General features: G+C 71.8%; 212 protein-coding genes and 2 riboswitches (1 of these 214 only partly in view). Of the genes, 115 read left to right on the forward strand and 97 right to left on the reverse strand.

The genetic code is table 11. The annotated features are described in order from the left end of the window. Positions 1–94: 94 nt before the first annotated feature. From ACFYZB_RS02660 to ACFYZB_RS02680, 5 genes are all read right to left on the reverse strand, one after another. On the reverse strand, positions 95–784 hold the full coding sequence (locus ACFYZB_RS02660) for a TetR/AcrR family transcriptional regulator (protein ID WP_351203654.1): 690 nt from the start codon (positions 782–784) through the stop codon (positions 95–97). Positions 785–820: 36 nt separating this feature from the next. Beyond that, positions 821–1,879: a PDR/VanB family oxidoreductase gene (locus ACFYZB_RS02665; protein WP_388753499.1), complete on the reverse strand. Its 1,059-nt coding sequence runs from the start codon at positions 1,877–1,879 to the stop codon at positions 821–823. Continuing rightward, positions 1,879–2,757, reverse strand: coding sequence for a metal-dependent hydrolase (locus ACFYZB_RS02670; RefSeq protein WP_388753502.1), 879 nt, complete (start codon positions 2,755–2,757; stop codon positions 1,879–1,881). The genes ACFYZB_RS02665 and ACFYZB_RS02670 overlap by 1 nt, the downstream gene beginning before the upstream one ends. A 78-nt stretch (positions 2,758–2,835) precedes the next feature. Further along, the gene (locus ACFYZB_RS02675; RefSeq protein WP_388753505.1) at positions 2,836–4,752 is read right to left on the reverse strand and encodes a hypothetical protein; all 1,917 of its coding nucleotides are present in this window, start codon (positions 4,750–4,752) and stop codon (positions 2,836–2,838) included. A 486-nt stretch (positions 4,753–5,238) separates the two neighbouring features. Next, positions 5,239–5,766 carry a tetratricopeptide repeat protein gene (locus ACFYZB_RS02680; RefSeq protein ID WP_388753507.1) on the reverse strand — a complete coding sequence of 176 codons (528 nt, stop codon included), beginning with the start codon at positions 5,764–5,766 and terminating at the stop codon, positions 5,239–5,241. 95 nt (positions 5,767–5,861) lie between these two features. On the opposite strand from ACFYZB_RS02680, the gene ACFYZB_RS02685 reads away from it, so the two are divergent. Further along, positions 5,862–6,272, forward strand: coding sequence for a hypothetical protein (locus ACFYZB_RS02685; protein WP_351203664.1), 411 nt, complete (start codon positions 5,862–5,864; stop codon positions 6,270–6,272). Between the two features lie 97 nt (positions 6,273–6,369). Here the strand turns inward: ACFYZB_RS02685 and ACFYZB_RS02690 are convergent, their stop codons facing one another. The 7 genes from ACFYZB_RS02690 to ACFYZB_RS02720 all read right to left on the reverse strand — a co-directional run bounded on the left by ACFYZB_RS02690 (position 6,370) and on the right by ACFYZB_RS02720 (position 13,906). Then, positions 6,370–7,905 (reverse strand): DUF1996 domain-containing protein, encoded by a 1,536-nt coding sequence (locus tag ACFYZB_RS02690; RefSeq protein ID WP_388753509.1) that lies wholly within the window; start codon positions 7,903–7,905, stop codon positions 6,370–6,372. A gap of 136 nt (positions 7,906–8,041) precedes the next feature. Continuing rightward, entirely contained in the window at positions 8,042–8,692 is a 651-nt protein-coding gene (locus ACFYZB_RS02695) for a LuxR C-terminal-related transcriptional regulator (protein ID WP_388753512.1), read from the reverse strand. Beyond that, complete coding sequence (locus tag ACFYZB_RS02700; protein ID WP_388753514.1) at positions 8,677–9,948, reverse strand: sensor histidine kinase; 1,272 nt, start codon at positions 9,946–9,948, stop codon at positions 8,677–8,679. Before ACFYZB_RS02700 ends, ACFYZB_RS02695 begins: the two co-directional genes overlap by 16 nt. 31 nt (positions 9,949–9,979) lie before the next feature. Next, positions 9,980–11,032, reverse strand: a complete 1,053-nt coding sequence (locus tag ACFYZB_RS02705) for an NAD-dependent epimerase/dehydratase family protein (protein ID WP_388753517.1) — start codon at positions 11,030–11,032, stop codon at positions 9,980–9,982. Between the two features lie 69 nt (positions 11,033–11,101). Next, entirely contained in the window at positions 11,102–11,671 is a 570-nt protein-coding gene (locus tag ACFYZB_RS02710) for a winged helix-turn-helix domain-containing protein (protein ID WP_388753519.1), read from the reverse strand. 563 nt (positions 11,672–12,234) lie between these two features. Then, positions 12,235–13,266, reverse strand: coding sequence for a glutamine synthetase (glnII, locus tag ACFYZB_RS02715; RefSeq protein ID WP_388753522.1), 1,032 nt, complete (start codon positions 13,264–13,266; stop codon positions 12,235–12,237). Positions 13,267–13,423: 157 nt separating this feature from the next. Next, on the reverse strand, positions 13,424–13,906 hold the full coding sequence (locus ACFYZB_RS02720; protein ID WP_388754542.1) for a MarR family winged helix-turn-helix transcriptional regulator: 483 nt from the start codon (positions 13,904–13,906) through the stop codon (positions 13,424–13,426). An 80-nt stretch (positions 13,907–13,986) separates the two neighbouring features. Here ACFYZB_RS02720 and ACFYZB_RS02725 point away from each other — a divergent pair, with 80 nt between their 5' ends. Further along, positions 13,987–14,844, forward strand: a complete 858-nt coding sequence (locus ACFYZB_RS02725; protein WP_388753524.1) for an alpha/beta fold hydrolase — start codon at positions 13,987–13,989, stop codon at positions 14,842–14,844. 3 nt (positions 14,845–14,847) lie between these two features. On the opposite strand, the gene ACFYZB_RS02730 is transcribed toward ACFYZB_RS02725, so the two are convergent. From ACFYZB_RS02730 to ACFYZB_RS02750, 5 genes are all read right to left on the reverse strand, one after another. Further along, a complete protein-coding gene (locus ACFYZB_RS02730) occupies positions 14,848–15,609 on the reverse strand; it encodes a hypothetical protein (RefSeq protein ID WP_388753526.1) in 762 nt (253 codons plus the stop codon). Between the two features lie 119 nt (positions 15,610–15,728). After that, entirely contained in the window at positions 15,729–16,097 is a 369-nt protein-coding gene (locus ACFYZB_RS02735) for an ArsC/Spx/MgsR family protein (RefSeq protein ID WP_388753529.1), read from the reverse strand. 44 nt (positions 16,098–16,141) lie between these two features. After that, a complete protein-coding gene (locus ACFYZB_RS02740; RefSeq protein WP_388753531.1) occupies positions 16,142–17,041 on the reverse strand; it encodes a PhzF family phenazine biosynthesis protein in 900 nt (299 codons plus the stop codon). Further along, complete coding sequence (locus ACFYZB_RS02745) at positions 17,034–17,609, reverse strand: carboxymuconolactone decarboxylase family protein (RefSeq protein WP_388753533.1); 576 nt, start codon at positions 17,607–17,609, stop codon at positions 17,034–17,036. Before ACFYZB_RS02745 ends, ACFYZB_RS02740 begins: the two co-directional genes overlap by 8 nt. 92 nt (positions 17,610–17,701) lie before the next feature. Next, the gene (locus ACFYZB_RS02750) at positions 17,702–18,064 is read right to left on the reverse strand and encodes a winged helix-turn-helix transcriptional regulator (RefSeq protein WP_388753536.1); all 363 of its coding nucleotides are present in this window, start codon (positions 18,062–18,064) and stop codon (positions 17,702–17,704) included. Positions 18,065–18,328: 264 nt separating this feature from the next. On the opposite strand from ACFYZB_RS02750, the gene ACFYZB_RS02755 reads away from it, so the two are divergent. Continuing rightward, the gene (locus tag ACFYZB_RS02755; RefSeq protein WP_351203689.1) at positions 18,329–18,643 is read left to right on the forward strand and encodes a hypothetical protein; all 315 of its coding nucleotides are present in this window, start codon (positions 18,329–18,331) and stop codon (positions 18,641–18,643) included. Positions 18,644–18,708: 65 nt separating this feature from the next. Here ACFYZB_RS02755 and ACFYZB_RS02760 read toward each other — a convergent pair whose 3' ends face one another. Then, positions 18,709–20,349 (reverse strand): alpha/beta fold hydrolase, encoded by a 1,641-nt coding sequence (locus ACFYZB_RS02760; protein WP_388753539.1) that lies wholly within the window; start codon positions 20,347–20,349, stop codon positions 18,709–18,711. Between the two features lie 139 nt (positions 20,350–20,488). On the opposite strand from ACFYZB_RS02760, the gene ACFYZB_RS02765 reads away from it, so the two are divergent. Continuing rightward, positions 20,489–20,767 carry a hypothetical protein gene (locus ACFYZB_RS02765; RefSeq protein ID WP_351203693.1) on the forward strand — a complete coding sequence of 93 codons (279 nt, stop codon included), beginning with the start codon at positions 20,489–20,491 and terminating at the stop codon, positions 20,765–20,767. 16 nt (positions 20,768–20,783) lie between these two features. On the opposite strand, the gene ACFYZB_RS02770 is transcribed toward ACFYZB_RS02765, so the two are convergent. The 4 genes from ACFYZB_RS02770 to glnA form a co-directional block, all read right to left on the reverse strand. Then, the gene (locus ACFYZB_RS02770) at positions 20,784–21,368 is read right to left on the reverse strand and encodes a hypothetical protein (RefSeq protein ID WP_351203695.1); all 585 of its coding nucleotides are present in this window, start codon (positions 21,366–21,368) and stop codon (positions 20,784–20,786) included. 32 nt (positions 21,369–21,400) lie between these two features. Next, a complete protein-coding gene (gene htpX / locus ACFYZB_RS02775; RefSeq protein WP_351203697.1) occupies positions 21,401–22,321 on the reverse strand; it encodes a zinc metalloprotease HtpX in 921 nt (306 codons plus the stop codon). Positions 22,322–22,483: 162 nt separating this feature from the next. After that, the gene (locus ACFYZB_RS02780) at positions 22,484–22,738 is read right to left on the reverse strand and encodes a hypothetical protein (protein ID WP_351203699.1); all 255 of its coding nucleotides are present in this window, start codon (positions 22,736–22,738) and stop codon (positions 22,484–22,486) included. Between the two features lie 176 nt (positions 22,739–22,914). Further along, positions 22,915–24,324: a type I glutamate--ammonia ligase gene (glnA, locus tag ACFYZB_RS02785; RefSeq protein WP_067053116.1), complete on the reverse strand. Its 1,410-nt coding sequence runs from the start codon at positions 24,322–24,324 to the stop codon at positions 22,915–22,917. Between the two features lie 210 nt (positions 24,325–24,534). On the opposite strand from glnA, the gene ACFYZB_RS02790 reads away from it, so the two are divergent. Further along, positions 24,535–25,005, forward strand: coding sequence for an RDD family protein (locus tag ACFYZB_RS02790; protein WP_351203702.1), 471 nt, complete (start codon positions 24,535–24,537; stop codon positions 25,003–25,005). Positions 25,006–25,120: 115 nt separating this feature from the next. Beyond that, complete coding sequence (locus ACFYZB_RS02795) at positions 25,121–25,621, forward strand: flavin reductase family protein (RefSeq protein WP_388753545.1); 501 nt, start codon at positions 25,121–25,123, stop codon at positions 25,619–25,621. A 6-nt stretch (positions 25,622–25,627) separates the two neighbouring features. On the opposite strand, the gene ACFYZB_RS02800 is transcribed toward ACFYZB_RS02795, so the two are convergent. From ACFYZB_RS02800 to lipB, 4 genes are all read right to left on the reverse strand, one after another. Further along, entirely contained in the window at positions 25,628–26,317 is a 690-nt protein-coding gene (locus ACFYZB_RS02800) for a DUF4191 domain-containing protein (protein WP_388753547.1), read from the reverse strand. A 69-nt stretch (positions 26,318–26,386) separates the two neighbouring features. Next, the gene (locus ACFYZB_RS02805) at positions 26,387–26,584 is read right to left on the reverse strand and encodes a hypothetical protein (RefSeq protein ID WP_053653973.1); all 198 of its coding nucleotides are present in this window, start codon (positions 26,582–26,584) and stop codon (positions 26,387–26,389) included. A gap of 217 nt (positions 26,585–26,801) precedes the next feature. Further along, positions 26,802–27,767, reverse strand: a complete 966-nt coding sequence (gene lipA, locus ACFYZB_RS02810; protein ID WP_351203710.1) for a lipoyl synthase — start codon at positions 27,765–27,767, stop codon at positions 26,802–26,804. A 119-nt stretch (positions 27,768–27,886) separates the two neighbouring features. Next, positions 27,887–28,684, reverse strand: coding sequence for a lipoyl(octanoyl) transferase LipB (gene lipB / locus ACFYZB_RS02815; protein WP_388753551.1), 798 nt, complete (start codon positions 28,682–28,684; stop codon positions 27,887–27,889). Between the two features lie 238 nt (positions 28,685–28,922). Here lipB and ACFYZB_RS02820 point away from each other — a divergent pair, with 238 nt between their 5' ends. Further along, complete coding sequence (locus tag ACFYZB_RS02820; protein ID WP_388753552.1) at positions 28,923–30,392, forward strand: regulator; 1,470 nt, start codon at positions 28,923–28,925, stop codon at positions 30,390–30,392. An 88-nt stretch (positions 30,393–30,480) separates the two neighbouring features. Here ACFYZB_RS02820 and ACFYZB_RS02825 read toward each other — a convergent pair whose 3' ends face one another. Together ACFYZB_RS02825 and ACFYZB_RS02830 are read right to left on the reverse strand one after the other, a co-directional pair. Next, positions 30,481–31,854, reverse strand: a complete 1,374-nt coding sequence (locus ACFYZB_RS02825; protein WP_388753555.1) for an NAD(P)/FAD-dependent oxidoreductase — start codon at positions 31,852–31,854, stop codon at positions 30,481–30,483. 206 nt (positions 31,855–32,060) lie between these two features. After that, on the reverse strand, positions 32,061–32,954 hold the full coding sequence (locus ACFYZB_RS02830) for a TIGR01777 family oxidoreductase (RefSeq protein WP_388753558.1): 894 nt from the start codon (positions 32,952–32,954) through the stop codon (positions 32,061–32,063). Positions 32,955–33,019: 65 nt separating this feature from the next. Here ACFYZB_RS02830 and ACFYZB_RS02835 point away from each other — a divergent pair, with 65 nt between their 5' ends. Further along, positions 33,020–33,499: a GNAT family N-acetyltransferase gene (locus ACFYZB_RS02835; RefSeq protein WP_388753561.1), complete on the forward strand. Its 480-nt coding sequence runs from the start codon at positions 33,020–33,022 to the stop codon at positions 33,497–33,499. A 12-nt stretch (positions 33,500–33,511) separates the two neighbouring features. On the opposite strand, the gene ACFYZB_RS02840 is transcribed toward ACFYZB_RS02835, so the two are convergent. Next, positions 33,512–34,696, reverse strand: coding sequence for a MarP family serine protease (locus ACFYZB_RS02840; RefSeq protein WP_388753564.1), 1,185 nt, complete (start codon positions 34,694–34,696; stop codon positions 33,512–33,514). 1,191 nt (positions 34,697–35,887) lie between these two features. Here ACFYZB_RS02840 and ACFYZB_RS02845 point away from each other — a divergent pair. Both ACFYZB_RS02845 and ACFYZB_RS02850 read left to right on the forward strand, forming a co-directional pair. Then, positions 35,888–36,649 carry a peptidoglycan recognition protein gene (locus tag ACFYZB_RS02845; RefSeq protein WP_388754545.1) on the forward strand — a complete coding sequence of 254 codons (762 nt, stop codon included), beginning with the start codon at positions 35,888–35,890 and terminating at the stop codon, positions 36,647–36,649. Positions 36,650–36,721: 72 nt separating this feature from the next. Beyond that, positions 36,722–36,928: a hypothetical protein gene (locus ACFYZB_RS02850; protein WP_388754548.1), complete on the forward strand. Its 207-nt coding sequence runs from the start codon at positions 36,722–36,724 to the stop codon at positions 36,926–36,928. An 11-nt stretch (positions 36,929–36,939) separates the two neighbouring features. Here ACFYZB_RS02850 and ACFYZB_RS02855 read toward each other — a convergent pair whose 3' ends face one another. From ACFYZB_RS02855 to ACFYZB_RS02895, 9 genes are all read right to left on the reverse strand, one after another. Continuing rightward, a complete protein-coding gene (locus tag ACFYZB_RS02855) occupies positions 36,940–37,458 on the reverse strand; it encodes a DUF4240 domain-containing protein (protein WP_388753566.1) in 519 nt (172 codons plus the stop codon). A 69-nt stretch (positions 37,459–37,527) separates the two neighbouring features. After that, the gene (locus tag ACFYZB_RS02860; RefSeq protein WP_388753569.1) at positions 37,528–38,583 is read right to left on the reverse strand and encodes a helix-turn-helix transcriptional regulator; all 1,056 of its coding nucleotides are present in this window, start codon (positions 38,581–38,583) and stop codon (positions 37,528–37,530) included. Positions 38,584–38,676: 93 nt separating this feature from the next. Further along, positions 38,677–41,379, reverse strand: coding sequence for a pyruvate dehydrogenase (acetyl-transferring), homodimeric type (gene aceE / locus ACFYZB_RS02865; protein WP_351203728.1), 2,703 nt, complete (start codon positions 41,377–41,379; stop codon positions 38,677–38,679). A 280-nt stretch (positions 41,380–41,659) separates the two neighbouring features. After that, entirely contained in the window at positions 41,660–42,283 is a 624-nt protein-coding gene (locus ACFYZB_RS02870; protein ID WP_388753572.1) for a GntR family transcriptional regulator, read from the reverse strand. Positions 42,284–42,568: 285 nt separating this feature from the next. Continuing rightward, a complete protein-coding gene (gene sucB / locus ACFYZB_RS02875; RefSeq protein WP_388753575.1) occupies positions 42,569–44,386 on the reverse strand; it encodes a 2-oxoglutarate dehydrogenase, E2 component, dihydrolipoamide succinyltransferase in 1,818 nt (605 codons plus the stop codon). A gap of 61 nt (positions 44,387–44,447) precedes the next feature. Beyond that, entirely contained in the window at positions 44,448–45,836 is a 1,389-nt protein-coding gene (gene lpdA / locus ACFYZB_RS02880) for a dihydrolipoyl dehydrogenase (RefSeq protein WP_388753578.1), read from the reverse strand. A 311-nt stretch (positions 45,837–46,147) separates the two neighbouring features. Then, entirely contained in the window at positions 46,148–47,713 is a 1,566-nt protein-coding gene (locus ACFYZB_RS02885; RefSeq protein ID WP_388753581.1) for a leucyl aminopeptidase, read from the reverse strand. Positions 47,714–48,008: 295 nt separating this feature from the next. Next, on the reverse strand, positions 48,009–48,617 hold the full coding sequence (locus ACFYZB_RS02890; protein ID WP_388753584.1) for a hypothetical protein: 609 nt from the start codon (positions 48,615–48,617) through the stop codon (positions 48,009–48,011). Between the two features lie 49 nt (positions 48,618–48,666). Continuing rightward, positions 48,667–49,452 carry an adenosylcobinamide-GDP ribazoletransferase gene (locus ACFYZB_RS02895; protein WP_388753587.1) on the reverse strand — a complete coding sequence of 262 codons (786 nt, stop codon included), beginning with the start codon at positions 49,450–49,452 and terminating at the stop codon, positions 48,667–48,669. Between the two features lie 60 nt (positions 49,453–49,512). Here ACFYZB_RS02895 and ACFYZB_RS02900 point away from each other — a divergent pair, with 60 nt between their 5' ends. Beyond that, positions 49,513–50,277, forward strand: a complete 765-nt coding sequence (locus tag ACFYZB_RS02900) for a hypothetical protein (protein ID WP_388753590.1) — start codon at positions 49,513–49,515, stop codon at positions 50,275–50,277. On the opposite strand, the gene ACFYZB_RS02905 is transcribed toward ACFYZB_RS02900, so the two are convergent. The 3 genes from ACFYZB_RS02905 to cobT form a co-directional block, all read right to left on the reverse strand. Continuing rightward, positions 50,217–50,981: a hypothetical protein gene (locus ACFYZB_RS02905; protein ID WP_388753593.1), complete on the reverse strand. Its 765-nt coding sequence runs from the start codon at positions 50,979–50,981 to the stop codon at positions 50,217–50,219. The genes ACFYZB_RS02900 and ACFYZB_RS02905 overlap by 61 nt on opposite strands. Before the next feature lie 10 nt (positions 50,982–50,991). Beyond that, positions 50,992–52,788 (reverse strand): phosphatidylglycerol lysyltransferase domain-containing protein, encoded by a 1,797-nt coding sequence (locus tag ACFYZB_RS02910; protein ID WP_388753596.1) that lies wholly within the window; start codon positions 52,786–52,788, stop codon positions 50,992–50,994. A gap of 68 nt (positions 52,789–52,856) precedes the next feature. Then, the gene (cobT, locus tag ACFYZB_RS02915) at positions 52,857–53,948 is read right to left on the reverse strand and encodes a nicotinate-nucleotide--dimethylbenzimidazole phosphoribosyltransferase (RefSeq protein ID WP_388753598.1); all 1,092 of its coding nucleotides are present in this window, start codon (positions 53,946–53,948) and stop codon (positions 52,857–52,859) included. Positions 53,949–54,081: 133 nt separating this feature from the next. Between cobT and ACFYZB_RS02920 the strand changes: the two genes are divergently transcribed. Next, positions 54,082–55,065, forward strand: a complete 984-nt coding sequence (locus tag ACFYZB_RS02920; protein WP_388753601.1) for a methyltransferase domain-containing protein — start codon at positions 54,082–54,084, stop codon at positions 55,063–55,065. Between the two features lie 152 nt (positions 55,066–55,217). Here ACFYZB_RS02920 and ACFYZB_RS02925 read toward each other — a convergent pair whose 3' ends face one another. Then, positions 55,218–56,420 carry a bifunctional adenosylcobinamide kinase/adenosylcobinamide-phosphate guanylyltransferase gene (locus tag ACFYZB_RS02925; protein ID WP_351203752.1) on the reverse strand — a complete coding sequence of 401 codons (1,203 nt, stop codon included), beginning with the start codon at positions 56,418–56,420 and terminating at the stop codon, positions 55,218–55,220. Positions 56,421–56,501: 81 nt separating this feature from the next. Between ACFYZB_RS02925 and ACFYZB_RS02930 the strand changes: the two genes are divergently transcribed. Further along, a complete protein-coding gene (locus tag ACFYZB_RS02930) occupies positions 56,502–56,714 on the forward strand; it encodes a hypothetical protein (protein ID WP_055709718.1) in 213 nt (70 codons plus the stop codon). 35 nt (positions 56,715–56,749) lie between these two features. Here the strand turns inward: ACFYZB_RS02930 and ACFYZB_RS02935 are convergent, their stop codons facing one another. The 3 genes from ACFYZB_RS02935 to ACFYZB_RS02945 all read right to left on the reverse strand — a co-directional run bounded on the left by ACFYZB_RS02935 (position 56,750) and on the right by ACFYZB_RS02945 (position 59,285). After that, positions 56,750–57,814 carry a S1C family serine protease gene (locus ACFYZB_RS02935; protein WP_388753604.1) on the reverse strand — a complete coding sequence of 355 codons (1,065 nt, stop codon included), beginning with the start codon at positions 57,812–57,814 and terminating at the stop codon, positions 56,750–56,752. A gap of 56 nt (positions 57,815–57,870) precedes the next feature. Beyond that, a complete protein-coding gene (locus ACFYZB_RS02940) occupies positions 57,871–58,572 on the reverse strand; it encodes a class I SAM-dependent methyltransferase (protein ID WP_388753607.1) in 702 nt (233 codons plus the stop codon). A gap of 83 nt (positions 58,573–58,655) precedes the next feature. Next, on the reverse strand, positions 58,656–59,285 hold the full coding sequence (locus tag ACFYZB_RS02945) for a DUF3043 domain-containing protein (RefSeq protein WP_388753610.1): 630 nt from the start codon (positions 59,283–59,285) through the stop codon (positions 58,656–58,658). 246 nt (positions 59,286–59,531) lie between these two features. On the opposite strand from ACFYZB_RS02945, the gene ACFYZB_RS02950 reads away from it, so the two are divergent. The 5 genes from ACFYZB_RS02950 (at position 59,532) to ACFYZB_RS02970 (ending at position 65,869) form a co-directional block, all read left to right on the forward strand. After that, entirely contained in the window at positions 59,532–60,323 is a 792-nt protein-coding gene (locus tag ACFYZB_RS02950; protein WP_351203760.1) for a PspA/IM30 family protein, read from the forward strand. Positions 60,324–60,345: 22 nt separating this feature from the next. Continuing rightward, entirely contained in the window at positions 60,346–60,624 is a 279-nt protein-coding gene (locus ACFYZB_RS02955; protein ID WP_351203762.1) for a hypothetical protein, read from the forward strand. Between the two features lie 75 nt (positions 60,625–60,699). Next, positions 60,700–61,920, forward strand: a complete 1,221-nt coding sequence (locus ACFYZB_RS02960) for a sensor histidine kinase (protein ID WP_388753614.1) — start codon at positions 60,700–60,702, stop codon at positions 61,918–61,920. After that, a complete protein-coding gene (locus ACFYZB_RS02965; protein ID WP_388753617.1) occupies positions 61,917–62,591 on the forward strand; it encodes a response regulator in 675 nt (224 codons plus the stop codon). The genes ACFYZB_RS02960 and ACFYZB_RS02965 overlap by 4 nt, the downstream gene beginning before the upstream one ends. 176 nt (positions 62,592–62,767) lie before the next feature. Beyond that, the gene (locus tag ACFYZB_RS02970) at positions 62,768–65,869 is read left to right on the forward strand and encodes an efflux RND transporter permease subunit (protein WP_388753619.1); all 3,102 of its coding nucleotides are present in this window, start codon (positions 62,768–62,770) and stop codon (positions 65,867–65,869) included. Between the two features lie 51 nt (positions 65,870–65,920). Here the strand turns inward: ACFYZB_RS02970 and nadA are convergent, their stop codons facing one another. Continuing rightward, positions 65,921–67,105, reverse strand: coding sequence for a quinolinate synthase NadA (gene nadA, locus ACFYZB_RS02975; protein ID WP_388753622.1), 1,185 nt, complete (start codon positions 67,103–67,105; stop codon positions 65,921–65,923). 264 nt (positions 67,106–67,369) lie between these two features. Here nadA and ACFYZB_RS02980 point away from each other — a divergent pair, with 264 nt between their 5' ends. Further along, positions 67,370–67,726, forward strand: coding sequence for an iron-sulfur cluster assembly accessory protein (locus ACFYZB_RS02980; protein WP_028422454.1), 357 nt, complete (start codon positions 67,370–67,372; stop codon positions 67,724–67,726). A gap of 82 nt (positions 67,727–67,808) precedes the next feature. On the opposite strand, the gene ACFYZB_RS02985 is transcribed toward ACFYZB_RS02980, so the two are convergent. Both ACFYZB_RS02985 and ACFYZB_RS02990 read right to left on the reverse strand, forming a co-directional pair. Then, the gene (locus ACFYZB_RS02985) at positions 67,809–69,434 is read right to left on the reverse strand and encodes a hypothetical protein (protein ID WP_388753625.1); all 1,626 of its coding nucleotides are present in this window, start codon (positions 69,432–69,434) and stop codon (positions 67,809–67,811) included. Between the two features lie 102 nt (positions 69,435–69,536). Beyond that, positions 69,537–69,758 carry a hypothetical protein gene (locus tag ACFYZB_RS02990; protein WP_388753627.1) on the reverse strand — a complete coding sequence of 74 codons (222 nt, stop codon included), beginning with the start codon at positions 69,756–69,758 and terminating at the stop codon, positions 69,537–69,539. A 130-nt stretch (positions 69,759–69,888) separates the two neighbouring features. Here ACFYZB_RS02990 and ACFYZB_RS02995 point away from each other — a divergent pair, with 130 nt between their 5' ends. Continuing rightward, positions 69,889–70,863: a carbohydrate kinase family protein gene (locus ACFYZB_RS02995; RefSeq protein ID WP_388753629.1), complete on the forward strand. Its 975-nt coding sequence runs from the start codon at positions 69,889–69,891 to the stop codon at positions 70,861–70,863. 47 nt (positions 70,864–70,910) lie between these two features. On the opposite strand, the gene ACFYZB_RS03000 is transcribed toward ACFYZB_RS02995, so the two are convergent. Then, positions 70,911–72,287 carry a cysteine desulfurase/sulfurtransferase TusA family protein gene (locus ACFYZB_RS03000; RefSeq protein WP_388753632.1) on the reverse strand — a complete coding sequence of 459 codons (1,377 nt, stop codon included), beginning with the start codon at positions 72,285–72,287 and terminating at the stop codon, positions 70,911–70,913. 280 nt (positions 72,288–72,567) lie between these two features. On the opposite strand from ACFYZB_RS03000, the gene coxB reads away from it, so the two are divergent. The 4 genes from coxB to ACFYZB_RS03020 all read left to right on the forward strand — a co-directional run bounded on the left by coxB (position 72,568) and on the right by ACFYZB_RS03020 (position 77,076). Then, positions 72,568–73,527: a cytochrome c oxidase subunit II gene (coxB, locus tag ACFYZB_RS03005; RefSeq protein WP_351203781.1), complete on the forward strand. Its 960-nt coding sequence runs from the start codon at positions 72,568–72,570 to the stop codon at positions 73,525–73,527. Then, positions 73,524–75,257, forward strand: a complete 1,734-nt coding sequence (gene ctaD / locus ACFYZB_RS03010; RefSeq protein WP_388753635.1) for a cytochrome c oxidase subunit I — start codon at positions 73,524–73,526, stop codon at positions 75,255–75,257. Before coxB ends, ctaD begins: the two co-directional genes overlap by 4 nt. After that, the gene (locus ACFYZB_RS03015) at positions 75,254–75,652 is read left to right on the forward strand and encodes a cytochrome c oxidase subunit 4 (RefSeq protein ID WP_023551358.1); all 399 of its coding nucleotides are present in this window, start codon (positions 75,254–75,256) and stop codon (positions 75,650–75,652) included. Before ctaD ends, ACFYZB_RS03015 begins: the two co-directional genes overlap by 4 nt. A gap of 164 nt (positions 75,653–75,816) precedes the next feature. After that, a complete protein-coding gene (locus ACFYZB_RS03020) occupies positions 75,817–77,076 on the forward strand; it encodes an Ig-like domain-containing protein (RefSeq protein WP_388753637.1) in 1,260 nt (419 codons plus the stop codon). A 40-nt stretch (positions 77,077–77,116) separates the two neighbouring features. Here ACFYZB_RS03020 and ACFYZB_RS03025 read toward each other — a convergent pair whose 3' ends face one another. After that, positions 77,117–77,518 (reverse strand): hypothetical protein, encoded by a 402-nt coding sequence (locus ACFYZB_RS03025; protein WP_351203787.1) that lies wholly within the window; start codon positions 77,516–77,518, stop codon positions 77,117–77,119. A 167-nt stretch (positions 77,519–77,685) separates the two neighbouring features. On the opposite strand from ACFYZB_RS03025, the gene ACFYZB_RS03030 reads away from it, so the two are divergent. The 6 genes from ACFYZB_RS03030 to ACFYZB_RS03055 all read left to right on the forward strand — a co-directional run bounded on the left by ACFYZB_RS03030 (position 77,686) and on the right by ACFYZB_RS03055 (position 84,778). Next, positions 77,686–78,306, forward strand: a complete 621-nt coding sequence (locus tag ACFYZB_RS03030; RefSeq protein ID WP_363220413.1) for a heme-copper oxidase subunit III — start codon at positions 77,686–77,688, stop codon at positions 78,304–78,306. 63 nt (positions 78,307–78,369) lie between these two features. Continuing rightward, the gene (locus tag ACFYZB_RS03035; RefSeq protein ID WP_142218893.1) at positions 78,370–79,182 is read left to right on the forward strand and encodes a c-type cytochrome; all 813 of its coding nucleotides are present in this window, start codon (positions 78,370–78,372) and stop codon (positions 79,180–79,182) included. Continuing rightward, the gene (locus tag ACFYZB_RS03040) at positions 79,179–80,240 is read left to right on the forward strand and encodes a Rieske 2Fe-2S domain-containing protein (protein WP_351203791.1); all 1,062 of its coding nucleotides are present in this window, start codon (positions 79,179–79,181) and stop codon (positions 80,238–80,240) included. The genes ACFYZB_RS03035 and ACFYZB_RS03040 overlap by 4 nt, the downstream gene beginning before the upstream one ends. Continuing rightward, on the forward strand, positions 80,237–81,874 hold the full coding sequence (locus tag ACFYZB_RS03045) for a cytochrome bc complex cytochrome b subunit (protein ID WP_388753642.1): 1,638 nt from the start codon (positions 80,237–80,239) through the stop codon (positions 81,872–81,874). The genes ACFYZB_RS03040 and ACFYZB_RS03045 overlap by 4 nt, the downstream gene beginning before the upstream one ends. A gap of 119 nt (positions 81,875–81,993) precedes the next feature. Continuing rightward, a complete protein-coding gene (gene trpD, locus ACFYZB_RS03050) occupies positions 81,994–83,064 on the forward strand; it encodes an anthranilate phosphoribosyltransferase (RefSeq protein WP_388753644.1) in 1,071 nt (356 codons plus the stop codon). A gap of 75 nt (positions 83,065–83,139) precedes the next feature. Beyond that, a riboswitch (SAM riboswitch) is annotated at positions 83,140–83,256 on the forward strand. Positions 83,257–83,416: 160 nt separating this feature from the next. Then, positions 83,417–84,778, forward strand: coding sequence for an aminotransferase class V-fold PLP-dependent enzyme (locus tag ACFYZB_RS03055; protein WP_388753647.1), 1,362 nt, complete (start codon positions 83,417–83,419; stop codon positions 84,776–84,778). Between the two features lie 37 nt (positions 84,779–84,815). Here the strand turns inward: ACFYZB_RS03055 and ACFYZB_RS03060 are convergent, their stop codons facing one another. Together ACFYZB_RS03060 and ACFYZB_RS03065 are read right to left on the reverse strand one after the other, a co-directional pair. Continuing rightward, entirely contained in the window at positions 84,816–85,097 is a 282-nt protein-coding gene (locus ACFYZB_RS03060) for an Lrp/AsnC family transcriptional regulator (protein ID WP_208901317.1), read from the reverse strand. Further along, complete coding sequence (locus ACFYZB_RS03065; RefSeq protein ID WP_388753650.1) at positions 85,094–85,888, reverse strand: rhomboid family intramembrane serine protease; 795 nt, start codon at positions 85,886–85,888, stop codon at positions 85,094–85,096. The genes ACFYZB_RS03060 and ACFYZB_RS03065 overlap by 4 nt, the downstream gene beginning before the upstream one ends. Positions 85,889–86,043: 155 nt before the next feature. Between ACFYZB_RS03065 and ACFYZB_RS03070 the strand changes: the two genes are divergently transcribed. From ACFYZB_RS03070 to ACFYZB_RS03090, 5 genes are all read left to right on the forward strand, one after another. After that, complete coding sequence (locus tag ACFYZB_RS03070) at positions 86,044–86,283, forward strand: hypothetical protein (protein WP_146468537.1); 240 nt, start codon at positions 86,044–86,046, stop codon at positions 86,281–86,283. A 42-nt stretch (positions 86,284–86,325) separates the two neighbouring features. Beyond that, positions 86,326–87,669 (forward strand): NYN domain-containing protein, encoded by a 1,344-nt coding sequence (locus ACFYZB_RS03075; RefSeq protein WP_388753653.1) that lies wholly within the window; start codon positions 86,326–86,328, stop codon positions 87,667–87,669. A gap of 219 nt (positions 87,670–87,888) precedes the next feature. After that, a complete protein-coding gene (locus tag ACFYZB_RS03080; RefSeq protein WP_388753656.1) occupies positions 87,889–88,923 on the forward strand; it encodes an NlpC/P60 family protein in 1,035 nt (344 codons plus the stop codon). 289 nt (positions 88,924–89,212) lie between these two features. Next, positions 89,213–90,259: an NlpC/P60 family protein gene (locus ACFYZB_RS03085; protein WP_388753658.1), complete on the forward strand. Its 1,047-nt coding sequence runs from the start codon at positions 89,213–89,215 to the stop codon at positions 90,257–90,259. A gap of 28 nt (positions 90,260–90,287) precedes the next feature. Continuing rightward, positions 90,288–91,481: a hypothetical protein gene (locus ACFYZB_RS03090; protein ID WP_388753661.1), complete on the forward strand. Its 1,194-nt coding sequence runs from the start codon at positions 90,288–90,290 to the stop codon at positions 91,479–91,481. Between the two features lie 24 nt (positions 91,482–91,505). Here ACFYZB_RS03090 and ACFYZB_RS03095 read toward each other — a convergent pair whose 3' ends face one another. Then, positions 91,506–91,703 carry a hypothetical protein gene (locus tag ACFYZB_RS03095; protein WP_388753663.1) on the reverse strand — a complete coding sequence of 66 codons (198 nt, stop codon included), beginning with the start codon at positions 91,701–91,703 and terminating at the stop codon, positions 91,506–91,508. A 230-nt stretch (positions 91,704–91,933) separates the two neighbouring features. Beyond that, positions 91,934–93,169, reverse strand: a complete 1,236-nt coding sequence (locus ACFYZB_RS03100) for a glycosyltransferase 87 family protein (RefSeq protein ID WP_388753666.1) — start codon at positions 93,167–93,169, stop codon at positions 91,934–91,936. 117 nt (positions 93,170–93,286) lie between these two features. Between ACFYZB_RS03100 and ACFYZB_RS03105 the strand changes: the two genes are divergently transcribed. Both ACFYZB_RS03105 and ACFYZB_RS03110 read left to right on the forward strand, forming a co-directional pair. After that, positions 93,287–94,429 (forward strand): glycosyltransferase family 4 protein, encoded by a 1,143-nt coding sequence (locus ACFYZB_RS03105; RefSeq protein ID WP_388753667.1) that lies wholly within the window; start codon positions 93,287–93,289, stop codon positions 94,427–94,429. Between the two features lie 200 nt (positions 94,430–94,629). After that, positions 94,630–96,216: a GMC oxidoreductase gene (locus ACFYZB_RS03110; RefSeq protein ID WP_388753670.1), complete on the forward strand. Its 1,587-nt coding sequence runs from the start codon at positions 94,630–94,632 to the stop codon at positions 96,214–96,216. 28 nt (positions 96,217–96,244) lie between these two features. Here ACFYZB_RS03110 and ACFYZB_RS03115 read toward each other — a convergent pair whose 3' ends face one another. Next, positions 96,245–98,041, reverse strand: coding sequence for an AMP-dependent synthetase/ligase (locus tag ACFYZB_RS03115; RefSeq protein ID WP_388753673.1), 1,797 nt, complete (start codon positions 98,039–98,041; stop codon positions 96,245–96,247). Between the two features lie 296 nt (positions 98,042–98,337). Here ACFYZB_RS03115 and ACFYZB_RS03120 point away from each other — a divergent pair, with 296 nt between their 5' ends. The 7 genes from ACFYZB_RS03120 to ACFYZB_RS03150 all read left to right on the forward strand — a co-directional run bounded on the left by ACFYZB_RS03120 (position 98,338) and on the right by ACFYZB_RS03150 (position 104,850). Continuing rightward, the gene (locus tag ACFYZB_RS03120; protein ID WP_351203817.1) at positions 98,338–99,150 is read left to right on the forward strand and encodes a metallophosphoesterase; all 813 of its coding nucleotides are present in this window, start codon (positions 98,338–98,340) and stop codon (positions 99,148–99,150) included. 121 nt (positions 99,151–99,271) lie between these two features. Continuing rightward, the gene (locus ACFYZB_RS03125) at positions 99,272–99,715 is read left to right on the forward strand and encodes an SRPBCC family protein (protein WP_351203819.1); all 444 of its coding nucleotides are present in this window, start codon (positions 99,272–99,274) and stop codon (positions 99,713–99,715) included. A 44-nt stretch (positions 99,716–99,759) separates the two neighbouring features. Then, a complete protein-coding gene (locus tag ACFYZB_RS03130; protein WP_388753678.1) occupies positions 99,760–100,935 on the forward strand; it encodes an ArsA family ATPase in 1,176 nt (391 codons plus the stop codon). 60 nt (positions 100,936–100,995) lie between these two features. After that, the gene (locus ACFYZB_RS03135) at positions 100,996–101,514 is read left to right on the forward strand and encodes a DUF5304 domain-containing protein (protein ID WP_351203823.1); all 519 of its coding nucleotides are present in this window, start codon (positions 100,996–100,998) and stop codon (positions 101,512–101,514) included. Positions 101,515–101,581: 67 nt separating this feature from the next. After that, positions 101,582–102,535 (forward strand): ROK family glucokinase, encoded by a 954-nt coding sequence (locus tag ACFYZB_RS03140; protein ID WP_055705252.1) that lies wholly within the window; start codon positions 101,582–101,584, stop codon positions 102,533–102,535. A gap of 88 nt (positions 102,536–102,623) precedes the next feature. Continuing rightward, positions 102,624–103,379, forward strand: a complete 756-nt coding sequence (locus ACFYZB_RS03145) for an endonuclease/exonuclease/phosphatase family protein (protein ID WP_388753682.1) — start codon at positions 102,624–102,626, stop codon at positions 103,377–103,379. A 100-nt stretch (positions 103,380–103,479) separates the two neighbouring features. Further along, complete coding sequence (locus tag ACFYZB_RS03150) at positions 103,480–104,850, forward strand: serine hydrolase domain-containing protein (protein ID WP_388753684.1); 1,371 nt, start codon at positions 103,480–103,482, stop codon at positions 104,848–104,850. A gap of 45 nt (positions 104,851–104,895) precedes the next feature. Here ACFYZB_RS03150 and ACFYZB_RS03155 read toward each other — a convergent pair whose 3' ends face one another. From ACFYZB_RS03155 to ACFYZB_RS03165, 3 genes are read right to left on the reverse strand one after another with little or no spacing between them, the layout of a single operon-like run. After that, positions 104,896–105,588: a TetR/AcrR family transcriptional regulator gene (locus ACFYZB_RS03155; protein ID WP_388753686.1), complete on the reverse strand. Its 693-nt coding sequence runs from the start codon at positions 105,586–105,588 to the stop codon at positions 104,896–104,898. Between the two features lie 40 nt (positions 105,589–105,628). Further along, positions 105,629–106,192: a hypothetical protein gene (locus tag ACFYZB_RS03160; protein ID WP_351203832.1), complete on the reverse strand. Its 564-nt coding sequence runs from the start codon at positions 106,190–106,192 to the stop codon at positions 105,629–105,631. Beyond that, positions 106,185–106,964 (reverse strand): alpha/beta fold hydrolase, encoded by a 780-nt coding sequence (locus ACFYZB_RS03165; RefSeq protein ID WP_351203834.1) that lies wholly within the window; start codon positions 106,962–106,964, stop codon positions 106,185–106,187. Before ACFYZB_RS03165 ends, ACFYZB_RS03160 begins: the two co-directional genes overlap by 8 nt. 188 nt (positions 106,965–107,152) lie before the next feature. On the opposite strand from ACFYZB_RS03165, the gene ACFYZB_RS03170 reads away from it, so the two are divergent. The 4 genes from ACFYZB_RS03170 (at position 107,153) to ACFYZB_RS03185 (ending at position 110,935) form a co-directional block, all read left to right on the forward strand. Then, positions 107,153–107,881 carry a lysophospholipid acyltransferase family protein gene (locus ACFYZB_RS03170; protein WP_351203946.1) on the forward strand — a complete coding sequence of 243 codons (729 nt, stop codon included), beginning with the start codon at positions 107,153–107,155 and terminating at the stop codon, positions 107,879–107,881. Positions 107,882–107,915: 34 nt separating this feature from the next. Beyond that, on the forward strand, positions 107,916–109,118 hold the full coding sequence (gene macS, locus ACFYZB_RS03175; protein WP_388753689.1) for a MacS family sensor histidine kinase: 1,203 nt from the start codon (positions 107,916–107,918) through the stop codon (positions 109,116–109,118). Then, a complete protein-coding gene (locus ACFYZB_RS03180) occupies positions 109,118–109,795 on the forward strand; it encodes a response regulator transcription factor (RefSeq protein WP_351203838.1) in 678 nt (225 codons plus the stop codon). Before macS ends, ACFYZB_RS03180 begins: the two co-directional genes overlap by 1 nt. Before the next feature lie 111 nt (positions 109,796–109,906). Then, a complete protein-coding gene (locus tag ACFYZB_RS03185; RefSeq protein WP_388753691.1) occupies positions 109,907–110,935 on the forward strand; it encodes a 6-phosphofructokinase in 1,029 nt (342 codons plus the stop codon). Positions 110,936–110,951: 16 nt separating this feature from the next. Here ACFYZB_RS03185 and ACFYZB_RS03190 read toward each other — a convergent pair whose 3' ends face one another. Both ACFYZB_RS03190 and ACFYZB_RS03195 read right to left on the reverse strand, forming a co-directional pair. Next, entirely contained in the window at positions 110,952–112,823 is a 1,872-nt protein-coding gene (locus tag ACFYZB_RS03190) for an anthranilate synthase family protein (RefSeq protein WP_388753694.1), read from the reverse strand. Between the two features lie 103 nt (positions 112,824–112,926). Continuing rightward, a complete protein-coding gene (locus tag ACFYZB_RS03195) occupies positions 112,927–112,995 on the reverse strand; it encodes a trp operon leader peptide (protein ID WP_153535823.1) in 69 nt (22 codons plus the stop codon). Between the two features lie 107 nt (positions 112,996–113,102). On the opposite strand from ACFYZB_RS03195, the gene ACFYZB_RS03200 reads away from it, so the two are divergent. Both ACFYZB_RS03200 and ACFYZB_RS03205 read left to right on the forward strand, forming a co-directional pair. Beyond that, positions 113,103–114,455, forward strand: coding sequence for a class II 3-deoxy-7-phosphoheptulonate synthase (locus tag ACFYZB_RS03200; RefSeq protein WP_351203846.1), 1,353 nt, complete (start codon positions 113,103–113,105; stop codon positions 114,453–114,455). A 173-nt stretch (positions 114,456–114,628) separates the two neighbouring features. Continuing rightward, positions 114,629–114,871 (forward strand): bacterioferritin-associated ferredoxin, encoded by a 243-nt coding sequence (locus ACFYZB_RS03205; protein ID WP_388753697.1) that lies wholly within the window; start codon positions 114,629–114,631, stop codon positions 114,869–114,871. On the opposite strand, the gene bfr is transcribed toward ACFYZB_RS03205, so the two are convergent. Further along, positions 114,868–115,347, reverse strand: coding sequence for a bacterioferritin (gene bfr / locus ACFYZB_RS03210; protein ID WP_388753701.1), 480 nt, complete (start codon positions 115,345–115,347; stop codon positions 114,868–114,870). The genes ACFYZB_RS03205 and bfr overlap by 4 nt on opposite strands. 231 nt (positions 115,348–115,578) lie before the next feature. Between bfr and ACFYZB_RS03215 the strand changes: the two genes are divergently transcribed. Continuing rightward, positions 115,579–116,211 (forward strand): sulfite oxidase-like oxidoreductase, encoded by a 633-nt coding sequence (locus ACFYZB_RS03215; protein WP_351203852.1) that lies wholly within the window; start codon positions 115,579–115,581, stop codon positions 116,209–116,211. A gap of 9 nt (positions 116,212–116,220) precedes the next feature. Here ACFYZB_RS03215 and ACFYZB_RS03220 read toward each other — a convergent pair whose 3' ends face one another. The 5 genes from ACFYZB_RS03220 to thiO form a co-directional block, all read right to left on the reverse strand. Further along, on the reverse strand, positions 116,221–117,114 hold the full coding sequence (locus ACFYZB_RS03220) for a deoxyribonuclease IV (RefSeq protein ID WP_351203854.1): 894 nt from the start codon (positions 117,112–117,114) through the stop codon (positions 116,221–116,223). 139 nt (positions 117,115–117,253) lie between these two features. Next, the gene (gene pknB, locus ACFYZB_RS03225) at positions 117,254–119,170 is read right to left on the reverse strand and encodes a Stk1 family PASTA domain-containing Ser/Thr kinase (protein WP_388753704.1); all 1,917 of its coding nucleotides are present in this window, start codon (positions 119,168–119,170) and stop codon (positions 117,254–117,256) included. A 131-nt stretch (positions 119,171–119,301) separates the two neighbouring features. Then, complete coding sequence (locus ACFYZB_RS03230; RefSeq protein ID WP_388753707.1) at positions 119,302–120,096, reverse strand: thiazole synthase; 795 nt, start codon at positions 120,094–120,096, stop codon at positions 119,302–119,304. Positions 120,097–120,099: 3 nt separating this feature from the next. Then, positions 120,100–120,300 (reverse strand): sulfur carrier protein ThiS, encoded by a 201-nt coding sequence (gene thiS, locus ACFYZB_RS03235; RefSeq protein ID WP_351203948.1) that lies wholly within the window; start codon positions 120,298–120,300, stop codon positions 120,100–120,102. 2 nt (positions 120,301–120,302) lie between these two features. After that, a complete protein-coding gene (thiO, locus tag ACFYZB_RS03240) occupies positions 120,303–121,466 on the reverse strand; it encodes a glycine oxidase ThiO (protein WP_388753709.1) in 1,164 nt (387 codons plus the stop codon). Further along, positions 121,464–121,575, reverse strand: a riboswitch (TPP riboswitch). Its footprint overlaps the gene before it by 3 nt. A 53-nt stretch (positions 121,576–121,628) precedes the next feature. Between thiO and ACFYZB_RS03245 the strand changes: the two genes are divergently transcribed. From ACFYZB_RS03245 to ACFYZB_RS03270, 6 genes are all read left to right on the forward strand, one after another. Next, positions 121,629–121,979 (forward strand): hypothetical protein, encoded by a 351-nt coding sequence (locus tag ACFYZB_RS03245; RefSeq protein WP_351203862.1) that lies wholly within the window; start codon positions 121,629–121,631, stop codon positions 121,977–121,979. Positions 121,980–122,011: 32 nt separating this feature from the next. Further along, the gene (locus tag ACFYZB_RS03250) at positions 122,012–123,244 is read left to right on the forward strand and encodes an NAD(P)/FAD-dependent oxidoreductase (RefSeq protein ID WP_388753712.1); all 1,233 of its coding nucleotides are present in this window, start codon (positions 122,012–122,014) and stop codon (positions 123,242–123,244) included. 124 nt (positions 123,245–123,368) lie between these two features. After that, positions 123,369–123,734 (forward strand): Rv2175c family DNA-binding protein, encoded by a 366-nt coding sequence (locus ACFYZB_RS03255; protein ID WP_055707421.1) that lies wholly within the window; start codon positions 123,369–123,371, stop codon positions 123,732–123,734. 96 nt (positions 123,735–123,830) lie between these two features. Then, entirely contained in the window at positions 123,831–124,478 is a 648-nt protein-coding gene (gene thiE, locus ACFYZB_RS03260; protein WP_351203867.1) for a thiamine phosphate synthase, read from the forward strand. A gap of 121 nt (positions 124,479–124,599) precedes the next feature. Continuing rightward, complete coding sequence (gene metF, locus ACFYZB_RS03265; protein ID WP_388753715.1) at positions 124,600–125,523, forward strand: methylenetetrahydrofolate reductase [NAD(P)H]; 924 nt, start codon at positions 124,600–124,602, stop codon at positions 125,521–125,523. Between the two features lie 56 nt (positions 125,524–125,579). Continuing rightward, positions 125,580–126,515 (forward strand): hypothetical protein, encoded by a 936-nt coding sequence (locus tag ACFYZB_RS03270; protein ID WP_388753718.1) that lies wholly within the window; start codon positions 125,580–125,582, stop codon positions 126,513–126,515. 67 nt (positions 126,516–126,582) lie between these two features. On the opposite strand, the gene ACFYZB_RS03275 is transcribed toward ACFYZB_RS03270, so the two are convergent. The 4 genes from ACFYZB_RS03275 to ACFYZB_RS03290 all read right to left on the reverse strand — a co-directional run bounded on the left by ACFYZB_RS03275 (position 126,583) and on the right by ACFYZB_RS03290 (position 132,042). Continuing rightward, positions 126,583–128,094 (reverse strand): phytoene desaturase family protein, encoded by a 1,512-nt coding sequence (locus ACFYZB_RS03275; protein ID WP_388753721.1) that lies wholly within the window; start codon positions 128,092–128,094, stop codon positions 126,583–126,585. A 384-nt stretch (positions 128,095–128,478) separates the two neighbouring features. After that, positions 128,479–129,108, reverse strand: a complete 630-nt coding sequence (locus ACFYZB_RS03280; protein WP_351203875.1) for a TetR/AcrR family transcriptional regulator — start codon at positions 129,106–129,108, stop codon at positions 128,479–128,481. A gap of 47 nt (positions 129,109–129,155) precedes the next feature. Continuing rightward, a complete protein-coding gene (locus ACFYZB_RS03285) occupies positions 129,156–131,240 on the reverse strand; it encodes a YhgE/Pip family protein (RefSeq protein WP_388753724.1) in 2,085 nt (694 codons plus the stop codon). Further along, positions 131,227–132,042, reverse strand: coding sequence for an ATP-binding cassette domain-containing protein (locus ACFYZB_RS03290; RefSeq protein WP_388753727.1), 816 nt, complete (start codon positions 132,040–132,042; stop codon positions 131,227–131,229). Before ACFYZB_RS03290 ends, ACFYZB_RS03285 begins: the two co-directional genes overlap by 14 nt. Positions 132,043–132,219: 177 nt before the next feature. Here ACFYZB_RS03290 and ACFYZB_RS03295 point away from each other — a divergent pair, with 177 nt between their 5' ends. From ACFYZB_RS03295 to ACFYZB_RS03305, 3 genes are all read left to right on the forward strand, one after another. Further along, entirely contained in the window at positions 132,220–132,783 is a 564-nt protein-coding gene (locus ACFYZB_RS03295) for an SAV_6107 family HEPN domain-containing protein (protein ID WP_388753730.1), read from the forward strand. Positions 132,784–132,947: 164 nt separating this feature from the next. Then, entirely contained in the window at positions 132,948–133,718 is a 771-nt protein-coding gene (locus ACFYZB_RS03300; protein WP_388753733.1) for a methyltransferase, read from the forward strand. A 277-nt stretch (positions 133,719–133,995) separates the two neighbouring features. Then, positions 133,996–134,379, forward strand: coding sequence for a DUF3040 domain-containing protein (locus ACFYZB_RS03305; protein ID WP_351203885.1), 384 nt, complete (start codon positions 133,996–133,998; stop codon positions 134,377–134,379). A 105-nt stretch (positions 134,380–134,484) separates the two neighbouring features. Here ACFYZB_RS03305 and ACFYZB_RS03310 read toward each other — a convergent pair whose 3' ends face one another. From ACFYZB_RS03310 to ACFYZB_RS03325, 4 genes are all read right to left on the reverse strand, one after another. After that, positions 134,485–136,869 (reverse strand): DUF3488 and DUF4129 domain-containing transglutaminase family protein, encoded by a 2,385-nt coding sequence (locus ACFYZB_RS03310; protein WP_388753736.1) that lies wholly within the window; start codon positions 136,867–136,869, stop codon positions 134,485–134,487. Continuing rightward, positions 136,866–138,227, reverse strand: a complete 1,362-nt coding sequence (locus ACFYZB_RS03315; RefSeq protein WP_388753738.1) for a DUF58 domain-containing protein — start codon at positions 138,225–138,227, stop codon at positions 136,866–136,868. The genes ACFYZB_RS03310 and ACFYZB_RS03315 overlap by 4 nt, the downstream gene beginning before the upstream one ends. Then, positions 138,227–139,270, reverse strand: coding sequence for a MoxR family ATPase (locus tag ACFYZB_RS03320; RefSeq protein ID WP_351209240.1), 1,044 nt, complete (start codon positions 139,268–139,270; stop codon positions 138,227–138,229). Before ACFYZB_RS03320 ends, ACFYZB_RS03315 begins: the two co-directional genes overlap by 1 nt. A 265-nt stretch (positions 139,271–139,535) precedes the next feature. Then, a complete protein-coding gene (locus tag ACFYZB_RS03325) occupies positions 139,536–140,084 on the reverse strand; it encodes a carbonic anhydrase (protein WP_351209241.1) in 549 nt (182 codons plus the stop codon). 419 nt (positions 140,085–140,503) lie between these two features. Here ACFYZB_RS03325 and rsmH point away from each other — a divergent pair, with 419 nt between their 5' ends. From rsmH to ACFYZB_RS03405, 16 genes are all read left to right on the forward strand, one after another. Next, positions 140,504–141,460, forward strand: a complete 957-nt coding sequence (rsmH, locus tag ACFYZB_RS03330; protein WP_351209242.1) for a 16S rRNA (cytosine(1402)-N(4))-methyltransferase RsmH — start codon at positions 140,504–140,506, stop codon at positions 141,458–141,460. A gap of 283 nt (positions 141,461–141,743) precedes the next feature. Next, positions 141,744–142,370 (forward strand): septum formation initiator family protein, encoded by a 627-nt coding sequence (locus tag ACFYZB_RS03335; protein WP_388753743.1) that lies wholly within the window; start codon positions 141,744–141,746, stop codon positions 142,368–142,370. 223 nt (positions 142,371–142,593) lie between these two features. Further along, positions 142,594–144,558, forward strand: a complete 1,965-nt coding sequence (locus ACFYZB_RS03340; protein WP_388753746.1) for a peptidoglycan D,D-transpeptidase FtsI family protein — start codon at positions 142,594–142,596, stop codon at positions 144,556–144,558. Between the two features lie 28 nt (positions 144,559–144,586). Beyond that, positions 144,587–146,242: a UDP-N-acetylmuramoyl-L-alanyl-D-glutamate--2,6-diaminopimelate ligase gene (locus tag ACFYZB_RS03345; RefSeq protein WP_388753748.1), complete on the forward strand. Its 1,656-nt coding sequence runs from the start codon at positions 144,587–144,589 to the stop codon at positions 146,240–146,242. 28 nt (positions 146,243–146,270) lie between these two features. Beyond that, positions 146,271–147,677, forward strand: coding sequence for a UDP-N-acetylmuramoyl-tripeptide--D-alanyl-D-alanine ligase (gene murF / locus ACFYZB_RS03350; RefSeq protein ID WP_388753751.1), 1,407 nt, complete (start codon positions 146,271–146,273; stop codon positions 147,675–147,677). After that, positions 147,674–148,747 carry a phospho-N-acetylmuramoyl-pentapeptide-transferase gene (gene mraY, locus ACFYZB_RS03355; protein ID WP_351209247.1) on the forward strand — a complete coding sequence of 358 codons (1,074 nt, stop codon included), beginning with the start codon at positions 147,674–147,676 and terminating at the stop codon, positions 148,745–148,747. The genes murF and mraY overlap by 4 nt, the downstream gene beginning before the upstream one ends. Beyond that, complete coding sequence (murD, locus tag ACFYZB_RS03360; protein WP_388753754.1) at positions 148,729–150,165, forward strand: UDP-N-acetylmuramoyl-L-alanine--D-glutamate ligase; 1,437 nt, start codon at positions 148,729–148,731, stop codon at positions 150,163–150,165. The genes mraY and murD overlap by 19 nt, the downstream gene beginning before the upstream one ends. Positions 150,166–150,233: 68 nt before the next feature. Then, positions 150,234–151,607, forward strand: coding sequence for a putative lipid II flippase FtsW (ftsW, locus tag ACFYZB_RS03365; RefSeq protein ID WP_388753758.1), 1,374 nt, complete (start codon positions 150,234–150,236; stop codon positions 151,605–151,607). Between the two features lie 6 nt (positions 151,608–151,613). Continuing rightward, a complete protein-coding gene (gene murG / locus ACFYZB_RS03370) occupies positions 151,614–152,702 on the forward strand; it encodes an undecaprenyldiphospho-muramoylpentapeptide beta-N-acetylglucosaminyltransferase (protein WP_351209250.1) in 1,089 nt (362 codons plus the stop codon). Positions 152,703–152,731: 29 nt separating this feature from the next. Further along, positions 152,732–153,526 carry a cell division protein FtsQ/DivIB gene (locus ACFYZB_RS03375; RefSeq protein WP_388753760.1) on the forward strand — a complete coding sequence of 265 codons (795 nt, stop codon included), beginning with the start codon at positions 152,732–152,734 and terminating at the stop codon, positions 153,524–153,526. A gap of 279 nt (positions 153,527–153,805) precedes the next feature. Then, positions 153,806–155,017: a cell division protein FtsZ gene (gene ftsZ / locus ACFYZB_RS03380; protein WP_351209251.1), complete on the forward strand. Its 1,212-nt coding sequence runs from the start codon at positions 153,806–153,808 to the stop codon at positions 155,015–155,017. Beyond that, positions 155,014–155,742, forward strand: a complete 729-nt coding sequence (pgeF, locus tag ACFYZB_RS03385; protein WP_351209252.1) for a peptidoglycan editing factor PgeF — start codon at positions 155,014–155,016, stop codon at positions 155,740–155,742. The genes ftsZ and pgeF overlap by 4 nt, the downstream gene beginning before the upstream one ends. Positions 155,743–155,748: 6 nt before the next feature. Further along, a complete protein-coding gene (locus ACFYZB_RS03390) occupies positions 155,749–156,468 on the forward strand; it encodes a YggS family pyridoxal phosphate-dependent enzyme (RefSeq protein ID WP_388753763.1) in 720 nt (239 codons plus the stop codon). 128 nt (positions 156,469–156,596) lie between these two features. Beyond that, entirely contained in the window at positions 156,597–157,238 is a 642-nt protein-coding gene (locus ACFYZB_RS03395; protein WP_228622713.1) for a cell division protein SepF, read from the forward strand. 62 nt (positions 157,239–157,300) lie between these two features. Then, complete coding sequence (locus tag ACFYZB_RS03400) at positions 157,301–157,591, forward strand: YggT family protein (protein WP_351209255.1); 291 nt, start codon at positions 157,301–157,303, stop codon at positions 157,589–157,591. Between the two features lie 52 nt (positions 157,592–157,643). Then, on the forward strand, positions 157,644–158,789 hold the full coding sequence (locus ACFYZB_RS03405; protein ID WP_388753766.1) for a DivIVA domain-containing protein: 1,146 nt from the start codon (positions 157,644–157,646) through the stop codon (positions 158,787–158,789). A 511-nt stretch (positions 158,790–159,300) separates the two neighbouring features. Here the strand turns inward: ACFYZB_RS03405 and ileS are convergent. Next, positions 159,301–162,444: an isoleucine--tRNA ligase gene (ileS, locus tag ACFYZB_RS03410; RefSeq protein WP_388753768.1), complete on the reverse strand. Its 3,144-nt coding sequence runs from the start codon at positions 162,442–162,444 to the stop codon at positions 159,301–159,303. Between the two features lie 605 nt (positions 162,445–163,049). Here ileS and ACFYZB_RS03415 point away from each other — a divergent pair. The 6 genes from ACFYZB_RS03415 (at position 163,050) to ACFYZB_RS03440 (ending at position 168,996) form a co-directional block, all read left to right on the forward strand. Beyond that, positions 163,050–164,333, forward strand: coding sequence for a TraR/DksA C4-type zinc finger protein (locus ACFYZB_RS03415; protein WP_388753771.1), 1,284 nt, complete (start codon positions 163,050–163,052; stop codon positions 164,331–164,333). 59 nt (positions 164,334–164,392) lie between these two features. Beyond that, positions 164,393–164,965 carry a signal peptidase II gene (lspA, locus tag ACFYZB_RS03420; RefSeq protein ID WP_388753773.1) on the forward strand — a complete coding sequence of 191 codons (573 nt, stop codon included), beginning with the start codon at positions 164,393–164,395 and terminating at the stop codon, positions 164,963–164,965. A 73-nt stretch (positions 164,966–165,038) separates the two neighbouring features. Next, positions 165,039–165,983: an RluA family pseudouridine synthase gene (locus ACFYZB_RS03425; RefSeq protein WP_351209260.1), complete on the forward strand. Its 945-nt coding sequence runs from the start codon at positions 165,039–165,041 to the stop codon at positions 165,981–165,983. Beyond that, complete coding sequence (locus tag ACFYZB_RS03430; RefSeq protein WP_388753776.1) at positions 165,980–166,447, forward strand: GNAT family N-acetyltransferase; 468 nt, start codon at positions 165,980–165,982, stop codon at positions 166,445–166,447. Before ACFYZB_RS03425 ends, ACFYZB_RS03430 begins: the two co-directional genes overlap by 4 nt. Positions 166,448–166,586: 139 nt before the next feature. Next, positions 166,587–168,173 (forward strand): Na+/H+ antiporter, encoded by a 1,587-nt coding sequence (locus ACFYZB_RS03435; RefSeq protein WP_388753779.1) that lies wholly within the window; start codon positions 166,587–166,589, stop codon positions 168,171–168,173. A gap of 85 nt (positions 168,174–168,258) precedes the next feature. Continuing rightward, positions 168,259–168,996 (forward strand): SDR family NAD(P)-dependent oxidoreductase, encoded by a 738-nt coding sequence (locus tag ACFYZB_RS03440; RefSeq protein WP_388753781.1) that lies wholly within the window; start codon positions 168,259–168,261, stop codon positions 168,994–168,996. Here the strand turns inward: ACFYZB_RS03440 and ACFYZB_RS03445 are convergent. Further along, a complete protein-coding gene (locus tag ACFYZB_RS03445; RefSeq protein ID WP_388753784.1) occupies positions 168,968–170,041 on the reverse strand; it encodes a mechanosensitive ion channel family protein in 1,074 nt (357 codons plus the stop codon). The genes ACFYZB_RS03440 and ACFYZB_RS03445 overlap by 29 nt on opposite strands. 104 nt (positions 170,042–170,145) lie before the next feature. Between ACFYZB_RS03445 and ACFYZB_RS03450 the strand changes: the two genes are divergently transcribed. Further along, complete coding sequence (locus ACFYZB_RS03450) at positions 170,146–170,724, forward strand: dienelactone hydrolase family protein (protein WP_388753786.1); 579 nt, start codon at positions 170,146–170,148, stop codon at positions 170,722–170,724. A 26-nt stretch (positions 170,725–170,750) separates the two neighbouring features. On the opposite strand, the gene ACFYZB_RS03455 is transcribed toward ACFYZB_RS03450, so the two are convergent. From ACFYZB_RS03455 to ACFYZB_RS03470, 4 genes are all read right to left on the reverse strand, one after another. Next, entirely contained in the window at positions 170,751–172,421 is a 1,671-nt protein-coding gene (locus tag ACFYZB_RS03455) for an alkaline phosphatase D family protein (protein WP_388753788.1), read from the reverse strand. Positions 172,422–172,515: 94 nt separating this feature from the next. Further along, positions 172,516–173,328, reverse strand: coding sequence for a DsbA family protein (locus tag ACFYZB_RS03460; protein ID WP_351209267.1), 813 nt, complete (start codon positions 173,326–173,328; stop codon positions 172,516–172,518). Between the two features lie 88 nt (positions 173,329–173,416). Then, the gene (locus ACFYZB_RS03465) at positions 173,417–174,106 is read right to left on the reverse strand and encodes a hypothetical protein (RefSeq protein WP_351209268.1); all 690 of its coding nucleotides are present in this window, start codon (positions 174,104–174,106) and stop codon (positions 173,417–173,419) included. Between the two features lie 68 nt (positions 174,107–174,174). Beyond that, a complete protein-coding gene (locus ACFYZB_RS03470; protein ID WP_351209269.1) occupies positions 174,175–175,500 on the reverse strand; it encodes a DUF2252 domain-containing protein in 1,326 nt (441 codons plus the stop codon). Positions 175,501–175,712: 212 nt separating this feature from the next. Between ACFYZB_RS03470 and dnaE the strand changes: the two genes are divergently transcribed. Next, entirely contained in the window at positions 175,713–179,252 is a 3,540-nt protein-coding gene (gene dnaE / locus ACFYZB_RS03475; RefSeq protein WP_388753792.1) for a DNA polymerase III subunit alpha, read from the forward strand. Between the two features lie 83 nt (positions 179,253–179,335). Here the strand turns inward: dnaE and ACFYZB_RS03480 are convergent, their stop codons facing one another. Further along, a complete protein-coding gene (locus tag ACFYZB_RS03480; protein WP_351209271.1) occupies positions 179,336–179,512 on the reverse strand; it encodes a hypothetical protein in 177 nt (58 codons plus the stop codon). 225 nt (positions 179,513–179,737) lie between these two features. Here ACFYZB_RS03480 and ACFYZB_RS03485 point away from each other — a divergent pair, with 225 nt between their 5' ends. From ACFYZB_RS03485 to ACFYZB_RS03500, 4 genes are all read left to right on the forward strand, one after another. Then, on the forward strand, positions 179,738–180,949 hold the full coding sequence (locus ACFYZB_RS03485; protein ID WP_388753795.1) for an NYN domain-containing protein: 1,212 nt from the start codon (positions 179,738–179,740) through the stop codon (positions 180,947–180,949). A gap of 81 nt (positions 180,950–181,030) precedes the next feature. After that, positions 181,031–182,044 (forward strand): ABC transporter ATP-binding protein, encoded by a 1,014-nt coding sequence (locus ACFYZB_RS03490; protein ID WP_388753798.1) that lies wholly within the window; start codon positions 181,031–181,033, stop codon positions 182,042–182,044. A 76-nt stretch (positions 182,045–182,120) separates the two neighbouring features. Then, positions 182,121–182,942: an ABC transporter permease gene (locus ACFYZB_RS03495; RefSeq protein ID WP_351209274.1), complete on the forward strand. Its 822-nt coding sequence runs from the start codon at positions 182,121–182,123 to the stop codon at positions 182,940–182,942. Between the two features lie 34 nt (positions 182,943–182,976). Continuing rightward, a complete protein-coding gene (locus tag ACFYZB_RS03500; protein WP_388753801.1) occupies positions 182,977–183,615 on the forward strand; it encodes an AAA family ATPase in 639 nt (212 codons plus the stop codon). Positions 183,616–183,718: 103 nt separating this feature from the next. Here ACFYZB_RS03500 and ybaK read toward each other — a convergent pair whose 3' ends face one another. From ybaK to ACFYZB_RS03520, 4 genes are all read right to left on the reverse strand, one after another. Next, positions 183,719–184,219: a Cys-tRNA(Pro) deacylase gene (gene ybaK, locus ACFYZB_RS03505; RefSeq protein WP_388753804.1), complete on the reverse strand. Its 501-nt coding sequence runs from the start codon at positions 184,217–184,219 to the stop codon at positions 183,719–183,721. Between the two features lie 18 nt (positions 184,220–184,237). Further along, the gene (locus ACFYZB_RS03510; RefSeq protein ID WP_388753807.1) at positions 184,238–184,978 is read right to left on the reverse strand and encodes an LON peptidase substrate-binding domain-containing protein; all 741 of its coding nucleotides are present in this window, start codon (positions 184,976–184,978) and stop codon (positions 184,238–184,240) included. An 11-nt stretch (positions 184,979–184,989) separates the two neighbouring features. Continuing rightward, entirely contained in the window at positions 184,990–186,042 is a 1,053-nt protein-coding gene (locus ACFYZB_RS03515; protein ID WP_388753810.1) for a hypothetical protein, read from the reverse strand. A 210-nt stretch (positions 186,043–186,252) separates the two neighbouring features. After that, positions 186,253–187,830 carry an oxidoreductase gene (locus ACFYZB_RS03520; RefSeq protein ID WP_388753813.1) on the reverse strand — a complete coding sequence of 526 codons (1,578 nt, stop codon included), beginning with the start codon at positions 187,828–187,830 and terminating at the stop codon, positions 186,253–186,255. Positions 187,831–187,992: 162 nt separating this feature from the next. Here ACFYZB_RS03520 and hisD point away from each other — a divergent pair, with 162 nt between their 5' ends. The 10 genes from hisD (at position 187,993) to ACFYZB_RS03570 (ending at position 195,636) form a co-directional block, all read left to right on the forward strand. Continuing rightward, positions 187,993–189,318 carry a histidinol dehydrogenase gene (gene hisD, locus ACFYZB_RS03525; RefSeq protein WP_388753816.1) on the forward strand — a complete coding sequence of 442 codons (1,326 nt, stop codon included), beginning with the start codon at positions 187,993–187,995 and terminating at the stop codon, positions 189,316–189,318. Next, positions 189,315–190,421: a histidinol-phosphate transaminase gene (locus ACFYZB_RS03530; RefSeq protein ID WP_388753818.1), complete on the forward strand. Its 1,107-nt coding sequence runs from the start codon at positions 189,315–189,317 to the stop codon at positions 190,419–190,421. Before hisD ends, ACFYZB_RS03530 begins: the two co-directional genes overlap by 4 nt. Continuing rightward, positions 190,418–191,011 (forward strand): imidazoleglycerol-phosphate dehydratase HisB, encoded by a 594-nt coding sequence (gene hisB / locus ACFYZB_RS03535; RefSeq protein WP_030783530.1) that lies wholly within the window; start codon positions 190,418–190,420, stop codon positions 191,009–191,011. The genes ACFYZB_RS03530 and hisB overlap by 4 nt, the downstream gene beginning before the upstream one ends. Before the next feature lie 4 nt (positions 191,012–191,015). After that, positions 191,016–191,180 carry a hypothetical protein gene (locus ACFYZB_RS03540; RefSeq protein ID WP_351209282.1) on the forward strand — a complete coding sequence of 55 codons (165 nt, stop codon included), beginning with the start codon at positions 191,016–191,018 and terminating at the stop codon, positions 191,178–191,180. Continuing rightward, entirely contained in the window at positions 191,177–191,824 is a 648-nt protein-coding gene (gene hisH / locus ACFYZB_RS03545; protein WP_388753821.1) for an imidazole glycerol phosphate synthase subunit HisH, read from the forward strand. The genes ACFYZB_RS03540 and hisH overlap by 4 nt, the downstream gene beginning before the upstream one ends. Positions 191,825–191,827: 3 nt before the next feature. Then, a complete protein-coding gene (gene priA / locus ACFYZB_RS03550) occupies positions 191,828–192,553 on the forward strand; it encodes a bifunctional 1-(5-phosphoribosyl)-5-((5-phosphoribosylamino)methylideneamino)imidazole-4-carboxamide isomerase/phosphoribosylanthranilate isomerase PriA (RefSeq protein WP_351209284.1) in 726 nt (241 codons plus the stop codon). After that, positions 192,550–192,942, forward strand: a complete 393-nt coding sequence (locus ACFYZB_RS03555) for a RidA family protein (RefSeq protein WP_388753824.1) — start codon at positions 192,550–192,552, stop codon at positions 192,940–192,942. The genes priA and ACFYZB_RS03555 overlap by 4 nt, the downstream gene beginning before the upstream one ends. 6 nt (positions 192,943–192,948) lie before the next feature. Further along, complete coding sequence (gene hisF / locus ACFYZB_RS03560; protein ID WP_388753827.1) at positions 192,949–193,704, forward strand: imidazole glycerol phosphate synthase subunit HisF; 756 nt, start codon at positions 192,949–192,951, stop codon at positions 193,702–193,704. Positions 193,705–193,788: 84 nt separating this feature from the next. Continuing rightward, on the forward strand, positions 193,789–194,379 hold the full coding sequence (locus ACFYZB_RS03565) for an ArsR/SmtB family transcription factor (protein WP_388753830.1): 591 nt from the start codon (positions 193,789–193,791) through the stop codon (positions 194,377–194,379). A gap of 15 nt (positions 194,380–194,394) precedes the next feature. Then, positions 194,395–195,636: an MFS transporter gene (locus ACFYZB_RS03570; RefSeq protein ID WP_388753832.1), complete on the forward strand. Its 1,242-nt coding sequence runs from the start codon at positions 194,395–194,397 to the stop codon at positions 195,634–195,636. A 57-nt stretch (positions 195,637–195,693) separates the two neighbouring features. Here the strand turns inward: ACFYZB_RS03570 and ACFYZB_RS03575 are convergent, their stop codons facing one another. Further along, on the reverse strand, positions 195,694–196,329 hold the full coding sequence (locus tag ACFYZB_RS03575) for a TIGR03085 family metal-binding protein (protein WP_351209289.1): 636 nt from the start codon (positions 196,327–196,329) through the stop codon (positions 195,694–195,696). A 139-nt stretch (positions 196,330–196,468) separates the two neighbouring features. Between ACFYZB_RS03575 and hisI the strand changes: the two genes are divergently transcribed. Further along, entirely contained in the window at positions 196,469–196,870 is a 402-nt protein-coding gene (gene hisI, locus ACFYZB_RS03580; protein WP_388753835.1) for a phosphoribosyl-AMP cyclohydrolase, read from the forward strand. An 11-nt stretch (positions 196,871–196,881) separates the two neighbouring features. Then, positions 196,882–198,363 carry an anthranilate synthase component I gene (locus tag ACFYZB_RS03585; RefSeq protein WP_351209291.1) on the forward strand — a complete coding sequence of 494 codons (1,482 nt, stop codon included), beginning with the start codon at positions 196,882–196,884 and terminating at the stop codon, positions 198,361–198,363. A 6-nt stretch (positions 198,364–198,369) separates the two neighbouring features. Here ACFYZB_RS03585 and ACFYZB_RS03590 read toward each other — a convergent pair whose 3' ends face one another. Further along, positions 198,370–199,587: a peptidase S8 gene (locus tag ACFYZB_RS03590; RefSeq protein ID WP_388753838.1), complete on the reverse strand. Its 1,218-nt coding sequence runs from the start codon at positions 199,585–199,587 to the stop codon at positions 198,370–198,372. A 259-nt stretch (positions 199,588–199,846) separates the two neighbouring features. On the opposite strand from ACFYZB_RS03590, the gene ACFYZB_RS03595 reads away from it, so the two are divergent. From ACFYZB_RS03595 to lgt, 9 genes are all read left to right on the forward strand, one after another. Then, on the forward strand, positions 199,847–200,485 hold the full coding sequence (locus ACFYZB_RS03595) for a TIGR02234 family membrane protein (RefSeq protein ID WP_388754551.1): 639 nt from the start codon (positions 199,847–199,849) through the stop codon (positions 200,483–200,485). A 171-nt stretch (positions 200,486–200,656) separates the two neighbouring features. Beyond that, entirely contained in the window at positions 200,657–200,917 is a 261-nt protein-coding gene (locus ACFYZB_RS03600) for an HGxxPAAW family protein (protein ID WP_351209294.1), read from the forward strand. Positions 200,918–201,042: 125 nt separating this feature from the next. Continuing rightward, positions 201,043–201,495, forward strand: coding sequence for a DUF2752 domain-containing protein (locus ACFYZB_RS03605; RefSeq protein ID WP_388753841.1), 453 nt, complete (start codon positions 201,043–201,045; stop codon positions 201,493–201,495). Between the two features lie 149 nt (positions 201,496–201,644). Continuing rightward, positions 201,645–202,454 (forward strand): indole-3-glycerol phosphate synthase TrpC, encoded by an 810-nt coding sequence (trpC, locus tag ACFYZB_RS03610; RefSeq protein WP_388753844.1) that lies wholly within the window; start codon positions 201,645–201,647, stop codon positions 202,452–202,454. A 22-nt stretch (positions 202,455–202,476) separates the two neighbouring features. Next, the gene (trpM, locus tag ACFYZB_RS03615; protein WP_388753848.1) at positions 202,477–202,674 is read left to right on the forward strand and encodes a tryptophan biosynthesis modulator TrpM; all 198 of its coding nucleotides are present in this window, start codon (positions 202,477–202,479) and stop codon (positions 202,672–202,674) included. A gap of 79 nt (positions 202,675–202,753) precedes the next feature. Beyond that, on the forward strand, positions 202,754–204,037 hold the full coding sequence (gene trpB, locus ACFYZB_RS03620; protein ID WP_351209296.1) for a tryptophan synthase subunit beta: 1,284 nt from the start codon (positions 202,754–202,756) through the stop codon (positions 204,035–204,037). Next, entirely contained in the window at positions 204,034–204,852 is an 819-nt protein-coding gene (trpA, locus tag ACFYZB_RS03625; RefSeq protein ID WP_388753850.1) for a tryptophan synthase subunit alpha, read from the forward strand. Before trpB ends, trpA begins: the two co-directional genes overlap by 4 nt. Before the next feature lie 109 nt (positions 204,853–204,961). After that, positions 204,962–205,732, forward strand: a complete 771-nt coding sequence (locus ACFYZB_RS03630) for a DsbA family protein (protein ID WP_388753853.1) — start codon at positions 204,962–204,964, stop codon at positions 205,730–205,732. Positions 205,733–205,834: 102 nt separating this feature from the next. Beyond that, on the forward strand, positions 205,835–206,788 hold the full coding sequence (gene lgt / locus ACFYZB_RS03635; RefSeq protein ID WP_388753856.1) for a prolipoprotein diacylglyceryl transferase: 954 nt from the start codon (positions 205,835–205,837) through the stop codon (positions 206,786–206,788). A gap of 62 nt (positions 206,789–206,850) precedes the next feature. Here lgt and ACFYZB_RS03640 read toward each other — a convergent pair whose 3' ends face one another. The 7 genes from ACFYZB_RS03640 to ACFYZB_RS03670 are packed head-to-tail and all read right to left on the reverse strand — an operon-like array spanning position 206,851 to position 214,560. After that, complete coding sequence (locus tag ACFYZB_RS03640; RefSeq protein WP_388753859.1) at positions 206,851–207,663, reverse strand: HpcH/HpaI aldolase/citrate lyase family protein; 813 nt, start codon at positions 207,661–207,663, stop codon at positions 206,851–206,853. Continuing rightward, positions 207,660–208,859 carry a CaiB/BaiF CoA transferase family protein gene (locus ACFYZB_RS03645; protein ID WP_388753861.1) on the reverse strand — a complete coding sequence of 400 codons (1,200 nt, stop codon included), beginning with the start codon at positions 208,857–208,859 and terminating at the stop codon, positions 207,660–207,662. Before ACFYZB_RS03645 ends, ACFYZB_RS03640 begins: the two co-directional genes overlap by 4 nt. Continuing rightward, positions 208,856–209,749: a ribokinase gene (gene rbsK, locus ACFYZB_RS03650; RefSeq protein WP_388753864.1), complete on the reverse strand. Its 894-nt coding sequence runs from the start codon at positions 209,747–209,749 to the stop codon at positions 208,856–208,858. Before rbsK ends, ACFYZB_RS03645 begins: the two co-directional genes overlap by 4 nt. Then, positions 209,746–211,110 (reverse strand): ADP-ribosylglycohydrolase family protein, encoded by a 1,365-nt coding sequence (locus ACFYZB_RS03655; RefSeq protein WP_388753866.1) that lies wholly within the window; start codon positions 211,108–211,110, stop codon positions 209,746–209,748. Before ACFYZB_RS03655 ends, rbsK begins: the two co-directional genes overlap by 4 nt. Further along, positions 211,098–212,300 (reverse strand): ADP-ribosylglycohydrolase family protein, encoded by a 1,203-nt coding sequence (locus tag ACFYZB_RS03660; protein WP_388753869.1) that lies wholly within the window; start codon positions 212,298–212,300, stop codon positions 211,098–211,100. The genes ACFYZB_RS03655 and ACFYZB_RS03660 overlap by 13 nt, the downstream gene beginning before the upstream one ends. Positions 212,301–212,308: 8 nt before the next feature. Continuing rightward, positions 212,309–213,433 (reverse strand): ADP-ribosylglycohydrolase family protein, encoded by a 1,125-nt coding sequence (locus ACFYZB_RS03665; protein WP_388753872.1) that lies wholly within the window; start codon positions 213,431–213,433, stop codon positions 212,309–212,311. Continuing rightward, a complete protein-coding gene (locus ACFYZB_RS03670; protein ID WP_388753875.1) occupies positions 213,430–214,560 on the reverse strand; it encodes an ADP-ribosylglycohydrolase family protein in 1,131 nt (376 codons plus the stop codon). Before ACFYZB_RS03670 ends, ACFYZB_RS03665 begins: the two co-directional genes overlap by 4 nt. A 290-nt stretch (positions 214,561–214,850) precedes the next feature. On the opposite strand from ACFYZB_RS03670, the gene ACFYZB_RS03675 reads away from it, so the two are divergent. The 5 genes from ACFYZB_RS03675 (at position 214,851) to ACFYZB_RS03695 (ending at position 223,729) form a co-directional block, all read left to right on the forward strand. Next, positions 214,851–215,582 (forward strand): VIT1/CCC1 transporter family protein, encoded by a 732-nt coding sequence (locus tag ACFYZB_RS03675; protein WP_055705279.1) that lies wholly within the window; start codon positions 214,851–214,853, stop codon positions 215,580–215,582. A gap of 494 nt (positions 215,583–216,076) precedes the next feature. Continuing rightward, entirely contained in the window at positions 216,077–220,672 is a 4,596-nt protein-coding gene (gene gltB, locus ACFYZB_RS03680) for a glutamate synthase large subunit (RefSeq protein WP_388753878.1), read from the forward strand. Then, positions 220,665–222,128 (forward strand): glutamate synthase subunit beta, encoded by a 1,464-nt coding sequence (locus ACFYZB_RS03685; RefSeq protein ID WP_388753881.1) that lies wholly within the window; start codon positions 220,665–220,667, stop codon positions 222,126–222,128. The genes gltB and ACFYZB_RS03685 overlap by 8 nt, the downstream gene beginning before the upstream one ends. Positions 222,129–222,368: 240 nt before the next feature. After that, the gene (locus ACFYZB_RS03690) at positions 222,369–223,094 is read left to right on the forward strand and encodes a VWA domain-containing protein (RefSeq protein WP_388753883.1); all 726 of its coding nucleotides are present in this window, start codon (positions 222,369–222,371) and stop codon (positions 223,092–223,094) included. 23 nt (positions 223,095–223,117) lie between these two features. Next, on the forward strand, positions 223,118–223,729 hold the full coding sequence (locus tag ACFYZB_RS03695) for a TetR/AcrR family transcriptional regulator (protein ID WP_351209311.1): 612 nt from the start codon (positions 223,118–223,120) through the stop codon (positions 223,727–223,729). 13 nt (positions 223,730–223,742) lie between these two features. Here ACFYZB_RS03695 and ACFYZB_RS03700 read toward each other — a convergent pair whose 3' ends face one another. After that, positions 223,743–224,225, reverse strand: coding sequence for a MarR family winged helix-turn-helix transcriptional regulator (locus tag ACFYZB_RS03700; RefSeq protein WP_388753886.1), 483 nt, complete (start codon positions 224,223–224,225; stop codon positions 223,743–223,745). A 124-nt stretch (positions 224,226–224,349) separates the two neighbouring features. On the opposite strand from ACFYZB_RS03700, the gene ACFYZB_RS03705 reads away from it, so the two are divergent. After that, positions 224,350–225,789 carry an MFS transporter gene (locus ACFYZB_RS03705; protein ID WP_388753889.1) on the forward strand — a complete coding sequence of 480 codons (1,440 nt, stop codon included), beginning with the start codon at positions 224,350–224,352 and terminating at the stop codon, positions 225,787–225,789. A gap of 234 nt (positions 225,790–226,023) precedes the next feature. On the opposite strand, the gene ACFYZB_RS03710 is transcribed toward ACFYZB_RS03705, so the two are convergent. Further along, entirely contained in the window at positions 226,024–226,905 is an 882-nt protein-coding gene (locus ACFYZB_RS03710) for a hypothetical protein (protein WP_388753891.1), read from the reverse strand. A 58-nt stretch (positions 226,906–226,963) separates the two neighbouring features. Next, a protein-coding gene (locus ACFYZB_RS03715) for a beta-galactosidase family protein (protein WP_388753894.1) crosses the window boundary here: on the reverse strand, positions 226,964–228,039 show its 3' portion. 685 nt of this gene lie beyond the right edge of the window; only the last 1,076 of its 1,761 coding nucleotides appear in the window; its start codon lies off the right edge, out of view — the gene reads right to left on this strand; the stop codon is at positions 226,964–226,966.

Consider the following 228,039-nt stretch of genomic DNA (forward strand, 5'->3'; position numbering starts at 1 on the left):
GCCCGGTGCGGCGAGAGTGCGTGCATGGCGTCGCGGGGCTGGGGGCACCTCCCGGCCGAAGGCTGGGGGAGGGAGTTTGACGACAGGGCCTAGGTCAGGGCGCGAGGGAGATCAGCCGGCCGGCGAGCTCCGCGAAGGGGCCGTCGGCCGGCTCGTCCTTGACCATCTCCTTCAGCAGGGTCGCCATGTCCTCGTCGTGGGCGGCGCTGACCGCGGCGAGCGCCGCGAAATCGTGCACGAGCTGGACCTCCAGTTCGGCGCGCGGGATGCGCCGGCCGTCCAGCCAGATCAGGGCCGTGGACTCGGCCAGGGAGATCCAGGAACGGACGACCAGCTCCAGACGCGGGGAGGCGTCGGTGACGCCGAGGTGCGACAGGATCTGCTCGTACGCGGCCTGGCGTACGGAGTCGATGAGGGCGTTCGTGGCCGAGGAGCCCACGGCCGGGCCGCCGCGCATCAACGCGGAGAAGCCGGGGCCGTGCTCGTCCACGAAGTCGAAGAAGCGGCCCATCACCCGCAGCAGCCGCGCGCCGAGCGGGCCCTCGTGCGGCTCGGCGAAGCGGCCCGCGAGATCCTCCGAGGCGCGCTGCAACGCGGCCTCGTACAGGCTGAGTTTGCCGGGGAAGTAGTGGTACACCAGCGGGCGGGAGATGCCCGCGGCGGACGCTATCTCGTCGATGGAGACCTCGTCGGGCGAGCGTCGGCTGAACAGGTCGAGGGCGACGCCGATCAGCTGCTGCCGCCGCTCCTCGACGCCCATTCTGCGGCGAACCCCGGTACTCATGCGAACACCTTACCGATCGGGTTCGGCCGCAGGCGTTCACATGTCGAGCACCAAACGATCGCTGCGGGCCCGCGACACGCAGATCAGCATCGAGTCGGCGCGCTCCTCGTCGGTCAGCAGCTCGTCACGGTGGTCGATCTCCCCTTCCAGCACCCGCTGTTGACAGGTCCCGCAGAACCCCTGCTCGCAGGAGTAGGCGGTGCCCGGCAGTTCCCGGCGTACGGCGGCCAGCACGGTGGAGTCGGCGGGAACGGTCAACGTCCGTCCGCTGCGCCTCAGTTCGACCTCGAACCCCGTGTTGCCGTCGGACGACGTACGCGGTGCGAAGCGTTCGAGGCGCACGTCCGGGAAGCGGGCCGCGACGGCCGCCATGAGCCCCTCGGGACCGCAGGCGTAGACAGCCGCCCCTTCGCGCACCTCCAGCGCGTCGAGGTCGGGCCGCCCCTCCACGACGGTCACCCTCCCCCGAGCTCGGCTTCGCTCGCCCGGGGGGACCCCCGTGCGGCCCAGCTTCTCGACCTCCTCCAGGAACGGCATCGAGGCCCGGTCGCGCCCCGCGTACAGCAGCCGCCACTCGGCGTGCTCCGGCAGGGCCCGCAGCATCGGCAGGAGCGGGGTGATCCCGATCCCGCCGGCGACGAAGACGTACGACTCCGCCTCGACCAGCGGAAAGCGGTTCCGCGGGCCCCGCACCTCCAGCTCCATGCCCTCCGTGAGCTGCTCGTGCACCTCGCGCGAGCCGCCCCGCCCGTTCTCGACCAAACGGGTCGCGACCGTGTACGAGGAGGTGTCCTCGGGGTCGCCGCACAGCGAGTACTGCCGCACGAGTCCCGACGGCAGGACGAGGTCGAGATGCGCTCCGGGCTCCCAGCGCGGCAAGTCCCGTCCTTCGAGGCGGAGTTGGACGACCCCCTCGGCCACCGTCTCGCGCGAGGTCACCAGCAGCCGCAGGGCCCGCGAGCGCGGCCGGCCCGACGTGGGCTCCTCCAGGGCGGGCATCGGCCACAGCGGTGAGACCTGGATGCGGCGGCGCAGGGCACCCCGGGTCAGCAGCACGGCACCCGCGACGAGCACGACGGTACGCAGCTTCGGCATCAGGCGGCCCTCTTCTCCGCCGCCGTGGCCGCAGGGGAGGCGGCCAGGTAGGCGACGGCCTGCTCGGTGTCGCCCTCCTGCGAGGGGTGGTAGTCCCGGCTCAGATAGCGGGGGATGGACCTGAGCATGTCCCCGGTCCTGGGGAGCAGGCCCTGCCTGCCGCGGACATAGAGGTCCTTCAGGCGGGCCCTGCCGTCGACGAGGGTCGGGTCGTTCTCCATGAAGAACCGCGTCCCGCGCTGCCACAGGAACACCAGTGCCGTGAAGGCCGTGGCCCAGGTCCGTACGCGCCGGCGGTAGCTGCCGTCGACGTGCATGAACAGCTCGAAGGCGACGGACCGGTGCTCGACCTCCTCGGCGCCGTGCCAGCGCAGCAGGTCCAGCATCGTCGGGTCGGCGCCGCGCCGGTCCAGTTCCTCCGCGTTGAGCACCCAGTTGCCGAGGAAGGCGGTGTAGTGCTCGATGGCCGCGATGAGCGCGACCCGCTCCATCAGCCACCAGCGGCGCGGCCTGCCCGGCGGCAGCGTCCGGTCGCCGAGGAGCTTCTCGAAGAACCAGTCGACCTGCGCGGTGTACGGCGTCGGGTCGAGCCCCTGCTCCCGCAGGTGCGGCAGCACCTCGTCATGGGCCTGGGAGTGCATGGCCTCCTGCCCGATGAACCCGATGACGTCCTCGCGCAGCCGCTCGTCGCGGATGTGGGGCAGTACCTGCTTGTACACGTGCACGAACCACCGCTCACCGGCGGGCAGCAGCAGGTGCAGCACGTTGATGGTGTGCGTGGTGAACGGATCCTCCGGCACCCAGTGCAGCGGCGTGCCGTCCCAGGAGAAGGACACCTTGCGTGCCTTGAGCGGCACCCGGGCCTGCGTGTTAGACATGGTGTCAATGTACTGACGGGTAGGCCCGCTGAGAACCCCTGTGACAGGGCTTATTTACGCTACTGTCAACAATGGGCTCTACTTCAACCCGCCGACCTCGGTTCCGTCCGCCAGCGTGCCCTTCAGCGTGGCCCGGGCCCCCTGCTTGGCCCGCGCCACCAGGAACTGTCCCTCACCCGCAGCGGTGACCTGGCCGCCCGCCCGGATCGACGCCGTGTCCCCGTCGCCCGCCGCCAGCAGATACCAGTGCCCGGCCGCGGACTTCCACAGCACCCCGGCGAGCACATGGGGATCGCGCGGACCGCAGGACCGCGCGTCCGTGCCCCTCGCGACCACCGCCCCGGCCGGATGGCCCGGCAGGCCGAACAGGGCCAGCGAACCCGTACCGTCGCCGCGCCAGGTCTCGGCCCTGGCGCACACCCATCCGGCCGACCCGCTGTCGTCGGGCAGCGGCTGCTCGGCGAACGACCAGGCGTTGACACTGCGCACCCCGCCGGAGCGCTCCGCGTCCAGCGCGCAGGCGAACGGCGCCCAGGCCCGCAGCCCGGCCGACCCGGACGCCTCGCCGGCCGAGCCGGGCCGGCCCGCGGTGAGGTGGGCCGGTACCAGCTCGCCCAGGTCGGTGGTGAGCGCGGTGCCGGCGGCGCCGGTCAGCTGGAGCACGGTCCAGGAGGTGCACTTGCCGAGCTGCAGCGCGGGGCTGGCCAGCGGGGCGGTGACGCCGTCGGTGACCTTCAAGGGGGTCACGGCCGAGTCCGGTTTCGTCAGGTCCCGGGAGGCCACCTTCTTCACCCAGGGGGCGGTCAGGTACTGGACGTTGCCGTCGGAGCGGCCCAGCACCAGCGCGCTCGCCTCGGCTCCGGTGGCGCCGTCGGCCCGGGCGAGATCCAGGGCCGCGCCCTGGGTGCCGTCGACCGGCTCGGCGTAACGGACGATGCGCAGACCGTCGTAGAACATCACCACGCGGGCGCCCCCCACCTGGCCCGCGTACAGCAGCTGGGGCGGGCCGGCCGGGCCGCCGGTCTGGGTGCCGGGGGTCGCCGAGACGTGGACCGTCGCACCCGGGCGGGCCCACACCGCGAGGGCGCGGTGCAGCAGGGCCGTGTCCCCGGTGAGCGGGCCGCGCGCGGGCCATACCGAGAAGTCGGTGCGGGCGGCGGTCTTCCAGTCGGCGGGGGAGACCTGGATCAGCCGGGCGGGGTCGAGGGCGGCCTCGGCGGCCGGGTTCCCGGCGTAGACCGGCGCGGCGGCGCCGTCCGGGCCCCAGCCGCCCGAGGGCAGGGCTACCAGCGCACCGCAGACCGCGAGCGCCGCGGCGGCGGCGAGGACGGCCTTGGTGTGCTGGCGGCGGCGCATCAGATCGGTGGGCCGGGCCTGGAGCAGACAGGGGTCGAACTCGGGGGAGGAGAGCAGCGCGGGCTCGGCGGGCACGCCGTTCGCCGAGGCCAGCGCGCCGCCCGGGTCGTCCACCCCGGCGTCGGTGAGCAGTGTGCGGATCTCGGCGTCGGACAGCTTCTCCAGGCCGCGCAGCACATATGCGGCGCGGGCCGGGCCGGACAGCGCGGACAGCCGCTGGTCCAGGGCGAGTTCGTCGGCGCCGCCCGAGCGCGGGAACAGCTTCAGGCCCCACACCTGGGGCAGCAGGGGCGGCAGCTGGGAGAGCCGGGGCAGGCCCTTGCGGGGCCGGGCCGCCTCCAGCGCCGTACGCAGGACGCGCTCGCGCAGGAAGGCGTACCCCGGGTCGCCCTCGCGCCCGGAGGCCGGGGCCGGGATCACGGGCTGCTGCTTCCGGCCTCTGGGCAGGGCGCGCTGGGCGAGGCAGTGTGCGGTCAGCACCCGGCGGCTGCGGCCGAGATCCGGCGGCAGCACCAGATAGGCGATCCGGACCAGCCGTGGATAGTGCTCGACGAGCGCGGCCTCGGCCTGCTCGACATCGACCTGTCCGGTGTTCTCGGAGGCGGGTGCGTGACGCTGGGCTACATCCTGTGACTGCACGTCATACAGAACGAGCGAACCGTGGGTTGGTCACCACCGGATGGGTGATTCGGTCCACCGACAGCCTGCCCGGTCCGCCGACGGCCGCGCCCAGTCCGCGCGTCGGTCGGCCGACAGCAGCCCCTCAGCCCGCCGTGACGGGGGTTCCTCGGCCGGTGGACAGCCTGGCTCTCGGCCCGCCGACGGATCGCCGCTCGGGTCGGTCGGCAGACCGCCACTCGGCCTGTCGGCAGCAGCCCCTCGGTCCGCCGTGACGGTCGGCCCCTGGTCCGCCGGGCAGTCGCCCCTCAGCCTTCCGTGACGGTCGGTCCCCGTTCCGCCGCGACGGTCGGCCCTCGGTCGGTGGGCATCCCGCCCCCGGTCCGCCGGCAGCACGGCTCCCCGGCCGTCGGCAGTGCGGCCGTCGGCAGTGTGGCTTCCCGGCCGGCGGCAGCGCGGCTCCCGGGCCGGCGGCAATGTGGCTGCCGGTTTGTCGTCCGCCCGCTCTCAGTCCTGCGGGGCGACCAGTGCGCGGGCGTAGTTCGCCATCGAGCGCTGGTAGCGCGGCAGATGGGGGGCCAGGGCGCCGAGGACCAGCGAGAGGCCCTCGCGATCGCGGCCGAGGGTGGACAGGCACAGGGCGAGACAGGCCCGTACCGCGTCGTCCAGCTCGTCGGAGGGGGCGTCGAGTTCGGGGGTGAGCAGCTTCACGCCCTCCTCCGCCTCACCGATGTTGCGAAGCGAGCTCGACAGCTGGATCTTGGCCCGGCGGCCCTTGTACTGGCTCGCCTCGCCCAGCCCGCGCGCCAGCGCCTCCCGGTACAGCGGCACCGCCTTGTCCGAGTGCCCGGTGGAGTCCCAGGCACAGGCCTGCTCGAACAGGCCCAGCGGGCTGCCGTCCGGCAACTCGGCGACCAGCGCGTCGATCAGCGCGCGGAACTCGTGCGCGCGCTCTTCCGGATAGTCGTCGAGGGTGGCCCAGGCGGCGGCCACGCGGTCTTCCCAGTCCTTGTTCACCGGGTCACCTTCGCACACCCGTGCCACTCCGGCACCGGATTTGAGCGGACGGCGGCCCTCAGCCGTATCCGAAGGAGCTGAGGCATGCTTGGCCCACAGGACCGGAGGAACAGATGAGGGTGACACGACTGCTGCCGGCCGCCGCGGCCGTACTGGCGCTGGCGGGCTGCGGTTCGGGCGGGGACACCAAGGCGGTCCCGCCCACCGCCACCGGCAGCCTGGAGAGCCTGGCCGCCGAGGTGAAGTGCAGGCCGAACATGCAGACCGACGCCGACACGATCCGCCAGGCCATCTGCACCAACACCGACGGCAAGTTCATCCTCGCCACCTTCTCCACCGACCGCGGGCAGCGCGAGTGGATCAACGACGCGAAGGACTACGGCGGTTACTACCTCGTCGGCCGCAAGTGGGTCGCCGTCGGTGACGACGGGGTCGTCAAGGCGCTGCGCGGCACCCTCGGCGGGGACGTGGAGATCGGCACGAACCACGCCGCCCACACCTCCCATTCCGGGCACAGCGGCTGACACACACGGGCGCTGACACACAGGGGCGCACGCACGGGAAAGGCCGGTGACGGGAGGGGGGTCCGTCACCGGCCTCGTTCTCGGCCCGGTCAGCAGGTCATGCGCAGTTCTGACCGTTGTTGATGCAGTTGGCGATCCGGTTGGCCAGGCCGCCGGTCGTGACGCTGATGAAGTCGTCGTGGTCGGTGATCGGCTTGTGCAGCTCCTCGGGGAAGCCGTCCACCGCGTAGGCGTTCTTCACCGTGCCGTCCGACTGGATGACCGGCTGCGGCACGTTGTACACCAGCCGCATCGTCAGCTGCGGGATCGCCTTGAAGCCGTTCGGGCAGACACCGCTGCCGGGGTCGGCGAAGGCCACGTGCGTACGGTGGTTGGCGCTGTCGATGTTCTGGCCGTCCCAGCAGCTCTGGAAGGCGAACGAGCGCACCACCTTGCTGCCCGCCGGACAGATCGGGTACTTGTCCGTCAGCTGCACCCTGTTCTCGAAGCCGGTGCAGCTCCAGTGGGCGTTGGCGTTGGCCGGACCGTTGACGAAGGCCTTGGCGTCACCGGTGATGATCCGCAGGAACTGCGGCATCGCGACGACCTTGCTCGCCGGGCTGCCCACGTACTTGATCTGGGCCTGCTGGGCGACCAGGATCTTGCCGACGTTGAGGTCCTTGCCACCGCCGTCCGCGTTCGCGTCCTTCTCCTGGGTGCCGTCCTGCTCGCGGATGACCGGCCAGTAGTACGCCGACAGGTCGTTGCGGTTCTGGCAGCTGGTGCCGCCCTGCAGGAACGTCTGGTTGCTGGAGAACGCGTTGACCTTCTGGTTGCCGACGTAGTCGTGCACGTGGTGGGCGCCGTTGGTCACGCCGGGCGCGACGATCACGTTGTCGCTGTTGTGGTTCTGGTTCGCGTTCACACCGCAGCGCGTGGTGAACGTGCCCGACGAGGCGTTGGGCGTCTTGTTCGGCTTGGACTGGACGTTCGGCGCGACCTTGGTGATGTCCACGAAGTCCGCCGCAGAGGGCCCGTCACCGGCCTGGCCGCCGTTGTTGCCCTGCTGCTGGCCGCCCTGCTGCTGCCCGCCCTGCTGCTGGCCACCGTTGTTCTGCTGCTGACCGCCGTTGTTCTGCTGCTGGCCACCGCTGTTCCCCCCGGCGGTGGTCTGGTCGGCGTTCTGCGTCGTACAGGCGGCGAGCTGCGACAGGGCGTTGTTGAAGCTGCCGCCGACGCGCTGGATGTCGATCCGGATCCGGTCGATCGTCGCCGCCCGCTTGTCCTTGAGGGGACCGACGATCGAGTTCTGCACGAAGCTCGGATCCTTGGACTGCGCGTCGCGCGTGGAGGCGAGCCGGGTGTAGGCCTCGGTGATCTGCTTGTCGAGGTTGGCCAGCTCCGTCGCCACGCCCTGGCGGGCCCGCCAGGGCACGTTCGTCAGCTTCTGCTGGACGTCCGGACAGGAGATCGTCGCGACCTGCGCCGTCGCGGCCTTGGTCTGGTTGCCTCCCCACGTCTGGTTGTTCGACTCGTGCGCAGAGGCGTAGAAGTTCGCCCAGATCAGCCCGCCCCCACCGAGCGCTAGGGCCGCCGATGCGGCTATGGCCTTGGCAGCCAGCGGCGTACGGCGTTTTCGTGTGTTGCGTCCCATGGAACTCCTCTGACTTCCTTGCGGGGCAGCATCGAGGCGCCCGACAGGAGTGAAGCGGCGCCCTTCCATACGGACGCCGCCCCAGAGGTGTTCACCGGTCTCACAAATTCCTCGCAGAAACAGGCGAGTTGGCAGGTCAGCGGTCCCGGTCCAGATAGGCGAGGACCGCCAGCACGCGCCGGTTGTCGTCGTCCGACACCTCCAGGCCCAGCTTGGTGAAGATGTTGGAGGTGTGCTTGGCGACGGCCCGTTCGGTCACCACCAGCTGGGTCGCGATGGCCGCGTTCGACCGGCCCTGCGCCATCAGCTCCAGCACCTCCAGCTCGCGCGGGGTGAGGCCCGCGAGCGGCCGGTCGTCGGCCCTGCGGGACAGCAACTGCTGGATCACCTGCGGGTCCATCGCCGTACCGCCGGCCGCGACGCGCCGTACGGCGTCGATGAACTGCTCGGCGTCGAACACCCGGTCCTTGAGCAGATAGCCGATCCCGCCGTTGCCGTCGGCGAGCAGCTCGCGCGCGTACAGCTGCTCCACGTGCTGGGAGAGGACCAGCACCGGCAGCCCCGGCCGCGCCGTGCGGGCCGCGAGCGCGCACTGCAGGCCCTCGTCGGTGTGCGTGGGCGGCAGCCGTACGTCGACCACGGCCACGTCCGGCGCCAACTCGGCCAGCGCCCGGGCGAGTTCGGGGCCGGACTCGACGGCGGCCGCGATCTCGAAGCCGAAGGCCTCCAGCATCCGGACCAGCCCGTCGCGCAGCAGGAAGAGGTCTTCGGCTAGGACAACGCGCACGGGATCTCCATGGTCACCAGGGTGGGGCCGCCGGCGGGGCTGCTGACGGCCAGGACGCCGTCGAATGTACCGAGCCGGCGCTCGACCCCGGCGAGCCCCGACCCGGCGCCGAGCGCCGCGCCTCCCCTGCCGTTGTCGGTGACCGTGATCCGCAGCAGGCCGTCGGTGTGCAGCACGTCGACCCGGATCCGGTCGGCACCGGAGTGCTTGACGGCGTTGGTGAGCACCTCGCTGACCGCGAAGTAGGCCGCCGACTCCACCGGCGCCTCCGCGCGGCCGGGCAGTTCCACGCTCACCTCGGCCGGCAGCGGCAGCCGCAGCGCCAGCGCCCGTACGGCGTCGCCGAGTCCGCGTTCGGCGAGGACCGGCGGATGGATGCCCCGCACCAGGTCGCGCAGCTCCTCCAGGGCCTCGGCCGAGTTCCGGCGGGCCTGCGCGAGCAGCCGTTTCGCCTGCGCCGGGTCCCGTTCCACCAGCATCTCGATGGTGCCGAGGTCCATACCCATGGCGACCAGCCGGGCCTGCGCCCCGTCGTGCAGGTCGCGCTCGATGCGCCGCAGTTCGGCGGCGGAGGTGTCCACGGCGTCCCGCCGGGTCTCGGTCAACACCCGTACGCGCTCGGCGAGTTCCGCGTCACCGCCGAGCACGGCCCGGGCGAGCCGGAAGTGCGCGGGCAGCAGGCGCGGAACGAGACGCCAGGCGACGGCGAGGATCACGGCGCCGAGCGCGGCGGCGAGGAGGGCGGTGCCCTGGCCGGAGACCGGCACGAAGGCGTACCAGTAGGTGCCGCCGTCGCTCACGTACGGCCGCCACAGCCCCGCGGCCAGCAGGAACCCCTCGACCGGGTAGAACAGCAGCAACGCCGGCAGCAGCGCGGTGACGAAGCCCGCCGTCATGGCGACCGGCAGCCACCGCACGTCCCGGAGCACCTGTGGGTCGCGCAGCAGGGCGAAGGTGAGCCTGAAGGGGTTGCCGCTCGCGGGGAGCGGCCGGTACACCGCCGGGATCCGGATCCCGCACCACTCCGCGGCCAGCCTGCGGTGGGCGCCGGCCAGCGCCCGTACGCCGGTCAGGACCGCCGGCGTCGTGACGAGCCCGACGCCGAGCGGCACGAACGCCACGGAGAGCAGGGTCAGCACGAGGAAGGCCACCCCGCAGGGCAGGACCGCGACGGCCAGCACGAGCCCCCGTACGGCGTCCAGCACCACCCCTCGGGCCCGGGCACGGAAGTCGTCTGTGTGCGTGTCGGTCGTCATGCCGCCAGTCTCACCGAGGGCGGCGTGCGGGTCACTCGCCCGAGGACCCCTCTTCGCGGGTGGTGTCAGGTACACCCTCCACCCCGGCCAGCACCCGCGCCTCCACCTCCGGAGCGACGCCCGGGGCCGTCCGGTCCGGACGCGTCGGCGCCCGGCCGCCGATCTCCTTCAGCCAGCGCCAGGTGTCGGCCACGGTCTCCGCGGCCGGCCGGCACACCAGGCCGGTGGCCAGCGCCCGTGACACGTCGGTGCGGTGCGCGCATGCGTACAGCTCGCTGCCCGGTGGCGCCCACACCGGCAGCTCGGTCCACGGTTCGATCCCGGCGGCGAGGATGGCTTCCGGGTCGGTCCAGCGCAGTTCGGCGTCCGCGCCGGTGACCTGGACGCAGAGGTCGAGCAGTTCGCCCATGGTGCTGTGCCCCGGCGGGCCGATCACGTCGTACGGCCCGCTCAGCGACTGTTCCACCGCGCCGAGGAGCCATGCGGCCAGGTCGCGGGCGTCGATGTACTGCACCGGCAGCTCGCGCGGCCCGGGGGCCAGTACCGGCCCGCCGCGCGCGATCCGGCTCAGCCACCAGGGCAGCCGGCCCACGTTCTCGTGCGGGCCGAGGATCAGCCCGGCCCGCACCAGCAGTGACCGCCGTTCGCCGAAGGCCTCGACGGCGGCCAGCTCGCCGCCGCGCTTGTCGCGTGCGTAGTCGGTCGGCCCGGCGTCGGCGGCGGCGCCCTCGACCACCGCGCCCTTTTCGCCTGCCCCGCCCACGACGGGCCAGGGCCAGGCGTACACGGACCGGCTGGAGACGTACACGTACCGCGCGGCACGGCCCCGCAGCAGCCGTGCCGCCGCCAGCACGGCACGCGGCTCGGCCGACCAGGTGTCGATCACGGCGTCCCAGGAGCCGGCCTCGGCGGCGAGCGCCGCGAGGCCGTCCGGGGCGGTGCGGTCACCGTGCAACGACCGCACCCCGGGCGGGGGTTGGTGCCGTCCCCGGTGGAAGACGGTCACCTCCCAGCCGCGCCCCAGCGCCGCCCGGGCCACGGCCCGCCCCACGAACTCCGTACCGCCCAGCACCAGAAGCCTCATACCGCTGATCGTGCCCGCTCCGGGCGCGCGGCGGTACGGGACTCTGCTCAGGGCAGAGCGACGGCCGGGTCAGCGGGGGGTCGGCGGGGTGTACTTGTAGCCGACCCGGCGCACCGTCTGGATCGACTGGCGGTGCTCGGCGCCCAGCTTGCGGCGCAGCCGGGCGATGTGCACGTCGACGGTGCGGCCGTCCCCGACATGGCCGTAGCCCCACACCGTGGTGACCAGCTGGTCGCGGGTGTGCACCCGGTGCGGATGGGCCACCAGGTGCGCGAGCAGCTCGAACTCCAGGTAGGTGAGGTCGAGTTCACGGCCGTCGACGTCGGCGGTGCGCTGCACGGGGTCGATCCGCACCACCGGCGCGGCGTGCGGGTCCGGGGCCGCCGTCTCCGGCTGGTCCGGCACCGCGACCGGCAGGAACGGCGGGTGCTGGTCGGCCGGTACCAGCACCAGGTAGCCGACCATCGGCGGCTGCCCGGGGAGGCTCGGCAGGGTGTGCTGCGGCGCGGGCAGCCAGGTGGCGCCCGGCGGCAGGAAGTCCGCGACGTCGACCACCTCGTCCCGGTCGACGGCGCGCAGCCGGTGCCGGGCGGGGGCGGTGAGGGTGGAGGCGGGGGAGAGAGAACGAGTGGTCGCCATGAGAGGTCAGCTCTTTCGCGCGAGAGGTTCGTCGATGGGAGCGACGGCCGCGATTCGTGGTCGGGCGCGCCGGAGGACGTACGTCGTTCGCGCTGGCCGAAGGCCGGGGGTTACGGCTTTAGAGGGCCCGCGCGTTCACCGCGCGGCAACACACCCGGTCGAAGTCGTGGTGCTGACGGGAAGGCCAGAAGGGCTCGAGGTCATGGCGACCCGTCGCGGTGTACTTCTGGAAGCTGGCCATGTGCCCATTGAAGCAGACGCGGGCGCGGGAGAGGACCCCTGCGCGAGATGTCGTCTCGGTATCCGGACGAAGAATCGTTCGTGGCGCACCTCCGGGCCGGGCTCCTCGGCGGGCCGGGCCCGCAGCAGGGGGAGCAACGGCACCGCGGCAGAACCTCGGCCACGACCCGCTGCGCGGCGGCGCGTTCGGCGGCCGAGGCGTCGTGGCGGCCGGGCCGAATGCGTGCGCCGGCCCGCCCCGGTCGCGGTCTCCATGGGCGCGCACGATACGCAGCAGGGGCGCCCACCCTCACGGCGGGCGCCCCTGTCGGAAGCGGGACGGATCAGACCTGGCCGGCCTTCTCCAGCGCGGTGCAGCAGGTGTCCACCAGCAGGCGGGTCACCACGTACGGGTCGACGTTGGCGTTGGGGCGGCGGTCCTCGATGTAGCCCTTGCCGTCCTTCTCGACCTGCCACGGGATGCGGACCGAGGCGCCGCGGTCGGAGACGCCGTAGGAGAACTTGTCCCACGGGGCGGTCTCGTGCAGACCCGTCAGGCGCTCGTCGATGCCGGCGCCGTAGTTCTTGACGTGGTCCAGCGGCTTGGAGCCCTCGCCGAGCGACTGGCACGCGGTGATGATCGCGTCGTAGCCCTCGCGCATGGCCTTGGTGGAGAAGTTGGTGTGCGCGCCCGCGCCGTTCCAGTCGCCCTTGACCGGCTTCGGGTCGAGGGTCGCGGAGATGCCGAAGTCCTCGGCGGTGCGGTACAGCAGCCAGCGGGCCACCCACAGCTGGTCGGAGACCTCCAGCGGGGCGAGCGGGCCGACCTGGAACTCCCACTGGCCCGGCATGACCTCGGCGTTGATGCCCGAGATGCCGAGACCGGCCTTCAGGCAGTTCTCCAGGTGGGCCTCGACGATGTCACGGCCGAAGATCTCGTCGGCGCCGACACCGCAGTAGTAGCCGCCCTGCGGGGCCGGGAAGCCGCCCTCGGGGAAGCCGAGCGGGCGGGAGCCGTCGAAGAAGGTGTACTCCTGCTCGATCCCGAAGATCGGCTCCTGCGCGGCGAACCGCTCGGCGACCTCGGTCAGCGCGGCCCGCGTGTTGGAGACGTGCGGGGTCATGTCCGTGTTGAGGACCTCGCACAGCACCAGGACGTCGTCGCCGCCGCGGATCGGGTCCGGGCAGCTGTAGACCGGCTTGAGCACACGGTCGGAGGCATGGCCTTCGGCCTGGTTGGTGGAGGAGCCGTCGAAGCCCCAGATCGGCAGCGCGTCGAGACCGGCCGGGGCACCCGTGATGATCTTCGTCTTGGAACGGAGCTTGGCCGTCGGCGCGGTGCCGTCGATCCAGATGTACTCGGCCTTGAAGGTCACGGGGCCACTTCCTTCGGGGGTGGTCGGGCGCACTCGGTGCGGGTGCTGCGGGTGCTGCGGGTTGCTGCGGCGCTACGGCACCGGGGCGCCGCGTCGATCTGCCGCGCAGCCTGTCAACAGGCGGTTTCCCGGCCATTGCTCTTGTGTGAACCCCGTGTTACCTGGTCGTTCTGTGTCCGGGCTCACGTTGTGAGGTCTCTTCGGGCGGGGTATGGGCCCCCTCCGCCGCGACCTGCCGCACCCCGTCGAGGAAGTCCCGGACCGCGGCCCGCTGGTGGCCGTCGTAGCCGCGCAGCAGCTCCAGCGTCCGCTCGATCAGCGGTCCGAAGGAGGCCTCTCCGAGGTCCACGGCGTCCTCCGTGACCTCCACCACGACCTTCCGCCGGTCGGCCGTGCCGCGCACCCGCCGGACGTGGCCGGCCCGCTCCAGCCGGTCCAGCAGGGCGGTCGTCCCCGCCGAGTTGAGCCCGAGCAGGGCCCCGAGCCGCCCGGCGGTCAGCTCCTCACCGGCCCGCCGTGCGTCCATGAGCGTGATGAGGGCGCGCACGTCCGTGGGGTGCATGCCGTTCGCCTGCGCGAACCGGGCGCTGTACAGGCCGAGTTCGACGGCGACGGCACGCAGGAGGTGGACGATCTCCATGTCGGGCTGCACGCGATGCCTCCGAAGCTATTATCTCGTTGAGCGAATGTCTCGCTCAACGAGATAATAGGGGGAGTGTCGTGGCGGGATACGACAGCGGGGCCTTCCGGGTTGCGTACGACAGGCTCCTGGCCGCATGGCCCGCCGAACGGGAGGCGCTGACCGTCGCCACCCCCTTCGGCGACACCCGCGTCAACACCTGCGGCCCCCGCGACGCGCCGCCGCTGCTCCTGCTGCCGGGCGGCGGCGGAGCCACCTCGCTCTCCTGGTACGCCCAAGTGGCGGAGCTGGCCCGGGTGCGCCGGGTGTACGCGGTCGACGTGATCGGCGCCCCGGGCCTGAGCGTCCCGGCCGGCGACCGCCACCCCCGTGCGGTCGCCGACCTGACGCTCTGGCTGGACGCGGTGCTGGACGGCCTGGGTGCCGCCTCGGCCGACCTGGGCGGGCACTCGTACGGCGGCTGGATCGCCCTGCACCACGCCCTGCGCGCCCCCGCCCGGACACGCCGCCTGTTCCTCCTGGACCCGACCCAGTGCTTCGCCGGGTACAAGGCGGCGTACCTCTTCCACGCCCTGCCGATGCTGCTGCGGCCCACGCCCCGCCGGGTCCGCGCCTTCCTGGAGTGGGAGAGCGGGGGAGCACCTGTGGACCCGGACTGGCTCGCCCTCCAGGAGGCGGCCGCCGGCTTCCCGGTCGCGAAGCCGGTGACCGGCCCGCGCCCGGCGCCGGAGGCGCTGCGGGCCCTGGACGCACGGGTCCTGCTGCTCGTGGCCGCGAACAGCAGGACCCATGACCCCCGTGAGGTGGCTGCCAGGGCCGAGGCGCTGCTGCCGCACGTGGAGACCGTCGTACTGCCGGACGTCTCGCACCACGCGCTGCCGCAGGCGGCACCCGCCGCCCTGGCCCGCCGCCTCACCGAGTTCCTGTGCGGTCCCTGAGCCTCACCCCACCTTCTCGATCCGGGCGTGGCGGATGAGGAACTTGCCGGGTTCCCTGACCTGTTCGAAGGCCGCGTTGTTGAGCAGCACACAGCTTCCGGAGACCGAGGTCACCTTCACCGTCGTGGACTTGTTGTTGTCCAGGTTGGTGACCTTCAGCGTGGTCCCGGCCGGGAACTGGTTGCTGGACGCGGCCGGCGCGCCGGCCTCACCGGAGAGCGTGACCGTGGAGCCGTTGCAGACCTGCTGACCGGAGGCCGCGGCGGCGCCACCGCCGTTGTTCCCCGTGGCGGCGGACTGCGAGGGCTGCGCGCTCTGCTGACCCGCGCCCGCGCCCTGTCCGGCCTGTTGACCAGCACCCTGCTGACCCGCCTGCTGCCCCGCGCTCTGCTGGCCGGAGCCCTGCTGACCCGCCTGCTGCCCGGTCTGGGAGCCCTGAGCCGACTCCCCAACCGTGCAACCGGCCGCCTTCTGCTGGACCTCGATCTGTTTGATGACCGCCTCGCGGTTGGCGATCCGGGCCGCCGACTGCGCGTCCGGGTGCGCCTTCTGGTCCGCGATGAACTTGTCGTTGTTGCCGTGGGCCGTGGCCAGCCCCTGGCAGACGGTCGAGTTGTCCGCGGCCGACAGGGTCTTCGCGCCCTGCGCGGGCTGGGCCGCGTTGGACGTCGTGGCCAGCGCGAAGGCCCCGCCGCCCGCCACCGCCGCGGCACTGACGAGCACCGCGAGCTTCTTCTTCGTACTGAGGGTGCGCCTACGCGACATGCGCGCCTCCTGGTGAGGTAGGGGAGCGTACGCCGCTATGTACGAGATACCGAACGAGGCTACTCAGCGGTTGGGGAAGTCCGTGAAGTGTCCTGTATCACAGCGGAGTTGAGCACGGCTCAGCTCTTGCTGTGGTCCAGGGCCTCCCGCACCGCGTCCTCGGAGCGGGCCACCAGGGCCGTTCCGTCGTCGGCGGTGATGATCGGCCGCTGGATGAGCTTGGGGTGCTCGGCGAGCGCGGCGATCCACCGGCCCCGGGCGCTCTCCTCCCGCGGCCAGTCCTTGAGCCCCAGCTCCTTGGCGACCTCCTCGCCGGTCCGGGTGATCTCCCACGGCTCGAGGTTCAGCCGTTCCAGTACGGCCCTGATCTCGTCCTCGCTCGGCACGTCCTCCAGGTAGCGGCGGACGGTGTACTCGGCCCCCTCGGCGTCGAGCAGGCTGATGGCGCTGCGGCACTTGGAGCAGGCCGGATTGATCCAGATTTCCATGCCGGACACGGTAGCGAAGCCCCGCCGCCGTCCGGCGGCACAGATCACTCCCGGAGCCGGACCGTGCCCGCCACGACCGCGGCGCCCCCCACGCGCACCGGGGGTACGGCCGTCCGCCCGGACCGAGGCCGTACGGTCGCGGTGATGGTGGACGGGGAACCGAGGGCGTCCCCCAGGTCGGCGGTGATGCCGGTCAGGCCCCGGCCCGCGAGATGGGCGGCGAGGCAGCCGGTGCTGTTGGCGTTCGCGATGTCCTCGGGCACACCGATCGACGGCGCGAACATCCGGGCCGCGAGGCGGCCCTCGGCCGTCGGCTCCGTGTACACGTAGCAGCCGAGCAGCCCGCCGCGGTCGCAGGCCGAGCGCAGCCGGTCGAAGTCCGGTGCCAGTGAGGCGAGGTGGGACCGGCCGGCCACGGGGACGAGCAGCCGTGGCCGGCCCACCGAAGCCACCCGGAGCGGGCCGGACAGCGCCCGTACGGCGATGCCCAGGGCGTCGAGGAGGGGCGCCGCTTCGCCGGGCCCGGGTGCGCGCAGGCCGACGGGGCCCAGGGTGAACTCCGCGTCGAGGCGGCCGTGCGTGCGGACGGTCCGGCCGGTGAAGACGCGTTCCCGGGTGCGGAGGGTGGCCCGGTGCTCCACGCCTGCGGCGCGTCCGGCCAGGCAGGCCAGCGCGGCGACCGTGCCGTGACCGCAGGCCGGCAGTTCCCCGGTGGCGGTGAAGAAGCGCAGGGTCACCTCGGGGCCGTCGGGACCGGCGTCCCCTGTGCCGACGAAGACCGCGTGCGACGTGCCCGCCAGGCCCGGCACGGCCCGCCGGGCGGCGTCGTCCAGGCCGGTGTCCGCCAGCACCGCGGTGGGACTGCCGCCGGCGCCGTCCCGGACGCACGCGTGCACGATCGTCGCGGTGAGGGCGCCGCCGTCGGACATGTCGTCGTCAGGCATCCGGGCGTCCGCCGGCCGGGAATCCGGTGGCCCAGCTCTCCGCCTCCAGCAGCAGGGAGTTGGCCACCTGGCTGATGGTCCGGTACCAGCCCACCAGGACGAGGAACTCCAGCAGCCGGGCGTCGTCGTAGTGGGCGCTCAGGCCGTCCCAGGCCGAGGGGGAGAGGTGGGCGGTGTCGTGCAGCTCGTCGACGGCATCGAGCAGGGCCCGGTGGCGCGGCGTCCACGCGGCACCGGCCGCGGGGTCCGGCTCGGTGGTCGCCCGCAGCCGGTCCGGACCGAGGCCGACCTGTGCGGCGAAGGCGGCGGCGTGCACACCCCACTCGTAGGCGCATCCGGCGCGCGCGGTGACCCGGGCGACGACGATCTCGCGGTCGAGGGCGGGCAGCAGCCCGTGGCCCAGCAGTCCGGCGCCCAGGGCGAACATCCGCGAGGCGAGCTCGGGGTTGCGGTGCAGCACCCGGAACAGGGCGATCGGCTCCTGCGCGACGCCGGGCGGCATCCAGCGGCGCAGCGCCCGGTCGACGGGGTCGGGGTAGGGAGGGGTGAGTGGTTCGATGCGGGGCATGCGACAACACCTCCTGCTTCGATTTCCGAAACATCCTCGCGCTTCGAATTCAGAAGCGCAAGGGGGTGTGGACGGCGAGCGGCGCAGGGGGTTCAGCCGTCGGCGCCCGGATGCTCCTCCGTACCCTCGGCGAGCGTCTCCGCCCACCGGCTCGACCAGCGCACGAGGGGCCGCAGGGCGGAGTGCGCCTCCGTACCGAGGGGCGTGAGGCTGTATTCCGTACCGTCCTGCTGGGTGACGAGTCCCGCCTCGGTCAGTTCGCGCAGCCGCTGGCGCAGCACGCTGGAGGACATGTCGTCGCAGCGCTGCTGCAAGGTGCGGAAGCCGATGGGCCCCTCGTGCAGCTCCCAGAGGATGCGCAGGGCCCAGCGCCGCCCGAACAGGTCGAGTGCCGCCATCAGGGGGCGGCCCGTGGCCGATCCCCGGACCGGTCGTCCGGGCCTGGGTGCCGTCATGCCGTCCGTCCGTGCGATCCGTGGCGATGCGTCTGTTTCCGACACGCTAGCATCGACCCCCGCATTGCGGAGTGTTCGAATTGATGCCGGCTCACCCGCCGCTTCGGGAACTGGTGTGACACGGCGACAATTTCCCTGCTGAGCTGGGGATTTGTCAGGACCCGCAGGCCCCCCGTTGTCAGTGCCCGGCAGTAGACTGGAAGCAGTGTTCGAGGGCATCGCCGGGCCGTCCGGCCGGTGCCCGACCGCGACAGGAGGATGCCCGTGCCCGCTGCCGCCCTGAAGCCCAAGCCGTCGCCGACCCAGTCCACCGCCAAGCATCCCGTGCTGTTCGACTCGCCCTACGTGCCCCGGGTGAAGCGGCCGCTGCCGGCCGGACGGCCGCGCGAGTGGTACGTCGCCCACAACCGCCGCCTGAAGGCCATGCGCCTGGCCATAGCCCTGCTCGACTCCGGCATCTACCTCCCGGCCCAGGCCCGCGACGACACGATCCGCAGCACGGCGGAGGAGATCGGCATGCGCCCGCCGTCCGACACCACGTGCCGCATGGTCCGGGCGTACATGCGCTACAGCCGCTGACACCGGCCCCGGGTGCCCCGCGCGTTCCTCGGGGCACCCGGCGCCGCAGCGGTGTGCGGGACCTCTCAGCCGTACCGCTCCAGCAGCCCGCGCACATACGCCTCCATGCGCGCGCCCAGCACCTCCGGGGTCAGATCCGTACGGCCGAGCCCGCGCCACGGTCCGGCCAGTTTCTCCGCGCCGGACGCGTAGTGGAGGGCGTCCAGCAGCCGCCAGTACAGATGGTCCCGGCCGTCGGCCAGGCCGTGCCCGCCCTGCCGTTCGTACCGGTCCCGGAAGGCCAGCCCGTGCTCCGGGCCGTGCAGCAGGGCCAGCGCGGTCGAGCAGTGGGCCACGTCCAGGTCGGCCGGGCCCCAGGAGGTCTCCACCCAGTCCACGACCCCGCTGATCCGCAGCTCGTCGCCCGCGCCCGTGAAGAGCACGTTCCCCGGGTGGTAGTCCCGGTGCAGGAAGCGCCCCCGGTACGGTGGCGGGTCCCGGCGGAGCACGTCCACGGCGCGCTCCCACAGGTCCCCCGCCGGGGTGCGGACGCGCTCGGGCGAGGTCCACGCCTCGTACGTACGCGGGCGTTCGTCCGGAACCACCGCGTGGATCCCGACCAGTTGGGCCGCCAGGAGATCGAGCCGGTGGCCCAGGGCCGCCCGGTCTCCGCCGTCCACCAGGACCCGGCCGGGCAGCCGGGTCATCAGCAGGGACGGATGGTCGCAGTGCTCGGCCGTCGCGTCCACGGCGACCAGGGCCGGCGCCGGAACGCCCTCCTGGCCGGCGAGCAGTCCGAGGACCGCCGCCTCCCGGGACAGCAGAGCGGGCGCGTGCCGCCGGAAGAACGGCTTCACGAAGCTGCGCAGCACCAGTTCCTCCCCGTCGTCGAGGACGAGCCCGCGCATCTGCGACGACCAGCCGCCCGCGAGCATCCGGGTGCCCGTGACGGTACGGCCGGCGGGCACCTGCTTGGCCACCCAGCCCCGGGTCGCCGCCCACCCCCGCTCCCCGCCGAGCCCGCTCACCAGTGCCGTCACGAACTCCCGCCGGTCCTCGGCATGGTCGCGGAACCACAGCCCCAACCGGTGCTCGGCCTCGGGGAGTTCGAAGCGCGTGTACTGGGCGCGAGCCGACAGCGCGTCCTGTACGGCCTCGGTCACGGCCGGCGGGATGACCGCGTCGGTGCCCGGGACCGCCAGCACCGCCCGGCCCTCGTACGCCCCGAACGCCTCCAGGGCGGGCGAGGCGCGCCAGCTGTCGGGGGTGCGGATGATCCCGCTGAACCGGCCCCGGCCGTCTCCGAACGGCACCTCCCAGGCCTCGGAGGCGTACACGGCGGGCGCACACAGCCCGACGGCCGCCACCCGCGGGCCGTAGTGCCGTACGAGATCGGCCACCGTCTGGCCGCTCATGCTGAAGCCGACCAGGACGAGCGGGTCCTGAGCCGGGGTGCGCGCGTCGACCACCGCCACCGCCTGCTCGAACCGCCGGCGCAGGCTGAGCTCCGCGAGGGATCCGGTGCTCTCGCCATGGCCGGTGAAGTCGAACGCCAGGGCGTGGCAGCCGTGCTCGGCGAACTCCGTGAGCAGGGGCAGCAGGCGCTGCTTGCTGCCGTTGCCCGCGCCGTGCAGCAGTACGGCCGTGGCCCGGCCCGGTGCTCCCGCGGTCAGGCCGTGAAGGCGTTCGCCGTCCAAGTCGTGGGTGAAGGCGGAGAGTTCGTTCATGGGGTCATTCACTCACGGCGGGCCCGCGCCCGGCCGAAAACGGGATGCGGCCGGCGCCACCGCGTCCCTACGCTGAACAAACGGCACGAAGCCGACACACTCCACCCCAGCCACCCTCACCCCACGGAGGAGGTCCGTCATGCGTGGCATCGTCGCAACCGGGACCGTCGTCCTGGTGATCCTCGGAATCGGAAACCATCTGTGGTGGCTCGCCGCCGTCGCGCTGCTGTATCTGTACGCGACGCACGGGCGTGGTTCCCCCGGCACACCACCACCCGCCGGCGCGGGCACCCCGCCCACGCCGGAGAGCTACCGCGCGTACCGCGAGCGCCGGGACCGGCTGGCGAAGTGGGAGCGCCGCTACCGCAGGGAGCGCCCCTTCGAGATCCGCCGACAGGAGCGCGAGAAGAGCAGGTGAGCCACGGCGTCCCCGGTCACAGGCCGGGGGCGCCCCACACCGGGAACCACCGGCCGAGGTCCTGCTCGATCCTGAGGTCGTTCGTGAGTGTCGCCTTCACCTGGAGCTCCAGCGCGTTGTCCCGCCGCTCGGCGCTGCCGGGCAGCGGGGCGAAGGGGTAGAAGGTGCCCCGCTTGTAGAGGTAGACCAGCGCCAGCCTGCGGCCGCCGTCGTCCGTGAAGGCGGCCAGGGAGCACAGAAGCTGGGGGCCGAAGCCGTTGATCTCCATCGCGCTGTTCACCGCGTGCAGGTCGTTGACCAGCTCCGGCAGCTGCTCGGGGCCGCGCGCGGACACCAGCCAGGAGTAGCCGTAGCCGTCCCGCCGCAGCTCCACCGGCGGCCCGCTGCGGTCGGTGTCCGCGTCCAGCAGCGCCTGCACCTCCCGGTGGGTCTGCTCGAAGGCGGCCCCCTCCACCGTGGCGAAGCACACCGCGCCGGTTCCGGTCGGTGTGAAACCGGCCGCGGCCTGAAGGGTCACGGCCGCCGAGGGCAGCGCGAAGAGCTGGTCGAGATCGGGCGCGACCGGTTTCGTACGGCCCAGCAGGATGTCCAGCAGCCCCAACGCTCAGCCCGCCTTCCGTAGTGCCATGTGTTTCAGCTCGCCCCGCCCGGGGTGGCGGCCTCGCCCAGCTCCGCCGAGATCCGGCCCAGCTGTTCCAGCCGCTGCTCCAGGGTCGGGTGCGTGGAGAAGTACCGCTCGATGCCCGGCTCCTTGCCGGTCGCCGGGGTGAAGTAGAAGGCGTTGAAGGCCTGGGCGGTGCGCAGGTCCTCGGTCGGGATCCGGGCGATGTCCCCGGTGACCTTGGTGAGCGCCGAGGCGAGGGCCGACGGGCGGCCGGTGAGATGCGCGGCCGCGCGGTCGGCCGCCAGCTCCCGGTACCGGGACAGCGCCCGGATCAGCAGGAAGCTGATCGCGTACACCGCCGCGGAGACGCCCATGATCGCGGCGAAGGCGACGGCGGTGTTCTGGTCCCGGCGGCCCCCGCCGAAGAGCTGGGAGTAGAAGGCGAACCGCACGATCAGGCCCGCCAGCACACCGAGGAAGGACGCGATCGTGATCACGGCGACGTCCTTGTGCGCCACGTGCGACAGCTCGTGCGCCAGCACGCCCTCCAGCTCGGCCGGCTCCAGCCGCCGTAGCAGCCCCGTGGTCACGCAGACCACGGCGTGGTCGGGGTTGCGGCCGGTCGCGAACGCGTTCGGCATGTCCATGTCGGACACCGCGACCACCGGTTTGGGCATGTCCGCGAGTCCGCACAGCCGGTCGACCACCGCGTGCAGCTCGGGATACTCCTCCCGCTCCACCACCCGGCCGTGCATCGCGAACATGGCGATCCGGTCGGAGAACCAGAACTGCGCCACGAACATCGCCCCGACCACCACGACGACCAGCACCCAGGACCTCAGCAGCGCGATCAGCGCGGCTACGAAGGCCACGTACAGCAGACCGAGCAGGAACATCGTCAGACCCATGCGCACGGTCAGCCGTCGGTCGCTCCGGAAGCGGCTCTGCATCTTGCATCACCCCGCAGTCAGGCACTCGTCCCGCTGTCCAGTGTGCACCAGCCGACTCCCATGAACAGGTCCTGAAGGGCCCTAGGAGCAGCAAAACGTACCTGTGAGTCGGCCGGCTGTCGCTGAGCGTCCCCGGTTCCCGCGCGCCGGGTACGACCCGTCCTAGTACGAGGAGCCGAACTGCACCAGACCGATCAGCACCATGACCACGATCACACAGCCGAAGACCACGGCCGTCGACGCCCACGACGCCCGGCGCGGCACCGGTTCCGGGTCGGCGCGGAAGGGCGCCGGATTCGGCGGGTTCTCCTTCCAGCGCGCGCCCAGCATCCGGGCCCGGGCCGAGGGCTCCTTGTGCTCGGCGGAATTCGCCCAGCGGTGATCGAACTCCCGCTCCCAGTCGTCCTGTTCCGTCATCCCCGTTCAACCTCTCTCGTCCGGCACGGTCAGGAGGGATGATCCCCCGACAATAGGAAGTCTGTGAAGCGGGAAAAGTTGCACCCGGCGGCCGGGCGGGCGCAGCACACGGGCCGAGCACGGGAAAGGCCCCCCGGCTGAGCCGAGGGGCCTTCCCGTTCCGCAGGGACCGTCTGTCACACGTCGAAGTAGAGCTCGAACTCGTGCGGGTGCGGACGCAGCTGCAGCGGCGCGATCTCGTTGGTGCGCTTGAAGTCGATCCACGTCTCGATCAGGTCCGGCGTGAAGACGTCGCCCTGGAGGAGGAACTCGTGGTCGGCCTCGAGCGAGTCGAGGACGGCCGGCAGCGAGGTCGGGACCTGGGCGACGTTCGCGTGCTCCTCGGGAGCCAGCTCGTACAGGTCCTTGTCGATCGGCTCGGCCGGCTCGATCTTGTTCTTGATGCCGTCCAGGCCCGCCAGCAGCAGGGCGGAGAACGCCAGGTACGGGTTGCCGGAGGAGTCGGGCGCGCGGAACTCGACGCGCTTGGCCTTCGGGTTGGAGCCGGTGATCGGGATACGCATGGCCGCGGAGCGGTTGCGCTGCGAGTACACCAGGTTGATCGGGGCCTCGAAGCCCGGCACCAGACGGTGGTACGAGTTCACCGTCGGGTTGGTGAAGGCCAGCAGCGACGGGGCGTGCTTGAGGATGCCGCCGATGTAGTAGCGGGCGGTGTCCGACAGGCCCGCGTAACCGGCCTCGTCGTAGAACAGCGGGTCGCCGTTGCTCCACAGCGACTGGTGCACGTGCATGCCCGAGCCGTTGTCGCCGAAGATCGGCTTCGGCATGAAGGTCGCGGTCTTGCCGTTGCGCCAGGCCACGTTCTTCACGATGTACTTGAACAGCTGCAGGTCGTCGGCGGCGGCCAGCAGGGTGTTGAACTTGTAGTTGATCTCCGCCTGGCCGGCGGTGCCCACCTCGTGGTGCTGGCGCTCGACCTTCAGGCCGTTCTTCTCCAGCTCCAGGGAGATCTCGGCGCGCAGGTCGGCGAAGTGGTCGACCGGCGGGACCGGGAAGTAGCCGCCCTTGTAGCGGACCTTGTAACCACGGTTGTCCTCGAGGGCACCGGTGTTCCAGGCGCCCGCCTCGGAGTCGATGTGGTAGAAGGACTCGTTCGCCGAGGTGGCGAAACGCACGCTGTCGAAGACGTAGAACTCGGCCTCGGGACCGAAGTACGCGGTGTCCGCGATACCGGTCGACGCCAGGTACGCCTCGGCCTTCTTCGCCACGTTGCGCGGGTCACGGGAGTACTGCTCGCCCGTGATCGGGTCGTGGATGAAGAAGTTGATGTTGAGGGTCTTGTCCCGGCGGAACGGGTCCACACGGGCGGTCGACAGGTCAGCGCGCAGCGCCATGTCGGACTCGTGGATGGCCTGGAAACCACGGATCGACGATCCGTCGAAGGCGAGCTCCTCGTCCGGGTCGAACGCCTCGACGGGCACCGTGAAGTGCTGCATGACGCCCGGCAGGTCGCAGAAGCGGACGTCGACGAACTTGACGTCCTCGTCCGCGATGAACTTCTTGGCCTCGTCGGCGTTCTGGAACATCCAGCTCCTCCTACTCCCGACCGTCCTCGCCGGGGTGGTAGATCGTTCGTGCGGCCAGTGCGGTGGCACACGCTGGTCATGACCCTAGGGACGGGTGATTTCTCGGGCGTGACCCGTTTGTTTCGCAGAAGTTAACCGGCCACGTGTCCACCGTAGCCCCGACACACCCCTCGGCCCAGTGCCCGAAACCGGGCGCAGTACCGTGGACGGGTGGACAACAGGCAAGCACTCGGATCGTGGCTCTCCGGGCCCCGCGCGGCCATGGAAGAGGCCGGTGCGGACTTCGGCTACCGGGGTGAGCAGCTCGGGCTCCCCGAGGAGGGGCCGAACTCCGTCGCCCGGCCGGGCCGGCGGCTCGGCGCGCTGGCGGTGGACTGGGCCCTGAGCGTGCTGATCGCATACGGCCTGATCACGAACGGCTACCGGGTGCCTGCGACGAGCAACTGGGCGCTCGGCGTCTTCTTCGTCATGAGCGTGCTGACCGTGGGCACGATCGGCTTCACCCCGGGCAAGCGGCTCTTCGGCATCCGGGTGGTGGCTCTGGAGACCGGCACGGTCAATCCGCCGCGGTCGCTGCTCCGCACGCTGCTGCTGTGCCTCGCGATCCCGGCGCTGATCTGGGACCGGGACGGCCGGGGGCTGCACGACCGGCTGGCGAAGACCGTGGAAGTACGGGTCTGACCGTTTTCGGCTGCGGGTCCGTGGGGGCGACGGGCCACGATGGACCCGCACCCGGCAATGCTCCAGATGCCCCCATCCGGTTGCCCGGTACATCCCCCGGCGGCATCGTCGCCGTATGACCGATGCGCAGGATGTGATCGCGGCCGAGGTGACGCCCGAGGAGTTCCGGGACGCCATGGCGCGCTTTCCGTCGGGCGTGGTGGTGGTGACCGCCCGTTGCGAGGACGGCGCCCCGCGCGGCTTCACGGCGAGCTCCTTCTGTTCGGTTTCCCTCGAGCCACCGCTGGTCCTGGTGTGTCTCGCGGACGCGGCCGACTCGGCGGCGGTCTTCGCGCGGTGCGACCACTTCGCGGTGAGCGTGCTCGCCCCGGAGCACCAGCCGCTGGCCCTGCTGTTCGCCACGAAGGGCGCGGACAAGTTCTCCGACGCCCTCCTGCAGCCGAGCCCCTCCGGGCTGCCGACGGTGCGGCAGGCGCCCGTACAGCTGGACTGTGCCGCATACGCGCGTTACCCGGCCGGGGATCACACGATCCTGATCGGCCGGGTAACGGGAGTACGGCTGGGCGAGGGTTCGCCGATGGTCTACTGCGAGCGGCGGTTCCGGTCGCTGAACTGAGGGAGGTCAGCGGCCCTTCGGCATCCGCATGCCCTTGGGCATGGGCCCCTTCGGCAGCGGCATGTTGCTCATCAGGTCGCCCATGGCCCGCAGCCGGTCGTTGGTGGCCGTCACCTGGGGGCCGGTGAGCACGCGCGGGAACTTCAGCAGGGTCGTACGCAGCTTCTTCAGCTCGACCTGGCCCTCGCCGCTGCCGACGATCACGTCGTGCACCGGCACGTCCGCGACGATCCGGTTCATCTTCTTCTTCTCGGCGGCCAGCAGGCTCTTCACCCGGTTCGGGTTGCCCTCGGCGACCAGCACGATGCCGGCCTTGCCGACCGCCCGGTGCACGACGTCCTGGCTGCGGTTCATCGCCACCGCCGGAGTCGTCGTCCAGCCCCGGCCGATGTTGTCCAGCACGGCGGCCGCGGCGCCCGGCTGGCCCTCCATCTGACCGAAGGCGGCGCGCTCGGCCCGGCGGCCGAACACGATCGCCGTCGCCAGCAGACCGATCAGCAGGCCGAAGATGCCCAGGTAGACCGGGTGGCCGAGCAAGAAGCCGATCACAAGGAAGACAGCGAGGGTGCCGATGCCGACGGCCCCGAGCACAAGACCGATCTTCTTGTCGACCTTGCGGGTCATCTTGTAGGTGAGGGCGATCTGCTTCAGTCGCCCTGCGTTCGCGGCGTCCGCCGCGTTTTCCTTCCTCGCCATGTCACGAAGTCTACGTGGCCCCGGGAGTGCGGACGACGGCAGTGCCCGGTGCGCGCCGGGACCTGGGACTCAGGAGCGGCCGGCGGCCTGCTCCAGGACGCGCTGCGCCTCGACCCGGTCCTTGGCGCGCCGGCGGTCCTCCAGCACGGAGGTCCACGCGTTGCGCCGGGCGGTGCGCTGACCGCCGCTCATGAGCAGGGACTCGACGGCGCGGAGAGCATCGGTGAAGGACGGGATGGCGGTGGCGCGTACGGGCGCGGCCTGCATGATCGAGGTCCCCCCTCGGATCGGATGGTGTACGAGGCGTGATACCAGAGTCACTGATTGGTGTTACCAGGGCGTGTCCGACCGGTCAAACGCCAATGAAGCCTTGATACAGGGCACTGAAACGCCGACGCGGCCCTGACGCCCGCCCTCATCAGCGAGGACGGTCAGGACCGCGTCGACTCGGCCATTACTGGCCAGTAAGTGCTTGTGCGCGAATTCACACAGCCTGCGTGGCCACGTAGGTGCCACGCTTCTCGACGGCCATCTGGTACAGGCGCCCGGCCCGGTACGACGACCGGACCAGCGGACCCGACATCACACCGGAGAAGCCGATCTGCTCGGCCTCCTCCTTCAGCTCCACGAACTCCTGCGGCTTCACCCAGCGCTCGACGGGGTGGTGCCGGACGGAGGGGCGCAGGTACTGGGTGATGGTGACCAGTTCGCAACCGGCGTCGTGCAGCTGCTGCAGCGCCTCGCTGACCTCCTCGCGGGTCTCGCCCATGCCGAGGATCAGGTTGGACTTGGTCACCAGGCCGTAGTCGCGGGCCTCGGTGATGACCTTCAGGGAGCGCTCGTAGCGGAAGCCGGGGCGGATCCGCTTGAAGATCCGGGGAACCGTCTCGACGTTGTGCGCGAAGACCTCGGGCCGGGCGGAGAAGACCTCGGCGAGCTGCTCGGGGACCGCGTTGAAGTCGGGGGCGAGGAGTTCGACCTTCGTACGGCCGCCCTCCCGCCCGGCGGTCTGCTGGTGGATCTGCCGGACCGTCTCCGCGTACAGCCAGGCGCCGCCGTCCTCCAGGTCGTCGCGGGCGACGCCGGTGATGGTGGCGTAGTTGAGGTCCATCGTGACCACCGACTCGCCCACGCGGCGCGGCTCGTCACGGTCGAGGGCCTCGGGCTTGCCGGTGTCGATCTGGCAGAAGTCGCAGCGCCGGGTGCACTGGTCGCCGCCGATGAGGAAGGTCGCCTCGCGGTCCTCCCAGCACTCGTAGATGTTCGGGCAGCCGGCTTCCTGGCAGACCGTGTGCAGGCCCTCGCTCTTCACGAGGTTCTGCATCTTCGTGTACTCGGGACCCATTTTCGCCCGGGTCTTGATCCACTCGGGCTTGCGCTCGATGGGGGTCTGGCTGTTGCGGACCTCCAGGCGCAGCATCTTGCGTCCGTCGGGTGCGACTGCGGACACGACCGGCTCCCTAAGCTTTGATTCTTCGGCGTACACCAGCGTACGCCCGTGTTCTGCACGCCCTGCCGGGGAGACCAACCCCACAGCCGCAGGGCGCATTCCCCCGCAGGGCCGACGGCTCAGGCGGACGCCTTCTCGATCACCCGCGGCTTGAGGTCCGCGTTCTCCAGGACGTCCTTCAGGTGCTTCTCGGCCACCGGCAGGACCTCCTCGATGGTGACGTCCCGGCCCAGCTCGGCCGCGAGGGAGGCGACCCCCGCGTCCCGGATGCCGCACGGGATGATCCGGTCGAACCACTTGTTGTCGGGGTTCACGTTGAGGGCGAAGCCGTGCATCGTGACGCCCTTGGCGACCCGGATGCCGATCGCGGCGATCTTGCGGTCCTCGCGGCGCTGGCCCGCGTTGGAGGGGGCGTACTCGGGGCCGTTGAGCCGGGGGTCGAACTCCGGGTCGCTCATCCGCGGGTCGAAGTCCAGGGCCAGCCCGCCGAGCGCCGGCCGCTGCTCGATCGGGTCGCCGAGCACCCACACGCCGCTGCGGCCCTCGACCCGGGTGGTCTCCAGGCCGAACTCGGCGCAGGTACGGATCAGCGCCTCCTCCAGGCGCCGTACGTGCGCGACCACGTCCACCGGGCGGGGGAGCTTCTGGATCGGGTAGCCCACCAGCTGGCCGGGGCCGTGCCAGGTGATCTTGCCGCCGCGGTCCACGTCGATGACCGGGGTGCCGTCCAGCGGGCGCTCGCTGTCCTCGGTGCGCCGGCCGGCCGTGTACACCGGGGGGTGCTCCAGGAGGATCACGGTGTCCGGGACCTCGTCGGCGAACCGGGCCGCGTGCACCCGGCGCTGCTCGTCCCAGGCCTCCTGGTAATCGACGGCATCCGCACCGAACCCCATGCGGACGAACCGCAACTCACTCACGGCAAGCGCCTCCCTCAGCGACCGGTGTGTCAGGCACGTCAAGCGCCCACGCCACTGTACGTCCGACCGGCGTACGTCAGCCCTGCGGGCGTTCCTCACACGATCGGATGAATGCACCCCGAAATGTGCGATCGGCTGCTCACTCTCCGCTACATTCGCGCCGTTCGTGAGGCCAAAAGGGCAGCTCACAGGCAATCCCGGCACTTCAGAAGCCGGAAGGCAGGAGACCGCACCGCAGATGACGGACCGACCCGCGCAGCGCACCCCCAACCGCCAGCTCGCCGCGCTCATCGCAGAAGCGGGGTTCTCCAACGCGGGTCTGGCCCGTCGCGTCGACCAGCTCGGCCTGGAGCACGGGCTGGACCTGAGATACGACAAGACCTCGGTCACCCGCTGGCTGCGCGGACAGCAGCCCAGGGGCACGACCCCCGCCCTGATCGCCGAGGTCTTCACGCGCCGCCTCGGGCGCCGGCTCACGGCCCAGGATCTCGGCCTGGACGCCTGCGCGCCGGTGTACGCCGGGCTGGAGTTCGCGGCCACCCCGGAGGAGGCCGTCGACATCGTCAGCGGGCTGTGGCGCAAGGACTCCGGCAGCCACGCCGAGCTGCGCAAGATCGCGTTCACCCCGGCGGGGCTCGTGGTGCCCAGCCGGGACTGGCTGATCGGCAAGGCCGACGACAAGGTGGCCCGGGAACCGGCACCCCGGGTGCCCTCCCAGGGCCGCCCCGCCCCGGTCAAGCCCCAGGGGCGGCCGGCGCTCGCGGTACCACCCCGGGCGCGCGGACAGGCCGAGCGCGCCCCCGGCAACAAGGTCACCAACGGCGACATCAACGCGCTGCGCTCGGTCGGCGAGCTGTTCCGCACCCTCGACGACCGGTACGGCGGCGGCCACGCCCGGCAGGCCCTGGTGCGCTACCTGGAGCACGAGTGCGAGCCGATGCTCCGCGGCTCCTACGACGAGCAGACCGGCCGCCGCCTCTTCGGCGCCGCCGCCGACCTCACCCGCCTGGCGGGCTGGACCTCGTACGACATCGCCGCGCACGGACTCGCGCAGCGCTACTTCGTGCAGGCCCTGCGGCTCGCCCAGGCGGCCGGTGACCGGGCGTACGGCTCCTACGTCCTGGTCACCATGAGCCGCCAGGCCGTCTATCTCGGCCACGGCAGGGAGGCCGTACAGCTGGCCCGGGTCGCCCAGCAGGGCGCGGGGACCGGTGGGCCCCCGGTCGTGCAGGCGCTGCTGCACGCCTCCGAGGCGAGGGCGCACGGCGTGCTCGGCGAGGTGCGGGCGTGCACGGCGGCGCTCGTGCGGGCCGAACGCGCCCTGGAGGCGGCCCGGCCCGGGGACGAGGTGCCGTACTGGGCCAAGTTCTTCGACGAGGCGCAGCTCGCCGACGAGTTCGGGCACTGCCACCGGGATCTGCAGCAGTTCCGGGCGGCAGCCCAGCACGCCGAACGCTCGCTCCAGCTCCGCGCGCCCTCCTACGCCCGCAGCCGGCTCTTCTGCCGCGTCGTCCTCGCCACGGCCCGCCTCGGCCTCGGCGAACTCGACCAGGCGTGCGCGCTGGCCGCGGAGGCCGCCGGCCAGGCCGCGGAGATGCGGAGCGCTCGCGCTGTGGAGTACGTGCGGGACTTCGAGCGGCGCCTGGAGCCGTATCGAGATGCGGCACCGGTACGGGGGTATCGGGAGAAGGTGGCGGCGTTGGGTTAGCCACTCGCCGTTGCGGGGTGCGGTTGTGCGCTCGTGACACGCCGTCGTGGCATGTCGCGCGGCGCCCCGCGCCCCGGAAGGGGCGCGTTCACGCCGCCCTCGGCAGAGTCGGTGCCGGTTCCGCGCGGTTCAAGGAACCCGCCGCGCCCAGGTCCGCCAGAATCGCCCCCGCCGCCCGGTGGGCGGAGTGCAGGGCGCCCTGGACCGTGCTGGTGTCGCGGTGGTCGCCGCAGACGTAGAGGCCGGCGAGGAGCCGTACCGGGCGGCGCAGGTCGTGGGGTGGGCGCATCGCCGGGACGGCCTCCGGGGTGTGGTGGACCGCCAGCGTCTCCCAGCGGCGCGTCGATGTGCCGTAGAGACGGGAGAGGTGGATGCGGACGGCGGTGTCGACGCCCGCGGGCGGCGCCCCGAGCACCGTCGAGGAGATCAGTACCCGGCCGACCGGTGCCCGGCTCGGGTCCACGTTGCTGAGCACCGCCGTGTGCGCCACCGGCCCGCCGCGGTCGGCGTCCAGCAGCAGCGAGGCGCCGGTCGGGAAGGCGGCCGCCGGATCGTCGGTGGTGTGGTGGACCGTGGTCACCGGGTGGAAGCCGGGCACCCTGAGGCCCGGCAGCAGCTCCGCCGCCGCTCGCGCGTCGGTCGCCAGCAGCACGGCCCGGCAGCGGATCTCGCCGTGCTCGGCGGTGGCCACCGAGGTCGTGGACACCGAGGTGACCCGCACCCCGGTGTGCACGGTGCCCGGCGGCAGCGCCCGTGCCAGCAGCTCCGGCAGCACGTCCGCGCCGCCCTCCGGCACACACAGCGGGCCGCTCGCGAAGGCGCGCAGCGCGAGGTCGGCGCACCGGCTGGAGGTGGTCAGCTCCGGGTCGCACAGCAGGGTGGCGAGCAGGGGGCGCAGGAAGCCGTCGACCGTGCGCGGCGGCATCCCGCGCTGGGCGAGGGCCTGCCGGGCGGTCAGCTCGGGGCGGGCCAGGACGCGTTCGACCGGGGTGGCGGCGATCCGGGCCAGCGCGGCGCCGAGCCGGGCCTGGTCGACCGCGCCGCCCACCGGCGCGCCGACCCGGCCGGGGGTCGCCGCCGGCCCCCTGGGGGCGCTCGCGAGAGCGCGCACCGCATGGAGTGCGCCCCGTGCGCCCCTTGCGCTCCCGCCGGTCGCCGGTGCGCCCGCGCGCTGGGTGCGGCCGTCGCGGTGCAGCAGGACTCCCGGTGCGAAGGTACGCAGGACCAGGGAGTCCAGGCCCGGGGTCGTGCGGAGTTCGGGGTAGGACGTGGACAGCAGCTGTCCGATGCGGTCGAGCCGGAAGCCGTCGACCTTCTCCGTCGACATGCGGCCGCCGACGTAGGGGGCGGCCTCCAGGACTGCGGTCGAGATTCCTGCGCTGGTCAGCCGATGAGCCGCCGAGAGTCCGGCGATGCCGGCTCCCACGATGACGACGTCCACCTGGTACGCGGGCTCAAGCACGAGGCCCCTCCTGTGGTTGCGCGGCCGGTGGAGACGTCATGCCCCCAACTGGCTCCAGGGATACCCGAGTTCGCGTCGAGGTTAGGGCCGTGATCGGTCACAAACAGTCGCGCATCAACAGGGCACGGTCGCATGGAGGTCGCATACGGTCACAAGAGGTCGCAGGACATCCCTTGCGTATGCCGGGCCGCCCGGACCGTTGCGTATCAGGCCGCCCGGATCGCCTCCTCGATACCGGGGAACGCGAACCGGAACCCGGACTCCAGCAACCGCTTCGGCACCACCCGTTGGCTGCCCAGCACGTCCCCCGCCATCTCGCCCAGCACGGCCCGCAGCACCGGTGCCGGTACCGCGAACGGAGCCGGGCGGTGCAGGACGCGGGACATCGCCGCAGTGATCTCACGGTTCGTCAGCGGCTGCGGGGCCGTCAGGTTGAACGGACCGGACAGGGTGTCGTCGTCGATGAGACGGCGGATCGCGGCGACCTCGTCATGCAGCGCGATGTACGACCAGTACTGCCGCCCGTCGCCCAGCCGCCCCCCGAGCCCCGCCCGGAACAGCGGGAACAGCCGCCCCCAGGCCCCGCCGCCCCGCGCCACCACCAGCCCCGTGCGCGGGAACACCGTCCGCACCCCCGCCTCCTGCGCGGGCGCCGCCGCCTCCTCCCACTCCACGCACAGCGAGGGCAGGAAACCGTCGCCCGGCGGGGCGTCCTCGTCCACCGCCCGCTCGCCGGTGTCGCCGTAGATGCCGATCGCACTGCCGCTGACGAACACCCGTGGCGGCTCGGGCAGCGCGGCCACCGCCTCCGCCAGCGCCGCCGTGCCCAGTACCCGGCTGTCCCGCAGCAGCCGTTTGTACGACGGCGTCCAGCGCCGGTCGGCGATCCCGGCCCCGGCCAGATTCACCACGGCGGCACAGCCGGTCAGCCCCGCCGCGTCCACGTACTGGCCCTCGGGATCCCAGCAGACCTCGTCCGGGGCCGCGGCCGCCCGCCGCACCAGCCGTACCACCTCGTGCCCGTCCGCGGTCAGGGACCGCACCAGGGCGCTGCCGATCAGCCCGGACGCCCCGGCCACCGCGATGCGCATACGCTCCATGGCCCCAGCATGCCCGCCGGAAAACCCCGTGAGGTGCACCGGCGGCCCGCCGTAGGGTGATCGTCATGCCGGAGCCGTACATACGCCTCGCCGTGCCCGCCGACGAAGAGGAACTGGCCGTGCTGGACCGGGCCACCTGGTCCACCCTGCACGCCGTGGCGCCCCCGCCCCAGGGCCCGTTCTTCGACGAGCGCCACGTCCCGGAGGACTACCTGGTCGCCGAGGCCGACGGGCGGGTCGTCGGCTATGTCCGCATCGGCCGCCCGACCCCGCTCGCCTCCAACGCACACGTCCTGCAGATCCAGGGGCTCGTCGTCGCGGAGGAGGCACGCGGGCTGGGCCTCGGGCGCGCCCTGATCCGGGCCGCCGTCGACGCGGCGCGCGGGCGCGGGGCGCGCCGGCTGAGCCTGCGCGTCCTCGGGCACAACGCCCCGGCCCGGGCGCTGTACGAGTCCGAGGGGTTCACCGTCGAGGGGGTGCAGCCGGAGGAGTTCCTCCTCGACGGCACGTACGCCGACGACGTGCTCATGGGCCGGAAGCTGTGACAGCGGTGGTGGCTAGGAGCTGACCAGCTGGCCGGTGTCCACCGGCACCGTCGCCGTGGACGCGCGCCGGGCGTCGCCCGCCACCTCGTCCGCCGTCAGCGCATACCCCGTCTCGGCGTCCGAGGTGGAGCGCGCGAAGACCACCCCGAACACCCTGCCGTCCGTGGTGAGCAGCGGGCCGCCGGAGTTGCCCGGCCGGACAGTGGAGCGGATCGAGTAGATGTCCCGGGTGACCGCGGCGTCGTTGTAGATGTTCTGCCCGGTCGCCTGCACCCGGCTCGCCACCGTCGCCGCCTGCAGGTTCAGGCCGCCGTCCTGCGGATAGCCCGCGACCACCGCCGAGTCCCCGCGCGCCGCGCTGGTGTCGAAGTGCAGCACGGGGGCGCGCAGCCCGGGGACATACAGCACCGCCACGTCCCGGCCGGGGTCGAAGAGCACCACCCGGGCCGCGTACGACTGCCCGACGCCGCCGACCCGCACGCTCGGGTGGTCGATGCCCGCCACCACGTGCGCGTTGGTCATCACATGCCGCGTGGCGTAGACGAAACCGCTGCCCTCCCGGCCCTCGTTGCCCGAGACGCCCTCGATCTTCACCGTGCTCAGCTTGGCGGCGCTGGTCGCGGCCGGGGTGACGCTGTCACCCGAGGGCCGGGCCACCCGCGCCGTGGACTCGTTCTCGAACGGGTTGAAGACCTGCGGGAAACCCGCCTCGGTCAGCGCCGACGTGGCCCGCGAGAACCACGCGGGCGTGGTGTCCGGCATGGCGTCCTGCACCGCGCCCAGCAGCGTCGAGTTCCGTATCGCCGTGTTCAGCGTCTGCGACGGGGCGGCGCCCAGCACGCTCGCCGCCACCCAGGCCACGATCAGCACCGCCACCGAGTTCGCCGCGGCGCCCCCCAGCCCGTCCAGCACCCGCAACGGGCCCCGGTCCAGCTCACCGCGCAGCCGCAGCGCCAGCCGGCCCGCCAGCTCGTGCCCCACCACCGCGGGCACCAGCACCGTCACCACCGCGAGTGTCGTCGCCTGCGCCGTACCGCGCTCCACCAGGCCGGTCACCCAGGGCAGCACCCACACGCCGACGACGGCACCGCCGACGAACCCGGCCAGCGAGACACAGCCGGCCACCAGCCCCCGCCGGTAACCGGACGCCGCATAGACGAGGATCACCAGCACAAGCACCAGGTCGAGCAGGTCCACGGAGCCGCCTTTCTCTCGGACCCCTCAGTACGGACGGGAGGGGTCCGATGATCAGTCACCCACGCACGGCACGGCCGCCGGAGGGCGAACCGGCCACGTATGTGTGTACCCCCAGAAACGTCCCGGACCGTGATGATGGTTCCGCCAGGTGGCAGAGTGCACATCGCGGGCATGACCCGACCGCCCGAGAGTGGGCTCATGCACGCCGTCCGAAGAAGACTGCAGACCCCCTGGCACCGTCTCAGGCCGGGGGCATCGCGGATGCAGGGAATCCATACCGATCCGGAGACCCGGAACGCCCCGGAAACTCCGCAGGCCCGACCCGCCACGGGGAGCCCGGGGATACGGGTCGCCCCGGGGACTCCGGCCCCAGGGACCGCCTCGGGAAGTCCGGGGACACCGGTCGCTTCGGAGGCTCCGGAGGCACCTGTTGCCTCGGGGAGTCCGGAGGCGGGAGTCGCCTCGGGGGCTCGGGGGACACAGGTTGCTTCGGGGAGGCCTGGGGAACCGGTCGCCTCGGGGAGTCCGGAGGCGGGGGTCGCCTCGGCGGCTCCGGGGACACCGGTCGCTTCGGGGGCTCCGGAGGCACCCGTTGCCTCGGGGAGTCCGCGGGCACGGGTGGCGTCCGGGAACCCCGGGCCGGAGATCCTGGGGCTGTCGGAAAGCCCGGGGACGGGGTCGTCGGAGACGCGGGGAGACCCGGAGACGCCGGAGCCGTCCGCGCGTCGGAAGGCTCCGGGACCCTGGAGACTCACAGGACTCGTCATACGCCGGGCATGCCGGAGAGCCCGCTGGGCCCAGCGGCCGACGGCAGTACCGGAGACGCCCGGGGCTTCGCCCACGCCGCCGGCCTCCCGGACCTCGCAGCTGCCGGAGGCCTCCGGAACGCCCGGGACTTCGCAGGCCCTGCGGACCCCAGGGATGCCGGAGCCACCGGCACCTTCGGACCGTCCGGGGCCATCGGGGCCGTCGGACATGCCGGAGATCTTCGGGGGGCCTCGGACCTCGCGGATCCTGCGGGCCCTCGGGATGCCGGAGCCACCGGTGCCGTCGGAGAGGCCGGAGCCGCCGGGGCCACCGGACATGCCAGGGGCCCCACAGCCGTCGGAGAGGCCGGAGGCGCCGGCCGCTGCGCAGACGCCGCTGCCGCCACGGCGTCGGTCCGCGCGGGGGATATCCCGTGCGCTGGTGGTGCTGCTCGGGTGTCTGCCCGGGCTGGTGGCCGTGCTCGTGCTCACGTTGTGCGCCCGTGGTGCCGAGCGCCCGGCCGCGGACCGCCTCGCCCGGCCCGTCCCGGCCCGTGACGCGGCCGCCCACCGCGCCCCCCGCCCGCGCATCGTGCCCCGCACCGTCTGGCTGGGCGCCGCCGCGCGCGTCCAGCCGCCGCCGCGCTACGACGACAAGGTGGTCGCCGTCTTCCTGCACCACACCGACTCGCCGAGCGCATACGACTGCGCCGACGCGCCGGAGATCATCCGCCGCCTGTACGCCGGACAGACCGGCGCCCGGCAATGGGACGACATCGGCTACAACTTCCTCGTCGACCGCTGCGGCACCATCTACGAGGGCCGCGCCGGGGGCACCGACCGGCCCGTCACCGGCGCCCACACCCAGGGCTTCAACCACCGCACCGCCGGCATCGCCGCCCTCGGCACCTTCACCGAGGGTGCGATCGTGCCCCGGGCCATGACCGACGCGATCGCCGCTCTGGTCGCCTGGAAACTCGGCCTCGCCAACATCGACCCGCGCGCCGGCGTCCGCCTGGTCTCCAGCAACAGCCTCAGCCGCTACAAGGCCGGGACCACCGCCATCCTGCCCGCCCTGTCCGGCCACGACGCCGGGTTCATGACCAGCTGTCCCGGTGCCGCCCTCACCGCCCGCCTCCCCGAGATCAGGGAGCAGGCCGCGCGCCTCCAGGGCCGGACCAAGGCACGGCTCACAGCAATCCCCTAGCCGCCACGCAGCCCGCACCGAGCCCCGCACCCTACGGTCGTGCGCATCACAAGCAGACCGGAGGCGGGGCTCATGAACAGCAGGGTGCGCTGGACGCGGGCCGCGCGGGGCCCCTGGGCGGTGCTCTGCGCGGCCGCGACCGTCGTCCTCGGTCCGGCCGCGGTCACCGCCTCCGCCCTCGACCAGGCCAACGCCGCGCCGCCGCACCACGCGGTGCGGGCCGACCAGACCCAGGCCTGTCTGCCGGCCGACAGCACCCGCAGGCGCACGGCCGGCTGAGCCGGGACCGGCTACTCCCGGAAGCGGTCCCACAGCCGCGGGAAGCGTACGGCGAGCGCACGCTCGTTCTCGAAGTCCACCGGTGAGCCCTCCGGTTCGGCGGGCGCCGGCGCGATGCCCAGCTCGGGCGCGACGGTGCCGGTCAGCTGCTCGTAGGCCTCGTCCGCCGCGTACCCCAGCTCCTCACCGTCGCCGTCGATCTCCTCGTCGAACTCGTCCAGCAGTTCCGCCAGCGAGTCGGGATCGTGCAGGGCGCCCTCGTAGACCTCCCGGCCCTGGCCGATCAGCCAGCACCGGAAGAAGTCGAACGCGTCGTCGCTGGCCCCGTCCAGCAGCACCCAGGCCGCGCCCCACAGGTCCCAGCGGTAGGCGCGGTTGTAGCGGGCCTCGAAGTGACGGGCGAAGTCCAGAATCAGCTCGGGGTCCAGTTGGAGCAGCCGGTCCACGAGCGCGTCGGCCTGTTCCTCGGGGTCGCCCTCGGCGGCCTCGCGAGCGGCGTCGATCAGCTCCCAGAACTCCGTCTCGTCCATCACGGCACCAGCATCGGGCCTCCACCGGTGGGGCGCACGCGGAGTACGCCGGAGTACGGCGGATCGTTATCAGGCGCCGGCACGACCGGGGCGCCGTCCGGGGTCCGTACGGCGATGGGGGCGCGGACCGCCGTACAGCGCGGCCAGCCGCGCCGCGTCCCGCGCGAACCGCTCCCGCAGGCCCTCGGGGGCCAGCACCTCCGCCTCCGCACCGAGCGCCGTCAGCTGTGCGTGCGCCACCTCCTCGGACTCCACCGGCAGCGTCACCGTCACCCAGCCGGCCACGTCCGGTTCGAGCGGCCCGCTCAGCGCCTCACGCGCCGCCACCGGATCGACGGCGTACCGCAGCATGCGCACGCCCTCCGGGGACAGCCGTACGACGACCTCGGCGCGCAGGATCGAGCGCGCGAACCGCTCGGCCTGCTCGGCCCAGTGGCCGGGCAGATCGAACTCCGGGTCACGGGTGAAGCGTTCCTCCAGGGCTTCCACGGCGCCGAACCGGTCGATCCGGTAGGTCCGGAAGGAGCCGGTGTCGGCCACGCGTGCGCACAGGTACCAGACGCCCGCCTTCAGCACGAGCCCGTACGGCTCCAGCACCCGCTGCACCTCCTCCGCACCGGCGTGCCCCTCCGGCTCCGCGCCCGGCCGCCGGTAGCGGGCGGTGACGCGGCGGTCGTCCCACACCGCCTCCGCGACCGCGGGCAGCAGCGCGGGCGTCTCCGGCTCCCGGAACCAGGCCGGTGCGTCCAGGTGGAAGCGCCGGGCGACGCTGTCGGGGGCATCGCGCAGGGACGGCAGCAGCGCCGCGGAAACCTTCAGCCGGGCGGCGGAGTGGGCATCCTCGAGGCCCATCTCCCGCAGCGCCCAGGGAACCCCGCTCAGGAACAGCGCCTCCGCCTCGCTCCTGGCCAGCCCCGTCAGCCGCGTCCGGTATCCACCGACCAGCCGGTAGCCGCCGGCCCGCCCCCGGTCCGCGTACACCGGCACGCCCGCCTCCGACAGGGCCTGCGCGTCCCGGGTGACCGTCCGCTCCGACACCTCCAGCTCCCGCGCGAGTTCGGCGGCGGTCATGGACGGCCGCGACTGCAGCAGGAGCACCATCTTGATGAGCCGGGCCGCACGCATGTCCCTCATGATGCCCGGGGCCACGGACGGACGGAGGGGTACGGCAGATCGCCGTACCCCTCCGTCAGGGCCTCGGTGTGCAGGCCCGTGTGCCTACAGCCCGTACTTCTCCCGGGCCTCCTTGACCGCCGTGGCCTTCACCTCGCCGCGCTTGGCGAGCTGGGCCAGGGCCGCGACGACGATCGACGGGGCGTCGATGCCGAAGTGGCGGCGGGCGGCCTCACGGGTGTCCGACAGACCGAAGCCGTCGGCGCCCAGGGAGGAGTAGTCCTGTTCCACCCACTGCGCGATCTGGTCGGGAACCTGGCGCATGTAGTCGGAGACGGCCAGCACCGGGCCCTCGGCGCCCTGCAGGGCCTGGCGGACGTACGGCACCCGCTCCTCGCCGCGCAGGAGGGCGGCGTCCGCCTCCATCGCGTCGCGGCGCAGCTCCGTCCAGGAGGTCGCCGACCAGACGTCGGCCGCGACGCCCCACTCCTCCGCGAGCAGCTTCTGGGCTTCGAGGGTCCAGTGGATCGCCGTACCGGAGCCGAGCAGCTGGATGCGCGGCGCGTTGGCGGCCGGGGACAGGCCCGCCGACTCCGCCGTGTTGAAGCGGTACAGGCCCTTGACGATGCCCTCGTCGATGCCGAGGCCGGCCGGCTTGGCGGGCTGCGGCATCGGCTCGTTGTAGACCGTCAGGTAGTAGAAGACGTTCTGGTCCTCGCCCGGCTTGGCCTCGCCGTACATCCGGCGCAGACCCTCACGGACGATCACCGCGATCTCGTAGGCGAACGCGGGGTCGTACGTCAGCGCGGCCGGGTTGGTCGCGGCGATGACCGGGGAGTGGCCGTCGGCGTGCTGCAGGCCCTCGCCCGTCAGCGTCGTACGACCGGCCGTCGCGCCGACGAGGAAGCCGCGGCCGAGCTGGTCGCCGAGCTGCCACATCTGGTCGGCGGTGCGCTGCCAGCCGAACATCGAGTAGAAGATGTAGAACGGGATCATCGCCTCGCCGTGCGTCGCGTACGCGCTGGACGCGGCGATGAAGTCGGCCATCGAACCGGCCTCGGTGATCCCCTCGTTGAGGATCTGGCCGTTCTTGGCCTCCTTGTAGTACATCAGCTGGTCGCGGTCGACCGGCTCGTACGTCTGGCCCTTGGGCGAGTAGATGCCCAGCGACGGGAACAGGCTCTCCATACCGAAGGTGCGCGCCTCGTCGGGGACGATCGGCACCCAGCGCTTGCCGGTCTCCTTGTCGCGGACGAGGTCCTTGACCAGGCGGACGAAGGCCATGGTCGTCGCCACGTTCTGCGAGCCCGAGCCCTTGTCGAAGGAGGCGAAGGCCTTCTCGGCCGGGGCCGGCAGCGGGGCGAGCGCGTGCGTACGACGGGCCGGGGCGGGGCCGCCGAGGGCGGCGCGGCGCTCCTGCAGGTAGCGGACCTCGGGGGAGTCGGCGCCCGGGTGGCCGTAGGGCACCACGCCGTCGGTGAAGTCGCTGTCCTTGATCGGCAGTTCGAGCAGGTCGCGCATCGCCTTGAACTCGTCCACCGTCAGCTTCTTCATCTGGTGGTTGGCGTTCTTCGACGCGAAGCCGTCGCCGAGGGTGTGGCCCTTGACCGTCTGGGCCAGGATCACGGTCGGCGCGCCCTTGTGCTCGACGGCGGCCCGGTACGCGGCGTAGACCTTGCGGGCCTCGTGACCGCCGCGCGAGAGGCGGAAGCACTCGAGGATCTTGTCGTCGCTCAGCAGCTTCGCCATCTCGGCGAGCGCCGGGTCCTTGCCGAAGAAGTCGGCGCGGATGTAGGCGGCGTCGCGGGTCTGGTACGTCTGGACCTGCGCGTCCGGTACCTCGCGCAGGCGGCGTACGAGCGCGCCGGTGGTGTCGAGCTGGAACAGCTCGTCCCAGGCCGTGCCCCACAGCGTCTTGACGACGTTCCAGCCGGCGCCGCGGAACTGGGCCTCCAGCTCCTGCACGATCTTGAAGTTCGCGCGGACCGGGCCGTCGAGGCGCTGCAGGTTGCAGTTGATGACGAAGGTGAGGTTGTCCAGCTCCTCACGGGCGGCGAGCGCGAGGGCCGCCGTCGACTCCGGCTCGTCCATCTCGCCGTCGCCCAGGAAGGCCCAGACGTGGGAGGCGGAGACGTCCTTGATGCCGCGGTTGGTGAGGTAGCGGTTGAAGCGCGCCTGGTAGATGGCGGAGAGCGGGCCGAGACCCATCGACACCGTCGGGAACTCCCACAGCCAGGGCAGGCGGCGCGGGTGCGGGTACGAGGGCAGGCCGTTGCCGCCGGCCTCCTGGCGGAAGTTGTCCAGGTGGTGCTCGTTCAGCCGGCCGTCGAGGAAGGCTCGGGCGTAGATGCCGGGGGAGGCGTGGCCCTGGATGTACAGCTGGTCGCCGGAGCCGTCGCCCTCCTTGCCCTTGAAGAAGTGGTTGAAGCCGGTCTCGTACAGCCAGGCGGCCGAGGCGAAGGTGGCGATGTGGCCGCCCACGCCGTGCTTGCTGCCCCGGGTCACCATCGCGGCCGCGTTCCAGCGGTTCCACGCGGTGATCCGGGCCTCCATCTCCGGGTCGCCGGGCATCGCGGGCTCGGCGGCGGTCGGGATGGTGTTGACGTAGTCGGTCTCGAGGAGCTTCGGCAGCGCGATGCCGCCCGCCTCGGCGCGCTCCAGCGTGCGGCGCATCAGGTATGCGGCGCGGTGCGGCCCGGCCTCCCTGGCGACGGCGTCGAGGGAGGCCTGCCATTCGGCGGTCTCCTCCGGGTCGCGGTCGGGGAGCTGGTCGAGCGCGCTCGGCTGGATGGCGTTGGGGTCGGTCATGTCGCCGCCTTCCTCAGTCGAAGGGGGTTCCCTCATCGGTAAGGGTTCGGGGGTGCCCTAGGTCTTTGGCAGGACAGGGCTGGGACTTCGGTGGAAGTCCGTCGGCGACTGTAACTCGCTGATCGATGATCGATCAAAGGGTTGAGCTCGAAAACCTCTCGATTTCGAGAAAGTCGGCACGCGGTGCCTTCAGGGATGGCACCGGGTGACGCCGAATCGCCTTGTTTTCGCAGGTGGGGCGGCGTTTGAGCGGGGGTCTGCTCGGCTGCTCGAGCCTGCGTCAGGCGCGCGGCGCGCAGCCCAGAACGTGCGCCTTCACGATCTCGGGGATGCGGGGGTCCCGCCTCTTGAACGCGGCCACCAGCTCCTCGTGCTCCTCCGCGTACGACTGCTGGACCGTGCCGAGCCAGCGGATGGACAGCGCCGTGAAGACCTCGATGCCCAGGCCCTCCCAGGTGTGCAGCAGCACCGAGTTGTGCGCGGCACGGACGAGTTCGCGGTGGAAGCCCACGGTGTGGCGCACCTGGGCGGTGCCGTCCGCGTCGCGGTCGGCGTCGTACAGGGCCAGGACGTGCGGCTCCAGGGCCGAGCAGTCCTCGGCGAGGCGGTCGGCCGCCAGCTCGGCGGCGATGGCTTCGAGCCCGGCGCGCACCGGGTAGCTCTCCTCCAGGTCGGCCGCGGTCAGGTTCCGTACGCGCACGCCCTTGTTCGGCGCGGACTCGATCAGCCGGAGCGACTCCAGCTCGCGCAGGGCCTCGCGGACCGGGGTCTGGCTGACCTCCAGCTCGGTGGCGATCCGGCGCTCCACGATCCGCTCGCCCGGCTGCCAGCGCCCGCTGACGATTCCCTCCACGATGTGCTCGCGGATCTGTTCGCGCAGCGAGTGGACGACGGGCGCGGTCATTGAGGGCTCCTTAGGGAGGGCTGACGTTTAGACAATACGGCGGGTTCGCTCCGCGGGTAGGGCACGCGGGGGTGCTTTCGTGCAGGTGAGACGAGGCGCACACCTCCGGTGGCGGGGCCGGGCGCCGAACAGCTCGGTTCCGTCCGTTGTCGGGCGGGTGCGGGTCGTCGGTGGTTCCTCGCGCAGTTCCCCGCGCCCCTGGGGAGTTGCAGCCGACCCCCCTGCAAAGGCGACGCCCCGTCCGGAGCACTCCGGACGGGGCGTCGTACTACCTGAGCAGGGAAATCAGAGGCCCAGCTCGACCTCGAACTCGCCCGCCTCCAGGATCGCCTTGACCGCCGTCAGGTAACGGGCCGCGTCGGCGCCGTCGACCAGGCGGTGGTCGTAGGAGAGGGTCAGGTAGGTCATGTCGCGGACGCCGATGACCGTGCCCTCCTCGGTCTCGATGACGGCCGGACGCTTGACCGTGGCACCGATGCCGAGGATCGCGACCTGGCCCGGCGGCACGATGATCGTGTCGAAGAGGGCGCCGCGCGAACCGGTGTTGGAGATGGTGAAGGTCGCGCCGGACAGCTCGTCCGGGGTGATCTTGTTGGCCCGGACCTTGCCCGCCAGCTCCGCCGTGGCCTTGGCGATGCCCGCGATGTTGAGGTCGCCGGCGTGCTTGATGACCGGGGTCATCAGGCCCTTCTCGGAGTCCACCGCGATCCCGATGTTCTCGGAGTCGAAGTAGGTGATCGTGCCCTCGGCCTCGTTGATCCGGGCGTTGATGACCGGGTGGGCCTTCAGCGCCTGGGCCGCCGCCTTCACGAAGAACGGCATCGGGGAGAGCTTGACGCCCTCGCGCGCGGCGAAGGAGTCCTTGGCCTGGGCGCGCAGGCGCATCAGGCGGGTGACGTCGACCTCGACGACCGACGACAGCTGGGCCTGCTCGTGCAGCGCCTTGACCATGTTGTCGCCGATGACCTTGCGGATGCGCGGCATCTTGACGGTCTGGCCACGGAGGGGGGAGACCTCCAGCGCCGGGGCCTTCTTGGCGGCGGCCGGAGCGGCGGCGGCCGGAGCCGGGGCAGCGGCGGCGGCCTTCGCGGCCTCGGCGGCGGCGATGACGTCCTGCTTGCGGATACGGCCGCCGACGCCGGTGCCCTTGACGGTGGCCAGGTCGACGGCGTTCTCGGCGGCGAGCTTGCGCACCAGCGGGGTGACGTAGGCGCCCTCGTCCGTCGCCTGGGTGGCGGTCGGGGAGGTCGGCGCGGTGGCCGGCGTGACCGGGGCCGGGGCGGCCGGAGCCGGGGCAGCGGCGGCGGGCGCCGGAGCCGGAGCCACGGGGGCCGGAGCCGGGGCGGCGGGCGCGGCCGGGGCAGCCGGAGCCGCGGGGGCGGCCGGAGCCGGGGCCGGAGCGGCGGCGGGGGCCGGGGCAGCGGGGGCCGGGGCAGCGGCGGCGGGCGCCGGGGCGGCCGGGGCCGGGGCGGCGGCCGGGGTGGCACCCGGGGCGCCGATGACGGCGAGCTTGGCGCCGACCTCGGCGGTCTCGTCCTCGTTCACCACGATCTCCAGCAGCACGCCGGAGGCGGGCGCCGGGATCTCGGTGTCGACCTTGTCCGTGGAGACCTCGAGCAGCGGCTCGTCGGCCTCGACGGTGTCGCCGACCGACTTCAGCCAGCGGGTGACGGTGCCCTCGGTGACGGACTCACCGAGCGCGGGCAGGACCACGTCCGTGCCCTGGGCGCCACCGGCGGGGGCGGCGGCCGGAGCGGCGGCGGGGGCCGGGGCGGGAGCCTCGGCGACCGGGGCCGGAGCGGGCTCGGCGGCCGGGGCCGGAGCCTCGGCGGCGGCCGGGGCCGGAGCGGCAGCCGGCGCGCCGGTGCCGTCGTCGATCACGGCCAGCTCGGCGCCGACCTCGACCGTCTCGTCCTCGGCCACCTTGATGGAGGCCAGCACACCGGCGGCCGGCGAGGGGATCTCGGTGTCGACCTTGTCGGTCGAGACCTCGAGCAGCGGCTCGTCGGCCTCGACGCGTTCGCCCTCGGCCTTCAGCCAGCGGGTGACAGTGCCCTCGGTGACGCTCTCGCCGAGCGCCGGAAGGGTTACGGAAACCGCCATGGTTTCGGTTGCTCCTAACGAATTGCGGAAGTCTGTGTCGTCGCGCCCGTGGACCGAAGGCTCAGTCGTGGGAGTGCAGCGGCTTGCCGGCGAGCGCCAGGTGCGCCTCGCCCATCGCCTCGTTCTGCGTCGGGTGGGCGTGGATGAGCTGGGCGACCTCGGCCGGCAGCGCCTCCCAGTTGTAGATCAGCTGGGCCTCGCCGACCTGCTCACCCATGCGGTCGCCGACCATGTGGACGCCGACCACGGCACCGTCCTTCACCTGGACGAGCTTGATCTCGCCCGCGGTGTTCAGGATCTTGCTCTTTCCGTTGCCCGCCAGGTTGTACTTCAGAGCGACGACCTTGTCCGCGCCGTAGATCTCCTTGGCCTTGGCCTCGGTGATGCCGACGGAGGCGACCTCCGGGTGGCAGTACGTCACCCGCGGGACACCGTCGTAGTCGATCGGAACGACCTTCAGACCGGCCAGACGCTCCGCCACCAGAATGCCCTCGGCGAAGCCGACGTGCGCGAGCTGGAGCGTCGGGACGAGGTCACCGACGGCGGAGATGGTCGGGACGTTGGTCCGCATGTACTCGTCGACCAGGACGTAGCCACGGTCCATGGCGACGCCCTGCTCCTCGTAGCCCAGGCCCTGCGAGACCGGGCCGCGGCCGACGGCGACGAGGAGGACCTCGGCCTCGAACTCCTTGCCGTCCGCCAGGGTGACCTTCACGCCGTCCTGGGTGTACTCGGCCTTCTGGAAGAAGGTGCCGAGGCTGAACTTGATGCCGCGCTTGCGGAACGCGCGCTCGAGAAGCTTCGAGGAGTTCTCGTCCTCGACCGGGACGAGGTGCTTCAGGCCTTCGACGATCGTGACGTCCGAGCCGAAGGACTTCCACGCCGAGGCGAACTCGACGCCGATGACACCGCCGCCCAGGATGATCGCGGACTTCGGCACGCGGTCCAGGACGAGGGCGTGGTCGGAGGAGATGATCCGGTTGCCGTCGATCTCCAGGCCCGGCAGCGACTTCGGCACGGAGCCGGTCGCCAGCAGGACGTGGCGGCCCTGGATGCGCTGGCCGTTGACGTCGACGGAGGTGGGGGAGGACAGCCGGCCCTCGCCCTCGATGTACGTCACCTTGCGGGACGCGATCAGACCCTGCAGGCCCTTGTACAGGCCGGCGATGACGCCGTCCTTGTACTTGTGGACGGCCGGGACGTCGATGCCCTCGAAGGTGGCCTTGACGCCGAACTGCGCGCTCTCGCGGGCCTGGTCGGCGATCTCGCCCGCGTGGAGCAGGGCCTTGGTGGGGATGCAACCCCGGTGCAGGCAGGTGCCGCCGACCTTGTCCTTCTCGATCAGGGCGACGTCCAGGCCCAGCTGCGCCCCGCGCAGGGCCGCGGCGTAACCACCGCTACCACCGCCGAGGATCACTAGGTCGAAAACGGTGCTGGCGTCGTTCGCCACGTCACGTCCTCCATGCATGTGCGCCTCACGCCGGTCTCCTGTGACCGGCGGGCGGCTGGTGTCCGGCCGCTTGATGCTTCGGCCCTTCGGTGGGGGCCCTGTCCTGCCGGGCTCCATCTTTGCACTTGTTCGAGGCGGACGAGACGCGGGGCTGGGGTGTGAGACGTCCCACGTTCACCGGGAAGGAACGGAGGGGCGGTACCGCCAGGGGCGCGGGGCTGTACCGAAATGCGGCTCCGCCGCGCGGGTGCGAACAGCCCCCACGCCACGGAGCCGCAGTACGACGGCGCGCCCGGGCCGATCGGCGAACGTCAGCCCAGGTCACCCGCGGCGGTCAGCTCGGCGAGCCGGACCAGTGTCCGAACAGCAGAACCGGTACCACCCTTCGGCGTGTACCCGAAAGGACCGCCCTCGTTGAACGCCGGCCCGGCGATGTCGAGGTGCGCCCAGGTGATCCCCTCGCCCACGAACTCCTGCAGGAAGAGGCCGGCGACCAGCCCGCCGCCCATCCGCTCACCCATGTTCGCGATGTCGGCGACCTGGGACTCCATGCCCTTGCGCAGGTGCTCCGGCAGCGGCATCGGCCAGGCCGGCTCGCCGACCTCCTCCGCCGCCTCGTACACCGCGGAGCGGAACGCGTCGTCGTTGGCCATGACGCCGAAGGTCCGGCTGCCCAGCGCCAGCATCATCGCGCCGGTGAGGGTCGCGACGTCCACGATCGCGTCCGGGTTCTCCTGTGAGGCCGCCCACAGCGCGTCGGCGAGCACCAGCCGGCCCTCGGCGTCGGTGTTGAGGACCTCCACGGTCTTGCCGCTGTACATGCGCAGCACGTCACCCGGGCGCACCGCGGAGCCGGACGGCATGTTCTCGGCCAGCGCCAGCCAGCCGGTGACGTTGACCTCCAGCCCGAGGCGCGCGGCGGCGACGACGGCGGCGAACACGGCCGCCGCACCGCTCATGTCGCACTTCATCGTCTCGTTGTGCCCGGCCGGCTTCAGCGAGATGCCGCCCGAGTCGTAGGTGATGCCCTTGCCGACGAACGCCAGGTGCTTCGCGGCCTTCGGGTGCTTGTACGACAGCTTCACCAGGCGCGGGGTGGCCGCCGAGCCGCTGCCGACGCCGAGGATGCCGCCGTAGCCGCCCTTGGCCAGGGCCTTGTCGTCGAGCACCTGCACCTTGATGCCGTGCTCCTTGGCCGCGGTCTGCGCGATGCCGGCGAAGGAGGCGGGGGTCAGGTCGTTCGGCGGGGTGTTGATCAGGTCGCGGGCGCGGTTCAGTTCCTCGGCGACCGCGACGGCGCGGGCGACGGCCCCCTTGTGGGCGGCGTCGCGCGGCTTGCCGCCGAGCAGCGCGGCCTCGGCCAGCGGAGCCTTGCCGTTCTTGGCCTTGGCGCCACCGTTCGCCTGAGCGCCGTTCTCCTTGTAGACGTCGAAGGAGTAGGCGCCCAGCAGGATGCCCTCGCTGATCGCGCCGACCGCGCCCGGTCCGTCCACGGGCAGCGCGAACGCGGCCTTCCTGGACCCGGCGAGCGCGCGGGCGGCCACGCCGGCGGCCTTGCGCAGCGCCTCGGCGCCGTAGGCCTCGTCGGCCTCGTCGTCTTCGTTCTCGCTCCTGGAGTCCGGCTCCGCGCCCAGGCCGACCGCGACGACGATCGGTGCCTTGAAGCCGGCCGGAGCGGGCAGCTTCGTCAGCTCGCCCTCGGCACCCGAGGCGCCGAGGGTCTCCAGGACGCCGGCCAGCTTGCCGTCGTACGCCTTGTCCACGGCTTCGGCGCCCGGCGCGATGACGGGGCCCTTGGTGCCCTTGGCGACACCGATCACGATCGCGTCGGCCCGCAGGCCGGGCGCCGCGGCGGTGCTGAGAGTCAGAGCAGTCACGGTGGTGAAATCTCGCTTCCGATGTGAAGTTGCTGTGGCCGATGTGGGGTGGGTCGACCGGGCCCGAGAGCCGACCCTAGGTCCATCCCTGGGTGCGGGTGGCAACCGGGGCCTTCACCCTGTCGGCGAACACCCGGGACGAGACTACGCGTGTGCGCGTGTTCGCTCATTCCTGCGGGCGTTCACCTGTGTGTGGCGTCGCGGTCACTTCCGCCCCCCACGCCCCGCGCACCACTCGGAGCGGTCGGCGTCACCTCTGGAACGAGAGCCGGACCTTCTCGTCGGCCGCTCCGGCTCACCCCTGGGGCACCTCGCCCATCGGGTTGGCCTGCGCCCGCTGGAACACGCCGAGGACGGAGGTGCCGGCCACCCGGTCGGCGAGGGAGCGGCGGCCCGGGAGGGCCACCGACAGGGCGTTGACCAGGAACAGCAGCACCGCGATGGCCCACACCAGCACCGAGAGACCGAACTGCCCCTCGACGAGCAGCACACAGGCCAGGGCGTACACCGCGACGTCGGCGACGGTGGTGACCGCGGCCCGGCGCAGGGCGTGCCGGGGCAGCCGTGGGGTGACGCGCAGGCCGAGCAGGCCCTTGCCGAGGGTGCGGCCGAGCAGCGCGAGGCAGGCCCACTGGTAGAGGAACGCGACGACGACGAGCGCGCCGAACGCCTCCTCCACGTCCAGGACCACCTTGTCCCACAGGGACAGGCCCAGGTGTTCGGAGGCGCCGATGACGTCGCCGCGCGAGGTCACGAGGTCGAGGCCGCCCTTGGTGGCCAGCGAGGGCACGTCCGTGACGAGGGCGGTGACGCGGTGGAAGGTGAGCACGGCCAGGAGGGCGGCCACCGAGGCCACGAGTGCGAAGTCTATGGACCAGGACAGGGCGCGGCGCAGCCTCAGCACGGAATTCCCCCGTAATCACAACTCGCTTGTCCGTGTACGGCCGTGAAGCTTAACGGCCCAGGGACAGCACCACGAGAGCGGTGGTCGCCGCCGTCTCGGCCAAGGCGCCGAAGACATCCCCCGTGACCCCGCCGAAGCGGCGTACGCAGCGGCGCAGCAGGAGTTCGGCCGTGCCCAGGGCCAGCAGGACCGCGGTGGCGGCGCGCACGGCGTCGTACGGACCCGTGACCGCCCCCCAGGCCGCCGCGGCCGACACGACGGGGAGGGCCACCGACAGCGCGCCGCCCACCGGCACGACCCCGGCCACCGCCGCCCCCAGCCCCTCCGGGCGGGCGGCCGGCACCCCGGCGCGGGCGGCCAGGGTGAGGGCGAGCCGGGCCGTGACCGCCGAGACGACCGCCGCCAGGGCACCCCGGGTCCAGGAGTCGCCGTACAGCTGGGCCAGTACCGCGACCTGGGCCAGCACCGTCAGGACCAGGGTGATGACCCCGAAGGGGCCGATGTCCGACTGCTTCATGATCCGCAGCGCGTCCTCGGCGGGCTTGCCGCTGCCCAGGCCGTCCGCGGTGTCCGCGAGGCCGTCGAGGTGCAGGCCCCGGGTGAGGGCCGCGGGTACGGCGACGGAGGCGACGGCGGCGAGCAGCGGGCCGGCGCCCAGGGCGAGGAGCAGCAGTCCGAGTCCGGCCGCGCCAAGGCCCACGACGAGTCCGGCGACGGGGGCGTTCAGCATGCCGCCGCGTGCGGCCGCGCGGTCCCAGCGGTGCACCCGGACGGGCAGCACGGTGAGGGTGCCGAAGGCGAAGCGGAGGCCGTCGAGGGGGGAGGACTTGCGCACCGGCGCAGGTTACCCGGCGGTCCTGGAGCCGCTGGCCGTGCCCGGGGATAAGGTGCGCATATGGGGCACTGGTGGGTGCGGAACATCGTCGAACCGGGCAAGCTCCCGCTGCTGCTCGCCCTCGCCGCCTTCCTGCTCACGTTCGTCGTCACCCGGGTGATCACCCGGCTGATCCGGGCCGGCAAGGGCCCGTTCGGGAACGTCAGGGCGGGCGGGATGCACATCCACCACGCGGTGCCGGGGGTCGTCCTCACCGTCGTCGGCGGGTTCGGCATGCTCGCCAGCGACTGGCACGGCGCCGGCGGTACCGTCGCCGCCGTGCTGTTCGGGACGGGCGTCGGGCTGGTGCTGGACGAGTTCGCGCTGATCCTGCATCTGGACGACGTCTACTGGACCGAGGACGGCCGCAAGAGCGTCGAGATCGTCGTGCTCACCGCCGCGCTCGTCGGGCTGCTGCTCGCCGGGTTCGCGCCGTTCGGCGTCAGCGGCCTGTCCGCGCAGGAACTGCAGGACCGCGGCGGTGCCCTCAGCACCATCGGCATGAACTTCCTCTTCGCGCTCATCGCCCTGAGCAAGGGCAAGACGCGCGTCGCGGTCTTCGGGGTGATCGTGCCGCTGGTCGCGCTCGTCGGCGCCGTACGGCTGGCCCGCCCCGGCTCCCCGTGGGCCCGCCGCTTCTACGGCCGCCGCCCCCGCGCCCGGGCCCGGGCGGCGCTGCGTGCCTATCGGCACGACCGGCGTTGGGCCCGGCGGAGTCGTGCTGTTCAGGACTGGATCGGCGGCAAGCCCGACCCGCGGCCGGCCCGGCTGCCCGACCGCCGCTGAACGCGCCGCAGCACCCGCCCGTACGCACGCCGCGGCCGAAACCGCAGCCGGTACCCGTAGCGGTGCCGCACCGCCACCGCGAGGCAGATCAGCCCCACGGCCATCAGTGCGGCCAGATGCTCCTTGCCCGCCAGGTTCTCCTTGACCAGCACCTCGGCGACCATCGCCAGGGTCACCGCGCCCGAGGTGGCGTACGCGCCGTAGCGCCAGCTCACGAACACGGCGAGTCCCACCACGGCCGCCGACGGGCCCGTGTCCACCACCTGCGCGTCCGTCCACGGCAGCCCGAACGGGGCGTGCGCGCCGAGCGAGATGCCGACGCGTGCGTAGAGGGTCCCGGCGAGCGTGGCGGCGTAGGCGATGACCAGGGTCCGCCACCAGCCGATGCACACCTCGGCGATCCCGAACACCAGCAGGATCTGCACCAGGGCGCCCCAGACCGGCAGGTCAAGCGCCGGCACGAAGAGGGAGAGGGGCGTGCGCAGCAGCGCCAGCCACAGGGGGTCCTGGGCCCGTACGGCGCCCGCGTCCTGCACGAACTGATAGCCCCACGGCCGGTTCTGCACGTACTGCAGCAGGGCCGTCAGACACACCGCGCCGAGCGTCATCGGTACCGCCCACAGGTGCCGCTTCAGCAGGACCGTGCGTACGGTGACGCACAGCGGCCCCCACTCCTCACGGGCCCAGCGGGCGAGCGCTGTCATCGGATGGTCCTCACCGGTGCGTGTCCAGGTGTCTGCGGTGCAGCCACTTCGGCAGTCCCGGCGCCTCCAGAAAGCCCTCCGCGCGGGCCGACGCGAGGCCGATGCGCAGCAGGTCCGCGCTCTTCTCGAAGAGCAGGAACCGCGGCTCCCAGATGGGCCGGTACTTGGCGTTGGCGCGGTACAGCGACTCGATCTGCCACCAGCGGGAGAAGAAGCTGAGCAGCGACCGCCACAACCTCAGCACCGGACCGGCACCGAGGCGCGCGCCACGTTCGAAGACCGACCTGAACATCGCGAAGTTGAGTGAGACCTGCGTGATCCCGATCTCGTCGGCGCGCCGCAGCAGTTCGATGACCATGAACTCCATCAGCCCGTTGTCGGAGTCCCGGTCGCGGCGCATCAGGTCCAGGGACAGCCCGTGCGGCCCCCACGGCACGAAGGACAGCAGCGCCCGCAGCCTCCCCTCGGCGTCGGAGCACTCCAGCATCACGCACCGCCCGTCCTCGGGGTCCCCGAGCCGGCCGAGCGCCATGCTGAACCCGCGCTCGGTCGCCCCGTCCCGCCAGTCGTCCGCACGCTCGACGAGATGCGCCATGTCGTCCGCCGCGATGTCCTCGTGCCGCCGGATCCGCACCTCGTACCCGGCCCGCCTCACCCGGTTGTACGCCTGCCGGACCGTCCGCATCGCCCGGCCCTCCAGCGTGAAGTCGGCGACCTCCACGATCGCCTCGTCGCCGAGTTCCAGGGCGTCGAGCCCGTGCCGGGCGTAGACCGTCCCCGCCTCCTCGCCCGCCCCCATCACCGCCGGGATCCAGCCGTGCGCCCGCGCCTGGGCCAGCCACGGTGCGATCGCGCCCGGCCACGCCTCCGGATCCCCGAGCGGATCCCCGGAGGCCAGGCTCACCCCGCCGACCACCCGGTAGGCGATGGCAGCCTTCCCGGTCGGCGACCACACCACACTCTTCTCCCGGCGCAGCGCGAAGTAGCCCAGCGAGTCCCGCTCGCCGTGCCTCTCCAGCAGGGCCCGCAGCTGCTTCTCGTCGTCCTCGGTGAGCGGGTCGACGGCGCGCCGGGAGCGGAACGCGGCGTAGAACACGGCGAGGACGAGGGCCGTGCTGAGCACGTTGATCGCGACGTTGGCCCAGTTCGGCGGGTCGATCCCGGGGAAGCGCGACTCGTCGGCGGCCACCGACACCAGGCGCAGGGTGCCGTAGTGCCAGCGCTCCAGGAAGGTCGAACGGGCCGCGTCCGGCGCCTGGTTGGTGGCCGTCACCAGCAGCCCGGCCAGCAGGCTCGCGGCCAGCCCGCCGCCGACGGCGACCGTCGCCGCGAGCCGCGGGTTGGACCGGTCGCCCTTGGCGTAGAACTCCCGGCGGCCCACGAGAAGCGCGCCCACGAACACGGCCGTGAGCGCCAGCGAGATCCAGTTCTGTGCGTACCGCCGGATCTCCGGGAACGCCATGGCGAACGCGAACAGCGCGAGGAAGGCCCCACTGAGCACCACGTTCAGGATCCAGGCCGCCCGCTTCCGGCGCCGCATGGTGATCGCCAGGAACGCGGTGAACACGCCCGAGGCGAAGCCGGCCGTCAGCAGGTACGGGGTGAAGAAGTCGTCCTGGTTGTGCCGGCGCACGTCCTGGCCGAGCGAGACCCAGACCGCGCTGAGGAAGTTGATGAAGGCGACGGTCCGCAGATACCAGACGGCGATGGCGGCGGCCCGTCGGGAGCTCCCGCCGGCCCGCCGCCCCTCCTCACCCGGACGCCCCGGCTCGACGTGCTGCGGAACGGCATTTCGGGCATCTCCCATGGGGCAGGATCATATGGGTGCCGCTCTGGCGAACCTCACTTTTCCGCCGGGGGCTCGCCCAAACCCCGCTACTCCTGCTCCTCGTTCTCCTGCTCCTCGTTCTCCTTCTCGGCCTCCGGCTTCTCGGGAAGCTCCGCGGCCAGCGCCGCGGCGGCCCGCACCAACGGCAGGGCCAGCAGCGCACCCACGCCCTCGCCGACCTTCACGCCCTGCTCCAGCAGCGGCTCCAGGGCCATCCGGTCCAGCGCCTTCGCCTGTCCCGGCTCCCCGCTGGCGTGCCCGGCCAGCCACCAGTCCGGTGCCCGGAACGCGACCCGCTGCGCGACCAACGCACACGCGGCGGCCACCACCCCGTCGAGGATCACCGGCAGTTTCCGCACCGCGCACTGCAGCAGGAACCCGGTCATCGCCGCGAGGTCCGCCCCGCCCACGGTCGCCAGCAGCTGCAACTGGTCCCCGAGCACCGGTCGCGCCCGCCTGAGCGCGTCCCGGATCGCCGCGCACTTGCGCATCCACGCCAGGTCGTCGATCGCGAGGCCGCCCCGCCCGGTCACCACCGACGCGTCGGTCCCGCACAGGGCCGCGATCAGCACCGCCGCGGCCGTGGTCCCGCCCACGCTGATGTCGCCGAGCACCACCAGGTCGGTACCCGAGTCGGCCTCCTCGTCGGCCACGGCGATCCCGGCCCGCAGGGCGGCCTCGGCCTCCTCCAGGGTGAGCGCGTCCTCGATGTCGATACGGCCGCTGCCGCGCCGCACCCGGTGCCGTACCACGTCCTCCGGGAAGGCGTCCGGCGCGCAGTCGAGGGCCATGTCCACGATCCGTACGGGCACCTCCTGTCGCCGCGCGAGCACGGACACCGGGCTCGCACCCTCCAGCACGGCCCGCACCAGCTGCCCGGCGCTGCCGGCGGGGCGCGCAGAGACGCCCAGTCCGGCGATCCCGTGGTCACCGGCGAAGAGGATCACCCGCGGCCGCTCCACGGTCCGTACCGGTACGGCACTCTGCGCGGCGGACAGCCACTCGCCCAGCGCGTCGAGGCGGCCCAGCGCCCCGGGCGGCACGATCTGGCGCTCCCGCCGGGCCTCGGCGTCGCGGCGCACGCCCCCGTCCGGGCGCTCGATCAGATCGGTGAAGTCGTCCAGATTAAGCCTGCTCATTCGCCGAACAGTACCGCCCGAGAACGAACGCTTCGGCGCCACATGGCCACCACACCCCCACAACGTCATTGCACCCAAGATCGGCATCCCATACGTTCCGGTTTGCTGCGGAATGTCGCCCAGGGAGTTGCCCATGCCGACCTTGCCCTTCACGCCGACGCCCCTCCCGCGGTCCTCCGACCCGTTCCTCGAACCGGCCCGCGAGGACTGCCCCTGGTGCGGCTCCGCACGGCTGCGCACCCGGGTGCGCGCGGGCGACCCGCTGCGACACCGGCCGGGCCGGTTCGTCGTCGACCAGTGCCGTGCCTGCGGTCACGTCTTCCAGAACCCCCGGCTCACGGCGGAGGGGTTCGCCTTCTTCCACCGGGACTTCTACGAACGGCACCTGGAGGAGTTCACCGCCCGCGTCCTGCCCGCCCGCACGGTCCGCCGGCGGCACCGCGCCGCCGCCCGGAGGCTGTTGGCGCTGGCCGAGGCGGAGAGCTGGCTGGACGTGGGCACGGGCCACGCCCGCTTCCCCGAGGCGGCGAAGGAGTTCTTCCCGTACACGAGCTTCGACGGCCTGGACCCCACGGCCCGGGTGCAGCAGGCCCAGCTGGAGGAGCGGGTCGAAGAGGCCCACCGCGGCTACCTCGCCACGCCCGGCATGACGGCCCGGCTGCGCGGCCGCTACGACGTGGTCAGCATGTTCCGCCATCTGGAGCAGACGCCCGACCCGCGCGCCGAGCTCCGCGCCGCCCTGTCGGCCCTCCGCCCCGGCGGGCACCTCGTCGTGGAAGTCGCCGACCCACGCTGCGCGTTCGCCGCGCTGCTCGGCAGGTGGTGGCTTCCCCACGGCCAGCCCCGCCACCTCCACCTGGTGCCCCTGGCCAACCTGTGCAGGGAACTGGAGACCCTGGGCTGCACCGTTGTCGTGACCGACCGCAGGGATCCCCACGTGCCCTACGACCTGTCAGGTGCCGTGGCGCTGGCTTCGGCCGCGCATCCCCTGCTGAGCGCTGCCGCGGCACCCGTGCGGATGCTGGCCGCCGCCCTGGACCACATCCTGGCGCCCTTGTTCCGCCGCACTCCGTTCTCCAACGCGTACAGAATCGTGGCCCGCAAGGACCGTGGCTGACTGCGGGTGCGTGGTGGGCCGGTCGCGCCCACGCGGCGGAGCCGCATGTCGGACACAGCCCCGCGCCCCCGTACGCGGCGCCCCCGCCGTCGTAGCCTGCCGGCGCCCGGTGGGCGACCCGACCCCGGCCCGCACCGGCGAGGGGTGCCCACTCAGCCCCGCAGCACCAACGCCTGCCCCGCCACCACCAACAGAACGTGCTCGCACTCGTCCGCGAACGCCGCGTTCAGCCGCCCGAGTTCGTCCCGGTACCGGCGCCCGGACGCGGTCGCCGGCACGATCCCCGACCCCACCTCGTTGGAGACGGCCACAACGGTCCGCCGAGTACAGCGCACCGCCTCCGTCAGCTCCCGCACGCGCGAGCGCAGCGTCTTCTCACCGCCGCCCGCCCACTCCGCGTCGTCCCACGCCCCGACGCGGTCCATGACATCCGTCAGCCACAGGGACAGACAGTCGATCAGCAGCGGCGGCCCGTCCTCGCCCAGCAGCGGCACCAGGTCCGTCGTCTCCGTCGTACGCCACGACCCCGGCCGCCGCTCCCGGTGCGCGGCCACCCGCTCGGCCCACTCGGTGTCCCCGCCCCGCGTCCCGCCGGTCGCCACGTACAGCACGTCCGGGAAGGACTCCAGCCGCCGCTCGGCCTCCACCGACTTGCCCGAGCGCGCCCCGCCCAGCAGCAGCGTCCGGCGCGGCACGTCCGGCACGTCCTCGTACGCGCCGACCGCCAGCGTCGTACCGTCCGGCACCGCCCGCGCCCCGGCCGCCGCCAGCCGGCGCCGCAACTCGGCGCCGGGCGGCACATCGTGGTCGAGGTGGACGGCGAGCACGTCCGTCGTCGGCCCGACCGAACCCACCGCCCGCAGACGCGCCAGCGCGTCCGGGCGGCCGACGACGTCCACGAGGACCATGTCGTACGACTCCGCCGTCGCCTCCTGAAGTCCCGCCGGCGCCCCGCCCGGCGGCAGGTACAGCAGCCGCTGTCCGTCCGGTCCGCTCACCGCGTACCCGGTGCCGCCCGCGTCCATCGCCACGGCCCGCACCCGATGCCCCGTCAGCAGCGCCAACTCCCGCCCGTCCGGCACCCGGCCGGGCTGCGGCAGCCCGGCCGGCACCTCCACCGCCGGGCCGTCGTGCGGATGCGACAGCAGCACCTGCCGTACCCCGCCCAGCGAATGCCCGGCCCGCGCCGCCGCGAACGCCGCGCCGGGCGTCAGGTCGAGCAGCAGCTCCCCGTCGACCAACACGGCGGTGGCCGCGCGGGCGTCCGGCCCCAGCGCCCGCGCACAGGCGGCGCAGAGACAGTCGGGTCGCGGCAGCCCAGCCGGGGCACCAGTACCGAGCAGAGTGATTTCCACGGGATCGATTCTCACCCGTCCCAGCAGGTCTTGCGCTCCCGGCTAGGCTGCGAGCACGAGTTGGATCACTAGGAGGCCCACATGACGGCATGGACGTGGCGGTTCGAGAAGGCCGACGGGACGGAGGTCCAGCCCGCGGTGCAGCCCGAGGAGTTCACCACGCAGGGGGACGCGGAGTCCTGGATCGGCGAGCACTGGAAGGCGCTCCTGGAGGGCGGCGCCGACCAGGTGCGGCTGTTCGAGGAGAACACCGAGATCTACGGCCCGATGAGCCTGCACGCCGACGCCGCCTGACCAGCCGGGGGTGCGGCCCGTGGCCGTACCCCTCGTCACTGCTCGCCCAGCGTCACCTCCACCGTCTTCTCGGTGCCGCCCCGCTGGTAGGTCACCGACGTCTTCCGGCCCGGCGCGTCCGCCGCCAGCGCCTCCGCGAGGGAGGTGACGGTGGAGATCGGCCGGTCACCGACCTTGGTGATGGTGTCGCCCGGACGCAGGCCCGCCTTGTCCGCGGCGCCGCCGGGCCTGACGCTGACCACCGCGACCCCGGCGGGCCGGTAGCGGTCGTCCACGACCGTCCGCGCGGTGATGCCCAGCGCGGCCCGCCCGGAGTCGGTGACCCTGCCGTGGCGGACGATCTGCCCGGCGATCGTCTTGACCATCGACGCCGGGATGGCGAACCCGATGCCGGGCGCCGCGCTGCCCCCGAGTTCGGGGTCGGCGGCGGCGAGCGTCGGGATGCCGATGACCTGGCCGGCGAGATTGACCAGCGCGCCACCGCTGTTGCCCGGGTTGATGGCGGCCGAGGTCTGCACCATGTTCGCGATCGTCGCGCCCGTACCCCCGCCGGGGACCTCGCTGACGGTCCGCCCGGTCGCCGAGACGATGCCCTGGGTCACGCTGGACGACAGCCCGAGCGGCGAGCCCATGGCCAGCACGATCTGGCCGACCTCCACCTTCTCGGAGTCGCCGAACACCGCCGCCCTCAGCCCGGCCGGCACCTTGTCCAGCTTGATCACGGCCAGGTCCTGCTCGGGGTAGGAGTACACCAGGTGCGCGGTGAGCGGCGCCTGGCTGTTCGCCGTGGTCACCTGGAAGGTCTTCTCCGACCCGACCACGTGCGCGTTGGTGACGATGTGCCCCTCGCCGTCGTACACCACCCCGGAGCCCAGCTCGTGGCTCGCCTGGATCTGCACGACCGACGGCAGGACCTGTCTGATGACCCTCTGGTACTGGCTCTGCAGATCACCTACGGTCATCGGCACCACCGCCCGCGCGGTCGCGCCGCTGTCCTGCCGGTCCTCGGGAGCGGTGGCCGTACAGCTCGCCGCCGCGCAGCACACCAGCGCCACGGCGGCCGCGACCCTCCACGGGGCACGGATGGGGGAAGCGTCCATGCCCCGAGTCTCACCGCGCGCCGATCATCCGGCCCGCGGTGTTGGCCCGAACGGTCTCAGCCCCGTACGCCGCACAGGTGCAGCAGCGCCGCCACCCGGCGGTAGGGGTCCGTGCGACCGGCCCGTTCCTCGACCGCGAGCAGCGTCTGGAGATCCTGCGGGAGCTCGGCGTCGTCCGCCGCCGTGTCCGTGAAGACCCGCACGCCGTACCAGGCGTGCAGTGGCGCCGCGATCCCGTCGAGCGTGGCGGTGAGGGCGGCCAGCCTGTCGGCCCGTACGTCCAGGCCGAGGCGGTTGTGGTAGGCGGTGGTGTCGAAGGCGGCCAGCGCGCCCGCCCAGTCACCGGCGAGACCCGGCCGCATGGCGAGCGCGTCGCCGTTGCGGACGAGCAGGGAGAGGAGCCCGCCGGGGGCGAGCATCCGCGCCAGGCCCGCCACCAGGGGGTCCGGCTCCTCGACGTACATCAGCACCCCGTGGCACAGCACCACGTCGAAGCTGCCCGGCAGGAAGTGCACACCGGTGTCCCGCCCGTCGCCCTGGACCAGCCTCACCCGCTCGCGGATGCCCTCCGGCTGCGCGGCCAGCGCCGCACGCGCCGCGGCGATCATCGTCGCGTCCTGCTCGACCCCGGTCACCTGGTGGCCGAGCCGGGCCAGCCGCAGCGCCTGCGTGCCCTGGCCCATCCCCACGTCGAGCACGCGCAGCCGCTGCCCGACCGGGAACCGCCCGGCTATCTGCTCGTCCAGCTGCCGGGCCACCAGCTCCTGGCGTACGACGTCCCGCAGCTTGCCCAGCTTGTTCAGCCAGGCGTCGGCCGCGCCCCCGGTGAAGGCCTCTGCGCTCAGGGCCGCTCTCCGCGCTTGACCTGCGGCTTCGGCAGCCGGAGCCGGCGCATCTGGAGAGAGCGCATCAGGGCGTAGGCGACCGCGCCCCGCGAGTTCTGGTCCGGGAAGCGCTCCGCCAGCCGCTTCTTCAGCCGGAACCCGCTGAACGCCGCGTCGAGCACGATCAGCACGATCACCACCAGCCACAGCAGCAGCGCGATCGACTGGATCGCCGGCACCCGCACCACGCTCAGCACCAGGATCACCACGGCGAGCGGCAGGAAGAACTCCGCCACGTTGAACCGCGAGTCCACCCAGTCGCGGGCGAACTTGCGGACCGGGCCCTTGTCCCGGGCGGGCAGGTAGCGCTCGTCACCGGTGGCCAGTGCCTGGCGCTGCCGCTCCAGGGCCTGGCGCCGCTCCTCGCGCTGGCGCTTCGCGGCCTCCTTGCGGTTGGTCGGCGTGTGGGCCACGCTGCGCCGCTGGGACTGGGCCTCACTGCGCTTGGGCGTGGGCCTGCCCTTCGGGGCCTGCGGGTCACGGGGCTGCTTGGAGAGGGTCACCTGCGCCTTGTCGGCGGTCGGGGCCTTCTCGTCCTTGGCACGGCTACGGAACACAAAACCCAAGGGTACGGGCTTCACCGGCATGGACCCCAGCCCGGCGGGGAACGATCCGGCAACACCGGACGTCTGTAGGGGGACAGAGGGGACGTTCCGGTGCGGCCCGGTGGGGGACCACCTACTCCTCACGCCGGAGCGGTACGGTCCGCAGTCGTCCTCGGGGATGAGCGCATCACTCCCCGAACAGTGCGGTAATGGAGTCAGGGCCCGTACTGTGGGTCCTGTCGCAGGATCTGTGAGCTGGAGTCCGTCAGAAGGGGGCGCGCGAAGCCCATGAGCGGTGTCATGAAGCGTATGGGGATGATCTTCCGCGCGAAGGCGAACAAGGCCCTTGACCGGGCCGAGGACCCGCGCGAGACCCTCGATTACTCGTACCAGAAGCAGCTGGAGCTGCTGCAGAAGGTCCGCCGCGGCGTCGCCGACGTGGCGACCAGCCGCAAGCGCCTGGAACTCCAGCTCAACCAGTTGCAGCAGCAGTCCTCCAAGCTGGAGGACCAGGGCCGCAAGGCGCTCGCGCTCGGCCGCGAGGACCTGGCCCGTGAGGCGCTGTCCCGGCGCGCCGCGCTCCAGCAGCAGGTCACCGACCTCGAGACGCAGCACTCCACCCTGCAGGGCGAGGAGGAGAAGCTCACCCTCGCGGCCCAGCGCCTGCAGGCCAAGGTGGACGCGTTCCGTACGAAGAAGGAGACCATCAAGGCCACCTACACCGCCGCCCAGGCCCAGACCCGGATCGGCGAGGCGTTCTCCGGCATCTCCGAGGAGATGGGCGACGTCGGCCTGGCCATCCAGCGGGCCGAGGACAAGACGCAGCAGCTCCAGGCCCGGGCCGGCGCGATCGACGAGCTGCTCGCCTCCGGCGCGCTGGACGACCCGACCGGCATGGCCAAGGACGACATCGCGGCCGAGCTGGACCGGCTCTCCGGTGGTAGTGATGTAGAGCTGGAACTGCAGCGCATGAAGGCCGAGCTGGCCGGAGGCTCCCCGCAGCAGGCCATCGAGGGCGGCACCGGGCAGGGGCAGACCCAGCAGCAGCCGCAGGACACCCCGCGCTTCGACAAGCAGTAGGGGCCACGCCGAGGAGGCCGACGTGATCGTACGGATCATGGGGGAGGGGCAGGTGCGGCTGGACGACGCGCACCTTCCCGAGCTCAACAAGCTGGACGACGAGCTGCTGGCCGAGATGGAGAGCGGCGACGAGGCCGGCTTCCGCCGCACCTTCGCCGCCCTCCTCGACTCCGTCCGCCGGCTCGGCACTCCGCTGCCGGACGACGCGCTGGAGCCCTCGCAGCTGATCCTCCCTTCGCCGGAGGCGTCGCTGGCGGAGGTGCGGGAGATGCTCAGCGACGAGGGGCTGATCCCGGGCTAGCGGCGCCCCTCCGGGCGCGCTCGGCCCGGCCGGCACGGGTACAGGGCACCGCCCCGCACCCGTACTGTTCCATCCGTGAGCACTCTCGACCGCGCCCGCTGCAGTCTCAAAGCGCACCCCCTCGCGCTGGACGCAACCATCGCCGCAGGCGTGCTGGTCTGCATGATCGCGGGATCCTTCGTGACCCCGAGGGGCAACAACGGCGTCACCTGGGGCGTCCGCACCCCCGACTCCCTCAGCCTCCTCCTCATGCTGCTCGCCGCGGCCACGCTGGTCCTGCGCCGCCGCGCCCCCAAGACGGTCCTCGCCGTCACCGGCGCCCTCTCCGTGATCGAGTGCGTCACGGGCGACCCCCGCGCCCCGGTCGCGATGTCCGCCGTGGTGGCCCTGTACACCGTCGCCGCGACCACCGACCGCACCACCACCTGGCGGGTCGGCCTGCTCACCATGACCGTGCTGACGGCCGCCGCCATGCTCGGCGGTCCACTGCCCTGGTACGCGCAGGAGAACCTCGGCGTGCTCGCCTGGACCGGTATCGGCGCCACCGCCGGGGACGCCGTACGCAGCAGGCGCGCGGTCGTGCAGGCCATCCGGGAGCGGGCGGAGAGGGCCGAACGCACCCGGGAGGAGGAGGCCCGCCGCCGGGTCGCCGAGGAGCGGCTGCGCATCGCCCGTGATCTGCACGACGTCGTCGCCCACCACATCGCCCTCGTGAACGTGCAGGCAGGGGTGGCCGCGCACGTCATGGACAAACGGCCCGACCAGGCCAAGGAGGCCCTGGCCCACGTCCGCGAGGCCAGCCGCTCGGCACTGGAGGAGCTGCGCGCCACCGTCGGCCTGCTCCGCCAGTCCGGTGACCCCGCCGCCCCGACCGAGCCCGCTCCCGGCCTCAGCCGGCTGGACGAGCTGGCCGACACCTTCCGCCACGCGGGGCTCCCGGTGGAGGTGGCCCGTGCCGACCAGGGCACGGAACTCCCCGCCGCCGTCGATCTCGCCGCCTACCGGATCATCCAGGAGGCGCTGACGAACGCCCAGAAGCACGCCGGAGCCGACGCCAAGGCGGAGGTCAGCGTCGTACGGGTGGGGACGGACATCGAGGTCACCGTGCTGGACGACGGCGCGGGCGCGGCCGGAGTGCCGGGGGCGGGCGGCGGGCACGGACTGCTCGGCATGCGCGAGCGGGTCACCGCCCTCGGCGGCACCCTCACCACCGGGCCCCGCTACGGCGGCGGTTTCCGCGTCCATGCGATCCTGCCCCTCAAGACCCGCACGACGGCCCCGGGGGAGCCCGAATGACGATCCGTGTCCTGCTCGCCGACGACCAGGCCCTGCTGCGCAGCGCGTTCCGGGTGCTGGTCGACTCCGAGCCCGACATGGAGGTGGTGGGGGAGGCCTCCGACGGGGCGGAGGCGGTCCGGCTGGCGAAGGAGCAGGCCGCCGACGTCGTCCTGATGGACATCCGGATGCCGGGGACCGACGGGCTCGCCGCCACCCGGCTGATCAGCGCCGATCCCTCCCTGGCGGAGGTGCGCGTGGTCATCCTGACCACCTTCGAGGTCGACGACTACGTCGTCCAGGCCCTGCGGGCGGGCGCCTCCGGCTTCCTGGGCAAGGGCAGCGAGCCGGAGGAACTGCTGAACGCCATCCGGGTCGCGGCGGGCGGTGAGGCCCTGCTGTCTCCCGCCGCCACCAAGGGACTGATCGCCCGCTTCCTCGCCCAGGGCGACGACGGCCGTGACCCCGCCCGCTCCGACCGGCTCGGCACGCTCACCGGGCGGGAGCGCGAGGTGCTGGTCCAGGTCGCCGGCGGCCACTCCAACGACGAGATCGCCGAGCGCCTCCAGGTCAGCCCGCTGACGGTGAAGACGCACGTCAACCGGGCCATGGCCAAGCTGGGCGCGCGCGACCGGGCGCAGCTCGTGGTGATCGCGTACGAGTCGGGTCTGGTGCGTCCGAGGACGGACTGATCTCCACCCGGGCCTCCTGGAGATCTCCACCCGGGCGTACTGCGGATCTCCACCCCGGCGTACTGCGAGCGGAGTAGGACCGGGACAGGGAAATGGACCCAGGGCCTACGGATCGGCCGTCCGGGATGGCTCAGGGTGAGAGGGTCTGCCGCTCACAGATTGAGAGACCCTGATCCATGTCCTGGCTGTCGAGATTCAGCCTCCGGCAACGGGCCCTGATCGGCCTGATGTCGCTCGTCGCGCTCGTCTTCGGGCTGATCGCGATACCCCAGATCAAGCAGCAGCTGCTGCCCACCATCAACCTGCCCATGGTGTCGGTGATCGCGCCGTACCAGGGCGCCTCGCCCGACGTGGTCGAGAAGCAGGTCGTCGAGCCGATCGAGAACAACCTCCAGGGCGTCGACGGCGTCAAGTCCGTCACCTCCACCGCCTCCGAGGGCAACGCCGTGATCATGGCGTCCTTCGACTACGGCAACGACACCAAGCGGATCGTCTCCGACGTCCAGCAGGCCGTGAACCGGGCCCGCAACCAGCTCCCGGACGCCGTCGACCCGCAGGTCATATCCGGCTCCACCGACGACATGCCGACCGTGGTCCTCGCCGCCACCTCCGACAAGGACCAGCAGGCCCTCGCCGACCAGCTGGACAACACCGTCGTACCGGCGCTGAAGGACATCGACGGCGTCGGCCGCGTCCAGGTCACCGGCGTGCGCGACCTGCAGGTCACCGTCACCCCGGACGACGCGAAGCTCGCGCGGGCCGGCCTCACCCCCGCCGCGCTCGGCCAGGCCCTGCAGGCGGGCGGCGCGACCGTCCCGGCCGGCTCCTTCGACGAGAACGGCACCAACCACACCGTCCAGGTCGGCGGCGGCTTCACCTCGCTGCAGCAGATCCAGGACCTGATGGTCACCGGCCAGGGCGGGGAGAAGCCGGTACGGCTGGGTGACGTGGCCACCGTCAAGGAGCAGCCTGCCCCGGCCGACTCCATCACCCGCACCGACGGCAGGCCCAGCCTCGCCGTCACCGTGACGATGGACCACAACGGCAGCGCGGTCACCATCTCGAACGCGGTCAAGGACAAGCTGCCCGACCTGCGCGTGCAGCTCGGCTCGGGCGCGAAGCTCACGGTCGTCAGCGACCAGGGCCCGGCCGTGTCGAAGTCCATCAAGGGCCTGACCACGGAGGGCGCGCTCGGCCTGCTCTTCGCGGTCCTGGTCATCCTGGTCTTCCTCGCGTCGGTCCGCTCGACGCTGGTGACGGCTGTCTCCATCCCGCTGTCGGTGGTGCTGGCCCTGATCGTGCTGTGGACGCGCGGCCTGTCGCTGAACATGCTCACGCTCGGTGCGCTGACCATCGCCATCGGCCGGGTCGTGGACGACTCGATCGTCGTCCTGGAGAACATCAAGCGGCACCTCGGCTACGGCGAGGAGCGCAGGGACGCCATCCTGAACGCCGTGCGCGAGGTGGCCGGCGCGGTCACCTCCTCCACCCTCACCACGGTCGCCGTGTTCCTGCCGATCGGCCTGGTCGGCGGCATGGTGGGTGCCCTGTTCGGCTCGTTCAGCATCACGGTGACGGCGGCCCTGCTGGCCTCCCTGCTGGTGTCGCTGACGGTCGTACCGGTCCTGTCGTACTGGTTCCTGCGCGCCCCGAAGGGCACCCCCGAGGACGCGGCCGAGGCCCGCCGCCGGGCCGAGGAGAAGGAGGCGAACAGCCGTCTGCAGCGCGCCTACGTCCCCGTCCTGCGCTTCGCCACCCGCCGCCGCCTCACCAGCGTGCTGATCGCGATCGTGGTCCTGGTGCTGACCTTCGGCATGGGCGGCCTGCTGAAGACGAACTTCTTCGACCAGGGCGAGCAGGAGGTCATCACCGTCAAGCAGGAGCTGAAGCCGGGCACGAGCCTGGCCGCCACCGACGCGCAGGCCAAGCGGGTGGAGAAGCTGCTCGCCGCCACCGAGGGCGTCAAGGACTACCAGGTCACCGTCGGCTCCTCCGGCTTCATGGCGGCCTTCGGCGGCGGCACGAGCACCGACCAGGCGTCGTACCAGGTGATGCTCAAGGACTCCAAGTCGTACGCCAAGGTGCAGAAGCACATCGAGGACGGCCTGAAGCAGCTCAAGGGCATCGGTACGACCACGGTGTCGGCCGGTGGCGGCTTCGGCAACCAGAACCTGAGCGTGGTGGTCAAGGCGTCCGACCCGCAGACGCTGCGCACGGCCGCGGAGCAGGTCCGCTCCACGGTCGCCGGCCTGGACGGCGTCACGGACGTCACCAGCGACCTCGCGACCAGCGTGCCCCGGATCTCGGTCAAGGCGGGCGCCAGGGCGGCCGCGGCCGGGTTCGACGACCAGAAGCTCGGCGCGGCGGTCGCCGAGGCGGTGCGCGGTACGACGGCGGCGAAGGCGATCCTCGACGACACCGAGCGCGATGTCGTGGTGCGGTCGGCGAATCCCGCGACCACGATGGCCCAGCTGAAGGCGCTGCGCCTCGGCCCGGTGAAGCTCGGCGACATCGCCACGGTGCAGCTGGTGGACGGCCCGGTGTCGCTGACCCGGATCGACGGCCGGCGCGCCGCCACCATCACGGCCAGGCCGACCGGTGACAACACCGGGGCGATCAGCACCGAGCTCCAGTCGAAGATCAAGGCGCTGAAGCTCCCGGCGGGCGCGAAGGCCGAGATCGGCGGCGTGACGTCGGACCAGAGCGACGCGTTCAAGAACCTGGGCCTCGCCATGCTGGCGGCGATCGCGATCGTCTTCATGCTGCTGGTGGCGACCTTCCGCTCGCTGGCCCAGCCGCTGATCCTCCTGGTCTCCATCCCCTTCGCGGCGACGGGCGCGATCGGCCTGCTGGTCGCCACCGGCACCCCGATGGGCGTCCCGGCGATGATCGGCATGCTGATGCTGATCGGCATCGTGGTGACCAACGCGATCGTCCTGATCGACCTGATCAACCAGTACCGGAGGCAGGGTCACGGCGTGGTGGAAGCCGTCGTCGAGGGCGGCCGCCACCGCCTCCGCCCGATCCTGATGACGGCCCTGGCGACGATCTTCGCCCTGCTCCCGATGGCCTTGGGCGTCACCGGCGAGGGCGGCTTCATCGCCCAGCCGCTCGCGGTGGTCGTCATCGGCGGCCTGATCACGTCCACCCTGCTGACGCTGCTGCTGGTGCCGACGCTCTACGCGATGCTGGAACTCCGCAAGGAGCGCCGGGCGAAGAAGCGGACGGCCAAGCGGGAGGCGAAGACGGAGAAGGTCCTGGAGCCCGCCGGAGTCTGACGGCATGGAAAAGGGCCGGGTCTCGCAGGAGACCCGGCCCTTTCGTGCGCGCTACGGCAGCGCGAGCATCCGCTCCAGGGCCAGCTTCGCGAAGGCCTCGGTCTCCTTGTCGACCTCGATCCGGTTGACCAGCTTGCCCTCGGCCAGGGACTCCAGGGCCCAGACCAGGTGGGGCAGGTCGATGCGGTTCATGGTCGAGCAGAAGCAGACCGTCTTGTCGAGGAAGACGATCTCCTTGTCCTCGGGCGCGAAACGGTTCGCCAGCCGCCGTACCAGGTTCAGCTCGGTGCCGATGGCCCACTTGGAGCCCGCCGGGGCCGCCTCCAGGGCCTTGATGATGTACTCCGTCGAGCCGACGTAGTCCGCGGCGGCGACCACCTCGTGCTTGCACTCGGGGTGGACGAGGACGTTCACGCCGGGGATGCGGGCGCGCACGTCGTTGACCGAGTCCAGGTTGAAGCGGCCGTGCACCGAGCAGTGGCCGCGCCACAGGATCATCTTCGCCGCACGCAGCTCGTCCGCCGTCAGGCCGCCGTTCGGCTTGTGCGGGTTGTAGACCACGCAGTCGTCCAGGGACATGCCCATGTCCCGGACGGCGGTGTTGCGGCCCAGGTGCTGGTCGGGCAGGAACAGCACCTTCTCGCCCTGCTCGAAGGCCCAGTCCAGCGCCCGCTTGGCGTTCGACGAGGTGCAGATCGTGCCGCCGTGCTTGCCGGTGAACGCCTTGATGTCGGCGGAGGAGTTCATGTACGAGACCGGTACGACCTGCTCGGCCACGCCCGCCTCGGTCAGGACGTCCCAGCACTCCGCGACCTGCTCGGCCGTCGCCATGTCGGCCATCGAGCAGCCGGCGGCGAGGTCGGGCAGGACGACCTTCTGGTCGTCGGAGGTGAGGATGTCCGCCGACTCGGCCATGAAGTGCACACCGCAGAAGACGATGTACTCGGCTTCCGGGCGCGCGGCCGCGTCCCGGGCCAGCTTGAAGGAGTCGCCCGTGACGTCGGCGAACTGGATGACCTCGTCGCGCTGGTAGTGGTGGCCGAGCACGAAGACCTTGTCGCCGAGCTTCTCCTTGGCCGCACGGGCGCGCGCGACCAGGTCCGGGTCGGACGGCGAGGGCAGGTCACCGGGGCACTCGACGCCCCGCTCGCTCTTCGGGTCGGCCTCACGGCCGAGCAGCAGCAGGGCGAGCGGAGTCGGCTGCACGTCGAGTTCCGGGGTCTGGGCGGTGGTCACGGCACGCACCCTTTCTACTTTTCGTCTAACTGACGCTATCTATCATAACCGGTTCACGTCAGTTTGACGATGGCCATAACGTCGATGTGACGTGAATCCCGCTCGGGTCCCTCCACGAGCCGCTGCCGACCTCGTGGGGCATGTGCGAGCATGAAGACGGAAGTAAAAACGCGCCAACACGACTGCCCGCCCCGGAATGAATCCGCGGAACCGCCGGTTGCACTCGTCGGCAAGCAGTCTCCGTACAACCCGGGAGAGATGTAGATGTCCGTATCGGACGAGACCACCACCGTCACCGACGGCATCATCCTGACCGACGCCGCCGCGGCCAAGGTCAAGGCCCTGCTCGACCAGGAAGGCCGCGACGACCTCGCGCTGCGCGTCGCCGTCCAGCCCGGCGGCTGCTCCGGCCTGCGCTACCAGCTCTTCTTCGACGAGCGCTCGCTCGACGGTGACGTGGAGAAGGACTTCGGCGGGGTCAAGGTCGTCACGGACCGCATGAGCGCTCCGTACCTGGGTGGCGCCACCATCGACTTCGTGGACACGATCGAGAAGCAGGGCTTCACGATCGACAACCCGAACGCGACCGGCTCCTGCGCCTGCGGCGACTCCTTCAGCTGAGCCGAGGGTTCACACCCCGACGGTCCGAAAAGGCGGCGGTCCCCCGAGCGGGGGGCCGCCGCCTTCGTCGTACGCCGGGAGGTCAGCGAGATGGGGCCGGGGCGTCCGGGTGCAGGGCGCCCGGCGTGGTCCGTGGAATGCGGCCGCCGTCGGCGCCGACCACCGTCCGCCCGTCCAGCGGCGCGGCTAGCCGTACGGTCTTGACGTACTCCTTGGCGATCAGCACACACACCTTGTCCGGCCAGGGGTGCTCGGTGACGGTCACGGTCACCCGCTCGCCGGTCTCCTTCGCCGCCACCGTGTAGTCGGCGCACACCCCGCCGTAGAAGCTCACGGTCAGCTCGCTGTCCTCGGCCAGGTAGCCGGTGACCTTCACGTCATGGGGCGCCGCGGACGCGGTGGGCGCCGAGGGAGTGGCCGCCGACGCCAGGTACCGGGGATCGACCGCCGGGTACGACACCGTCGACGCGCCCTGGCCGGCCGGCCCCCGCACCTCGAACAGCCACGACGGCACCAGCGTCTGCCGCCCGGCGACGGCGTGCGCGGCGAGCCCGAACACCGCCCTGTCCACGGTGACCGCGTCCGTCCCCGCGTCGGCCCCCCGCTGCGGCGCCCCCGTGGACGCGCCGCAGGGCTGCTCCAGCCGGTTCTTCAGCGGCACCGGACGGGTGCAGCCGCCGATCCCCATGCGGTGGTCGCTCTTCGGCGCCGCGTTCATCAGCTTCAGCGTCTTCGCGGCGCCCAGCACGGGATACGTGTCGCCCTTCACCGGCGCACCGAGCAGCCCGTGCCCGCCGACCAGCGCGCCCTGCCGGTCCACGGTCAGGCCGGTCGTCCAGCCGTACGTCGGCAGCCCGCCGACCACCGGGTCGGCGTTCACGACCCGCCCGCTCCCCATGACCTGGCTCGCGTCGATCTTCGCGTCGTCCAGCCCCGCCGCCTTCAGCACCGGCGCGGCCGCCTCGGTCGCCTGCCGTACGCTCACCGGGGCGCCGGCCGGCACCATCGGGTCGTGCGTGCACAGGACGCCCTTCTTGCAGTCGTCCGTGCCCGGCGCGTACCGGCTGAACGTCCAGCTGCCCGGCGCGTCCCGGTTCACCGTCAGGCTCGGCCCGGAGCCGTCGTTGCCGCCGACCCGCCAGATCCGGCCCTCGGCCACCGGCGTGCCGTCGACGCCCAGCGCCTTGGCCAGCCGGACCACCGCGTCCCTGCCGACCTCACCCTTCGGCACGTACAACGGCGCGGAGCCGGGACCGGCCGGCAGTCCGCCGCGGGCGACGTACGTCGCGCCGTACGGGTCCGGCTCGCCCACAGCGATGCCGTTGCCGCTGGTCCAGCCGTCCAGCGCGAGCGGCGGGGGAGTGGCGCCGGAGCCGTCCGCGCCGGGGCCGCCCGCACGGCCGCCGGTGTCGCCGCTCGCCGCGAGGTAGGCGCCACCGCCGCCGACCAGCAGCACCGCGGCGGCGACCGAGACGACGATGAGCCGCGACCGCCGCCGGCCGGCCTGCCCGCCCTCGGCGCCGTCGATGTCGCCGATACCGCCGCTGCCGTCGGCGCCCTGCCCCGCAGCGGCCGTCGGCTCGGCCCTCCCCGAGCCCCCGGGCCCCTCCTGGCCCTCGCCGCCGCCCGCGTCCCCCGCGGCCTCGGCGCTCTCGGTGTGCTCGGAGCTCTCCGGGTGCTCGCGGTTCTCGGGTCGCTCGGTGTTCACCGCATCGCTCCTCGCTGGTCGTATCCCGCATCCCCCGCCTGGAGGACGGCGATGGGACGTGGGAGGGGAGCGTGCGGTTCCCTGCGGAGTGCGCCCCGCGCGTCAGTCGCCGTAGTCGGACATCGCGTCCAGCAGGTGCGCGGACCGCTCCGGCACGCGCACCCCGTGGATCAGGGACGGCGGCACCGGCCGGACCTCGGCGTGCTCGGGAACCGCCCAGCGCGGCGCCATCCGGGCGCAGTCTCCGCGCAGCACGGCGAGGTCGCCCTCCAGGTCACCCTCGAGGCCGGCGTGAACGGTGGGGCGGAACTTGAGGTTGGTCATGACCGCACGGTAGGCCCGTTCGGGGTCGCGAAGAAATACCTACTATCGGGTAGTTTCGCCAGCTACAGCGTGAGCGGCCGAGCGGGTAGCGTGAACTGTCAACCCAGCCTCCCGCAGGAGATTCCCCGTCGTGCGCATCGCAGTCACCGGCTCCATCGCCACCGACCACCTCATGACCTTCCCCGGTCGTTTCGCCGACCAGTTCGTCGCGGACCAGCTGCACACGGTTTCGCTCTCCTTCCTCGTCGACAACCTGGACGTGCGCCGGGGCGGCGTCGCCGCGAACATCGCCTTCGGCATGGGCCAGCTCGGCACCCAGCCGATCCTGGTCGGTGCCGCCGGCTTCGACTTCGACGAGTACCGGGCCTGGCTCGACCGGCACGGCGTGGACACCGACTCGGTCCGTATCTCCGAGACCCTGCACACCGCCCGCTTCGTGTGCACCACCGACGCCGACCACAACCAGATCGGCTCGTTCTACACCGGCGCGATGAGCGAGGCCCGCCTCATCGAGCTGAAGACCGTCGCCGACCGCGTGGGCGGCCTGGACCTGGTCCTCATCGGCGCCGACGACCCGGAGGCGATGCTCCGCCACACGGAGGAGTGCCGCTCCCGCCGGATCCCCTTCGCCGCCGACTTCTCCCAGCAGATCGCCCGGATGGACGGCGACGAGATCCGGGTGCTGCTGGAGGGGGCGACGTACCTGTTCTCCAACGAGTACGAGAAGGGCCTCATCGAGTCCAAGACCGGCTGGACCGACGCCGAGATCCTGGGCAAGGTCGGCCACCGCGTCACCACGCTCGGCTCGCGCGGCGTACGCATCGAACGGGTCGGCGAGGACCCGATCGAGGTCGGCGTCCCCGAGGAGGAGCGCAAGGCCGACCCCACGGGCGTCGGCGACGCCTTCCGCGCCGGGTTCCTGTCGGGCCTGGCCTGGGGCGTCTCGCTCGAGCGCGCCGCCCAGGTGGGCTGCATGCTGGCGACGCTCGTCATCGAGACGGTGGGCACGCAGGAGTACCGGCTGCGGCGGGGGCACTTCATGGAGCGGTTCGTGAAGGCGTACGGGGACGAGGCGGGGGAGGAAGTGCGGGCGCACCTCCAGTGAGGTGGGCGGAGCAGTGTGTCGGCTCCGCCCCGCGCTCCTGAGGTCGGTCACCTCGTCCGGCGGACAACATATGCCGTTCCCCTGTCCGCCGGCTCCTCCCCGACGTACTCCTGCCCCCGCATCTCGCACCAAGCCGGAATGTCCAGGCGGGCCGCCTCGTCGTCGGACAGGACCCGTACGGTCCCCCCGACCGGCACCCGTCCGAACACCTTGGCCAGTTCGATGACCGGGATGGGGCAGCGCTTGCCGAGGGAGTCGACGACTAGTTCCTCGGCCCGTACGGCCGTCTCGGGTGCCGGTGCGCCCAGCTTCTCCCGGACGCCCGCCACCACCCCCGGCAGCACCGCCAGGAACCGCTCCACGTCCTCCTCGGCCGTCCCCGCCGGCAGGGACACCCGCACGTTCCCCTCGCTCAGCACGCCCATCGCCTTCAGTACATGGCTCGGCGTCAGCGTGCTGCTCGTGCAGGAGGAACCGGAGGAGACCGAGAAGCCCTCCCGGTCCAGCTCGTGCAGCAGCGCCTCGCCGTCGACGTAGAGACAGGAGAAGGTGACGATCCCGGGCAGCCGGCGCTCGGGGTCGCCGACCACCTCCACGTCCGGCACCAGCCGCGGCACCCGCGTCCGGATCCGCTCCGTCAGCTCCCGTAGCCGTACCGCCTCCTGAGCCGCCTCGGCCTGAACCGCCCGCAGCGAGGCCACGGCCGCCACGATCGCCGGGATGTTCTCGAACCCGGGCGCCCGGCCCGACTCCCGCTCGTCCACCGGGCGTTGGGCGGCGAACCGCACTCCCTTGCGCACGACGAGCAGCCCTACCCCGGACGGCCCGCCCCATTTGTGCGCACTGGCGGTCAGCAGTGACCAGCCGCCCTCGACGCGCCCCCAGCCCAGCGACTGCGCCGCGTCCACCAGCAGCGGCACCCCGGCGGCCCGGCACACCTCGGCCACCTCGCCGACCGGCTGCACGGTACCGACTTCGTGGTTGGCCGACTGCAGGCACGCCAGCGCGGTGTCCGGGCGGAGGGCGGAGGCGTAGTCCGCGGAGGTGACGGCTCCGGCCCGGCTGACGGCCACTTGGGTGACCGTCCCACCGTCCGCCTCGAAAACCTCCGCTGAATGGAGGACGGAGGAGTGTTCGACGGACGACACGATCAGGTGGCGTCCGACCCGCCGCCGCCCGGCCAACGCCCCGGCGATCCCGCTGTGCAGGGCCCGGGTCCCCGACGAGGTGAAAACCACCTCGTCCGCCCGGCACCCCACGGCCTCGGCAGCCGCCTCCCGCGCCGCATCCAGCAACATCCGGGCCTTGCGCCCCTCCCGGTACAGCCGTGCAGGATCGGCCCACCCCTCATCCAAAGAGGCCAACAACGCCTGACGGGCAACGGGATGGAGAGGAACGGCGGAGGCAGCGTCAAAGTAGGCCATACGGCAACGTTAAGACCCCGGCGGGGACAGCCGACCCAGGGGCGCGGGGCTGTGACATCAGCGGCTCCGCCGCGGGGCGCGACCAGCCACAACGGACCCGCAGCCGCCAATCCAGCGAACCACCCAACTCAGTAGGCACCCCTCCCCGCGAACCCCCGGAGAGGGTGGGCTAGGGTTTGGTCCGCATAAACATCCAAACCCCTGCCCGACGCAGGGCGGCGACCGACCAGCGAGAAGGCCGCAGCCGACCGCGCGGGCGAGACTCTCGGGAAGGCGCTACGTGAGTCCCAACGGCTCCGACCGCTCGCCGCGGCGCCCGATGCGGCGGAAGCTGCTGCAGGCACTGACCGCGGGCCTGGTCCTGGCGACCGCAACCGGTTGCACATACAAGGACTTCCCCCGCCTTGGCATGCCCACCCCGACCACGGAAGAGGCTCCGCGGATCCTCTCCCTGTGGCAGGGCTCCTGGGCTGCCGCGCTCGCCGTCGGCGTGCTGGTGTGGGGCCTGATCCTGTGGAGCGCCATGTTCCACCGGCGCAGCCGCACCAAGGTCGAGGTACCTCCGCAGACCCGGTACAACATGCCGATCGAGGCCCTGTACACGGTGGTCCCGATCATCATCATCTCGGTGCTCTTCTACTTCACGGCCCGGGACGAGTCGAAGCTCCTGAGCCTCTCCAAGAAGCCGGACGTCACGATCAACGTGGTCGGCTTCCAGTGGAGCTGGGGCTTCAACTACATCGAGAACGTCCCCGGTGTCTCCGGCGACGCGAAGACCGACGCGAACCTGAACGCCATTCCGGACCGGTTCAAGAAGGACTTCCCGGCGAACGCCGGCGGTGTCTACGACGTCGGTACGCCCGCCACGAAGAACCCGCAGACGGGCAACCCCGGTCCGACGCTCTGGCTCCCCAAGGGTGAGACGGTCCGCTTCGTCCTGACCTCTCGTGACGTCATCCACTCCTTCTGGGTGGTGCCGTTCCTGATGAAGCAGGACGTCATCCCGGGCCACACCAACGCCTTCCAGGTCACTCCGAACCACGAAGGCACCTTCCTCGGCAAGTGCGCCGAGCTCTGCGGTGTCGACCACTCGCGCATGCTGTTCAACGTGAAGGTCGTCTCCCCGGCGGCGTACCAGAAGCACCTCCAGGACCTCGCCAAGAAGGGGCAGACCGGTTACATTCCCGCCGGCATCGCGCAGACGAGCCACGAGAAGAACCGGGAGACGAACAACCTGTGAGCATCCTCAACGAACCCCAGGGTGCCGCGGCAGCTGAAGGCGCGTTCGCGGACGAGCTGCCGGTCAGGCGCAAGCAGCCCGGCAATGTCGTGGTGAAGTGGCTGACGACCACCGACCACAAGACGATCGGGACGATGTACCTTGCGACGTCGTTCGCGTTCTTCCTGATCGGTGGCGTGATGGCGCTGCTCATGCGCGCCGAGCTGGCCCGGCCGGGCCTGCAGATCATGTCGAACGAGCAGTTCAACCAAGCGTTCACGATGCACGGCACGATCATGCTGCTGATGTTCGCGACGCCGCTGTTCGCCGGTTTCGCGAACTGGATCATGCCGCTGCAGATCGGCGCCCCCGACGTGGCGTTCCCGCGGCTGAACATGTTCGCCTACTGGCTGTACCTGTTCGGCTCGCTCATCGCGGTGGGCGGCTTCCTCACCCCGCAGGGTGCGGCCGACTTCGGCTGGTTCGCCTACTCGCCGCTGTCCGACGCGGTCCGCAGCCCCGGTGTCGGCGCCGACATGTGGATCATGGGTCTCGCCCTGTCCGGCTTCGGCACCATCCTCGGCTCGGTCAACTTCATCACCACGATCATCTGCATGCGCGCACCGGGCATGACCATGTTCCGCATGCCGATCTTCGTGTGGAACGTGCTGCTGACCGGTGTCCTGGTCCTGCTGGCCTTCCCGGTCCTCGCGGCCGCGCTGTTCGCCCTGGAAGCGGACCGCAAGTTCGGCGCCCACGTCTTCGACGCCGCAAACGGCGGCGCACTACTGTGGCAACACCTCTTCTGGTTCTTCGGACACCCAGAGGTGTACATCATCGCCCTGCCGTTCTTCGGAATCATCTCCGAAGTGATCCCGGTGTTCTCCCGCAAGCCGATGTTCGGCTACATGGGCCTGATCGCCGCGACCATCGCGATCGCCGGTCTGTCCGTGACCGTGTGGGCCCACCACATGTACGTCACCGGCGGTGTGCTGCTGCCGTTCTTCTCCTTCATGACCTTCCTGATCGCGGTCCCGACCGGTGTGAAGTTCTTCAACTGGATCGGCACCATGTGGAAGGGCTCGCTGTCCTTCGAGACGCCGATGCTCTGGGCGACCGGCTTCCTGATCACCTTCACGTTCGGTGGTCTGACCGGTGTCATCCTGGCGTCGCCGCCGATGGACTTCCACGTCTCCGACTCGTACTTCGTGGTGGCCCACTTCCACTACGTGGTCTTCGGTACGGTCGTCTTCGCCATGTTCTCCGGCTTCCACTTCTGGTGGCCGAAGTGGACCGGCAAGATGCTGGACGAGCGCCTCGGCAAGATCACCTTCTGGACGCTGTTCATCGGCTTCCATGGCACCTTCCTGGTCCAGCACTGGCTGGGCGCCGAGGGCATGCCCCGCCGGTACGCCGACTACCTGGCGGCCGACGGCTTCACCGCCCTGAACACGGTCTCGACGATCAGCTCCTTCCTGCTCGGCCTGTCGATCCTGCCGTTCCTCTACAACGTCTGGAAGACGGCCAAGTACGGCAAGCCGGTCGGCGTGGACGACCCGTGGGGCTACGGCCGTTCGCTCGAGTGGGCGACGTCCTGCCCGCCGCCGCGGCACAACTTCCTCACCCTGCCGCGGATCCGCAGCGAATCCCCGGCGTTCGACCTGCACCACCCTGAGATCGCCGCGCTCGAGCAGCTCGCGCACAGCGGTCACGGCACCGCCATCGCGGGCAGCAAGGAGGCCGGCAAGTGAAGATCCAGGGTCGGATGTTCATCTGGCTGAGCGTCTTCATCCTGATCATGGCCATCGTGTATGGCGTGTGGTCGAAGGAGCCGGCCGGTACCACCGCACTGTTCCTGGCCTTCGGCCTGAGCGTCATGATCGGCTTCTACCTGGGCTTCACCGCCCGGCGGGTCGACGCGGGCGCCCAGGACGACAAGGAGGCCGACGTCGCGGACGACGCGGGCGAGCTGGGCTTCTTCAGCCCGCACAGCTGGCAGCCGCTCATGCTGGGCTTCGGCGGCGCGATCGCCTTCCTCAGCATCGCGGTCGGCTGGTGGCTGATCTACTTCTCCGCCCCGTTCATCGTGGTCGGTCTGTTCGGCTGGGTGTTCGAGTACTACCACGGTGAGAACCGCACCCAGTAGCACGCGAGTGCACGCACCGGAGGCCCGGACGCTCCCTCAGGAGGGTCCGGGCCTCCGGCTTTTCCACAGGTCGCCCGTGTGCGGTCGTTCCTTTGCCGCAGTGTCGATCACTCGTACGGGTTACCCACCGCGCAAATGGGGTCAACGCCTCATAGCGTGATCGTATGAACCACACTCCGCGGACCCGCACCGTCGTCAGCTGCACCCTGCTGGTGACCGCGCTCGGCGCGGGCCTCACCGCCTGCAGTTCGGACGGCAACCCCTTGTCGGCCAAGCCGTACGACGCGGCGGACGTGATCTCCTCCAACCTCCCCACCGAGGAGGGGGAGCGGGCCGACCCGGACAAGCCCCTGGAGATCACCGCCGACGGTGACGACCGCATCACCGACGTCACCGCCCAGGACTCCGCAGGGCGCTATGTGCCGGGCGAACTCGCCGCCGACGGCAGCAGATGGCACAGCACCGCCCCGCTGGCCGCCAACGCCCACTACACGGTCACGGTGAGCACCGAGGACGGCGACGGCGCGCCCGGCCGCAAGGTCCTCACCTTCGACACCAGCAAGCCGACCAGCAGGAAGCGCCTGACCGTCACCCTCGGACCCAAGTCGGGCCAGTACGGCGTCGGACAGCCCATCACCGCCCAACTCGACCAGGAGGTGAAGGACAAGGCGCAGCGCGCCATCGTGGAGCGCGCCCTCCGGGTGGAGTCCACGCCGGCCGTACAGGGCTCCTGGTACTGGGTCAGCGACAAGGAACTCCACTACCGGCCCGAGGAGTACTGGCCCGCCCACGCCACCATCACGGTGCACAGCAACCTGGACGGCATCAGGATCAGCGACCGGCTGTGGGGCGGCCCGTCGAAACCGCTGAAGATCACCACGGGTGACCGGATCGAGGCCCTGACGGACGCCGCGGCACACCAACTGACCTTCTACAAGAACGGTGAGGCGATCAAACGGATCCCCGTCACCACCGGCAGGCCCGGCTACGACACCCGCAACGGCGTCAAGGTCGTCCTGGAGAAGGCATACGTCGTACGCATGCGCAGTTCCACCATCGGCATCGCCGCGGGCAGCTCCGACTCCTTCGACCTGTCGGTCTACTACTCCACCCGGGTGACCTGGTCCGGCGAGTACGTGCACGCCGCGCCGTGGTCCGTGGGTTCACAGGGCTACGCCAACGTCAGCCACGGCTGCACGGGCATGAGTACGGCCAACGCCGAGTGGTTCTTCGACAACATCCACCAGGGCGACATCGTCAGGGTCGTCAACTCCAGGGGCCGCCAGATGGAGGACTTCGGCAACGGCTTCGGCGACTGGAACGTCGACTGGAAGAAATGGAGCAAGGGCAGCGCCCTCGTCAACGGCACGCGGGAGGGGCCGACGGAGTCGGACACGGTGAGACTGCAGCCGGCGGCGCTCTGAGCGCCCCGCAGGGGCGCGGGGCCCCCGCGCCCCCTCTCCGCTAGGCGCCCACCAACCGCTTCTGACGGAGCAGCGAAGCAAGGGCCGAGGAGAACTCCACGGGATCCACCGGAAGGGTCACAGCGGCGTCGGCCCGGCTCCACGTGGCCAGCCACGCGTCCTGGGGCCGGCCCATCAGCAGAAGCACCGGCGGGCAGTTGAACACCTCGTCCTTGATCTGCCGGCACACCCCCATACCCCCCATGGGCACGGCCTCGCCGTCCAGCACGCACACATCGATCCCGCCCCTGCCCAGCTCGCGCAGCACCGCCTCGGGCGTCGCGCACTCCAGGAACTCGACAAAGGGGACGTCGGGAGCGGGCCTGCGGCCGGCGGCCAGCCGTACCTGCTCGCGGGTGTTGGAGTCGTCGCTGTAGACCAGCACCATGGCGGTCGGCTGCATTGTTCCTCCGGGACGTCAGCGTCGTACGGACGGGACGGACAGGGCCGTTCGGGGCGGAGCTTACTCCCGTCGAAGTCCCCATGAACACCACGTCAACACCGGTTCGGCGGGCAGCAACACTCCGAACGGCACCCCCCGGAGTGAGGGCGGGATAAGCGACCGACATAATGTCGGTCGTGGCGACAGCAACGACAGTAGAAACCGGGCACGCGCACCCGTCGGTCAACCGGCCGAACCTCACCAGCGTCGGAACCATCATCTGGCTGAGTTCCGAGCTGATGTTCTTCGCGGCCCTCTTCGCGATGTACTTCACCCTGCGGTCGGTGACGGGTCCGGCGCACTGGAAGCACATGGCCGACGCGCTCAATGTGCCCTTCTCCGCGACGAACACCACGATCCTGGTGCTCTCCTCGCTCACCTGCCAGCTCGGCGTGTTCGCGGCCGAGCGCGGTGACGTGAAGAAGCTCCGCGGGTGGTTCATCCTCACCTTCATCATGGGTGCGATCTTCATCGGCGGTCAGATCTACGAGTACACGAGCCTGGTGAAGGACGAGGGCATCTCGCTCTCCTCCGACCCCTACGGCTCGGTGTTCTACCTGACCACCGGCTTCCACGGCCTGCACGTGACGGGCGGTCTCATCGCCTTCCTGCTGGTCCTCGGCCGCACCTACATGGCCAAGAGGTTCACCCACGAGCAGGCGACCGCCGCCATCGTCGTGTCCTACTACTGGCACTTCGTCGATGTGGTCTGGATCGGCCTTTTCGCCACGATCTACCTGATCAAGTAGCCGGGACCGGCTCCCGCACATCCAGAAGCACCGACGCAGAAGATCCTGACACCGGGGTAATCCGTGAAAAAGCTCTCCGCACGACGACGCCATCCGCTGGCGGCGGTCGTCGTCCTACTCCTCGCGCTGGCGGCCACTGGGGGGCTGTACGCCGCGTTCGCACCCGCGGGCAAGGCGCAGGCCGATGATTCCGCCCAGTCCCTGACCATCCAGGAGGGCAAGAAGCTCTACGAGGTCGGCTGCGCCAGCTGCCACGGCACCGGTGGCCAGGGCTCCTCCGACGGGCCGAGCCTGGTCGGCGTGGGCGCCGCGGCCGTCGACTTCCAGGTCGGCACCGGCCGTATGCCGGCCGCCACCTCGCAGGGCGCCCAGGTGCCGCGCAAGAAGGTCGTCTACAACCAGACGCAGATCGACCAGCTCGCCGCGTACATCGCCTCGCTGGGCGCCGGCCCGAGCGTGCCCACCAAGGACCAGTACGGCCCCGACGGCGCGGACATCGCCAAGGGTGGCGAGCTGTTCCGCACCAACTGCGCGCAGTGCCACAACTTCACCGGCAAGGGCGGTGCCCTGACCAAGGGCAAGTTCGCGCCGACGCTCGAGGGCGTCGACCCGAAGCACATCTACGAGGCCATGCAGACCGGCCCGCAGAACATGCCGTCCTTCCCGGACACCACGTTGTCCTCGAAGAACAAGAAGGACATCATCGCGTACCTGCACGCGGTCGACAGCAGCGAGACGACGAACCCCGGCGGTCTGGAGCTGGGCGGCCTCGGGCCGGTCAGTGAGGGTCTGTTCGCCTGGATCTTCGGCCTCGGCGCGCTGATCGTGGTCGCCGTCTGGGTCGCCGCTCGGACCGCAAAGGCCAAGAAGTCATGAGTAGCCAAGACATTCCAGAAGAGAACCTGCCCGCAGAGCAGGAGCACGCGCACGGCGCGGTAACGGCGGTCGCGGACGAGGAGAACCCGTTCGCCGACCCGGGGCTGCCGCCCCACGAGCACCGCATCCAGGACATCGACGAGCGGGCCGCCAGGCGGTCCGAGCGCATGGTCGCCCTGCTGTTCACGGTGTCGATGCTGGCCACCGTCGGCTTCATCGTCTCGTACGTGACCATCCCGCACGACAAGGACATCTTCGTCTTCCCGATCGGGCACCTCAGCGCGCTGAACTTCGCGCTGGGTCTGACCCTCGGCACGGCGCTGTTCTGCATCGGCGCGGGCGCGGTCCACTGGGCCCGCACCCTGATGTCCGACGTCGAGGTCGCCGACGAGCGTCACCCGATCGAGGCCTCCCCCGAGGTCCGGGCCAAGGTCCACGCGGACTTCCGCCAGGGTGCCGCCGAGTCGGCGCTCGGCCGCCGCAAGCTGCTGCGCACCACCATGTTCGGCGCGCTGGCCCTGTTCCCGCTCTCCGGCGTCATGCTGCTGCGCGACCTCGGCCCGCTGCCCGGCACCTCGCTGCGTCACACGCTGTGGGCCAAGGGCAAGCGCCTGGTCAACACGAACACGGGCCTGCCGCTGCGCCCCGAGGACGTCGCCGTCGGCTCCCTCACCTTCGCCAAGCCCGACGGGCTGAACGAGACGGACGAGGAGTTCCAGACGGAGATCGCCAAGGCCGCGCTGATGATCGTCCGGCTGCAGCCGGACAACATCAAGGACAAGCGCGAGCTCGACTGGTCGCACGAAGGCATCGTCGCCTTCTCCAAGATCTGCACCCACGTCGGCTGCCCGATCTCCCTGTACGAGCAGCAGACGCACCACGTGCTGTGCCCGTGCCACCAGTCCACCTTCGACCTCTCCGACGGCGCCCGAGTGATCTTCGGCCCCGCCGGCCACGCCCTGCCGCAGCTGCGCATCGGTGTGGACAGTGAGGGTTACCTCCAGGCGCTCGGCGACTTCGAGGAGCCCGTCGGTCCTGCATTCTGGGAGCGCGGATGAGTACTGCAGCGAACGAGACGCCCCGCTCTCGCGGGAAGGCACCGGCCGGCGAGCGCGTCGCCGACTGGGCCGACGGCCGGCTCGGGATCTACTCCCTGGCCAAGGCCAACATGCGCAAGATCTTCCCCGACCACTGGTCGTTCATGTTGGGCGAAGTGTGCATGTACAGCTTCATCATCATCATCCTGACGGGTGTCTACCTGACGTTGTTCTTCCACCCGTCGATGAACGAGGTGGAGTACCACGGCAGCTATGTCCCGCTCCAGGGTCAGCTGATGTCCGAGGCGTTCAACTCGACCCTGCACATCTCCTTCGACGTGCGCGGTGGTCTGCTCATCCGGCAGATCCACCACTGGGCCGCGCTGATCTTCCTCGCCGGCATGTTCGTGCACATGATGCGCGTGTTCCTCACCGGCGCGTTCCGCAAGCCGCGTGAGATCAACTGGCTGTTCGGCTTCCTGCTGTTCGTCCTCGGCATGTTCACCGGCTTCACCGGTTACTCGCTCCCGGACGACCTGCTCTCCGGCACCGGTGTCCGCTTCATGGAGGGCGCGATCCTGTCCGTGCCGATCGTCGGCACGTACCTGTCGTTCTTCCTCTTCGGCGGTCAGTTCCCCGGCCACGACTTCGTCGCCCGGTTCTACTCGATCCACATCCTGCTGCTTCCGGGCATCATGCTCGGCCTGATGGTGGGCCACCTGATCCTGGTCTTCTACCACAAGCACACGCAGTTCGCGGGTCCCGGCAAGAGCAACAACAACGTCGTCGGCATGCCGCTGCTGCCGGTCTACATGGCCAAGGCCGGAGGCTTCTTCTTCCTGGTCTTCGGTGTCATCGCGGCCATCGCGGCGGTCGCCCAGATCAACCCGATCTGGGCCATGGGCCCCTACCGTCCGGACCAGGTGTCCACCGGCGCCCAGCCCGACTGGTACATGGGCTTCGCCGAGGGTCTGATCCGCTTCATGCCGGGCTGGGAGATCAACCTCTGGGGTCACACGCTCGTCCTGGGCGTGTTCATCCCGCTGGTCCTCTTCCCGCTGGTCCTGGCGGCGATCGCGGTCTACCCGTTCATCGAGTCCTGGATCACCGGCGACAAGCGCGAGCACCACATCCTGGACCGCCCGCGCAACGCCCCGACGCGTACCGCGTTCGGTGTCGCCTGGGTGACGATCTACATGATCACCCTGGTCGGTGGCGGCAACGACCTGTGGGCCACCCACTTCCACCTGTCGATCAACGCCGTGACCTGGTTCGTCCGGATCTTCTTCTTCCTCGGGCCGATCATCGCGTTCATCGTCACCAAGCGGATCTGCCTGGGTCTGCAGCGCCGCGACCGCGACAAGGTGCTGCACGGTCGCGAGACCGGCATCATCAAGCGCCTGCCGCACGGTGAGTTCATCGAGGTGCACGAGCCGCTCAGCCAGGAGCAGCTGCACACCCTCACGGCTCACCACCAGTACGAGCCGGCCGAGATCGGCCCGACGGTCGACGAGAACGGTGTCGAGCGCAAGGTCGGTGCCTCGGAGAAGCTCCGGGTGAAGCTGTCCAACGCCTACTACGGCGAGGACAACCAGATCCCGAAGCCGACCGTCGAGGAGTACAAGGAGATCACGAGCGGCCACGGCCACCACTGATCCCGCGTCGCCACGCCACGCCGAAGGGCCCCGTCCGGGTTACGGACGGGGCCCTTCGCCGTGCCCGGCGCTGGATAGGCTGGGACCACACTGTTTCTTCAGGACACCAGGAGCGGCTGATGAGCGCTGTGACCCCCGCTGGAGGCGACACCGCGGCGGGCCGTTCCTGGCCCGCCCTGCTGAACGGCCTGCTGGACGGCCAGGACCTCTCCGCCGACGACACCGCGTGGGCGATGGACCGGATCATGCGCGGCGAGGCGACCGACGCGCAGATCGCGGGGTTCGCGGTGGCGCTGCGGGCCAAGGGACAGACGGTGCAGGAGATCACCGGTCTGGTCCGCACGATGTACGAGCACGCGAACGTGATCGAGGTGCCCGGCCACACCGTCGACATCGTCGGCACGGGCGGGGACGGGGCGAGGACGGTGAACATCTCCACGATGTCGTCACTGGTCGTCGCCGGTACGGGCGCGAAGGTCGTCAAGCACGGCAACCGCGCCGCGTCCTCCGCCTCCGGATCCTCCGACGTCCTGGAGAAGCTGGGCGTCAACCTCGACCTCACGCCCCGGCGGGTGGCCGAGGTCGCGGAGGAGGCCGGCATCACCTTCTGCTTCGCGGTGAAGTTCCACCCCGCGCTGCGTCATGTGGGCGCCGCGCGCGGCCAGTTGGGCATCCGTACGGTGTTCAACCTGCTCGGTCCGCTGACCAACCCGGCGAAGGTGCGGGCCCAGGCGGTCGGCGTGGCCGTCCCTCGAGAGGCGCCCATCGTCGCGGGCGTGCTCGCGGAGCGCGGCAACTCCTCGCTGGTCTTCCGCGGCGACGACGGGCTGGACGAGCTGACCACGACGTCCACGTCCCACGTCTGGGTGGTCCGGGACGGCAAGGTCACCGAGGAGACCTTCGACCCGCGGGACGTCGGCATCGACCTCGTCCCCGTGGAGGCGCTGCGCGGCGGCGACCCGTCGCACAACGCCGAGGTCGCCCGCCGTCTGCTGGACGGCGAGCGGGGCCCGGTACGGGACGCCGTGCTGCTGAACTCCGCGGCGGCCCTCGTGGCCCTGCACCCGACGGACGCCTCTCTCGCCAACCAGCTGCGGGCCGGCATGGCCCAGGCCGCCGAGTCCATCGACTCGGGCGCGGCGAAGCGAACGCTGGAACGGTGGGTGGCGGCGAGCAACGACAGGGCCTAGCCGTCGCCGGTGGTCGTCCCGCGATCCGGACACGGGTTGCGGGGCGACGATCTTTTACCGTACGTTTCTGCACCAGGTCATGAGTGACAGCCATTCGGCCCCGGCCGGCTGTCCGGCAACCCTCCGTCCGTGGCGGGGTGCCCCGGGTGAGGACCAGGCCGTAGGCAGCGAGGTCTACGGCAAGCGCGGACCCCTCGCGCGCTTGACGAGAGCGCGGGACCAGGGGTCCTGGTCATCGAGGGAGCCTTCCGTGAGCAAGCGAATGCGATAGGGCCGCAGAGCCCCGCCTCCGCACACCCCTTTTCTCTTCTTCCGTACGTCTCTTCGCGTACGTCCTCACGGGAGTTCCCCCATGTCTGTCTTCACCGCTGCCGCCGACCAGTCCGTTTGCGCCCCCCTGCCCGTTCTGGGCCGGGATGTCACCGTCCCGCTCGTCACCGGCGGCGAGGTGACCTACGCGGCCCTCGACTACGCGGCCAGCGCCCCCGCCCTGCAGCGCGTCTGGGACGACGTGGCCGCCTACGCGCCGTACTACGGCAGCGTCCACCGTGGCGCCGGCTACCTCTCCCAGCTCTCCACCGACCTCTTCGAGAACGCCCGGAAGACGGTCGCCGACTTCCTCGGCTGCCGCCCCGACGACCAGGTGGTCTTCACCCGCTCGACCACCGACTCCCTGAACCTGCTGGCCCGCGCCCTCCCCGCCGACTGCCAGGTCTTCGTCTTCGAGACCGAGCACCACGCCTCCCTGCTGCCCTGGCAGGACGCGCACGTCACCTACCTCAACGCGCCGCGCACCCCGCAGCAGGCCGTGGCGGCCCTGGAGCGGGCCCTCGCCGACCGGGACCCCTACGGCCCGGCCCTGGTCTGCGTCACCGGCGCCTCCAACGTCACCGGCGAGCTGTGGCCGGTGCGCGAACTGGCCGCGGCGGCGCACGCCCACGGCGCCCGTATCGTCCTGGACGCCGCCCAGCTGGCCCCGCACCACCCCGTGTCCCTCCGCGACCTGGACGTCGACTGGGTCGCCTTCTCGGGCCACAAGCTGTACGCCCCCTTCGGCTCCGGTGTGCTCGCCGGCCGCGCCGACTGGCTGCGCGCGGCGGAGCCGTACCTGGCGGGCGGGGGTGCCAGCCGCAAGGTGTCCCGGCGTCAGGACGGCGGCGTGGACGTGGAGTGGCACGACAGTGCCGCGCGGCACGAGGCGGGCTCGCCCAATGTGATCGGCGCCTACTCCATCGCGTCGGCCTGCAAGGCGCTGACCGAGGCCGGCTGGGACACCCTGGTGGCCCGTGAGCAGCACCTCGTCCGCAGGGTCCGGGCCGGGCTTGCCGAGGTCCCCCAGGTGAAGGTGCTGTCCCTCTTCGGTGACGACGCCCCGCGCGTCGGCGTCATCTCCTTCGTCGTCGAGGGCTGGAACAGCTCGCACTTCGCCGCCGCGCTCTCCGCCGAGTACGGCATCGGCGTCCGCGACGGCCTCTTCTGCGCCCACCCCCTGGTCCGCACCCTCCTCGGCACCGACCCCCAGACCCAGGGCGAATGCGGCGCCCCCGAGGCGGCGCCGGGGGAGAAGTCCCTCAACGCCATCCGCGTGAGCTTCGGCGCGGGCACCCCCGACGAGCACGTGGAGCGTTTCGTGACGGCGGTACGGGAACTGGTGACCGACGGTGCGAAGTGGACGTACCGGACGGAGGGCGGCCGCTGCGTCCCGGCGGTGTGACCGGCGCCCCGCAGACGCCCGGGCGGTCTTCCGACGGTCAGTTGTCCAGACCGATCGAGAAGGCCGCCTCAAGGTCGTGCTGGGAGTAGGTGCGGAAGGCGACGTGCGTGTCGGTGGCCTCGACGCCGGGGATCTTGCTGATCCGGCCGGGGATGACATCGGCGAGATCCTCGTGCTGCCGCACCCGGACCATCGCGATCAGGTCATATGTGCCCGTGACGGAGAAAACCTCGCTCACCGACTCCAGCGAAGCGATCTGCTCCGCGATCTCGGGGATCCGGTCCACGCTGGTCTTGATCAGAACGATCGCGGTGATCACGGCTGGTTCTCTCCCTCGGGGGCCTGAGCAGGGGCGGCTTTCACTCTAGCCGCCCGCCCGTCTCCCACCACCGCCCTTCCGGGGCCGCCCTTCGGGCCCTTCTTCCTCCCGTAGCGCACCCACGCGTAGCCGAAGCCCAGACCGAAGCCGATGAGGTGCGCCAGATACGCCACCCCGGGGCCGCCCGAGCTCTGCTCCGCCGCCGCCCACTGCAGGGCCGCCCAGAACGGCAGTACGACCCATGCGGGAAACCGCAGTGGCAGGAAGAACAGGAACGGCAGAAGACTGGTGACACGGGCGCGGGGGAACAGGTAGAGGAACGCTCCGAGGACCGCCGAGATCGCCCCGGAGGCGCCCACCAGCGACTGCTCGGAGGCGGCGTTGGCGGCCGCGTAGCCGAGCAGGGCGAGACAGCCGCAGCCGACGTAGAAGAGAGTGAACTCGACCCGGCCCATCCGCTCCTCGGTCATCGCACCGAAGACGAAGAGGAAGAGCATGTTGCCGAGCAGGTGCACCCAGCTGCCGTGCACGAACAGGGCTGTGGCGGGGGTCAGGACCTCGCGCAGCGGACTGGTGAACAGCTCGGCCGGCACCACGCCCCAGCGCCGGAAGTACGCCCGCTGCGCGGTGAGCAGGCCGTCCCCGGAGCCGTATCCCGGGGTGAGTCCCGAGGCCGGGCCCAGGACGAAGAGCAGGCAGCACAGGGCGATGAGGCCGTATGTCATGGGTGCTGTTGAGCTCCGGACCGCCCTGAGGGTCCTGCCGGCCGCCGTGCTCCACTCGCTGATCATGAATACAGAGCATGACGTAACGGGACGCAAGCTGACAGACCGCCTCGCCGCCTTGGACGGACCAGCGGCCAGTCCCCGCCAGGCCGTAGGGTTACGGCCACACGCGTCGGCCGGCGGCGCGACGAGCGACTACCAGAAGGAAGCGGACAGCCACGATGACGGTTCCCCTGCCGACCGCGACCACCCGATGGCGCTGCACCCTGTGCGGCAACCTCACCCGGTTCGACGTGACGCGTTCCTCGAAGGTCGTCGAGTACGTCCACCTCGATCTGGCCGGTGAGCCGACCGTGGAGGAGCGCCAGGTGGTCAGTGAGACCATCGAGTCGGTGCGGTGCCGCTGGTGCAACGCGGTGGACCAGGTGGAACTCGTGGACAGGCCGGGTGCCGGCTCCTGAGCGGAGCGGCCCCGAAGAAGTCGAGGCAGTGGGGTGTGACGGATGGTGGAGACCGCAGGCGGGGGGCCGGGCGACGGCACCGCTGAGGTGCTTGACCGTCCGCTGCCCGACGGGGTGCGACGCAGGGTCGTGCAGATCGTCTCGGACGGCTTCGGCCGGCTCACCGTGACGGAACTGCCCGCCCAGCTGAGGCAGTACGCCCGGTTCGCCCCCAATCGCCGGGCGAAGTTCGCCGGGAACGCGATGGCGGCGGCGCTGGAGACCGATGCGCTGTTCCGGCAGCGGATCGGGGAGAAGTTCAGAGAGGCGGAGCCGGAACTCGCCGGCGCCCTCGACTCCGGCTCGCCGCTCCCGGCCGCGGACCCGCTCGACGTGGCGGCCGCGGCCTATGTACTGCGCCCGGCGGGCTGGGTGAAGCTGGTCACCGCGGCCGGCGAGGAGGTCCAGCGCGCGGACGCCGAGCGCGCCGACGAGGAGAGCAGGGCCGAGCTGGAGCGGCTGCGCGCCGAGCTGGCCCAGGCCCGCGAGCAGACCCGCGCCGAGACCGAACGGCTGCGCACGGAGCTGGAGTCGGCGAGGAAGGAAGCGGAATCGCTGCACCGCAAGCTCCGCGCCGCCCTGAGCGACGTCAAGCGGGGCGAGGCCGCCCTGCGCAAGGCCCAGGGCGAGATGGACGCCGTACGCGCCGAGGCGCACCTGCAGGTGTCGGCCGCCGAGAGCGAGTCCCGCCGGCTCAAGGCCCGCCTCGGCGAGGCCGAGGCCGCGCTGGAGGCCACCCGCCGCGCCGCCCGCGAGGGCCGCAGCGTGGAGGACATGCGGGTACGGCTGCTGCTCGACACCCTGCTGGACGCGACCCAGGGCCTCAGGCGCGAACTCGCCCTGCCGCCCGTGTCCGTGCGGCCCGCCGAGACCGTGGACGCGGTCGAACCGGGACGCATGACACCGAAGGACATCGCGGCGCGCGCCCTGTCGGAGAACGACCCGGCGATTCTCGACCAGTTGCTGGCGCTGCCGCAGGCGCATCTGGTGGTCGACGGCTACAACGTCACCAAGACCGGCTATCCGCAGATGCCCCTGGAGAAGCAGCGGCTGCGGCTCCTCGGCCAGCTCTCCGCGCTCGCCGCGCAGACCGGCGCCGAGGTGACCTGTGTCTTCGACGGCGCCGAACTGGCCGCCCCGGTGCTGCTCGCCCCGCCGCGCGGGGTCAGGGTGCTGTTCTCGAAGCCGGGCGTCACGGCCGACGAGCTGATCCGCCAGCTGGTGCGCGCGGAGCCGCCGGGCCGTCCGCTCATCGTCGCCTCCACCGACCGCGAGGTGGCCGACGGGGTCGCCAAGGCCGGTGCCCGTCCCGTCGCCTCTGCGGTGCTTCTCAAGCGACTGTCCTGAAGGCCCAACAGGCATATGCAATGCCCGAATTGGCCGTATCGTCACGCAACGTAGTGTCGATCGTGCATCACAGCATGTGAGTTCTGTGCAAAGAATGCATTGCGTGATGGGATTTTCTGCTGAGAGGATTTGAACTGATCACAACTGGGTCACTAGGGTCTGGGCTCGAACCTCCGAACGGGTGATTACTCACTCATCACAAGAAGGAGTTCGTCCTCCGTGGCGTCCCACCGTCGACCCAAGCAGCAGAGTCGCGCCCGCGTGACCGTGCTGACCACCGCAGCCGCCGCAGCCGTCGTCCTGAGCGCGAACGCCGCCAACGCCGCGCCGAGCCAGAAGCTCACCAAGGACCAGGTCAAGGCCAAGGTCGACGAGCTCTACCAGCAGGCGGAGCAGGCCACCGAGAAGTACGACGGGGCCCAGGCGAAGCAGCAGAAGCTGCAGAAGGAAATATCCACCATCCAGGACAACGTCGCGCGAGGCCAGCAGGACCTCAACAAGCTGCGCGACGGCCTGGGTTCGCTGGCCACCTCGCAGTACCGCTCGGGCGGCATCGACCCCTCGGTCCAGCTCTTCCTGTCCTCCAACCCGAACGACTTCCTCGACAAGGCGTCCACGCTCGACCAGTTGAGCGCCCAGCAGGTCGACGCGCTGAAGAAGATCCAGGACAAACAGCGCGAACTGGCCCAGGAACGTGCCGAGGCCACCCAGAAGCTCAAGGACCTCTCCGCCACGCGTGCCCAGCTGGCGCAGAACAAGAAGGACGTCCAGGGCAAGCTCGCCGACGCGCAGAAGCTGCTCAACAGCCTGACCGCCAAGGAGAAGGCGGACCTCGCCGCCCAGCAGGCGCGCGCCGACCGCTCCTCCAGCTCGCGGGTCAACCTCGGCAACAGCACCCCTGCCTCCGGCCGGGCCGGCGCGGCCTTCGCCGCCGCGCAGAGCGTGATCGGCTCGCCGTACGTCTACGGCGCCTCCGGCCCGTCCTCCTTCGACTGCTCGGGCCTGACCTCCTGGGCCTACGCCCAGGCCGGTGTCTCCATCCCGCGCACCTCCCAGGAGCAGGCCACCATAGGCACCCGGATCAGCTCGATCAACGACCTCCAGGTCGGCGACCTGGTCTTCTTCTACGGCGACATCCACCACGTCGGCCTGTACGCCGGCAACGGCCAGGTGCTGCACGCCCCGCACACCGGTGCCGTGGTCCGCTACGAGGCGATCTCCGACATGCCGTTCCAGTTCGGCGTCCGGGTCTGACGCCCCGCGAAACGCTCCGGCGCCCCCGCGAAACCGGCTCCGATACCCCGCGAGCCGCGGGCAACGCCCGCACGGGGGCGCCCGAACGGGCGAATCCCGTGGACCGGAAGTGACCCCACGCCCCGCCGATGACCTGGGTCAGCGGCGGGGCGTCACCGTATGTTGCCGCCCCGGCCGTTGGTCCGGCCCCTTCCGTACGGCTACTGTCTGCCGCGTTTCCCCGGCGCCGGGGCCTCCCCGTCCCCAGGCGCCGGGGAAGCGGTCTCTGTTCGCCAGCAGAAGGACTGCCGTGGGGTCTCATCGCCGCCTTGCCTCCTCCGGATTCGACCGGGGCGCCGTCGCCCTGTGTGTTCTGTCGGCCGCGGCCGCCGCGCTCGGCGCCGTACCGGCACAGGCCGCCCCGCACGACGACTCCCGGGCCGAGGTGGACCGGCTCTACCAGGAGGCCGAGCAGGCGACCCAGGCCTACGACAAGGCCCAGGAGCGGGAGGGCACGCTGCGCCGTGAGGTGCGCGACGCCCAGGACCTCATCGCCCGGCAGCAGCAGCACGTCAACACCCTGCGCGAGGCGCTGGGTTCGCTGGCCGGCGCCCAGTACCGCGCGGGCGGCATCGACCCGGCCGTGGCGCTGCTCTTCTCCGACGACCCCGACGACTATCTCGACAAGGCGTCCACCCTCGACCGCATCACCAGCCAACAGGCCGGTCAGCTACGGGAGTTGCAGCTGGCGATGCGGGAGCTCGCCCAGGAGCGCTCCGTGGCGGCCGGGAAGCTCGCCGAGCTGGAGAGCAGCCGCAAGGCCGTGGTCGTGCACAAGCGCACCGTGGTGCAGAAGCTCGCCAAGGCCCGGCAGCTGCTCAACGCGCTCCCGGTCGCCGAACGCGACGTCTTCACCAGGGCCTCGCGCTCCGACGGCGACGGCCGCCTCGACCTCTCCGACCTGACCGGCCTCCTCGCCCCCGGCACCTCGGACGCCCCCGACGCGCCCGACGCCCGCGCCGCCGCCGCGGTGGCCGCCGCCCGTTCCGCCCTCGGCCGGCCCTATGTGTGGGGCGCCAGCGGCCCCTCCGGCTTCGACTGTTCGGGCCTGATGCAGTGGTCGTACGCGCACGCCGGGGTCCAGCTGCCCCGCACCTCGCAGGAGCAGCGGTTCGCCGGCCGGCAGATCCCGCTCTCCGAGGCCCGCCCCGGCGACCTGGTCATCTACCGCTCCGACGCCAGCCACGTGGGGATGTACGTCGGCAACGGCCAGGTCATCCACGCGCCCTATCCGGGAGCGGCGGTGCGCTACGACCCGGTCGGGATGATGCCGGTCTCCTCGGTCACCCGGCCCTGAACGCGACGCTCGCCGTTACGATCGGGAAGTGACTGGTCGCAGACGGGCGTGGTGCATCGGAGCCGTGGGGCTCGGGCTGCTGCTGCCCCTGGCCGGCTGTGCCGGCACGCCGGGCGACACCGCCCGCACCCAGGTCCAGCACCTGCTCGACCGGCGCTCGGCCGCGCTCCTCGGCCACGACGAGACGGCGTACGGGACGACGGGCACCCGCACGGAGTACACCCGGCTGCGCGCCCTGCCGCTGGCCTCCTGGGGCTACCGGGTCACCGCCGTGCACCGCACCGCCACCGGCGCCACCGCCGATGCCGACCTGAGCTATCGCGTCGCCGGGTACGACAAGGCCCCCGTCGACGCCCGCCGGACCCTCACCCTCGGACGGACCGCCGACGGCGCGTGGTACGTCACCGCCGACAGACCCGCGGGGCACGCCGGGCAGCAGCTGTGGGACCAGGGCCCGGTGACCGCCGTCAAGGGCGCGCACAGCCTGGTCCTGGGCACCGGCCGGACGGCCGCCGAGCTGCGCGGATACGCGGCGCTGGCCGACCGCGCCGTGCCGGCCGTCTCCCGGGCCTGGGGCACCGACTGGACCCGCCATGTCGTCGTGCTCGTCCCGCGGTCCCTCCAGGGCATGGCGGGACTGCTGGGCTCGCCCGCCGCGAACTACCGGGGGATCGCCGCCGTGACCACCGGCGAGGCGGGAGGCTCGGGGACGGCGCCGGCGGACCGGGTGGTCGTCAACCCGGAGGCGTACGCCGTTCTGGGCGACCTCGGCAAGCAGGTGGTGCTCACCCACGAGACCACCCATGTGGCCACTCGCGCGCACACCACCGCCGCGACCCCGCTGTGGCTCTCCGAGGGCTACGCGGACTGGATCGGCTACCTCGGCACCGGCCGCACCCCCACCGAGGCCGCGCCGGAACTCACCCGCGCCGTCCAGGACGGCCACCCGCCCACTGCGCTCCCCACCGACAGAGACTTCGGCTTCACCAGCGACCCGGCCGAGCTCGCCCGGGCCTACGAGGGCGGCTGGCTGGCCTGCCGGATGATCGCCGACCGCTGGGGCACGGCCCGGCTCGACGCCTTCTACCGCGCCGTCGGCGACCGTCAGAGGCGGGCGGGCGCGGTCGAGGACGCGCTGAAGAAGGTGCTGGGGACCACCCCGGGGGAGTTCACCGCGCAGTGGCGGGCGTACGTGCGGGCGCAGCTGACCCGGACCGAGTGACGGCCACGTCCTTTCCCTTTCGGGTCAGTCGGATGCGCCGAGGGTCTCGATGGCCTCGCGCAGCCAGGCCCGCTCCGCCTTCCCGGTGGCCCGGGCGACCCGCAGCATGCCCTCGCGGAACAGATCCCCGGCCTCCTCCGCGCACACCGGGTCACCCTGCTCGGCCACCGTGCGGGCGGCGGCACGCTCCAGGGCCTCGGCCCGTCGGGCGGAGGGGCCCACGCCCAGGGGCTCACGGGGCGTACCCCTGGCCAAGCGCTCGCCGCGGCGGTCCGGTCCCGCTCTCGACGAGATCGCCCGGCAGCGGCTGTGGCCGACCGCCGGAGGCGGGCCGGGCCGTGTCGGCAGGGTGGCGGGCGGTGCAGGGGGTGCGGTGGCCGGGAGCGCGCCGGACACCGTGGCCCGCGGCTGTCGCGAGTCGGGTGTGGTCGCTCCGGGGTGCGCCGGCTGGGTCAGGAGGGAACCTGGGTGTGCCGTGGCCGGGACGGCTGCGGCGGCAGGGGTGCGGCGGGGGCCGGGGGCACGGTCGAGCGCCACAGGCGGCGGCCGGCCGTGACCGAGGCCGCGACCAGCAGGCCGTTGCGCACCAACAGCAGGAGGACGCCGTACCGGTCGCTCAGCACCACGTGCAGGAAGCCGAGCGGGAACTCCAGGACCGTCACGAAGGACGCGGCCGCCACCATCAGCGCGGGCGCCCCCATCCGGCTCGCCCGGTACGACACACAGACCGCCGCCAGGCCGATCAGCCACACCAGGTACTGCGGGCTGATCACCCGGCTGGTGACCGTGAACAGCAGGACCGCGGTGAAGGCCGCCTCCGCGAGCGTGTGCGGCGCCCTGTGGCTCGCGCGCAGCCGCCACAGCAGCAGCCAGCCGAACGCGGCCCCGGTCAGCGCCAGCGCCGCCGTGCTGACCTCGTTCACATACGGGCCGAGGAACTCGATCGACCCGTAGTTCAGCAGCACCTGGCCCTGCCAGCCGAAGTGCCGGGCCACATGGAAGACCAGGGCGCCCAACGACTCCACCTCGGTGCCCCGGTCCCGCTGGAAGGTCAGGAAGGCGAAGGCCCCCGGCATGGACACCGAGAACAGCGCCGCCAGCCCGGACGCGGTCACCGCCGCCGACCACCACGCCCGCCGCCGCACGGCACCGACCAGCAGCAGCGCCGGCCACACCTTCAACAGCGCCCCGAACGCGGTCAGCGCGCCCATCACCCGCGGATGCCGGGCCCCGGCGAACAGCGCCGCCACGGCCACCGCGGTCACCATCACGTCGTAGCGGGCGTACACCGTCGGACCGAGCAGCGGCATGCCCGCCACCCACACCCAGGCCCCGCGCAGGGAGCGGCCGGGGCGCCGGCTCGCATACAGCAGCAGCGCCAGGACCACCACGTCGGCGAGGAACGCGAGCACGAAGAAGGCGTGCGCGTACGACAGGAAGGGCAGGGCGGCGGGGGCGAGCACGGGCAGGGCGGCGGCCGGGGGGTACTGCCAGGTCACGTCGTCCAGCGGAAACGATCCCTGGCGCAGCACCTCGTACCAGCCCCGGTAGATCACCGACACGTCGGAGGTGACGTCCGGGCCCGGGAACAGGTACACCTGGAAGACGAACAGCAGCAGCACCACACGGGTGACGCCCCAGGTCGCGAGCAGCCATGCCAGGGACCGCCCGGCGCCTTTCGTCTCCACGTGATCCCCTGCCGTTCGATTCCGGTCGCGCCACCATGATGTCGTGCCTGTCTGTGTGCATGCCACAAACTCGGCCGCACGCGGCTCCGGACGGCCGATTCGGTAGGGTCGGCGGCGATGCACAAGACCCTGATCGTGACCAACGACTTCCCGCCCCGGCCGGGCGGCATCCAGGCCTTCCTGCACAACATGGCCCTCCGCCTGGACCCCGGCCGGCTGGTCGTCTACGCCTCCACCTGGAAGCGCGGCCGGGAGGGCATCGGGGCCACGGCCGCCTTCGACGCCGAGCAGCCCTTCACCGTCGTACGCGACCGCACGACCGTGCTGCTGCCGACCCCGCGGGCGACCCGGCGGGCGGTCGGGCTGCTGCGCGAGCACGGGTGCACCTCGGTGTGGTTCGGGGCGGCGGCGCCGCTGGGTCTGATGGCCCCGGCCCTGCGCAAGGCGGGCGCCGAGCGGCTGGTGGCCACCACCCACGGCCACGAGGCCGGGTGGGCCCAGCTGCCCGCCGCCCGGCAACTGCTGCGCCGGATCGGGGAGTCGACGGACACGATCACCTATCTGGGTGAGTACACGCGGTCGAGGATCGCCACCGCGCTGACGCCCGCGGCAGCGGGCCGCATGGTCCAGCTGCCGCCCGGCGTCGACGAGAAGACCTTCCACCCCGGCTCCGGCGGCGACGAGATCCGCGCCCGCCTCGGCCTCACCGACCGCCCGGTCGTCGTCTGCGTCTCCCGCCTGGTCCCGCGCAAGGGCCAGGACACCCTCATCCGGGCCATGCCCCGCATCCTCGCCGCAGAGCCCGACACCGTCCTGCTCGTCGTCGGCGGCGGGCCGTACGAACAGGACCTGCGCCGCATGGCCGCCGAGACCGGTGTCGGCGACTCCGTCCGCTTCACCGGCGCAGTCCCCTGGTCCGAGCTGCCGGCCCACTACGGCGCCGGCGACGTCTTCGCCATGCCCTGCCGCACCCGCCGCGGCGGCCTGGACGTGGAGGGCCTCGGCATCGTCTACCTGGAGGCCTCGGCGACGGGCTTGCCGGTGGTGGCGGGCGACTCCGGCGGCGCTCCGGATGCCGTACTGGACGGGGAGACCGGCTGGGTGGTCAAGGGCGGCGAGCCCGCGGAGGCCGCAGCCCGGATTGTGGCACTGCTGCGCGACCCCGAACTGCGCAGGAGGATGGGCGAGCGAGGCCGCCAGTGGGTCGAGGAGAAGTGGCGCTGGGACCTACTCGCCGAGAAGCTGAAGAGCTTGCTCTAGGGGCAGCCAACCCAGGGGCGCGGGGAACGGCGCGCCCAGCCACATACAACCGGCATTCGCCGACGAATCGTACCCGGCACCCCGGATGGCGCCCCCCGCCCCGGGCGGAAGCCCTTGGCGGAACCCCATAATCCGCCCATGCTGCGTCCATGACAGCAAACCTGATGAGACGTCAGCTGACGAGACGTCACATACTCGGCATGGCCGCACTGCAGACCGCAGCGGCCCTCGGTTTCACCCGCATCAACCTACAGTCGGCCCGAGCGGCGCAGCCCGACGCAGTCGAAGACGCCCCGGCGATCGTCGTCGGCTCCGGCTACGGCGCCGCCGTGGCCGCCCTCCGCCTCGGCCAGGTGGGCATCCGCACCCTCGTCCTCGAAATGGGCCGGCTCTGGAACACCGCCGGCCCCGACGGCAGGATCTTCTGCTCCACCTCCGCCCCCGACCAGCGCTCCATGTGGTTCCGCACCCGCACCGAGGCCCCGCTCGCCACCTTCCTCTGGCTCGACGTGGTCAACAAGGACATCAGTCCCTATCCCGGCGCTCTGGACCGCGTCCACTACGACGACATGTCCGTCTACGTCGGCCGCGGCGTCGGCGGTGGCTCCCTGGTCAACGGCGGGATGGCGGTCACGCCCCTCAAGTCGTACTTCGCCGAGCAGTTCCCGACCGTGGACGCCGACGAGATGTACGGCACCTACTACCCCCGCGCCCGCGCCATGCTCGGCGTCAACACGATCGACCCCGCCTGGTTCGAGTCCACCGAGTGGTACCGGTTCACCCGCACCTCCCGGAAGGCCGCCGGCAACGCGGGCCTGAAGACCACCTTCGTGCCCAACGTCTACGACTTCGGCTACATGCAGCAGGAGGCCGCCGGCACGGCCACGAAGTCCGCCCTCGCCGGCGAGGTCATCTACGGCAACAACCACGGCAAGCGCAGCCTCGACAAGACCTATCTGGCCGCCGCCCTCGGCACCGGCAACGTCACCCTCCACACCCTGGAGAAGGTGACGTCGGTCGGCCGGGCGGGCGACGGGTCGTACGTCCTGACCGCCGACCGGATCGACACCACCGGCACCGTCGTCGAGACCAAGCAGTACACCTGCACCTATCTGTTCCTCGGCGGCGGCAGCCTCGGCACCAGCGAACTCCTGGTCCGCGCCCGCGACACCGGCACCCTGCCCGACCTGAACTCCGCCGTGGGCGCGGGCTGGGGCACCAACGGCAACACCATGCTCGGCCGCGCCAACCACGTCTGGGACACCGTCGGCGCCGACGAGGCCACCATGCCGGTCATGGGCATCGACGACTGGGCCAACGCCGACAACCCCGTCTTCGCCGAGATCGCCCCGCTGCCCATGGGGTTCGAGCACTGGATCAGCCTCTACCTGGCGATCACCAAGAACCCCGAACGGGCCTCGTTCACCTACGACTCCGCCTCCCGTGCGGTCAGGCTCGGCTGGACCGCGGCCCAGAGCGCGGTGTCGGTGAGCATGGCCAAGAAGCTGTTCGACCGGATCAACCTGGCCAACGCGACCATCTACCGCTACGACCTGTTCGGCTCGACGAGCAAGGTCTTCGCGGACGACTTCACCTACCACCCGCTCGGCGGCTGCGTCCTCGGCCGGGCCACCGACGACTACGGCCGGGTGAAGGGGTACGACCGGCTGTACGTCACCGACGGCTCCCTCGTGCCCGGCAACATCGGCGTGAACCCCTTCGTCACCATCACCGCGCTCGCCGAACGCACGATGGCGCGGGTCCTCGCCGAGGACACCGCGCCATGACACACCGTCAGGACCGCGAAAGACGGCTCTACTTGGCGTAGATCGCCTCGATCTCGTCCGCGTAGTCCTTCGCCACCACGTTCCGCTTGAGCTTGAGCGACGGGGTGAGGTGGCCCGACTCCTCCGTGAACTGGGAGGACAGAATGCGGAACTTCCGCACCGATTCCGCCTTCGACACCGCGGCGTTGCCGTCGTCGACGGCCGCCTGGATCGCCGCGTTCAGATCCGGGTCGTCCTTCAGCGACGCCACGGTGGAACCCGCCGGCTTGCCGTGCTCGGCGGCCCAGCGGCCCAGGAACTCCTCGTCGACGGTGACCAGCGCGCCCACGAACGGCCGCCCGTCGCCCACCACCATGCACTCCGCGACCAGCGCGTGCGCCCGGATCCGGTCCTCGATCACCGCCGGCGCCACGTTCTTGCCGCCCGCCGTGACGATGATCTCCTTCTTGCGGCCGGTGATCCTGAGGTAGCCGTCCTCGTCCAGGGTGCCGATGTCACCGGTGTGGAACCAGCCGTCGGCCAGCGCCTCCGCCGTCGCGCCCGGGTTGTTCCAGTACTCCTTGAACAGGTGCTCGCCGTGCAGCAGCACCTCGCCGTCGTCCGCTATCCGGATCACCGAGCCGGGCAGCGGCTGACCGACCGTGCCGATCTTCTGCCGGTCCCAGGGGTTGAAGGCCGTGGCCGCGCAGGACTCGGTCAGGCCGTAGCCCTCCAGCACCGTGAAGCCGATGCCGCGGAAGAAGTGGCCGAGCCGCTCGCCGAGCGGCGCGCCGCCGGAGATGGCGTACTCGCCCCGGCCGCCGAGGACCGCGCGCAGCTTGCTGTAGACCAGCTTGTCGAAGACCCTGTGCTTGATCTTCAGACCGAGCGCCGGGCCGGACGGGCTGTCCAGCGCCTTGCTGTAGGCGATCGCGGTGTCCGCCGCCTTGTCGAAGATCGCGCCCTTGCCGTCCGCCTGCGCCTTGGCGCGCGCGGAGTTGTAGACCTTCTCGAAGACCCGCGGGACCCCCAGGACCAGCGTCGGCCGGAACGCGGCCAGCTCGTCGGTGAGGTGCTTGATGTCCGGGACGCAGCCCAGCTTGATCGGCGCCATCATCGGCGCGATCTGCACCAGCCGGCCGAAGACGTGCGCCAGCGGCAGGAAGAGCAGGACCGAACACTCGCCGGTGCGGAACAGGGGACGCAGGCGCTCCACGATGTTGCCGCACTCGGCGAAGAAGCTGCGGTGGGTGAGCACACAGCCCTTGGGGCGGCCCGTCGTACCGCTCGTGTACACGATGGTCGCCGGGTCGTCGGCCCTGGCGAGCGAGCTGCGCTCCTCCACCGTCTCGTCGGAGACGTCCTGCCCGAGCCGCCCGAGCTCCTCCACACCGCCGGCCTCGATCTGCCAGACGTGCTTGAGGGCGGGCAGCGACTCGCGCACCGACTCCACGGCCGCGGAGTGGCCCGGCAGCTCCACGATGCAGGCGGTGGCGCCCGAGTCGGACAGGATCCACTGCACCTGCTCCGGCGAGCTGGTCTCGTACACCGGCACGGTGACCGCGCCCGCGCTCCAGATCGCGAAGTCGAGCAGGGTCCACTCGTAACGGGTGCGGGACATCAGGCCCACCCGGTCGCCCGGCTGGACCCCGGCGGCGATGAGACCCTTGGCAGCGGTGTGCACCTCGGCCAGGAACTCCCGGGCCGTCACGTCCTGCCAGGCGCCGCCGGCCTTGCGGGCTATGACGGCGACGTCGGGATGCTGCGCGGCGTTTCTGCGGACGATGTCGGTCAGATTGCCGTCCGCAGGGACCTCGTACAAAGCCGGAAGGCTGAACTCGCGCAAGACTGCTGCTCCTCATAGGGCGCCGGCGCCACGACACTGTGTGATGCGACGGTGCGGTCCAAGGCTCGGGCAGGTGCTCGGGAACTCAGCTGTTGAAATCCAGAGCACGACTGGACTGCCCGGACGTTACCCGCCGGTATGGCGTTCCCGACAGGGGGTTCGGGTGAGATGTTCGCTGCGTCACACACGTTGGCGTTCCTTCGCGCACAGTAGTCCACGGCTGAACCGACCGGCCAGTAACCGCAGGCCGGACCGACACTGTTCACGCACACCCCACACGCCTACGCTTGATCGCCATGGCACCCACACCCCCCGGTAACCGAAACGCCGGACATCGCAGGACGCGCGTCCACGTGGTCAGCGACGTACACGGCAACACCCGGGACCTGGCCCGGGCCGGAGACGGTGCCGACGCCCTGATCTGCCTCGGCGATCTGGTCCTCTTCCTCGACTACGCCGACCACTCGCGCGGCATCTTCCCGGACCTGTTCGGCAGGGAGAACGCCGACCGCATCGTCGAGCTGCGCACCGCCCGGCGCTTCGAGGAGGCCCGGGAGTTCGGCGCCCGGCTGTGGGCCGGCATCGGCACGGACCGGGCCGCGGCCATCGAGAGGGCGGTGCGCAAGCAGTACGCCGAGCTGTTCGCCGCCTTCCCGACCCCGACGTACGCCACCTACGGCAACGTCGACATGCCGCCGCTGTGGAAGGAGTACGCCCATCCCGGCACCACCGTGCTCGACGGCCAGCGGGTGGAGATCGGCGGCTGGACCTTCGGGTTCGTCGGGGGTGGCCTGAAGACGCCCATGCGGACGCCGTACGAGATCGACGACGAGGAGTACGCGGCCAAGATCGAGGCGGTCGGCGAGGTCGACGTGCTGTGCACGCACATCCCGCCGGAGGTGCCCGAGCTGGTCTACGACACCGTCGCCCGCCGCTTCGAACGCGGCAGCCGCGCCCTGCTGGCCGCGATCCGCCGCACGAAGCCCCGCTATTCGCTCTTCGGCCATGTCCATCAGCCCCTCGCGCACCGCATGCGGATCGGCGCGACCGAGTGCGTGAACGTGGGGCACTTCGCCGGGACGGGCCGCCCCTGGGCCCTCGAATGGTGATCCGTCGACGGTCTTGGGACATCGGGTGAAGGCGGCAGATGGGCGGCGCGGTAGCCTTCACGCTGCACACACGTGCGCACGACGACCTCTGTACCGGCCCGCATCTGGAGGAGCCACGGCGATGGCGGAACACACCAGCTCGAGCATCACCATCGAGGCGGCACCGGCCGACGTCATGGGGGTGATCGCCGACTTCGCCCGCTACCCGGACTGGACGGGTGAGGTGAAGGAGGCGGAGGTCCTCAAGACCGACGACCAGGGCCGTGCCGAGCAGGTCCGGCTCGTCATGGACGCCGGCGCGATCAAGGACGACCAGACCCTCGCCTACACCTGGACCGGCGACAACGAGGTCTCCTGGACCCTGGTCAAGTCCCAGATGCTCCGCTCCCTGGACGGCTCGTACATCCTCAAGCCGACCGGCCCCGGCACCACGGAGGTCACCTACCTCCTCACCGTCGACGTCAAGATCCCCATGCTCGGCATGATCAAGCGCAAGGCGGAAAAGGTCATCATCGACCGGGCCCTGGCGGGCCTGAAGAAGCGGGTGGAGTCGGGGGAGGAGTAGTCGGCCCCGTTCGGACCTCGCGCACGGCGGTACGGTTCAGCCTCATGCGCACCATCCTGATCACGGGCCCGGGCGGCGGGGGTCGTACCACCGTTGCCGCTGCCACCGCACAGCGCGCCGCGGGCGAAGGCGTCCGCACCCTTGTGCTGAGTGCCGACCGCACCGACAGTCTCGGCGTCGCGCTGGGTTCCGCGACGGGACCGGTGCCGCAGGAGACCGCGGCGAACCTCAGTGCCTGGCGTCCTGACGCGGTCGCCCGGTTCCGTGAGGACCTCACCGCCTTCCAGAGCCGCGCGGCGGGCGTCCTCGACCTGCTCGGCGCCGCCCGGCTGGACGCCGAGGAGGTCACCCCGCTGCCCGGCGCCGAGGAGCTGTCCTTCCTGCGGGCCGTCCGGGACGCGGCGCTGTCGGAGCGGTACGACCTGCTCGTGGTGGACCTCCCGCCGCTTCCGCAGGCCCTCGCCCTGCTCGGCCTCCCCGAGGAGCTGCGCCGCTATCTGCGCCGCCTGCTCCCGCCCGAGCGTCAGGCGGCCCGCGCCCTGCGCCCGGTCCTCGGCCGGCTGGCCGGCGTGCCGATGCCGTCCGACTGGCTGTACGAGACGGCCGCCCGCTGGGACGTCGAACTCGCCGCCGTCGAGGCCGTCCTCACCGACCGGAACACCGCCGTGCGCCTGGTCGCCGAACCCGGCCCGGCCGGCGCCGACGCCGTACGGGCCGCCGGCCTCGGCCTCGCCCTGCGCGGCCTGCGCACCGAGGCCCTGATCGCCAACCGCACCCTGCCCGAGACCACCCCGGACAGCTGGCTCTCCTCCCTCCTCGCCCAGCAGCGCAAGACGCTCGCCGACTGGCACGAGCAGCCGTACGCCGTCCACCGCGTCCCGCACCTCGGCCGCGACCCGCGCGGCGCGGACGACCTCACCGCCCTCGCCGTACCGGCCGTCAACCCGGCGCCCGCCCCGGTCGAGTGGCCCGTCACCGACCGGATCGCCCAGGACGGCGTGCTGGTCTGGCACATCCCGCTGCCCGGCGCGATACGGGACGAGCTGGACCTGATCCGGCGCGGCGACGAGCTCGTGATCACCGTGGGCCCGTTCCGGCGGATCGTGCCGCTGCCCTCCGCCCTGCGCCGCTGCACCGTCGCCGGCGCCGCCCTGCGCGAGGGCGAGCTGCGCGTCCGCTTCGCCCCGGACCCCGACCTGTGGCCGGCAACCGGACGATGATGATCCGGGTACGCCCGTTCGGGTAACGTCGTAAAGGCGAACCGTAGTCAGGAGTCCGCCATGAGCGAAGAGCGTCCCGCATCCGACTCGCACGAGGAACATGACTCGCACGACGGATATGAGGAACAGAGGCGGGCGATCGACGCCGACGCCTGGGCCACGGCCTGCGCCGAGGACCTCGCCGCCGAGAAGGCCCGCCGCCGCGCCGAGTACGGCCCCCAGCCGGGCTCGGCCGCGGAGGAACTGAAGAAACTCGTGGACACGGTGGCCGACAAGCTGTCCGGCCTCCAGTCACCGCTCCTCGGCAGCCTCGCCGGACCCGCGGCCCAGCAGGTGGTGCGCCAGGTCGTCCAGCAGGCCAAGGCCGCCGTCGAGCCCGTCATAGACCGCAACCCGGACGTCTTCGACCACCTGGCGGCGGCCGGCGGCGAACTGCTCGCCGCCTACCGCTCCGCCGTCCAGGCCCAGGAGCGCCGCTGGACCGCACGCACCGCCGACGACCTGGCCCGCGAGGGGCAGGACGACCGGCGGGACCGGGGCGAGGGCACCGGTCCGGGGGAGCGGATCGACCTGGACTGAAGCGCTTTCCCGGCAGGGCCTCGGGTACGGTTGGCCGTAGCGGGGCTCGACCGGAACTGAGGGATTCATGGGACTCACCATCGGCGTCGACATCGGCGGCACCAAGATCGCGGCCGGCGTGGTCGACGAGGAAGGCAACATCCTCTCGACCTTCAAGGTGCCGACCCCCACCACGCCCGAGGCCATCGTGGACGCCATCGCCTCGGCGGTGGAGGGCGCGCGCGCCGGGCACGAGATCGTCGGCGTGGGCATCGGTGCGGCCGGTTACGTCAACCGGCAGCGCTCGACGGTGTACTTCGCGCCGAACATCGACTGGCGCCAGGAGCCGCTGAAGGAGAAGGTCGAGGCCCGCGTGGGCCTCCCGGTCGTGGTCGAGAACGACGCCAACGCCGCCGCCTGGGGCGAGTACAAGTTCGGCGCCGGCAAGGGCCACCGCAACGTCATCTGCATCACGCTCGGCACCGGCCTCGGCGGCGGCATCATCATCGGCAACAAGCTGCGCCGCGGCCACTTCGGCGTGGCCGCGGAGTTCGGTCACATCCGGATGGTCCCGGACGGCCTGCTGTGCGGCTGCGGCTCGCAGGGCTGCTGGGAGCAGTACGCCTCCGGCCGCGCGCTCGTCAGATACGCCAAGCAGCGCGCCAACGCCACCCCCGAGAACGCCGAGATCCTGCTCGGCCTCGGTGACGGCACCCCCGACGGCATCGAGGGCAAGCACATCTCCATGGCCGCCCGCCAGGGCGACCCGGTGGCCGTCGACTCCTACCGCGAGCTGGCCCGCTGGGCCGGCGCGGGCCTCGCCGACCTGGCCTCCCTGTTCGACCCGTCCGCGTTCATCGTCGGCGGCGGCCTCTCGGACGAGGGCGAGCTGGTCCTCGACCCGATCCGCAAGTCCTACAAGCGCTGGCTGGTCGGCGGCAACTGGCGCCCGGTGGCCGACGTGATCGCCGCCCAGCTCGGCAACAAGGCGGGCCTGGTGGGCGCGGCGGACCTGGCCCGGGAGCCCGACCCGATCATGTGAGAAGCCGTTACGACAGTGCCCGCCGCGTCCGGTCCCGGGACGGCGGGCATCGTCGTGTGCCGGCGGGCGTCGTCGTATGTTGATCGGCATGGCGACCAGCACGCTGCTTCCCAACTCCCGTACCGAATCCGACGGTTCCGCGGTCATCCGCGTCCTGAGCTACAACATCCGCTCGATGCGCGACGACATCGACGCCCTGGCCAGGATCATCACCGCCTGCGCCCCCGACCTGGTCCTGGTCCAGGAAGCCCCCCGCTTCTTCCGCTGGCGCAAAAAGCTCGCCCGCCTCGCCGCGGCCACCGGTCAGGTCATTCTCACCGGCGGCGCCACCGCGGCGGGCCCCGCGATCCTCTGCTCGCTCCGGGCCACCGTCGAACGCACGGAGGACGTCCTCCTCCCGCTCACCCCCGGACTCCACCGGCGCGGCTTCGCCACGGCCGTGGTCCGGGTCGGCGGGGCCCGGCTGGGCGTGATCAGCTGTCATCTGAGCCTGGACGGGAAGGAACGGTACGAGCAGGGAGGCCTGCTCCTCGACCGCCTCGCCGGACTCGGCGTCGAGCATGCCGTCGTCGGCGGCGACCTCAACGAAGGCCCCGGCGGCCCCACTTTCGCGCGGCTCACCGCGAGTCTCCAGGACTGCCGCGCCGCGGCCCCCTGGGGCGGCGAGACCACCTGGCCGCACAGCGACCCTCCGCAGCGCATCGACGCCGTCTTCGCGACCAAGGGCATCGAGGTGCTCGGCTGCGGGGTCCCGCTGGACCAACCGGGCGTCGTGCGGGCGGACTTGACCGCGGCCACGGATCACCTCCCGGTGCTCGCGGCCCTGCGCGTACCGGTGACGTGAGTTCCGCTTGAACTAAGTGCAGGAAAGGTCTTGTGCAACCCCCCGCGGCCTCCTACAGTCCTTCCTGTACTTAGTTCAAGTACCCAGGAGGGGGAGTCTGATGTCCGGGAAGCGCGAGTCGCTGGCCGCGTTCGTGGAGACCGCGGCGAAGGAGTTCGGGGTGCCGGGGGCCGCCGTGGCGGTACTGACCGGCGGCGAGGAGATCCATGTCCACCACGGCGTGACGAACCTGGAACACCCCCTGCCGGTCGACGAGCACACGCTCTTCCATCTGGCCTCGGTCAGCAAGAGCTTCACGGCGACCGCGCTGATGCGCCTGGTCGAGCAGGGCAGGGTCGACCTCGACGCGCCGGTCCGCCGGTACGTTCCCGAGCTGCGCCTCGCCGACGAGGAGACCGCCGCCCGGATCACCGTGCTGAACCTGCTCAACCACACGGCGGGCCTGGACTGGAACCTGATCGACGCCGACTGGGGCGACGGCTCGCTCGCCACGTTCGTCGGACAGCTGGACCGGCTGCCGCTGATCGCGCCGCCCGGCGCCCGCGCCTCCTACAGCCAGGCCGGCTACAACCTGCTCGGCCGGGTGGTGGAGAACGTCACCGGTCTGCCGTTCGAGAAGGCGCTGGCCGAACTGGTGCTGGAGCCGCTGGGCCTGTCCGACACCGTCTTCGACCTGGACGACGTCGTGGTCCGCCGCTTCGCCGCCGGCCACAAGCGCGGCGAGAACGGCTCCCTCACCCTCGCCCGCCCCTGGAAGTCGTGGCGGGCCGGACTGCGTGGCAACAACCCCGGCGGCGGCGTCGTCTCCTCGGCGAGCGATCTGCTGCGCTGGGCGCGGTTCCAGCTGGGGGACGGGGACGGGCTGCTGGCCGCGCAGACGCTGCGCGGCATGCGGGAACCGACCGTCGAACTGCGGGGCAGCACGCTCGGCGACGCCTTCGGCATCTGCTGGTTCCTGCGGGACGTGGCGGGCGTGCGCACGGTCGGTCACGGCGGTTCGGGCAACGGCCAGTTCGCCGAACTGCTCCTGGTGCCGGAGCGGGACTTCGCCGTCGTCTCGCTCGCCAACTCCGACCCGGACGGCTACCAGTTCAACCAGGCCGTGCTGAAACGGGCGCTGGAGCTGTTCCTCGATGTGGTCGAGCGGGAACCGGAACCGCTGCCGTACGACGAGGAGCGGGCGCGGGAGGTCGCCGGGCGGTACGAGATCGACGCCTTGAATCTCGACATCGCGGTGGCCGACGGCCGGCTCACGCTGGCCGTCGGCATCAAGCCGGAGATCCGCGCGGCGTCGGACGCGGAGATGCCGCCGGACCATCCGGCCGCGGGTATCGGCTTCCTGCCGGGGGACGGGGACGAGTACATCGTCACCGAGGGCGGCTTGAAGGGGCAGAGGGGCTTCTTCTCACGCGCGGCCGACGGCACGGTGACGGGGGTGGACTTGGCCGGGCGCCTCTTCACGCGGGTCTGATGCGCCGCGGTCGGCGGCGGGCGGTCGTGCCTCTCCCACGGTCGTTCAGGCAGTGCCGGGCAGGGTGTCCGCCCCGCCCGGCCGAAGCCCCTCCAGCAGCGCTCGCAACCCCGCCGCATAGCTGCCGTCGGCCGCAGCCGCGTACTCCGTCGCCGCCGTCGTCCCCAACCGCTCCCGCAGTCGCGGAAACGGCTCCACCACCTCCGCCGCCCTGGCCAGGGTCTCCGAGAACATCTCCTCCGCATCCTCCCCGGCGCGCCGCACCTTCCGCCTCAGCGAGGCGGTGGCGGACGCGCCGAGCGCGTTGCCCAGGACGTACGTCACCAGCGCGCCGGCCGCCCGGTCCGCCTCCTCCGGCGTGAATCCGGCGGTCTCGAAGACGCCGAGGAGGTGATCGTCGTAACGGGCCTTGCCGGTGCCGTAGAGGAGATGGGAGCCGATCGCCTGCACCAGCCACGGATGCCGTAGGAGCATCGCGTGCAGCCCGTCGGCCATCGCCGTGGCGGTGCCCCGCCAGTCGGTCCCGTCGAGCGCCGGCAGTTCCACCTCGTGCCACACCCGGTCCGCGGCGAGCAGTACGAGGTCGTCCTTGTCCTTCACGTGCCAGTACACGGCGGTCGCCGCGGCCCCGAGACGCCGGCCCAGACCGCGCATGTTCAGGCCCTCGAGGCCTTCGTCGTCCAGGAGCTCCACGGCGGTCCGGACGATCTGTTCCGGGGTGAGGGTGTCGCGTGGCATGGGCTCACGATAGGTGAGCCGCCCAGAACTTGTACAAAGTTCAGACGACCGCGCCGCGGCCCGGGTCGTCGTCCCCCTCGTCGTCCGTGCGCATCCGCATCACCAGCGTGGCGAAGCCGCCGAGGAAGCCGCCGATGCCGAGGGTCGTCAGCCACCAGGTCATGTCCCAGCCGAGCAGCACCGCCAGGAGAAGGAGGACCGGCCCGCCCACGACGCCCAGCCAGGCGAACTTCGCGGTGGTGTCGGCCGTCGGCAGCGGCGGCGGCTCCGGCGGGACGAAGTGGCCCTCGTCGTCCTCGTCGAAGTCGTCCTCGGAGGGCGCGGGCGGGGTGTGGTCGCGCGGCCCGACACCGGGCGCGAAGGAGACCGAGCTGCCCAGCGGCCGGACCGGCGCCTTGTCGGTGTCGCTCTCGGCGCCCTTCTCCGGCTCCGGCAGCGCCAGATCCTCCACCGGCTTGAAGGGCTTGGTGCCCGGCGGGTCCTGCGGCTCCTCGCCGTACCCCGCGACGATGGCCCGCCAGGCGGCGTCCTCGTCGAAGGGCACCTTCTGCTCGTCCGGCTCGCGGCCGTCACGGCCTTCGCGGTCGGACTCGTGCTCAGCCACCTGTGGCCGTCCCTTCCTTGCCGAGACTGGGTGCGAGCCGGCCCATGAAGCCGAGGCTCTCCTCGAAGATCCGGTCCGCATCCTCGTCCAACGTCGCCACGTGGTAGCTGTGTTCCAGCACGATCTCCGTCACGTCCGTGGACGACACCCGGCTCAGCACCCGGGCCGAGTCGGCCGCCGGGACGACATGGTCCTGGGCGCTGCGCAGCAGCAGCAACGGCTGGGTGACCTGGGGCAGCTCGCCGTCCAGCCGGCGCAGGAACACCCGCAGCGAGTGCGCCGCGTGCAGCGGCACCCGGTCGTAGCCCAGCTCGGCCGCGCCCTCCTTGGCGATGTCGCTGGCGATGCCCTTCGTCGTCCGCACGAGATGCCGGGCCACCGGAAGGGCGTACGCCGACAGGCCGTGCACCTTGTTCGCCGGGTTGACGACCACCGCGCCCGCGACCCGCTCGCCGTGCCGGGCCGCCAGCCGGAGCGCCAGGGCGCCGCCCATCGACAGGCCGGCGACGAACACCTGCGAGCAGCGCTCGGACAGGACGCGCAGCTCGCGGTCCACCTCCGCGTACCAGTCCTGCCAGCCCGTGACCTGCATGTCCTCCCAACGGGTGCCGTGGCCGGGCAGCAGGGGCAGCGACACGGTCAGGCCGTGCGCCGCGTGGTGCTCCGCCCAGGGGCGCAGCGACTGGGGCGAGCCGGTGAAGCCGTGGCAGAGGAGGACCCCCACCTCCCCGCCCTCGTGGCGGTACGGCTCGGCTCCGGGGAGGACCGGCACCTTCGACGCTCCTGTTCCTGAAGAGAGCCCCCACCGGTGACCGGTGGCGGCGTGAGGGAAACGTGCGGATGTGCTTCACCGTACGCGACCGCACCGACACCGACCAGGGTCGTCGGGGCCTTTGACGTTCCTGACGGGTTAAGGTCTGTTCGACGGAAACAGGAGGCACGCGGGTGTTGTACGGCACGATGAAGGTCGCCATCGGCGGGCCGCTGAAGGTCGCCTTCAGGCCCTGGGTGGAGGGCCTGGAGAACATACCGGCCTCAGGTCCCGCCATCCTGGCGAGCAATCACCTGTCCTTCTCGGACTCGTTCTTCCTGCCCGCGGTCCTGGACCGCAAGGTCACCTTCATCGCGAAGGCCGAGTACTTCACCACCCCCGGGGTGAAGGGCCGGCTGACCGCCGCCTTCTTCAAGGGCGTCGGACAGCTCCCGGTGGACCGCTCCGGGGCGCGCGGCGCCGGCGAGGCCGCGATCAAGAGCGGCATAGAGGTGCTGGAGCGCGGCGAGCTGTTCGGTATCTACCCCGAGGGCACCCGCTCGCCCGACGGGCGGCTCTACCGGGGCAAGCCGGGCGGCCTCGCGCGCGTGGCGCTCGCCACCGGCGCGCCGGTCATCCCCGTGGCGATGATCGACACCGAGAAGATCCAGCCGCCCGGCAAGGTGATGCCCAAGCTGATGCGGCCCGGCATCCGCATCGGCAAGCCGCTGGACTTCAGTCGCTACCACGGCATGGAGCACGACCGCTTCGTCCTGCGCGCCCTGACCGACGAGGTCATGTACGAGATCATGAAGCTCTCCGGCCAGGAGTACGTCGACATGTACGCGACGGCCGCCAAGCGGCAGATCGCGGAGGCGGCGAAGGCGGCCAAGGAAGCGGAGAAGGCCAGGGAAGCCGAGAAGAAGGCCGGGGCCTGAGCAGGCCGGACGGGGGCCCGGGGGGACGGGGGACATGGCCAGGCGCGAGCGCGTGATGAGGATGTCGGTCGAGCTGCCGCTGTGGCGCGCGCTCACCGGCTACCGCGTGCTGACCATGCTGTACGCCATCGGTCTGGGCGTCACCAGGTACGGCCTCTACGCCCGCCCCTGGGTCGCCGTCTGCTACTTCGCCGTCCTGTCCGTCTGGACCCTCGCCACCCTGCCGAGGGTGCGCAACGCGGCGAACTGCACCAAGCGCTTCCTGGCCGTCGACCTGACCATCGCCCTCACCGGCGTCCTGATCACCCCGCTCGCCGACAGCCACCAGCGCATCGCGGGCGGCCCCACGCTGCCGTCGATATGGACCGCCGGCGCGGTGCTGGCCTTCGCGATCAAGGGCGGCTGGCGCTGGGCGGCCGTCGCCGCCACGCCGGTCGCGCTGGCCAACCTGGTCGAACGCGGCCATCCCGCCCGGGACACCGTGCACAGCCTGATCCTCCTCTGGGTGGCCTCCATCGCCATCGGCTACGTCGTGGAGGTCGCCCGCGCCTCCGAGCGCACCCTCGCCCGCGCCCTGGAGATCGAGGCCGCGACCCGGGAGCGCGAGCGCCTGGCCCGGGACATCCACGACGGCGTGCTCCAGGTGCTGGCGATGGTGCAGCGGCGCGGCGCGGTCATCGGCGGCGAGGCGGCGGAGCTGGGCCGGCTCGCGGGGGAGCAGGAGGTGGCGCTGCGCACCCTGGTCTCCGGCGGTCTGCTGCCGGTCTCCCGGGTGTCGGAGGACGCCGCCGCGGGAGCCGTCGTACGCGCGGTGGAGGAACCCGACGGCGACGGACCGATCGACCTGCGCACCCTCCTGGCGCCCTACGCCGGGGCCCGGGTGAGCCTGGCCGAGCCCGGCGCGCCGGTCGGCCTGCCCCGGCCGGCCGCGCGGGAGCTGGCCGCCGCGGTCGGCGCCGCCCTGGACAACGTGCGCAGGCACGCGGGCGAGCGGGCCCGGGCCTGGATCCTGGTCGAGGACGAGCCGGACGAGGTCGTCGTGACCGTCCGGGACGACGGTCCCGGCATCCCCGAGGGCCGGCTCGCCCAGGCCGAGGGCGAGGGCCGGCTCGGCGTCGCCCAGTCGATCCGGGGGCGGCTGCGCGACCTGGGCGGCAGCGCCGAACTGGTCTCCGTCCCCGGCCAGGGCACGGAAGTGGAACTGAAGGTACCGAAGAACGCGAAGGCGGGACGTTGATGAGCGAGCAGCAGGACCCGATCAAGGTCATGGTGGTGGACGACCACCCCATGTGGCGCGACGCGGTCGCCCGGGACCTGACCGAGTCCGGCTTCCACGTGGTCGCCACCGCCGGCGACGGCGAGCAGGCGGTCCGCCGCGCCAAGGCCGCCGCCCCCCACGTCCTCGTGCTGGACCTCAACCTGCCCGCCAAGCCCGGCGTCCAGGTGTGCAAGGAACTCGTCGGCCACAACCCTGCGTTGCGCGTCCTCGTCCTCTCGGCGAGCGGCGAGCACGCCGACGTGCTGGAGGCGGTGAAGTCCGGCGCGACCGGATACCTGCTGAAGTCGGCCTCCACCGAGGAGCTGGTGGACGCGGTGCGCCGTACCGCCGTCGGCGACCCGGTGTTCACGCCGGGCCTCGCGGGGCTGGTCCTCGGCGAGTACCGCCGCCTGGCCGCCGAGCCGGCGCCCGCCCCCGACACCGACGAGCCCGGCGCGCCCCGGCTGACGGACCGTGAGACGGAGGTGCTGCGGCTGGTCGCCAAGGGCTTGAGCTACAAGCAGATCGCCGAACGCCTCGTCATCTCCCACCGCACGGTGCAGAACCACGTCCAGAACACCCTCGGCAAGCTGCAGTTGCACAACAGGGTCGAGCTGGTGCGGTACGCCATAGAGCGCGGACTCGACGACGAGTAGGGCCCGCCGGGCGGCCGTACGCCTGAATCACCCTTCCCGCCTCTCCCGGTGTGACGCGAATCACCATTAGCGTGACTCTCTGTCAGGGAACCGCGGTGAAGGGACTTTTCCATGCGGGTCGGAGTACTGACCGGAGGCGGCGACTGCCCCGGGCTCAACGCCGTCATCCGGGCCATCGTCCGCAAGGGCGTGCAGGAGTACGGCTATGACTTCGTCGGCTTCCGGGACGGCTGGCGGGGTCCCCTCGAGGGCGACACCGTCCGTCTCGACATCCCCGCGGTGCGCGGCATCCTGCCCCGCGGCGGCACCGTCCTCGGCTCCTCGCGCACCAACCCCCTCAAGGCGGAGAACGGCATCCGCCGGATCAAGGACAACCTGGCCAAGCTGGACGTCCAGGCCCTCGTCGCGATCGGCGGCGAGGACACCCTGGGCGTCGCCGCGCGGTTGTCCGACGAGTACGGGGTGTCCTGCGTCGGGGTGCCCAAGACCATCGACAACGACCTGTCGGCCACCGACTACACCTTCGGCTTCGACACCGCCGTCAACATCGCCACCGAGGCCATCGACCGGCTGCACACCACCGCCGAGTCCCATATGCGGGTCCTGGTCGTGGAGGTGATGGGCCGGCACGCCGGCTGGATCGCCCTGCACTCGGGCCTCGCCGGCGGCGCCAACGTCATCCTCATCCCCGAGCAGCGCTTCGACGTCGACCAGGTCTGCGCCTGGGTGACCTCCCGCTTCCGGGCGTCCTACGCGCCGATCGTGGTCGTCGCCGAGGGCGCCATGCCGAAGGACGGCGACGTGATGCTCAAGGACGGGTCGCTGGACTCATTCGGGCACGTACGGCTCTCCGGGGTGGGCGAGTGGCTGGCCAAGGAGATCGAGAGCCGCACCGGCAAGGAGGCCCGGACCACGGTCCTCGGCCATGTCCAGCGCGGCGGCACACCCAGTGCCTTCGACCGCTGGCTCGCCACCCGCTTCGGCCTGCACGCCATCGACTGCGTCCACGACGGCGACTTCGGCACGATGGTCGCCCTGCGCGGCACCGACATCGTCCGCGTCCCGATCTCCGAGGCCACGGCCAAGCTGAAGACGGTGAACCCGAAGCTGTACGAAGAGGTCGGGGTGTTCTTCGGCTGACCGCGGCCCCGGGCGGCTACACGGTCGTACGGCGCAGCTGACCCACCAGTTCCCGTACGACCGTTGCCCCGTTCAGCGTCAGGATCGACTCCGGGTGGAACTGCACCCCGGCGAACCCCGGGCCGCGCAGCGCGTGCACCTCGCCGTTCGCCGCACGGCTCACCTCCACGCCGTGCGCGGCCAGCTCGCGGGCCGCCTCCTCGTCGCAGTGGGCGACGAAGCTGTTGTAGAAGCCGACCGTCTCGGGCCGCCCGAACAGGTCGATCGTGGTCTGCGCCCCCTGGTGGGGAACCTCCTTGCGGACGATGTCCAGCCCCAGCTCGGCCGCGATCAGCTCGTGGCCGAGGCAGACCCCGAGGACGCCGTGCCGGTGACCCCGGATCACCGTGGCGGCCAGCTCGCGCAGGAAGCGCATCTTCGGGTCGGCCGGATCGCAAGGGTCGCCCGGTCCGGGGCCGAGCACCACCGGGCCCTCGTGCGCGAGCACGGCCGCCCGCAGTCCCGGCTCGTCGTACCGCCGGACGGTGACGTCCAGCCCGCTCGAGCGCAGCACGTGCGCGAGCATCGCCGTGAAAGTGTCCTCGCCGTCGACCACCAGGGCGTGGCCGGTCAGCTCCCGTGCCTGCTCCTGCATCCGCAGCCAGAACGGCGCGAGCGCGGCCCGCCGCCCGTCCAGCGCCGCCCGCACCCGCGGATCGTCGGCCAGCCGGGGCCGCTCCCGCTCCGCGCGCGGCCGGGACGGCCGTACCCCGAGGGCCGCCAGCACGCCCGCCGCCTTCGCGTGCGTCTCGGCGACCTCGCCCGCCGGGTCCGAACCGCGCACCAGCGTGGCACCGACCGGGACACGCAGCTCCCCCCGGGAGGAGATGTCGGCCGTGCGGATCAGGATGGGGGAGTCCAGCGTCTGCGCGCCCCCGGAGTCCCGGCCCAGCAGCGCCAGCGCACCCGCGTAGTAGCCCCTGCCGACACCATCCCGTCCGAGAGGCTCGTAGCGCTCGATCACCCGGCAGGCGTTCTGCACCGGAGACCCGGTCACCGTGGCGGCGAACATGGTCTCCCGCAGCACCTCCCGCACGTCCAGGGAGGACTTCCCGCGCAGCTCGTACTCGGTGTGCGCGAGGTGCGCCATCTCCTTCAGCCGCGGCCCCACGACCACCCCGCCCATGTCGCCGACGGTGCACATCATCTTCAGTTCCTCGTCGACCACCATCGACAGCTCCTCGATCTCCTTGCCGTCGGCGAGGAAGGAGAGGAGGTGCTCCGGGGTCGGACCCTCGGCGGGATAGCGGTACGTCCCGCTGATCGGGTTCATGACGACCGTGCCGCCGGACATCCGGACGTGCACCTCGGGGCTGGCCCCGACCAGCGTGCGGTCCCCGGTGTGCACGACGAACGTCCAGTACGCGCCCCGCTCACCGTCCAGCAGCCGCCGGAACAGCGCGAGCGCGTCGGCGCGGCCGAACCCCGGGATCCCGCCCTCGTACGTGCGCCGGATCACGAAGTTCGCGCCCTCGCCCCGGCCGATCTCCTCCGCCAGCACCCGCCCGACGATCTCGCCGTACTCCTCGTCGCCGACGTCGAAGCCGCCGCCCTCGACGCGCACCTCATGGGCCGGGAGCTGCGTCAGCGCCACGTCGAGCGGGAGCTCGTACGACTCCTCGGGGGTGAGCACCAGCAGCGGGGTGCCGTCGTCACGGACGTCGAAGCCGCGCTCGCGGATCTGCCGGAACGGGACCAGCGCCAGCCCCTCGTCGGGCAGGTCGGCGAGCCGGTCGCGGCGGGTCACCGGGCCGAGCAGCACCTCCACCGTGTGCTCGTCGCGGCCCGGGACGCGGCGGCGGAGCAGGGCGAAGGGGCGGTCGTCGTGCAGGAGCTGTGCCAGGTCCATGGGTCCTCTTCCGTCGATTTCCGTCGATGTCGGTGAGGAACGACCCCGGACACGCCGAAGGCCGCCCCTCGGGCGGCCTTCGCGAAGTCTTGCGTACGCGCGATCAGTGGGCCGCCGGAGAAGCGGTCCACCACCAGTTCTGGGTGCAGTTCTGGATCGAAAGCGCGAACATGGCAGGAACCCTACCGCACCGGTCCCCCCGTCCACAGGACAACCATCGCGTCTCACCCTTCGAGCCAGAAGATGGGGCATGCGACACGACCCCGTAATGTTTACGAGGTGACCGTGAACGCTAAGACCAGCCCGAGCGCTGGCAACACCTGGCGAAACCTGCCCGCGGCGCAGCAGCCCGAGTACCCCGACCCCGAGGCTCTGCGCGCAGTGATCGCGGACCTCGAGTCGTATCCGCCGCTCGTCTTCGCGGGCGAGTGCGACCAGCTGCGCGCCCGGATGGCGGCCGTCGCCAAGGGAGAGGCGTTCCTCCTCCAGGGCGGCGACTGTGCCGAGGCCTTCGACGCGGTGTCCGCCGATCACATCCGCAACAAGCTGAAGACGCTGCTCCAGATGGGTGCCGTCCTCACCTACGCGGCCGCCGTGCCCGTGGTGAAGGTCGGCCGTATCGCCGGGCAGTACTCCAAGCCCCGCTCCAAGCCGACCGAGACCCGCGACGGCGTGACGCTGCCGACCTACCGGGGCGACTCGGTCAACGGCTTCGACTTCACCGAGGCCGCCCGCGTCCCGGACCCCGAGCGGCTGAAGCGCATGTACCACGCGTCGGCGTCCACGCTGAACCTGGTGCGCGCCTTCACCACCGGCGGTTACGCGGACCTGCGCCAGGTGCACGCCTGGAACCAGGACTTCGTGAAGACCTCGCCGTCGGGCCAGCGCTACGAGCAGCTCGCGCGGGAGATCGACAACGCGCTGAACTTCATGCGGGCCTGCGGCACGGACCCGGAGGAGTTCAAGACCGTCGAGCTGTACTCCTCGCACGAGGCGCTGCTGCTGGACTACGAGTCCGCCCTGACCCGGGTCGACTCGCGCACCGGCAAGCTGTACGACGTCTCCGCGCACATGGTGTGGATCGGTGAGCGCACCCGGCAGCTGGACCACGCGCACATCGAGTTCGCCTCGCAGATCCGCAACCCGATCGGCATCAAGCTCGGCCCGACGACGACGGCCGAGGAGGCGCTGCAGTACATCGACCGCCTCGACCCCGACCGGGAGCCGGGCCGGCTGACCTTCATCGTCCGGATGGGCGCCGACAAGATCCGCGACCGGCTCCCCGAGCTGGTCGAGAAGGTCACGGCGTCCGGTGCGACGGTGGCCTGGGTGACCGACCCGATGCACGGCAACACCTTCGAGGCTGCCTCCGGGCACAAGACCCGCCGCTTCGACGACGTGCTCGACGAGGTCAAGGGCTTCTTCGAGGTGCACAAGGCGCTCGGCACCCACCCGGGCGGCATCCATGTGGAGCTGACCGGCGACGACGTCACCGAGTGTGTGGGCGGCGGCGACGAGATCTTCGTCGACGATCTCCACCAGCGCTACGAGACGGCCTGCGACCCGCGGCTGAACCGCAGCCAGTCGCTGGACCTGGCCTTCCTGGTGGCGGAGATGTACCGGGACCAGTAGTCCCGTAGGCCGTGGGTCCGGCAGGGCCTGGAGTCGATCTGGGGCGCGGATCACAACCGATCCGCGCCCCTCACCACTTTTGCGGATCCTGTGCGACAGGTAAGGTTAGGTTTGCCTCACCGATCAAGGGGATGGCACCAAGAGAGCGATCCCGCGTCGGGAGGTGAATCCGCGTGTACGTCTGCAGCTGCTTCGGCATCACCGAGGCCCAGGTCAAGCAGCACGCGGAGGACGGTGCCTGCACCCCCCGCCAGATAGCCTCCGCCTGCAAGGCGGGCACGGACTGCGGCTCCTGCGTGCGCCGGATCCAGGCCCTCCTCGGCCGGGGCGCCTGCCCGCGACGGGAGCTGGCCGACCAGGGCAGGCCGGTCCTCGCCGAGCTCCCGGAAGCCGCCGAGCTCCCGGAAGCCGCCTAGCTCTCCGGCTGCTCGATCAGCTGGGAGATGTAGAGCGCCTCGCCCAGCTTCTCCACCAGCTCCAGCTGGGTGTCGAGGTAGTCGATGTGGTGCTCCTCGTCCGCGAGGATGTCCTCGAAGATGTTGGCGGACGTGATGTCGCCCTTCTCGCGCATCACCTTGATGCCCCGCCGCAGCCGGTCGATCGCCTCGGCCTCGATCTGCCGGTCGGCCTCGAACATCTCCTTCACGGTCTGTCCGACGCGCACGTGGAAGAGCCGCTGGTAGTTGGGCAGTCCCTCCAGGAACAGGATCCGGTCGGTCAGCACCTCCGCGTGCTTCATCTCGTCGAACGACTCGTGCCGCGTGTACTTGGCGAGCTTGTACCAGCCGAAGTTCTCCTGCATCTTCGCGTGCAGGAAGTACTGGTTGATCGCGGTCAGCTCGCCGGTGAGCTGCTCGTTGAGGAACTCGATGACCTCGGGGTCGCCCTGCATCGCAGCGGCTCCTTCCACACGGGAAACGGGGGAGGTGTGCGGCCGCATGATTGCACCGGCGACGAAGATCGTCCAGTAAGTGGGCACTTAGTAAGTAAGTGCTTGCTTGATGGGGATTGTCCGGTTCGCGAGCTCACGGTCGACGACCGTGCCGACGAACGTCCGTCGCAGGGGCGGCGCACGGCCGACTCATGGTCAAGGGCACTGCCCGAGGTCTGTCAGGATGGATACATGGGTCATCCGGTGGAGCGAGCGTCTGGAGCGACGGCAGAGTCCGAGCTTCCGCCGGGTCAGCGGCTCCAGCGCGGCTGGCCGGTCACGCACTACGGCCCCGTCCCGAAGTTCCGCCCCGAGCGCTGGGAGTTCCGGGTCTTCGGCGCCACCGCCGACGGCGACAAGCACCTCTGGAACCACGAGGAGTTCACGGCCCTGCCGTACACCACCGTGGTGGCCGATCTGCACTGCGTGACGAAGTTCAGCATGGTCGGCGCGGAGTGGGGCGGCATCCCCGCCCGCACCATCCTCGAGCTGGCCCCGCCGGCACCGGACGTCACCCATGTGATGGTCTGGGCCGAGTACGGCTTCAGCTCCAACCTGCGCCTGTCGGACTTCGCCTCGGACCGCACCCTCTTCGCCACCCACAAGGACGGCGAACTCCTCACCGCCGAGCACGGCTTCCCGGTCCGCCTGATCGTGCCCCACCTGTACGCCTGGAAGGGACCGAAATGGGTCCGCGGCGTCGAGTACATGACCACCGACCGCCGCGGCTTCTGGGAGGAACGGGGCTACCACAACATCGGCGACCCCTGGAAGGAACAGCGCTATTCCTACCAGGAGGAACCGGGGGAGGGGCCGGAGCTGTGAGCTCCCGCGTCAGCCGTCCCTGAGCTTCTTCAGGCGGGCCACGTCCGCCGCGTGTCCCTCTTTGCCACCGGGTGTCTCGATGATCAGGGGCACGCCGTCGGTCGCGGGGTGGGTCATCAGGGCCCGGAACGGGTCCTCGCCGATGTGGCCGGCGCCGATGTTCTCGTGCCGGTCCTTGTGCGCGCCGACCACGTCCTTGGAGTCGTTGGCGTGGATCAGCTTCAGGCGGCCCTCGCCGACGGTGTCCACCAGGAGGTCGAGGGTCTGGTGCATGCCGCTCGGGCCGGTCAGGTCGTGCCCGGCGGCGAAGACGTGGCAGGTGTCCAGGCAGACCCCGAGCTTCGGGTGCGCGTCCAGCGCCTCGAAGTACGGGCCGAAGTCCCAGGTGCGGGCACAGAGCGAGGCGCCCTGCCCGGCCGTCGACTCCAGCAGCAGGAACGGGTCCTCGTCGTGCGTCAGCTCGTCCAGCAGCGGCAGCAGGCGCTCCCGCACCTGGCGCAGCGCCACCTCGCGCCCCCGCCCGCCGGTCGCGCTCCCGGTGTGCACGACCACGCCCAGCGCACCGATCTCCCGCCCGCGCCGCAGGGAGTGCCGCAGCGACTCCACCGACCGCTCCACCGTCGCCTCGGTGTGCGAGCCGAAGTTGATCAGGTAGGGGGCGTGGACGTACGCCGGGAGCGACTCCTGTGCGCAGGCCGAGCGAAAGGCCTCGTCCTGCCGGGGATTCCCGGCGGGCGTGGCCCAGCCGCGCGGATTGGCCACGAAGACCTGCACGGCCTCGGCCTTCAGGTCATGGGCGTACGACACCCCCACGGAGTGCAGACCACCGGCGACGGGGACATGACCGCCGACGGGATTGCGGACGGGGGAGGCCGGGAGCGGGGAGGAAGAGCGTGAGGTCATGGCGCACCCAGGATGCCAGGACGCCCGGGGACGCCCCCGAGCAGGGTGCGAGAAGCCGGGCGGGGAGACCGGAGCGGTCCCGGCCCGGGGGACCGGTGAGGCCCACCTGGTCGTCCGGGCCGGTGCGCACGCGCCCCGGTCAGCGGATGGTGATCGTGATGGTCGACCCCTTGGCCGCCTTGTCGCCGGCCTGCACCGACTGCTTCTTCACGGTGTCGCCGAACAGCCCGAGCAGGCCGCGGTCCTCCTCCACCTTGAACCCGGCACCCTCCAGTGCCTTGTGGGCGTCGTCGACGCTGTCGCCGACCACGTCCGGCACCTCGACCATCTCCGGCCCCTTGGACAGCGTCAGCGTCACCGTGTCGCCCTCGGCGGCCTGGCTGCCGTTGCCCGGACTCTCCTGGGCCACCTTGCCCTTGTCGTACTCGGAGTTGACCGGCTGGGGGGCGATCTTCACCTGCAGCCCGGCGTCGGCCAGATCCTGCCGGGCGCTGTCCAGGTCCTGACCGGTGACGTCCGGTACGTCGATCGGGCTGCCCTTGCTGACGGTCAGTGCGATCGCCGACCCGGCGTGCCGATTGGCGCCGCCCTGCGGTGTCGTGGCGATCACCGAGCCCTTGGCGACGGAATCGCTGAACTCCCGGGTGACCATGCCCGGTTCGAGGCCGTCCGCCCTCAGCCGCGCCCGCGCCTCGGCGAGCGTGCGGCCCGTCACGTCAGGCACGTTCACCGTCTCCGGGCCCAGCGAGATGGTCAGCGTCACCGAGTCGTGGTCGCGGATCCGGGCACCGGGCGCGGGGTCGGTGCCGATGACCGCGCCCCGCTGGACGGTGTCGTTGTACTCGTGCTTGACCCGCCCGACCTCGAGCCCGGCCGAACTCAGCCGGTCCCGGGCCTGCGCCTCGGTCTTCGCCAGCAGCGGCGGGACCTTCGTGAACTGGCCGGAGTTGATGTACCAGACCCCGGCGCCCACCCCGAACACCACCAGCACGGCGGCGACGATCGTCAGCACCAGCCGCCTGGAGCGCCGGGGCGGCACCGGTGGTGCGTGCAGCCGGCTGGTGTGCCGGACCACGCCCTCGGCCGGCTCCTCCTCGTTGACGGGCAACGGCCTGGGCACAGTCAGTGAGCGCGGTATCACGCTCGTCCGGTCACCCGCGTTGTCGTGCTCCGCGGTCAGCGCCTGCGGCGGCACCGCGTCCAGTTGCTCGTCGCTCAGCCCCCGGCGCGCCTCGCGCACCTGGGCGAGCAGCGCCACGGCGTCGTACGGCCGGATGTCGGGGGTGCGGGCGGTCGCCGAGGCGACGAGCTCGTCCAGCTCGTACGGCAGCCCCGGCACCAGGGCCGAGGGCGGCGGCACGTCCTCGTGGATGTGCTTGTAGAGGATCTGGGCGGGGGAGTCCCCGGCGTGCGGCTTGCCGCCGGTCAGCATCTCGTAGAGCACCACACCGCAGGCGTAGACGTCGACGCGCGGATCGGCGGTGCCCTGTTCTATCTGCTCAGGGGCGAGGTACGAGACCGTCCCGAGCACGGCACCCGTCGTGCTGGTCTGAGTGTCCACGGACCGGACCAGCCCGAAGTCGGCGACCTTGACCCGCCCGTCGTCGCCTATCAGCACGTTCTCGGGCTTCATGTCCCGGTGCACGAACCCGGCCCGGTGCGCGGCGCCGAGCGCGGCGAGGACGGGTTCGAGGATGTCGAGGGCCGCGCGGGGCTGCAGCGCCCCCCGCTCGCGCAGGACGTCCCGCAGGGTGCACCCGGCGACGTACTCCATCGCCAGGTACACGTACGACCCGTCGGTCCCCTGGTCGAAGACCTGCACCACGTTCGGGTGCGCCAGGCGGGCGACGGACTTGGCCTCCCGTATGAACCGCTCCACGAAGGATCCGTCGGCCGCGAGGGTCGGGTGCATCACCTTCAGTGCGAGCACACGGTCCAGACGGGTGTCCAGGGCCCGGTAGACCGTGGCCATCCCGCCGACCGCGATCCGCGCGTCGACGCGATAACGGCCGTCGAGCACCTGGCCGACGAGGGGGTCCTGAAGGGTCGTATCCACGCAGGGGAGTCTACGAGGGACGACCGACAGTTCCCCCGCCGAGACCGCTTTCCCGCAGGCACTGAAGCCGACCTGTAACGCTTCCCACACCACTCGCGCACCCGTGGTGTCCGCGTGGGACCGAAGGGCGACTAGAACGCCGGTCGCTCAGGATCCAGCCGAGCCAGGCCCTCCGTAGGAGACGACGCCTCCGCAAAGTGCCTGCGCGGAATCCGCCCCGCCAACCGGGCCAGCCGACCCCCCTCCACGGCATGCCGCATCGCGGCGGCCATCATCTCCGGCTCCTGCGCCCGCGTCACCGCGGAGGCGAGCATCACACCCGCACACCCCAGCTCCATGGCCAGCGCGACATCGGACGCAGTACCGGCCCCCGCATCCAGAATCACCGGCACACGCGCGTGCTCGACGATCAGCTGGAAGTTGTGGGGATTGCGGATCCCGAGCCCGGACCCGATCGGCGACCCGAGCGGCATCACCGCGGCACACCCGGCATCCTCCAGCTTCCGCGCCAGCACGGGATCGTCATTGGTGTACGGCAGCACCGTGAACCCGTCGTCGACCAGCGTCTCCGCCGCGTCCAGCAGTTCCACCGGATCCGGCAGCAGCGTCCGCTCGTCGGCGATGACCTCCAGCTTGACCAGATCCGTGCCCAGCGCCTCCCGCGCCAGCCGCGCGGTCAGCACGGCCTCGCCCGCGGTGAAACAGCCCGCCGTGTTCGGCAGCACCCGGATGCCCAGCTTCTGCAGCACCGACAGCACCGAACCGTGCACGGTGGGGTCCACCCGCCGCATCGCGACCGTCGTCAGCTCCGTGCCGGAGGCGACCAGCGCCCGCTCCAGCACGTCGAGGCTGGGCGCACCGCCCGTACCCATGATCAGCCGCGACGAGAAGGTCGTACCCCCGAGGACCAAGGGATCGTCGGCCATGTCTCAGCCTCCCTGGACCGCGGTGAGGACTTCGACGCGGTCGCCCTCGGCCAGCGCCGTGGCCGCCCACTGCGCGCGCGGGACGACGGTCTCGTTGACGGCGGCGGCCACACCGGAGGGCGACGGGGCCAGCGACCGTACGACGCTGTCGAGAGCGGTACCCGGAACGATCTCCCGGCGCTCTCCGTTGACGGAGATGGAGATGCTCATGCGGGCTGCTCCATGAGGACGGCGGCGCCGAAGCGCCGCGGGGTGAACGGACGGGCCACTTCCGGCAGTTCGCCGTCGGCCAGCAGCTGTGCCATGACATCGCCCGTGACCGGCGTGAGCAGCACCCCGTTGCGGTAGTGCCCGGTGGCCAGCAGCAGCCCGTCGAGCCCGGACGGGCCGAGCAGCGGCGCGTTGTCGGGGGAGCCGGGGCGCAGCCCGGCCCGGGTCTCGGTGAGCGGTAGTTCGGTGATGCCCGGCACCAGCTCATGGGCGTCGCGCAGCAGCTCGTACACGCCGCCCGCGGTGACGGTCGTGTCCCAGCCGAGTTCCTCGCTGGTCGCGCCGACGACCAGCTCGCCGTTCTCCCGGGGCACGAGGTAGACATGGCCGCCGCGCACCACGGCCCGTACGGTGCGGCTCAGGAAGGGCGCGTACCGGGGCGGCACGGTCAGCCGCAGCACCTGCCCCTTCACCGGCCGCACCGGCGGCAGCAGCGCCTCGGGCACGCCCGCGAGCCGTCCGCTCATGCTCCCGGCCGCGAGCACCACCTGCCCGGCGTGCAGCTCGGTGCCGTCCGCCGTGGTCACCCCGGTGGCCCGCTCCCGTACGACGTCCAGCCGCTCGGCCCACGCCCGGTGGAACTCCACGCCGGACCGCTCGCACGCGGCCACCAGGGCCGTCGCGAGCCGCCGCGGGTCGATCTGGTGGTCGCCGTCGACCCGCAGCCCGCCGCGCACCCCGGGCGCCAGCATCGGTTCCAGGCGCCGGCACTCCCGCCCGGACAGCCACTGCGCGTCCAGGCCGGAGCGCCGCTGCAGGGTGTGCAGTTCGCGCAGATGGGCGCGGTCGTCGGCGTCGAGCGCGACCGCGAGGGTGCCGCAGCGGCGGTAGCCGAGGTCGTGGCCGGTCACTTCGGTCAGCTCGGCCGCGAAGTCCGGGTAGCGGCGGGCCGACTCCAGGTTCAGGGCGAGCAGCCGCTCCTCGCCGTAGTGCAGTTCGGTGACCGCGGCCAGCATCCCGGCCGCGACCCGCGCGGCCCCGCCGCCGGGCCCGGGGTCCACCACGGCGGTCGCGAGCCCGCGCTGCGCCGCGCGCCAGGCCGTGACCAGGCCGATGATTCCGCCCCCGATGACGAGGACGTCGGACGTACGTGACGACATGGGCGTCCAGCCCCTCCCTTCGCCGGCATGACCCGGATCAGGTTCGTACGGTCGGAGGCCGCCAGCCTCCCTCTCAGCCCGGTGCGTCCGGGCTCCCGCGAGTGCTTGTACGGTGGCCACCCTAGCCCGCCCGTCTCGTCACCCGTAAGGGAGCCCCTGCGCATGGCCCGGTCGCTCGACGGACTGATCCTCGCCCCCGTGGCGGACCAAGCCCCAGGTCAGGTGGGTACCCGCACCCGGTTCGCGTACCACGAGAAGGACGGCGAGATCTGGGCGGAGTACGCGGGCGGCGATGTCGTACGCGGCCATCTGGTCGGCACCCGGGAGGGCGACCGGCTGGACTTCCGCTACGTCCAGCTGAAGGCCGACGGGACGACCTCCTGCGGGCACTGTGTCTCCACGGTCGTGGAGCTGCCGGACGGGCGGGTGCGGCTGGAGGAGAGCTGGGAGTGGGAGTCCCAGGCGGGCGCCGGCACGAGCGTTGTGGAACAGGTCACCGGTCACGCCCGCTGACTGACGCGTTGTCACGTGTCTAAGGTGATCGGGTGAGCGATCAGACAGCGCAAGGGGGCACGTCAGCGGCGCGGCGCGTGGTCGTCGTCGGTGCGGGCATGGCGGGGGTGCAGACCGCGGTCGCCCTGCGGGAACAGGGCTTCAAGGGGCCCGTCACCGTGATCGGCGCGGAGCCGCACCAGCCGTACGACCGGCCGCCGCTGTCGAAGGCCGTGCTGCTCGGCAAGGCCGAGGGCTCCGCCTTCGACGTGGACTTCGAGTCCCTCGGCGTCGAGCTGCGGCTCGGCTGCGAGGTGTTCGGCCTGCGTCCCGCCGAGCACGAGCTGGACACCGAGGCGGGCCCGGTGCCGTACGACGTCCTGGTCCTCGCCACCGGTGCCGAGCCGATCACCCTGCCCGGCACCGAGGGGGTGCCCGGCGTGCATCTGCTGCGCACCCTGGACGACGCCGAACGGCTGCAGCCGGTGCTCGCCCGGCAGCACGAGATCGTGGTCGTCGGGGCCGGCTGGATCGGCGCCGAGTTCGCCACGGCCGCCCGCGGGGCCGGCTGCGCGGTCACCGTCGTGGAGGCCGCCGACCGTCCGCTCGCCGGCGCCCTGCCCGCCGAGGTCGCCGCCCCCATGGCCGCCTGGTACGCCGACGCGGGCGCCGACCTCCGCACCCGCGCGCGCGTGGAGCGCGTCGAGCCCGGCGCGGTGGTCCTCGCCGACGGCACCCGGCTGCCCGCCGACGCCGTCGTCGTCGGTATCGGCGCCCGCCCCGCCACGGCCTGGCTGGCCGGCTCCGGCGTCGAACTGGGCCCGCAGGGGGACGTCCTCGCCGACGACCGGCTGCGGACCTCGGTCGACGACGTGTACGCCGTCGGCGACTGCGCCTCCTTCCCCTCCGCCCGCTACGGCGCACGGCTGCTCGTCCACCACTGGGACAACGCCCTGCAGGGCCCGCGCACGGTCGCCGCGAACATCCTCGGCGAGACCCCGGCGGTCTACGATCCGGTGCCGTACTTCTGGTCCGAGCAGTTCGGCCGCTTCGTGCAGTACGCCGGCCATCACGCCGCCGCCGACCGGATGGTCTGGCGCGGCGACCCGACGGGCCCGGCCTGGACGGTGTGCTGGCTCCGCGAGGATCACCTGGTGGCCCTCCTGGCCGTCGGCCGCCCGCGTGATCTGGCCCAGGGCCGGCGACTGATCGAGGCGGGCAGCCGAATGGACCTGGAGGCTCTGGCCGACCCGGCAAAGCCCCTGAAGGACGCCAAGGCCGGCTGACCGGCGCCGCGGCGGGGACAGCGCCCCGAAGGGGCGCGGGGAACGGCCCGACCAGCCACGACGGCGCCGCACCCGAACGACGACCCATCGCGGCCGAACCAGCGGAGCGCCTAGGCTAGATCCCGTGACCGAGATTGACGCAAAGATCGATGCTCTCGTCCCCGCCTGGCTCACCCTCCCCGACATCGCCGAACAGCTCGGCGTCGAGGTGACGCGCGTGCGGCAGCTGGTCAAGGAGGGCCAGCTCATCGCCGTACGCCGGGGTGAGAACCGCGCACTGCACGTCCCCGCCGCCTTCATCGACGGGGACAAGGTCGTCAAGGGGCTGTCCGGCACCCTGACGCTCCTGCGGGACGACGGCTTCACGGTCGAAGAGATGATCGAGTGGCTCTTCACCCCCGACCCGACCCTGCCCGGCACCCCCGCGCAGGCCCTGAGCGAGAATCGCGGCACGGAGGTGAAGCGCCGCGCCCAGGCGCTCGCCGTCTGAGCCGAACCGCACACATGAGGGGTGGCGTGCGGGCCGTCGTGGCCCGTACGCCACCCGCCGAAGCCGCCAGGGACACCGACCAGGGGGGACCCACGTATGTCCGACACCGCACGCGCCGCGCTCGCCGACGGCCGCCTGTACCTGTGCACGGACGCACGCACCCGCCAGGGTGACCTGCCCGAGTTCCTGGACGCGGTCCTGGCCGGCGGCGTCGACATCGTGCAGCTGCGCGACAAGGGCATGGAGGCCGCCGAGGAGCTGGCGCACCTGGAGGTCTTCGCGGACGCCTGCGCCCGGCACGGCAAGCTCCTCGCGGTGAACGACCGCGCGGACGTCGCCCACGCCGCCCGCGCCGACGTGCTGCACCTCGGCCAGGGCGACCTGCCGGTTCCCGCGGCCCGCGCCGTCCTCGGCGACGAGGTGCTGATCGGCCGCTCCACGCACGCCGAGTCCGAGGCCGCCGCGGCCGCCGTGCAGGAGGGCGTGGACTACTTCTGCACCGGCCCCTGCTGGCCCACCCCCACCAAGCCGGGCCGCCACGCGCCCGGCCTCGACCTGGTGCGGTACACGGCCGGCCTGGGCACCGACCGCCCCTGGTTCGCGATCGGCGGGATCGACCTGTCCAACCTCGACCAGGTGCTGGACGCGGGGGCCCGCCGGGTGGTCGTGGTCCGTGCGATCACCGAGGCCGACGACCCGGGAGCGGCCGCGGCCGAGTTCGCGAAGCGGCTGCGGCAGGGCTAGCGGCACCGGAGAGGGAGCCGCTGTCCGGATTTCTGTCCAAGGGATGGACAGCAGGCCGACAATTCGGGCAAATTCCCTTCCTCCGGTTGGGGGACCGCCCACCCCTGGCTAACCTGCCCGTATGGCCCTCGGAACCCCCTCCACCAGGACTGATCGCGCACGCACCGTGCGCGACATGCTCGCCACCGGCAAGACGACGTACTCGTTCGAGTTCTCGGCGCCGAAGACCCCGAAGGGCGAGCGGAACCTGTGGAGCGCGCTCCGTCGGGTCGAGGCCGTCGCGCCCGACTTCGTCTCCGTGACCTACGGCGCCGGGGGTTCCACCCGGGCCGGCACGGTCAAGGAGACCCAGCAGATCGTCGCCGACACCACGCTCACCCCGGTCGCCCACCTCACCGCGGTCGACCACTCCATCGCGGAACTGCGCAACATCATCGGCCAGTACGCCGACGCCGGGATCCGCAACATGCTCGCCGTGCGCGGCGACCCGCCCGGCGACCCGATGGGCGACTGGGTCCCGCACCCCACGGGCCTGACCTACGCGGCCGAACTCGTCCGGCTCATCAAGGAGTCGGGCGACTTCTGTGTGGGTGTCGCCGCGTTCCCGGAGATGCACCCCCGCTCCACGGACTGGGACACCGACGTCACCCACTTCGTGGACAAGTGCCGTGCGGGTGCCGACTACGCCATCACACAGATGTTCTTCCAGCCGGAGTCGTATCTCCGGCTGCGCGACCGCGTGGCGGCCGCGGGCTGTGACACCCCCGTGATCCCCGAGGTCCTGCCTGTCACCAGCGTGAAGATGCTGGAACGGTTGCCCAAACTCAGCAACGCCGTCTTTCCGGACGCCCTGAAAGAGCGGATCCTCACAGCGAAGGACGATCCGGCGGCGGTACGCTCCATCGGTATCGACTTCGCCACGGAGTTCTGCGCGCGGCTGCTCGCCGAGGGAGTGCCCGGACTGCACTTCATCACGCTCAACAACTCCACGGCGACCCTGGAAATCTACGAGAACCTGGGCCTGCACCACCCCCCGCAGGCCTAGACCGGCCGCACCGCGATACGACACACTGCGTAGCGGTCACTGGGAGAGGGGCGTACATGGGCTGGACGGTCCTCTACATCGCGTTCGGCATCGTCGCACTGTGGTTGCTGGGCGAGGTGCTGCTGCAGTACAAGGCGCGCCTGCGATGGCGGCTGCTCGCGTTCGCCGGGTTCCTCGGGGTCGTGGTCGGCGTGCTGATGCCGTCCGTGATCGTGATCGGCGTCGGAGCCATCGCCTTCGCGGTCGGCCAGACCTATGTCACGCTGTCCTTCCGCCGCGGCTTCGCCGCCGGCTGGGCGGTCAAGCGCCCGGAGGAGGGGGCCGAGCCCGCAGCCGGCAGCAAGCGCCGCCGCGGCAGGGCCGACCGGCACGACCCGGCGCTGGAGGGCCCCGACCCGGAGTCCCTCGGCCCGGAGGGCGAGCAGGACGCCGGCCCGGCCGGATACGGCCAGGGACACGGCGACTACGACGACTACGACCGCGACGACGTCTTCACCCCGGCCGGCCGTCCGGCCGCGGAGCCCACCGCGGCCGAGACCACCACCGTCTACGAGCCGCAGCCCATCCCCGAGGACACCGGCTCCTACGGCGTCTACGGCGACACCGCCTACGCGGCCGCCGCCCAGGCCCAGGGCACCGACCAGCAGAACTACGCCTACGACTACTCGGGCTACGGCCAGCAGGGATACGGCTACGACACCGGCGGTCAGCAGGGCTACGCCAACTACTCCGACCCCTACATCGGCAGCCAGCCCTACGGCGGCGCCGGGTACGACACCGGCTACTCCGGGCAGTACGGCCAGCAGGGCTACGCCCAGGCTCCGTACGGCGGCGGCTACGGCGAGACCCCTGCGAGCGGGGTGTGGGTGCCACAGCAGCGCACCGACGAGACCTACGGCGGCGAACTCCCGCAGGAGCAGCCGTACCCGCACCAGAACCAGGGGCACGTCCAGCAGCCCGGTGCCGGGTACGACGAGCAGTACCGTTTCTGAGCAGTACCGTTTCTGAGCCGTACGGCACTGCTGGTGAGCCGTACGGCTTCGGAGGTCCGGGCTCGGCTCACTGGGAGCCGCGGAACTCCGGGCCCTCCACGATCAGCCCCGCCACCAGCGCGCCCGACATGCCCGCGTGCGGCAGGCCGCCGCCGGGGTGGGACCAGCCGCCGACCCGGTACAGACCGGGCAGCCGTGTGGTGTTCGACGGATGCAGGAAACGCCCCTGGCCGGCGGCGAGGGCGGGGGCCGGCACCGCGCCGAGGAAGGCACTCGTCTCGTCGTCGGTGTCGTCGGGTGTGCGCACCTCCTGCCACAGGACGCGGTCCCGCAGGCCCGGCATCGCGGCCTCGGCGGCTTCGAGCAGATGCTCCGTGTACAGCCGGACCACGCCCTCCTCGTCCCAGTCGAGGGCGCTCGGCACCACCGCGGACAGCACCACGGACTCGTGCCCGTCGTCCGGTCTCAGCGCGGGGTCGTCCGGGCGCAGCACGGTCACCGTGGGCGGTGGCGGCTCGTCCCCCTTCGCCGAGTCCAGGTGGTCCAGCTCGGACTCCGGGTCCGGCGCGTGGACGACCGTGCGGTGTGCGGCCCCGGTCTCGCGCCCGCCGCGCAGCGCCAGCAGCACGACGAACCGCCCCGGACGGGTCATGAACGGATCGGCCCGCACATCCCCGTGCCTGTCCAGCGGAGGGTCCGTCATCTCCATCAGCCGCGCCGGGTCCACGTCCGCCACGACATGGTCGGCCTCGGCCACCGTGCCGTCCATCAGCTCCACGCCCGCGGCCCGGCCGTCCTTGTCCAGGATGCTCAGCACCTCCGCGCCGAAGACGAACTCCACCCCCCGCTGCACACAGCGCTCGTACACCGCCCGCGCCAACTCCCGGATGCCGCCGCGCACATACCAGGTGCCGAAGGCGTGCTCCATGTAGGGCAGGACGGCCGCGCTCGCCGGAGTGGTCCGCGGATCGAGACCGTGGGCGAGCGCGGAACTCCCCAGCAGGGCCGCGAGGCGCTCGTCGCCCAGCTCCCAGGTGCCGATCTCGGACAGTGTGCTCGCGCGCCGTGTGCGCAGCAGCCGCTTGTGCGGGACGGCCGGATACGGCTCCTTGTCGGCCAGCACCCGCCAGTTGGGCCACAGCGGCTCCTCCAGCAGCGGCCTGCGGGTGCGGTCCCAGGCCTCCCGGGCCCGCACCAGGAACGCGCCCCATCGCTCGCCCGCGCCCCCGCCCAGCGCCTCGTCCAGGGCCGCGACCACACCCGCGCGCGAGGCGTTCGGCAGCGACACCTCGGTGCCGTCCGCGAAGACGTGCCGCGCGGACGGATCGACCTGGACCAGCTCGACGCGGTCCTCCAGCGGCTCCTTGCCGGTCTTGACGAACAGATCGCGGTACACGGCGGGCAGCGTCAGCAGGCCCGGGCCGGTGTCGAAGCCGAACCCGTCCCGCTCGAAGCGGCGCACCGCACCGCCGTACGTGTCCGTGCGCTCGTACACCACCACCCGGTGGCCCGCGACGGCCAGCCGGGCGGCGGCCGCCATCGCGCCCATCCCGGCGCCGATCACCGCGATCCGTCCCATGCCTGCGACTTTATCGGCCGCCACCGACAATCCGGCCTGCGGGAGGCCGGCGCGGAACGCGACCGCGACCGGGCATTGGGCCGTGAACGCAGGCACGCGTGCGTGCGGCTGAGTATCCGTACCTAGGCGGCGAGATGAGTACGCGCGCGGATGGGCCGCGGCCTGTGTGAACGGGACAGTGGAGGCACGGCAAGGGGGCGCGGCCCGGCACCGCCGACACGGGGCGGCGGAACGGCGCCCGCCACCCGGCCGCTCCTTCCGCCGATCCGTCGGCGGAAGCGAGCCGGGGGACCCGGGGACGACCACCCACGGGGGACCACAGGGGGAGTACGGGGGAGTGGGAGGGCGCCGGTCCGGCAGCGGACCGGCGCCCTCCTCGTGCGCTCAGCCCTTCCCGCTCACGCGCCCCTGGAGCAGCCGGGACAGGGCGGCGTGGACGTCGTCCAAGGACCGCTCCGGCTGGAAGGACTTCCAGTCCAGCGCGGCCACCAGGACCATGCCGACCAGCGCGGCCGCCGTCAGCTGTACGTCGATCTCGTCGCTGAACTCGCCGGCCGCCACGCCCTCGCGCAGCACCCCCTCGACCACCGCGACGGCCTCCTGCCGGACCACCATCAGCGTGGACTGCCAGGCCCGGTTGGTGCGCCACAGCTCGGCCACGTACAGCTGGGTGAACGCCGGATAGCGGTCGATGAAGACCAGGCCCGCGCGGACCATCGCGTCCAGCGCGTCCACCTTGCTGCCGCCCGCCCGCGCGGTCTGTTCCGCCGCCTCCTGCAGAGAGGCGGTGAGCAGGCCCACCCCGTGCCGCAGCAGTTCCTCGAAGAGGACCGACTTGCTCGCGAAGTTGTAGTAGACCGTGCCCTTCGCGACCCCGGCACGCTCCGCGATCTCGTCCACCGTGGTCGCGGAGAAGCCCTGCTCGGCGATGAGCGTGACGGCCGCCTCGTAGAGCTTCTGCCGGGTGGCCTCGCGGCGCGTGCTGCCGCCGGACCTGGCGCTGCTGCTTTCCATGGCCCCGATTCTCACAGGTACGCGCGCGTGCGGGGCCGCCCCCTGGTTCACAGGGTCAGCTCCGGGTGCAGCCGGTCCAGTGTCCACACCTGCCGGCGCCGGGCCGCGAGAGCGGTCAGCGCGAGCGCGCCCGCGGTGAACGCGGTGAGCACGCCGCACGCCTGCCAGACCGGGCCGAGCCCGCCGCCGGTGATGAGCCGGCGCAGCGCCTCCACGATGTAGCTCATCGGCAGGAACGGGTGGATCGCGTTGAAGAAGTGCGGGCTGGTCTGCACGGGATAGGTGCCGCCCGCCGAGGTCAGCTGGAGCATCAGCAGCGCGAGCACCAGGATCCGGCCCGCCGCGCCGAAGCGGGCGTTCAGCCACTGCACGATCGCCCCGAAGCACGCCGTGACCAGGCACAGGAAGCCGATCGTGCCCGCCGCCCGCAGCATCTGCAGACCGATCGCCCAGTGCAGTACGGCCATCAGCGCGGCCACCTGGAGCACACCCACCGCGACCACCGGCAGCCAGCCGGCGAGCGCGATCCGCCAGGCCGGCGAACCGGCCGCCAGGGCACGCCGGTTGAGCGGCGGGATCAGCATGTAGGCGACCATCGCGCCCACCCACAGGGACAGCGGGATGAAGTACGGGGCGAATCCGGTGCCGTAGTTCGGCGCCTTGTGCAGGTCGTGGGAGGCGAGCTGGACCGGATCGGCCATCACGCCGGTGCGCCGGTCGCGGTCCCTCTTGTCGTAGTCCGGGATCTTCCTGGCGCCGTCGTGCAGACCGCCGGCGAGCTTCCCCGAGCCGTCGGACAGCTTGTACAGGCCGCCGTCGAGGGACTCGGCGCCCGACGCGGCCGTGCCGATGCCCTCGTCCAGCGTGGTCGCGCCGGTCTGCGCGGTACCGAGTCCGGTGTGCAGCTGCTTGGCACCGTCGGCGACCTGCTGAGCGCCGGTGTTCAGCTTGTTGATCTTCTTGACGGCGTCGTCGACGTCCTCGTACAGGTGCGGTGCGCGCTGTTCGAGGTCCGTGGCCTGCCTCTGGAGGGTGCCGAGGTTGTCCCGCATCGTCTTCAGGCCGCCGTCCTGGTCCGCGATCAGCGTGTTGAGGTCGTCGGCGACCGTGGCGACGTCGTCGGCGGCCGTCCTGGCCCGCTTCAGGTCCGGGCAGACCGGGTCGGGGAGGGTCGCGCTCTCGCAGTGCGTCCTGTAGATCTCGTCCAGGACGGCGGAGCTCGCGTGGGCGGTCTTCGCCGCACCTGGCGCCAGCTTCACCAGGACGTCGAGATTGTCCTTGACGGTCCTGGCCGAGTCGGCGACCAGGCGGGCGGTGTCCCCGATGGTCTTCTCGTTGTCCTTGAGGTAGGGGCCGGCGGTGCCGTAGACGCCGTTGACCTTGTCGGCGAGGGCCTGGGTGCCGTCGGCGACCTGGCGGGACCCGTCCTGGAGGTCACCGGCGCCCGTGTTCAGCTTCTTCAGCCCCTTGGCCAGCCTGCCGCTGCCGCTCTTGGCGTCCTTCAGTCCGTCGGCGAGGTCCCTGGAGCCCTGCTCCGCCTTTCCGATGCCGGTGGTGAGCCGGTCGGCGCCCTCGGCGGCCGTGACGGTCTTGTCGTGGATGCCGGAGAACGAGACGAAGATCTTGTCCAGGAAGGTGCGGGAGGTCTTGGTGGAGGCGGCCGAGCGGACCTCGTTGAAGACGCTCCGGGAGATCTGGCCGACGATGTAGTTGTTCGCGTCGTTGGTGCGCACCTGAAGGGCGCCGGTCTCCGGGGAGCCGCCGGAACTGGAGGCGACCCGCCGGCTGAGGTCGGCCGGCATGGTCAGCGACAGGTAGTACGTGCCGTTCTCGACGCCCTCGCGGGCCTCCGCGTCGCTCACCTCGTGCCACTCGAAGGTCCGGCTGTCGCGCAGTCCGTCCACGATGTCGGCGCCGGCGGTGATCCTCTTCCCGCCCGCGGTGGCACCCTTGTCGTCGTTCACCAGGGCGACCGGGATGCGGTCCAGACGGCCGTACGGGTCCCAGAAGGACCACAGGTACAGGGCGCCGTAGAGCAGCGGCAGCACGAGCAGCGCGACCAGGGCGGCGCGCGGCAGCCTCCCGCGCCCGAAGCGCCTCAGCTCGAGCACGGCCAGCCTAGGCGAGCGCATCGACGTCCTCCTTCGGGTCGTTCTTCTCGCGCGCGCCGTTCTTCTCGCCCGCGTCACCCCTCTCGCTCTCGCCGCCTGTGCCGGCCTCCGCTCCGGCGGCCTGCGCTCCGGCCTCCTTCGGGCCGGTCGGCACGACGACGCAGTCGCCCGGAGCCGTGCGGCAGACGACCGCAACCGTCGTCCCCGCGCGCGTGAGCGAGCGCAGCAGCTCCCACAGCTCGGCGCGCTCGGCGTCCGAGAGCTTGGTGTCGAGGTCGTCGACGCCGAGCAGTCCGGGCCGGCCGAGCAGCGCCAGGGCGATGGACAGGCGCAGTTCCTGCGGCCGCTCCAGGTCGCGCACGGCCGTCCGGGAGCCCTTGGGCAGCGTTTCCAGGTCGAGCCCGGCGGCGGCCAGGGCCGCGTCGACGCGCAGCCGCGCCTCGTGCACGCGCTGGGTGCGCGGGCGCAGCAGCTCGCGCAGGGAGTCACCGAAGCGGCTCTGCAGCAGCGCCCGTTCGCGCAGGTGCTCGCCGACGGTCAGGGCGGGCTCCGGATCGGTCACCCCGGCCACGTTGGCCACCGCGCTGACGCGGCGCAGCCGGGCCATGTGCCGGGGAAGTTCGAGGCCCCCGACGGTGGCCGCCCCCTCGGTGGGCTTCATCCGCCCCGTGAGCGCGAGCAGCAGACAGGTGCGGCCGGAGCCGGACGGTCCTTCGATCGCGATGAGTGAACCGGGCTCCGCGTCGAGGGTGACGCCGCGGAAGGCCCACCCCCGAGGCCCCTTGAGCCCGAGGCCCTCGGCCCTGACGTGCACGCCGTCCACAAGCCCCCTGCCCCTTCGGTATGTCGTACCGGATATTTGAACTGACTGGTCAGTGCAAAAATACGCCCGAACCTACGATCGAGGCAAAGCCCCAGGTCAGAACGGATTGTCAGTGCCATACCTCACGATGGGCACATACGGCACCCGTGCCGTCACCCAGACGACAGGAGGTTCGTCATGGCCAACCCGTCCGCAGCCGCCGCCCGTCGGCGCCGCGCCACCGGCCCTGCCCCCTCACTGACCGGCCCGGCGAGCGATGTACACCCCGTGCTCCGCCGGGCCACGGCCCCGCCCGCCGCCCTCGACCTGCTCGCCCGGGCCAGGGCGGCACTGGACGAGGCCACCGTCCTGGAAACGCCGAACGAGCGCTACGCGACGGCCCACCTCGCCGCCCTGCGCACCGCCGCCGCCGTGCTCGCCGCCCGTGGCCGCCCCGAACCCTCCCCACGCCGCCGCGCCCGGATCCGCAGCGCCTGGGAGGTACTGCCCGAGATCACCCCCGAACTGACCGAGTGGAGCGCGCTGTTCGCCTCCGGCGCCGCCCGCCGGGCCCGCGCCGAGGCCGGCATCCAGGGCGCCGCGACCCGCCGCGACGCCGACGACCTGATACGGGACGTGGCGATGTTCCTGCGCATCGTCGAGCGGATGCTCGTCCTCCAGCCGGTCCTGCCCCAACCCCGCCAGGACCCGGGGGAACCCGACCGCCCGAGAGCGCGCGGTGACCTTCCGGACGCGGGCTGACCCCCTGCTGAGAGCGTCCTCGGAGGCGCGTGACCGAAAAGGCCGTCCAGTGTGCGAGACGCGTCGGTCCCGCCCGCCCGCGGTGACCGGCAGGGCAGCGGAGGCAATAGGGTGGAGGACGTCTGAGGCCTTCAGTCTTCCGCCCTGCCGAGGAGTCAACTGCCGTGTCGGACCCGATGCGCCCCCGCGCCTCCCTGCGTACCGCCGTGGTCTGGGAGGTCCTTCAGGACGCCCTCGACCGCCGCGTCAAGGCGACGGGCCGGGAGTCGCTGGACGTCCTCGACACCGGAGGCGGCAGCGGCAACTTCGCCGTGCCCGTCGCCCGGCTCGGCCACCGTGTGACCGTCGTCGACCCCAGCCCCAACGCGCTGTTCGCGCTGGAGCGCCGGGCCGCCGAGGCCGGCGTCGCCGAGCGGGTCAGCGGCGTCCAGGGCGATGCGCACGGGCTGTTCGACGTGGTCGAGCGCGGTGGCTACGACGTCGTGCTGTGCCATGGCGTCCTGGAGTACGTGGACGATCCGGCCGAGGGCGTCCGCAACGCCGTCGCCGCGCTGCGCTCCGAGGGGGTCCTCAGCCTGCTCGCCGCCGGCCTCGGCGGTGCCGTACTGGCCCGCGCCCTCGCCGGCCACTTCACGGAGGCCCGGCAGGCGCTCCAGGACCCCGACGGCCGCTGGGGCGCCGGCGACCCGATGCCGCGCCGGTTCACCGCCGAGCAGCTCACCGCGCTGGTCGAGGGCGCGGGCCTCAGGGTCGGCGCCGTGCACGGCGTGCGGGTCTTCGCCGACCTGGTCCCCGGCGTCCTCGTGGACACCGAGCCCAGCGCCCTGGACGCGCTCCTCAAGCTGGAGGCCGCCGCGGCCGAGCAGCCCGCGTTCCACTCCGTCGCCACCCAGCTGCACGTGCTCGGTGAGACGCCGGGTGCCGCCGAGGTCTGAGCGGTCGGCCGTGACCCGCCGCTGATCAGGGCCTCGGCGGCAGATGGAGTACGCCACAAGACCCCCGATCGAGGGGTTTGCGCCGTATGATCGAGGTACACCACCCGGCATGACGGGTCGGCCGCCGGGGAATGGAAGCCTCAGCGAGCCGGGACGGCCATGACGGATTCCGGTTGGTCAATTGGCGTAGAGGGGCGGGTTTCACGGGGGCGATTCCCTGCCTATCCTGAAGGGACCCCCCGGGTCGCCCCGGCGACTGCACGATGAGGAGGACTCCGTGCCGCTCTCGGAGCACGAGCAGCGCATGCTCGAGCAGATGGAGCGAGCGCTGTACGCCGAAGATCCCAAGTTCGCGTCAGCGCTTGAGGGAAACGGGCTGCGGACGTACACCCGGCGGCGGGTCTACCAGGCGGTGGCGGGCTTCCTCATTGGTATCGCGCTCCTCATGACCGGCATGGTCATGCAGCTGATCTGGGTCAGCGTGGTGGGTTTCCTCGTCATGCTGGGCTGTGCCGTGCTCGCCGTCACCGGCTGGCGCAAGGCCCCGAAGCCGGGCGAACAGCCCGCGGGGGGCGTTCGTCGCCAGGTGCGGCCCAAGCGTTCCATGATGGACCGGATCGAGGAGCGCTGGCAGCGCCGCCGGGACGAACAGGGGCGGTGACCGTCCCGCGGTTCCCGCGGACGGCGACAGACATCGACAGCCAATGTGTGAGGGGCGACCACCGCCGGTGGTCGCCCCTCACACATCGAGCCCTCACACGTTGACTCAGCCCCGCTGCTCCGACGGCCGGCGCGGGCTCGGCCGGGCCGCCACCACCCTGGTCCTGAGCGCCGACCAACGGGCCGACATCCCCCACAGCACCCGCACCGACGAGCGGGGCAGGAACAGCGCCCGCAGCCGCGTGCCGGTGCCCGCCGTGCCGCGCAGCCCCTCGATCACCCGGCGCACGTCCCCGGCCGCCCCTGCCGCCGGGCGCGGCCGGGGCGCGTAGAGCACCTGCTCCACCGCGTCCGCCACCCGGTGCACCGCGGCCCCGGTCGCGGGGTCCAGTCGCGCGAGCTCGACGATCCGGGCGGCCGCCCGGCGCGGGGTCAGCGACTCGTCCGGCGCGACGCCGTGGTCCCAGGCGCTGTCCGTCAACTCCTGCCAGGCCGCCAGGGTGTGGGCCGCCGCGCCCTGCTCGGTCCGGGCATGTCCGCCGAGCCGCACCGAGCGCAACCGCGTCCGCCACAGCAGCGGCGACAGCGGAATCGCCAGGACCACCAGCGACGCCAGGGCGATCAGCGGATACCACCCGAGGCCCGTGCCACCGCCACCGCTGTGCGGGGCCGCCGCCGCGGACGTGCTGCCACAGTCCTGGAGCCTGCGCAGCTCAGGTGCGCAGCTCTGGCTGGGCGAGGCCGCCGCCGAGGGCGCCGTGGACGACTGGTGCGAGGGCAGGTCCTGGTCGGGCAACGAGCTGCCGGGCGTGTCCGACTGGGTGTACGACGGCATGGTGCCGCGGGTCGGGGTCGGCTCGAAGCGGGTCCAGCCCACGCCCTCGAAGTACAGCTCGGGCCAGGCGTGCGCGTCCTTCTGGTTCACCGCGACCGTGCCGTCGGCCTGCGGGGTGCCGGGCGCGAAGCCCACCGCGACCCGGGCCGGGATGCCCAGGGTGCGGGCCATCGCCGCCATGGCGAAGGAGAAGTGGACGCAGAAGCCCTGCTTCTTCTTCAGGAAGTTCGCGATGGCGCCCGGCCCGCGGCCGACCTCCACCTGTGTGTCGTACTGGAAGCCACCCGTGACGGCGAAGTAGTCCTGGAGCTTGACCGCTTCCTCGTAGTGGCTGCGCGCGCCCGCCGTGATCTGCTTGGCGGTCTGGGCCACCACCTTCGGCAGTGAGGACGGCACCTTGGTGTACTCGTGCTCCAGGGCCGCCGGCGGCTCCGGCGCGGTGGACAGCTGCTCGGCGGTCGGCTGCACGTCCAGGCTGGTCACCTGGTAGGTCTCGCCACGCGTGGTCTGGCCGTGGTCGCCGACCAGGGTCATGCCGACCGGCTCGTAGCGCCAGCGGCCGCCGATCTTCACACCGCTCGGCGGATACGGCATCGGCAGCCAGTCCTGGGCGTACCAGTCCGACGCCGTCACCGTGGTCGTCACCGTGCCGCGCTTGACGTCGCCGTCGAGGCCTACGGGCGTCGGGAACCGGTCCGGTACGCCCACGATGTGCCGCTGAGCCGGCCTCCAGGTGGTGCCGTCGAAGTCGTCCAGGGAGACGATCCGCAGATACAGGTCCGAGATGTCGTTCGAGCTGGTCTTCAGGGACAGCACCTGGCGGTCGTTGTTCGTGTTCAGGCTGTCGCGCAGCGACACCAGCGGGTTGACCGCGGAGATCGTGCCCCCGTCGCCGTTGCCCACTCCCACACCCGTGCCGGCGGCGCCCAGCAGGCCGCCCTGCATCGCGGGCAGGGCGAGCGGCACCACCAGCGCCGCACCGAGCGCGACCGCGCCGATCCGCCGTCCGGTGCGCACCGGCGCCACCGCGCCGTGCTCCGGGGAGCCCGGAGCGCGGGGAGCGCCGCCGAAGACCCGGCCCCACTGCGCCAAGCGGTCCCGGCCCTCCGCGAGCAGCAGCATCAGATAGCCGGCCGCCGCCACCAGGAACCACAGCCAGTCGGCCCCGCCGTCGGACAGCCCGGCGGCCACCGAGTACAGCGCGAGCAGCGGCAGGCCGGCCGGGGCCGCGCTGCGGAAGGTCACCGCGAGCGTGTCCACCAGCAGGCCGATCAGCAGGACCCCGCCGATCAGCATCAGCTTGATGCCGTCGGTCAGCGGCGCCGGTATCGCGTACTCGCTGACGTCGTTCGAACCCTGCTGGAGCAGGTCGGCGAAGTGCCGGATGGCCTCCGGGCCGGGGATCAGCCCGATGACCGCGTACTCCCGGGCGAAGACCAGGGTCAGCAGGACCACGGTGACCAGCGCCTGCGCCGCCACGGTCAGCGGCCGGCCCAGCGGTACCCGGCGGGCCGCCGCGCCCGCCCCGGCCTGCACGGCCACGAGCGGGACCAGCTGCAGCAGCCAGGTCGGCTCGGCCACCAGGGGCAGCAGCGCGCAGGAGGCCATCAGCGTGGCCGCCGCCGCGCACAGCGCCAGTCGCGCCCGGCCGCTCACCGCGTCGCCTCCCCGCCCACCGCGGCCAGCCCGGAACGTTCGCGGTCCGCCTGCTGCCACAGCGCGTTCAGCGGGCCGCCGCGCGGCACGCTCAGCGCCGTCCAGCCCGCCTCGCGCAGCATGCGCAGCCGCTCGGCGTGCGGGTCGCCGGGCCGCGGCACATCGGTCGCCTCCCGCGTCCAGGTGTCCGGGTCCAGCACGAAGGCGACGGCACCGCCGCTGCGCCGGCTCATCTTGGCGACCGTCGCGGCCTGCTCCTCGTCCAGGTCGCCGAGGAAGGCGACCAGCAGCCCCTCGTTGCCGCCGCGGAGCACGTCGTACGCCCGGGACAGGCCCGTGCCGTCGGAGTGGTCGATCACCGCGAGGGTGTCCATCATCAGCCCGGCCGCCTCAGCGGTCTCCTGGCCCGTGCCCGCGAACCCGTCGGCGCCCTCGCCCGGCACCACGCTGCCGGCGTCGGTCAACAGCCGTACCGAGAAGCCCCGTTCGAGCATGTGCACCAGCACCGACGCGGCACCGGAGACGGCCCACTCGAAGGCCGAGTCGGGGCCGGCGCCCTCGTAGGCACCGCCCCGGGTGTCCAGCAGGACGGTGCAGCGGGAGCGCCGGGGCTGCTCCTCGCGGCGCACCATCAGCTCGCCGTAGCGCGCGGTGGACCGCCAGTGCACCCGGCGCAGGTCGTCGCCGTAGCGGTAACCGCGCGGGATCACGTCGTCCTCGCCCGCCAGGGCCAGGGAACGCTGCCGCCCGTCGCCGTACCCCTTGGCCTCGCCGCTGAAGCGGACCGGGGCGAGCGGATCCACGCGCGGGATGACCGTGAGGGTGTCGAACGTCGAGAAGGAACGGGTGAGTTCGCACATCCCGAAGGGGTCCGTCAGCCGCAGCTGCAGCGGGCCCAGCGGATAGCGGCCGCGCAGGTCGGAGCGGACCCGGTAGGACACCTCGCGGCGGCCGCCCGGCTCCACCCGGTCCAGCACGAACCTCGGGCGCGGACCGAGGACGTAGGGCACCCGGTCCTGGAGCATCAGCAGGCCGGTGGGCAGCCGGGAGACGTTGTCCATCCGCAAGTGCACCCGGGCCTCGCTGCCGGCCGGCACGCGCGCGGGGGAGAGCCGGCGGGTGCCGGCCACCCGGTAGCGCGTGCGGTACACCACGGTCGCGCAGATCAGCGGCAGCGCGGCCAGCAGCAGGCCGACCCGCAGCAGATCGCTCTGACCCAGCACGTACGCGCAGATCGCGGCGGCGATCCCGGCCGCCAGGAAGGAACGGCCGCGGGTCGTCAGGCCCGCCAGGGCGGTCCGGACGCCGCCCGTATCCCCGCGGTCGGCCTCCGCCTGCCCCGTCCCCCCGGCGCCCATCACAGACTCCGCGGGGGCTGCTGGGGATAGGCCGGAATGCCACGGCCGAGCCCGCCGAAGCCCGGACCCTGCGCACCCGGAGCCGCGGGCACGGGGGTGTGCTGGAGGATCTCCTGCACGACCTGCTCGGCGGTACGGCGGTTCAGCTGGGCCTGGGCCGTGGGCAGCAGGCGGTGCGCGAGGACGGCGACGGCGAGTGCCTGGAGGTCGTCCGGCAGCGCGTACTCCCGGCCGGCCAGGGCCGCGGAGGCCTTGGCCGCGCGCAGCAGATGCAGCGTCGCGCGCGGGGAGGCGCCGAGTCTGAGGTCGGGGTGGGTGCGGGTGGCGGCGACCAGCTCCACCGCGTACCGCCGGACCGGCTCGGAGACGTGCACGCCGCGCACGGCCTCGATCAGCTTCACGATCTCGTGCGCGTGCGCCACCGGCTGCAGGTCCTCGAGCGGGCTCACCCCGCCGTGGATGTCGAGCATCTGCAGCTCGGCCTCCACGCTCGGGTAGCCGACGGAGACGCGGGCCATGAAACGGTCGCGCTGGGCCTCGGGCAGCGGGTAGGTGCCCTCCATCTCGACCGGGTTCTGCGTGGCCACCACCATGAAGGGGCTGGGCAGTTCGTACGTCTGCCCGTCGATGGTGACCTGCCGCTCCTCCATGGACTCCAGCAGCGCCGACTGGGTCTTGGGCGAGGCGCGGTTGATCTCGTCGCCGATCACGATCTGCGCGAAGATGGCGCCCGGCTTGAACTCGAAGTCCCGGCGCTGCTGGTCCCAGATGGAGACACCGGTGATGTCCGAGGGCAGCAGGTCGGGCGTGAACTGGATGCGCCGCACCGAGCAGTCGATGGACCGCGCCAGCGCCTTGGCCAGCATCGTCTTGCCGACTCCGGGGACGTCCTCGATCAGCAGGTGGCCCTCGGCGAGCAGCACGGTCAGCGCGAGCCGTACGACCTCGGGCTTGCCCTCGATCACGCCCTCCACCGAACCGCGCACCCGCTCCACCGTGGCGGTCAGATCTGTGAGGCTCGCTCGATCGTCATAGGTCGTCACCCGGCCCTCCTCGGCCCGTTCTTTCCGGGCCGACGCTGCGTGCGAAACCGGCCCACCCCGAAACACGGACACCACGCGGGAAAAGTTCCGCGTGACGCCACACCCGCATTCTTGCCGCCGTTACCGATTCGTGTCACTCGCCTGTGGACAACTGCCCGCACGATGTCGGTCTTACCTCTTTTTCGACCGCATCTTCGATACGGCGATCAGTCGGTGGCGGGACGGTGACGCGGGATGCTCCGGGGTGGCCGGCCGGTACGCCCGGTCAGGCCGGGTCGACCTCGCGCAGCAGACCGGTGCGCACGTCGAACACGAAGCCGCGCACGTCGTCGGTGTGCAGCAGGAACGGCGAGGTGCGCACGCGCTGCATGGACTGGCGCACGTCCTGGTCGACGTCCCGGAAGGCCTCCACCGCCCAGAGCGGCCGCTGGCCGACCTCCATCTCCAGGTCGTGCCGGAAGTCCTCGGTGATGGACTCCATGCCGCAGCCGGTGTGGTGGATGAGCACGACGCTGCGGGTGCCGAGCGCCCGCTGGCTGATGGTCAGGGAGCGGATCACGTCGTCGGTGACGACACCGCCCGCGTTGCGGATGGTGTGACAGTCGCCGAGCTGCAGGCCGAGCGCGGCGTGCAGGTCGAGACGGGCGTCCATACAGGCCACGACGGCGACCTTGAGGACGGGACGGGCGTCCATCCCGGGGTCGGCGAACTCGGCGGCGTACGCCTGGTTGGCCTCGACCAGGCGATCCGTGACGGTGCCGCCGTCGGTTATGGCGCCTTCGGATCCAGTGGGCACTGCTGCGGAAGTCGTCATACTCATGACGTTACTGGTCAACCCCGGTCCCGTCCTCCTAGGAGAGCAGGACAAAAAACGTCATTGCGGCTTGTTGTGAGCTACCCCATAGGGAGGGCAAACCTGTTCCGGACGGGTGAATCCGGCCGAATTTCGGCCCCCGCCGCGTTGCTGCGGGCGACGCGCAGGCCGGTTGATTGACCGCGAGACAGGGTGGACTAAAGTGACGCGAAGCGGGAGACGTGGCTCTCCCTGCTGGTGAAACCCCCGGAGACCCCGGCTCACCCCGGACCGTCTCCCCACGTGCGCGGCGCGTACGTACGGCTCGGCCTCCTCCCGCTCCCGGTCCGGCTGACGCTTCCGGCGCCGGCGGCCTGACCCTTCACGAGCTGGCGGGGACCCGGCGGTGCGTGCGGCCCGCCGGAAGATGAGAGGCCCCCTTGAGCCAGAGTCGACACGTCCCGGTGATGCTCCAGCGGTGCCTGGACCTGCTGGCGCCCGCCCTGGAGCGCCCGGGAGCGGTGGTCGTCGACTGCACCCTCGGCCTCGGCGGGCACAGCGAGGCGCTGCTGGCGCGGTTCCCCGAGGCGCGGCTGATCGGCCTCGACCGGGACAAGGAGGCGCTGCGTCTGTCGGGCGAGCGGCTGGCGCCCCACGGTGAGCGCGCGACCCTCGTACACGCCGTCTACGACGAGCTGCCCGACGTACTGCAGAAGCTGCGCATCGCGCGCGTGCAGGGCGTCCTGTTCGACCTCGGGGTCTCCTCCATGCAGCTGGACGAGGCCGACCGCGGCTTCGCCTACGCCCAGGACGCGCCGCTGGACATGCGGATGGACCAGACGACCGGCATCAGTGCCGCCGAGGTCCTGAACACCTACCCGGCGGGCGAACTCGTGCGGATCCTGCGCGCGTACGGCGAGGAGAAGCAGGCCAGGCGGATCGTGGCCGCGATCGTGCGGGAGCGCGAGAAGGAGCCGTTCAGCAACAGCGCGCGGCTGGTCGAGCTGATCCGCGACTCCCTCCCGCAGGCCGCCAAGCGCACCGGCGGCAACCCCGCCAAGCGCACCTTCCAGGCGCTGCGCATCGAGGTCAACGGCGAACTGTCCGTCCTGGAGCGGGCGATCCCGGCGGCGGTGAAGGCCCTCGACGTGGGCGGCCGCATCGCCGTGCTGTCGTACCACTCGCTCGAAGACCGTCTGGTCAAGCAGGTGTTCGCGGCCGGCGCCGCGTCCACCGCCCCGCCCGGCCTGCCGGTCGTACCGGAGCGCTACCAGCCGCGGCTCAAGCTGCTCACCCGGGGTGCCGAACTTCCCACCGAGGAAGAGGTCGCCGAGAACCGCCGGGCCGCACCCGCCAGGCTGCGCGGCGCCGAACGCATCAGGGAGGACGCCGAGTGACCGAGACGGGCCGGTTGGATTCCCGAACTCACCGGGGGGCTCACGAGGGCAGTCGTACTCTCCGGGGCAGCCGCGGGGATGTCCGGACGCACGGGGGGACCGGCGAAGGAGTCCGGAGGCATCGGGGGTGCCCTGAGGGGTCCCGGACCCACGGCAGGCCCGGTGAGCAGACCTGGACGCGCCGGGGGTCCGGTGAGGGCCCTGGACGCGCCGGGGGACCGGTGGAGCTTCCGGGCGTGCACCGGGAGCGCCACGAGGACTCTCGAACCGACCGGGGGGAGCCGTGAGCAGGAAACCCGAACTGAAGGGGCGGGCCGCGCGGCTCGCCCGGCTCTTCCCGGCCGGCCGTGCCCGGGCCGCCCGCACCCCGTTCGTCCTGCTCGTCGTCCTGCTCCTCGGCGGCGGCCTCATCGGACTGCTGGTGCTCAACTCCGCGCTCAGCGAAGGCTCGTTCAAACTCGCCGACCTGCAGAAGCAGACGAAGAGCCTCACCGACGAGGAACAGGCCCTCCAGCGGGACATCGACGCCTACTCCTCTCCCGACGCCCTCCAGCGCCGCGCCCGCGAACTCGGCATGGTCCCCGGCGGCGACCCGGCCTTCCTCGGCCCCGACGGCAAGGTCAAGGGCGTCCCGAGCGCCGCCCCCGAGTCCGCCGCCCTCACCGGCCCGGTCGCCCCCGAGACCCCGACCCCGACGGCGGCCCCCGCCACGGTCCCGGCCACCGTGGCCACCCCGGGCCCGCCCACGCCCACCGCCGCGGCCCCGGTCACGCCCTCTCCCACGGCAGCGGCACCGGCACCGGCCCAGGGACAACCCCTGTCCGCCGCCACCGCCTCCGCCCCCGAGGGGGCCATTCCGCCACCCCCCTCCATCCCCCAGCCCACCCCCATCCCGACCCCCGGCAGGTGACGGAAGTGTCCGACAGGCAACCGCCGCGCCGTCGTGAGCCCGGGCCGGCGTGTGCGCTGCGCTCGGGTGCGGGCAGGGGCGGGCGCCGGTCCTGGTGTGCCGTTGGTGCGGCGCCGCTCGCGCTGCGCCGCCGTCCGGCGCCGGTCGCCGCCGTGGAAGGTGTCGTGGCGCCGCTTTCGATGTCCCAGCCCATTCCGACCCCGACCCCCGGCAGGTGACGGAAGTGTCCGACAGGCAACCGCCGCGCCGTCGTGTGCCCGGGCCGGCCGGGCCGCCGCGGCCGAGGAGTGCCGTGCGGCGGCAGCCCGGGCCCGGTGCGCGTCCGGCACGGCGGCCGAGCAGTGCTCGGCCGCCGGCCCAGCGCCCGCTCCGGCTCGGCAGCCCGCGGCCCCGGCTGCGCCTGGTCAGCCTCACGCTGACCCTGGTCCTGACCGCCTTCGTGCTACGGCTGCTCCAGGTGCAGGCCGTCGACGCCAGCGCGTACGCCGCGCGGGCCGAGCAGAACCGGTATGTAGTGCACACGCTGGCCGCCGAGCGCGGCGGGATCACCGACCGCAACGGCGTGGCCCTCGCCATCAGCGTGGACGCGTACGACATCACGGCCGATCCGACGATGTTCAGCAGGAAGCGGCTGAAGATCGGCAACGGCCCGGAACAGGCCGCCGCGCTGCTCTCGCCGATCCTCGGGCAGAGCCAGGCCGAGATCGTGAAGAAGCTGCGGCCGCAGAACCCGAACTCCCGGTACACCCGGCTCGCCACCCGGCAGACCCCGCAGGTCTGGAAGCAGATCAAGGACCTGAAGAACGCGCTCGCCAAGAAGGCGGAGACGGACGACAACACCGTCAACGTGCTCGCCGGCGTCTTCGCCGACCCGAGCAGTCAGCGGGTGTACCCCAACGGCGACCTCGCCGCCGGGATACTGGGCTGGGTCAACGCCGACGGCCAGGGCGGCGGCGGCATCGAGCAGGAGCTGAACAAGCAGCTGGCCGGAAAGGACGGCAAGATCCGGTACGCCCAGTCCGGAGGGCGCGAGGTGCCCACGGCGGGATCGACGGAGACGCCCGCCGTGCCCGGTTCCGACGTCGAGCTGACCATCGACCGCGACATCCAGTGGGCCGCGCAGAACGCCATCACCGAGCAGGTGAGGAAGTCCAGGGCCGACCGCGGCTATGTCGTCGTCCAGGACACCCGCACCGGGCAGATTCTCGCCATGGCGGACTCGCCCGGTTTCGACCCCAACGACCTGTCGAAGGCCGACGGCGCGGCCCTGGGCAACGCGGCCGTCCAGGACGCCTACGAGCCCGGCTCCACCGCCAAGGTGATGTCGATGGCTGCCGTGCTGCAGGAGAACGCGGCCACCCCGCTCACCCACGTCGTGGTACCGAACCGGCTGCACCGCGGCGACCGGCTCTTCGCCGACGACGTCGACCACGGCACCTGGTACCTCACGCTGAACGGCGTCCTCGCCAAGTCCAGCAACATCGGCACCATCCTGGCCACCGGCCAGCTCGGCAGGACGCAGCCCGAGGCCAACAAGGTCCTCTACTCCTACCTGCGCAAGTTCGGCATCGGCAGCTACACCGGACTCGGCTTCCCCGGCGAGACCCCCGGCATCCTCGCGCCGTACCAGAAGTGGTCCACCTCGCAGCAGTACACGATTCCTTTCGGCCAGGGCTTCTCCCTCAACGCGATGCAGGCCGCCTCCGTCTACTCGACCATCGCCAACGGCGGGGTCCGGATCGAGCCGACCCTGGTGCGCGGCACCAAGGGCGCCGACGGCCGCTTCACGCCTGCGCCCAAGCCCAGGCAGACCCGCGTGGTCAGCGAGAAGACCGCCAGGACGGTCGCCCAGATGCTGGAGTCCGTCGTGGACGACGAGCAGGGCACCGGCATCAAGGCCCGCATCCCCGGCTACAACGTCGCCGGCAAGACCGGCACGGCCAACCGCGTGGATCCGGCCACGGGCAGGTACCGCGGCTACACCTCCTCGTTCGCCGGTTTCGCGCCCGCCGACAACCCCCGCATCACGGTCTACTGCGCCATCCAGAACGCCACCGCCGGAAGCTACTACGGCGGCCAGATCTGCGGTCCCATCTACAAGCAGGTGATGGAGTTCGCCCTGAAGACCCTCCAGGTCCCGCCGACCGGTGCGCCGGCCGCGAACCTGCCCGTCGACTACAAGCCCTGATCAGCACCGGAACACCAGGAACCAACTCGTGACGACGATCACTCCCGACGCCGGGAACCAAGGGGCCGAGAAGCCCTCACTTCGCTCCGGAGCGGGTGCGCCCGGTACGCTCACCGCCGTGCCACACGCTGATCAGTCCCAAACCACCCAGAAAGGCGCTTCCGTGACCTACCCGGGACCGCCGCGACCGGTTCAGGCCTCCGCCACACCCCTCGCGGAACTGGCCGATCAGCTGGGTGCCGCCGCTCCGGACGCCGCCGCCGAGGTCACGGGCATCACCCACGACTCGCGCGCCGTCCGCCCCGGCGACCTGTACGCCGCCCTCCCGGGCGCCCGCCTGCACGGCGCCGACTTCGTCACCCAGGCCGCCGGCCTCGGCGCGGTCGCCGTGCTCACCGACCCGACCGGCGCCGAGCGCGCCGCCGCGACCGGCCTGCCGGTCCTGGTCGTCGACGACCCACGCGGACGGATGGGCGAACTGGCGGCGACGATCTACGGCCACCCCGGCCACGACCTGCTCCAGATCGGCATCACCGGCACCTCCGGCAAGACCACCACCGCCTACCTGGTCGAGGGCGGGCTCAGGACCGCGAAGTCCACGGGCCTCGTCGGCACCGTCGAGATGCGCATCGGCGACGAGCGCATCAAGTCCGAGCGCACCACCCCCGAAGCCACCGACCTGCAGGCGCTGTTCGCCGTCATGCGCGAGCGCGGCGTCGAGGCGGTCGCCATGGAGGTCTCCAGCCACGCCCTGGTCCTCGGCCGGGTCGACGGCTGTGTCTTCGACATCGCCGTGTTCACCAACCTCAGCCCGGAACACATGGAGTTCCACTCCGACATGGAGGACTACTTCCGGGCCAAGGCGCAGCTGTTCACGCCGGAACGCAGCAAGATGGGCGTGGTCAACGCCGACGACGCGTACGGCCGCCGGCTGGCCGATCAGGCCACGGTCCCCGTCGTCACCTTCTCCGCCGAGGGCCACCCCGACGCCGACTGGCGCGCCGAGGACGTCCAGGTCGGCCCCATGGACTCGACGTTCACCGTCGTCGGCCCGAACGGCGAGCGCATCCACGCCAGGTCCCCGATCGCCGGTCCCTTCAACGTGGCGAACACCCTCGCCGCCGTCGTCGCCCTCGCCGCCGCCGGTCTCGACCCGCAGACCGCAGCCGACGGAATCGCCGCCGTCCCCGGCGTCCCCGGCCGTCTGGAGCGCGTCGACGCCGGGCAGCCCTACCTCGCGGTCGTCGACTACGCCCACAAGACCGACGCCGTCGAGTCCGTGCTCAAGGCGCTGCGCAAGGTCACCAAGGGCCGCCTGCACGTGGTCCTCGGCTGCGGCGGAGACCGCGACCGGAGCAAGCGCGCCCCGATGGGCGCCGCCGCGGCCCGGCTCGCCGACACCGCCGTACTGACCTCCGACAACCCCCGCTCCGAGGACCCGCTCGCGATCCTCGCGACCATGCTCCAGGGGGCCGCCTCCGTGCCCGCGCACGAGCGCGGCGAGGTGCTCCTGTTCGAGGACCGGGCCGCCGCGATCGCCGCCGCCGTGGGCCGCGCCCAGCCCGGCGACACCGTGCTGGTCGCGGGCAAGGGCCACGAGCAGGGCCAGGACATCGCCGGCGTGATCCGTCCCTTCGACGACCGCCAGGTGCTCCGCGAAGCCATCCAGAAAACCCAGGGATGAAAATCCAGAAGACCCAGGGGATGAACTTGTGATCGCCCTCTCCCTCGCCGAGATCGCAGCAGTCGTCGGCGGGCAGACGCACGACATACCGGATCCGTCCGCGGCTGTCACCGGACCGGTCGTCCGGGACTCCCGCGAGGTGGTGCCCGGCAGCCTGTTCGCCGCCTTCGTCGGCGAGCGCGTGGACGGCCACGACTACGCACCGCAGGTGATCGAGGCGGGCGCGGTCGCCGTACTGGCGTCGCGCCCGGTCGGCGTGCCCGCGATCGTCGTCGACGACGTCCAGACCGCGCTAGGCGCCCTCGCCCGGCACGTCGTACGCCGGCTCGGCGCGACCCTCGTCGCCCTGACCGGCTCGGCGGGCAAGACCAGCACCAAGGACCTGATCGCGCAGGTGCTCCAGCGCAAGGCGCCGACGGTGTTCACGCCCGGCTCGCTCAACAACGAGATCGGGCTGCCGCTGACCGCCCTGTCCGCCACCGAGGAGACCAGGTTCCTCGTGCTGGAGATGGGCGCCCGCGGCGTCGGGCACATCCGCTACCTCACCGACCTGACCCCGCCGAGGATCGGCCTGGTCCTCAACGTCGGCACCGCCCACATCGGGGAGTTCGGCGGCCGCGAGCAGATCGCCGAGGCCAAGGGCGAGATCATCGAGGGCCTTCCGGAGGACGGCGCCGCGATCCTCAACGCCGACGACCCGCTGGTGCGGGCCATGGCCCCCCGTACCAAGGCGAAGGTGGTCCTTTTCGGAGAGTCGGCCGAAGCGGACGTACGCGCCGAGAACGTGCGACTCACGGACAGCGGACAGCCCTCCTTCAGGCTTCTCACACCCTCCGGTGCATCCGATGTGACCATGCGCCTGTACGGTGAGCACCACGTGTCGAACGCGCTCGCCGCGGCCGCCGTCGCCCATGAGCTGGGCATGTCCGCGGAAGAGATCGCCACCGCGCTCTCCGAGGCGGGCTCCCTCTCCCGCTGGCGCATGGAGGTCACCGAGCGCCCGGACGGCGTGACCATCGTCAACGACGCCTACAACGCCAACCCCGAGTCCATGCGGGCCGCCCTCAGGGCACTCGCGGCCATGGGCAAGGGGCGCCGCACGTGGGCGGTGCTCGGCAAGATGGCCGAGCTGGGGGACGAGGCGCTCGCCGAGCACGACGCCGTCGGACGGCTCGCCGTCCGGCTCAACGTCAGCAAGCTCGTCGCCGTCGGGGGGATTGAGGCCTCCTGGCTGCAACTGGGCGCATATAACGAGGGTTCGTGGGGTGAGGAGTCGGTGCACGTGTCCGACGCACAGGCGGCGATCGACCTGTTGCGCAGCGAGTTGCGCCCGGGGGACGTCGTACTCGTGAAGGCGTCCCGTTCGGTGGGTCTGGAGAGCGTTGCCCAGGCGCTCGTCGAGACCGGTGCCGAGGGCGAGGTTGCCGCCCGATGATGAAGCAGATCCTGTTCTCAGGAGTCATTGGCCTCTTCCTGACGCTGATCGGCACCCCGCTGCTGATCAAGCTCCTCGCGCGCAAGGGCTACGGCCAGTACATCCGCGACGACGGTCCGCGCGAGCACGCCAGCAAGCGCGGTACGCCGACCATGGGCGGCATCGCCTTCATCCTGGCGACGATCGCGGCGTACTTCCTGAGCAAGCTCATCACCGGTTACCCGCCCACCTACTCCGGGCTGCTGGTCCTCGGCCTGATGTTCGGCATGGGCCTGGTCGGCTTCCTCGACGACTACATCAAGATCGTCAAGCGGCGTTCGCTGGGCCTGCGGGCCAAGGCGAAGATGGCCGGCCAGCTGATCGTCGGCATCACCTTCGCCGTGCTGTCGCTGATGTTCGCCGACGCGCGCGGCAACACCCCGGCCTCCACCAAGCTGTCGTTCATCACGGACTTCGGCTGGACGATCGGCCCGGTGCTGTTCGTCGTCTGGGCGCTGTTCATGATCCTGGCGATGTCGAACGGCGTGAACCTCACCGACGGCCTGGACGGTCTGGCCACCGGCGCCTCCGTGCTGGTCTTCGGCGCCTACACGTTCATCGGTGTCTGGCAGTTCCAGGAGTCCTGCGCCAACGCGCAGACCCTGACCAACCCGGCCGCCTGCTACGAGGTGCGCGACCCGCTCGACCTCGCGGTGATCGCCTCCGCGCTGATGGGTGCCTGCCTGGGCTTCCTGTGGTGGAACACCTCGCCGGCGAAGATCTTCATGGGTGACACCGGCTCGCTCGCCCTCGGCGGTGTCCTCACCGGCCTGGCCATCCTCTCCCGCACGGAGCTGCTGCTGGCCATCATGGGCGGCCTCTTCGTCCTCATCACCATGTCGGTCGTCATCCAGGTCGGCTCCTTCCGGCTCACCGGCAAGCGCGTCTTCCGGATGGCGCCACTGCAGCACCACTTCGAACTCAAGGGCTGGTCCGAGGTCCTGGTGGTGGTCCGGTTCTGGATCATCCAGGGCATCTGTGTGATTGTCGGACTGGGCCTCTTCTACGCGGGATGGGCAGCGGAAAAGTGACCTCCACCTCGGAGCCCCATGACTTCCAGGGCAAGCACGTCACCGTCGCCGGGCTCGGCGTCTCGGGCGTCCCGGCGGCCAAGGTGCTGCACGCGCGCGGGGCGGTCGTCACGGTCGTCAACGACGGCGACGACGCACGCGCGCGTGAGCAGGCCGCGGAGCTTCAGGCGCTCGGCATCACCGTGCGCCTCGGCGACGGCGCATCCCTGCCGGAGGGCACCGAGCTGATCGTCACCGCACCCGGCTGGAAGCCCGACAAGCCGCTGTTCCAGGCGGCCGAGAAGGCGGGCGTGCCGGTCTGGGGCGACGTCGAGCTGGCCTGGCGCCTGCGCGGCCCCGACGCGGCACCCTGGCTGGCCGTCACGGGCACCAACGGCAAGACCACGACCGTGCAGATGCTGGCGTCGATCCTGAGGGCCGCGGGCCTGCGCACCGCGGCCGTCGGCAACATCGGCGTCTCCCTGCTGGACGTGGTCCTCGGCGAGGAGACCTACGACGTCCTCGCCGTCGAGCTGTCCAGCTACCAGCTGCACTGGGCGCCCTCGCTGCGGGCGCATTCGGCCGCGGTCCTCAACCTCGCGCCCGACCACCTCGACTGGCACGGCTCCATGGAGGCCTACGCGCGCGACAAGGGCCGTGTCTACGAGGGCAATCGGGTCGCCTGCGTCTACAACGTGGCCGACAAGCGCACCGAGGACCTGGTGCGCGAGGCCGACGTCGAGGAGGGCTGCCGGGCCATCGGCTTCACCCTGGGCACCCCGGGCCCCTCTCAACTCGGGGTCGTGGACGGCATCCTGGTCGACCGCGCCTTCGTCGAGAACCGGCAGAAGAACGCCCAGGAGCTCGCCGAGGTCTCCGACATCGACCCGCCGGCTCCCCACAACATCGCCAACGCCCTTGCTGCGGCGGCCCTCGCGCGCGCCTTCGGGGTGCCCGCCAAGGCCGTACGGGACGGCCTGAGGGCCTTCCGCCCGGACGCGCACCGCATCGCCCACGTCGCCGATGTCGACGGCGTCGCCTACGTGGACGACTCCAAGGCGACCAACACCCATGCCGCGGAAGCCTCGTTGGCGTCATATGAGTCGATTGTATGGATTGCGGGCGGTCTGGCGAAGGGTGCGACCTTCGGGGAACTGGTCGCCAAGTCGGCAAAGCGACTTCGCGGTGCCGTCCTGATCGGCGCCGACCGGGCCCTGATCCGCGACGCCCTCGCGCGACACGCGCCGGAAGTACCCGTGGTGGACCTCGACCGGACCGACACTGGGGCGATGCTCCAGGCGGTGACGGAGGCCAAGCGGCTCGCGCAGCCCGGCGACACGGTGCTGCTGGCCCCGGCCTGCGCCTCCATGGACATGTTCACCAACTACAACCAGCGCGGTGACGCGTTCGCGGCGGCGGTCCGCGAACTCGAAGCCTGACCCCGGCCGCCCGCCGGGCGGATCTTGGGAGGGACGCGTGGGACGGTCGACGTTCAGTGGAGGCGCCGATGCCCAGTAGCCGTACCGGGAAACCGCCCGTGCAGGGGGCGTCCCGGCGTCCCCGTCCCGCCGCCGGGCCCCCGAGCGAGAGCCCCGTACAGCGGTTCTACGGCCGGGCGCGGAAGGCCTGGGACCGGCCGCTGACCGCCTACTACCTGATCCTCGGCGGCAGTGTGCTGATCATCGTGCTGGGTCTGGTGATGGTCTACTCGGCCTCCCAGATCACCGCGCTGCAGATGTCGCTTCCCGGGTCGTACTTCTTCCGCAAGCAGCTGCTGGCCGCCGTGATCGGCGGGGTACTGCTGTTCGCGGCCTCCCGCATGCCGGTGAAACTGCACCGGGCGCTCGCCTACCCGATCCTCGCCGCCGCCGTCTTCCTGATGGCCCTGGTCCAGGTGCCCGGGATAGGGATGACGGTCAACGGCAACCAGAACTGGATCGCCCTCGGCGGTTCCTTCCAGGTCCAGCCGAGCGAGTTCGGCAAGCTCGCCCTGGTGCTGTGGGGCGCGGACCTGATCGCCCGCAAGCAGGAGAAGAGGCTGCTGACCCAGTGGAAGCACATGCTGGTGCCGCTGGTGCCGGTCACCTTCCTGCTGCTCGGTCTGATCATGCTCGGCGGCGACATGGGTACGACGATCATCCTCACCGCGATCCTGTTCGGCCTGCTGTGGCTCGCGGGGGCGCCGACCCGGCTGTTCGCGGGGGTGCTGACGATCGCGACCCTGATCGGCGGCGTCCTCATCAAGACCAGCCCGCACCGCCTCGCCCGCCTCAACTGCATCGCCGCCACCGACTCCGGCCCGAACGACATGTGCTGGCAGGCCGTGCACGGCCTCTACGCCCTCGCCTCCGGCGGACTCTTCGGCTCCGGTCTCGGCGCGAGTGTGGAAAAATGGGGACAACTCCCGGAAGCGCACACCGACTTCATCTTCGCCGTCACCGGTGAGGAGCTGGGCCTGGCGGGGACGCTGTCGGTGCTCGCCCTGTTCGCGGCTCTAGGCTATGCGGGTATCCGCGTGGCCGGACGCACGGAGGACCCCTTCGTGAGGTACGCCGCGGGAGGCGTGACCACCTGGATCACCGCCCAGGCTGTGATCAACATTGGTGCGGTGCTCGGCCTGCTGCCGATCGCCGGCGTCCCCCTCCCGCTGTTCTCCTACGGAGGGTCGGCCCTGCTGCCGACCATGTTCGCCATCGGGCTGCTGATCGCCTTCGCACGCGACGAGCCCGCTGCGCGGGCAGCGCTTGCGATGCGGCAACCTCGCTTTGGTAGAAAGCGGGCGGGAGACCTGGTGCCCGGCAAAAGGCCGACCGGAGCTCCTCGGAGATGGAACACGATGCGACGGCGCGCCTCCACGGCGCGTTCGTCCGGAGAGCGGTGAATTTCGGTGCATGTCGTACTCGCCGGTGGGGGGACCGCCGGCCACATCGAGCCCGCGCTCGCCCTCGCGGACGCCCTGCGCAGGCAGGACCCGACCGTGGGGATCACGGCCCTGGGCACGGAGCGCGGCCTGGAGACCCGGCTCGTCCCGGAGCGCGGCTACGAGCTGGCGCTGATCCCCGCGGTGCCGCTGCCCCGCAAGCCGACTCCCGAGCTGATCACCGTCCCGGGCCGGCTGCGCGGCACCATCAAGGCCGCCGAGCAGATCCTGGAGCGCACCAAGGCGGACTGCGTCGTCGGTTTCGGCGGTTATGTCGCCCTGCCCGGCTACCTGGCCGCCAAGCGGCTCGGCGTACCCATCGTGATCCACGAGGCCAACGCCCGCCCCGGCCTGGCCAACAAGATCGGCTCGCGGTACGCGGCCCGGGTCGCCGTCTCGACGCCGGACAGCAAGCTGCGCGACGCCCGCTACATCGGGATCCCGCTGCGCCGTTCCATCGCCACCCTGGACCGCGCCGCCGCCCGCCCCGAGGCCCGCCACCGCTTCGGCCTCGACCCGAACCTGCCCACGCTGCTCGTCTCCGGCGGCTCCCAGGGCGCCCGGCGCCTCAACGAGGTGGTCCAGCAGGTCGCCCCGTGGCTCCAGCAGGCCGGCATCCAGATCCTGCACGCGGTCGGCCCGAAGAACGAACTGCCGCAGGTGCACCAGATGCCGGGAATGCCCCCCTATATCCCGGTAAGTTACCTGGACCGGATGGACCTCGCGTACGCCGCGGCCGACATGATGCTCTGCCGCGCGGGCGCGATGACCGTCGCCGAACTCTCCGCCGTCGGGCTCCCGGCCGCCTATGTCCCGCTGCCCATCGGCAACGGCGAACAGCGGCTCAACGCCCAGCCGGTGGTGAAGGCCGGCGGCGGACTCCTCGTCGACGACGCGGAACTCACGCCCGAGTGGGTGCAGCAGAACGTCCTGCCCGTGCTCGCCGATCCGCACCGGCTCTACGAGATGTCCCGCGCGGCAGGCGAGTTCGGCCGCCGGGACGCCGACGACCTGCTCGTCGGCATGGTGTACGAGGCGATCGCCTCGCGCCGTTAGGACCGTATGACGAAAGGGCAGTGAGCAGCGTGGCCGGACCGACGACCGCCGAGCGCGGTGAACGCCAGCAGGAGTCGTCCGGCCCGCCGCTCGTCCGCAGGCTCGGGAGACCACGCCTTCGTACGATCGTCGTTCTGGCGGTCGTTCTGGTGCTCCTCGGGGCCGGTTCCGTCTGGGCGTTGTACGGATCCGCCTGGCTGCGCGTCCGGCACGTCACGGTGTCGGGCACGCTCGTGCTGACCCCCGCCGAGGTGCGGGACGCGGCGGCCGTACCGGTCGGGGCGCCGATGATTTCCGTCGACACCGACGGCATCGAAGCCCGACTTCGCCGGAAATTGCCCCGAATTGACACCGTTGACGTGGTCCGCGTCTGGCCCCAGGGAATCGGCCTGAAAGTGACCGAGCGCACTCCGGTTCTGCTGGCTCGAAAGGGCCGGGACTTCATCGAAGTCGACCACGAGGGCGTCCGCTTCGCCACGGTTTCGCAGGCGCCGAATGGTGTTCCGATGCTGGAATTGTCCGTTTCTCGCACGGGTTCCGGCGCCGCGAGCTTCCGGCGCTTCGGCGTCGACCGGCTGACCCGGGAGGCGGTCCGGGTGGCGGGCGAGCTGCCGGCCGCCGTCGCGAAGGACACCCGGACCGTCCAAGTCCGTTCCTACGACGACGTCTCACTGCAGTTGGCCGACGGCCGCACGGTGGCATGGGGCAGCGGCGAGAACGGCCCCGCCAAGGCACGGACCCTCGCAGCTCTCATGAAAGCAGCCCCCGGCGCGCGGCACTTCGACGTCAGCGTCCCCACCGCCCCGGCGTCATCGGGGAGTTGACGCACATCAGCGCAGGCCAGCACCCTGGTTGGGCACTGCTACGGCTGATCACATAGGGTGAAAAGAAAAACGGGAGGTTCGGCGTGTTCGTTGAACGGGCGCCACTTGTCGACTTAGTGTCCTGTTCAGAAGACTCCAGGGAACAGAAACACTGGTAACCCTAAACTTCAGGGTTAGGGTTCGGGTCGGCGCTACGGACCGTCCCATTCGGCATCCGTCGTCCCGGCGCGGGGCACCGCCCGGCGGCGACAACGTAATTCGAGGCGAGAGGCCTTCGACGTGGCAGCACCGCAGAACTACCTCGCAGTCATCAAGGTCATCGGTGTCGGCGGCGGTGGTGTCAATGCCATCAACCGGATGATCGAGGTCGGTCTCAAGGGTGTCGAGTTCATCGCCATCAACACCGACGCACAGGCGCTGTTGATGAGCGACGCCGACGTCAAACTCGACGTCGGCCGCGAACTCACCCGCGGACTCGGCGCCGGAGCCAACCCGGCCGTCGGCCGCAAGGCCGCCGAGGACCACCGCGAGGAGATCGAGGAGGTCCTCAAGGGGGCCGACATGGTCTTCGTGACGGCCGGTGAAGGCGGCGGCACCGGCACCGGCGGCGCGCCCGTCGTGGCCAACATCGCGCGCTCGCTCGGCGCCCTCACCATCGGCGTGGTCACGCGCCCGTTCACCTTCGAGGGACGGCGCCGCGCGAACCAGGCCGAGGACGGCATCGCCGAACTGCGCGAAGAGGTCGACACCCTCATCGTCATCCCCAACGACCGGCTGCTGTCCATCTCGGACCGCCAGGTCTCGGTCCTGGACGCCTTCAAGTCCGCCGACCAGGTCCTGCTCTCCGGTGTCCAGGGCATCACCGACCTCATCACCACCCCCGGCCTGATCAACCTCGACTTCGCCGACGTGAAGTCGGTCATGTCCGAGGCCGGTTCGGCCCTCATGGGCATCGGTTCGGCCCGCGGCGACGACCGCGCGGTGGCCGCGGCCGAGATGGCGATCTCCTCGCCGCTGCTGGAGGCGTCCATCGACGGCGCCCGGGGCGTGCTGCTCTCCATCTCCGGCGGGTCCGACCTCGGCCTGTTCGAGATCAACGAGGCGGCCCAGCTGGTCAGCGAGGCCGCCCACCCCGAGGCCAACATCATCTTCGGCGCGGTCATCGACGACGCCCTCGGCGACGAGGTCCGGGTCACCGTGATCGCGGCCGGCTTCGACGGCGGCCAGCCCCCGGCCCGCCGGGACAACGTCCTCGGCTCGGCCTCGACTTCGACGGGCGCCCGTCGCGAGGACCCCGTTCCGTCCCGGCCGAGCGAGCCCAGCCGTCCGTCCTTCGGCTCGCTGGGCAGCGTCAAGCCCAAGGAGGAGCCGGAGCCGGCGCCCGAGCCGGTGGCCGACATCCCGGTCCCCCCGCCGGTGACGCCGGCGCCCCGCCCCTCCTACGCGGACAGCGCGGCCGAGGAACTGGACGTCCCGGACTTCCTGAAGTGATAGGACGGCGCGAGAGCGTGAGCGGCGCGCACTTCGCCTTCACCGACCGGTGGGGCGGGGTGAGCGCCGCTCCGTATGAGGAGCTGAACCTCGGCGGCGCGGTCGGCGACGACCCCGAGGCCGTACGGGCCAACCGGGACATCGCCGCCAAGTCGCTCGGCCTCGACGCGGACCGGGTCGTCTGGATGAACCAGGTGCACGGCGCCGATGTGGCCGTGGTGGAGGAGCCCTGGGGAGAGAGCCCGGTGCCTCAGGTCGACGCGATCGTCACCGTCCGCCGCGGACTCGCCCTGGCCGTCCTCACCGCCGACTGCGTGCCGGTGCTGCTCGCCGATCCCGTCGCCGGGGTCGCCGCGGCGGCCCACGCGGGCCGGCCCGGCATGGTCAAGGGGGTCGTCCCCGCCGCCGTACGGGCCATGGTCGGACTCGGCGCCGAGCCGGGCCGGATCGTCGCCCGCACCGGACCGGCCGTGTGCGGGCGGTGCTACGAGGTGCCGGAGGCGATGCGCGCCGAGGTGGCGGCCGTCGAGCCGGCGGCGCACGCTGAGACGAGCTGGGGTACGCCGGCGGTCGACGTGAGCGCCGGGGTGCACGCGCAGCTCGACCGGCTCGGGGTGCGCGACCGGGCGCGGTCGCCGGAGTGCACGCTGGAGTCGGGCGACCACTTCTCGTACCGTCGTGACCGCACCACCGGGCGGCTCGCGGGCTATGTGTGGCTGGACTGATGGGACATGACGGACCGTAAGACCGAACTCGCCGGAAACCTGGCGAAAGTGGAGGAACGTATCACCGCCGCCTGTGTGGCGGCCGGGCGCAAGCGGGAGGAGGTGACCCTCATCGTGGTCACCAAGACCTACCCGGCGAGCGATGTGCGGATCCTGTCGGAACTCGGTGTGCGTCACGTCGCCGAGAACCGCGACCAGGACGCGGCGCCGAAGGCCGCGGCGTGTGCGGATCTGCCCCTCAAATGGCATTTTGTCGGCCAGTTGCAGACCAACAAGGTCCGTTCCGTGGTCGGTTACGCGGATGTGGTGCAGTCCGTGGATCGTCCCAAGCTCGTCACGGCTCTGTCGAAGGAGGCCGTGCGGGCGGGGCGCGAGGTCGGGTGTCTCGTCCAGGTCGCGCTGGACGCCGGCGCGAGCGGCCGGGGCGAGCGCGGAGGCGTGGCTCCGGGCGGAATCGAAGAGTTGGCCGACCTCATCGGCGAGGCGCCGGGGCTGCGGCTCGGGGGTCTGATGACCGTCGCCCCGCTCACCGGGGAGTACGCGGGACGCGAACAGGCGGCGTTTGAGCGCCTCATGGATTTGTCGACTGACCTGCGCCGAGCCCATCCGGCTGCAACCATGGTGTCGGCAGGGATGAGTGCGGACCTCGAACAGGCCGTGGCCGCCGGGGCGACACATGTGCGCGTCGGCACTGCGGTACTCGGAGTCCGCCCCAGGCTCGGGTAACGTCGCCAAGAAGTCGGACCACAGCAGAAAATATGGTCAGTGCCTGTGAAGGCGGGCGCAACGACCTCGTGGATCGCGGGCACTTGGCAGTCGTCAGCCGATCCACCACAGAGCGGAGGACTCAGAGCATGGCCGGCGCGATGCGCAAGATGGCGGTCTACCTCGGCCTCGTGGAGGACGATGGGTACGACGGCCGCGGATTCGACCCCGACGACGACTTCGAGCCCGAGTTGGACCCGGAACCCGAACGGGATCACCGACGGCACGAATCTTCACACCAATCGCACGGCGCACATCAGTCCCAAAGGGACGAAGAGGTGCGAATCGTGCAACCGCCCGCGCCGCGCGAGCCGGTGGCCCGTTCGACCGCTCTCGCCGCGGAATCCGGACGTCCGGCGCGGATCGCGCCCGTGGCATCCATCACACAAGAACGTCAGTCCCTCGAGAAGAACGCACCGGTGATCATGCCCAAGGTTGTGTCCGAGCGAGAGCCTTACCGGATCACCACGCTTCACCCCCGGACCTACAACGAGGCCCGTACCATCGGGGAACACTTCCGTGAGGGCACCCCGGTGATCATGAATCTGACTGAGATGGATGACACAGACGCGAAGCGACTTGTCGACTTTGCGGCCGGTTTGGTGTTTGGTCTTCACGGCAGCATCGAGCGGGTGACGCAGAAGGTGTTCCTGTTGTCTCCTGCTAACGTCGATGTCACGGCGGAGGACAAGGCCCGCATCGCAGAGGGCGGGTTCTTCAACCAGAGCTGAGACGCAGACAACCGGATCGAGGCTCGGAAGAGCATGGAACAGGGGAGAGGGAAGCGCAGGACATGAGCGTGTTCGTCACGGTGGTCCACACCGCGCTGCTGGTGTTCCTCGCCGTGCTCATCTTCCGGCTGGTCATGGATTATGTGTTCCAGTTCGCCCGCTCGTGGCAACCCGGCAAGGCGATGGTGGTCGTACTGGAGGCCACCTACACTGTCACCGATCCACCGCTGAAGCTTCTGCGGCGGTTCATCCCGCCGCTGCGTCTCGGGGGCGTGGCGCTCGACCTGTCCTTCTTCGTACTGATGATCATCGTCTACATCCTCCTGTCCATCACGGGGAGCTTCGGAGGATGAGGATGGACGATACGGTCTTGCCGACTGCCGATGACTACGTTGAGGTGAAGAGATGCCGTTGACCCCCGAGGACGTGCGGAACAAGCAGTTCACGACCGTCCGCCTCCGAGAAGGCTATGACGAGGACGAGGTCGATGCCTTCCTCGACGAGGTCGAAGCCGAACTGACCCGTCTGCTCCGCGAGAACGAGGACCTGCGCGCCAAGCTGGCCGCGGCGACCCGTGCGGCCGCGCAGAACCAGCAGAACATGCGCAAGAGCCCGCCGGAGCAGGACCAGCAGCAGCACCAGCAGCACCCACAGCAGCAGGGGATGCCTCAGCAGGGCATGCGAGGTCCCGGTGCGCCGGTACCCGCCGGCATATCGGGCCCGCCGCAGCAGCAGATGGGCGGCCCCATGGGTGGCCCGCCCCAGCTGCCGAGCGGCGCCCCGCAGCTGCCCGCCGGCCCCGGCGGTCAGGGCGGCCCGCAGGGTCCCGGCCCGATGGGCCAGGGTCCGATGGGTCAGGGCCCGATGGGCGGCCAGCCGCCCATGCAGCAGATGGGCGGCCCGATGGGCGGCCCCATGGGTGGCCCGATGGGCGGCCCCGGTCAGGGCCCCGGTGGCGACAGTGCCGCCCGAGTCCTCTCGCTGGCCCAGCAGACCGCCGACCAGGCGATCGCCGAGGCCCGCTCCGAGGCCAACAAGATCGTCGGCGAGGCCCGCAGCCGCGCCGAGGGTCTGGAGCGTGACGCCCGTGCCAAGGCCGACGCCCTGGAGCGGGACGCGCAGGAGAAGCACCGCGTCGCGATGGGCTCCCTGGAGTCCGCCCGCGCCACGCTGGAGCGCAAGGTCGAGGACCTGCGCGGCTTCGAGCGCGAGTACCGCACGCGCCTGAAGTCGTACCTCGAGTCCCAGCTGCGCCAGCTGGAGACCCAGGCCGACGACTCCCTGGCCCCGCCGCGCACCCCGGCCACCGCGTCGCTGCCGCCGTCCCCGGCGCCCTCCATGGCTCCGGCCGGCGCGAGCGCCCCGTCCTACGGCGGCAACCAGACGATGGGCGGCAACCCCGGCCCGTCCGCCCCGTCCTACGGCGGCCAGCAGCAGATGACCCCGGCCATGACCCAGCCCATGGCCCCGGTCCGCCCGCAGGGCCCGTCCCCGATGGGCCAGGCACCCTCGCCGATGCGCGGGTTCCTGATCGACGAGGACGACAACTGAGCACCGGGCACTAGTACGACAACGGCGTCGGCAGCGCTCAAGAAGGGCGGGCCCCTGGACTTCGGTCCTGGGGCCCGCCCTTTTTACGCGTGTTGACGGGGGTGTCGGTGAGGTGCCCCACGGTGACCGCCATGAGTGAACACAGGTTCCCCTGGCGGGCACGGGCCGATGAGGAGTCGGTCCGCCGGGGGGGGAAGTCTGGGCGGCTGGGACGCGCACGCACCTGGCGGCGGCGGGACTTCCGGTCCGGGAGCCGGAACCGGACGCCCGTGACGGCGGCGGCCCTGGTCGAGGCCGGCCCGACGGTGGGGACGGTCGGCGTCTCCATCGGCTGGGACCCGGCGCCCTTACCACGGGCGCGGTGAGGCCGGCGCGCATCGCCTCGATCTTGCCGTGAGCCGGGGACCTGACCGATCGCTGCCGGTGTCCGCGGGCCTCGACACGTTGCGCCTGCCGGAAAGCGGGAAGGACCCGGACCCCCAGGGGGAGCCGGGCCCTTCCTGGCCGCCGCTTACGCCTTGCGCAGCCGGAACGACAGGGACAGACCCTCGTCGGTGAACGGCTCGCCGAAGCTGTCGTCGGCCTCACCCTGCGCGAAGTCCGTCGACAAGACCTCCTCGGCGATCAGCTCGCTGTGCTCCGTCAGCGCGGCGACCACCGCGGGGTCGGTCGATGCCCAGCGCAGGGCGATGCGGTCGGCCACGTCCAGGCCGCTGTTCTTGCGGGCCTCCTGGATCAGCCGGATCGCGTCACGGGCCAGGCCCGCCTGCCGCAGCTCCTCGGTGATCTCCAGGTCCAGGGCCACCGTGGCACCGGAGTCGGAGGCCACCGACCAGCCCTCGCGCGGGGTTTCGGTGATGATCACCTCGTCGGGCGCGAGGGTGACCGTCTCCCCGTCGACCTCCACCGACGCCGTGCCCTCACGCAGGGCCAGGGACAGCGCGGCCGCGTCCGCGTGCGCGATGGCCTTGGCCACGTCCTGCACCCGCTTGCCGAACCGCTTGCCCAGCGCACGGAAGTTGGCCTTGGCGGTGGTGTCCACCAGCGAGCCGCCGACCTCGGAGAGCGACGCCAGCGAGGAGACGTTCAGCTCCTCGGTGATCTGCGTGTGCAGCTCGGGGTCCAGGGTCTCGAAGCCGGTCGCCGCGATCAGCGCGCGGGACAGCGGCTGACGCGTCTTGACGCCCGACTCCGCGCGCGTGGCCCGGCCCAGCTCGACCAGGCGGCGGACCAGGACCATCTGCTTCGACAGCTCCGGGTCGATGGAGGACAGGTCCGCCTCGGGCCAGGCGGCCAGGTGCACGGACTCCGGCGCGCCCGGGGTCACCGGCACGACCAGGTCCTGCCACACCCGCTCGGTGATGAACGGGGTGATCGGCGCCATCAGCTTGGTGACCGTCTCCAGGACCTCGTGCAGCGTGCGCAGCGCGGCCTTGTCGCCCTGCCAGAACCGGCGCCGCGAACGGCGGACGTACCAGTTGGACAGGTCGTCCACGAACGCGGACAGCAGCTTGCCGGCGCGCTGGGTGTCGTACGCCTCCAGGGACTGCGTCACCTGGTCGGTGAGCGCGTGCAGCTCGGACAGCAGCCAGCGGTCCAGCAGCGGGCGCTCGGCCGGGGCCGGATCCGCTGCGCTGGGCGCCCACTGGGACGTACGGGCGTACAGCGCCTGGAAGGCCACCGTGTTCCAGTACGTCAGCAGGGTCTTGCGGACGACCTCCTGGATGGTGCCGTGGCCGACGCGGCGGGCCGCCCACGGTGAGCCGCCTGCCGCCATGAACCAGCGCACCGCGTCCGCGCCGTGCTGGTCCATGAGCGGGATCGGCTGCAGGATGTTGCCCAGGTGCTTGGACATCTTGCGGCCGTCCTCGGCCAGGATGTGGCCCAGGCAGACGACGTTCTCGTACGACGACTTGTCGAAGACGAGCGTGCCGACGGCCATCAGCGTGTAGAACCAGCCGCGGGTCTGGTCGATCGCCTCGGAGATGAACTGGGCCGGGTAGCGGGCCTCGAACAGCTCCTTGTTCTTGTACGGGTAGCCCCACTGCGCGAACGGCATGGAACCCGAGTCGTACCAGGCGTCGATGACCTCCGGCACGCGCGTGGCGGTCCTGCCGCAGCCGTCGTGACGGCAGGCGAAGGTGACCTCGTCGATGTACGGGCGGTGCGGGTCGAGGCCCGACTGGTCGGTGCCGGTCAGCTCGGTCAGCTCCGCGCGGGAGCCCACGCAGGTGAGGTGGTCGTCCTCGCAGCGCCAGATCGGCAGCGGGGTGCCCCAGTAGCGGTTGCGGGACAGCGCCCAGTCGATGTTGTTGTTCAGCCAGTCGCCGTACCGGCCGTGCTTGACCGTCTCCGGGAACCAGTTGGTCTTCTCGTTCTCCTGGATGAGGCGGTCCTTGACCGCGGTGGTGCGGATGTACCAGGAGGGCTGCGCGTAGTAGAGCAGCGCGGTGTGGCAGCGCCAGCAGTGCGGGTAGCTGTGCTCGTACGCGACGTGCCGGAAGAGCAGACCGCGCTGCTGGAGGTCCTCGGTGAGTTTTTCGTCCGCCTTCTTGAAGAAGACGCCGCCGACCAGCGGGACGTCCTCCTCGAAGGTGCCGTCCGGACGGACCGGGTTCACGACGGGCAGGCCGTAGGAGCGGCACACCTTGAGGTCGTCCTCACCGAAGGCGGGGGACTGGTGGACCAGACCCGTACCGTCCTCGGTCGTCACATAGTCGGCGTTCACCACGTAGTGGGCCGGCTCCGGGAACCCGACGAGTTCGAACGGACGTTGGTAGTTCCAGCGCTCCATCTCGGCGCCGGTGAAGGTCCGGCCCGTCGCCTCCCAGCCCTCGCCGAGCGCCTTGGCGAGCAGCGGCTCGGCGACGACGAGCTTCTCCTCGCCGTTGGTCGCGACGACGTAGGTGACCTCCGGGTGCGCGGCGACCGCCGTGTTGGACACCAGGGTCCAGGGGGTCGTCGTCCACACCAGGAGCGCGGCCTCGCCGGCGAGCGGACCGGAGGTGAGCGGGAAACGGACGTACACGGACGGGTCGACGACCGTCTCGTAGCCCTGCGCCAGCTCGTGGTCGGACAGACCGGTGCCGCAGCGCGGGCACCAGGGGGCGACGCGGTGGTCCTGGACCAGCAGGCCCTTGGTGAAGATCTCCTTCAGCGACCACCAGACCGACTCCACGTACTCGGGGTCCATGGTCCGGTAGGCGTCGTCCAGGTCGACCCAGTAGCCCATGCGGGTCGTCAGCTCGGCGAAGGCGTCGGTGTGCCGGGTCACGGACTCGCGGCACCTGGCGTTGAACTCGGCGATGCCGTACGCCTCGATGTCCTGCTTGCCGGAGAAGCCCAGCTCCTTCTCGACGGCCAGCTCCACGGGCAGGCCGTGGCAGTCCCAGCCGGCCTTGCGGGCCACGTGGTAGCCGCGCATGGTGCGGAAGCGGGGGAAGACGTCCTTGAAGACGCGCGCCTCGATGTGGTGGGCGCCGGGCATGCCGTTGGCGGTGGGCGGGCCTTCGTAGAACACCCATTCCGGGCGGCCCTCGGACTGCTCCAGGCTCTTGGCGAAGACCTTCTGCTCGCGCCAGAAGTCGAGCACGGCGTGCTCAAGAGCGGGCAGGTCGACCTGTGCGGGCACCTGGCGGTACGTCGGCGCTGTCATCTGCGAGCATCCTCCAACGGACTTGCTGCCTTCCGTCGGAGGGACGAGAGCCTTCGATCCTGCTTACGCCGTGTGCGGCGCGCTCCCGCGGTACCACCCTCCTTGGCCCCCCGCCGCGCCGTACACGCCGGTGAGCCCCCTCATTGGGGTCGCGAAGCCGGTTCTACTCGCCGTCGCTCATCGGCTGCGGCTTTCTTCCGGCGGCTCCGGGGTGATCTTCACGTCGCGCTCGCCCCCGGGCTCACACCGTCCCCGGGTCGCTCTGGGCTGCGTACGCCGCTACTCGTCCCCATCCACGCTTTTCGCTCCGCCCAGTGTACGGCGCCGCGCGGACAGCGGCCGACCGCTTTTCCGCGCGGTGCGCCCGCCGGCCGTGTGACGGTCCTGGATGACCCGAATGGCCAGGGGTCGGGCGCTCGGGTCCGGGCAGGCCGGGCCCGGCGGATTACCCGGCGGGGAGCTGGGCACAACGGATGCAGGCCCGTTGCGCGGGGGGTGCGGGCGGGCGAATCGGGCGGTGTGCCCCGTTGCCGCGGGACCCAAGTCGATTTATCGTCCCAGCACGATTCGCGAGCAACATCACAATATGTGAAGGGGTCGCGGCCATGGTGGCGAAAAGGACCGCCGTACAGCCGCCGGCGACCGGTCGGCGCGGGGGTGCGGCCGCCTCCCGCGCGGCCGCTCCCGGCGCGGCTGCCTCCGGCGGTGAGGCCAGGGAAATGGCCGGGAAGAAGAGGGTGACCGGGGGAAAGGGCACGAGGGGGCAGCAGACGGAGCCGACCGCCGGGAAATCGGCCGCAGGGAAGGCCACGGCAGAGAAGGTCGCGGCAAAGAAGGCCACGGCCAGGAAGACGGCGGCCAGGGAGACGGCGGCCAGGGAGACGGCCGTCCGGACGGCTCCGGCGCGGGAGACGGTCAACGAAACGGTCACCGAAAAGGCGGCCGGAAAGAAGACGGCTGCGGCTGCCAAGAAGGCGGACGGAGTGGCGATGGCCGGCAGGAAGGCAGCTGTGAGGAAGACCGCCGCCAAGGACGCCCAGGCCGAGAAGGCCACGGCCACGGAAGCTCCGGCCAGGAAGGCCACCGTCAAGGAGGCGGTGGGCGACGAGCCGACGGCACCGAAGAAGGCCACGGCCAAGGAGACCGCGGCCAGGGAGACCGCGGCGAAGAAGACCGCGGCGAAGAAGACCGCGGCCAGGAAGACCGCGGCCAGGAAGACCACGGCCAAGAAGACCGGTGGAAAGAAGCCGGCGGCGAAGGGAGCGGTGGCGGACACGGCCGTCAGGAAGGCGCCGGCCCGGAAGGCAGGCGGCAGGCGGGCGGCCGCGGAGGGCGTCTCCCCGGAGGCGGCCGACGCGAGCAGGGCCAAGAAGGCGGGCGCGGCGCGGGCCGCGAAGCAGACGGGAGCCACGACAGTGGTTGCGAAGAAGACTCCTGGCACGGCCACGGCGGAGACCGCCGTTCCCAAGGCACGGGTCGCCGCGGCGGAGCCCGGCGAGCTGGCGGTGCGCCCCGGTGAGGACCCCTGGACCCCGGAAGAGGTCGCCGAGGCCCGTGCCGAGCTGCTGTCCGAGGTGGAGCGGCTGCGCGCCGAGATCAGCTCCTCCGAGGCGTCCCTCGCGGGCCTGATGCGGGACTCCGGGGACGGCGCGGGAGACGACCAGGCCGACACCGGTACCAAGAACATCACGCGCGAGCACGAACTGGCGCTCGCCGCCAACGCGCGCGAGATGCTGATCCAGAACGAGCACGCCCTGGAGCGGCTGGACGCGGGTACCTACGGCCTGTGCGAGAACTGCGGCAACCCCATCGGCAAGGCCCGGATGCAGGCCTTCCCCAGGGCCACGCTGTGCGTCGAGTGCAAGCAGAAGCAGGAACGCCGCTCCTGATGGCGCGGGGCCGTGCCGTAGTCTCGTCCTCAGTCAGGCACCTAGGTTGAGGGACTCACGTGGCAGAGGCGGAGCGCATCATCGGTACGCCGGACACCCCGGACGACGGCGGCGAGCAGCAGGGCGCGGCGGAGGCCAGGGGCCGTCGCGGGCGCCGGATCGCCCTGCTGTTCGCGGTGGCCGCGTTCGCGTACTCCCTCGACCTGATCAGCAAGCTGCTCGTGGTCGCCAAGCTGGAGGGTCACGAGCCGATCAGGGTCGTCGGGGACTGGCTGGAGCTGAACGCCACCCGCAACCCGGGTGCGGCCTTCGGCTTCGGTGCGGCCTTCACGGTCATCTTCACCCTGATCGCCGCGGCCGTGATCGTGGTGATCATCCGCCTGGCCCGCAAGCTCTACAGCTACCCCTGGGCCATCGCGCTGGGCCTGCTGCTGGGCGGCGCCCTCGGCAACCTCACCGACCGGATCTTCCGGTCGCCCGGTGTGTTCGAGGGCAAGGTCGTGGACTTCATCGCGCCCAAGGGCTTCGCCGTGTTCAACCTGGCCGACTCGGCCATCGTGTGCGGCGGCATACTGATCGTCCTGCTGTCCTTCCGGGGCCTGGACCCGGACGGCACGGTCCACAAGGACTGAGGCCGGCGCCGCCCGCGGGCGGTTGTCCACAGGCTCGTGCGGGCCGGTGCCACCCGTCCGGCATACTCGACGGGTGAGCACGATTCCCGAGATCCGTACCCTGCCCGTGCCCGACGGCCTGGAGGGCGAGCGCGTCGACGCCGCCATCTCCCGCATGTTCGGCTTCTCCCGCACGAAGGCGGCGGAGCTGGCCGCGGCCGGCAAGGTCCAGGTCGACGGCTCGGTGGTCGGCAAGTCCGAGCGGGTGCGCGGCGGTGCCTGGCTGGAGGTCGAGATGCCGCAGGCGCCCGCGCCGGTGCAGGTGGTCGCCGAGCCGGTCGAGGGCATGGAGATCGTGCACGACGACGAGGACGTGGTCGTGATCGTCAAGCCGGTCGGCGTGGCCGCGCATCCGTCGCCGGGCTGGAGCGGCCCCACCGTCATCGGCGGTCTCGCCGCCGCCGGGTACCGGATCTCCACCTCCGGCGCCGCCGAGCGCCAGGGCATCGTGCACCGCCTGGACGTCGGCACCTCGGGCCTGATGGTGGTCGCCAAGTCGGAGCGGGCGTACACCTCGCTCAAGCGCCAGTTCAAGGAGCGCACGGTCGACAAGCGGTACCACACCCTGGTCCAGGGCCACCCGGACCCGACGAGCGGCACGATCGACGCGCCGATCGGCCGCCACCCGAACCACGACTACAAGTGGGCGGTCACGGCCGAGGGCAAGCCGTCGGTGACGCACTACGACCTCATCGAGGCGTTCCGCGCCGCCTCCCTGCTGGACGTGAAGCTGGAGACCGGCCGCACCCACCAGATCCGCGTCCACATGTCCGCCCACCGCCACCCCTGCGTCGGCGACCTCACGTACGGCGCCGACCCCACCCTCGCCAAGCGGCTGCGCCTGACCCGCCAGTGGCTGCACGCCGTGCGCCTCGGCTTCGAGCACCCCGGGGACGGCCAGTGGGTGGAGTTCGAGAGCGCCTACCCGGAGGACCTGCAGAAGGCCCTCGACCAGGTCCGCGAGGAGACGTACGCGTGAGCGCGCCGTACACCGTCCGGATCGCCGTGGACCCCGCCGACCTCGAGGCCTGCTTCGGGGTCCGCAAGGAGGTCTTCGTCGTGGAGCAGGGCGTCGACGAGACCATCGAGTACGACGCCTACGACGCGGTGGCCGTGCATGTGCTGGCGGTTCGCGAGGACGGTGTGCCGCTCGGCACCGGGCGGCTGCTGCACGGCGAGGCCGCGGCGGCGAAGACCGGCGGGGACGCCTCGGTGGGCTCCCTGGGGCGGCTCGCCGTGGCCCGTGCGGCCCGGGGTCTCGGCGTCGGCGTGGCCCTGGTGAGGGCCATCGAGGACGCGGCACGCGTGCGTGGCCTCACCGCCGTGGACCTGCACGCACAGACCCAGGCGCTGGGCTTCTACGAGCGGCTCGGTTACGCGGCGTACGGCCCGGAGTTCCCTGACGCCGGCATCCCGCACCGGGCGATGCGCCGCGCCCTGTAGGCATTCGGGGCGCTCCCCGTGGGCCGTGCGGAGTGCCCTGCGGGCCCTGTGCGGCGCCCCCGTGGCGGCGGGCGTCGCCGCCGGCCGGATGGCAGTCTTGAGGCCTGCCGTGTGATCGTCGACTCCCGGAGCGCCGGCCGTGGATCAGTTGGCCCTGCTGTTCGTCCTGCTGCTCGGCGCCCTGGTGAGCGTCCCGGTGGGGAACCGGCTCAGGGTGCCGGCGCCGGTGCTGATGACCCTGTTCGGCGGCGCCCTCGCAGTGGCCGACTTCGTGCCGAACGTGGACATCCCGCCCGAGCTGATCCTGCCCGGGCTGCTTCCGCCGCTGCTCTACGCCGCCGTACGGCGCACCTCCTGGCGGCAGTTCGCGGCCAACGTCCGCCCGATCCTCCTGCTGGCCGTCGCGCTGGTGTTCGTCACGATGGTGTGCGTGGCGTTCGTCGCCACCGCCATCGTGCCGGGGCTGCCGATCGCCGCCGCCTTCGCGCTCGGCGCGCTGATCGCCCCGCCCGACCCGGTCGCCGCGACCAGTGTCGCCGGGCAGCTCGGGCTGCCGCGCCGCCTGGTGTCGATCCTGGAGGGCGAGGGGCTGTTCAACGACGTCACCGCGATCGTGCTCTACCACGTGGCGATCGCCGCGGTCGTGAGCGGCTCGTTCTCGGCGTGGCAGGCGGGCCGGGACCTCGTGCTGTCCGCCGTCGTCGCGCTGGCCGTGGGCCTGGTGCTGGGCTGGGGTGCGAACAGGCTCATGGACCTGCTGGGCGATCCGACCCTGCAGATCGGCATGACCCTGCTGGTGCCGTACGCCTCCTACGTGCTCGCGGAGAAACTGCACGGCTCCGGGGTGCTCGCGGTGCTCACCACCGCGCTGTTCCTCGCCGAGTACGCCACGGACGCCGACGACGTGATGACCCGGCTGGCCGGGCACACCTTCTGGGACATCATCGACACCCTGGTCACCGGGGTGGCGTTCGGGCTCATCGGCCTCGAACTGCACAACGCCGTCCGCACGGCCCAGGGGCGCTGGGGCGAGCTGCTCGGCTGGGCCGCCGCTGTGGTGGGCGTGGTGATCGTCGTACGGCTGGCGTGGCTGCTGCCCGCGACCTGGCTGACCAAGCGGCTGCACGCGCGGCGGAACTACGACGAGGAGATCCCGGTCAGCTGGCGGGAGACCGTGGTGATGTGGTGGTCGGGGATGCGCGGGGTGGCCTCGGTGGCGCTGGCGCTGGCCGTCCCGCTGAGGACCGACGACGGCTCCCCGTTCCCCGACCGGGACGAGATCATCTTCATCGCCTTCGGGGTCATCGTCGTCACGCTCGTCCTGCAGGGCCTCACGCTGCCGTCTCTCGTCAGGTGGCTCGGCGTGCGCGCCGACTCCGAGCGGGAGAAGGAGTTCGAGAAGGAGCTGGCGGTGCGGGCCGCGAAGGCGGCCAAGCGCAGGCTGCGGGAGATCGAACAGGTGGAGGAGCTGCCCGAGGAACTGTCCGAGCAGATGCTGCGGCGAGCCTTCGACATCGGCATCCGGATCAGTCCCGACATGGGGGAGGAGGAGCGGAGGGAGGCGCAGCACCAGCGGGCCAAGCGGCTGCGGCGGATCCGGAACATCCAGAACGAGATGCTGAGCGCGGCGCGGCACGCGGTCCTGGCGGCGCGGAGCGAGCCGGGCGCGGATCCGGAGATCGTGGACCGGGTGCTCCGGCATCTCGACGTGCGCAGTCTGCGGTGAGCCCTGTGGATGGAAAGTCATATGAATGTGCCGGACCTGTGGATAAATCCCGGCATCGGCGGTGGCAGGCTCCTACTCTCGGATCATGACTCGCAACATCGTGATCAGTGGTGGCGGTACGGGCATCGGGCTGGCGGCGGCGCAGGCGTTCGCGGCGGACGGCGACCGGGTCCTGTTGCTGGGGCGGCGCGCGGAGGTGCTGGAGAAGGCCGCCGTGCCCGGCTCCCTCACCTGTGCGGCGGACCTGACCGAGCCGGCGGACGTACGGCGCGCGGCCGAGCTCGTCGCCCGGGAACTCGGCACGGTCGACGTGCTCGTGCACAGCGCCGGGGGCGCCGGTGGCCAGCATCCGCCGGCCGGCGACGACCCACTGGAGCGGGTGGCCCACACCTGGTCCGACAACTTCAGACTCAACACCCTGACGGCCGCTCTCCTCACCGAGGCCCTGAAGGACCGGCTCGCCGAACCGGGCGGGCGGGTGCTCTTCCTGAGCTCGATCGCCGCCTACCGCGGTTCGGGCGGCGGCGCCTACGCGGCGTCCAAGGCCGCGCTCCACCCGTACGCCCACGATCTGGCCCGGGAGCTGGGGCCGCGCGGTATCACGGTGAACGTGGTCGCGCCCGGTTACGTCGAGGACACCGAGTTCTTCGGCGCCGGCCCCGCGCCGGAGCGGCGGGCGCAGCTCATCGCCGAGACCTCGACCGGCCGCGCGGGGACACCGGGAGACGTGGCCGCGACCCTGCACTGGCTGGCCTCGCCCGGCGCCGGGCACATCACTTCGCAGGTCATCCAGGTCAACGGCGGTGCGGAGCGGGGACACTGACGGGCTCCGAGGGACGCGGCACGGCATCGGCGGTGTTGACCCGGGGCAGCGCGTAGGGGTGCTCCGCCGCCAGCCAGGTGATCATCCGCTCGCGCACCGCGACCCGTACCGCCCAGATGTCGTCCGAGTCCTTCGCGGTCATCAGGGCGCGTACCTGGACGGTGTTCGGCGTGCTGTCCGTCATCACGAGGCTGTAGGCGCGGCCGTCCCAGGCGGGGCACTCGCGCAGGATGTCGCGCAGCTTCTCGCGCATCGCCTCGACGGGTGCGCTGTGGTCCAGGTGCCAGAAGACGGTGCCGGTCATCTGCGGGGTGCCCCGCGACCAGTTCTCGAAGGGTTTGGAGGTGAAGTACGACACCGGCATGGTGATCCGGCGCTCGTCCCAGGTCCGTACCGTCAGAAAGGTCAGGGTGATCTCCTCGACCGTGCCCCACTCGCCGTCCACGACGACCGTGTCGCCGATGCGCACCATGTCGCCGAAGGCGATCTGCAGCCCGGCGAACATGTTGGACAGGGTCGACTGGGCGGCGACACCGGCCACGATGCCGAGGATGCCCGCCGAGGCCAGCAGCGAGGCGCCGGCCGCGCGCATCGCCGGGAACGTCAGCAGCATGGAGGCGATCGCCACGACGATGACGATCGCGGACACCACCCGCATGATCAGCTCCACCTGGGTGCGCACCCTGCGCACCCGGGCCGGATCCCGGTGCGCTCGGGCGTAGCGGCTGTAGGTGGTCTCGACGACCGCCGCGGCGATCCGGATCACCAGCCAGGCGGCGGAGCCGATCAACACCAGCGTCAGTGCCCGGCCGATGCCGGCCTGGTGCTGCTCCAGCAGCTTCGCCTGGTCGTAGGACCCGCGGAGCAGCGCGGCGCACAGCACGAGCTGGTAGGGGATGCGGCCGCGGCGCAGCAGCCCCCACAGCGGCGAGTCGTGGTCACGTTCGTCGGCCTTGCGCAGCAGCCGGTCGGTCGCCCAGCCGATGGCCAGAGTGAGCAGGACCGAGCCGCCGATCACGATCACGGGACGGACTAGGTTCTCCATGCCTGCCCTCCTAACCGGTGCCGCGCGGCCGTGAACATGTGAGTTCGGCGTGTTCCCGGGTACGGCGGGTCCGGCGCTGTGGCACCGGCTGGCACCATGGCCCCATGAACATCATGCTTTTTCACTCGACCTACGGCCTCAGGCCCGCGGTGCGCGAGGCCGCGGACCGGCTGCGCGCGGCCGGCCACGAGGTGTGGACGCCGGACCTCTTCGAGGGGCGCACGTTCGACACCGTCGAGGCGGGCATGGAGTTCAACGAGTCGCTCGGCAAGGAGGAGCTGCTGAAGCGGGCCGTGCTGGCGGCGGCCCCGTACTCGGACCGCGGGCTGGTGTACGCCGGGTTCTCGCTCGGCGCCTCGATCGCCCAGACCCTCGCCCTCGGCGACGACAAGGCGCGCGGACTGCTGCTTCTGCACGGCACGTCGGACATCGCGCCGACGGCGCACGTGGACGAGCTGCCGGTGCAGCTGCATGTGGCCGAGCCGGACCCGTTCGAGACGGACGACTGGCTGACCGCCTGGTATCTGCAGATGGGCCGGGCCGGAGCCGATGTGGAGGTCTACCGCTACGCCGGCGCCGGGCACCTCTACACCGATCCCGGGCTGCCGGACTACGACGCCGAGGCCGCCGAGGCCACCTGGCGGGTGGCGCTCGGCTTCCTGGACGGCCTGCGGTCCGAGTAACCGCCGGCCACCGGCGTCCCCGTCGGTCACACCGGGTCGTAGGTCCGCTCGACCTTCTGCGTGCCGCTTCGGGTGCGGTACGAGCGCACCCACTTCGACGTGGCGTTCGCGTCGGTGCGGTCGGACAGGACGTAGTAGTCCATCTGCGCGCGGTCGGCGGTGATGTCGAGCACGCCGTAGCCGTGCCGGTCGGTGTCCACCCAGTGGACGTGCCGGTTGGCCGCCTCGATGAGCGGCGCGGCGACGGCGGAGACCGTGCCCTCGGGAACCTTGACGATGTCGTCGAGGTTGTCGGAGGTCATCGAGGTGATGACGAACTCGGTGGCCGCCGACGGCGACAGCGGGTAGGTACCCGCGTCCACCGGCACGTCGTTGGCCCAGGACATGTGGATGTCACCGGTCAGGAAGACGGTGTTGCCGATGCCGTTCGAGCGCAGGTGGTCGAGGAGTTCGCGGCGGTCGTGGGTGTAGCCGTCCCACTGGTCGGTGTTGACGCCGATGCCGTCCTGCGGCAGGTCGAGCATCTTGGCGAGCGGCTTGAGGAGGTCGGCGGTGAGGGAGCCGACGACGAACGGGGCGATCATCACCGAGTTGCCGACCAGCCGCCACTTGGTGTCGGAGGACTTCAACCCCGCCTTCAGCCAGTCGAGCTGGGCCCGGCCGGTGATCGTCCGGCCGGGGTCGTCCACCGAGCCGCTGCCGGCGGACGCCTGCTGGGAGCGGAAGGAGCGCAGGTCCAGCAGCGACAGATCGGCGAGCCTGCCGAAACGCAGCCGCCGGTAGGTGGTGCCCTCGATCGCGGGACGGACCGGCATCCACTCGAAGTAGGCCTGCTTGGCGGCCGCCTTGCGGGCGGTCCAGGTGCCCTCGGCGCCCTCGGTGTGGTTGACCGCGCCGCCCGACCAGGCGTTGTCGGCGAACTCGTGGTCGTCCCAGATCGCGACGACCGGCGCCTTCAGGTGCAAGGCCTGAAGGTCGGGGTCGGTCTTGTACTTGCCGTGCCGGATCCGGTAGTCGGCGAGCGTGATGATCTCGTTGGCGGGGGCGTGCTGCCGTACGACCGTGCCCCGGGCCGCGTACTCGCCGGTCTTGTACTCGTAGATGTAGTCGCCGAGATGCAGCCAGGCGTCCAGGTCGCTCCGCGCGGCGAGGTGGCGGTAGGCGGCGAAGTAGCCGGCCTCCCAGTTGGCGCAGGTGACCACGCCGAAGCGCAGGGAGGCCACGTTCGCGTCCGCCGCGGGCGCGGTGCGGGTGCGCGCGACCGGGGAGTCGGTGCCGCCGGCGGAGAACCGGAACCAGTAGTCGGTCGCCGGCGCGAGGCCGCGGACGTCGGCCTTCACGGTGTGGTCGGAGGCCGCGGTGGCGGTGACGGTGCCCTTGGCGACGACGTTCGTGAACGCCTTGTCCCTGGCGACGACCCAGCTCACCTCGGTGTCCGGGCCGAGCCCGGAGCCGGGGGTGGCCTCGGGGGCCGGGGTCACCCGGGTCCACAGCAGGATGCCGTCGGGCAGCGGGTCACCGGAGGCGACACCGTGCAGGAAGGCGGGGGCCTGGCCGGCGGCACGCGCGGGCAGGGAGGCGGCGAGCGGGCCGGCCAGCACAGCGGTCGCCGCCGCGGCCTTGACGACCGTACGGCGGCGGGGTGAGAAGGAATTGCGGCCTTCGGTGGCCGAAAGTGATCTGATTCGACTGGTCACGACCGGTCAGGTTACTGGCCGGTACGTATGCGAGAGCGGGCGAACTCCCAATGTTCGCCCGCTCTTCACGGGAAGATCGGATTCCGCCGGGGCGTCAGCCCTTGAGCGCCGCGCCGAGGGCCGTGTTGAACTCGGCCACCGTCATCGGCGGGTTCTTGCCGTCGGAGCCCGTCAGCGTCTTGCCGTCCATCTTCAGCGTCGGGGTGCCCTGGATGCCGTCCTTGTCGAAGATCTTGGACTCCTCCAGCGCCCAGCGGTCGTAGGTGCCGTCCTTCACGTCCTTCTGGAACTGCGCGTTGCCCTTCAGGGCGGGCACCGTGTCGGCGATCTTGATCAGATAGGCGTCGTCCTTGAACTTGTCGTCGTTCTCGTCGGGGTGCCACTTCGCCGAGTACATCGCGGCCTTGTACTCCAGGAACGCCTCGGGGCTGACGTTGAGCGCGGCGCCCAGGGCGCTGAGGCCGTTCTTGGAGCCCACACCGGGCAGGTTCTTGTCGAGGAAGGTCGCGCCGACGTAGTGGAGCTTGAACTTGCCGTCGTCTATGTCCTTCTTCACCGTCGATCCGACGGTCTGCTCGAACTGCGCGCAGACGGGGCAGCGCGGGTCCTCGTAGATGGTGAGGGTCTTCTGGGCGGTGCTCTTGCCGATGACGACGGTCGTGCCGTCGGCGCCGGTGGTGTTGGCCGGCTTCACGAGCGGCTTGGTCTTCGCGGCGTCCCATCCTGTGGGCTTGTTCGCCTGGACGACGGCATAGCCGATGCCGCCGGCCGCGGCCAGCACGGCCACGACCGAGGCGGCCACGATGACCTGCCGCCTGGTCTTGTCGCGCTTGGCCTGCCGCTCGCGCTCCTCGCGCAGCCGCTCCCGGGCCGCCGTCTTCGCCGACTGGCTGTTCCGCTGACTCATATTGGTGATCTCCGTGTGGGACGCGCACATGCCGTACGCGGGATACGTGTGGGGGACTGGGTGTGCTCAGGCTCGGGCCTCGCCGGGGTCAGCCGGCGGCGAGAGCGGGGGAGCACGGCGGTCCACGCCGTCCCAGGGAGTGCACGAGAAGCCGGTCGCGGGCGGCGGCCCGGCGCGGGGCCGGGCGCGGCAGCCGGCGGGCCGGGGTCAGCCGGACGGCGACCGCGGCGACCGCGAGCAGCAGCGGCCGGAAGGTGGTGGCGGCCACCGCGCGCAGCAACTGCACCAGCGCCCGCTCGCCCCGGCGCAGCCAGGCGGCGGCGACCAGGCCCACGCCGACGTGCGCGGCGAGCAGCAGCCAGGCGGCCGCCGGACTGGCGTGTGCGAACAGCTCCCCGGTACGGCCGTGGGCCCCGGTCATCCGGGCCAGCGGGGAGCCGACGGCACCGCCCCGGCACAGCACGTCGAAGCCGAACGCGTGCAGCGGGCCGGCGACCGGGCCGCCCGCCCTGCCGTAACACGTGCTCTGGCCGGTGGTGAACACCGTGTCGGCGGACAGTTCCAGCGGGATCAGCAGGGCCGCGATCCGGCCGAAGCCGCGCTCGCGGCCCGCCAGCGCATACGCGGTGGCGAACACTCCGGCGGCGACCGCGAGCACGGTCCCCACCGGGAGCGGGGCCCGGGACAGCAGTACGTGCGACGCGGTGCTGAGCGTCACGACGACGGCCGTGAACAGCGCCGCGCGCACGGCTCTGAGCTGGGTCCCGGATATGTCCATAGCGAGAGAAGAGTCTGACACGTGGCCGGTTAAGAGACCCCTAAAGGGTGCCTGTGAGTGCGCGAAGGTTACAGCCCCGGAATCCGGCCGTTGCGGAACAGGTCGACGAAGATCTGGTGGTCGGCACGCGCGCGTGCGCCGTAGTCGTGCGCGAAGTCCACCAGGAGGGGTGCGAAGCCCTCCTCGTCGGCGGCGAGGGCCGCGTCGATGGCCCGCTCGGTGGAGAACGGCACCAGGGACTCGCCGGAGGTGTCGTCCGCCGCCGCGTGCATCGTCGCCGTGGCCCGGCCCAGGTCGGCGACGACCTGGGCGATCTCCTCCGGGTCGTCGATGTCGCCCCAGTCCAGGTCGACGGCGTACGGCGAGACCTCGGCCACCAGCTGACCGGCCCCGTCCAGCTCGGTCCAGCCCAGCCACGGGTCGGCGTGCGCCTGCAGGGCGCGCTGGGAGATCACCGTGCGGTGGCCCTCGTGCTGGAAGTACTCCGCGATGGCCGGATCCGTGATGTGCCGGGACACGGCCGGGGTCTGGGCCTGCTTGATGTAGATCACGACGTCGTTCTCCAGGGCGTCGCTGTGGCCCTCCAGGAGGATGTTGTACGAGGGCAGGCCGGCCGAACCGATGCCGATGCCGCGGCGGCCGACGACGTCCTTCACGCGGTAGGAGTCCGGGCGGGCCAGCGAGGAGTCCGGCAGGGTCTCCAGGTAGCCGTCGAAGGCCGCGAGGACCTTGTAGCGGGTGGCCGCGTCCAGCTCGATGGAGCCGCCGCCCGGCGCGAAGCGGCGCTCGAAGTCCCGGATCTCCGTCATCGAGTCCAGCAGCTCGAAGCGGGTCAGCGACCGGGCGGCACGCAGGGCGCCCAGCAGCGGGCCCTCGGCGGTGTCCAGGGTGAACGGCGGCACCTCGTCGCTTTTTGCGCCCGTGGCCAGGGCGTGGATGCGCTCGCGGTACGACCCCGCGTAGATCCGCACCAGCTCGGTGATCTGCTCGTCACTGAGCGCCTTCGCGTACCCGATGAGCGCGATCGACGCCGAGAAGCGCTTCAGGTCCCAGGTGAACGGGCCGACGTAGGCCTCGTCGAAGTCGTTGACGTTGAAGACCAGGCGGCCGTTGGAGTCCATGTACGTGCCGAAGTTCTCCGCGTGCAGGTCGCCGTGGATCCACACGCGCGAGGTGCGGTCGTCCAGGAACGGACCGCCGCGCTTGTCCGCGTCGAGGTCGTGGTAGAAGAGGCACGCCGTGCCCCGGTAGAACGCGAAGGCCGACGCCGCCATCTTCCGGAACTTCACCCGGAACGCGGCCGGGTCGGCGGCCAGGAGCCGGCCGAAGGCGGTGTCGAAGACGGCGAGGATCTCCTCGCCGCGCTGCTCGTCGTTGAGCCGGTGGACCGACATCGCTGGGTGCCTCCTGGTGCATTTACGTGCATGACCTTGTACGACGGCGTTTCTGCCGTCTCCAACGGGCGACGCCACGCGGGAGTGCCCGGTTCCCGCATGAAGGTACGCGGATGACGCCCGCGAGTGTCAGTCCCGGGGCATAGACTCGGGCGCTGACCCCAGAACTGTCCGCCCGCTCGCCGCCTACTGTTTCCGTTGGAGGCCATACCGTGTCAAAGCCGCCCTTCACGCACCTGCACGTCCACACCCAGTACTCGCTGCTGGACGGTGCCGCGCGGCTCAAGGACATGTTCAACGCCTGCAACGAGATGGGCATGACGCACATCGCCATGTCCGACCACGGCAACCTCCACGGGGCGTACGACTTCTTCCATTCCGCGAAGAAGGCCGGAGTCACCCCGATCATCGGGATCGAGGCGTACGTCGCCCCCGAGTCCCGGCGCAACAAGCGCAAGATCCTCTGGGGCCAGCCGCACCAGAAGCGGGACGACATCTCCGGTTCCGGCGGTTACACCCACAAGACGATGTGGGCCGTGAACAAGACCGGCCTGCACAACCTCTTCCGCCTGTCCTCGGACGCCTACGCCGAGGGCTGGCTGCAGAAGTGGCCCCGGATGGACAAGGAGACCATCTCCCAGTGGTCCGAGGGCATCGTCGCCTCCACCGGATGCCCCTCGGGCGAGGTGCAGACCCGGCTGCGCCTCGGCCACTTCGACGAGGCCCTGAAGGCCGCCGCCGACTACCAGGACATCTTCGGCAAGGACCGGTACTTCCTGGAGCTGATGGACCACGGCATCGAGATCGAGCGCCGGGTCCGTGACGGCCTGCTGGAGATCGGCAAGAAGCTCGGCATCCCCCCGCTCGTCACCAACGACTCGCACTACACCTACGCGCACGAGGCCGGCGCCCACGACGCGCTGCTGTGCATCCAGACCGGCAAGAACCTCTCCGACCCCGACCGCTTCAAGTTCGACGGCACCGGCTACTACCTGAAGTCCACGGACGAGATGTACGCCATCGACTCCTCGGACGCCTGGCAGGAGGGCTGCGCCAACACGCTCCTCGTCGCCGAGATGGTCGACACGGACGGCATGTTCGAGAAGCGCGACCTCATGCCCAAGTTCGACATCCCCGAGGGCTACACCGAGGTCACCTGGTTCAAGGAGGAGGTCCGCCGCGGCATGGAGCGCCGCTACCCGGGCGGCGTCCCCGAGGACCGCCAGAAGCAGGCCGACTACGAGATGGACGTCATCATCTCGATGGGCTTCCCCGGCTACTTCCTCGTGGTCGCCGACTTCATCATGTGGGCCAAGAACAACGGCATCGCCGTCGGCCCCGGCCGAGGCTCCGCGGCCGGCTCGATCGTCGCCTACGCCATGGGCATCACCGACCTCGACCCGATCCCGCACGGCCTGATCTTCGAGCGCTTCCTCAACCCCGAGCGCATCTCGATGCCCGATGTCGACATCGACTTCGACGAGCGCCGGCGCGTCGAGGTGATCCGGTACGTGACCGAGAAGTACGGCGCCGACAAGGTCGCCATGATCGGCACCTACGGCACCATCAAGGCCAAGAACGCCATCAAGGACTCCGCGCGCGTGCTGGGCTACCCGTACGCGATGGGCGACCGCATCACCAAGGCCATGCCCGCCGACGTCCTCGGCAAGGGCATCCCGCTGTCCGGCATCACCGACCCCAGCCACCCGCGCTACAGCGAGGCCGGCGAGGTCCGCGGGATGTACGAGAACGAGCCGGACGTGAAGAAGGTCATCGACACCGCGCGCGGTGTGGAGGGCCTGGTCCGGCAGATGGGTGTGCACGCCGCCGGCGTGATCATGTCCAGCGAGACCATCACCGAGCACGTCCCGGTCTGGGTCAGGCACACCGACGGCGTGACCATCACCCAGTGGGACTACCCGAGCTGTGAGTCGCTCGGCCTGCTGAAGATGGACTTCCTGGGCCTGCGCAACCTCACGATCATGGACGACGCGGTCAAGATGGTGAAGGCCAACAAGGGCCTCGACATCGACCTGCTGTCCCTGCCGCTCGACGACCCCACGACCTTCGAGCTCCTCCAGCGCGGCGACACCCTCGGCGTCTTCCAGTTCGACGGCGGCCCCATGCGCTCGCTGCTGCGGCTGATGAAGCCCGACAACTTCGAGGACATCTCCGCCGTGTCGGCCCTGTACCGGCCGGGCCCGATGGGCATGAACTCCCACACCAACTACGCGCTGCGCAAGAACGGGCAGCAGGAGATCACGCCGATCCACCCCGAGCTGGAGGCGCCGCTCAAGGAGGTCCTGGACGTCACCTACGGCCTGATCGTCTACCAGGAGCAGGTGCAGAAGGCCGCCCAGATCATCGCCGGCTACTCGCTGGGCGAGGCCGACATCCTCCGCCGCGTCATGGGCAAGAAGAAGCCCGAGGAACTGGCGAAGAACTTCACCATCTTCCAGGCCGGCGCCCGCAAGAACGGCTACAGCGACGAGGCGATCCAGGCGCTGTGGGACGTGCTGGTCCCCTTCGCCGGCTACGCCTTCAACAAGGCGCACTCCGCCGCGTACGGCCTGGTCTCCTACTGGACCGCCTACCTCAAGGCGAACCACCCCGCCGAGTACATGGCCGCGCTCCTGACCTCCGTCAAGGACGACAAGGACAAGTCGGCCGTCTACCTCAACGAGTGCCGCCGCATGGGCATCCGCGTCCTCCCGCCCAACGTCAACGAGTCCGAGGCCAACTTCGCCGCCCAGGGCGACGACGTGATCCTCTTCGGCCTCTCCGCCGTCCGCAACGTGGGCACCAACGTGGTCGAGTCGATCATCAAGTGCCGCAAGGCGAAGGGGAAGTACACCTCCTTCCCCGACTACCTCGACAAGGTCGAGGCCGTGGTCTGCAACAAGCGCACCACCGAATCGCTCATCAAGGCCGGCGCCTTCGACTCGATGGGCCACACCCGCAAGGGACTCACGGCCCAGTACGAGCCGATGATCGACAACGTGGTCGCGGTCAAGCGCAAGGAGGCCGAGGGGCAGTTCGACCTCTTCGGCGGCATGGGCGAGGACACCAGCAGCGAACCCGGCTTCGGACTCGACGTGGAGTTCTCCCCCGACGAGTGGGACAAGACCTATCTGCTCGCCCAGGAGCGGGAGATGCTCGGTCTGTACGTCTCCGACCACCCGCTCTTCGGCCTGGAACACGTCCTCGCCGACAAGGCCGACGCGGGCATCGCCCAGCTCACCGGCGGCGAGCACGCCGACGGCGCGGTTGTCACCATCGGCGGCATCATCTCCGGCCTGCAGCGCAAGATGACCAAGCAGGGCAACGCCTGGGCCATCGCCACCGTCGAGGACCTCGCCGGCTCCATCGAGTGCATGTTCTTCCCGGCGACCTACCAGCTCATCTCGACCCAACTCGTCGAGGACGCCGTGGTGTTCGTCAAGGGACGCCTCGACAAGCGCGAGGACGTGCCCCGGCTCGTCGCCATGGAACTGATGGTCCCGGACCTGTCCAACGCCGGCACCAACGCCCCGGTGATCCTCACCATCCCGGCCACCAGGGTCACCCCGCCCATGGTCAGCCGCCTCGGCGAGATCCTCAGCCACCACAAGGGCGACAGCGAGGTCCGCATCAGGCTCCAGGGCCCGCGCAAGACCACCGTGCTCCGCCTCGACCGGCACCGGGTCAAGCCCGACCCCGCGCTCTTCGGCGACCTGAAGGTGCTGCTGGGCCCGTCCTGTCTGGCCGGCTGACGCCGCACCACGCCACAGCACGCACGAAGGGGCGCACCCGTCAAGGGTGCGCCCCTCCTGCGTGCCTGGGCTTCAACTGCCCTTTAGTTGTGGCCGAAGCTCTTCCGCTTCTTGCCGGCAACATCCGCGGGGCTGCCCTGGATGTGCGACACCGGCGACTCGTGGGCCTCCGTCTGCCGCTGCGCGTGCTCGTGGCTCTGCTCGGCCTGCGACGCGCGGTTCTGCGGGCCTGCCTGCTTGCGGTTCTTGTTCTTGGCCATGGTGATCTGCCTCCTGTGGGGGATCTAGGGGCCAGGGCCGGGACCAGATTCACATACGCTGACATCAATCGCATGTCGGATAATTACCGTGTGTGACAGGGGAGGTGGGTGCGCGGGATCCGGAAACGCCACGCCGAAGATCGAGTTCGGGCCGTTAACCCCCGCGCCGTCGGGCAGACTCGAAGGAAGTCCGAAGCAAAACCTCCCGGGAAGAGGGTGAGTCGCGTGGACCGCTGCATCGTCCTGGTGGACGCCGGGTACCTGCTGGGCGCCGCCGCCAGCCTCCTCGCCGGTGAGCCCTCGCGGTCCCGGATCACCGTCGACCACACCGCGCTGATCCAGGCGCTGCGGGTCCGCGCGGAGTCGGAGACCGAGCGCCCGCTGCTGCGCATCTACTGGTTCGACGGCGCTCCCGACCGTGTCCCCCAACCGGAGCATCGCCGGCTGCGCGTGATGCCCCGGGTCACCGTCCGGCTCGGCGCCCTCACCCGCAGCGACGGACGCTGGGCGCAGAAGGGCGTGGACGCCGCCATGCACGCCGAGCTGACCGAGCTGGCCCGCAACCGCGCCTGCTCCGACGTCGTCCTCGTCACCGGCGACGGCGATCTGCTGCCCGGCATGATGGCCGCCAAGGAGCACGGCGTCGCCGTCCACCTGTGGGCCGTACAGGCCGCCGACGGCGACTACAACCAGTCCGAGGACCTGGTCGCCGAGGCCGACGAGCGGCGCGTGCTGGACCGGGCGTGGATCACCCAGGCCGTCCGCGCCAAGGAGCTGACCGGCGTCTGCGCCCCGCCGCCCGTGCCCCGGCCCGAGATCGCCGCGATCCTCTCCGCCCCGCTGCCCGAGTCCGCGCTCGCGGCGGCCGAGCGGTCGGCCGACGAGGGCGCGCCCCAGTCGGCGGTGGTGACGGAGAACGGCACCCAGGAGCGGGCCACCGGCCACAAGGGCGTCCCCACCCCCAAGGACCTCGCCGCGCTGCGCGCCCCCGGCGCCCAGCCCGTCCAGCACCCGGCGACCGCGACCCTGCGCTGGTCCTCCGACAAGGGCTGGGTGGACCGTCCCGGTGCGGTCGCCGAGCCGCCCGAGGTCGCCGCCATGCCGACGCTCGCCCAGCTCACCACGGCGGAGCAGCGGTGGGCCGACCGCGAGGAGGACATCACCACCGTCGGCGGCGACCCGTACGAGGTGGGACAGGTCTTCGCCCGCCGCTGGATGTCGCGGCTCGGCGACCAGGGCCATCTGCAGCGGCTCTCGCAGCTGTATCCGCGCATCCCGCACCGCATCGACGGAGAGCTGCTGCGGTACGCCGCGCGGTTCGGGCTGCTCGCCCACAAGGACGACCAGATCGACGAGCACGACCGCTACGCCATTCGGGCGGGGTTCTGGCGGGAGATCGACGTGCCGGCGGCGGCGGAGAGCGCCACGGGGGAGTGACGGCGGGCGTTCCTTACCGGCCGAGGACAGAACTGCCCCCAAAGGCGAGTAAAGGGCCACGACCCCGTACTCTCGTCCCTTGTGAGTACGCGCGCGGCACAGGCACCTCGGCAGGACGAGGTCGTACGCGTGCGCGGGCTCGGCAAGACCTATCCGGCCGTGAAGGGGCGGCGCGGTGCGCCCGGCACCCCCGAGGTGCGCGCCACCGACGGGGTGGAGCTGGACGTACGGCGCGGCGAGGTCTTCGGGCTGCTCGGGCCGAACGGCGCCGGCAAGTCCACGCTCGTACGGCAGCTCACCGGGCTGCTGCGGCCGGACACCGGCAGCATCGAGATCCTCGGCCACGACATCGTCCGGCACCCCGAGCGCGCCGCGCGCCTCCTCGCCTACCTGGGGCAGGAGTCCTCCGCGCTGGACGAGCTGACCGTCTCCCTCGCCGCCGAGACCACCGGACGCCTGCGCGGCCTGGACCTGACGCGGGCCCGGGCCGAGCGGGACGCCGTACTGGAGGAGCTGGGCCTCACGCCGATCGCCGGGCGGGCGCTGAAGAAGCTGTCCGGCGGACAGCGCAGGCTCGCCTGCTTCGCCGCCGCCCTCGTCGGCGAGCGGCCGCTGCTCGTGCTGGACGAGCCGACCACCGGCATGGACCCGGTGGCCCGGCGCGCGGTCTGGGCGGCCGTGGACCGGCGGCGCGCCGAGCGCGGTACGACCGTGCTGCTGGTCACCCACAACGTCATCGAGGCCGAGACCGTGCTGGACCGGGTGGCCGTCATCGACCAGGGCCGGGTGATCGCCTGTGACACCCCGGCCGGGCTGAAGGAACGGGTCGCCGGAGAGGTGCGGGTGGAGCTGGTGTGGCGGGACCGGGCGCCGCTTCAGGTGCCCGAGGTCGCCGTGCTGCGCGAGCGCGCGGTGGAGTCCGGCAGGCGCTGGACGCTGCGGCTCGCGCCCGAGGAGGCCCGCGCCGCCGTCGCCACCGTGACCGGCGGGGCAGCCTTCGCCGCCCTGGACGACTTCACGCTCGCCACGCCCAGCCTGGAGGACGTCTACCTGGCGCTCGGCGGTGCGGCCCGGCAGGGGCTGGTGAAGGCGTGAGCGGGGCGGCCGTACGGTGCGTATGGATCTGTACGTCGGTTGACGCGACTGCCGCAGGGAAGAGGAGCAGCTCGTCGTGAGTGTCGTACCCGCCGAGGTTCTGGGGAGCGGCGGCCGGGTGGTGCCGGAGACGGCGCCGGGCCCGGCCGAGCTCGGTCCGGCCGCGCGGCTGTGGCCGTCGCTCGCGGCCGTCTACCGGGCGCAGCTGTCCCGCGCCCGGGTGGCGCGGATCCCGCTGCTGTTCGTGGCCACCTTCCAGTCCGTCGGCATCGCCGTGATGATGCGGGGGGTCGTCGACAGCGGCGGTGAGGCCCGGTCCGTGGTGGCGGGGTCGTCGGTGCTGGTCGTCGCGTATGTGGCGCTGAATCTGCTGTCGCAGTACTTCGGGCAGCTGCGGGCGAGTGGGGGGCTCGATCACTACGCCACCCTGCCGGTGCCGCCCGCGGCCGTGGTGCTGGGCGCGGCGGCGGCGTACGCCTCCTTCACCGTGCCGGGGACGCTGGTGACCGCCGTCTTCGGGTGCGTCCTGTTCGGACTGCCGCTGGGCAATCTGTGGATCCTCGTGGCCGTGATCCCGCTCGCCGGGGCCGCGCTGTCCGGGCTCGGCGCCGCCTGCGGGTTGCTCGCGCCGCGGCCCGAGCTGGCCACGCTGCTCGGGCAGCTGGGCATGTCGGCGGCGCTGCTGCTGGGAGTGCTGCCGGCCGACCGGATGCCGGAGATCGTACGGCTGGCGCGGGATCTGCTGCCGTCGACGTACGGTGTGGAGGCGTACGCCAGGACCTTCGCGGCCCATCCGGACTGGGCCGTCGTCCTGGCCGACCTGGGGGTGTGCGCGGGTGTCGGAGTCGTCTCGCTGGCGGTGGCGGCCCGGGCGTACCGCAGGGCCGCCGTCCGGTGACGCGGCGCACAGCACGACCTGGCACGATGTCAGGGTGACCGCACCGCTGACTCCGCCCACGCCGCCGCACAACCAGTCCTCGAACGATGTCTGGCAGGCTCCGCCGCCTGCCGGGACGTCCAGGGGCGTGTACGAACAGGACGGCCCCGGGATGAAGACCGAACTGCGGGACGCCGCCGTGATCACGGTGGGCGTGGCGTTGAGCGGGGTGCTGCTGGGGCTGCTGTGGTGGTGGCTGGCGCCGCATGTGCCGCTGGTCGGTGACGTGGTCGACAAGAGCTGGGTCGTCTACCTCAAGGACAGCGAGGGCGAGCAGGCCGTGGGGGTGGACGGCACGTTCACCCTGCTGGGGCTGGGCTTCGGGATCGTCAGCGCGGTGGTCGTCTTTCTGGCGCGGCGGCGTGGGGGTGTGCCGGTCGTGGTGGCACTCGGACTCGGCGCGCTGCTCGGGTCGCTGCTGGCGTGGCGGCTGGGGATATGGCTCGGACCCACCTCCGACGTGCTGGCGCATGCCAAGCAGGTGGGGAAGGGGGGGACCTTCTCGGCACCGCTGAAGTTGGGGGCGAAGGGCGCGCTGCTGGCCTGGCCGTTGGGAGCGCTGTTGGTTCACCTCGGGCTCACGGCGTTGTTCGGGCCGCGTGATCCCGAGGTGCCGTATCCGCAGCAGCCGTGACCAGGGGGCTCCGCCCCCTGGACCCCCGTTTCCTCCCGCCCGCCCGACTCGGCCGGCTGAGAGGGCACCCACCCGGCCGAGCTCGTTCCTCAGGCGCCCGGCGTCAGCCCCGCCCGATCGGCGCCAGCACCGCGTTCGTCAGTTTCGCCAGATCCCCCGGCGCCAGCTCCACCTCCAGACCCCGCCGCCCCGCCGACACGCAGATCGTCTCGTGGGCCTCGGCCGAGTCGTCCAGGACCGTCGGCAGCCTCTTGCGCTGGCCGAGGGGCGAGATGCCGCCCCGCACATAGCCGGTCGTCCGCTCGGCGAGTGTCGGGTCGGCCATCGTGGCGCGTTTGCCGCCCACCGCCGTCGCCAGGGCCTTCAGGTCCAGGGAGCCGGACACCGGGACCACCGCGACGGTCAGGGCGCCGTCGACGTCGGCCACCAGGGTCTTGAAGACGCGGTCGGGGGAGACGCCCATCGCCTCGGCCGCCTCCTCGCCGTAGGAGGGGTGGGAGGGGTCGTGGTCGTAGGAGTGGACCGTGAAGTCCACGCCGGCCGACGACAGGGCGACCGTCGCGGGGGTGCCGCCGGACTGCTGTTTCTTCGGCTTCTTCGCCATCGGTGAGTGCTGGGCCCCTCAGTTCAGACTGGTCGGCGTCCGCGTCAGCTCGAACGCGGGCAGCGAGGGCAGGCTACGGATGATGGCCGTCTCGCCGCGAAGGAGTTTCAGCTCGTCGCGCAGGCGGGACGCGGTGTCCGGGGCCTGGAGCAGCCGTTGCTTGGTGGGAGTGTCGTGCACCATCGCCGCCGCCACCAGGTAGGACACCACGGACGGGTCGTCCGGGAGGTCCGCCCCCGTCGACAGCGAGCGCTCGCGGGCGCCCGCCAGGCGCTTCTGGTACTGGCGGAAGGAGCGCAGCACCCCCTCGGCGAGCGCGCCCGCCTCGTCGCCCGGCTCCTCCGGCAGTTCCTCCAGCTCCGCCGTCAGGAACGGGCCCGACGCGTCGACGGAGAGCAGCCGTACCCGGGTTGTGCCCGTGGCCAGCACCTCGAACGTGCCGTCGGCCCGCTCCCGGATGGTCGCGGCGTCCGCCACACAGCCCACCCCGTGGAAGGCCTTGAGCGGGTCCGGGCCGAAGCCCGCGGACGGTCCCCGGTCGGGCTGGGCCGTGGGGTCCGGCATGCCGGGGGCGCTGGGCGCCACCTCGTGGCCGTCGCGGATGGCCACGACGGCGAACCGGCGCGGCTCGTCCTCCGGTGTCTTGAGCAGCTCGCGCATCATCGCGCGATAGCGCTCCTCGAAGACGTTCAGCGGCAGCACGAGCCCCGGGAACAGCACCGTGTTCAGCGGGAAGAGCGGGAGTCGGACGGTGGTCACGACGCCTCAGCCTAGTGGTCACCGGCAGCGGCGTGTCCGCCGTGCTCGCCGAGGGGGGCCGGGGACACCGGGATCAGCCCGGCCGGGGCAGGCGCGCAGGCCGCCGTCAGCAGGTGTTCGCGCACCTGCAGGAAGTGGCCGAGCGGGTCCTCGGCGAACCGTTCCCAGGGGAAGGACGTGGCGTACGGGCCGATCCGGTACAGCTCGGCGCGGGCGTCCTCCCAGCGGTCCAGGCGCAGCAGGACGTACAGGAGCTTGTTGCGGATCTCGGCGGGCCACGGGTCCGCCGCGGGGAAACGCGCGGAGAACGCGATCGCGCGGTCGGCGGCGGCGTGCAGACGGGCGCGCGGCACCTCCGGGCCGCGGCCGTCGGTCAGGTAGCCGAAGCCGGCCCGGGCCGGCAGGGCCTGGACGGGCGAGTCGGCCGGGGCGTCCTGCGCGGCCCGCTCGGCGAAGTCGAAGCAGGCGTCGTGGGAGTCGCGCCGGAAGCTGGCCAGGTAGCGCAGGGCGGCCACATGACAGCCGTAGTGGTGCGGGGCGCGGCGGACGGCCGCCTCCCACAGCTCCCCGAAGTACCGGTGGCCGGCCCGCGAGCCGCGCGCATGGTCCAGGGCGACCCGCCAGGGCACCGGGTCGCGGTCGTCGGCGCGGGCGGCGGCGGTGATCAGCGGGCTGACCTCGCGCAGCAGCTCGGTACGGGCCGGCGACGGCCAGGCGTGGTCCACCGCCAGCTGTGCCCCGACCAGCAGCGTGCCCGCGTCCTCCGGGGCGTGCGCGCGCCAGGCCTCGAACCACTCGGGGCGCGAGCGGGCGAAGGCGGCCAGGCGCCGGACGTACCGGTCGTGGTTCTCCCACTCGGCCGCGGCGCGGGTGGTGGCGAGCAGATCGGCCGCGGCCCGGTACTCGCCCCGACCGGCCCCGACCAGCACGGGGGAGAGGCGGGCGTCGGGCGCGTCGAGCACGATCTCGTCCCCGGTCGGCGGTCGGCCGGCCGGGCGTGCGGAGCGTTTGGTCATCCGGGTCGGGCGGATGAACGGTGGGAGCGCAACCATGGTGCCGACCATTGAAAGACCGCAGGTCGGCCCCGCGCCAGAGGGTGTGGGGAAGTCGCAGAAAGTTGTACGGTCCGCGGTCAAGGACCGGTAAAGGGTGACTGTTCCGTCTTTGTCCTGCACAAACGCCGTCCGGCTCGGCCCAGCCTCTGTCCGGGTCGGCTCGCCCCTGTCCGGACCGGCTCGGCCCCTCTGTCCGCGTCGGCTCAGCCACTCGCCGGCTCAGCTCCGCCGCAGCAGCCGGGTGGCCCCCGCGGCCACCGTCGTCGCAAGGATCCAGCCGAGCAGGATCATCACGGCCGCCAGCCACTGCCAGCCGCCGCGCAGCTGCCACTGGCCGACCTGGCCCAGGTCGATCACCGGCAGCAGCAGGTCCAGCGTGAACAGGGCCGGGCTCCAGTACGGGTGGCTGTCGTGATTCACCGGCGGATGGTCCGCGTGGGCGAACGCCAGCGTGCCCGCCGCCCACAGCACCGCCATCCACACCGCGGCCCGGCCGGGACGGTAGCCGTAGGCCACGGTCCAGTCCTGCACGAATCCCCAGACCTTCCCGGCCGGCGGCAGCGTCTCGCGGCGCCGGCGCTGCTTGGCGAGCAGCACCTCCCGCGCGTCCTCGTCCTCCCCGGCGGCCCGCAGCACCGCCGCCAGCCGCTCGTACGGCTCCGGTGCGTACTCCGCGGTGGCCGCCGCCACCCAGTCCAGCCGGCCGGTCAGCGGGAACGGGCCGCGCGGGACGAGGTTCTCGTACACGAACCCGCCCATGTGCAGATTGCCGGGGCCCGGCCAGCTCGCCGCCCGGTCCACCAGGCTGACGATCCGCGCGCCGGACAGCACCACCTTGCCGCGCTGCGGCCCGTCCCCGAGGAAGCGCAGCTCCGACGCGTGCACCCGGCGCAGTGACAGCTCCTGGTCGTCGGTGAGGGTGAACCGGGCGCGTTCGAAGTCGACGGCGTCCCCGAACCGTCCGTCGTCCAGCCGTATCCCGCCCCGGCACGCGAAGCGCTGGATCCGCGTCCCGCGCGCCGGTGTCGTGCCGCTCAGCAGCGGGCTGCCCACGCCGGCCGGGGTCAGGTACAGGGTCCGCTCGACGGTCAGCTGGGGCGCGTTCAGGGCGTAGCGGGAGTAGGGGTTGTCCAGGTTCGCGCCGCGCAGGCTCAGCGACACGCCGACCTTGGCGCCGCGCAGCCGCAGCTCGCCGTGCGACTGGAGCATCTCCGCCTGGAGGTCCTGGCCGACGGTCATGCCGTCCGCCGAGATCGACCGCCCGCTGCGATCGCGGTACGCCACCGCCTCGTTGAGCATCAGATCGGTGCCGATGCGCGCGTCCGTCAGCCGGGCCCCGTTCTGGAACCGGCAGCGCGGCAGGTGCAGGTCGCCCTCGGTGTGCACCCGGGCCGCCTCCAGCCGGGGCACCGCGCAGTCCACCATCCGCAGGGTCGTGAACCGGGCCTCCGGCAGCAGGACCTCCTCGTCGAAGCGGCAGCCGCGCAGCTCGACGTACGGCCGTACCGTGCCGCCCGACAGGTCCAGCGTGCCGGTGATCCGCACGCCGGTCAGCTTCAGCGAGGACACCCGGCCCGCGAGCGCCGGCGGGCCGTCCAGCAGCAGCCAGGCCACGATCCGCGCCCGCACCGCGCGCTCCGGACCCCAGGGGTGTCCGCCGTGCGGATCGTCCACCACGGCGTCCCCGCAGCTCAGGTCGTACACACTGCCGTTGCGGAAGGCCTGCCACATGCCCGCCTCGGCCGCGGTCAGCTCGTCCGGCAGGTCCCCGGCGACGAAGCCGGCCCCCTCGGTCACCTTTGTCCTCTCCCGTCCGGCGGTTCCGTACCACCGTTGATGCCCGCTGAGTGACTGCCGGAACACTAGAGGTGAGGGCGATCTTCCGGGTTCCGCCACATTCTGTATCAGCCATTGATACGCGCCCACGACTCATGACACCGGTCTGAGAGAATTGGGACTGTGATCTCCCGAATCGATCTGCGCGGCGACGCCCTTCCCGAGGGCCTCGCCCTGCGCGACCTGCTGCCCCGAGCCGACTTCGACGTATCGGCCGCCCTGGAGAAGGTGCGTCCGATCTGCGAGGCCGTGCATCATCGTGGCGACGCGGCGCTGATCGACTTCGCCGAGAAGTTCGACGGAGTACGGCTGGAATCCGTCCGTGTCCCGGCGAAGGCGCTCACGGACGCGCTGGCGGCCCTCGACCCGGCCGTGCGTGCCGCGCTGGAGGAGTCCATCCGCCGCGCCCGCCTGGTCCACCGCGAGCAGCGCCGCAGCACCCACACCACCCAGGTGGTGCCCGGTGGCTCCGTCACCGAGAAGTGGGTGCCGGTCGAGCGCGTCGGGCTGTACGCGCCGGGCGGGCGGTCCGTCTACCCCTCGTCCGTGATCATGAACGCCGTGCCGGCCCAGGAGGCCGGGGTCGGGTCGATCGCGCTCGCCTCCCCGCCCCAGGCGGAGTTCGGGGGGCTCCCGCACCCGACGATCCTCGCCGCCTGCGCGCTGCTCGGTGTGGACGAGGTCTACGCGGCCGGCGGCGCCACCGCCGTCGCGATGTTCGCCTACGGCACCGAGTCCTGCCCGCCGGCCAACATGGTCACCGGCCCCGGCAACATCTGGGTCGCCGCCGCCAAGCGCTTCTTCACCGGCAGGATCGGCATCGACGCCGAGGCCGGCCCGACCGAGATCGCCGTCCTCGCGGACGACACGGCCGATCCGGTGCACGTGGCCTCGGACCTGATCAGCCAGGCCGAGCACGACCCGCTCGCGGCGGCCGTGCTGGTGACCGACTCCGTCGAGCTGGCGGAGGCGGTGGAGAAGGAGCTCGAGCCGCAGGTCGCGGCCACCAGGCACGTCGAGGACCGGATCGTGCCCGCCCTCAGGGGCAGGCAGTCCGCGATCGTGCTGGTCGACGGCATCGAGGAGGGCCTCAGGGTCGTCGACGCGTACGGCGCCGAGCACCTGGAGATCCAGACCGCGGACGCCGCCGCGGTGGCCGACCGGGTGAAGAACGCGGGCGCGATCTTCATCGGCCCCTGGGCCCCCGTCTCGCTCGGCGACTACGCGGCCGGGTCCAACCACGTCCTGCCCACCGGCGGCTGCGCCTGCCACTCCTCGGGCCTGTCCGTCCAGTCCTTCCTGCGCGGCATCCACATCGTGGACTACACCAGGGACGCGCTCGCCGAGGTCGCCCATCACGTGGTGACGCTGGCGGAGGCGGAGGACCTGCCGGCGCACGGCGCGGCGATCAAGGCACGTTTCGGGTGGAAGGTTCCGACGAGCAAGTGACCGGCATCGACGATCTCCCCGTACGGGACGAGCTGCGCGGCAAGTCCCCTTATGGCGCGCCCCAGTTGGACGTCCCCGTACGGCTGAACACCAACGAGAACCCCTACCCGCTGCCCGAGCCTCTGGTCGAGCGGATCACCGAGCGGGTGCGGGAGGCCGCCCGCGACCTGAACCGCTACCCGGACCGGGACGCGGTCGAGTTGCGCACCGAGCTGGCCACGTACCTGACGAAGACGGGCAAGTACCCGCTCGGCATCGAGAACGTGTGGGCCGCCAACGGCTCCAACGAGGTCATCCAGCAGCTGCTGCAGACCTTCGGCGGGCCGGGCCGTACGGCGATCGGTTTCGAGCCGTCGTACTCGATGCACGCGCTCATCGCGCGCGGCACCGGCACCGGCTGGATCTCGGGTCCGCGCAACGAGGACTTCACCATCGACGTCCCGGCGGCCGTCGAGGCGATCGCCGAGCACAAGCCGGACGTCGTCTTCATCACCACCCCCAACAACCCCACCGGCAACGCGGTCGCGCCGGAGACGGTCCTCGCGCTGTACGAGGCGGCACAGGCGGCCAAGCCGTCGATGGTGATCCTGGACGAGGCCTACATCGAGTTCAGCCACGGCGCCTCGCTGCTGCCGCTGCTGGCGGGCCGCCCGCACCTGGTGATCTCCCGGACGATGTCCAAGGCGTTCGGCGCGGCGGGCCTGCGCCTCGGCTATCTCGCCGCCGACCCGGCGGTCGTGGACGCCGTCCAGCTCGTCCGGCTGCCGTACCACCTGTCGGCGGTCACCCAGGCGACCGCCCTGGCCGCCCTGGAGCACACCGACACGCTGCTGAAGTACGTCGAGCAGCTCAAGGCGGAGCGGGACCGGCTCGTCGCCGAACTGCGCGCGACCGGCTACGAGGTCACGGAGTCCGACGCGAACTTCGTGCAGTTCGGCCGGTTCGCCGACGCCCACACCGCCTGGCAGAAGATCCTCGACCGGGGCGTCCTGGTCCGGGACAACGGCGTACCGGGGTGGCTGCGGGTGTCCGCCGGCACCCCGGAGGAGAACGACGCGTTCCTCGACGCGGTCCGTGAGTTGAAGAAGGAGCAGAGTTCATGAGCCGCGTGGGACGCGTGGAGCGCACGACCAAGGAGACCTCCGTCCTGGTCGAGATCGACCTCGACGGCACCGGGAGAACCGACATCGCCACCGGCGTCGGCTTCTACGACCACATGCTCGACCAGCTCGGCCGCCACGGTCTGTTCGACCTGACCGTGAAGACCGACGGCGACCTGCACATCGACTCCCACCACACCATCGAGGACACCGCCCTCGCCCTCGGCGCCGCCTTCAAGCAGGCGCTGGGCGACAAGGTGGGGATCTACCGGTTCGGCAACTGCACGGTTCCGCTGGACGAGTCCCTCGCCCAGGTGACCGTCGACCTGTCCGGCCGCCCGTACCTCGTGCACACCGAGCCCGAGAACATGGCGCCGATGATCGGCGAGTACGACACCACGATGACCCGGCACATCCTGGAGTCCTTCGTCGCCCAGGCGCAGATCGCGCTGCACGTGCACGTGCCGTACGGGCGCAACGCGCACCACATCGTGGAGTGCCAGTTCAAGGCCCTCGCCCGGGCGCTGCGGTACGCCTCCGAGCGCGACCCGCGCGCTGCCGGCATCCTCCCCTCCACGAAGGGCGCGCTGTAAAGCCATGAACAGCCTCTCCACCCTGCTGATCGTCGTCGGCCTCTTCCTGGTCGGCGGCATCATCTCCTTCGTCAAGCAGAAGATGCCCACGAGCCTGATCGTGCTGCTCTCCCTCGGCGCGGGCCTGTGCCTCGTCGCGGGCGTCATGCGGCTGGGGGTGTGGAATTGACCGCAGTCGCGAAGAAGGTCGTCGTCGTCTTCGACTACGGCTTCGGGAACGTCCGTTCCGCCGAGCGTGCCCTCGCGCGCGTGGGTGCCGATGTCGAGATCACGCGCGACTTCGACAAGGCCATGAACGCCGACGGACTGCTGGTGCCGGGCGTGGGCGCCTTCGCCGCCTGCATGCAGGGCCTGCGCGCCGCGCGCGGTGACTGGATCGTGGACCGCCGGCTGTCGGGCGGCCGCCCGGTGATGGGCATCTGCGTCGGCATGCAGATCCTGTTCGCGCGCGGCATCGAGCACGGCGTGGAGGCCGAGGGCCTGGACGAGTGGCCCGGCACGGTCGCCCCGCTCGAGGCCGACGTTGTGCCCCACATGGGCTGGAACACCGTCGAAGCCCCCGCCGACTCGGAGCTGTTCGCCGGCCTGGACGCCGACGCCCGCTTCTACTTCGTGCACTCCTACGCCGTCCACGACTGGGCCCTGGAGACCAACAACCCGGTGATCGCGGCCCCCAAGGTGACCTGGTCGACGCACGGCAGGCCGTTCGTGGCCGCCGTGGAGAACGGTGCCCTGTGGGCCACGCAGTTCCACCCCGAGAAGTCCGGCGACGCCGGCGCCCAGCTCCTCACCAACTGGATCGGAACCCTGTAGACCATGGCCAAGCTCGAACTCCTCCCCGCCGTCGACGTCCGCGACGGCCAGGCCGTCCGCCTCGTGCACGGCGAGTCCGGGACCGAGACCTCCTACGGCTCCCCGCTTCAGGCCGCCCTCGCCTGGCAGCGGTCCGGCGCCGAGTGGCTGCACCTGGTCGACCTGGACGCGGCCTTCGGCACCGGCGACAACCGCGAGCTGATCGCCGAGGTCGCCAGGGCGATGGACATCAAGGTGGAGCTGTCCGGCGGCATCCGTGACGACGCCTCGCTGGCCGCCGCCCTGGCCACCGGCTGCACCCGCGTGAACCTCGGCACGGCCGCCCTGGAGACCCCGGAGTGGGTCGCCAAGGTCATCGCCGAGCACGGCGACAGGATCGCGGTCGGCCTGGACGTGCGGGGCACGACCCTGCGCGGCCGCGGCTGGACCCGCGACGGCGGCGACCTCTACGAGACGCTGGAGCGCCTCGACAAGGAGGGCTGCGCCCGCTACGTCGTCACCGACATCGCCAAGGACGGCACCCTGCAGGGCCCGAACCTTCAGCTGCTGAGGAACGTGTGCGCGGTGACGGACCGCCCGGTGGTGGCCTCCGGCGGCGTGTCGTCCCTGGACGACCTGCGCGCCATCGCCGAGCTGGTACCCCTCGGTGTCGAGGGCTCCATCGTCGGGAAGGCCCTGTACGCGAAGGCGTTCACCCTGGAAGAGGCCTTGGAGGCTGTGTCGTCATGAGCGATGCCGTGCGGCGCGTGCAGAGCGGAAGTCCCTGGGAAGAGAGCTTCGGTTTCGCACGCGCCGTCGCGGCGGGGGACCGGGTGCTGGTGGCGGGCACGACGTCCTTCAAGGGCACCGTGCTGTACGGCGAGGGCGACCCGTACGAACAGGCCAAGGTGGCCTTCACCAGCGCCGTCGAGGCGATCGGCGAGTTCGGACTCGGGATCGACTCGGTCATCCGTACGCGGATGTACCTGACCCATGTGCGGGACGTGGACGCCGTGGGCCGGGCGCACAAGGAGATCTTCGACTCCGTACGCCCGGTCTCGACCCTGCTGGTCGTGGAGGGGTTCGTCGATCCGCGCATCCTGGTCGAAGTAGAACTCGAAGCATTCAGAGGAGCCTGAGCACTCATGACCCTGGCGGTCCGAGTCATCCCCTGCCTGGACGTGGACAACGGCCGGGTCGTCAAGGGCGTCAACTTCCAGAACCTGCGCGACGCGGGCGACCCCGTCGAGATGGCCAAGGTGTACGACGCCGAGGGCGCCGACGAGCTGACGTTCCTGGACATCACCGCGTCCTCGGGCAACCGGGAGACGACGTACGACGTGGTGCGGCGCACCGCGGAGCAGGTGTTCATCCCGCTCACGGTCGGCGGCGGTGTCCGTACGGCCGAGGACGTGGACAAGCTTTTGCGGGCGGGCGCCGACAAGGTGGGCGTGAACACCGCCGCGATCGCCCGCCCCGAGCTGATCCGCGAGATCGCCGAGCGCTTCGGCCGCCAGGTCCTGGTCCTGTCGGTCGACGCCCGCCGCACCGAGTCGGGGACCTTCGAGGTCACGACCCACGGCGGCCGGCGCGGCACCGGCATCGACGCCGTCGAGTGGGCGCACCGGGCGGCCGAGCTGGGCGCGGGCGAGATCCTGCTCAACTCGATGGACGCGGACGGCACCAAGGACGGCTACGACCTGGAGATGATCGCGGCGGTCCGCAAGCACGTGACCGTCCCGGTGATCGCCTCGGGCGGCGCCGGCAAGCTGGCCGACTTCCCGCCGGCGATCGAGGCGGGTGCCGACGCCGTGCTGGCCGCGTCCGTCTTCCACTTCGGCGACCTGCGGATCGGCGAGGTGAAGGAGACGCTGCGGACGGCGGGACACCCCGTGCGCTGACGACGCGCCGAGCCTCAGCAGACACGAAAGGGAAGTTGCGCAAAATCTGTTGTGCAACTTTTCTTTCGTATCTACGGTGGATGCATGACGGGCAAGGAGAGGGACCGCCGGATCACCGACCTGGGCACGCTCAAGGCGCTCGCGCATCCGCTGCGGTTGAAGCTGTACCGGGGGCTGACCATCGCCCGGGTGGCGACCGCCTCGCAGCTGGCCGAGCAGGTCGACGAGGCGGTGTCGCTGGTGAGCTACCACCTGCGCAAGCTCGCCGAGCACGGGCTGATCGAGGAGGCGGAGCCGCAGAGCGGGGACGGCCGCGAGCGTTGGTGGCAGCCGGCCTCCGACGGCGTGCGCATCCACGACGAGGACTTCCGGGACGGTCCGGAGAAGGCGGCCGCGCACACCGCGGCCAGCCGGCTGTTCTTCGAGCAGCGCGCCGGCCTGTACCGCCGCTTCCTCGACGAGCGGGCCCACTGGAGCGAGGAGTGGCAGGACGCCGCGGAGTCCTCCGAGTCGGTGCTGCGGCTGACCGCGGCCGAGCTGTCCGAGCTGAACAGGGAGATGCTCGCCCTCGTCCGCAGATACGAGGAGCAGGGCCGGACCGCCGACGCCGTCGGCGACACCGAGGACCGCGAGAACGTCGCGGTGCACACCTACGGCTTCCCGTTCCGGCCCTGAGAGGACCCTCCCGCCGTGACCGCCACGCTGACCACGCCGCCGGTCACCACGCCGGCCCACCGCGACCCCAACGTCCGGCGCTGGCTCGCCGCCTACACCTCCTCGATGCTCGGCGACAACGTCTACTACATAGCCCTGTCCTGGGCCGCGGTCCGGTCCGGGACCCCGGCGCAGGTCGGGCTCGTGATGTCGGCGAGCGCGCTGCCCCGGGCCGTGCTGATGCTGGGCGGGGGAGTGGTCGCCGACCGGTTCGGGCCGCGCCGGGTCGTCATCGGCAGCGACGCCGCGCGCTGCGCGGCCGTCCTCGCGGTGGCCGCCCTGCTCTTCCTCTCCCACCCCGGACTGTGGCTGCTCACCCTGCTGGCGCTGGTCTTCGGCGCGGTCGACGCCGTCTTCGTGCCCGCCGTCGGCGCACTCCCGCCCCGGCTCACCGGGAAGGACCAGCTCGGCCGGGTCCAGGGCATGCGGAGCCTCGCCATCCGCTTCGCCGCCGTCGTCGGCGCCCCGCTCGGTGGGCTGGGGGTGGCCGCCGGCGGCGCTCCGGCCGCGTTCGCCCTCGCCGGGCTGCTCGTCGCGGTGTCCGTGCCGCTGCTGGTCACCGTACGGGTACGGGACCTGCCGGCGGACGACGCGGCCAGGGTGCCCGGTACCGCGTGGAGCGACCTGAAGGCCGGTCTGCGCCACATCCGCGGCCACCGCGTCCTCGCCCCGCTGATGCTGGCCATCGCCCTCGGCGACCTCGGGTTCGTCGGCCCGCTGAACGTCGGGCTGACCCTGCTCGCCGACCGGCGCGGCTGGGGCGCCTCCGGCATGGGCTGGGTGCTCGCCGGGTTCGGCGTCGGCGCGGGCGCCGCCTCGCTGCTGCTGGCCGTGCGGGGGCGGCTGCCCCGCGCCGGGCTCGTCGCCGGGTGGACGATCACCGTCGGCTCGGCGGCCGTCGGTGCCCTCGCCCAGGCCCCCACCCTCCTGGCGGCCGTCGGCACGGCCCTGGTCGTGGGCCTGCTCACCGGGCTGAGCGGGGTGATGTGCGGCGCCCTGCTCCAGACCCACGCCGACCCGGCGTACCTGGGCCGCGTCACCGCCGTCTCCAGCCTGGTCAGCCTCGGTCTGACCCCGCTCAGCATGCCGCTCGCGGCGGCCGCGATCGGGGCCTTCGGGCTCGGGCCGGTCTACGCCGTCAGCGCCGGCGTCTGCGGTCTCGGCGGGGTCGTCGCCCTCGCCGTACCGGCCCTGCGCCGCGCGGAACTCCCGGGCTGAGCGCCGGTTCACTCCGTCGGTCGCACCAGCGTGCTCCCGGACCGTGAGCTTCCCGGCTCAGATGCCCAGCTGCCTGGACTCGTTCAGCTTGGCGATCGCGTCCGCCTCGCCCTCGACCTGAACCGTGGCCGCGTTCTGCCGGCCGAACGCGAACATCAGCAGCTCCGACGGCTCGCCGGTCACCGTCACCACCGGCGCGCCCCGGTGTGCCACCGCCGTCTGCCCGTCCGGGCGGCGCAGCACCAGACCCGTCGGCACCCCCCGGGCCACCAGCCGCGCCGTGCGCTCCAGCCGGGACCACAGGGCGTCCTGGAAGACGGAGTCCAGCTCGCGCGGGCTCCAGTCCGGCTGGGCGCGGCGCACGTCCTCGGTGTGGACGTAGAACTCGACGATGTTGGCCGCCTCGTCGACCTGCTTGAGCTGGAACGGGGAGAAGCGCGGCGGGCCGGTACGGATCAGCTGGACCAGCTCCTCGTACGGCTTCGCGGTGTACTCGGCCATCACCTTCTCCAGGCGCGGTACGAGCTGCTTGATCAGCGTGCCCCCGGCCGCGTCCGGGCGGCGCTCGCGCACGACCACGTGCGCGGCCAGGTCCCGGGTCCGCCAGCCCTCGCAGAGGGTGTCGGCGTCCGGACCGACGGTTTCCAAGAGGTCGGCGAGCAGCAGCCGTTCACGCTTGGCGAAGGTCGACATGGGATCAGCCTACGGCCAGGCGGCGAGTCCGCCCACCCGTCACCCGACCACCACCCCTCAACGAGGTGCTTCGCGCCGCCGTGACCATCCAATGGACACGGCACGGGCATGGTCGTACCCGCGCGGCACAATGGCACCCATGACCAGTTCGACCGGGACCCCCCGGCCCAGCAGCCTCGATCCGGAGATCGCCGCCCGCCTCAAGCGCAGCGCCGACGGTCTCCTGCCCGCCATCGCCCAGCAGTACGACACCGGCGAGGTGCTCATGCTCGGCTGGATGGACGACGAGGCGCTGCACCGCACGCTGACCACCGGCCGCTGCACCTACTGGTCGCGCAGCCGCCGGGAGTACTGGGTCAAGGGCGACACCTCCGGTCACTTCCAGTGGGTGAAGTCGGTCGCGCTGGACTGCGACGCCGACACCGTGCTGGTCAAGGTCGACCAGGTGGGCGCGGCCTGTCACACCGGCGCGCGCACCTGCTTCGACGAGGACGTGCTCCTCAAGGACGCCGATTCCGGCGCGACCACCTCCGATCAGTAGGGTCAGCCGCCATGGACCTCGAGACCTTCCGCAAGCTCGCCACCGACCGCCGCGTCATCCCGGTCACGCGCAAGCTCCTCGCCGACGGCGACACCCCCGTCGCGCTGTACCGCAAGCTGGCCGCCGAGCGCCCCGGCACCTTCCTGCTGGAGTCCGCGGAGAACGGCCGCTCCTGGTCCCGGTACTCCTTCGTCGGCGTCCGGTCCGCCGGGACGCTGACGGAACGCGACGGACAGGCGCACTGGCTCGGCACCCCGCCGGTCGGCGTCCCGGTCGACGGCGACCCCCTGAAGGCCCTGCGCGCCACCATCCAGGCCCTGCACACCCCGCACCACCAGGACGGTCTGCCGCCCTTCACCGGAGGCATGGTCGGCTACCTGGGCTACGACATCGTGCGCCGCCTGGAGAAGATCGGACCCGGCGAGCGCGACGACCTCAGGCTGCCCGAGCTGACCATGCTCCTGACCAGCGACCTCGCCGTGATGGACCACTGGGAGGGCTCGGTCCTGCTGATCGCCAACGCGATCAACCACAACGACCTCGACACGGGTGTCGACGAGGCCTACGCGGACGCCGTGGCCCGGCTCGACGCCATGGAGGCCGACCTCACGCGCGCGGTGGCCCAGCCCCCGGCCGTGCTGCCGCCGTCCGAGCTGCCCGAGTACACCGCGCTGTGGGGCGGCCCCGACTTCCAGGTGGCGGTCGAGGACGTCAAGGAGCGCATCCGCGCCGGCGAGGCCTTCCAGGTCGTGCCCTCCCAGCGCTTCGAGACCCCGTGCAGCGCCAGTGCCCTGGACGTCTACCGGGTGCTGCGGGCCACGAACCCGTCCCCCTACATGTACCTGTTCCGCTTCGACGGCTTCGACGTCGTCGGCTCGTCCCCCGAGGCCCTGGTGAAGGTCGAGGACGGGCGGGCCATGGTGCATCCCATCGCCGGCACCCGGCCCCGCGGCGCCACCCCGCAGGAGGACCAGGCCCTCGCGGAGGAGCTGATGGCCGACCCCAAGGAGCGCGCCGAGCACCTGATGCTGGTGGACCTCGGCCGCAACGACCTGGGGCGGGTCTGCGAGCCCGGCTCGGTCGAGGTGGTCGACTTCATGTCGATCGAGCGCTACTCGCACGTGATGCACATCGTCTCGACGGTCACCGGCAAGGTCGCCGAGGGCCGCACCGCCTTCGACGTGCTCACCGCCTGCTTCCCGGCGGGCACGCTCTCCGGCGCCCCCAAGCCCCGCGCGATGCAGATCATCGACGAACTGGAGCCGTCCCGGCGCGGGCTGTACGGCGGCTGTGTCGGCTACCTGGACTTCGCGGGCGACTCCGACACCGCGATCGCCATCCGTACGGCCCTGCTCCGGGACGGCACGGCGTACGTGCAGGCCGGAGCCGGCATCGTCGCCGACTCCGACCCGGTGGCGGAGGACCAGGAGTGCCGCAACAAGGCGGCGGCGGTCCTCCGCGCGGTGCACACGGCCAACAGGCTCAGCTCATAGGAGAGTTCAGCCGGTGAACGCGGTGGTGCCGTTCGGGGTGCCGAGCCCCGACGGCCCGTCGTACCCGGTGCCGCCGGTGCACAGGTACGAGCCGCCGCAGCTGCCGTTGGAGCCGCTGGTGACGTCGTTCAGCGCCGAGGTGTGCGCGTAGGGGAAGGACGCCGGGTAGGAGCCGGCGGACGGGGCGCCGGCCAGCGCGTAGGTCGCCGCGATCAGCGGCGAGGAGGCGCTGGTGCCGCCGAAGACCATCCAGCCGCTGCCCTGCCCGTAGGTGTCGTACACCGCGACCCCGGTGTTGGGGTCGGCGACCGCCGAGACGTCCGCGACCGTGCGGTTCGCGCAGCCCGAGTCCTTCTGCCAGCTGGGCTTGGCGTCGTCGGCGGAGCAGCCGGAGCCGGCCCCGCTCCACACCGTGTCGGTCCAGCCGCGCGCGTTGGACGCGGTCTTCAGGGACGTGCCGCCCACCGCCGTCACGTACCTGGAGGCCGCCGGGTACTCGACGCCGTAGCCGTTGTCGCCGGAGGAGACGGTGATGGCGACGCCCGGGTGGTTGAAGTAGGTGGAGTCGTACGTCGCGTCGCTGGAGGACTCGGAGCCGCCGTAGCTGTTGGAGACGAACTTGGCGCCCAGCCGCACAGCGGTGTTCACTCCCGTGCCCAGGTTGGTCATGCTGGCGGAACTGGCCTCCACCAGCAGGATCTTGCAGTTCGGGCAGGCCGCGCTGACCATGTCGAGGTCGAGGGATATCTCCTCGGCCCAGCCGGAGTTGCCGCGCGGGTACTTGGTGCCGCCGTTCTGGTCGACCTTCTTGAAGCAGCCGCTCGCGGTGGTGCAGGCGGACAGGCCGTACTGGGAGCGGTAGGCGGCGAGGTCGGACTCGGCGCTGGGGTCGTCGTAGGCGTCGACGATCGCCACGGTCTGGCCCGAACCGCCGGTCGCGGAGGGCAGGTTGTACGCCGACTGGAGCGAGGAGGGGCCGTAGCCGGAGGGAGTGGCGGCGGCCGTCAGACCGCTCTCGGCGTGCGCCGACATCGGGGTGCCCGAGGTGACCTGCAGGGCGTTGCAGGCCATCTGGTCCTTCTCCGTCGGCGCCGCGCACGCGTGGGCGACGGTGACGCCGTGGGACGAGGTGGTGGCCTGGGCCGCCTGGCCGACCGGGGCGGCCAGGGCGAGGGCGGCCGTGGCGAGCGTGGCCACGGCGGTGAGGGAAACGGTTCTGCGCAACGTACGTCCTCCACGAGGTGGGTGAACCGGGAAGAGGTGTGGGGGGTGCGCGGTGCCACCACGGCGCGGGGTGTCGCACCGGGGTCGCGCAGAACGTACGGACGCGGGGCCGCGTCAACAAGATGGATGTTGAAGGCGGAACGTTGCTTTGCCCTTCCTGGGGAATTCATGTGCCGTTCCTGGGCGGGGCATGGCGGAGATCTGGATCACCCATGGGTTGACGGACCCGGGTGTCGCTTCGCCCGGGGTTCACGCGATAGTGGAGTACGTGACTGCTGTTCCTCACCCCCGTTCCGAAGCCGCCGCGTCCGCCCGGTCCGGCCGGCGGAGCCTCGCCGTGGCCCTCCTGTGCGGTGCGCTCGGCGCGGCCGTGGCGCTGCTCGCGACCCGGCAGCGCTGGGCCGAGGGCACCGCGACGGTGGCCGGCGGTGCCTTCCCGCTCACCGCCAAGGGCAGCGACGTCACGGGCGTCCCCGCGGCCCTCGCCATAGTGGGCCTCGCCGCGCTCGTCGCCGTCTTCGCCGTACGCCGGGCAGGCCGCCTGGTCGTCGCCGGACTGCTCGCGCTGTCCGGCGCCGGCATCGTGGCCGCCGCCCTCGTGGCCGCCTCCGACAGCTCCGCGCTGGACGAGAAGGCCGCCCAGGCGAGCGGCGACACCTCCGCCACCGTCGCCGCGCTCAGCCACACCGGCTGGCCCTATGTCGCGGCCGCCGGCGGTGTGCTGATCCTCCTGGCCGGCCTGCTGGCGCTGCGCTACGGCAGCCGGTGGCCCGCCATGTCCGGCCGCTACGAGCGCGGCGCCGACCGTCCGCGCCGCAAGGCCCGGCCGGTCGACCCGGAACGGCCGGAGGAGATGTGGAAGGCCCTGGACCGGGGCGAGGACCCGACCGGGGCCTGACACCCACCACCGGATGTGGCGAACCAGACGCCACCCCCGCGTCCGGCACGCGCGCACGTACGGGACAATGGACGACGAGCGTCCGGCTCGGACAGTGACGGGCGGGCTCGGAGCCGTACGACACGTACGCCGCTCTCCTGGGACACGTACACAGCAACGAGGAGCACAGACATGGCGGGCAGCAGCCACGGCCACGGTCACACCCCGGCCGCCTGGACCGGTGTCATCATTTCCTTCATCGGTTTCTGCGTCGCGGGCGCCTTCATGGTGATGGGCCAGCCGGTCGGCTTCTGGGCCGGCATGGTGCTCATCCTGGCCGGTGCGGTGGTCGGCGGCATCATGCGCGCCATGGGCCTCGGCCAGAACCCCAAGCCCCTGAAGATGACCGGGGCACCCCTCGCCACCCGGGAGCCGGCCGGCGTGGAGAGCTGAGCCCTCCGCCTTCCCGCGAGGGGCGGTCCGCCATCCGAGAGGGTGCGGACCGCCCCTCGCGGTGTGTCCGGCCCCGCGGCCGCGGGCGGCGCGCGCGGCGCCGGCAGGCGGGAGACAATGTTCGGGTGAACGCCGACAGCCGCCCGTTCCCGCGCCTCGCCCCGGCCGCCGCCCCCGGCAGCCCGCTGTGGCGGCGCCTGGCTGTCCCCGCCGGACTCCTCACGGCCGTGGCCGCCGCCTTCGCCTACGTCGGCGCCGTCGACCCGAACGAACCCGGTCACTACCCCGTCTGCCCGCTGTACCGGCTCACCGGCCTGTACTGCCCCGGCTGCGGCGGACTGCGCGGCGCGCACGCCTTCGTCCACGGCGACCTGCTCACCGCGCTGCGCGACAACGTGCTGGGCGTGGCCGCCTACCTGGGCTTCGCGGTGCTGTGGACCGTATGGGTGGTCCACGCCGTGCGCGGCCGGCCGATGCGGCTGGATCCGCGGCCGGCGCACCTGTGGGGGATCGGCGCGTTGGTGCTGGTGTTCACGGCCGTCCGGAACCTGCCCCCGGGAGGCTGGCTGCATCCTTGATCACCCGGTGGACGTCCAGCCAGTGGGACCGGCGTCCACCGGATGCGAGGGCTCCGCGCTCCTGCGGATACCATCGCAGTGACCACGGGTTTTCAAAGCCTGGGTTTTCAAAACCTGAAGGAACCACCGTCTGAAAGGGGGCCGCTCGCGTGAGTGTGCTCGACGAGATCATCGACGGAGTCCGTGCCGACCTCGCGGAGCGGCAGGCACGCGTCAGCCTCGACGAGCTCAAGGAGCGCGCGGCCAAGGCCCCCGCCGCCAAGGACGGGGTGGCCGCGCTCAAGGGCGACGGCGTCAAGGTGATCTGCGAGGTCAAGCGCTCCAGCCCCTCCAAGGGCGCGCTGGCGGCGATCGCCGACCCGGCCGGCCTCGCCGCGGACTACGAGGCGGGCGGCGCTGCCGTCATCTCCGTCCTCACCGAACAGCGCCGCTTCGGCGGCTCGCTGGCCGACCTGGAGGCCGTTCGCGCGCGCGTGGACATCCCGGTGCTCCGCAAGGACTTCATCGTCACGTCGTACCAGCTCTGGGAGGCCCGGGCGTACGGCGCCGACCTCGCGCTGCTGATCGTGGCCGCCCTGGACCAGCCGGCCCTGGAGTCGCTGATCGAGCGCGCGGTGTCGATCGGGCTCACCCCGCTCGTCGAGGTGCACGACGAGGACGAGGTCGAGCGGGCCGTGGACGCGGGCGCCAGGATCATCGGCGTCAACGCGCGCAACCTGAAGACCCTCGAGGTCGACCGCGGCACGTTCGAGCGGGTCGCGCCGGAGATCCCGGACCACATCGTCAAGGTCGCCGAATCCGGTGTCCGTGGCCCGCACGACCTGATCGCCTACGCCAACGCCGGCGCCGACGCGGTTCTGGTCGGCGAGTCCCTGGTCACGGGCCGCGACCCCAAGACCGCGGTCGCCGACCTGGTCGCCGCGGGCGAACATCCCGCGCTGCGGCACGGCCGGAGCTGATCACCCGGTAGGCTGACCTACGATGACTCCCACCGTGACGACCGTCGACCGGTACGCCCGCCTGGCGCGAGGCTGCCGCCCGAGGGGCTGCCGTGCCCCGGCGAGGCGCGTCCACGGCCGCAGGGTGCGGTACGTCATCGGCGATGAGCCCGGGCAGGTGAACGGACGTCGATGGCAGCGCCCCTTCAGGGGCGCGGGGAACGGCGCGAGCAACCACTGACGGCCCGCAGCCGACGAACATATCCCCGCCCCCACGGCGAACAGTGTCTCTTCACACGCACTCACCGTGAGGTTCTCGCATGCCCAGCGATTTCTTCTTCCCTGACCCCACCGGCCAGGTGCCCAGCGCCGAAGGCTACTTCGGCGCCTTCGGCGGCAAGTTCATCCCGGAGGCCCTCGTCGCCGCCGTGGACGAGGTCGCCGTCGAGTACGACAAGGCCAAGCACGACCCCGAGTTCGCGCGAGAGCTCGACGACCTGATGGTCAACTACACCGGCCGCCCCAGCTCCCTCACCGAGGTTCCCCGTTTCGCCGAACACGCCGGGGGCGCCCGCGTGTTCCTGAAGCGGGAAGACCTCAACCACACCGGCTCCCACAAGATCAACAACGTCCTCGGCCAGGCCCTGCTCACCAAGCGGATGGGCAAGACGCGCGTGATCGCGGAGACCGGTGCCGGACAGCACGGCGTCGCCACCGCCACCGCCTGCGCCCTGTTCGGCCTCGACTGCACCATCTACATGGGCGAGGTCGACACCAAGCGCCAGGCCCTGAACGTGGCCCGCATGCGGATGCTCGGCGCCGAGGTCGTCGCCGTGAAGTCCGGCAGCCGCACCCTGAAGGACGCCATCAACGAGGCGTTCCGCGACTGGGTCGCGAACGTCGACCACACCCACTACCTGTTCGGTACGGTCGCCGGGCCGCACCCCTTCCCCGCCATGGTCCGCGACTTCCACCGCGTGATCGGCGTCGAGGCCCGCCGCCAGTTGCTGGAGCGCGCCGGGCGCCTCCCGGACGCCGCGATCGCCTGCGTCGGCGGCGGCTCCAACGCCATCGGCCTCTTCCACGCCTTCATCCCCGACGAGGGGGTCCGGCTCATCGGCTGCGAGCCGGCCGGACACGGCATCGAGTCGGGGGAGCACGCCGCCACCCTCACCGCGGGCGAGCCCGGCATCCTGCACGGCTCCCGCTCCTACGTCCTGCAGGACGAGGAAGGCCAGATCACCGAGCCGTACTCGATCTCGGCCGGTCTGGACTACCCGGGCATCGGCCCCGAGCACTCCTACCTGAAGGACTCCGGCCGCGGCGAGTACCGCGCGATCACCGACGACGCCGCCATGCAGGCCCTGCGCCTGCTGTCGCGGACCGAAGGCATCATCCCGGCCATCGAGAGCGCCCACGCCCTCGCCGGCGCCCTGGAGGTCGGCAAGGAGCTGGGCAGGGACGGCCTGATCGTCGTCAACCTGTCCGGCCGCGGCGACAAGGACATGGACACCGCCGCCCGCTACTTCGGCCTGTACGACACCGACGCCGAGGTGGCCGCCGACGAAGCCGACACCGCCGAGATCGAGGGGGACGCCAAGTGAGCGGGAAGATCCGGCTGCTGTCGGACACCCTGGCCGCCGCCAAGGCCGAGGGCCGGTCCGCGCTCATCGCCTACCTCCCGGCCGGGTTCCCGAACGTGGACGGCGGCATCGAGGCGATCAAGGCCGTCTTCGACGGCGGGGCGGACGTCGTGGAGGTGGGCCTGCCGCACAGCGATCCCGTCCTCGACGGCCCGGTCATCCAGACCGCCGACGACATCGCCCTGCGCAGCGGGGTCAGGATCGCCGACGTGATGCGTACGGTCCGCGAGGCGTACGCGGCGACCGGCAAGCCCGTGCTCGTCATGACGTACTGGAACCCCATCGACCGCTACGGCGTCGAGCGGTTCACCGCCGAGCTGGCCGAGGCGGGCGGCGCCGGCTGCATCCTTCCGGACCTGCCCGTCCAGGAGTCGGCGCTGTGGCGGGAGCACGCCGAGAAGCACGGTCTCGCGACCGTCTTCGTCGTGGCGCCGAGCAGCAAGGACGAGCGGCTCGCCCGGATCACCGCGGCGGGCAGCGGCTTCGTCTACGCGGCCTCCCTGATGGGCGTCACCGGCACCCGCGAATCCGTTGGCGCGCAGGCCCAGAACCTGGTCGAGCGCACCCGTGCCACCGACACCGAGCTGCCCGTCTGCGTCGGCCTCGGCGTCTCCAACGCAGCTCAGGCCGCAGAGGTCGCCGGCTTCGCCGACGGCGTCATCGTCGGCTCGGCCTTCGTGAAGAGGATGCTCGACGCCCCGGACCACGCCTCCGGCGTCGAGGCGGTGCGCACGCTCGCCGGGGAGCTGGCCAAGGGCGTGCGCGGGCAGGCGTAACCGCAGGTCACGCCCCTGTCAGAAAATTCGCTCAGAACATTCGGTCACTCGAACGAGTGGACCTCCGGCCGGGGAGGCGCGCTGCGCCTCCCCGGTTCGTTCTGGGGGTGTGAGCGAGAAGAACCGTGACGGAAAGCGCACCGCCCGGGAGCGGCTGGCGGTCGAGCGCGAGAAGCAGAAGGCCGCTGAGAAGCGACGGCGCACGCTGATCGTGAGTGCGAGCATCGTCTGTGTCCTGGGCCTCGCGGCGGTGATCGGCATCGTCGCCGCCAACGTGGGCAAGAAGTCGAGCAGCTCGGGCCCGGTCGTGGCGCCCTCCGGCGCGCAGGGCAAGGACAGCCTGGCGGTGCCGGTCGGCAAGGACGGCGCCAAGTCGACGCTCACGATCTGGGAGGACTTCCGCTGCCCGGCCTGCCAGATGTTCGAGACGGCGTACCGGCCCACGCTGCACGAGCTGACCGACGCCGGCAAGCTCAGAATCGAGTACCACCTGGTCCGGCTGATCGACGGCAACCTCGGCGGCACCGGCTCCCTGCGCGCCGGCAACGCCGGGGCCTGCGCCCAGGACGCCGGAAAGTTCCGCGACTACCACGACGTGCTGTACGGCAACCAGCCCAAGGAGACCGACGACGCCTTCGCCGGCAACGACAAGCTGATCCAGCTGGCCGGCAAGGTGAAGGGCCTCGACACCCCCGCCTTCCAGAAGTGCGTCAAGGACGGCACCCACGACAGCTGGGTGAACAAGTCCAACAAGGCCTTCCAGACCGGCGGCTTCAGCTCCACGCCCACGGTCCTGTTCGGCGGGAAGAACATCTACCAGGACCAGACCCTGACCCCGGCCAAGCTCAAGCAGATGGTGGAGACCGCCGACCGCGGGTGAGGATCTTCCCTTCCACGTCCGCTTTTCCCACGCCCCCGTTATGGACCCGTAGCCGGGCCACTTGCCGTCACCACGGCCCGGCACGGTAGCGTCGGACTTGCCATGGAACTTGCCTACATTCCCAGCCCGTCGCGCGGGGTGCTGTATCTCGGCCCCATCCCGCTGCGCGGCTACGCCTTCTGCATCATCATCGGCGTCTTCGTCGCCGTCTGGCTCGGCAACAAGCGCTGGATCGCCCGCGGCGGACGGGCCGGCACGGTCGCCGACATCGCGGTCTGGGCTGTGCCGTTCGGCCTGGTCGGCGGCCGGCTGTACCACGTGATCACGGACTACGAGCTGTACTTCAGCCCGGGCCGTGACTGGGTGGACGCCTTCAAGGTGTGGCAGGGCGGCCTGGGCATCTGGGGCGCGATCGCGCTCGGCGCGCTCGGCGCGTGGATCGGCGCGCGGCGCCGGGGCGTCCCGATGCCGGCGTACGCCGACGCCGTCGCGCCCGGCATCGCGTTCGCCCAGGCCATCGGCCGCTGGGGCAACTGGTTCAACCAGGAACTGTACGGCCGTGAGACGCATGTTCCCTGGGCCCTGCACATCACCTCCTCCGAGGGCGGCCGGGTGCCGGGTTACTACCACCCGACCTTCCTGTACGAGTCCCTGTGGTGCATCGGCGTGGGTCTCCTGGTCATCTGGGCCGACCGCCGCTTCACGCTGGGCCACGGCCGGGCCTTCGCCCTGTACGTCGCCGCGTACTGCGTGGGCCGCGGGTGGATCGAGTACATGCGCGTGGACGACGCGCACCACATCCTGGGCCTCCGCCTGAACGACTGGACCGCGCTGATCGTGTTCCTGCTGGCGGTGACGTACATGCTGATCTCGTCCAGGAAGCGGCCCGGCAGGGAAGCCGTGGTCGAACCCGGGGCCGTCGGCGAAGTGCCCGGTGACGAGCCGGCCGCCGCCGGTGAGGACGGGGACAAGGCTGAGCCGGATGCCGTGGAGGCGAAGGCTGAGGCGAAGGACGAGGCGAAGGACGAGGCCGGGTCGGCCACGAAGAAGAGCTGACCGCTGGGTCGTACGACGCCGAAGGGCGCCCGGGTCCGTCCCGGGCGCCCTTCGGCGTGCACCTAGGTCCTGCACGCCAGTGACAAGGTCCGCTGCGCCATCGCCACCGCCGCCGCGTCGACGAAGCGGCCGTCGGGGAGGGCCTGGGCGCCCTCATTCGTGGCCGCTGCCTTGAGCACCGTTTCCGCGTGCTCGATCTCCGCCGGTGTGGGCAGGTAGGCCCGTTCGATCACCGGCAGCTGCCGGGGGTGGATGGCGGCGCGGCCCAGGAAGCCGAGGCAACGGCCGTGGGCGCAGGAGGCGGCGAGGCCGTCCAGATCGCGGATGTCGGGGTGGACCGACTGGGGCGGTGGCGCGAGGCCGGCCGCACGGGCGGCGACGATCACCCGGGAGCGCGGCCAGTCGAGGCCCGCGTCGGCCCGCACTCCCAGATCGGTCCGCAGATCCGCCTCGCCGAGGGCGATGCCCCGCAGGGCGGGGTGGGCGGTGGCGATGGCGTAGGCGTGCTCGATGCCGAGGGCCGTCTCCAGCAGGGCGTACAGGGGGACGGGAATGGCCGCGGCCACCTGCCTGATCTCGGCCGGGGTGGTCACTTTGGGCAGCCGCAGGCCCGCCAGGCCGGGAAGTGCGGCCAGGGCGGCCAGGTCGCCGGCGGACCAGGGGCTGTCCAGCGCGTTGACGCGGACGTGGACCGGGACCGGCGGGGGGCCGGTGAGCAGCTCGGCCGTGGCCGCACGGGCGTACTCCTTGCGGTCCGGGGCGACGGCGTCCTCCAGGTCGACCACCACCACGTCGGCACCCGCGACGAGCGCCTTGGCCACCACGGGCGGGCGGTCGCCGGGGACGTAGAGCCAGGTGAGCGGGTGCGGGGTCACAGGGCGCCCTCCTCGCGCAGGGCGCGCAGCTCGGCGGGGGCGAGGCCCAGCTCGGTGAGCACGGCCTCGGTGTCGGCGCCGTGCGGGCGGCCGGCCCAGCGGATCGCGCCGGGCGTCGCGGAGAGCCGGAAGAGGACGTTCTGCATGCGCAGCGGGCCCAGGTCGGGGTCGTCGACGGTGATGACCGTCTGCAGCGCCTGGTACTGGGGGTCGGTCAGGACCTCCCGGACGTCCTGGACGGGGGCCGCCGCGGCCTCCGCCTTCTCGAAGTCCGCGAGGACCTCGGCGCGGGTGCGCGCGGCGATCCAGGAGCCGACCGCCTCGTCCAGGACGTCGGCGTGGGCGGCGCGGTCCGCGCCGGTGGCGAACCACGGTTCCTCGATCAGCTCCGGGCGGCCCACCAGGCGCATCACCCGCTCCGCGACCGACTGCGCCGAGGTGGAGACGGCGACCCAGCGGCCGTCGGCGGTGCGGTAGGTGTTGCGCGGGGCGTTGTTCGCGGAGCGGTTGCCGGTGCGTTCCTGGACGTGCCCGAGCTGGTCGTACCAGGTGGGGTGGGGGCCGAGGACCGCCAGGATCGGCTCGATGATCGCCATGTCGACGACCTGCCCGGTGCCGGTGCGCTCCCGCGCGGCCAGGGCGGTGAGCACGGCGTAGGCGGTCGCCAGGCCCGCGACCGAGTCCGCGAGCCCGAAGGGCGGGAGCGTGGGCGGCGCGTCCGGTTCTCCGGTGAGCGCGGCGAAGCCGCTCATCGCCTCGGCGAGGGTGCCGAAGCCCGGACGGTGCGCGTACGGCCCGAACTGGCCGAAGGCCGTGACCCGGGCGAGGACCAGACGGGGGTTGGCGGCCGCCAGTTCCGCCCAGCCCAGCTCCCACCTCTCCAAGGTCCCCGGGCGGAAGTTCTCGATCACCACGTCGGCGGTGGCGGCGAGCCGGAGCAGGACGGCACGGCCGCCGGGCGTGGACAGGTCCAGGGTGATGGTCCGCTTGTTGCGGCCGAGCACCTTCCACCACAGCCCGACACCGTGCTTGGCCGGCCCGTGCCCGCGGGAGGGGTCGGGCCGCTCCGGGTGCTCGACCTTGATCACCTCGGCGCCGAAGTCGCCGAGCAGCGTGGCGGCCAGCGGGCCGGCGAAGAGGGTCGCGAGGTCCAGCACCCGCAGACCCGACAGGGGGGAGCTCGTCGTCGCGGTCATGCGGTGAACTGGGCGTCGATCTCCGGGCGGTACGGCATCGACGCTGACGCCCCGGCCCGCTGGACGGAGAGCGCCGCGGCGGCCGCCGCCCAGGACAGGGCCTCCCGCACCGGTTTCTCCTCGGCGAGGGCCACCGCGAGGGCGCCGACGAAGGTGTCACCGGCGCCCGTGGAGTCGACGGCGGTCACCGTCGGCGCCGGGATCACCAGCGGGTCGGTGCCCCGGGCCAGGTAGAGGCTGCCCGTGGCACCCAGGGTGACGACGACCTGCGGCACCAGTTCCAGCAGGGCGGCGGCGGCCTCGCGCGGGTCGGTGCGGCCGGTGAGGGTGACCGCCTCGTACTCGTTGGGCACCAACAGGTCGGTCGCGGCGAGGAGTTCGGGCGGCAGCGGCTGGGCGGGGGAGGGGGTGAGGACCGTACGGACCCCGTGCCGGCGCGCCGCGGCCGCGCCCAGGACGACCGCGCGCAGCGGGATCTCCAGCTGGAGCAGCAGGGTGTCGGCGGAGGCGATCAGGCCCTCGTCGCCGGGGGAGAGGTGGTCGACGGTGCCGTTCGCGCCGGGGATGACGACGATGGAGTTGGCGCCCTCGTCGTCCACCACGATGTGCGCGGTGCCGGACGGGCCCTCGACCGTGCGCAGGAAGTCGGTGTCCACGCCGGAGTGTTCGAGGGTGTCGCGCAGCCGCAGACCGAAGGCGTCGTTGCCCACCGCGCCGATCATCGAGACGGTGGCGCCGGCGCGGGCCGCTGCGATCGCCTGGTTGGATCCCTTGCCGCCGGGGATCGTGTGGAACTCCCGTCCCGTCACGGTCTCGCCGCGCTGCGGGGCCTTCGCGACATAGGTGACGAGGTCCATGTTCGTGCTGCCGAGGACGACGATGTGGGTCATGGGCGGGTCGCCTCCAGGTGGGTGAGATGGGCGAGGGCGTCGAAGCCGGTGCCGTCGAAGTCGGCGACGGTGGTGGCGAGCCGGTTCTTCAGCGGGGCCCGCCAGTGGTCGGGGAGCGCGTCCGGGGCGCCCGCGAGCAGGCCCGCGATGCTGCCGGCGGTGGCGCCGTTGGAGTCGGTGTCCCAACCGCCCGACACGGCGCGGCAGATGGAGCCGGCGACATCGCCGTCGGCGTGGGTGAGCGCGGCGGTGAGCAGGGCGGTGTTGGGGAGGGCGTGCACCCAGTGGTGGGCGGGGGAGTAGCGGGCGTGGAGCTCGTCCACGATGTCGTCGAAGTCCTCGTGGGACTCGGCGAGTCGGACGGCGTGGTCGATCGCCCGCGCGAGCCGGGAGCGGGGCGGGACCACCCGGCGGCCGGCGCGCAGGCAGGCGTGGACGTCCTGGCCTCCGGTGGCGGCGGTGGCGATGACGGCGGCCGTGAACATCGCCGCGTAGACGCCGTTGGCGGTGTGGGTGAGGACGGCGTCGCGGTGGGCCTGTTCGGCGGCGGCGGCCGGGTCCCCGGCATGGGTCCAGCCGTGCACGTCGGCGCGGATCCGGGCGCCGATCCACTCGCGGAAGGGGTTGCGGTGGCGGGCGGTGTGCGGGGGTTCGATGCCCGTGAGGAGGTTGCGGTAGGCGACGCGTTCGGCGGTGAAGGTACGGCCGGGCGGGAGTTCGTCCAGCCAGAGCCGGGCCACGTCGGCGGTGCTGAAGGTCCTGCCGTGCCGGCGCAGGAGCAGCAGGTTCAGCAGGGGGTAGTTCAGGTCGTCGTCCTCGGGCATGCCGTCGATGTTCTCGGCGAGGGAGGTGGCGGCCGAGCGGCGGTTCCAGGGGTGCTGCGCGAGCAGGTCCTCGGGGACGCCCTGTGCCGTGAAGTACGTGGTGAGGGGCCAGTTCCCGGTCGCCCGGGCGAGCGCTCGGATGCCGTCGAGGGGGATCTTCTCGACGGGTTTGCCGAGGAGGCAGCCGATGGCCCGGCCCAGCCAGGCGGCTTCGAGGGCTTCCGGGGCGGGCGCGGGCGGCGACGACGGTGGCGCCGGCCAGTCCGGGCACAGGGACCTGATACGAGCGAGGTCGGTCGGCTCGTCGTGGGACAAGCCGCTGGGGAGGTCGGCCAGTTCGTCCAGCAGGTCTTCCGCCAAGAGGCGCAGGTACCGCGAGACGCCGTGGGCGGACGCGCCCGCTCGGGGTGGTGCGTCCGGGCCGCCCGCGGCCCGCCAGCGCGCCTCGATCGCCGACGGCTCCCGCCCGTCCAGGCGGGCCTGGCGCAGCTCGTGGCCGAGCAGGTCCTCCGGCTGAACCCAGGTCAGTCGGAGCATGCGGGGCCTCCGAGGGCCGTGAACGCCCGCTCGTGCACGCGCCGCCGGTGCACGTCCCGCCGGAAGACCTCCCGGGCGACCTCGGTGAGCGTGCGGGCCGGCGCCCACAGGTCCAGCCGGCTGGCCTCCGCCACCGACTTCGCCCAGTCCTCCGGGACCGGCGAGCCCAGGGCGCCCGCGAGGGCGCCGGCCATCGTCGCGATCGAGTCGCAGTCGCGGCCGTAGTTGACCGCGCCGAGCACGGCGTGCCGGTAGTCGCCGCCGGAGACCACCAACATGCCGAGGGCGATGGGCAGTTCCTCGATCGCGTGCAGCCGCGAGGGGCGGCGGGCCGCCAGTGATGGCGCGCGGTAGTCCGGACCGACGGTGTCGTACGGGGCCACCGCCGCGCGCAGGGGCCACAGCGCCGACTCGAAGTCCCGGTACCGTACGGCGGTTTCGCAGACCTTCTCGATCGCCTCGCGCGTGCCGTCCTTCGCCAGGGACAGGCACGCGGTGACGACCGAGTCCGGGGTCGCGCCCGGGGTCGCGGCGGCGGCGACGGCCGCGGCGAGGACACCCGCCGCCTCACGGCCGTACGACGACTGGTGCGCGCCGGCGATGTCCAGCGCCTCGGCGTAGGCGGCGGCCGGGTTGGCCGCGTTGACCAGCCCCACGGGGGCCATGTACATCGCCGCGCCGCAGTTGACGATGTTGCCGGCGCCCGCCTCCCGGGGGTCGGCGTGACCGTGGGCGAGCCGGGCCACGAGCCACTTCTCGGCGAGGAAGAGGCGGTGCAGCGGCAGGGTCTCGGCCTCCAGTTCCGGGATCCAGCGCGGGTTCGTCATCAGGTCCGGGACCAGATGGTCGGCGATCGCGTAGGCGTCGAGGTGGTCGCGGACGCGGTCGTACACCCGGATCAGCGCGTGGGTCATCAGGGTGTCGTCGGTGATGTGGCCGTCGCCCTTGTGGTAGGGCGCGATGGGGCGGGCGGTGCGCCAGGCGTCGCCGTGCCAGGGGCCGACGATGCCGTGGACGCGGCCGCCGTGGCGCTCGGCGATCTGGTCGGGGGAGTACCCCTCGACCGGGCCGCCGAGGGCGTCGCCGACGGCGGCTCCGACGAGGGCGCCGGTGATCCTCTCCTCGAGACCGAGCTGGGATGGTCGGCCGCTTTCTTGTTCTTCGAGTCCTTTGGACCCTTTGGGCGTCATGACCCGAATCATCCTCCTGGGTGGGCCGGTTGTGCGGCTTCCAGGAGTCCGGCGAGTTCCACCAGGTCGGTGCCGGTGAGGCGGGGCAGGGCGCAGCCGGACAGGGTGCGGCAGGCGTCCCGCCAGGTCTGCGGGATGGCCGCGCCGCCGCCGAGGGCCCCGGTGAGGGCGCCCGCGAGGGCGGGAGCGGAGTCGGCGACCCGGGACAGACAGGCGGCGGCGGGAACGGCCTCGGCGATACGGCCGCGGGCGGCGGTGGCCAGGGCGAGGGCGACCGGGACGGTCTCGGCGGCGGCGATGCCGTAGCTGTAGACGTGGTCGACGATCTGGTGCTCGAGGAGCGGGACGAGGGCGAAGGCGGAGTCGTGGGCCGCGTCCTCGGCGAGGGCGAGCGCGTGGCGGGCGTTGCGGCCGATCTCGGTGTCGGGCGGGAGTTCGGCGAGCGCGGCGCTCACGCACGCGTCCGTCTCGGCGTCGGCGAGGGCGAGCGCGAGGGCGGCGGCCATCGCGCGGGCGCCGTGCACACCGTCGCCGTCCTGGGTGTAGCGGGCGTCGAACTCGGCGAGCGCGGCGGCGCGTTCGGGGTCGCCGGGGTGCGCGACGGCGAGGACACACGCGCGGACGCAGGCGGCGTCGTCGAAGTAGTGCGGGTTGTCGTGGCCGGTGGCGGGCGGGCGCAGGCCGGCGGCGAGGTTGCCGAGGCCGGTGCGCACGGAGATGCGGGCGCGCAGGGGGAGCACGGCGGACTCGACCTCGGGGGCGCGGTCCGCTGCCGCGGCGACCTCGGCGGCCACGGCGGTCCAGGTCAGGTCGATGGCAGCGCGGGTACGGCGCTCTCGGCTGAGGTCGCCGAGCGCGTCGTCGTCGCCGGCCCGCAGCACCGCCTCCGCGGCGAAGGCCGCCCATTCGGCGTCGTCGGAGGGGCCGAGACGGAGGGGTTCGGGAGGTTGGTTGAGGGCGATCGGCACCGGGAGGGTGGTGGTGGCGTTCTGCTCGGCGAAGGTGTCCAGCTCGCGGGTGAGACGCCGGGTCCACTCGGGCATGCGGGCGGCCCGGTGCCGGGCGGCCGGCCAGCCGGCGGCGTCGCCCGCGGCCAGGCCGAGCAGCAGGCCCTCGATACGGCGGGGCTTCATGGCCGGCCCTCGCTGTCCGCGCCGACCAGGGGGCTTCGCTCCCTGGACCCCCGTTCGACCACCCGTCCGCGTGTGAGCGGGGGTTGCTCGGCCGGCTGGGTCGTCGGCACCGCGGGGGTGGATTTCCCGGCGGGGCCCGGCACCAGCAGGTCCGCCACGTCCAGGACGTGCCGGCCCGCCACGCACGACAGGCAGCGGCCCCGGACCGGGCCGATCGCCTCCGCCCAGTGCGCCGGAATCGCCGCGCTCCCCTGGGTCGCGCCCGCCAGGGCGCCGGCCACCGCCGCCGTCGTGTCCGCGTCACGGCCCATGTTGACGGCCGTGAGGACCGCTTCCGCGAAGTCGCCGTCGGCCGCCGCGTACGCGCCGAAGGCGAGGGCGACCGCCTCGGGGGCCAGGTCGGTCCAGGGATAGCCGCCGATGACGACCGCGGAGCGGACCGCTCGTTCGCCGCGGTGGGCGACGGCCACCGCCCGGCGCAGGGAGCGCGCCGTCCAGGAGTCCTCGGGGATCACCGCCAGAGCGGAGGCGATCACCACCGGAACCGGGGCGCCCGTCATCGCCGCCGCCACCCCCGCCGCGACCGCCTGCCCGCCGTGGATGCCCTCGCCCTCGTGGCTCACCGAACCGTCGATCGCCACCAGGCGGGCCGCTTCGGCGGGGCGGCCGGCGGCGAAGACGCCGAAGGGGGCCGCCCGCATGGCCAGACCGTCGCTCCAGGCGTGCCGGTGCTGGGCCGAGACGGGGGCGGCGAGGCCCCGGCGCAGGTTCTCCAGCGTGCCGCGTTCGCTGAAACCGGCGCCCCGGAAGGGGCCCTCGGCACGGTCGGCGATCAACTCGTGCCAGGCCGCCTCCACATGCCCCGGAGTCAGTGCCGGGCCGTGGCGGGCGAGCAACAGGCCCGAGAAGATCGCGTACTCCGTGTCGTCCGTGCCGGACGGAGCGTCGGCCACATAGCCCGTGATACGGCCCCAGCGGGCGCGGATCTCGGACGGCCTGAGGTTCTCCGCGGGCGCCCCCAGCGCGTCTCCGACGGCCAGGCCGAGCAGCGCGGCGCGGCCCCTGTCCCGGAGCCCGGCGGCGTCCTCGGGCGCCGGAACCGGGGGAGTGCAGGCGATCGATGCCATGGGACGGCCTCCTTCGGCCACCTTCAGCGGGACCCCGAAGACGGCGGGACCACGAAGACGCTTTGCGGATGTGTGCCACGGCGTGCCCGCGCGCGTGCCTCCGCATGGTTCGCGTCACTCTCTTGGCATCTGAGCTTGATCATGCACGGATGAGCAAAGGCAGGTAAAGGTGCAGGTTAGCCCAGCCTTTCCTTGCTGGCGGGGGCGACGGAAGGGGCGTAGGTTCAGTGGGGTCGAAAAGTAGAACTCGTCCAAAGTTAGCTTTGGCTAAGCTATCCGGGGGGTCCGCCATGGCCATCATCGAAACCCAGGCCGCGCTGCACGAGGCGCACCGTGACAACCACACCCACCGCGATGTCAACGGAGGGTGGCTGCGGCCCGCCGTCTTCGGTGCCATGGACGGGCTGGTCTCCAACCTCGCCCTGATGACGGGTGTGGCCGGTGGTTCCGTGAGCCAGCAGACCATTGTCATCACCGGGCTCGCGGGGCTGGCGGCAGGTGCCTTCTCCATGGCGGCCGGCGAGTACACCTCGGTCGCCTCCCAGCGGGAGCTGGTCGAGGCCGAGCTCGATGTCGAGCGCCGTGAGCTGCGCAAGCATCCGCAGGACGAGGAGGACGAGCTCGCGGCGCTGTATGTCGCCCGGGGCGTGGAGCCCGACCTGGCCCGGGAGGTCGCGCGGCAGCTGTCCAGGGATCCCGAGCAGGCCCTGGAGATCCACGCCCGCGAGGAGCTGGGCATCGACCCCGGCGACCTGCCCTCGCCGCTGGTCGCCGCCGTCTCCTCCTTCGGCTCCTTCGCGCTCGGCGCCCTGCTGCCCGTACTGCCGTTCCTGCTCGGTGCGACCGCGTTGTGGCCCACCGTGCTGCTCGCCCTCGCCGGGCTCTTCGGCTGCGGTGCCGTGGTGGCCAAGGTGACCGCGCGGAGCTGGTGGTACAGCGGCCTCAGGCAGCTCGCGCTGGGCGGTGCGGCGGCCGGTGTGACGTACGCCCTGGGCACCCTGTTCGGGACGGCCGTAGGATAGCCTCGTCGGCACTTATGCGTTGGGCCGCATAAGTAACCGCCAAAGCCCCGTTACTCGCTGGTTTCGACCGCGTGACCACCGGGCATGAGCCGTAAGCGCTGTGGGCAACGAAGCCTGCCGCACCCCCGCGGGGTGAGTGAAGACGCTCCCCCCGCCCCCCTTGGGCCGCCGGACGCCGATCCGACCGATCTTGTCCGTTCGGTCCCCTTCACACGTTCGCCGTCACCGCGCGGCACCCCGGGCTGTCACGCGCGGCCCGCCGCCTCCGTGCGGCACCCAGCCGTCCTGTGCGGCATCCAGCCGTCGGCGGCACCCCGCCGCCACCGTGCGGCACCTTTGCCACGGACCCCGTGGCGTCCGCATGTTGGAACGGTCTATCCGCTTCCCGGGAACCGCCCCATCATGTAACCTGCACGAAATTTTGAGATAACGCAGAGGGCCAACGTCGTCCCTCGGCACCTGCCACATGCCTGATGACGACGACGGGAGAGCCGATGCGTACGCCGCGCCAGCCGTCCCAGCACTCCGCGAATGGCCAGAACTGGTCCTTCATGGATGCTCGCCCTGCTGCGCAGGGTATGTACGACCCCCGCAACGAACACGACGCCTGTGGCGTCGGTTTCGTCGCCACCCTCACCGGCGAGGCGTCCCACACGCTTGTCGAGCAGGCACTCACCGTCCTGCGCAACCTGGAGCACCGCGGTGCCACCGGCTCCGAGCCCGACTCGGGCGACGGCGCCGGCATCCTCTCCCAGGTGCCCGACGCCTTCTTCCGCGAAGTGGCCGGATTCGACCTTCCCGCGGCGGGCTCCTACGCGGTGGGCATCGCCTTCCTGCCGGAGGCGGGGACCGCTGACGCCGTCTCGAAGATCGAGACGATCGCGACCGAGGAAGGGCTGACCGTCCTCGGCTGGCGCGAGGTTCCCGTCGCCCCCGAGCTGCTGGGCGCCACCGCCCGCTCCACCATGCCGGTGTTTCGGCAGATCTTCGTGACCGACGGCGCCAGCGAGGGCATCGCGCTGGACCGCAAGGCGTTCGTGCTGCGCAAGCGCGCCGAGCGCGAGGCCGGTGTCTACTTCCCGTCGCTCTCCGCGCGCACCATCGTCTACAAGGGCATGCTGACCACCGGCCAGCTGGAGCCCTTCTTCCCGGACCTGTCCGACCGCCGCTTCGCCTCCGCGATCGCGCTCGTGCACTCCCGGTTCTCCACGAACACCTTCCCGTCGTGGCCGCTCGCCCACCCCTACCGCTTCGTCGCGCACAACGGCGAGATCAACACCGTCAAGGGCAACCGCAACTGGATGCGCGCCCGCGAGTCCCAGCTGGTCTCCGACCTGTTCGGGCCGCAGGAGAAGCTGGAGCGGATCTTCCCGGTCTGCACGCCGGACGCCTCCGACTCCGCCTCCTTCGACGAGGTCCTGGAGCTGCTGCACCTGGGCGGCCGCTCGCTGCCGCACTCCGTGCTGATGATGATCCCGGAGGCGTGGGAGAACCACGACTCCATGGACCCGGCCCGGCGCGCCTTCTACGGCTTCCACTCCACGATGATGGAGCCCTGGGACGGCCCCGCCTGCGTCACCTTCACCGACGGCACCCAGGTCGGCGCCGTGCTCGACCGCAACGGCCTGCGCCCCGGCCGCTACTGGGTCACCGACGACGGCCTCGTCGTCCTCGGCTCCGAGGTCGGCGTCCTCGACATCGACCCCGCCAAGGTCGTCCGCAAGGGCCGCCTGCAGCCCGGCAAGATGTTCCTCGTCGACACCGCCGAGCACCGCATCATCGAGGACGACGAGATCAAGGCGACCCTCGCCGCCGAGAAGCCGTACGCCGAATGGCTGGAGGCCGGCGAGATCGAGCTGGGCGACCTGCCCGAGCGCGAGCACATCGTCCACACCCACGCCTCGGTCACCCGCCGCCAGCAGACCTTCGGCTACACCGAGGAGGAGCTGCGCGTCATCCTCGCCCCGATGGCCCGCACCGGCGCCGAACCGATCGGCTCCATGGGCACGGACTCGCCGATCGCGGCCCTGTCCGAGCGCCCGCGACTGCTCTTCGACTACTTCACCCAGCTGTTCGCGCAGGTCACCAACCCGCCGCTGGACGCGATCCGCGAGGAGCTGGTCACCTCCCTGCGCTCGTCACTGGGCCCCGAGGGCAACCTGCTGGACCCGACGGCTGCCTCCTGCCGCTCGGTCACCCTGCCCTTCCCGGTGATCGACAACGACGAGCTGGCCAAGCTCATCCACATCAACGCCGACGGCGACATGCCCGGCTTCAAGGCCGCGACCCTGTCCGGCCTGTACCGGGTCTCCGGCGGCGGTGACGCGCTCGCCGCCCGCATCTCGGAGATCTGCGCCGAGGCCGACGCCGCCATCGACAACGGCGCCCGCCTGATCGTCCTGTCGGACCGCCACTCCGACGCCGAGCACGCGCCGATCCCGTCGCTGCTGCTCACCGCGGCCGTCCACCACCACCTCATCCGCACCAAGCAGCGCACCCACGTGGGCCTGCTGGTCGAGGCCGGCGACGTCCGCGAGGTCCACCACGTCGCGCTGCTGATCGGTTACGGCGCCGCAGCGGTGAACCCGTACCTGGCGATGGAGTCGGTCGAGGACCTGCTGCGCGCCGGCACGTTCCTGAACGGCCTGGAGCCGGAGAAGGCCATCAAGAACCTGATCTACGCCCTCGGCAAGGGCGTGCTCAAGGTCATGTCGAAGATGGGCATCTCCACCGTCGCTTCCTACCGCGGCGCCCAGGTCTTCGAGGCCGTCGGCCTGGACGAGGCCTTCGTCGAGAAGTACTTCAACGGCACCACCACCAAGATCGGCGGCGTCGGCATCGACGTCGTCGCCCAGGAGGTCGCCGCCCGCCACGCCAAGGCCTACCCGGCCTCCGGCATCGCTCCCGCGCACCGCGCGCTGGAGATCGGCGGCGAGTACCAGTGGCGCCGTGAGGGCGAGCCGCACCTCTTCGACCCGGAGACGGTCTTCCGCCTGCAGCACTCCACGCGCACGGGCCGCTACGACATCTTCAAGAAGTACACGGACCGCGTGAACGAGCAGTCCGAGCGCCTGATGACGCTGCGCGGCCTGTTCGGCTTCACGTCCGACCGCGCCCCGATCCCCATCGACGAGGTCGAGCCGGTGAGCGAGATCGTCAAGCGGTTCTCGACGGGCGCGATGTCGTACGGCTCCATCTCCAAGGAGGCGCACGAGACCCTCGCCATCGCCATGAACCAGCTGGGCGGCAAGTCCAACACCGGTGAGGGCGGCGAGGACCCGGAGCGCCTGTACGACCCGGCCCGCCGGTCCGCCATCAAGCAGGTCGCCTCCGGCCGCTTCGGCGTGACCTCCGAGTACCTGGTCAACGCGGACGACATCCAGATCAAGATGGCCCAGGGCGCCAAGCCCGGCGAGGGCGGCCAGCTGCCCGGCCACAAGGTCTACCCGTGGGTCGCGAAGACGCGTCACTCGACGCCGGGCGTGGGCCTGATCTCCCCGCCGCCGCACCACGACATCTACTCCATCGAGGACCTGGCCCAGCTGATCCACGACCTCAAGAACGCCAACCCGGCCGCGCGTATCCACGTGAAGCTGGTGTCGGAGGTCGGCGTCGGCACGGTCGCGGCCGGTGTGTCCAAGGCCCACGCGGACGTCGTCCTCATCTCCGGCCACGACGGTGGTACGGGCGCCTCGCCGCTCACCTCGCTGAAGCACGCGGGCGGCCCCTGGGAGCTCGGCCTCGCCGAGACCCAGCAGACCCTGCTGCTCAACGGCCTGCGCGACCGGATCGTGGTCCAGACCGACGGCCAGCTGAAGACCGGCCGTGACGTGGTCATCGCCGCGCTGCTCGGCGCCGAGGAGTTCGGTTTCGCGACCGCGCCGCTCGTCGTCTCCGGCTGCGTGATGATGCGCGTCTGCCACCTGGACACCTGCCCGGTCGGCATCGCCACCCAGAACCCGGTCCTGCGCGACCGCTTCGCCGGCAAGGCCGAGTACGTGGTGAACTTCTTCCAGTTCATCGCCGAGGAGGTCCGCGAGCTGCTGGCCGAGCTGGGCTTCCGCTCCATCGAGGAGGCCGTCGGCCACGCCGAGGTGCTGGACGTCGAGCGCGCGGTCGACCACTGGAAGGCGCAGGGCCTGGACCTTCAGCCGCTGTTCCACGTGCCGGACCTGCCCGAGGGCGCGGTGCGCCACCGGCTGATCGAGCAGGACCACGGCCTGGAGAAGGCCCTGGACAACGAGCTCATCAAGCTGGCCGCCGACGCCCTGGCCGCCTCGGACGCCACCGAGGCACAGCCGGTGCGCGCCCAGGTCGCCATCCGCAACATCAACCGCACGGTCGGCACCATGCTCGGCCACGAGGTGACGAAGAAGTTCGGCGGCGCGGGCCTGCCCGACGACACCATCGACATCACCTTCACCGGCTCCGCCGGCCAGTCCTTCGGCGCGTTCCTGCCGCGTGGCGTCACGCTGCGCCTGGAGGGCGACGCCAACGACTACGTCGGCAAGGGCCTCTCCGGCGGCCGGGTCGTCGTCCGCCCGGACCGGGCCGCCGACCACCTCGCCGAGTACTCGACCATCGCGGGCAACACCATCGCCTACGGCGCCACCGGCGGTGAGCTGTTCCTGCGCGGCCGTACCGGTGAGCGGTTCTGCGTGCGCAACTCGGGCGCGCTGGTCGTCTCCGAGGGCGTGGGCGACCACGGCTGCGAGTACATGACCGGCGGTCACGCGGTCGTCCTCGGCCCGACCGGCCGCAACTTCGCGGCGGGCATGTCCGGCGGCATCGCCTACGTCATCGACCTCGACCGCGACAACGTCAACGTCGGCAACGCCGGCTCGGTCGAGGCGCTGGACGACACGGACAAGCAGTGGCTGCACGACGTGGTGCGCCGCCACGCCGAGGAGACCGGCTCGACGGTCGCCGAGAAGCTGCTCGCCGACTGGGACACGGCCGTGGAGCGGTTCAGCAAGATCATCCCCAGCACGTACAAGGCAGTGCTCGCCGCCAAGGACGCCGCCGAGCGAGCCGGTCTGACCGAGACCGAGATCACCGAGAAGATGATGGAGGCGGCGATCAATGGCTGACCCGAAGGGCTTCCTGAACCACGGCCGCGAGGTCGCCAAGACCCGTCCCGTCGGTGAGCGCGTCAAGGACTGGAACGAGGTCTACGTCCCCGGCTCCCTGCTGCCGATCATCAGCAAGCAGGCCAGCCGGTGCATGGACTGCGGCATCCCGTTCTGCCACAACGGCTGTCCGCTGGGGAACCTGATCCCCGAGTGGAACGACTACGCCTACCGCGAGGACTGGGCCGCCGCCCAGGAGCGCCTGCACGCGACCAACAACTTCCCGGAGTTCACCGGTCGCCTCTGCCCGGCCCCCTGCGAGTCGGCCTGTGTGCTCGGCATCAACCAGCCGCCGGTCACCATCAAGAACGTCGAGGTCTCGATCATCGACAAGGCGTGGGAGACCGGGGACGTCGCCCCGCAGATCCCGGAGCGCCTGTCCGGCAAGACGGTCGCGGTCATCGGCTCGGGCCCGGCGGGTCTCGCCGCCGCCCAGCAGCTGACCCGGGCCGGCCACACGGTCGCCGTCTACGAGCGCGCGGACCGCGTCGGAGGCCTCCTCCGGTACGGCATCCCCGAGTTCAAGATGGAGAAGCGGCACATCAACCGCCGTATCGAGCAGATGCGCGCGGAGGGCACCCGCTTCCGCACCGGCATCGAGATCGGCCGCGACCTGAAGGCGACGGACCTGAAGAAGCGGTACGACGCCGTGGTCCTGGCCGTCGGCGCGACGACCGCGCGTGACCTGCCGGTGCCGGGCCGCGAGCTCAAGGGCATCTACCAGGCGATGGAGTACCTGCCCCTGGCCAACAAGGTCCAGGAGGGCGACTACGTCGCCTCGCCGATCTCGGCCGAGGGCAAGCACGTCGTCGTCATCGGCGGCGGTGACACCGGCGCGGACTGCGTGGGCACCGCCCACCGCCAGGGCGCGGCCTCCGTCACCCAGCTGGAGATCATGCCCCGCCCGAACGACGAGCGGCACCCGACCAACCAGCCCTGGCCGACCTTCCCGATCCTCTACAAGGTCACCTCGGCCCACGAGGAGGGCGGCGAGCGGATCTACTCCGCCTCCACCACCCACTTCGAGGGCGACGAGGACGGCAACGTGCAGTGGCTGCACCTGGCCGAGGTCGAGTTCGTCGACGGCAGGCTGACCTCCAAGCCGGGCACCGAGCGCAAGATCCCGGCCCAGCTGGTCACCCTCGCCATGGGCTTCACCGGCACCGACCGGGAGAACGGCCTGGTCGAGCAGTTCGGCCTGGACCTCGACGAACGCGGTAACATCGCCCGCGACGCCGACTTCCAGACCAACGTGCCGGGTGTGTTCGTCGCCGGTGACGCCGGCCGCGGCCAGTCCCTCATCGTGTGGGCGATCGCGGAGGGCCGCTCGGCCGCCCGCGGTGTCGACCGGTTCCTGACCGGTGCCAGCGACCTGCCGGCCCCCATCCGCCCGACCGACCGCGCCCTGGCGGTCTGACGGCACCCCGAAGAACGTCCCGTACAACGGCGTACGGAACACCGAACGACGCCTGCCCTGTCCCCGACCGGACCCGGGCAGGCGTCGTTGCATGTCCGGCATCCGGCCGTGCCGGGATCGGCTTCTCGTCCTGCCGGACCCTCCTCGACCGACGCGCATGCAGTCCAGGCAGATGTAGCGGTCGGGGCGAGAGCAGGGCCCGGTGATCACATAAGCTGCCCGGGAAGCCGAGGGGGGAACATGGCCGCGATCAGTCTCAGCAAGGTGGCGGAGACCGCGCCCGCGCTCGTCGGCGCGTACAGGTCGGCGGGAGTGTCACTCGTCAAACACGGTCTGGACGGGCTGCGCGCCGCCGTCTACCTGGTGGTCGACCACTCGGGCTCGATGAAGCCGTACTACCGGGACGGCAGCGTGCAGGCGCTCGCCGACCGGGTGCTCGGCCTGTCCGCGCACCTGGACGACGACGGCCGGGTGCCGGTGGTGTTCTTCTCCACCGACGTCGACGCGGTCACCGACATCGCCATCGACCGCCACGAGGGCAGCGTCGAGCGGATCGTGGCCGGGCTCGGGCACATGGGAAAGACCAGCTACCACCTGGCCATGGACGCCGTCATCGACCACTACCTGGACAGCGGCGCCGCCGACCCGGCCCTGGTCGTCTTCCAGACCGACGGCGGCCCGATCAACAAGCTCGCCGCCGAACGGTATCTGTGCAAGGCGGCCAGGCTCCCGCTGTTCTGGCAGTTCGTCGGCTTCGGCGACCCGGACAGCCGGCAGTTCGAGTTCCTGCGGAAGCTGGACGAACTGGCCGTGCCGGACAGGCGGATCGTGGACAACGCCGGCTTCTTCCACGCCGGCCAGGACCCGCGGAGCCTCTCCGACGCCGCACTGTACGACCGGCTCGTCGGCGAGTTCCCGCGGTGGCTGTCGGCCGCACGCGCCGCCGGCATCGTGCGGGCTCCCTAACAACTGTTTGAAACAATGGGCGTGTGCCGACCAAGAAGAAGCCCCAGGTGACCGCGGCGGCGGCCCGGCGCGGTGAACTCCTCAGCACCGCTGCCGAGGTCTTCGCCGAGCACGGCTACAACGCCACCACGGTCCGCCGGATCGCCGACCACGCCGGGATGCTCGCGGGCAGCCTGTACTACCACTTCGACTCCAAGGAGTCGATGCTCGAGGAGATCCTGCGGACCTTCCTCGACGAGCTGTGGGACGGTTACGACACCGTCCTCGCCTCCGGACTCGGGCCCCGCCAGACGCTGGAGGCCCTCGTCACCGAGTCCTTCCGGGAGATCGACCGGCACCGCGCCGCGGTCGCGATCTACCAGAAGGAGAGCAGGCAACTCGTCGCCCAGGAGCGGTTCGCGTTCCTCGCCGAGTCGCAGGCGCGGTTCGAGAAGGCATGGCTCGGCACCCTGGAGCGCGGGGTCGCCGAGCACGTCTTCCGCGCCGACCTCGACGTCCGCCTCACCTACCGCTTCGTGCGCGACACCGTCTGGGTCGCCGCCTCCTGGTACCGGCCGGGCGGCCTGCACAGCCCCGAGGAGATCGCCCGCCAGTACCTGTCGATGGTGCTGGACGGGATCGCCGTACGCTCCTAGAGCCGCCGTACGGTCAGCCGGTCAGGCGGGCCGCGGCGGCGCGCTGGCGCTCGCTCATGACGGACAGGAAGCGGATGACGGTCCGCAGTTCGTCGGTGCCGAACTCCTCGCAGGCCTCGACGATGTCCCGCGCCCAGTCCTCGAAGAACCCGGCCAGCTCGGCGAGTTTCTCCTCGTTCAGTTCGACCAGCACCCGGCGCTTGTCGGTCGGGTGCTTGACCCGGTGGACGAAGCCCTTGGTCTCCAGCCGGTCGAGCAGCCCGGTGACGGAGGCGGGGGCGAGCCCGGTCAGTTCGGCGAGGTCCTTCGCGGTGAGCGGGCCGTGCCGCTGGAGGAGGTCGAGCGTCTTCTCCTCCGTCGCGTTCAGCCCCTGCTTGGCGGCGACGGCCGAGTGGAACATGACCGTGACCCCGCTGTGGACCCGCCCCACCTCCATGAGCCGCTGAAGCGTCTCGGACCGCGCCGTCTCGTCCGGCTTCTCGTCTGCCTTGGCCATGTCGCCAGGCTAGCAAAAATTTCGTTCGGTCGAACTAACGACTTGCAGGAGCGGCCGTGTCGGTGCAATTCTTTCGTTAGGTCGAACGAAATAAATCTGGAGCCGAGGAGCCAAGGAGACCTCCATGTCCGCAACACTCACCGAACCAGCCGCCACTGCCGCGGCGCCCCGTCCGCGCCGCTGGGCCGCCGCCGTCGTGATGATGATCGCGGCGCTGATGGACCTGCTGGACACGACGATCGTCAACGTGGCCGTGCCGTCCGTCAGCCGTGATCTGCACGCCTCGGCGAGCGACCTGCAGTGGGTCGTCTCCGCCTATCTGCTCGGCTTCGCCGCCGCCCTGATCGTCTCCGGTCACCTCGGCGACCGCATCGGCCGCCGCCCGCTCTTCCTCGCCGGCACGGCCGGTTTCGGGCTGGCGAGCCTCGCCTGCGGGATCGCCCAGTCGCCGGGGCAGCTGATCGCGGCCCGCGCGGTGCAGGGCGTCCTCGCCGCCGTGCTGGTGCCGCAGGTGATCGGCTCGTTCCGCACCCTCTTCACGGGCAAGGAGCGCGGGGCCGCCTTCGGGATGTACGGCGCCGTCGCCGGGTTCGCCTCCGCCGTCGGGCTGTTGCTCGGCGGGGTGCTCACGGACGCGGATCTCTTCGGCTGGGGCTGGCGCTCGGTCTTCCTGGTGAACGTGCCGGTGGCCGTGGCGACCTTCGTCGGCGGGCTGCTGCTGGTCCCGGCCACGCGGGAGCGGTCCGCGGGCCGGCCGGACGCCCTGGGCAGCCTGCTGCTGGCCGGCGGACTGGTCGCGATCGTGCTGCCACTGGTGCAGGGCCGGGAGAACGGCTGGCCGCTGTGGGGCTGGATCTGCCTCGGGGCGGGGGTCGTGACCGTGGCGGGGCTCGGGGTGTACGAGGCCCGGTGGCACCGGCCCGGGACGGTGCCCCTGCTGCCCGCCCGCGCCTTCCGGCTCCCCGCGTTCTCCGTGGGTGTCCTCGTCCAACTGCTGTTCTCCGTCGGCATGCAGGGCTTCTTCCTGGTCTTCGCGGTCTGGTTGCAGGCGGGCGAGCGGTACACGCCGATGCAGGCCGGGCTGGTGACGGTCGCCTTCTCGGCCGGCGGTTTCCTCACCGCGCCCGCCGCGGACGGGCTCGCCGTACGGTACGGGCGGCTGGTGCTGGGTGCCGGGGCGCTGCTGATGGCCGGCGGCTTCGGCTGGGTGTGGGCCGCGGTCGACCGGGCGCCGGCGGTGCACGCCGGGGCGTGGCCGCTGGCGCCGGGGCTGGTCATCGCCGGGTCGGGGCTCGGCTTCCTCGTGGTGCCGCTGGTGAACGTGGTGCTGTCGGCGGTGCCGGGGGAGTTGGCCGGCGGGGCGTCCGGCATCTTCTCGACGGCTCAGCAGTTCGGGGGAGCGGTGGGTGCCGGCGTGGTCGGCACGGTGTTCTTCGGGCAGGTGTCCACGGGGATGAGCGGGGCGCTGGCCGACGCGATGCCGTGGGTTGTCGGGGCGTTCGTGCTGTGCGGGGGCTTGTGCGCGGCGCTTCCTCGGCGGGGGTCGGCAGAGCAGCTCGGCTGACGATTCCGGGCCACCTGGGGGGCTCCGCCCCCAGACCCCCTGGCCAATCCGCCCACCCGACTCGGTCGGCTGAGAGGCGGGGCCGAAAGGAGCACGCCCCGGGCCGACCGAGCCGGGCCCCGCGCGTCCCGGCCGACCGGGTCGGGACCTGTGCTTCTCGGCCGACCGAGTCGGGTGGTGGGTGGGCGAGGCCGGGGGTCTGGGGGCGGAGCCCCCCAGCTTGGCGCGGCGAACCTACGTGTCGCACTCCAGCACCGTCCGGCACAGCCCGCACCGCGCCCGGACCCGCCCCTTCACCGGTACCCGGATCCGCTGGTGGCAGGTGGGACAGGAGAAGGAGACGCGGAGATGGCCGGCGGGGTCGGGGGAGAAGGAGTACGGGGCGGTCGGCTGGACACCGGACGTGTGCCGCCGGTCATGGGCGTACCGCCGTCGCCCCGCCCAGCCGGCGGCGGTCAGCGGCGGCTGCTGCTCGTCCCGGCGGGCGACGGCCATCCCCTTGACGTACGCGTCGTAGGCCTGCGGACTGGTGAACCACACCGAGGGGTCCTCGTGGAAGAGCAGCGCCCGCTTGGCCAGGACGTAACCGAACTCCTCCGGGGTGAGATAGCCCAGCTTCTGCGAGGACACCGCGTCCTCCCGGAAGGCGTCCAGCAGCAGCCAGCCGGCCCCGAGATACGTCGTCACCGTGTCCGTGAGGATCTCGTTCTCCGGCGTCGTGGGGAAGGAGAGGTCCAGGCGGTGGAGGTACACGTGCGCCACCTCGTGCGCGAGTGCCGCGCCGATGTCCCGGCGGTGGGTGCGGAAACGGTCGTTCAGCTCCACGAAGTACTCGGGTCCCGCGGCCAGTTCGACGTTCGCCGCATGGGTCATCTCCCGGAAGCCGACGATCAGCCGCGCGTCCGGCAGCCGGAAGTGCCGCACGATCTCGCGGGCCACCCGCTGCGCCCCCAGATGCAGGTCGTCGGTGTCGCAGAAGGCCACGTCGGCCGGGGCCAGGCTGGCCGAGAACGTCTGGACGGTGTCGTGGGACAGCCGCTTGTACAGCGCGGTGATGGCGGCCCGCACCGTCTCCAGGTGCGGGTAGCCGTGCTGGACCGGTCCGCCGTTCGCCACGTCCGCACCCCCAAAGACGCCGGAACCCCTCTCCACTGTAGGCGCGCCGGGCGCCCGGTCACACGGGCAGGAGCCGGGGCGCCGGCCGGTCCGGGTCCGTCTCCTGCAGTTCCAGCACCCACACCTCGTTCCCGCCCTCCCGCAGCACCGGGCCGGGGACGTACAGGGACCGCTGGGGGCCCACCGACCAGTAGCGGCCCAGGTTGAAGCCGTTGATCCAGACGAACCCGCGCGTCCAGCCGGGCAGCTCCAGCCGCGCGTCCCCGGCCCCGCGGACCGCGACGGTGGCCCGGTACAGCCCCGGTGCGCCCGCCGCGGGCAGCGGGCCGAACGGCACCGCGTCCACACCGCCGTCGAACGCGTCCAGATCCAGCCCACGCGCGCGAACCCCGTGCAGAAACTGCCGCTCGTGCAGGACGCCGCCGGTGATCCCCTTCGCCTCGCCGAAGCGCGGCCCGTAGTTCACCCGCCCGAGGGACTCCACCCACAGCTCCACGCGCGCGGGACCCGCGACGGGCTCCTTCAGGCGGGGCTCCTCCTCGGAGAGCACCCCGGCCCGTTCGCCGTCGACGTACACCACGGCGAGGTCCCGCAGCCCGCGCAGGGTCAGCGGGTACGGCCGCCGCGGGCCGGGCACGTCCACCTCGTAGCGCACCAGGCCCCGGGTGACGTGCAGTTCCTCGAAGGTGGGCGGCAGCGGGGCGACTCTCTCCTCGCCGCCCAGTGTCTCCAGGGTGTCGCCCAAGGAGGCCCAGCCGCCGAGGGCCACCTCGGCCGGGCGGGCCAACGGGGCGGGCTGTGGCGGCAGTTCGGGCAGCGGACCGGAGTGGTGTGCGGCCAGCACCTCGCGGAAGCGCCAGAACTTCTCCGTGGGGCGGCCGTACTCGTCCACGGGGGCGTCGTAGTCGTAGGAGGTCACGTCCGGCTCCAGCGGGCCCTCGTGCAGCTCGCCGCCGCCCCGGTTGGCACCCGCCCAGCCGCCGAAACTCGTACCGCCGTGCGCCATGTAGAGGTTCACCGACGCCCCGCACTCCAGGATCTCCCGCAGCGCCCCGGCGGCCTCCTCCGGGTCCCGTACGGCATGCTCGCCGGCCCAGTGGTCGAACCAGCCGCACCAGAACTCCATGCACATCA

The organism is Streptomyces sp. NPDC001852 (genome assembly GCF_042891825.1).
GTDB lineage: Bacteria > Actinomycetota > Actinomycetes > Streptomycetales > Streptomycetaceae > Streptomyces.

Coding starts and splice junctions, on each gene's coding strand:
- ACFYZB_RS02660 (WP_351203654.1), bottom strand. CDS start 784: ATGAGTACCGGGGTTCGCCGCAGAATGGGCGTCGAGGAGCGGCGGCAG.
- ACFYZB_RS02665 (WP_388753499.1), bottom strand. CDS start 1,879: ATGCCGAAGCTGCGTACCGTCGTGCTCGTCGCGGGTGCCGTGCTGCTG.
- ACFYZB_RS02670 (WP_388753502.1), bottom strand. CDS start 2,757: ATGTCTAACACGCAGGCCCGGGTGCCGCTCAAGGCACGCAAGGTGTCC.
- ACFYZB_RS02685 (WP_351203664.1), top strand. CDS start 5,862: ATGAGGGTGACACGACTGCTGCCGGCCGCCGCGGCCGTACTGGCGCTG.
- ACFYZB_RS02690 (WP_388753509.1), bottom strand. CDS start 7,905: ATGGGACGCAACACACGAAAACGCCGTACGCCGCTGGCTGCCAAGGCC.
- ACFYZB_RS02700 (WP_388753514.1), bottom strand. CDS start 9,948: ATGACGACCGACACGCACACAGACGACTTCCGTGCCCGGGCCCGAGGG.
- ACFYZB_RS02705 (WP_388753517.1), bottom strand. CDS start 11,032: ATGAGGCTTCTGGTGCTGGGCGGTACGGAGTTCGTGGGGCGGGCCGTG.
- ACFYZB_RS02710 (WP_388753519.1), bottom strand. CDS start 11,671: ATGGCGACCACTCGTTCTCTCTCCCCCGCCTCCACCCTCACCGCCCCC.
- ACFYZB_RS02720 (WP_388754542.1), bottom strand. CDS start 13,906: ATGGAGATCGTCCACCTCCTGCGTGCCGTCGCCGTCGAACTCGGCCTG.
- ACFYZB_RS02730 (WP_388753526.1), bottom strand. CDS start 15,609: ATGTCGCGTAGGCGCACCCTCAGTACGAAGAAGAAGCTCGCGGTGCTC.
- ACFYZB_RS02735 (WP_388753529.1), bottom strand. CDS start 16,097: ATGGAAATCTGGATCAATCCGGCCTGCTCCAAGTGCCGCAGCGCCATC.
- ACFYZB_RS02740 (WP_388753531.1), bottom strand. CDS start 17,041: ATGCCTGACGACGACATGTCCGACGGCGGCGCCCTCACCGCGACGATC.
- ACFYZB_RS02745 (WP_388753533.1), bottom strand. CDS start 17,609: ATGCCCCGCATCGAACCACTCACCCCTCCCTACCCCGACCCCGTCGAC.
- ACFYZB_RS02750 (WP_388753536.1), bottom strand. CDS start 18,064: ATGACGGCACCCAGGCCCGGACGACCGGTCCGGGGATCGGCCACGGGC.
- ACFYZB_RS02760 (WP_388753539.1), bottom strand. CDS start 20,349: ATGAACGAACTCTCCGCCTTCACCCACGACTTGGACGGCGAACGCCTT.
- ACFYZB_RS02765 (WP_351203693.1), top strand. CDS start 20,489: ATGCGTGGCATCGTCGCAACCGGGACCGTCGTCCTGGTGATCCTCGGA.
- htpX (WP_351203697.1), bottom strand. CDS start 22,321: ATGCAGAGCCGCTTCCGGAGCGACCGACGGCTGACCGTGCGCATGGGT.
- ACFYZB_RS02780 (WP_351203699.1), bottom strand. CDS start 22,738: ATGACGGAACAGGACGACTGGGAGCGGGAGTTCGATCACCGCTGGGCG.
- glnA (WP_067053116.1), bottom strand. CDS start 24,324: ATGTTCCAGAACGCCGACGAGGCCAAGAAGTTCATCGCGGACGAGGAC.
- ACFYZB_RS02795 (WP_388753545.1), top strand. CDS start 25,121: ATGACCGATGCGCAGGATGTGATCGCGGCCGAGGTGACGCCCGAGGAG.
- ACFYZB_RS02800 (WP_388753547.1), bottom strand. CDS start 26,317: ATGGCGAGGAAGGAAAACGCGGCGGACGCCGCGAACGCAGGGCGACTG.
- ACFYZB_RS02805 (WP_053653973.1), bottom strand. CDS start 26,584: ATGCAGGCCGCGCCCGTACGCGCCACCGCCATCCCGTCCTTCACCGAT.
- ACFYZB_RS02820 (WP_388753552.1), top strand. CDS start 28,923: ATGACGGACCGACCCGCGCAGCGCACCCCCAACCGCCAGCTCGCCGCG.
- ACFYZB_RS02830 (WP_388753558.1), bottom strand. CDS start 32,954: ATGGAGCGTATGCGCATCGCGGTGGCCGGGGCGTCCGGGCTGATCGGC.
- ACFYZB_RS02835 (WP_388753561.1), top strand. CDS start 33,020: ATGCCGGAGCCGTACATACGCCTCGCCGTGCCCGCCGACGAAGAGGAA.
- ACFYZB_RS02850 (WP_388754548.1), top strand. CDS start 36,722: ATGAACAGCAGGGTGCGCTGGACGCGGGCCGCGCGGGGCCCCTGGGCG.
- ACFYZB_RS02855 (WP_388753566.1), bottom strand. CDS start 37,458: ATGGACGAGACGGAGTTCTGGGAGCTGATCGACGCCGCTCGCGAGGCC.
- ACFYZB_RS02860 (WP_388753569.1), bottom strand. CDS start 38,583: ATGCGTGCGGCCCGGCTCATCAAGATGGTGCTCCTGCTGCAGTCGCGG.
- aceE (WP_351203728.1), bottom strand. CDS start 41,379: ATGACCGACCCCAACGCCATCCAGCCGAGCGCGCTCGACCAGCTCCCC.
- ACFYZB_RS02870 (WP_388753572.1), bottom strand. CDS start 42,283: ATGACCGCGCCCGTCGTCCACTCGCTGCGCGAACAGATCCGCGAGCAC.
- sucB (WP_388753575.1), bottom strand. CDS start 44,386: ATGGCGGTTTCCGTAACCCTTCCGGCGCTCGGCGAGAGCGTCACCGAG.
- ACFYZB_RS02900 (WP_388753590.1), top strand. CDS start 49,513: ATGGGGCACTGGTGGGTGCGGAACATCGTCGAACCGGGCAAGCTCCCG.
- ACFYZB_RS02905 (WP_388753593.1), bottom strand. CDS start 50,981: ATGACAGCGCTCGCCCGCTGGGCCCGTGAGGAGTGGGGGCCGCTGTGC.
- ACFYZB_RS02910 (WP_388753596.1), bottom strand. CDS start 52,788: ATGGGAGATGCCCGAAATGCCGTTCCGCAGCACGTCGAGCCGGGGCGT.
- cobT (WP_388753598.1), bottom strand. CDS start 53,948: ATGAGCAGGCTTAATCTGGACGACTTCACCGATCTGATCGAGCGCCCG.
- ACFYZB_RS02920 (WP_388753601.1), top strand. CDS start 54,082: ATGCCGACCTTGCCCTTCACGCCGACGCCCCTCCCGCGGTCCTCCGAC.
- ACFYZB_RS02930 (WP_055709718.1), top strand. CDS start 56,502: ATGACGGCATGGACGTGGCGGTTCGAGAAGGCCGACGGGACGGAGGTC.
- ACFYZB_RS02935 (WP_388753604.1), bottom strand. CDS start 57,814: ATGGACGCTTCCCCCATCCGTGCCCCGTGGAGGGTCGCGGCCGCCGTG.
- ACFYZB_RS02945 (WP_388753610.1), bottom strand. CDS start 59,285: ATGCCGGTGAAGCCCGTACCCTTGGGTTTTGTGTTCCGTAGCCGTGCC.
- ACFYZB_RS02950 (WP_351203760.1), top strand. CDS start 59,532: ATGAGCGGTGTCATGAAGCGTATGGGGATGATCTTCCGCGCGAAGGCG.
- ACFYZB_RS02965 (WP_388753617.1), top strand. CDS start 61,917: ATGACGATCCGTGTCCTGCTCGCCGACGACCAGGCCCTGCTGCGCAGC.
- ACFYZB_RS02970 (WP_388753619.1), top strand. CDS start 62,768: ATGTCCTGGCTGTCGAGATTCAGCCTCCGGCAACGGGCCCTGATCGGC.
- ACFYZB_RS02980 (WP_028422454.1), top strand. CDS start 67,370: ATGTCCGTATCGGACGAGACCACCACCGTCACCGACGGCATCATCCTG.
- ACFYZB_RS02990 (WP_388753627.1), bottom strand. CDS start 69,758: ATGACCAACCTCAAGTTCCGCCCCACCGTTCACGCCGGCCTCGAGGGT.
- ACFYZB_RS03000 (WP_388753632.1), bottom strand. CDS start 72,287: ATGGCCTACTTTGACGCTGCCTCCGCCGTTCCTCTCCATCCCGTTGCC.
- ACFYZB_RS03020 (WP_388753637.1), top strand. CDS start 75,817: ATGAACCACACTCCGCGGACCCGCACCGTCGTCAGCTGCACCCTGCTG.
- ACFYZB_RS03025 (WP_351203787.1), bottom strand. CDS start 77,518: ATGCAGCCGACCGCCATGGTGCTGGTCTACAGCGACGACTCCAACACC.
- ACFYZB_RS03030 (WP_363220413.1), top strand. CDS start 77,686: ATGTCGGTCGTGGCGACAGCAACGACAGTAGAAACCGGGCACGCGCAC.
- ACFYZB_RS03040 (WP_351203791.1), top strand. CDS start 79,179: ATGAGTAGCCAAGACATTCCAGAAGAGAACCTGCCCGCAGAGCAGGAG.
- ACFYZB_RS03045 (WP_388753642.1), top strand. CDS start 80,237: ATGAGTACTGCAGCGAACGAGACGCCCCGCTCTCGCGGGAAGGCACCG.
- trpD (WP_388753644.1), top strand. CDS start 81,994: ATGAGCGCTGTGACCCCCGCTGGAGGCGACACCGCGGCGGGCCGTTCC.
- ACFYZB_RS03055 (WP_388753647.1), top strand. CDS start 83,417: ATGTCTGTCTTCACCGCTGCCGCCGACCAGTCCGTTTGCGCCCCCCTG.
- ACFYZB_RS03065 (WP_388753650.1), bottom strand. CDS start 85,888: ATGATCAGCGAGTGGAGCACGGCGGCCGGCAGGACCCTCAGGGCGGTC.
- ACFYZB_RS03070 (WP_146468537.1), top strand. CDS start 86,044: ATGACGGTTCCCCTGCCGACCGCGACCACCCGATGGCGCTGCACCCTG.
- ACFYZB_RS03075 (WP_388753653.1), top strand. CDS start 86,326: ATGGTGGAGACCGCAGGCGGGGGGCCGGGCGACGGCACCGCTGAGGTG.
- ACFYZB_RS03105 (WP_388753667.1), top strand. CDS start 93,287: ATGCACAAGACCCTGATCGTGACCAACGACTTCCCGCCCCGGCCGGGC.
- ACFYZB_RS03110 (WP_388753670.1), top strand. CDS start 94,630: ATGGCCGCACTGCAGACCGCAGCGGCCCTCGGTTTCACCCGCATCAAC.
- ACFYZB_RS03120 (WP_351203817.1), top strand. CDS start 98,338: ATGGCACCCACACCCCCCGGTAACCGAAACGCCGGACATCGCAGGACG.
- ACFYZB_RS03125 (WP_351203819.1), top strand. CDS start 99,272: ATGGCGGAACACACCAGCTCGAGCATCACCATCGAGGCGGCACCGGCC.
- ACFYZB_RS03130 (WP_388753678.1), top strand. CDS start 99,760: ATGCGCACCATCCTGATCACGGGCCCGGGCGGCGGGGGTCGTACCACC.
- ACFYZB_RS03135 (WP_351203823.1), top strand. CDS start 100,996: ATGAGCGAAGAGCGTCCCGCATCCGACTCGCACGAGGAACATGACTCG.
- ACFYZB_RS03140 (WP_055705252.1), top strand. CDS start 101,582: ATGGGACTCACCATCGGCGTCGACATCGGCGGCACCAAGATCGCGGCC.
- ACFYZB_RS03145 (WP_388753682.1), top strand. CDS start 102,624: ATGGCGACCAGCACGCTGCTTCCCAACTCCCGTACCGAATCCGACGGT.
- ACFYZB_RS03150 (WP_388753684.1), top strand. CDS start 103,480: ATGTCCGGGAAGCGCGAGTCGCTGGCCGCGTTCGTGGAGACCGCGGCG.
- ACFYZB_RS03155 (WP_388753686.1), bottom strand. CDS start 105,588: ATGCCACGCGACACCCTCACCCCGGAACAGATCGTCCGGACCGCCGTG.
- ACFYZB_RS03170 (WP_351203946.1), top strand. CDS start 107,153: ATGAAGGTCGCCATCGGCGGGCCGCTGAAGGTCGCCTTCAGGCCCTGG.
- macS (WP_388753689.1), top strand. CDS start 107,916: ATGGCCAGGCGCGAGCGCGTGATGAGGATGTCGGTCGAGCTGCCGCTG.
- ACFYZB_RS03180 (WP_351203838.1), top strand. CDS start 109,118: ATGAGCGAGCAGCAGGACCCGATCAAGGTCATGGTGGTGGACGACCAC.
- ACFYZB_RS03185 (WP_388753691.1), top strand. CDS start 109,907: ATGCGGGTCGGAGTACTGACCGGAGGCGGCGACTGCCCCGGGCTCAAC.
- ACFYZB_RS03190 (WP_388753694.1), bottom strand. CDS start 112,823: ATGGACCTGGCACAGCTCCTGCACGACGACCGCCCCTTCGCCCTGCTC.
- bfr (WP_388753701.1), bottom strand. CDS start 115,347: ATGCAGGGCGACCCCGAGGTCATCGAGTTCCTCAACGAGCAGCTCACC.
- ACFYZB_RS03215 (WP_351203852.1), top strand. CDS start 115,579: ATGGGTCATCCGGTGGAGCGAGCGTCTGGAGCGACGGCAGAGTCCGAG.
- ACFYZB_RS03220 (WP_351203854.1), bottom strand. CDS start 117,114: ATGACCTCACGCTCTTCCTCCCCGCTCCCGGCCTCCCCCGTCCGCAAT.
- ACFYZB_RS03230 (WP_388753707.1), bottom strand. CDS start 120,096: ATGGCCGACGATCCCTTGGTCCTCGGGGGTACGACCTTCTCGTCGCGG.
- thiO (WP_388753709.1), bottom strand. CDS start 121,466: ATGTCGTCACGTACGTCCGACGTCCTCGTCATCGGGGGCGGAATCATC.
- ACFYZB_RS03245 (WP_351203862.1), top strand. CDS start 121,629: ATGGCCCGGTCGCTCGACGGACTGATCCTCGCCCCCGTGGCGGACCAA.
- thiE (WP_351203867.1), top strand. CDS start 123,831: ATGTCCGACACCGCACGCGCCGCGCTCGCCGACGGCCGCCTGTACCTG.
- metF (WP_388753715.1), top strand. CDS start 124,600: ATGGCCCTCGGAACCCCCTCCACCAGGACTGATCGCGCACGCACCGTG.
- ACFYZB_RS03270 (WP_388753718.1), top strand. CDS start 125,580: ATGGGCTGGACGGTCCTCTACATCGCGTTCGGCATCGTCGCACTGTGG.
- ACFYZB_RS03275 (WP_388753721.1), bottom strand. CDS start 128,094: ATGGGACGGATCGCGGTGATCGGCGCCGGGATGGGCGCGATGGCGGCC.
- ACFYZB_RS03280 (WP_351203875.1), bottom strand. CDS start 129,108: ATGGAAAGCAGCAGCGCCAGGTCCGGCGGCAGCACGCGCCGCGAGGCC.
- ACFYZB_RS03285 (WP_388753724.1), bottom strand. CDS start 131,240: ATGCGCTCGCCTAGGCTGGCCGTGCTCGAGCTGAGGCGCTTCGGGCGC.
- ACFYZB_RS03295 (WP_388753730.1), top strand. CDS start 132,220: ATGGCCAACCCGTCCGCAGCCGCCGCCCGTCGGCGCCGCGCCACCGGC.
- ACFYZB_RS03315 (WP_388753738.1), bottom strand. CDS start 138,227: ATGGGCGCCGGGGGGACGGGGCAGGCGGAGGCCGACCGCGGGGATACG.
- ACFYZB_RS03325 (WP_351209241.1), bottom strand. CDS start 140,084: ATGACGACTTCCGCAGCAGTGCCCACTGGATCCGAAGGCGCCATAACC.
- mraY (WP_351209247.1), top strand. CDS start 147,674: ATGATGAAGCAGATCCTGTTCTCAGGAGTCATTGGCCTCTTCCTGACG.
- murD (WP_388753754.1), top strand. CDS start 148,729: ATGGGCAGCGGAAAAGTGACCTCCACCTCGGAGCCCCATGACTTCCAG.
- ftsW (WP_388753758.1), top strand. CDS start 150,234: ATGCCCAGTAGCCGTACCGGGAAACCGCCCGTGCAGGGGGCGTCCCGG.
- ACFYZB_RS03390 (WP_388753763.1), top strand. CDS start 155,749: ATGACGGACCGTAAGACCGAACTCGCCGGAAACCTGGCGAAAGTGGAG.
- ACFYZB_RS03395 (WP_228622713.1), top strand. CDS start 156,597: ATGGCCGGCGCGATGCGCAAGATGGCGGTCTACCTCGGCCTCGTGGAG.
- ACFYZB_RS03400 (WP_351209255.1), top strand. CDS start 157,301: ATGAGCGTGTTCGTCACGGTGGTCCACACCGCGCTGCTGGTGTTCCTC.
- ACFYZB_RS03405 (WP_388753766.1), top strand. CDS start 157,644: ATGCCGTTGACCCCCGAGGACGTGCGGAACAAGCAGTTCACGACCGTC.
- ileS (WP_388753768.1), bottom strand. CDS start 162,444: ATGACAGCGCCGACGTACCGCCAGGTGCCCGCACAGGTCGACCTGCCC.
- ACFYZB_RS03415 (WP_388753771.1), top strand. CDS start 163,050: ATGGTGGCGAAAAGGACCGCCGTACAGCCGCCGGCGACCGGTCGGCGC.
- ACFYZB_RS03440 (WP_388753781.1), top strand. CDS start 168,259: ATGACTCGCAACATCGTGATCAGTGGTGGCGGTACGGGCATCGGGCTG.
- ACFYZB_RS03445 (WP_388753784.1), bottom strand. CDS start 170,041: ATGGAGAACCTAGTCCGTCCCGTGATCGTGATCGGCGGCTCGGTCCTG.
- ACFYZB_RS03450 (WP_388753786.1), top strand. CDS start 170,146: ATGAACATCATGCTTTTTCACTCGACCTACGGCCTCAGGCCCGCGGTG.
- ACFYZB_RS03460 (WP_351209267.1), bottom strand. CDS start 173,328: ATGAGTCAGCGGAACAGCCAGTCGGCGAAGACGGCGGCCCGGGAGCGG.
- ACFYZB_RS03465 (WP_351209268.1), bottom strand. CDS start 174,106: ATGGACATATCCGGGACCCAGCTCAGAGCCGTGCGCGCGGCGCTGTTC.
- ACFYZB_RS03470 (WP_351209269.1), bottom strand. CDS start 175,500: ATGTCGGTCCACCGGCTCAACGACGAGCAGCGCGGCGAGGAGATCCTC.
- ACFYZB_RS03480 (WP_351209271.1), bottom strand. CDS start 179,512: ATGGCCAAGAACAAGAACCGCAAGCAGGCAGGCCCGCAGAACCGCGCG.
- ybaK (WP_388753804.1), bottom strand. CDS start 184,219: ATGGCGAAGAAGCCGAAGAAACAGCAGTCCGGCGGCACCCCCGCGACG.
- ACFYZB_RS03515 (WP_388753810.1), bottom strand. CDS start 186,042: ATGGTCGGCACCATGGTTGCGCTCCCACCGTTCATCCGCCCGACCCGG.
- hisB (WP_030783530.1), top strand. CDS start 190,418: ATGAGCCGCGTGGGACGCGTGGAGCGCACGACCAAGGAGACCTCCGTC.
- ACFYZB_RS03540 (WP_351209282.1), top strand. CDS start 191,016: ATGAACAGCCTCTCCACCCTGCTGATCGTCGTCGGCCTCTTCCTGGTC.
- priA (WP_351209284.1), top strand. CDS start 191,828: ATGGCCAAGCTCGAACTCCTCCCCGCCGTCGACGTCCGCGACGGCCAG.
- ACFYZB_RS03555 (WP_388753824.1), top strand. CDS start 192,550: ATGAGCGATGCCGTGCGGCGCGTGCAGAGCGGAAGTCCCTGGGAAGAG.
- hisF (WP_388753827.1), top strand. CDS start 192,949: ATGACCCTGGCGGTCCGAGTCATCCCCTGCCTGGACGTGGACAACGGC.
- ACFYZB_RS03565 (WP_388753830.1), top strand. CDS start 193,789: ATGACGGGCAAGGAGAGGGACCGCCGGATCACCGACCTGGGCACGCTC.
- ACFYZB_RS03575 (WP_351209289.1), bottom strand. CDS start 196,329: ATGTCGACCTTCGCCAAGCGTGAACGGCTGCTGCTCGCCGACCTCTTG.
- hisI (WP_388753835.1), top strand. CDS start 196,469: ATGACCAGTTCGACCGGGACCCCCCGGCCCAGCAGCCTCGATCCGGAG.
- ACFYZB_RS03585 (WP_351209291.1), top strand. CDS start 196,882: ATGGACCTCGAGACCTTCCGCAAGCTCGCCACCGACCGCCGCGTCATC.
- ACFYZB_RS03600 (WP_351209294.1), top strand. CDS start 200,657: ATGGCGGGCAGCAGCCACGGCCACGGTCACACCCCGGCCGCCTGGACC.
- trpM (WP_388753848.1), top strand. CDS start 202,477: ATGACTCCCACCGTGACGACCGTCGACCGGTACGCCCGCCTGGCGCGA.
- trpB (WP_351209296.1), top strand. CDS start 202,754: ATGCCCAGCGATTTCTTCTTCCCTGACCCCACCGGCCAGGTGCCCAGC.
- lgt (WP_388753856.1), top strand. CDS start 205,835: ATGGAACTTGCCTACATTCCCAGCCCGTCGCGCGGGGTGCTGTATCTC.
- ACFYZB_RS03645 (WP_388753861.1), bottom strand. CDS start 208,859: ATGACCGCGACGACGAGCTCCCCCCTGTCGGGTCTGCGGGTGCTGGAC.
- rbsK (WP_388753864.1), bottom strand. CDS start 209,749: ATGACCCACATCGTCGTCCTCGGCAGCACGAACATGGACCTCGTCACC.
- ACFYZB_RS03655 (WP_388753866.1), bottom strand. CDS start 211,110: ATGCTCCGACTGACCTGGGTTCAGCCGGAGGACCTGCTCGGCCACGAG.
- ACFYZB_RS03660 (WP_388753869.1), bottom strand. CDS start 212,300: ATGACGCCCAAAGGGTCCAAAGGACTCGAAGAACAAGAAAGCGGCCGA.
- ACFYZB_RS03665 (WP_388753872.1), bottom strand. CDS start 213,433: ATGAAGCCCCGCCGTATCGAGGGCCTGCTGCTCGGCCTGGCCGCGGGC.
- ACFYZB_RS03670 (WP_388753875.1), bottom strand. CDS start 214,560: ATGGCATCGATCGCCTGCACTCCCCCGGTTCCGGCGCCCGAGGACGCC.
- ACFYZB_RS03675 (WP_055705279.1), top strand. CDS start 214,851: ATGGCCATCATCGAAACCCAGGCCGCGCTGCACGAGGCGCACCGTGAC.
- gltB (WP_388753878.1), top strand. CDS start 216,077: ATGCGTACGCCGCGCCAGCCGTCCCAGCACTCCGCGAATGGCCAGAAC.
- ACFYZB_RS03685 (WP_388753881.1), top strand. CDS start 220,665: ATGGCTGACCCGAAGGGCTTCCTGAACCACGGCCGCGAGGTCGCCAAG.
- ACFYZB_RS03690 (WP_388753883.1), top strand. CDS start 222,369: ATGGCCGCGATCAGTCTCAGCAAGGTGGCGGAGACCGCGCCCGCGCTC.
- ACFYZB_RS03700 (WP_388753886.1), bottom strand. CDS start 224,225: ATGGCCAAGGCAGACGAGAAGCCGGACGAGACGGCGCGGTCCGAGACG.
- ACFYZB_RS03705 (WP_388753889.1), top strand. CDS start 224,350: ATGTCCGCAACACTCACCGAACCAGCCGCCACTGCCGCGGCGCCCCGT.